General features: G+C 46.1%; 227 protein-coding genes, 8 tRNA genes, 8 pseudogenes and 1 CRISPR repeat array (2 of these 244 running past the window's edge). Of the genes and pseudogenes, 104 read left to right on the forward strand and 139 right to left on the reverse strand.

The annotated features are described in order from the left end of the window. The 11 genes in view from mfd to MC24_RS04490 are tightly spaced (at most 4 nt apart) and all read right to left on the reverse strand, a layout consistent with a single transcriptional unit that may run on beyond the window. Window positions 1-896 carry the 5' portion of a transcription-repair coupling factor gene (gene mfd / locus MC24_RS04440; protein WP_038052946.1) on the reverse strand. It extends 1,786 nt beyond the left edge of the window, so 896 of the gene's 2,682 nt are visible here — the first part of the coding sequence; the start codon lies at window positions 894-896; the stop codon falls past the left edge of the window. Then, window positions 889-1,311 (reverse strand): tetratricopeptide repeat protein, encoded by a 423-nt coding sequence (locus MC24_RS04445; protein ID WP_004081726.1) that lies wholly within the window; start codon window positions 1,309-1,311, stop codon window positions 889-891. Before MC24_RS04445 ends, mfd begins: the two co-directional genes overlap by 8 nt. Beyond that, complete coding sequence (locus tag MC24_RS04450) at window positions 1,298-2,887, reverse strand: hypothetical protein (protein WP_004081724.1); 1,590 nt, start codon at window positions 2,885-2,887, stop codon at window positions 1,298-1,300. The genes MC24_RS04445 and MC24_RS04450 overlap by 14 nt, the downstream gene beginning before the upstream one ends. A 4-nt stretch (window positions 2,888-2,891) precedes the next feature. Continuing rightward, on the reverse strand, window positions 2,892-3,482 hold the full coding sequence (gene plsY, locus MC24_RS04455; protein ID WP_038052948.1) for a glycerol-3-phosphate 1-O-acyltransferase PlsY: 591 nt from the start codon (window positions 3,480-3,482) through the stop codon (window positions 2,892-2,894). 4 nt (window positions 3,483-3,486) lie between these two features. Beyond that, on the reverse strand, window positions 3,487-4,806 hold the full coding sequence (gene der, locus MC24_RS04460) for a ribosome biogenesis GTPase Der (RefSeq protein WP_038052951.1): 1,320 nt from the start codon (window positions 4,804-4,806) through the stop codon (window positions 3,487-3,489). A 3-nt stretch (window positions 4,807-4,809) separates the two neighbouring features. Further along, window positions 4,810-6,441, reverse strand: a complete 1,632-nt coding sequence (locus tag MC24_RS04465) for a 30S ribosomal protein S1 (protein ID WP_004081719.1) — start codon at window positions 6,439-6,441, stop codon at window positions 4,810-4,812. Then, complete coding sequence (gene ispH / locus MC24_RS04470) at window positions 6,428-7,255, reverse strand: 4-hydroxy-3-methylbut-2-enyl diphosphate reductase (protein ID WP_004081718.1); 828 nt, start codon at window positions 7,253-7,255, stop codon at window positions 6,428-6,430. The genes MC24_RS04465 and ispH overlap by 14 nt, the downstream gene beginning before the upstream one ends. Next, on the reverse strand, window positions 7,252-7,914 hold the full coding sequence (gene cmk / locus MC24_RS04475) for a (d)CMP kinase (protein WP_004081716.1): 663 nt from the start codon (window positions 7,912-7,914) through the stop codon (window positions 7,252-7,254). Before cmk ends, ispH begins: the two co-directional genes overlap by 4 nt. Window position 7,915: 1 nt before the next feature. Further along, the gene (locus tag MC24_RS04480) at window positions 7,916-8,248 is read right to left on the reverse strand and encodes an STAS domain-containing protein (protein WP_004081714.1); all 333 of its coding nucleotides are present in this window, start codon (window positions 8,246-8,248) and stop codon (window positions 7,916-7,918) included. A 1-nt stretch (window position 8,249) separates the two neighbouring features. Then, the gene (gene aspS, locus MC24_RS04485; protein WP_004081712.1) at window positions 8,250-9,989 is read right to left on the reverse strand and encodes an aspartate--tRNA ligase; all 1,740 of its coding nucleotides are present in this window, start codon (window positions 9,987-9,989) and stop codon (window positions 8,250-8,252) included. Continuing rightward, window positions 9,983-10,687 carry a translation initiation factor eIF-2B gene (locus MC24_RS04490; protein ID WP_004081711.1) on the reverse strand — a complete coding sequence of 235 codons (705 nt, stop codon included), beginning with the start codon at window positions 10,685-10,687 and terminating at the stop codon, window positions 9,983-9,985. The genes aspS and MC24_RS04490 overlap by 7 nt, the downstream gene beginning before the upstream one ends. 199 nt (window positions 10,688-10,886) lie before the next feature. Between MC24_RS04490 and MC24_RS04495 the strand changes: the two genes are divergently transcribed. From MC24_RS04495 to MC24_RS04510, 4 genes are read left to right on the forward strand one after another with little or no spacing between them, the layout of a single operon-like run. Continuing rightward, complete coding sequence (locus MC24_RS04495; protein ID WP_004081709.1) at window positions 10,887-11,642, forward strand: DUF4912 domain-containing protein; 756 nt, start codon at window positions 10,887-10,889, stop codon at window positions 11,640-11,642. Window positions 11,643-11,646: 4 nt separating this feature from the next. Further along, a complete protein-coding gene (locus tag MC24_RS04500; protein WP_004081707.1) occupies window positions 11,647-13,233 on the forward strand; it encodes a glycoside hydrolase family 57 protein in 1,587 nt (528 codons plus the stop codon). Further along, window positions 13,230-14,012: a 16S rRNA (adenine(1518)-N(6)/adenine(1519)-N(6))-dimethyltransferase RsmA gene (rsmA, locus tag MC24_RS04505; protein WP_004081704.1), complete on the forward strand. Its 783-nt coding sequence runs from the start codon at window positions 13,230-13,232 to the stop codon at window positions 14,010-14,012. Before MC24_RS04500 ends, rsmA begins: the two co-directional genes overlap by 4 nt. After that, complete coding sequence (locus MC24_RS04510) at window positions 13,997-14,527, forward strand: glycerol-3-phosphate responsive antiterminator (protein ID WP_004081703.1); 531 nt, start codon at window positions 13,997-13,999, stop codon at window positions 14,525-14,527. The genes rsmA and MC24_RS04510 overlap by 16 nt, the downstream gene beginning before the upstream one ends. Here MC24_RS04510 and MC24_RS04515 read toward each other — a convergent pair. The 15 genes and pseudogenes from MC24_RS04515 to MC24_RS04585 all read right to left on the reverse strand — a co-directional run bounded on the left by MC24_RS04515 (window position 14,484) and on the right by MC24_RS04585 (window position 30,599). After that, on the reverse strand, window positions 14,484-14,879 hold the full coding sequence (locus MC24_RS04515; protein WP_004081702.1) for a CoA-binding protein: 396 nt from the start codon (window positions 14,877-14,879) through the stop codon (window positions 14,484-14,486). The two genes, MC24_RS04510 and MC24_RS04515, sit on opposite strands and share 44 nt — an antisense overlap. Next, a complete protein-coding gene (locus MC24_RS04520) occupies window positions 14,830-15,246 on the reverse strand; it encodes a DUF1667 domain-containing protein (RefSeq protein WP_004081696.1) in 417 nt (138 codons plus the stop codon). Before MC24_RS04520 ends, MC24_RS04515 begins: the two co-directional genes overlap by 50 nt. Window position 15,247: 1 nt before the next feature. Beyond that, window positions 15,248-16,459, reverse strand: a complete 1,212-nt coding sequence (locus MC24_RS04525; RefSeq protein ID WP_008195104.1) for an NAD(P)/FAD-dependent oxidoreductase — start codon at window positions 16,457-16,459, stop codon at window positions 15,248-15,250. After that, window positions 16,456-17,895, reverse strand: a complete 1,440-nt coding sequence (locus MC24_RS04530) for an NAD(P)/FAD-dependent oxidoreductase (protein ID WP_004081690.1) — start codon at window positions 17,893-17,895, stop codon at window positions 16,456-16,458. The genes MC24_RS04525 and MC24_RS04530 overlap by 4 nt, the downstream gene beginning before the upstream one ends. Window positions 17,896-17,975: 80 nt before the next feature. Then, window positions 17,976-18,563 carry a glycerol-3-phosphate responsive antiterminator gene (locus tag MC24_RS04535; protein ID WP_052125267.1) on the reverse strand — a complete coding sequence of 196 codons (588 nt, stop codon included), beginning with the start codon at window positions 18,561-18,563 and terminating at the stop codon, window positions 17,976-17,978. Next, window positions 18,518-20,003: pseudogene (gene glpK, locus MC24_RS04540) on the reverse strand (glycerol kinase GlpK). The gene MC24_RS04535 and the pseudogene glpK overlap by 46 nt, the downstream one beginning before the upstream one ends. 32 nt (window positions 20,004-20,035) lie before the next feature. Beyond that, complete coding sequence (locus MC24_RS04545) at window positions 20,036-20,740, reverse strand: MIP/aquaporin family protein (RefSeq protein WP_038052956.1); 705 nt, start codon at window positions 20,738-20,740, stop codon at window positions 20,036-20,038. A gap of 193 nt (window positions 20,741-20,933) precedes the next feature. Beyond that, entirely contained in the window at window positions 20,934-22,646 is a 1,713-nt protein-coding gene (locus MC24_RS04550) for a methyl-accepting chemotaxis protein (protein ID WP_038052959.1), read from the reverse strand. 112 nt (window positions 22,647-22,758) lie between these two features. Continuing rightward, the gene (locus MC24_RS04555) at window positions 22,759-23,373 is read right to left on the reverse strand and encodes a redox-sensing transcriptional repressor Rex (protein WP_038052963.1); all 615 of its coding nucleotides are present in this window, start codon (window positions 23,371-23,373) and stop codon (window positions 22,759-22,761) included. Continuing rightward, a complete protein-coding gene (locus MC24_RS04560; RefSeq protein ID WP_038052966.1) occupies window positions 23,366-25,303 on the reverse strand; it encodes a [Fe-Fe] hydrogenase large subunit C-terminal domain-containing protein in 1,938 nt (645 codons plus the stop codon). The genes MC24_RS04555 and MC24_RS04560 overlap by 8 nt, the downstream gene beginning before the upstream one ends. Before the next feature lie 13 nt (window positions 25,304-25,316). Further along, a complete protein-coding gene (locus MC24_RS04565) occupies window positions 25,317-27,197 on the reverse strand; it encodes an NADH-ubiquinone oxidoreductase-F iron-sulfur binding region domain-containing protein (protein WP_011943841.1) in 1,881 nt (626 codons plus the stop codon). Continuing rightward, entirely contained in the window at window positions 27,190-27,675 is a 486-nt protein-coding gene (gene nuoE / locus MC24_RS04570) for an NADH-quinone oxidoreductase subunit NuoE (RefSeq protein ID WP_011943842.1), read from the reverse strand. Before nuoE ends, MC24_RS04565 begins: the two co-directional genes overlap by 8 nt. 12 nt (window positions 27,676-27,687) lie before the next feature. Beyond that, window positions 27,688-28,827, reverse strand: coding sequence for a SpoIIE family protein phosphatase (locus MC24_RS04575; RefSeq protein WP_038052968.1), 1,140 nt, complete (start codon window positions 28,825-28,827; stop codon window positions 27,688-27,690). Beyond that, entirely contained in the window at window positions 28,814-30,379 is a 1,566-nt protein-coding gene (locus MC24_RS04580) for a [Fe-Fe] hydrogenase large subunit C-terminal domain-containing protein (RefSeq protein WP_011943844.1), read from the reverse strand. The genes MC24_RS04575 and MC24_RS04580 overlap by 14 nt, the downstream gene beginning before the upstream one ends. Further along, window positions 30,372-30,599, reverse strand: coding sequence for an NAD(P)H-dependent oxidoreductase subunit E (locus MC24_RS04585; protein ID WP_012896473.1), 228 nt, complete (start codon window positions 30,597-30,599; stop codon window positions 30,372-30,374). The genes MC24_RS04580 and MC24_RS04585 overlap by 8 nt, the downstream gene beginning before the upstream one ends. 267 nt (window positions 30,600-30,866) lie before the next feature. Here MC24_RS04585 and MC24_RS04590 point away from each other — a divergent pair, with 267 nt between their 5' ends. The 11 genes from MC24_RS04590 to MC24_RS04650 all read left to right on the forward strand — a co-directional run bounded on the left by MC24_RS04590 (window position 30,867) and on the right by MC24_RS04650 (window position 42,678). After that, window positions 30,867-32,015: an inositol-3-phosphate synthase gene (locus MC24_RS04590; RefSeq protein ID WP_012896474.1), complete on the forward strand. Its 1,149-nt coding sequence runs from the start codon at window positions 30,867-30,869 to the stop codon at window positions 32,013-32,015. Between the two features lie 40 nt (window positions 32,016-32,055). After that, entirely contained in the window at window positions 32,056-32,781 is a 726-nt protein-coding gene (locus tag MC24_RS04595) for a sugar phosphate nucleotidyltransferase (RefSeq protein WP_038052970.1), read from the forward strand. Beyond that, window positions 32,775-33,392, forward strand: a complete 618-nt coding sequence (locus MC24_RS04600) for a CDP-alcohol phosphatidyltransferase family protein (protein ID WP_004081659.1) — start codon at window positions 32,775-32,777, stop codon at window positions 33,390-33,392. Before MC24_RS04595 ends, MC24_RS04600 begins: the two co-directional genes overlap by 7 nt. A 32-nt stretch (window positions 33,393-33,424) precedes the next feature. Continuing rightward, window positions 33,425-34,156 (forward strand): ABC transporter ATP-binding protein, encoded by a 732-nt coding sequence (locus MC24_RS04605; RefSeq protein ID WP_004081657.1) that lies wholly within the window; start codon window positions 33,425-33,427, stop codon window positions 34,154-34,156. Then, window positions 34,153-35,109 (forward strand): SufB/SufD family protein, encoded by a 957-nt coding sequence (locus MC24_RS04610; protein ID WP_004081655.1) that lies wholly within the window; start codon window positions 34,153-34,155, stop codon window positions 35,107-35,109. Before MC24_RS04605 ends, MC24_RS04610 begins: the two co-directional genes overlap by 4 nt. A 32-nt stretch (window positions 35,110-35,141) precedes the next feature. Continuing rightward, window positions 35,142-35,216: transfer RNA gene (locus MC24_RS04615), tRNA-Val, on the forward strand. Window positions 35,217-35,265: 49 nt separating this feature from the next. Beyond that, a complete protein-coding gene (suhB, locus tag MC24_RS04620; RefSeq protein WP_004081652.1) occupies window positions 35,266-36,036 on the forward strand; it encodes a bifunctional fructose-1,6-bisphosphatase/inositol-1-monophosphatase in 771 nt (256 codons plus the stop codon). A 1-nt stretch (window position 36,037) separates the two neighbouring features. Next, entirely contained in the window at window positions 36,038-37,336 is a 1,299-nt protein-coding gene (gene bfrA / locus MC24_RS04625; protein WP_004081649.1) for a beta-fructosidase, read from the forward strand. A gap of 569 nt (window positions 37,337-37,905) precedes the next feature. Next, a CRISPR array of direct repeats spans window positions 37,906-39,132; the repeat unit is 30 nt; unit sequence GTTTCAATACTTCCTTAGAGGTATGGAAAC. Between the two features lie 205 nt (window positions 39,133-39,337). Further along, window positions 39,338-40,687 carry an exopolysaccharide Pel transporter PelG gene (gene pelG, locus MC24_RS04640; protein ID WP_081953065.1) on the forward strand — a complete coding sequence of 450 codons (1,350 nt, stop codon included), beginning with the start codon at window positions 39,338-39,340 and terminating at the stop codon, window positions 40,685-40,687. Next, window positions 40,647-41,846 (forward strand): hypothetical protein, encoded by a 1,200-nt coding sequence (locus MC24_RS04645; RefSeq protein WP_038052983.1) that lies wholly within the window; start codon window positions 40,647-40,649, stop codon window positions 41,844-41,846. The genes pelG (MC24_RS04640) and MC24_RS04645 overlap by 41 nt, the downstream gene beginning before the upstream one ends. Before the next feature lie 61 nt (window positions 41,847-41,907). Continuing rightward, window positions 41,908-42,678: a hypothetical protein gene (locus MC24_RS04650; protein ID WP_156105054.1), complete on the forward strand. Its 771-nt coding sequence runs from the start codon at window positions 41,908-41,910 to the stop codon at window positions 42,676-42,678. Here the strand turns inward: MC24_RS04650 and pelF (MC24_RS04655) are convergent. Further along, complete coding sequence (gene pelF / locus MC24_RS04655; protein WP_038052988.1) at window positions 42,605-44,026, reverse strand: GT4 family glycosyltransferase PelF; 1,422 nt, start codon at window positions 44,024-44,026, stop codon at window positions 42,605-42,607. The two genes, MC24_RS04650 and pelF (MC24_RS04655), sit on opposite strands and share 74 nt — an antisense overlap. Then, window positions 44,004-44,975: an MJ1477/TM1410 family putative glycoside hydrolase gene (locus tag MC24_RS04660; RefSeq protein WP_004081643.1), complete on the reverse strand. Its 972-nt coding sequence runs from the start codon at window positions 44,973-44,975 to the stop codon at window positions 44,004-44,006. The genes pelF (MC24_RS04655) and MC24_RS04660 overlap by 23 nt, the downstream gene beginning before the upstream one ends. Between MC24_RS04660 and MC24_RS04665 the strand changes: the two genes are divergently transcribed. The 4 genes from MC24_RS04665 to MC24_RS04680 are packed head-to-tail and all read left to right on the forward strand — an operon-like array spanning window position 44,976 to window position 50,487. After that, window positions 44,976-47,126, forward strand: a complete 2,151-nt coding sequence (locus MC24_RS04665; protein WP_038052991.1) for a DUF2194 domain-containing protein — start codon at window positions 44,976-44,978, stop codon at window positions 47,124-47,126. Next, the gene (pelG, locus tag MC24_RS04670) at window positions 47,116-48,492 is read left to right on the forward strand and encodes an exopolysaccharide Pel transporter PelG (RefSeq protein ID WP_038052994.1); all 1,377 of its coding nucleotides are present in this window, start codon (window positions 47,116-47,118) and stop codon (window positions 48,490-48,492) included. Before MC24_RS04665 ends, pelG (MC24_RS04670) begins: the two co-directional genes overlap by 11 nt. Beyond that, a complete protein-coding gene (locus MC24_RS04675) occupies window positions 48,489-49,685 on the forward strand; it encodes a histidine kinase (RefSeq protein WP_038052997.1) in 1,197 nt (398 codons plus the stop codon). Before pelG (MC24_RS04670) ends, MC24_RS04675 begins: the two co-directional genes overlap by 4 nt. Next, entirely contained in the window at window positions 49,651-50,487 is an 837-nt protein-coding gene (locus MC24_RS04680) for a hypothetical protein (RefSeq protein WP_200883240.1), read from the forward strand. The genes MC24_RS04675 and MC24_RS04680 overlap by 35 nt, the downstream gene beginning before the upstream one ends. Here MC24_RS04680 and pelF (MC24_RS04685) read toward each other — a convergent pair. From pelF (MC24_RS04685) to MC24_RS04695, 3 genes are all read right to left on the reverse strand, one after another. Next, window positions 50,420-51,826 carry a GT4 family glycosyltransferase PelF gene (gene pelF / locus MC24_RS04685; RefSeq protein ID WP_038053000.1) on the reverse strand — a complete coding sequence of 469 codons (1,407 nt, stop codon included), beginning with the start codon at window positions 51,824-51,826 and terminating at the stop codon, window positions 50,420-50,422. The two genes, MC24_RS04680 and pelF (MC24_RS04685), sit on opposite strands and share 68 nt — an antisense overlap. Before the next feature lie 87 nt (window positions 51,827-51,913). Then, entirely contained in the window at window positions 51,914-52,684 is a 771-nt protein-coding gene (locus MC24_RS04690; RefSeq protein ID WP_008195131.1) for an ABC transporter permease, read from the reverse strand. Window positions 52,685-52,688: 4 nt separating this feature from the next. Further along, window positions 52,689-53,672, reverse strand: a complete 984-nt coding sequence (locus MC24_RS04695; protein ID WP_004081632.1) for an ATP-binding cassette domain-containing protein — start codon at window positions 53,670-53,672, stop codon at window positions 52,689-52,691. A 135-nt stretch (window positions 53,673-53,807) separates the two neighbouring features. Here MC24_RS04695 and MC24_RS09730 point away from each other — a divergent pair, with 135 nt between their 5' ends. Further along, window positions 53,808-53,960, forward strand: coding sequence for a hypothetical protein (locus tag MC24_RS09730; RefSeq protein ID WP_004081631.1), 153 nt, complete (start codon window positions 53,808-53,810; stop codon window positions 53,958-53,960). Here MC24_RS09730 and MC24_RS04700 read toward each other — a convergent pair. Both MC24_RS04700 and MC24_RS04705 read right to left on the reverse strand, forming a co-directional pair. Next, complete coding sequence (locus MC24_RS04700; protein ID WP_008195136.1) at window positions 53,941-54,861, reverse strand: hydroxypyruvate reductase; 921 nt, start codon at window positions 54,859-54,861, stop codon at window positions 53,941-53,943. The genes MC24_RS09730 and MC24_RS04700 overlap by 20 nt on opposite strands. 5 nt (window positions 54,862-54,866) lie before the next feature. Further along, window positions 54,867-56,021 carry a serine-pyruvate aminotransferase gene (locus MC24_RS04705; protein WP_008195138.1) on the reverse strand — a complete coding sequence of 385 codons (1,155 nt, stop codon included), beginning with the start codon at window positions 56,019-56,021 and terminating at the stop codon, window positions 54,867-54,869. A 204-nt stretch (window positions 56,022-56,225) separates the two neighbouring features. Here MC24_RS04705 and frr point away from each other — a divergent pair, with 204 nt between their 5' ends. From frr to MC24_RS04730, 5 genes are read left to right on the forward strand one after another with little or no spacing between them, the layout of a single operon-like run. Beyond that, complete coding sequence (frr, locus tag MC24_RS04710; RefSeq protein ID WP_008195141.1) at window positions 56,226-56,783, forward strand: ribosome recycling factor; 558 nt, start codon at window positions 56,226-56,228, stop codon at window positions 56,781-56,783. After that, on the forward strand, window positions 56,780-57,481 hold the full coding sequence (locus MC24_RS04715) for an isoprenyl transferase (protein ID WP_038053004.1): 702 nt from the start codon (window positions 56,780-56,782) through the stop codon (window positions 57,479-57,481). Before frr ends, MC24_RS04715 begins: the two co-directional genes overlap by 4 nt. Next, window positions 57,474-58,286: a phosphatidate cytidylyltransferase gene (gene cdsA / locus MC24_RS04720; RefSeq protein ID WP_038053007.1), complete on the forward strand. Its 813-nt coding sequence runs from the start codon at window positions 57,474-57,476 to the stop codon at window positions 58,284-58,286. The genes MC24_RS04715 and cdsA overlap by 8 nt, the downstream gene beginning before the upstream one ends. After that, window positions 58,283-60,874: an alanine--tRNA ligase gene (alaS, locus tag MC24_RS04725; protein WP_038053010.1), complete on the forward strand. Its 2,592-nt coding sequence runs from the start codon at window positions 58,283-58,285 to the stop codon at window positions 60,872-60,874. The genes cdsA and alaS overlap by 4 nt, the downstream gene beginning before the upstream one ends. 6 nt (window positions 60,875-60,880) lie before the next feature. After that, complete coding sequence (locus tag MC24_RS04730) at window positions 60,881-61,933, forward strand: hypothetical protein (RefSeq protein ID WP_038053013.1); 1,053 nt, start codon at window positions 60,881-60,883, stop codon at window positions 61,931-61,933. On the opposite strand, the gene hslO is transcribed toward MC24_RS04730, so the two are convergent. Genes hslO through MC24_RS04750 form a run of 4 tightly spaced genes read right to left on the reverse strand, consistent with a single transcriptional unit; the run spans window position 61,889 to window position 66,101 of the window. Further along, window positions 61,889-62,761 (reverse strand): Hsp33 family molecular chaperone HslO, encoded by an 873-nt coding sequence (gene hslO, locus MC24_RS04735; protein ID WP_038053016.1) that lies wholly within the window; start codon window positions 62,759-62,761, stop codon window positions 61,889-61,891. The genes MC24_RS04730 and hslO overlap by 45 nt on opposite strands. Then, window positions 62,758-63,426 (reverse strand): 2-C-methyl-D-erythritol 4-phosphate cytidylyltransferase, encoded by a 669-nt coding sequence (gene ispD / locus MC24_RS04740; RefSeq protein ID WP_038053019.1) that lies wholly within the window; start codon window positions 63,424-63,426, stop codon window positions 62,758-62,760. Before ispD ends, hslO begins: the two co-directional genes overlap by 4 nt. Beyond that, complete coding sequence (locus MC24_RS04745; protein WP_038053022.1) at window positions 63,423-63,719, reverse strand: DUF1844 domain-containing protein; 297 nt, start codon at window positions 63,717-63,719, stop codon at window positions 63,423-63,425. Before MC24_RS04745 ends, ispD begins: the two co-directional genes overlap by 4 nt. Window positions 63,720-63,725: 6 nt before the next feature. Further along, window positions 63,726-66,101 carry an ATP-dependent Clp protease ATP-binding subunit gene (locus MC24_RS04750; protein WP_038053026.1) on the reverse strand — a complete coding sequence of 792 codons (2,376 nt, stop codon included), beginning with the start codon at window positions 66,099-66,101 and terminating at the stop codon, window positions 63,726-63,728. Window positions 66,102-66,177: 76 nt separating this feature from the next. Here MC24_RS04750 and MC24_RS04755 point away from each other — a divergent pair, with 76 nt between their 5' ends. Beyond that, window positions 66,178-67,185: a lysylphosphatidylglycerol synthase transmembrane domain-containing protein gene (locus MC24_RS04755; protein WP_038053029.1), complete on the forward strand. Its 1,008-nt coding sequence runs from the start codon at window positions 66,178-66,180 to the stop codon at window positions 67,183-67,185. A 4-nt stretch (window positions 67,186-67,189) separates the two neighbouring features. Here the strand turns inward: MC24_RS04755 and MC24_RS04760 are convergent. Continuing rightward, window positions 67,190-67,276: transfer RNA gene (locus tag MC24_RS04760), tRNA-Leu, on the reverse strand. A gap of 145 nt (window positions 67,277-67,421) precedes the next feature. Here MC24_RS04760 and MC24_RS04765 point away from each other — a divergent pair. Next, window positions 67,422-67,496 (forward strand) — tRNA-Val (locus MC24_RS04765). An 11-nt stretch (window positions 67,497-67,507) separates the two neighbouring features. Here the strand turns inward: MC24_RS04765 and MC24_RS04770 are convergent. From MC24_RS04770 to MC24_RS04850, 17 genes are all read right to left on the reverse strand, one after another. Further along, complete coding sequence (locus MC24_RS04770) at window positions 67,508-68,251, reverse strand: class I SAM-dependent methyltransferase (RefSeq protein WP_038053032.1); 744 nt, start codon at window positions 68,249-68,251, stop codon at window positions 67,508-67,510. After that, a complete protein-coding gene (rsmD, locus tag MC24_RS04775; protein ID WP_038053035.1) occupies window positions 68,248-68,775 on the reverse strand; it encodes a 16S rRNA (guanine(966)-N(2))-methyltransferase RsmD in 528 nt (175 codons plus the stop codon). Before rsmD ends, MC24_RS04770 begins: the two co-directional genes overlap by 4 nt. Then, window positions 68,727-69,299, reverse strand: coding sequence for a dephospho-CoA kinase (coaE, locus tag MC24_RS04780; RefSeq protein WP_038053038.1), 573 nt, complete (start codon window positions 69,297-69,299; stop codon window positions 68,727-68,729). The genes rsmD and coaE overlap by 49 nt, the downstream gene beginning before the upstream one ends. Then, the gene (locus MC24_RS04785; RefSeq protein ID WP_038053041.1) at window positions 69,293-69,523 is read right to left on the reverse strand and encodes a hypothetical protein; all 231 of its coding nucleotides are present in this window, start codon (window positions 69,521-69,523) and stop codon (window positions 69,293-69,295) included. The genes coaE and MC24_RS04785 overlap by 7 nt, the downstream gene beginning before the upstream one ends. Then, entirely contained in the window at window positions 69,520-70,866 is a 1,347-nt protein-coding gene (locus MC24_RS04790) for a glucose-6-phosphate isomerase (RefSeq protein WP_012896493.1), read from the reverse strand. The genes MC24_RS04785 and MC24_RS04790 overlap by 4 nt, the downstream gene beginning before the upstream one ends. 11 nt (window positions 70,867-70,877) lie before the next feature. Further along, complete coding sequence (gene apt / locus MC24_RS04795; RefSeq protein ID WP_012896494.1) at window positions 70,878-71,390, reverse strand: adenine phosphoribosyltransferase; 513 nt, start codon at window positions 71,388-71,390, stop codon at window positions 70,878-70,880. 1 nt (window position 71,391) lies between these two features. Then, on the reverse strand, window positions 71,392-72,207 hold the full coding sequence (gene ispE, locus MC24_RS04800) for a 4-(cytidine 5'-diphospho)-2-C-methyl-D-erythritol kinase (RefSeq protein ID WP_038053044.1): 816 nt from the start codon (window positions 72,205-72,207) through the stop codon (window positions 71,392-71,394). After that, a complete protein-coding gene (locus MC24_RS04805) occupies window positions 72,153-72,752 on the reverse strand; it encodes an NUDIX domain-containing protein (protein WP_038053047.1) in 600 nt (199 codons plus the stop codon). The genes ispE and MC24_RS04805 overlap by 55 nt, the downstream gene beginning before the upstream one ends. Next, window positions 72,753-73,142 (reverse strand): hypothetical protein, encoded by a 390-nt coding sequence (locus MC24_RS04810; RefSeq protein ID WP_038053050.1) that lies wholly within the window; start codon window positions 73,140-73,142, stop codon window positions 72,753-72,755. 16 nt (window positions 73,143-73,158) lie between these two features. Then, window positions 73,159-73,827, reverse strand: coding sequence for a 16S rRNA (uracil(1498)-N(3))-methyltransferase (locus MC24_RS04815; RefSeq protein ID WP_038053053.1), 669 nt, complete (start codon window positions 73,825-73,827; stop codon window positions 73,159-73,161). Next, a complete protein-coding gene (serS, locus tag MC24_RS04820) occupies window positions 73,827-75,104 on the reverse strand; it encodes a serine--tRNA ligase (RefSeq protein WP_038053055.1) in 1,278 nt (425 codons plus the stop codon). The genes MC24_RS04815 and serS overlap by 1 nt, the downstream gene beginning before the upstream one ends. Window positions 75,105-75,131: 27 nt before the next feature. Beyond that, on the reverse strand, window positions 75,132-75,902 hold the full coding sequence (locus tag MC24_RS04825; protein WP_038053057.1) for an ABC transporter permease: 771 nt from the start codon (window positions 75,900-75,902) through the stop codon (window positions 75,132-75,134). After that, window positions 75,899-76,687 carry an ABC transporter permease gene (locus MC24_RS04830; RefSeq protein ID WP_038053059.1) on the reverse strand — a complete coding sequence of 263 codons (789 nt, stop codon included), beginning with the start codon at window positions 76,685-76,687 and terminating at the stop codon, window positions 75,899-75,901. The genes MC24_RS04825 and MC24_RS04830 overlap by 4 nt, the downstream gene beginning before the upstream one ends. Then, complete coding sequence (locus MC24_RS04835; RefSeq protein ID WP_038053061.1) at window positions 76,684-77,790, reverse strand: ABC transporter ATP-binding protein; 1,107 nt, start codon at window positions 77,788-77,790, stop codon at window positions 76,684-76,686. The genes MC24_RS04830 and MC24_RS04835 overlap by 4 nt, the downstream gene beginning before the upstream one ends. Before the next feature lie 14 nt (window positions 77,791-77,804). Continuing rightward, entirely contained in the window at window positions 77,805-78,815 is a 1,011-nt protein-coding gene (locus MC24_RS04840) for an extracellular solute-binding protein (RefSeq protein ID WP_038053063.1), read from the reverse strand. A 52-nt stretch (window positions 78,816-78,867) separates the two neighbouring features. Continuing rightward, window positions 78,868-78,944: transfer RNA gene (locus MC24_RS04845), tRNA-Cys, on the reverse strand. Between the two features lie 37 nt (window positions 78,945-78,981). Beyond that, entirely contained in the window at window positions 78,982-79,587 is a 606-nt protein-coding gene (locus MC24_RS04850) for a histidine phosphatase family protein (RefSeq protein ID WP_038053065.1), read from the reverse strand. Between the two features lie 47 nt (window positions 79,588-79,634). Here MC24_RS04850 and MC24_RS04855 point away from each other — a divergent pair, with 47 nt between their 5' ends. Beyond that, entirely contained in the window at window positions 79,635-80,621 is a 987-nt protein-coding gene (locus MC24_RS04855) for a hypothetical protein (protein WP_038053066.1), read from the forward strand. Here MC24_RS04855 and sufU read toward each other — a convergent pair. Genes sufU through sufC form a run of 5 tightly spaced genes read right to left on the reverse strand, consistent with a single transcriptional unit; the run spans window position 80,599 to window position 85,479 of the window. After that, complete coding sequence (gene sufU / locus MC24_RS04860) at window positions 80,599-81,015, reverse strand: Fe-S cluster assembly sulfur transfer protein SufU (RefSeq protein WP_038053070.1); 417 nt, start codon at window positions 81,013-81,015, stop codon at window positions 80,599-80,601. The genes MC24_RS04855 and sufU overlap by 23 nt on opposite strands. Further along, window positions 81,012-82,253, reverse strand: a complete 1,242-nt coding sequence (locus MC24_RS04865; protein WP_038053074.1) for a cysteine desulfurase — start codon at window positions 82,251-82,253, stop codon at window positions 81,012-81,014. The genes sufU and MC24_RS04865 overlap by 4 nt, the downstream gene beginning before the upstream one ends. Further along, window positions 82,231-83,337, reverse strand: coding sequence for a SufD family Fe-S cluster assembly protein (locus tag MC24_RS04870; RefSeq protein WP_038053078.1), 1,107 nt, complete (start codon window positions 83,335-83,337; stop codon window positions 82,231-82,233). Before MC24_RS04870 ends, MC24_RS04865 begins: the two co-directional genes overlap by 23 nt. A gap of 10 nt (window positions 83,338-83,347) precedes the next feature. After that, window positions 83,348-84,742 carry a Fe-S cluster assembly protein SufB gene (gene sufB, locus MC24_RS04875; protein WP_038053080.1) on the reverse strand — a complete coding sequence of 465 codons (1,395 nt, stop codon included), beginning with the start codon at window positions 84,740-84,742 and terminating at the stop codon, window positions 83,348-83,350. Continuing rightward, window positions 84,739-85,479: a Fe-S cluster assembly ATPase SufC gene (gene sufC / locus MC24_RS04880; protein ID WP_038053084.1), complete on the reverse strand. Its 741-nt coding sequence runs from the start codon at window positions 85,477-85,479 to the stop codon at window positions 84,739-84,741. The genes sufB and sufC overlap by 4 nt, the downstream gene beginning before the upstream one ends. A 122-nt stretch (window positions 85,480-85,601) precedes the next feature. On the opposite strand from sufC, the gene MC24_RS04885 reads away from it, so the two are divergent. Continuing rightward, window positions 85,602-85,691: transfer RNA gene (locus MC24_RS04885), tRNA-Leu, on the forward strand. Between the two features lie 49 nt (window positions 85,692-85,740). Further along, window positions 85,741-86,114: pseudogene (locus tag MC24_RS04890) on the forward strand (cyclophilin-like fold protein). Here MC24_RS04890 and fliE read toward each other — a convergent pair. The 9 genes from fliE to MC24_RS04935 are packed head-to-tail and all read right to left on the reverse strand — an operon-like array spanning window position 86,095 to window position 95,177. Further along, the gene (gene fliE, locus MC24_RS04895; RefSeq protein WP_011943886.1) at window positions 86,095-86,379 is read right to left on the reverse strand and encodes a flagellar hook-basal body complex protein FliE; all 285 of its coding nucleotides are present in this window, start codon (window positions 86,377-86,379) and stop codon (window positions 86,095-86,097) included. The pseudogene MC24_RS04890 and the gene fliE overlap by 20 nt on opposite strands. Before the next feature lie 6 nt (window positions 86,380-86,385). After that, the gene (gene flgC, locus MC24_RS04900; RefSeq protein WP_011943887.1) at window positions 86,386-86,808 is read right to left on the reverse strand and encodes a flagellar basal body rod protein FlgC; all 423 of its coding nucleotides are present in this window, start codon (window positions 86,806-86,808) and stop codon (window positions 86,386-86,388) included. Further along, entirely contained in the window at window positions 86,805-87,188 is a 384-nt protein-coding gene (gene flgB, locus MC24_RS04905) for a flagellar basal body rod protein FlgB (RefSeq protein WP_012311150.1), read from the reverse strand. The genes flgC and flgB overlap by 4 nt, the downstream gene beginning before the upstream one ends. A 16-nt stretch (window positions 87,189-87,204) precedes the next feature. Next, complete coding sequence (gene prfA / locus MC24_RS04910; RefSeq protein ID WP_012311151.1) at window positions 87,205-88,233, reverse strand: peptide chain release factor 1; 1,029 nt, start codon at window positions 88,231-88,233, stop codon at window positions 87,205-87,207. A 17-nt stretch (window positions 88,234-88,250) separates the two neighbouring features. Then, window positions 88,251-89,333, reverse strand: coding sequence for a type IV pilus twitching motility protein PilT (locus tag MC24_RS04915; protein ID WP_012311152.1), 1,083 nt, complete (start codon window positions 89,331-89,333; stop codon window positions 88,251-88,253). A 4-nt stretch (window positions 89,334-89,337) separates the two neighbouring features. Further along, window positions 89,338-92,097 (reverse strand): isoleucine--tRNA ligase, encoded by a 2,760-nt coding sequence (gene ileS, locus MC24_RS04920; RefSeq protein WP_038053559.1) that lies wholly within the window; start codon window positions 92,095-92,097, stop codon window positions 89,338-89,340. A gap of 21 nt (window positions 92,098-92,118) precedes the next feature. After that, complete coding sequence (locus MC24_RS04925) at window positions 92,119-92,469, reverse strand: response regulator (RefSeq protein WP_038053087.1); 351 nt, start codon at window positions 92,467-92,469, stop codon at window positions 92,119-92,121. A gap of 4 nt (window positions 92,470-92,473) precedes the next feature. Next, complete coding sequence (locus tag MC24_RS04930) at window positions 92,474-94,741, reverse strand: ATP-binding protein (RefSeq protein ID WP_038053090.1); 2,268 nt, start codon at window positions 94,739-94,741, stop codon at window positions 92,474-92,476. Then, window positions 94,683-95,177, reverse strand: a complete 495-nt coding sequence (locus MC24_RS04935) for a Mut7-C RNAse domain-containing protein (protein WP_004081554.1) — start codon at window positions 95,175-95,177, stop codon at window positions 94,683-94,685. The genes MC24_RS04930 and MC24_RS04935 overlap by 59 nt, the downstream gene beginning before the upstream one ends. 50 nt (window positions 95,178-95,227) lie before the next feature. Between MC24_RS04935 and MC24_RS04940 the strand changes: the two genes are divergently transcribed. The 10 genes from MC24_RS04940 to MC24_RS04985 are packed head-to-tail and all read left to right on the forward strand — an operon-like array spanning window position 95,228 to window position 103,609. Next, window positions 95,228-96,652, forward strand: a complete 1,425-nt coding sequence (locus tag MC24_RS04940; protein WP_004081553.1) for an RtcB family protein — start codon at window positions 95,228-95,230, stop codon at window positions 96,650-96,652. 16 nt (window positions 96,653-96,668) lie between these two features. Beyond that, a complete protein-coding gene (locus tag MC24_RS04945; RefSeq protein ID WP_038053093.1) occupies window positions 96,669-97,049 on the forward strand; it encodes a SoxR reducing system RseC family protein in 381 nt (126 codons plus the stop codon). Window positions 97,050-97,060: 11 nt separating this feature from the next. Beyond that, the gene (locus MC24_RS04950; protein WP_004081551.1) at window positions 97,061-97,411 is read left to right on the forward strand and encodes a DRTGG domain-containing protein; all 351 of its coding nucleotides are present in this window, start codon (window positions 97,061-97,063) and stop codon (window positions 97,409-97,411) included. Continuing rightward, window positions 97,408-98,373, forward strand: coding sequence for a CBS domain-containing protein (locus MC24_RS04955; RefSeq protein WP_038053096.1), 966 nt, complete (start codon window positions 97,408-97,410; stop codon window positions 98,371-98,373). The genes MC24_RS04950 and MC24_RS04955 overlap by 4 nt, the downstream gene beginning before the upstream one ends. After that, window positions 98,336-98,665: a DRTGG domain-containing protein gene (locus MC24_RS04960; RefSeq protein ID WP_012896502.1), complete on the forward strand. Its 330-nt coding sequence runs from the start codon at window positions 98,336-98,338 to the stop codon at window positions 98,663-98,665. The genes MC24_RS04955 and MC24_RS04960 overlap by 38 nt, the downstream gene beginning before the upstream one ends. Beyond that, complete coding sequence (locus tag MC24_RS04965; protein ID WP_012896503.1) at window positions 98,662-99,360, forward strand: PHP-associated domain-containing protein; 699 nt, start codon at window positions 98,662-98,664, stop codon at window positions 99,358-99,360. Before MC24_RS04960 ends, MC24_RS04965 begins: the two co-directional genes overlap by 4 nt. Beyond that, the gene (gene gltX, locus MC24_RS04970) at window positions 99,354-100,763 is read left to right on the forward strand and encodes a glutamate--tRNA ligase (protein WP_038053099.1); all 1,410 of its coding nucleotides are present in this window, start codon (window positions 99,354-99,356) and stop codon (window positions 100,761-100,763) included. Before MC24_RS04965 ends, gltX begins: the two co-directional genes overlap by 7 nt. A 2-nt stretch (window positions 100,764-100,765) precedes the next feature. Then, entirely contained in the window at window positions 100,766-101,539 is a 774-nt protein-coding gene (locus MC24_RS04975) for an alpha/beta hydrolase (protein ID WP_038053102.1), read from the forward strand. Between the two features lies 1 nt (window position 101,540). Next, window positions 101,541-102,557, forward strand: a complete 1,017-nt coding sequence (locus MC24_RS04980; protein WP_038053105.1) for an AI-2E family transporter — start codon at window positions 101,541-101,543, stop codon at window positions 102,555-102,557. Window positions 102,558-102,562: 5 nt separating this feature from the next. Further along, window positions 102,563-103,609 carry a tetratricopeptide repeat protein gene (locus MC24_RS04985; RefSeq protein ID WP_038053562.1) on the forward strand — a complete coding sequence of 349 codons (1,047 nt, stop codon included), beginning with the start codon at window positions 102,563-102,565 and terminating at the stop codon, window positions 103,607-103,609. On the opposite strand, the gene guaB is transcribed toward MC24_RS04985, so the two are convergent. From guaB to MC24_RS05010, 5 genes are all read right to left on the reverse strand, one after another. After that, window positions 103,606-105,054 carry an IMP dehydrogenase gene (gene guaB, locus MC24_RS04990; protein WP_012311160.1) on the reverse strand — a complete coding sequence of 483 codons (1,449 nt, stop codon included), beginning with the start codon at window positions 105,052-105,054 and terminating at the stop codon, window positions 103,606-103,608. The two genes, MC24_RS04985 and guaB, sit on opposite strands and share 4 nt — an antisense overlap. Before the next feature lie 11 nt (window positions 105,055-105,065). Next, entirely contained in the window at window positions 105,066-106,304 is a 1,239-nt protein-coding gene (locus tag MC24_RS04995) for a M16 family metallopeptidase (RefSeq protein WP_038034408.1), read from the reverse strand. Then, window positions 106,276-108,402: a polyribonucleotide nucleotidyltransferase gene (pnp, locus tag MC24_RS05000; protein ID WP_038053107.1), complete on the reverse strand. Its 2,127-nt coding sequence runs from the start codon at window positions 108,400-108,402 to the stop codon at window positions 106,276-106,278. The genes MC24_RS04995 and pnp overlap by 29 nt, the downstream gene beginning before the upstream one ends. 73 nt (window positions 108,403-108,475) lie before the next feature. Further along, the gene (gene rpsO / locus MC24_RS05005; RefSeq protein WP_008195245.1) at window positions 108,476-108,745 is read right to left on the reverse strand and encodes a 30S ribosomal protein S15; all 270 of its coding nucleotides are present in this window, start codon (window positions 108,743-108,745) and stop codon (window positions 108,476-108,478) included. Between the two features lie 106 nt (window positions 108,746-108,851). Beyond that, window positions 108,852-108,927, reverse strand: a tRNA-Gly gene (locus tag MC24_RS05010). A 105-nt stretch (window positions 108,928-109,032) separates the two neighbouring features. On the opposite strand from MC24_RS05010, the gene MC24_RS05015 reads away from it, so the two are divergent. Then, window positions 109,033-109,109: transfer RNA gene (locus tag MC24_RS05015), tRNA-Met, on the forward strand. Window positions 109,110-109,263: 154 nt separating this feature from the next. On the opposite strand, the gene MC24_RS05020 is transcribed toward MC24_RS05015, so the two are convergent. Genes MC24_RS05020 through MC24_RS05030 form a run of 3 tightly spaced genes read right to left on the reverse strand, consistent with a single transcriptional unit; the run spans window position 109,264 to window position 111,365 of the window. Next, entirely contained in the window at window positions 109,264-109,701 is a 438-nt protein-coding gene (locus tag MC24_RS05020) for a pyrimidine dimer DNA glycosylase/endonuclease V (protein ID WP_012896509.1), read from the reverse strand. 4 nt (window positions 109,702-109,705) lie between these two features. Further along, window positions 109,706-110,398 carry a hypothetical protein gene (locus tag MC24_RS05025; protein WP_004081539.1) on the reverse strand — a complete coding sequence of 231 codons (693 nt, stop codon included), beginning with the start codon at window positions 110,396-110,398 and terminating at the stop codon, window positions 109,706-109,708. Window position 110,399: 1 nt separating this feature from the next. Continuing rightward, the gene (locus MC24_RS05030; RefSeq protein WP_012311161.1) at window positions 110,400-111,365 is read right to left on the reverse strand and encodes an aromatic ring-hydroxylating oxygenase subunit alpha; all 966 of its coding nucleotides are present in this window, start codon (window positions 111,363-111,365) and stop codon (window positions 110,400-110,402) included. 123 nt (window positions 111,366-111,488) lie between these two features. On the opposite strand from MC24_RS05030, the gene MC24_RS05035 reads away from it, so the two are divergent. Next, entirely contained in the window at window positions 111,489-111,791 is a 303-nt protein-coding gene (locus MC24_RS05035; protein ID WP_235280302.1) for a hypothetical protein, read from the forward strand. 123 nt (window positions 111,792-111,914) lie between these two features. Here the strand turns inward: MC24_RS05035 and MC24_RS05040 are convergent, their stop codons facing one another. From MC24_RS05040 to MC24_RS05050, 3 genes are read right to left on the reverse strand one after another with little or no spacing between them, the layout of a single operon-like run. Beyond that, window positions 111,915-113,087 carry an MFS transporter gene (locus MC24_RS05040; protein WP_038053113.1) on the reverse strand — a complete coding sequence of 391 codons (1,173 nt, stop codon included), beginning with the start codon at window positions 113,085-113,087 and terminating at the stop codon, window positions 111,915-111,917. Window positions 113,088-113,102: 15 nt separating this feature from the next. Further along, window positions 113,103-115,031 carry a hypothetical protein gene (locus MC24_RS05045; protein ID WP_038053116.1) on the reverse strand — a complete coding sequence of 643 codons (1,929 nt, stop codon included), beginning with the start codon at window positions 115,029-115,031 and terminating at the stop codon, window positions 113,103-113,105. Then, entirely contained in the window at window positions 115,024-116,802 is a 1,779-nt protein-coding gene (locus MC24_RS05050) for a radical SAM protein (protein ID WP_038053565.1), read from the reverse strand. Before MC24_RS05050 ends, MC24_RS05045 begins: the two co-directional genes overlap by 8 nt. A gap of 745 nt (window positions 116,803-117,547) precedes the next feature. Between MC24_RS05050 and MC24_RS05055 the strand changes: the two genes are divergently transcribed. From MC24_RS05055 to MC24_RS05070, 4 genes and pseudogenes are all read left to right on the forward strand, one after another. After that, window positions 117,548-119,155 (forward strand): helix-turn-helix domain-containing protein, encoded by a 1,608-nt coding sequence (locus MC24_RS05055; RefSeq protein ID WP_038053119.1) that lies wholly within the window; start codon window positions 117,548-117,550, stop codon window positions 119,153-119,155. 96 nt (window positions 119,156-119,251) lie between these two features. Beyond that, the gene (locus MC24_RS05060) at window positions 119,252-119,470 is read left to right on the forward strand and encodes a type II toxin-antitoxin system HicB family antitoxin (RefSeq protein WP_004083352.1); all 219 of its coding nucleotides are present in this window, start codon (window positions 119,252-119,254) and stop codon (window positions 119,468-119,470) included. Then, complete coding sequence (locus MC24_RS05065; protein WP_038053122.1) at window positions 119,467-119,697, forward strand: type II toxin-antitoxin system HicA family toxin; 231 nt, start codon at window positions 119,467-119,469, stop codon at window positions 119,695-119,697. The genes MC24_RS05060 and MC24_RS05065 overlap by 4 nt, the downstream gene beginning before the upstream one ends. Window positions 119,698-119,719: 22 nt before the next feature. Continuing rightward, window positions 119,720-119,965 (forward strand): annotated as a pseudogene (locus MC24_RS05070) (type II toxin-antitoxin system HicB family antitoxin). Between the two features lie 136 nt (window positions 119,966-120,101). Here the strand turns inward: MC24_RS05070 and MC24_RS05075 are convergent. The 7 genes from MC24_RS05075 to MC24_RS05100 all read right to left on the reverse strand — a co-directional run bounded on the left by MC24_RS05075 (window position 120,102) and on the right by MC24_RS05100 (window position 125,620). Further along, window positions 120,102-121,844 carry an ABC transporter ATP-binding protein gene (locus MC24_RS05075; RefSeq protein ID WP_038053126.1) on the reverse strand — a complete coding sequence of 581 codons (1,743 nt, stop codon included), beginning with the start codon at window positions 121,842-121,844 and terminating at the stop codon, window positions 120,102-120,104. A 280-nt stretch (window positions 121,845-122,124) separates the two neighbouring features. Then, window positions 122,125-122,676, reverse strand: a complete 552-nt coding sequence (locus MC24_RS09425; RefSeq protein ID WP_231556574.1) for a heme exporter protein CcmB — start codon at window positions 122,674-122,676, stop codon at window positions 122,125-122,127. Between the two features lie 3 nt (window positions 122,677-122,679). Then, window positions 122,680-123,114, reverse strand: coding sequence for an ABC transporter permease (locus MC24_RS05085; RefSeq protein WP_004079914.1), 435 nt, complete (start codon window positions 123,112-123,114; stop codon window positions 122,680-122,682). Between the two features lie 14 nt (window positions 123,115-123,128). Then, window positions 123,129-123,260 (reverse strand): hypothetical protein, encoded by a 132-nt coding sequence (locus MC24_RS09970; protein ID WP_008195306.1) that lies wholly within the window; start codon window positions 123,258-123,260, stop codon window positions 123,129-123,131. 71 nt (window positions 123,261-123,331) lie between these two features. Beyond that, entirely contained in the window at window positions 123,332-124,138 is an 807-nt protein-coding gene (locus tag MC24_RS05090; RefSeq protein ID WP_004079915.1) for an ABC transporter permease, read from the reverse strand. Then, window positions 124,132-124,893, reverse strand: coding sequence for an ABC transporter permease (locus MC24_RS05095; RefSeq protein ID WP_008195309.1), 762 nt, complete (start codon window positions 124,891-124,893; stop codon window positions 124,132-124,134). Before MC24_RS05095 ends, MC24_RS05090 begins: the two co-directional genes overlap by 7 nt. After that, a complete protein-coding gene (locus tag MC24_RS05100) occupies window positions 124,844-125,620 on the reverse strand; it encodes an ABC transporter ATP-binding protein (RefSeq protein WP_038053128.1) in 777 nt (258 codons plus the stop codon). The genes MC24_RS05095 and MC24_RS05100 overlap by 50 nt, the downstream gene beginning before the upstream one ends. Before the next feature lie 614 nt (window positions 125,621-126,234). Between MC24_RS05100 and MC24_RS05110 the strand changes: the two are divergent. Beyond that, window positions 126,235-126,474, forward strand: a pseudogene (locus tag MC24_RS05110) (hypothetical protein); the annotation flags it as partial. Here MC24_RS05110 and MC24_RS05115 read toward each other — a convergent pair. Then, the gene (locus MC24_RS05115) at window positions 126,465-127,322 is read right to left on the reverse strand and encodes an aldo/keto reductase (RefSeq protein WP_008195317.1); all 858 of its coding nucleotides are present in this window, start codon (window positions 127,320-127,322) and stop codon (window positions 126,465-126,467) included. The pseudogene MC24_RS05110 and the gene MC24_RS05115 overlap by 10 nt on opposite strands. A gap of 112 nt (window positions 127,323-127,434) precedes the next feature. Between MC24_RS05115 and MC24_RS05120 the strand changes: the two genes are divergently transcribed. Together MC24_RS05120 and MC24_RS05125 are read left to right on the forward strand one after the other, a co-directional pair. Next, window positions 127,435-128,103, forward strand: coding sequence for a ribonuclease H1 domain-containing protein (locus tag MC24_RS05120; RefSeq protein WP_038053131.1), 669 nt, complete (start codon window positions 127,435-127,437; stop codon window positions 128,101-128,103). Continuing rightward, complete coding sequence (locus MC24_RS05125) at window positions 128,100-128,255, forward strand: hypothetical protein (protein ID WP_008195324.1); 156 nt, start codon at window positions 128,100-128,102, stop codon at window positions 128,253-128,255. Before MC24_RS05120 ends, MC24_RS05125 begins: the two co-directional genes overlap by 4 nt. Window positions 128,256-128,262: 7 nt before the next feature. Here MC24_RS05125 and MC24_RS05130 read toward each other — a convergent pair whose 3' ends face one another. Both MC24_RS05130 and MC24_RS05135 read right to left on the reverse strand, forming a co-directional pair. After that, window positions 128,263-128,994, reverse strand: coding sequence for an MBL fold metallo-hydrolase (locus MC24_RS05130; protein ID WP_008195326.1), 732 nt, complete (start codon window positions 128,992-128,994; stop codon window positions 128,263-128,265). Continuing rightward, the gene (locus MC24_RS05135; RefSeq protein WP_008195327.1) at window positions 128,991-131,075 is read right to left on the reverse strand and encodes an efflux RND transporter permease subunit; all 2,085 of its coding nucleotides are present in this window, start codon (window positions 131,073-131,075) and stop codon (window positions 128,991-128,993) included. Before MC24_RS05135 ends, MC24_RS05130 begins: the two co-directional genes overlap by 4 nt. 51 nt (window positions 131,076-131,126) lie before the next feature. Between MC24_RS05135 and MC24_RS05140 the strand changes: the two genes are divergently transcribed. The 10 genes from MC24_RS05140 (at window position 131,127) to MC24_RS09820 (ending at window position 135,076) form a co-directional block, all read left to right on the forward strand. Further along, window positions 131,127-131,750, forward strand: coding sequence for a class I SAM-dependent methyltransferase (locus MC24_RS05140; RefSeq protein ID WP_038053134.1), 624 nt, complete (start codon window positions 131,127-131,129; stop codon window positions 131,748-131,750). 77 nt (window positions 131,751-131,827) lie between these two features. After that, entirely contained in the window at window positions 131,828-132,679 is an 852-nt protein-coding gene (locus MC24_RS05145) for an ATP-binding protein (protein WP_004079932.1), read from the forward strand. Then, window positions 132,676-132,873 carry a nucleotide-binding protein gene (locus MC24_RS09800; RefSeq protein ID WP_235280303.1) on the forward strand — a complete coding sequence of 66 codons (198 nt, stop codon included), beginning with the start codon at window positions 132,676-132,678 and terminating at the stop codon, window positions 132,871-132,873. The genes MC24_RS05145 and MC24_RS09800 overlap by 4 nt, the downstream gene beginning before the upstream one ends. An 18-nt stretch (window positions 132,874-132,891) precedes the next feature. After that, window positions 132,892-133,092 (forward strand): 4Fe-4S binding protein, encoded by a 201-nt coding sequence (locus tag MC24_RS09805; RefSeq protein ID WP_327146590.1) that lies wholly within the window; start codon window positions 132,892-132,894, stop codon window positions 133,090-133,092. Next, on the forward strand, window positions 133,001-133,525 hold the full coding sequence (locus MC24_RS09810; protein ID WP_235280305.1) for a nucleotide-binding protein: 525 nt from the start codon (window positions 133,001-133,003) through the stop codon (window positions 133,523-133,525). Before MC24_RS09805 ends, MC24_RS09810 begins: the two co-directional genes overlap by 92 nt. Window positions 133,526-133,562: 37 nt before the next feature. Further along, window positions 133,563-133,859 carry a NifB/NifX family molybdenum-iron cluster-binding protein gene (locus MC24_RS05155; protein ID WP_235280306.1) on the forward strand — a complete coding sequence of 99 codons (297 nt, stop codon included), beginning with the start codon at window positions 133,563-133,565 and terminating at the stop codon, window positions 133,857-133,859. Window positions 133,860-133,918: 59 nt separating this feature from the next. Continuing rightward, complete coding sequence (locus MC24_RS05160; RefSeq protein ID WP_038053137.1) at window positions 133,919-134,158, forward strand: DUF362 domain-containing protein; 240 nt, start codon at window positions 133,919-133,921, stop codon at window positions 134,156-134,158. Further along, the gene (locus MC24_RS09815) at window positions 134,148-134,429 is read left to right on the forward strand and encodes a hypothetical protein (RefSeq protein ID WP_235280307.1); all 282 of its coding nucleotides are present in this window, start codon (window positions 134,148-134,150) and stop codon (window positions 134,427-134,429) included. Before MC24_RS05160 ends, MC24_RS09815 begins: the two co-directional genes overlap by 11 nt. Before the next feature lie 5 nt (window positions 134,430-134,434). Continuing rightward, window positions 134,435-134,641: a hypothetical protein gene (locus tag MC24_RS10005; RefSeq protein WP_327146592.1), complete on the forward strand. Its 207-nt coding sequence runs from the start codon at window positions 134,435-134,437 to the stop codon at window positions 134,639-134,641. Window positions 134,642-134,674: 33 nt separating this feature from the next. Next, entirely contained in the window at window positions 134,675-135,076 is a 402-nt protein-coding gene (locus tag MC24_RS09820; protein ID WP_235280308.1) for a hypothetical protein, read from the forward strand. Here the strand turns inward: MC24_RS09820 and MC24_RS05170 are convergent. Both MC24_RS05170 and MC24_RS05175 read right to left on the reverse strand, forming a co-directional pair. Continuing rightward, complete coding sequence (locus MC24_RS05170; protein ID WP_038053140.1) at window positions 135,063-135,410, reverse strand: cupin domain-containing protein; 348 nt, start codon at window positions 135,408-135,410, stop codon at window positions 135,063-135,065. The genes MC24_RS09820 and MC24_RS05170 overlap by 14 nt on opposite strands. Beyond that, window positions 135,391-135,882 (reverse strand): flavodoxin family protein, encoded by a 492-nt coding sequence (locus MC24_RS05175; protein WP_052125268.1) that lies wholly within the window; start codon window positions 135,880-135,882, stop codon window positions 135,391-135,393. Before MC24_RS05175 ends, MC24_RS05170 begins: the two co-directional genes overlap by 20 nt. 193 nt (window positions 135,883-136,075) lie before the next feature. On the opposite strand from MC24_RS05175, the gene metE reads away from it, so the two are divergent. Beyond that, window positions 136,076-138,280 (forward strand): 5-methyltetrahydropteroyltriglutamate--homocysteine S-methyltransferase, encoded by a 2,205-nt coding sequence (metE, locus tag MC24_RS05180; RefSeq protein ID WP_038053142.1) that lies wholly within the window; start codon window positions 136,076-136,078, stop codon window positions 138,278-138,280. A gap of 151 nt (window positions 138,281-138,431) precedes the next feature. On the opposite strand, the gene bglT is transcribed toward metE, so the two are convergent. Continuing rightward, window positions 138,432-139,679, reverse strand: coding sequence for a 6-phospho-beta-glucosidase BglT (bglT, locus tag MC24_RS05185; protein ID WP_038053143.1), 1,248 nt, complete (start codon window positions 139,677-139,679; stop codon window positions 138,432-138,434). Continuing rightward, window positions 139,664-140,635 carry an N-acetylglucosamine kinase gene (locus tag MC24_RS05190; RefSeq protein ID WP_038053145.1) on the reverse strand — a complete coding sequence of 324 codons (972 nt, stop codon included), beginning with the start codon at window positions 140,633-140,635 and terminating at the stop codon, window positions 139,664-139,666. The genes bglT and MC24_RS05190 overlap by 16 nt, the downstream gene beginning before the upstream one ends. Before the next feature lie 46 nt (window positions 140,636-140,681). On the opposite strand from MC24_RS05190, the gene MC24_RS05195 reads away from it, so the two are divergent. Genes MC24_RS05195 through MC24_RS05205 form a run of 3 tightly spaced genes read left to right on the forward strand, consistent with a single transcriptional unit; the run spans window position 140,682 to window position 145,327 of the window. Further along, a complete protein-coding gene (locus MC24_RS05195; RefSeq protein ID WP_038053148.1) occupies window positions 140,682-141,059 on the forward strand; it encodes a hypothetical protein in 378 nt (125 codons plus the stop codon). 3 nt (window positions 141,060-141,062) lie between these two features. Next, the gene (locus MC24_RS05200; RefSeq protein ID WP_038053150.1) at window positions 141,063-143,336 is read left to right on the forward strand and encodes an endonuclease MutS2; all 2,274 of its coding nucleotides are present in this window, start codon (window positions 141,063-141,065) and stop codon (window positions 143,334-143,336) included. Further along, a complete protein-coding gene (locus tag MC24_RS05205) occupies window positions 143,333-145,327 on the forward strand; it encodes a cell division protein FtsA (RefSeq protein ID WP_038053153.1) in 1,995 nt (664 codons plus the stop codon). Before MC24_RS05200 ends, MC24_RS05205 begins: the two co-directional genes overlap by 4 nt. 14 nt (window positions 145,328-145,341) lie before the next feature. Here the strand turns inward: MC24_RS05205 and MC24_RS05210 are convergent, their stop codons facing one another. The 5 genes from MC24_RS05210 to gatA all read right to left on the reverse strand — a co-directional run bounded on the left by MC24_RS05210 (window position 145,342) and on the right by gatA (window position 150,437). Further along, window positions 145,342-146,445, reverse strand: a complete 1,104-nt coding sequence (locus tag MC24_RS05210; protein WP_008195346.1) for an ABC transporter ATP-binding protein — start codon at window positions 146,443-146,445, stop codon at window positions 145,342-145,344. Between the two features lie 2 nt (window positions 146,446-146,447). Continuing rightward, window positions 146,448-146,711: a type II toxin-antitoxin system Phd/YefM family antitoxin gene (locus MC24_RS05215; protein ID WP_004079961.1), complete on the reverse strand. Its 264-nt coding sequence runs from the start codon at window positions 146,709-146,711 to the stop codon at window positions 146,448-146,450. Window positions 146,712-146,831: 120 nt separating this feature from the next. After that, entirely contained in the window at window positions 146,832-147,569 is a 738-nt protein-coding gene (locus tag MC24_RS05220; RefSeq protein WP_038053156.1) for a hypothetical protein, read from the reverse strand. 4 nt (window positions 147,570-147,573) lie between these two features. Beyond that, window positions 147,574-149,022 (reverse strand): Asp-tRNA(Asn)/Glu-tRNA(Gln) amidotransferase subunit GatB, encoded by a 1,449-nt coding sequence (gatB, locus tag MC24_RS05225; RefSeq protein WP_008195350.1) that lies wholly within the window; start codon window positions 149,020-149,022, stop codon window positions 147,574-147,576. Further along, a complete protein-coding gene (gene gatA, locus MC24_RS05230) occupies window positions 149,019-150,437 on the reverse strand; it encodes an Asp-tRNA(Asn)/Glu-tRNA(Gln) amidotransferase subunit GatA (RefSeq protein WP_038053159.1) in 1,419 nt (472 codons plus the stop codon). The genes gatB and gatA overlap by 4 nt, the downstream gene beginning before the upstream one ends. A 216-nt stretch (window positions 150,438-150,653) precedes the next feature. On the opposite strand from gatA, the gene MC24_RS05235 reads away from it, so the two are divergent. Continuing rightward, a complete protein-coding gene (locus tag MC24_RS05235) occupies window positions 150,654-151,160 on the forward strand; it encodes a type II secretion system protein (RefSeq protein WP_065212823.1) in 507 nt (168 codons plus the stop codon). Between the two features lie 40 nt (window positions 151,161-151,200). Here the strand turns inward: MC24_RS05235 and aar are convergent, their stop codons facing one another. From aar to MC24_RS09835, 9 genes are all read right to left on the reverse strand, one after another. Beyond that, window positions 151,201-152,340, reverse strand: a complete 1,140-nt coding sequence (aar, locus tag MC24_RS05240; protein WP_004079973.1) for a bifunctional L-alanine/L-glutamate racemase — start codon at window positions 152,338-152,340, stop codon at window positions 151,201-151,203. Between the two features lie 50 nt (window positions 152,341-152,390). Next, window positions 152,391-153,437, reverse strand: coding sequence for a [FeFe] hydrogenase H-cluster radical SAM maturase HydE (gene hydE, locus MC24_RS05245; RefSeq protein WP_004079975.1), 1,047 nt, complete (start codon window positions 153,435-153,437; stop codon window positions 152,391-152,393). A 6-nt stretch (window positions 153,438-153,443) separates the two neighbouring features. Next, window positions 153,444-153,689 carry a hypothetical protein gene (locus MC24_RS05250; protein WP_004079977.1) on the reverse strand — a complete coding sequence of 82 codons (246 nt, stop codon included), beginning with the start codon at window positions 153,687-153,689 and terminating at the stop codon, window positions 153,444-153,446. Next, entirely contained in the window at window positions 153,676-155,091 is a 1,416-nt protein-coding gene (gene hydG / locus MC24_RS05255) for a [FeFe] hydrogenase H-cluster radical SAM maturase HydG (protein ID WP_038053163.1), read from the reverse strand. Before hydG ends, MC24_RS05250 begins: the two co-directional genes overlap by 14 nt. A gap of 5 nt (window positions 155,092-155,096) precedes the next feature. Then, a complete protein-coding gene (locus MC24_RS05260) occupies window positions 155,097-155,345 on the reverse strand; it encodes a TM1266 family iron-only hydrogenase system putative regulator (RefSeq protein ID WP_004079987.1) in 249 nt (82 codons plus the stop codon). 140 nt (window positions 155,346-155,485) lie between these two features. Then, window positions 155,486-155,608 (reverse strand): hypothetical protein, encoded by a 123-nt coding sequence (locus MC24_RS09975; RefSeq protein WP_268745469.1) that lies wholly within the window; start codon window positions 155,606-155,608, stop codon window positions 155,486-155,488. Between the two features lie 131 nt (window positions 155,609-155,739). Further along, window positions 155,740-156,171 carry a hypothetical protein gene (locus MC24_RS09825; protein ID WP_235280309.1) on the reverse strand — a complete coding sequence of 144 codons (432 nt, stop codon included), beginning with the start codon at window positions 156,169-156,171 and terminating at the stop codon, window positions 155,740-155,742. Continuing rightward, the gene (locus MC24_RS09830) at window positions 156,128-156,418 is read right to left on the reverse strand and encodes an AAA family ATPase (protein WP_235280310.1); all 291 of its coding nucleotides are present in this window, start codon (window positions 156,416-156,418) and stop codon (window positions 156,128-156,130) included. The genes MC24_RS09825 and MC24_RS09830 overlap by 44 nt, the downstream gene beginning before the upstream one ends. 10 nt (window positions 156,419-156,428) lie before the next feature. Continuing rightward, window positions 156,429-156,578 (reverse strand): hypothetical protein, encoded by a 150-nt coding sequence (locus tag MC24_RS09835; RefSeq protein WP_235280311.1) that lies wholly within the window; start codon window positions 156,576-156,578, stop codon window positions 156,429-156,431. Window positions 156,579-156,717: 139 nt separating this feature from the next. On the opposite strand from MC24_RS09835, the gene MC24_RS05270 reads away from it, so the two are divergent. Genes MC24_RS05270 through MC24_RS05300 form a run of 7 tightly spaced genes read left to right on the forward strand, consistent with a single transcriptional unit; the run spans window position 156,718 to window position 162,293 of the window. After that, a complete protein-coding gene (locus MC24_RS05270; protein ID WP_038053167.1) occupies window positions 156,718-157,542 on the forward strand; it encodes a phosphate ABC transporter substrate-binding protein PstS in 825 nt (274 codons plus the stop codon). Between the two features lie 52 nt (window positions 157,543-157,594). Beyond that, a complete protein-coding gene (locus MC24_RS05275; RefSeq protein WP_038053576.1) occupies window positions 157,595-158,419 on the forward strand; it encodes a PstC family ABC transporter permease in 825 nt (274 codons plus the stop codon). Then, window positions 158,416-159,246, forward strand: coding sequence for a phosphate ABC transporter permease PstA (gene pstA / locus MC24_RS05280; protein WP_038053170.1), 831 nt, complete (start codon window positions 158,416-158,418; stop codon window positions 159,244-159,246). The genes MC24_RS05275 and pstA overlap by 4 nt, the downstream gene beginning before the upstream one ends. Beyond that, window positions 159,230-159,985: a phosphate ABC transporter ATP-binding protein PstB gene (gene pstB / locus MC24_RS05285; protein ID WP_038053172.1), complete on the forward strand. Its 756-nt coding sequence runs from the start codon at window positions 159,230-159,232 to the stop codon at window positions 159,983-159,985. Before pstA ends, pstB begins: the two co-directional genes overlap by 17 nt. A 14-nt stretch (window positions 159,986-159,999) precedes the next feature. After that, window positions 160,000-160,698 (forward strand): phosphate signaling complex protein PhoU, encoded by a 699-nt coding sequence (phoU, locus tag MC24_RS05290; RefSeq protein ID WP_038053176.1) that lies wholly within the window; start codon window positions 160,000-160,002, stop codon window positions 160,696-160,698. After that, on the forward strand, window positions 160,673-161,353 hold the full coding sequence (locus MC24_RS05295; protein ID WP_038053193.1) for a response regulator transcription factor: 681 nt from the start codon (window positions 160,673-160,675) through the stop codon (window positions 161,351-161,353). The genes phoU and MC24_RS05295 overlap by 26 nt, the downstream gene beginning before the upstream one ends. Further along, a complete protein-coding gene (locus tag MC24_RS05300) occupies window positions 161,334-162,293 on the forward strand; it encodes a sensor histidine kinase (RefSeq protein WP_038053196.1) in 960 nt (319 codons plus the stop codon). Before MC24_RS05295 ends, MC24_RS05300 begins: the two co-directional genes overlap by 20 nt. Here the strand turns inward: MC24_RS05300 and MC24_RS05305 are convergent. The 3 genes from MC24_RS05305 to aspC are packed head-to-tail and all read right to left on the reverse strand — an operon-like array spanning window position 162,286 to window position 166,963. Beyond that, window positions 162,286-164,115 (reverse strand): HAS-barrel domain-containing protein, encoded by a 1,830-nt coding sequence (locus MC24_RS05305; protein ID WP_038053200.1) that lies wholly within the window; start codon window positions 164,113-164,115, stop codon window positions 162,286-162,288. The two genes, MC24_RS05300 and MC24_RS05305, sit on opposite strands and share 8 nt — an antisense overlap. Before the next feature lie 6 nt (window positions 164,116-164,121). Next, window positions 164,122-165,855, reverse strand: coding sequence for an ABC transporter ATP-binding protein (locus tag MC24_RS05310; protein WP_038053204.1), 1,734 nt, complete (start codon window positions 165,853-165,855; stop codon window positions 164,122-164,124). Beyond that, on the reverse strand, window positions 165,830-166,963 hold the full coding sequence (gene aspC / locus MC24_RS05315) for an aspartate aminotransferase (protein ID WP_038053207.1): 1,134 nt from the start codon (window positions 166,961-166,963) through the stop codon (window positions 165,830-165,832). Before aspC ends, MC24_RS05310 begins: the two co-directional genes overlap by 26 nt. A gap of 106 nt (window positions 166,964-167,069) precedes the next feature. On the opposite strand from aspC, the gene MC24_RS05320 reads away from it, so the two are divergent. After that, window positions 167,070-167,720, forward strand: coding sequence for an HAD family hydrolase (locus MC24_RS05320; RefSeq protein WP_038053210.1), 651 nt, complete (start codon window positions 167,070-167,072; stop codon window positions 167,718-167,720). Here MC24_RS05320 and MC24_RS05325 read toward each other — a convergent pair. The 12 genes from MC24_RS05325 to MC24_RS05380 form a co-directional block, all read right to left on the reverse strand. Beyond that, complete coding sequence (locus MC24_RS05325; RefSeq protein ID WP_038053213.1) at window positions 167,704-169,434, reverse strand: NAD+ synthase; 1,731 nt, start codon at window positions 169,432-169,434, stop codon at window positions 167,704-167,706. The two genes, MC24_RS05320 and MC24_RS05325, sit on opposite strands and share 17 nt — an antisense overlap. Continuing rightward, a complete protein-coding gene (locus tag MC24_RS05330; protein WP_004080011.1) occupies window positions 169,400-169,975 on the reverse strand; it encodes a hypothetical protein in 576 nt (191 codons plus the stop codon). The genes MC24_RS05325 and MC24_RS05330 overlap by 35 nt, the downstream gene beginning before the upstream one ends. A 2-nt stretch (window positions 169,976-169,977) precedes the next feature. Further along, window positions 169,978-170,913 carry a phosphoribosylformylglycinamidine cyclo-ligase gene (purM, locus tag MC24_RS05335; RefSeq protein WP_004080012.1) on the reverse strand — a complete coding sequence of 312 codons (936 nt, stop codon included), beginning with the start codon at window positions 170,911-170,913 and terminating at the stop codon, window positions 169,978-169,980. Further along, window positions 170,910-172,103, reverse strand: a complete 1,194-nt coding sequence (gene purD, locus MC24_RS05340; protein ID WP_038053216.1) for a phosphoribosylamine--glycine ligase — start codon at window positions 172,101-172,103, stop codon at window positions 170,910-170,912. Before purD ends, purM begins: the two co-directional genes overlap by 4 nt. Before the next feature lie 12 nt (window positions 172,104-172,115). Beyond that, complete coding sequence (locus tag MC24_RS05345) at window positions 172,116-173,474, reverse strand: bifunctional phosphoribosylaminoimidazolecarboxamide formyltransferase/inosine monophosphate cyclohydrolase (protein WP_038053220.1); 1,359 nt, start codon at window positions 173,472-173,474, stop codon at window positions 172,116-172,118. Beyond that, the gene (gene purN / locus MC24_RS05350) at window positions 173,455-174,072 is read right to left on the reverse strand and encodes a phosphoribosylglycinamide formyltransferase (protein ID WP_004080015.1); all 618 of its coding nucleotides are present in this window, start codon (window positions 174,070-174,072) and stop codon (window positions 173,455-173,457) included. The genes MC24_RS05345 and purN overlap by 20 nt, the downstream gene beginning before the upstream one ends. Next, window positions 174,033-175,328, reverse strand: a complete 1,296-nt coding sequence (gene purF / locus MC24_RS05355) for an amidophosphoribosyltransferase (protein ID WP_038053223.1) — start codon at window positions 175,326-175,328, stop codon at window positions 174,033-174,035. The genes purN and purF overlap by 40 nt, the downstream gene beginning before the upstream one ends. A gap of 4 nt (window positions 175,329-175,332) precedes the next feature. Further along, window positions 175,333-177,144, reverse strand: coding sequence for a phosphoribosylformylglycinamidine synthase subunit PurL (purL, locus tag MC24_RS05360; protein WP_156105077.1), 1,812 nt, complete (start codon window positions 177,142-177,144; stop codon window positions 175,333-175,335). Continuing rightward, window positions 177,144-177,785, reverse strand: a complete 642-nt coding sequence (purQ, locus tag MC24_RS05365) for a phosphoribosylformylglycinamidine synthase subunit PurQ (RefSeq protein WP_038053229.1) — start codon at window positions 177,783-177,785, stop codon at window positions 177,144-177,146. Before purQ ends, purL begins: the two co-directional genes overlap by 1 nt. Continuing rightward, window positions 177,782-178,030, reverse strand: coding sequence for a phosphoribosylformylglycinamidine synthase subunit PurS (purS, locus tag MC24_RS05370; RefSeq protein WP_038053231.1), 249 nt, complete (start codon window positions 178,028-178,030; stop codon window positions 177,782-177,784). The genes purQ and purS overlap by 4 nt, the downstream gene beginning before the upstream one ends. Beyond that, window positions 178,006-178,698 carry a phosphoribosylaminoimidazolesuccinocarboxamide synthase gene (locus MC24_RS05375; RefSeq protein WP_038053233.1) on the reverse strand — a complete coding sequence of 231 codons (693 nt, stop codon included), beginning with the start codon at window positions 178,696-178,698 and terminating at the stop codon, window positions 178,006-178,008. The genes purS and MC24_RS05375 overlap by 25 nt, the downstream gene beginning before the upstream one ends. A 114-nt stretch (window positions 178,699-178,812) precedes the next feature. Then, window positions 178,813-178,889: transfer RNA gene (locus MC24_RS05380), tRNA-Pro, on the reverse strand. A 369-nt stretch (window positions 178,890-179,258) separates the two neighbouring features. On the opposite strand from MC24_RS05380, the gene MC24_RS05385 reads away from it, so the two are divergent. The 4 genes from MC24_RS05385 to MC24_RS05400 are packed head-to-tail and all read left to right on the forward strand — an operon-like array spanning window position 179,259 to window position 183,093. Next, window positions 179,259-179,681 carry a hypothetical protein gene (locus tag MC24_RS05385; RefSeq protein ID WP_038053235.1) on the forward strand — a complete coding sequence of 141 codons (423 nt, stop codon included), beginning with the start codon at window positions 179,259-179,261 and terminating at the stop codon, window positions 179,679-179,681. A gap of 9 nt (window positions 179,682-179,690) precedes the next feature. Further along, window positions 179,691-180,773: a redox-regulated ATPase YchF gene (gene ychF / locus MC24_RS05390; RefSeq protein WP_038053238.1), complete on the forward strand. Its 1,083-nt coding sequence runs from the start codon at window positions 179,691-179,693 to the stop codon at window positions 180,771-180,773. Then, on the forward strand, window positions 180,766-181,134 hold the full coding sequence (locus tag MC24_RS05395) for a divergent PAP2 family protein (protein WP_038053241.1): 369 nt from the start codon (window positions 180,766-180,768) through the stop codon (window positions 181,132-181,134). Before ychF ends, MC24_RS05395 begins: the two co-directional genes overlap by 8 nt. Before the next feature lie 9 nt (window positions 181,135-181,143). After that, on the forward strand, window positions 181,144-183,093 hold the full coding sequence (locus tag MC24_RS05400) for an ATP-dependent helicase (RefSeq protein ID WP_038053247.1): 1,950 nt from the start codon (window positions 181,144-181,146) through the stop codon (window positions 183,091-183,093). A 4-nt stretch (window positions 183,094-183,097) separates the two neighbouring features. On the opposite strand, the gene MC24_RS05405 is transcribed toward MC24_RS05400, so the two are convergent. After that, window positions 183,098-183,967 carry a radical SAM protein gene (locus MC24_RS05405; protein ID WP_235280313.1) on the reverse strand — a complete coding sequence of 290 codons (870 nt, stop codon included), beginning with the start codon at window positions 183,965-183,967 and terminating at the stop codon, window positions 183,098-183,100. 350 nt (window positions 183,968-184,317) lie between these two features. On the opposite strand from MC24_RS05405, the gene MC24_RS05410 reads away from it, so the two are divergent. From MC24_RS05410 to MC24_RS05495, 18 genes are all read left to right on the forward strand, one after another. Continuing rightward, the gene (locus MC24_RS05410) at window positions 184,318-185,580 is read left to right on the forward strand and encodes an ABC transporter substrate-binding protein (protein ID WP_004080042.1); all 1,263 of its coding nucleotides are present in this window, start codon (window positions 184,318-184,320) and stop codon (window positions 185,578-185,580) included. A gap of 42 nt (window positions 185,581-185,622) precedes the next feature. After that, window positions 185,623-186,468: a carbohydrate ABC transporter permease gene (locus MC24_RS05415; protein WP_004080044.1), complete on the forward strand. Its 846-nt coding sequence runs from the start codon at window positions 185,623-185,625 to the stop codon at window positions 186,466-186,468. Next, the gene (locus tag MC24_RS05420) at window positions 186,465-187,262 is read left to right on the forward strand and encodes a carbohydrate ABC transporter permease (RefSeq protein ID WP_010865285.1); all 798 of its coding nucleotides are present in this window, start codon (window positions 186,465-186,467) and stop codon (window positions 187,260-187,262) included. Before MC24_RS05415 ends, MC24_RS05420 begins: the two co-directional genes overlap by 4 nt. A 13-nt stretch (window positions 187,263-187,275) precedes the next feature. Next, window positions 187,276-188,343 (forward strand): ABC transporter ATP-binding protein, encoded by a 1,068-nt coding sequence (locus MC24_RS05425; protein WP_038053254.1) that lies wholly within the window; start codon window positions 187,276-187,278, stop codon window positions 188,341-188,343. Then, entirely contained in the window at window positions 188,340-190,838 is a 2,499-nt protein-coding gene (locus MC24_RS05430; protein ID WP_004080050.1) for an alpha-mannosidase, read from the forward strand. Before MC24_RS05425 ends, MC24_RS05430 begins: the two co-directional genes overlap by 4 nt. Next, entirely contained in the window at window positions 190,835-192,118 is a 1,284-nt protein-coding gene (gene mggS, locus MC24_RS05435; RefSeq protein ID WP_038053258.1) for a mannosylglucosylglycerate synthase, read from the forward strand. The genes MC24_RS05430 and mggS overlap by 4 nt, the downstream gene beginning before the upstream one ends. Beyond that, complete coding sequence (locus MC24_RS05440; protein ID WP_012311203.1) at window positions 192,115-193,257, forward strand: glycosyltransferase; 1,143 nt, start codon at window positions 192,115-192,117, stop codon at window positions 193,255-193,257. The genes mggS and MC24_RS05440 overlap by 4 nt, the downstream gene beginning before the upstream one ends. Continuing rightward, window positions 193,241-194,041, forward strand: a complete 801-nt coding sequence (locus MC24_RS05445) for a MurR/RpiR family transcriptional regulator (protein ID WP_004080056.1) — start codon at window positions 193,241-193,243, stop codon at window positions 194,039-194,041. Before MC24_RS05440 ends, MC24_RS05445 begins: the two co-directional genes overlap by 17 nt. 158 nt (window positions 194,042-194,199) lie before the next feature. Then, window positions 194,200-196,209 carry a glycoside hydrolase 5 family protein gene (locus tag MC24_RS05450; RefSeq protein WP_038053260.1) on the forward strand — a complete coding sequence of 670 codons (2,010 nt, stop codon included), beginning with the start codon at window positions 194,200-194,202 and terminating at the stop codon, window positions 196,207-196,209. A gap of 2 nt (window positions 196,210-196,211) precedes the next feature. Continuing rightward, window positions 196,212-197,894: an ABC transporter substrate-binding protein gene (locus tag MC24_RS05455; protein WP_038053263.1), complete on the forward strand. Its 1,683-nt coding sequence runs from the start codon at window positions 196,212-196,214 to the stop codon at window positions 197,892-197,894. A gap of 52 nt (window positions 197,895-197,946) precedes the next feature. After that, entirely contained in the window at window positions 197,947-198,927 is a 981-nt protein-coding gene (locus MC24_RS05460; protein ID WP_004080062.1) for a glycoside hydrolase family 130 protein, read from the forward strand. Between the two features lie 13 nt (window positions 198,928-198,940). Further along, window positions 198,941-200,047, forward strand: coding sequence for an ROK family transcriptional regulator (locus MC24_RS05465; RefSeq protein ID WP_038053266.1), 1,107 nt, complete (start codon window positions 198,941-198,943; stop codon window positions 200,045-200,047). A gap of 131 nt (window positions 200,048-200,178) precedes the next feature. Next, entirely contained in the window at window positions 200,179-201,852 is a 1,674-nt protein-coding gene (locus tag MC24_RS05470) for an ABC transporter substrate-binding protein (protein WP_038053268.1), read from the forward strand. A gap of 54 nt (window positions 201,853-201,906) precedes the next feature. Beyond that, window positions 201,907-202,896, forward strand: coding sequence for an ABC transporter permease (locus tag MC24_RS05475; RefSeq protein WP_038053274.1), 990 nt, complete (start codon window positions 201,907-201,909; stop codon window positions 202,894-202,896). A gap of 5 nt (window positions 202,897-202,901) precedes the next feature. Beyond that, on the forward strand, window positions 202,902-203,750 hold the full coding sequence (locus MC24_RS05480) for an ABC transporter permease (protein WP_038053284.1): 849 nt from the start codon (window positions 202,902-202,904) through the stop codon (window positions 203,748-203,750). Continuing rightward, window positions 203,747-204,727 (forward strand): ABC transporter ATP-binding protein, encoded by a 981-nt coding sequence (locus MC24_RS05485; RefSeq protein ID WP_038053286.1) that lies wholly within the window; start codon window positions 203,747-203,749, stop codon window positions 204,725-204,727. Before MC24_RS05480 ends, MC24_RS05485 begins: the two co-directional genes overlap by 4 nt. Beyond that, window positions 204,724-205,671: an ABC transporter ATP-binding protein gene (locus MC24_RS05490; RefSeq protein ID WP_038053289.1), complete on the forward strand. Its 948-nt coding sequence runs from the start codon at window positions 204,724-204,726 to the stop codon at window positions 205,669-205,671. Before MC24_RS05485 ends, MC24_RS05490 begins: the two co-directional genes overlap by 4 nt. A gap of 1 nt (window position 205,672) precedes the next feature. Further along, window positions 205,673-206,659, forward strand: coding sequence for a LacI family DNA-binding transcriptional regulator (locus MC24_RS05495; RefSeq protein WP_038053292.1), 987 nt, complete (start codon window positions 205,673-205,675; stop codon window positions 206,657-206,659). A gap of 24 nt (window positions 206,660-206,683) precedes the next feature. Here MC24_RS05495 and MC24_RS05500 read toward each other — a convergent pair whose 3' ends face one another. From MC24_RS05500 to MC24_RS09980, 15 genes and pseudogenes are all read right to left on the reverse strand, one after another. After that, window positions 206,684-208,531 (reverse strand): FAD-dependent oxidoreductase, encoded by a 1,848-nt coding sequence (locus MC24_RS05500; protein ID WP_038053295.1) that lies wholly within the window; start codon window positions 208,529-208,531, stop codon window positions 206,684-206,686. Window positions 208,532-208,543: 12 nt separating this feature from the next. Next, window positions 208,544-209,650 carry an NADH-quinone oxidoreductase subunit D gene (locus MC24_RS05505; protein WP_038053299.1) on the reverse strand — a complete coding sequence of 369 codons (1,107 nt, stop codon included), beginning with the start codon at window positions 209,648-209,650 and terminating at the stop codon, window positions 208,544-208,546. Next, window positions 209,643-210,170, reverse strand: coding sequence for an NADH-quinone oxidoreductase subunit C (locus MC24_RS05510; RefSeq protein ID WP_038053302.1), 528 nt, complete (start codon window positions 210,168-210,170; stop codon window positions 209,643-209,645). The genes MC24_RS05505 and MC24_RS05510 overlap by 8 nt, the downstream gene beginning before the upstream one ends. After that, a pseudogene (locus MC24_RS05515) lies at window positions 210,151-210,686 on the reverse strand (NuoB/complex I 20 kDa subunit family protein). The gene MC24_RS05510 and the pseudogene MC24_RS05515 overlap by 20 nt, the downstream one beginning before the upstream one ends. Window positions 210,687-210,698: 12 nt before the next feature. Next, complete coding sequence (locus tag MC24_RS05520) at window positions 210,699-211,580, reverse strand: respiratory chain complex I subunit 1 family protein (RefSeq protein WP_038053305.1); 882 nt, start codon at window positions 211,578-211,580, stop codon at window positions 210,699-210,701. 4 nt (window positions 211,581-211,584) lie between these two features. Continuing rightward, on the reverse strand, window positions 211,585-212,034 hold the full coding sequence (locus MC24_RS09845) for a hypothetical protein (protein WP_235280329.1): 450 nt from the start codon (window positions 212,032-212,034) through the stop codon (window positions 211,585-211,587). Beyond that, window positions 211,997-213,463, reverse strand: coding sequence for a proton-conducting transporter transmembrane domain-containing protein (locus tag MC24_RS05525; RefSeq protein ID WP_235280328.1), 1,467 nt, complete (start codon window positions 213,461-213,463; stop codon window positions 211,997-211,999). Before MC24_RS05525 ends, MC24_RS09845 begins: the two co-directional genes overlap by 38 nt. 7 nt (window positions 213,464-213,470) lie before the next feature. Next, window positions 213,471-214,871 (reverse strand): complex I subunit 5 family protein, encoded by a 1,401-nt coding sequence (locus MC24_RS05530; RefSeq protein WP_038053307.1) that lies wholly within the window; start codon window positions 214,869-214,871, stop codon window positions 213,471-213,473. Next, window positions 214,868-215,206, reverse strand: a complete 339-nt coding sequence (locus MC24_RS05535) for a sodium:proton antiporter (RefSeq protein ID WP_038053313.1) — start codon at window positions 215,204-215,206, stop codon at window positions 214,868-214,870. Before MC24_RS05535 ends, MC24_RS05530 begins: the two co-directional genes overlap by 4 nt. 6 nt (window positions 215,207-215,212) lie before the next feature. Then, window positions 215,213-215,977: pseudogene (locus MC24_RS05540) on the reverse strand (Na(+)/H(+) antiporter subunit B). After that, a complete protein-coding gene (locus MC24_RS05545; protein WP_038053315.1) occupies window positions 215,974-216,216 on the reverse strand; it encodes a Na(+)/H(+) antiporter subunit B in 243 nt (80 codons plus the stop codon). Before MC24_RS05545 ends, MC24_RS05540 begins: the two are co-directional and overlap by 4 nt. Continuing rightward, on the reverse strand, window positions 216,213-216,536 hold the full coding sequence (gene mnhG, locus MC24_RS05550) for a monovalent cation/H(+) antiporter subunit G (protein WP_038053316.1): 324 nt from the start codon (window positions 216,534-216,536) through the stop codon (window positions 216,213-216,215). The genes MC24_RS05545 and mnhG overlap by 4 nt, the downstream gene beginning before the upstream one ends. Then, window positions 216,533-216,781 carry a cation:proton antiporter gene (locus MC24_RS05555; RefSeq protein WP_038053318.1) on the reverse strand — a complete coding sequence of 83 codons (249 nt, stop codon included), beginning with the start codon at window positions 216,779-216,781 and terminating at the stop codon, window positions 216,533-216,535. Before MC24_RS05555 ends, mnhG begins: the two co-directional genes overlap by 4 nt. Further along, window positions 216,778-217,074 (reverse strand): Na+/H+ antiporter subunit E, encoded by a 297-nt coding sequence (locus tag MC24_RS09855; RefSeq protein ID WP_235280319.1) that lies wholly within the window; start codon window positions 217,072-217,074, stop codon window positions 216,778-216,780. Before MC24_RS09855 ends, MC24_RS05555 begins: the two co-directional genes overlap by 4 nt. 6 nt (window positions 217,075-217,080) lie before the next feature. After that, window positions 217,081-217,209 (reverse strand): hypothetical protein, encoded by a 129-nt coding sequence (locus tag MC24_RS09980; RefSeq protein ID WP_268745471.1) that lies wholly within the window; start codon window positions 217,207-217,209, stop codon window positions 217,081-217,083. A 376-nt stretch (window positions 217,210-217,585) separates the two neighbouring features. On the opposite strand from MC24_RS09980, the gene MC24_RS05565 reads away from it, so the two are divergent. The 10 genes and pseudogenes from MC24_RS05565 to MC24_RS05610 form a co-directional block, all read left to right on the forward strand. Next, window positions 217,586-218,587 (forward strand): LacI family DNA-binding transcriptional regulator, encoded by a 1,002-nt coding sequence (locus tag MC24_RS05565; RefSeq protein ID WP_038053321.1) that lies wholly within the window; start codon window positions 217,586-217,588, stop codon window positions 218,585-218,587. Window positions 218,588-218,752: 165 nt separating this feature from the next. Beyond that, complete coding sequence (locus MC24_RS05570; protein ID WP_038053324.1) at window positions 218,753-219,979, forward strand: ABC transporter substrate-binding protein; 1,227 nt, start codon at window positions 218,753-218,755, stop codon at window positions 219,977-219,979. Between the two features lie 55 nt (window positions 219,980-220,034). Further along, the gene (locus MC24_RS05575) at window positions 220,035-220,916 is read left to right on the forward strand and encodes a carbohydrate ABC transporter permease (protein WP_038053326.1); all 882 of its coding nucleotides are present in this window, start codon (window positions 220,035-220,037) and stop codon (window positions 220,914-220,916) included. Continuing rightward, entirely contained in the window at window positions 220,913-221,749 is an 837-nt protein-coding gene (locus MC24_RS05580) for a carbohydrate ABC transporter permease (RefSeq protein ID WP_038053329.1), read from the forward strand. The genes MC24_RS05575 and MC24_RS05580 overlap by 4 nt, the downstream gene beginning before the upstream one ends. 18 nt (window positions 221,750-221,767) lie before the next feature. Continuing rightward, on the forward strand, window positions 221,768-223,717 hold the full coding sequence (locus tag MC24_RS05585; protein ID WP_038053332.1) for a beta-galactosidase: 1,950 nt from the start codon (window positions 221,768-221,770) through the stop codon (window positions 223,715-223,717). A 14-nt stretch (window positions 223,718-223,731) separates the two neighbouring features. Continuing rightward, window positions 223,732-224,706, forward strand: a pseudogene (locus tag MC24_RS05590) (ABC transporter ATP-binding protein). Between the two features lie 5 nt (window positions 224,707-224,711). Then, a pseudogene (locus tag MC24_RS05595) lies at window positions 224,712-227,971 on the forward strand (glycoside hydrolase family 2 TIM barrel-domain containing protein). 5 nt (window positions 227,972-227,976) lie between these two features. Next, a complete protein-coding gene (gene galA / locus MC24_RS05600) occupies window positions 227,977-229,635 on the forward strand; it encodes an alpha-galactosidase (protein WP_038053335.1) in 1,659 nt (552 codons plus the stop codon). Continuing rightward, window positions 229,632-230,588, forward strand: coding sequence for a galactose-1-phosphate uridylyltransferase (galT, locus tag MC24_RS05605; RefSeq protein ID WP_038053338.1), 957 nt, complete (start codon window positions 229,632-229,634; stop codon window positions 230,586-230,588). Before galA ends, galT begins: the two co-directional genes overlap by 4 nt. After that, a protein-coding gene (locus MC24_RS05610) for a galactokinase (RefSeq protein ID WP_038053341.1) crosses the window boundary here: on the forward strand, window positions 230,585-230,686 show its 5' portion. 951 nt of this gene lie beyond the right edge of the window; only the first 102 of its 1,053 coding nucleotides appear in the window; its start codon is at window positions 230,585-230,587; its stop codon lies off the right edge, out of view. Before galT ends, MC24_RS05610 begins: the two co-directional genes overlap by 4 nt.

Below are 230,686 nucleotides of genomic sequence, written 5' to 3' on the forward strand. Positions count from 1 at the left end.
TCGATCTTCTCGATGGGAACGTACAAAATTGCGTCTTCATATTTCAACTTCAAATAATCCCTCTCTCCGAGAACTCCCTTGAGACGAACAATCCCCTCGAAAATGGCTATTCCGTGCTCTCTGTGAACTACGAGCCCACCCTCTTCGATCTCATCGACATCCAGAATGGGCAGCGATTCTTTTTTCTCAACACGTGTTGATAGCGGTGCAGAACCCTTCTCAACGTTTTTGAGTATCACTTCGACTACTCTTTCATCGAAGAAGTCGTTGTAGCGTTCCTTCAAAAGGTCCCTCATTTCTTTTCTGAACTTTCTGTACTCATCCAGAACCTTTTGAAGATCTTCACAGATGAAGCGAGCATCTGTCTTTAAGAAATCAAGCAAGGTGCTTTCACCGTAGAAATCAACAAAAGGAAGTATCAGAGTCTTATCAACACCTTGGAATGAACGCTGGGTGTCTACCTTGAAGAAACGAATTTCTTCAATTTCGTCTCCAAACAGTTCTATCCTCACGGGAAAGTCGTTCCCTGGAGAGTAAATGTCGATTATATCTCCGCGAATGGCAAATTCTCCCACGTTCTGAACAGTGAAAACAAGTTCATATCCCATTTCGACGAGTTTTTCTGGGGACAGCGTGAGTTTTGTGGATCGTGCTATCATCAGGGAGTTTTCTCTCAGAAAATCGGGTGAGAACACCTTTTCGGTGAGCGCTTTCAGGGTAGTGGCTATCTTGAGGTTCTCCCCGTTTAGAAGCCTCCACAGGATTTCTATTCTTTTTCCTTTTATCTCGGGTGACAAAACAACATCTTCGAGAGGCAAAACATCTCTCGAAGGATAGAAAATGTATCCTTCTATATTCGAAAACCTTTCGTTCGGCAGCAGAAGAATCTCAACCATTTTTCATCAGGTCTTTTACAATCCTCTTCTGGTCTTCATCGAGTCCTTCCATGGGGTCTGGAAGGTTGAGCTTTATCTTACACAGGGCTTTCACTATCTTCACTCTGGGATCTGTCAATCCCTGTTCCTCGGCCTTTTCCAGCAGTTTCAGAGCCTCGAAAAATTTCCCCATCTGATAGTATGCGCTTCCCAGATTGAAAAGAACAACCGGATTTTTTTGATCTATTTCCAGCGCTCTTTTGTAGCTCTCAATAGCCTTTGCCAGAAGGTTCATTCTTCTGTAGATGTTCCCTATGTTGACCCAGACTTCTACTGATTGTTCTTTTTCGGCTATTTTCAAAAATTTTTCCAAGGCACTCTCCAGCTTTCCTTCTTCAAGTTCACGGTATGCTTCTTCAAATTCACTGGAGACCAAGTTCTATCACCTTCTTTGTGACGTATATGGTGTCTGAATAGTTCATGTCGGGTGTTTTGAAAGAAACGGAAATAGGAATGATCTCTTCGGTTATAGGCTTCACATAAGAAAAGCTGAAGACCCAGAGGTTATGTTTTAGGAAGTGGGGTTCACCGATGCCTCCTCCCGATCTGTAGCAAAAATCTTTCAGAGCTGCGCTCGCTTCAGGAGAGGTGTAGAGCTTGACGTTTTTGAGTTTCAAAACGGCGAGCTGTTCGTTTGAGAAGGTAATATCCGGGGGCACTACAACGCAGTATCCCTTTCGATCGTTTATCTGGTAGACTTTCTTAGAGAGAAACTCCTCATCGCTTATGTATACTGTGTATTCTCTCAGCTCGTGTGAAACTTCGAAGGGTACTCTTCCGCGCGCTTCGAAAAGATCTGAGAAGAGCTGAACCAGATCGATATCACGTCCAAAGGCATTCTCCACCCTCACGTACAGGAACATTTTGTCGACAGTCAATTCAAAAGAATCGATGTGAACAAAGATAGGTTCCGAGGACTTGAGAAGGGAGATCTCAATCGAGTTCTTGTCCCAGTTCATTCCAAACAGGTATGGATATTCGTACTCTATGTTCACGTACTGGGGAACCTGCCCTATTGTTTGAAGTTTTTTTCCATCGAAATGGAAGAGATTTCCAGACTGATCCAGGAGAAGATAAGAACCATCGTAAAAGATTTCAAAGGAACGTGTTGGAACGGGGAGAGGGATGTTTTTCTGTGATTCTGTATCCACGTTGATCACGATGAGAGAATTGCTCCAGGTGTCAAGAACGACAACCTGCCTGCAGTACACCTCCGCATCGACGATCAGGGGTTTCCCATCGATTGGTATTTCTCTCTTCAAACCGTTTTCTGAGATCAAAACGATTTTATCCACATCTGCCAGGGTAAACTCTCCAGAATTCAAAACACCTGCTCCTATCGGATTGAGAAACTTCCCTATTTCCTTTTCATTCTTGAAAACCCTTCCGTCTCTTGAGATCAAGAAGACGTTTCCGTCCCTATCGGTGAACACCTGCTCCGGTTGGAAAGATAAGTTTCTAACGGTGAAATTGAAACCATCGCTTTCGATAAGACGGTTGTTGACCGGATCAACGATGTATATACTCTCACCAAAAATTGACACATCCGTGGGTGTGAGAAAATATTCTATTCCATCTTTAAAACCCTGGAGTGTTTTTAACGTTTTCATGTTGAAAGAATCAGATTCTTTGTCCTGCAGTATGAATTCCAGATTGTTAACCAGCGAGAGCACTTCAGGCTGATCCGGTACGATAACAAGCAGGTTTTTCAGATCCTCGTAAGCCTCTCTCACTCTTCCTGTTTCTATCATCAATTTTGCTCTCAAATACCAAAACTCTGCGAGATTCTCAGCGGGGATGGGTTTGTAGAAGATCTCCTCTATCTTCTGCTGTGCGGAAGATATATCTCCCTTTGCCCAGTCTATGATCGCTTCTGAGAACATCTCTCTAACGCTTTGAGCGAAAAGAGCAGAAAAAGTTAGCAGAAACAAAAGCAATATCGTTTTTTTCACGTTTTCACCTCTTGAAGAGGTTTACCTTCCTTTCTGTACCGTTCAGGAGACGCTGGATGTTTTCGGAGTGTCTGAGAGTGGAAAGAACCGCGAGAATGAGAAACAGCATTCCCGTATCGTAGCCCTTGAGCAGATATCCCAGAAGAGCAGAAACGTAAAGAGCTACAAGAGATCCAAGCGAAGCGTATTTAGTCAGCATTACGATGACAAGCCAGGTCAGTGTGAACACTAGTCCCGTAGGCCACGAAAGACAGAAAATGATTCCAAGGGTGGAAGCGACTCCTTTTCCACCTTTGAACTTCATGAAAATCGGAAAATCGTGTCCGAGGACAGTCGCGATCGCCGTGAGTGATACGATCTTCGAATCTCCTGAGAAAGTAATGGTAATGAACACAGGGAAAAATCCCTTCAAAGCATCCAGAAGAAGACAAATCCCTCCAACGGCAGGACCTGTGGTTCTTATAGCATTCGTCGCTCCAACGTTGCCACTCCCCACTTTTCTCACATCAATACCCTTCAGCCACTTCGGGATCAAATAACTGAAGGGGATGGACCCTGTGAAGTAACCGAGAATTGGGAAAAGCCACCAGTCCACGATATCACCTGCTCTTCTTGAACTTTAAGAATATAGGGGATCCCTCGAACGGAAAGACGTAGTCCCTGATCAGTTTTCTGAGGAAAACCTTTTGTGGATTTTTTATCTTCTCTATATTGTTCACAAAGAAAAGGAAAGTGGGTGGCTTTATGTCCACCTGAAGGCCGAAAAAGATCTTGAGGCCACGAGGGAGATTCGTGAACGCGAGCACTTTCTGAAGAGCCGAATTAATGGCACTGGACGGCACTTTCGTTGTGTAAGAAGCGTACGCTAAATTGATAGCGTCTATCACTCTGTCTATGTTCCAGCCTTTGTCAGCGGAGGTAAAGATAAGCGGACTGTAATCGATGAAATAGAGCTTCTCTCTGAATAATTTGGTGAATTCGTCGTACCTTTTTTCACGGTGTTCAACGAGATCCCATTTGTTGAAAACAACGACGCTGGCTCTCCCTCGTCTTTCCACAAGGCCGGCTATTCTCTGGTCCTGTCTTGTGATACCCTGAGTTGCATCAAGAACTATCACAACAACGTCCGCTTTTTCTATGCTGTCCACAACCCTGTAGTTGCTGTATTTTTCAACAGTCCTGGGTTCGACCCTGGATTTTCTCCTCAAACCAGCCGTGTCAACGAATACGTATTTTCTTCCGTCTATAAACACTTCGTCGTCAACGGGATCCCTCGTTGTTCCAGGTATCGGTGACACAAGAGCTCGTTCTTTGTTCAATATAGCGTTGAAGAGTGTGGATTTTCCCACGTTCGGTCGGCCAACGATGGCAACTTTTATTGCGTCGGTGATTTCGGGCTTTGATTCTAAATCCAGCCCTTTTTCTTCGAGCTTTTTGATGATCGTCTCCAGGAGAGTATCGAGATTTATGTTGTGCTCTGCAGAAACGGGTATTGGTTCTCCAAATCCTAAACTGTAAAGCTCCGGCTTCACTTCTCTTTCGAACTCTCTGAGATTTTCCGCTTTGTTCGCCACAAGGATAGTATCAACGGTGGATTTCCTGAGAAAATCGGCAAGCGATTCGTCTTCTTTTGTAATTCCTCTTTTTCCATCGACAACGAACAGAACGAGATCAGCTTCTCTGATCATGTTCAGGGTAACTTCCTTCATCTTTTGGGAAATGATGTCCTGTGGATTGTCGAAGACTCCACAGGTGTCCACGAGTTTAAAGGTTTTCCCGTACCACTCTACAGTATCTTGAACGGGGTCACGGGTGACCCCTTCTTCGTCTTCGACAATAGCCTTTTTCTTCTTTACCAGCTTGTTGAACAGAGTAGACTTTCCAACGTTTGGTCTACCAACTATCAGAACCGTCGCCATATTTCACTCTCCATTCTTTTTGAGAAGGTCTCCAATGGATTTCTGAGAGCTCTCCTTCTCCACCATTTTTTTGTACTCCTCTATGTTTTTCCTTTCTTCATACCGCTTTTCGCTCAGTATCATTCTTCCACCGAACACCTCGTCGGGATCTATTCTAAGAACGACGAGGTTTAAAGCTTTTCCCGTTTCAGGCTCGCTGAGAAGATGGTTGTTCGGCACGAAACCCTCCACATCGTACTCTTCGACTTCCACTACCACTCCCGAGTTCACGATCTTCTTTATGGTTCCACTCACGATGGAATCTGGTTTCAACTCTTTGAGAGCACGTTCCCAGGGATTTTCCTGTGTTCTTTTTATGCTGAGAGTGATCTTTCTGTTCTCTTTGTCTATCTTCAAGATCTTCACTTTCACCTTTTCGCCGATCTTTAGAATTTCTCCAGGTTCATCAATTCTTTTCCATGAAATTTCAGAGACGGGAACGAATCCTTCAACACCTTCTTCTAACTCGACAAAAGCTCCCTGTTTTATGATTCCCGTCACCTTTCCTGTCACCACGTTGTTGACATTGTACCTGTCTTCGATGTTTTCCCATGGATCTCCCTTTGCCTTTCTGTAGCTCAAAGTGAGTTTTCTGTTTTCTTTGTCTACATTGATAACTTCAACCTTCACCAGATCTCCAACACTCACCACTTCTTCAAGACTTTTTCTTGCGTTCCCCCAGAAGACTTCAGACCTTGGCACAAGTCCTTCCACGCCGGGCTCCAGTCTCACAAAAAATCCGAACGGATGAATCGAAGTCACTTCTCCACTCACCACTTTTCCAACCGGATACTTCTCTTCCACTTTTTCCCACGGATCGGGCATGAGTTTCTTCAAACTCAGGATGACATTCTTTTTCACCTTGTCCAGTTCGATTATCTTCGCTGTTATGTTCTGGCCGGGTTTCACTATGTCTTCAGGAGATATTCTGGTGTCGTAGCTGAGTTCGCTCCTGGGAATGAATCCCCTCACTCCCTCTGAAATTTCAACTTCGACACCTGCGTTACTGATCCCTTTCACGGTACCTTCTACGATGTCTCCCACTTTCTTCTCTGAGAAGAACTCCTCGATCTTCTTATCCTGGAGAGCTCTTCGCGAAACAACGATTCTTGGTCCCCGTCTCGTCTGAGCCATTTCCAAAATGATGACTTCTATTTCTTTTTCAGGCATGGGATCGTTCCTTCTGAGGAGGGAGTGTGATCCTGGAAGAAAAGCAGAGACTACTCCTTTCAGTAAAACGTTGTATCCTCCTTTCGTCTGCGAAACGATGCGGGCTTTCACAGGTTTCTTTTCTTCGTAATCTTTTCTCAACTCTTCAAGCGTTTTTCGAAGAACTGGTCTCCTCTCCGAGAGAATAGATCTCTCTTCGTAGTTCAGATTCAGTATTTGAAGGGTGAGATTCTCACCCACTTTGTACTCATCTAAGGATTTGATCAGTTCGTTCTCCGGTACGAATCCCTCGCTTTTTCCCCCGAAGTCCACCACCACACCATCGTCTTCCTTGCCGATAACCACACCTTTTACAATCTGTCCTCTTCTGAACTCCTCAGGTTCGTACTGGCTGAGGATTTCATCGTTGAATTCAAATGGTTCCATCTCTCTTCCCCTCCATCTCTTTCAGTTTTCTGACAACGTTTTCTATCAGAGAATTGGGTGTAGAAGTACCGCTGAACACACACACCGTACCATATTTTACTACGTCCGCTGGTAATTCGTCAGGTGATTCTATCCAGATCGTCTTTGAGTGTTTTGAAGCGATTCTGAAGAGTTTTCCTGTGTTTGAACTGTGCTTTCCTCCGACCACTATGGAAAGATCACAGATCTTTGAAAGCTCCTCCACTTCCCTTTCTCGGTTCACAGTTACGGGGCATATGGTGTTGAGGAAAACGGCTTCTTCGAATTCGTTCATCCTGATCATCGCTGCAACGAACTCTTTATATTCTTCGAGCGAAGAAGTGGTCTGAGAGAGAAAGACCACCTTTTTTTCTTCGAGCTTGAACGGAACTTTCGTGACGATGGCAGGAGCGTATCCTCTCAGTGCCACCATTTCCGGGTGGTCTTCTTTTCCAAAAACGATGACTTTCCTCTCTTTGGCATATCTTTGAGCGGTTTTGAACAGTTGAGAAACTATGGGACAGGTGAGATCGACGACCTCTGGAAAGATCTTTTTCAGTTCTTCGAGTCTATCTTTCGGGATACCGTGAGCCCTTACAACGAACACCTCTCCATCTGTCATCTCCGAAGACACTTTCAATCCTTTCTTTGTCAGTTGCTCCATCACCTGTTTGTTGTGGACTATCTCACCATCTGTTACCACTTTCTTTCCTTCATCGAGTAACTCCTCCACGGTTCTTATCGCTCTTTCCACTCCAAAACAAAAACCGATATTCTTTGCCACTACTATTTTCAAGTGTTCATCCTCTCCCTGACCAGTTTTAGGATCCTGTCGAGCACTTCTTCCACACTCATACTGGTTGTGTCTATGATCACAGCATCTTCCGCTGGTTTCAATGGGGCTACGTTCCGCTTGGAATCCTGCTCATCCCTCGAGATGAGTTCTCTTTCAACTTCTTCTTTTGTGACCTTTAGACCTCTTTTCTGGTACTCTTTCAACTTTCTCTCTACGCGCGCTTCCAGAGACGCTGTGAGAAATATCTTCAGGTGAGCGTTTGGAAGCACAACCGTTCCTATATCCCTTCCCTCGACCACGATGTTTTTGTCGTCACATATTTCCCGCTGGATTCTGACCAGGTGCCTTCTCACAACTTCAAGCCTGGCAAAATTTGAGGCAAGAACCCCCGCCTCTGGACTTTGAATCTTTTCTGTGTAATCCTCTCCGTTGATGTAGACTCTTCCGTTCACATAGTCTATCTTCAGATCTTTCAGCACGTTTTCGATCTCTTCTTCAGCGGAAGAGGAACTGAGCCCTTTTTCGTGCAGATAAACTGCAACGGCACGGTACGTTGCTCCCGTGTTCAGATGATCGAAGCCGAGTTTTTCAGCAAGAAGCTTTGCTATTGTGGACTTTCCAGACGCTGCGGGACCGTCTATTGCTATTTGAAACCCCATTTCACGCCTCCTCCACTGTATCGGTGATTTTGAAGATCTTATCGAGATGGGTAAGTTTTAGTATTCTCGATATGCTTTCTTTCAGTGAGCTGAGGATGAACTCCTTTCCGTTGATTTTCGCGTCCTTCAAAATCACAACGAGTGTTCCAAGGCCCGCGCTGTCCATGTAGGAGACAGACGAAAGATCGAGGACGATCTTCTTCTTGCTGGTGGTCGAGATGAAGTTTCTAAGCTGTTCCTTCAACTCCGAAGAATTGTAAGCGTCTATGTCCCCCTGCACTCTCACGATGGCTTTGTCATCCTGTTCAACGATATCGAGTTTGAGGTTGTTCATGTTATCCCTCCTCTATTCTAATTCTGAGTTCTCTGAGTTGCCTTTCATCAACTTCAGCGGGGGCTCCCGTCAAGAGGCACACACCGTTTCCTGTTTTTGGAAACGCTATCACTTCTCTTATAGAACTCTCACCGGCTATGATGCTCACCAATCGATCCAGTCCGAAAGCTATCCCGCCGTGCGGCGGAACGCCGTACCTGAACGCTTCGAGGAAGAAGCCGAATTTTTTCTGTGCTTCCTCTTCACTCAACCCAAGAAGTTCAAAGATTTTCTCCTGAATATCTCTTCTGTGAATCCTGATGCTTCCTCCACCGACTTCGTAACCGTTGATGACGAGATCGTAGGCTTTCGCCCGGACCTTTGTGTAATCATCACCTAAGGTTTCCAGAACGGGCATTGTGAAGGGGTGGTGCCGCGCCACAAATCTTTCTTCTTCCTCGCTCCACTCGAAGTATGGAAAGTCGACTACCCAGAGTACATCGAATCCTTTTGCAAGGTGTGAGAAGTGCTCTTTTCCGATTTCCAGCCTCAGCGTTCCAAGGGCTTCGTTGAGGAGGTTTCTATCAGTGTGGGCCGCTATGAGACAGACGTCTCCTTCGTTCATGTTTTCCGTTTCTGCGATCTTTCTGAATTCTTTTTCGAGGTGTTTCAGGTGTGGTGACGTGATTCCACCGTCCAATTTGAACCAGATGAGACCGCCGAGACCGAGTTCTTTCATTCTTGCCATGAGTTCTTCGCCTTTCTTTCTGCTCATCTCCGAAGCGAATCCGGGAACGATGAAACCCTTCACACTTCCTCCTTCATTGAGGACGTTCCTTATCACCTTGAACTCCGTGGTCTCAAAAGCGTATCCAAAATCTCGAAGTTCCATTCCGTATCTTCTGTCTGGCTTGTCTGTTCCATACTTTTCCATCGCATCGTCGTACGGAATTCTGTCGAAGGGAACCTTGAGATCGATGCCAGAAGATTCTTTGAACACTCTTGAAACCATTCCTTCGCTCACATTCAGTACATCTTCCACATCGACAAAGGACATCTCCACGTCAACCTGGGTGAACTCCGGTTGCCTGTCTGCTCTGAGGTCTTCGTCCCTGAAGCATCTGACTATCTGGAAGTATCTGTCGAAGCCGGAGATCATCAGAATCTGCTTGAAGAGCTGAGGAGATTGAGGCAGCGCGTAGAACTTTCCGGGTCTGAGTCTCGAAGGTACGAGGAAATCCCTCGCCCCTTCCGGAGTGCTTCTTGTGAGAAAGGGAGTTTCTATTTCAAGGAAACCGAGTTCATCGAAGTAATCTCTGATGATTTTCGATATTCTGTATCTCAAAATGATATTTCTCTTCATTCTCTCGGAACGAAGATCTATGTATCTGTACTTGAGTCTCATTTCTTCTTTAGGTGTTTCTCCAGGATAAAAAGGAAGCGGATCGGCAAGAGACAGGATCTCTATTCTTTCGGCGACGACTTCTATTTCTCCTGTTTCGATGTTCGGATTTTCCGTCCCTTCTGGCCTTTTTCTCACGGTTCCCTCAACCAGAACGACGGATTCTCTTGTGAGTTCATCTACAACACTGTAAGCCTCACTGTTCACATCGCACACGATTTGAGTCTCACCGTATCTGTCTCTCAAGTCGATGAATCTCACACCACCGAGATCTCTGATCCTGTCCACCCATCCGCACAGCTTCACTTTTTTTCCCTCGTCTGTTGCTCTCAGCTCTCCACACGTGTGTGTTCTCAGCATAATGTCCCTCCCTCAGGGTCGGTTATTATCGCCGTTATCAACTCAGACGGTACCACTTCAAAAAGGTTTGTATCTTTCAGCTTCTTCGAACCGAATTTGAAGGGATCCGCCACAACGAAGAACGGTTTCCTCAACTCTCTGCTCAGAATAGCCAGGGTGGTGGTTCCCACTTTGTTTAAAACATTCCCCGATTCGTCCACGTAGTCGGCTCCCGTCAAACAGACGTCAACCATTCTGAGAATCCTGTAGGCCAGCAGATCTTCTACAGGTTCAGCGCGAAGGTGTATCTTCCTCAAAGATTCTACCAGTATTTTCCCTTCTCCGCCCGGGTGTGACTCGAGAACGAAAACCATAGGAGGTCTGGCTTTACGAAACACCTCCAGCAGTGTTTTGCTGTTGCTCAGCGTGAGAATTTTTTTATTTTTGAAAAAATTCGACGCGTAGTCTGTAGTTCGAGCGAAGGATTTCTCCACAGCTCTCTCGAATTTCTCCAGTTCTTTCAGGGAATGATTTTCCAGAAAAAAAGCCAGTTTTTCGAGAACGGCCATGGGTTTCTCTTCACAGAAAATGCCTATCTCTTTCGATACTTCCCCGGAGTCAAGCTTTTCAGAGTTCTCTTTGAGAAATTTTAACAACTTTTCCAGAACTTCCTGGGATCCCTCTGTGTTCAATTCTTTCAAAAAACTCAAAACTTCCATAACCCCACCTCTATAGTATTCTACCCTAAACTCTTTCATTCTGGATTCGATAATTGTAATCGGTTGTTTTCAGCCATAAGACATGATTATCGAGAATTATCCGAAAATATCTCTTTGAATCTCTGAAAATCTCATGTTTACAACACAATCCATCTGTGTTATAATTTTTTAAAACGAAGATTAACTGGGGGGCGAAATCATGAAAGGAGAAGAGATACTGAAGTGGCTCGACTCAAATCCAAGTATTCAGGAGCTCAAAAAATTCGCCAAGAGCTTGGGTTTGAGAGTGAAAAAGGCCATGAAGAAGAAAGAAGTTATAAAACTCATCAAAGAGCATGTGGAATCCGCTTTTTCAACGACAGATTCTTCCTCGGGTGTTTCGACGACCGTTCAAAGGAGAGAAGAGAAAGATCTAAATCTTCCCAGAACTTACGATAAAAATAAGCTTGTTCTCATGCCGGTTAATCCCTACGTGGTTTTCGCTTACTGGGACTTCGATCAAAGAACAAGAGAGCTGATGAAACAAAAAGCCAGAGAAGGAAAGGCAGTGATCAGACTCTACGATGTGACTTTCATCATGTTCAATGGAACCAACGCGCACAGAACGTTTGAACACAGACTCGATGAACTCACGCTCGACGCAGGGAACTTCTACTTCAACGTTCCTATGCCGAGGGCAGATTATCTTTCGGAAATGGGCTACCTTGACGATGAGGGAAAGTTCGTTTCAGTGTTGAGGTCCAACGTCACCAGAACCCCTGCCGCTTCTCCTTCGGCCTCTTCCAGGGAAAGATGGTACGACTTGAAAAACAAAAAGCGAACAGTGGTACTGTCTGAGGGAAGTCTAATAAAGCCTGTTGAGAAAATAAGAGGTGTTACCTCACCCGGATTTCCTTCCGGACAGGGTATGATGGCCCAGGGAATAATGTGGGAAATTTTCAGGAGCGGGAGGTAATCTCATGAGAGGAAAAATACTGATATTTCTGCATGCGCATCTTCCATACGTTCACCATCCTGAATACGATCATTTTTTGGAAGAAAGGTGGCTTTTTGAGGCCATAACAGAAACTTACATACCGCTTTTAATGATGTTCGATGAAATAGAAGATTTCAGGTTGACCATGTCGATCACTCCTCCGCTGATGGAGATGCTCTCCTCCAGAGACCTTCAGGAGAAGTACGAAAGACACATGGAAAAACTGATCGAACTCGCAAACAAGGAAGTGGAGAGAACTAAAAAGGAGCACCCGCTGAAGCATAAGATGGCTAAATTCTACCGTGAACATTTTGAAAAAATTCTGAACGTGTTTCGCTCTTACGATGGAAACATCTTGGAGGGCTTCAAAAAATACCAGGAGACCGGAAAGCTGGAGATAGTGACCTGCAACGCCACACACGCGTTTTTGCCGCTCTATCAGATGTACCCAGAGGTGGTGAACGCTCAGATCACAGTTGGCGTGAAGAACTACGAAAAGCACATGAAGAAACACCCAAGGGGTATTTGGCTTGCGGAATGCGGATACTATCAGGGGCTGGATCTGTACCTTGCCCAGAACAACGTTGAGTATTTCTTTGTGGATTCTCATGCCTTCTGGTTCGCCGATGAACAACCCAGATACGGTGTCTACAGACCCATCATGACGCCAAGTGGTGTTTTCGCCTTCGCACGAGATCCGGAGTCGAGCGAACAGGTCTGGAGTGCAGCCGTTGGGTATCCTGGTGATCCAAGGTACAGAGAATTCTACAGAGATATAGGTTTCGACAGAGAAATGGAGTACATAAAAGATTACATAGACCCTTCTGGAGTCAGGATAAACACCGGAATAAAATACCACAGGATAACTTCGAAAAGCTTGGATGCTTCGCAGAAAGAATATTACGACATAGATCTGGCCATGGAAGCTGTGGAAGAACACGCGAGGGACTTCCTTCACAAAAAGGAAAGTCAGGCAAGAAGATTGATGGATATAATGGGTGTCGAACCGGTCATCGTTGCTCCCTTCGACGCTGAGCTCTTCGGTCACTGGTGGTTCGAGGGTGTGTTCTTCTTGAAGAGGTTCTTTGAACTGGTGAATGAATCAAAAGACCTGAAGCTCGTCACCGCATCCGAAGTTATAGACACTCTCGAAGAGGTTCAGATCGCCACACCCGCCGACTCGAGCTGGGGTGCCGGAGGATACTACGAAACGTGGCTCAACGGAACGAACGACTGGATCTACAGGCATCTCCACGAGATGATCGAAAGAATGATAGATCTTTCGAAAAAGTACTACAACAGTTCCGATCCACTCGTGGAAAGGGTTTTGAATCAGATGCTGAGAGAACTATTTCTCGCACAATCGAGCGACTGGGCTTTCATCATGACTACAAGAACGAGTGTTCAATACGCGGAAAACAGAACGAAGCTTCACATAAAGAGGTTTCTGAACCTCTACGATCAACTCGTTTCTGGAAGAATAGACGAAGAGATGCTAAGATACTACGAGTGGACGGATGCCATCTTTCCAGAGATAAACTTCAGGGTGATGGCGAGGGATGTGATTTGAAGACGTCTGATTATCTGAAAAAGTACGGTGTAAGATTGAAAAAACACCTGGGACAGGTCTTTCTTTCAGACGATAGAATAGCGAAGCGCATCGTGAAAGCGGCTGAACTGACTCCAGAGGATGTGGTGGTGGAGATAGGAGCCGGAGCTGGAACTCTCACGGAAGAACTCGCTAAGACTGGTGCGAGGGTCATCGCCTACGAAATCGATGAAAGTCTTGCTCCGATTCTTCAAGAAAGACTTTCGAAGTATCCCAATGTGGAATTGAGATTCGAAGATTTCCTGAAAGCGAAAAACGTTCCTGAAGGCGCAATTTGTGTGTCCAACATCCCCTACAACATAACAGGTCCCCTCATGGAAAAGATCATAGAATGGAAATTCAAAAGAGCCATCGTCATGATTCAGAAAGAGGTTGGTGAAAGGATCCTGGCGAAACCCGGAAAGAAAACGTACGGATACCTTTCGGTTGTGGTTCAGACGTTCTACGAGGTGAAAAAGCTCTTCGATGTTTCAAGATCCTGTTTTGTACCGAACCCTGAGGTTGATTCCACAGTTGTAGATTTGAAGAGAAAACCTGTGGATTTGGATTTCGAAAAATTCAAAAAATTCGTCTCGATGATATTCGCAAAAAAAAGAAAAACGCTCAAAAATAATCTGAGACCGTTTCTTTCTATCTTCGAGGGAGTAGATTTGTCAAGAAGAGCGGAACAGCTCACCGTTGAGGAGATCGTGGAACTCTATGAAAAATGGAGGAGAGCACTCGAATGTTCAAGGGGATAATAGCTGCGCTGTGGGATATGGATTCCATAGGAGAAATAGAACCCGATGTGGTCTTCCTTTTGAAGAGCGACATTTTGAATCTGAAGTTTCATCTGAAGATTCTCAAAGACAGGGGAAAAACCGTTTTTGTTGATATGGATTTTGTGAACGGACTAGGAGAGGGAGAAGAAGCGATTCTTTTTGTGAAAAAGGCCGGTGCCGATGGTATCATCACGATAAAGCCAAAAAATTACGTCGTTGCAAAGAAGAACGGAATTCCCGCTGTCCTCAGATTCTTTGCTCTCGACTCGAAAGCGGTCGAAAGAGGTATCGAACAGATAGAAACGCTCGGGGTAGATGTGGTGGAAGTCCTTCCAGGTGCGGTGGCTCCGAAAGTGGCCAGAAAAATACCCGGCAGGACAGTGATCGCCGCCGGGCTCGTTGAAACAGAGGAAGAAGCTCGCGAAATCCTCAAACACGTTTCAGCGATCTCTACAAGTTCAAGAATCCTCTGGAAGATGAAGTTTCTACCATGATACACTTTTCAGCGGAATATTCCACGTCTTTCAAAGAATCGAGGAATCTTTTGATCTCTTCTGAGAACGCTCCCGGTTGATACCAGAATCTTCTGAAACCCGCGTCGTACGCCTTCTTTGTTTCTTCAAGTGCGACTTCAGGTGGTACAACGAAGACTATCACATCGATGTTTTCAGGAAGTTCCTCCACGCTTTTGTAAACCCTGAAACCTTCTATCTCGTCGTACTTGGGATTCACCGGTAAAACCTCGAATCCCTTGGAAACCAGATCTTTAAGTATCACGTTTCCGTACTTTCTTGGATTAACCGTCGCTCCAACCAGTGCTATCTTTTTGAATTTCTTTGGATCCATTTTCTAACCTCCTCACCGTTCTTGTTACAACAAGATTCGCTCCTGTTCCAAAGAGATCTCTTAGAACAACATCACCGGCCTTCACGGGGGCTTCCACTTTGATTTCTCTAACTATCTTCATGAGTTCCGGTATGAATCTCTTCGGAATCGGTTTGTCTGTCTTGACGGATGCGAGTGGAAGCTCTCCGTTCAATACTCTGATGCTCGTTGGAACGACTCTTTTTGGATCTTTTATCTCATCCTTTGCGTATTCAACACCTCGTGGGCACCTGTTTCCTGTTATGGATTTTATGTGGCCGTCTTCAGTTAGCTCCACCTTAATTTTACACCCGATCGGGCACTGAACGCAAACGACATTTTTGAACATTTCAATTCACCTCCTCGACGGACACCACGATTTCATCGAGTCCTTCGAGATCCCTGTCGGAAATTTTCACCCTCAGCATCTCACTCGGCACGAGATCTTCGAATTCCCTTGCGAACCTTCCAACTACGAGTCTTCCTTTCTCCATGGGTTTCTTCACTCTCAGGTAGAGAGTGAGAGGTTCTGCAGGGGTGTACCAGATCGGATGAACCACCATCACGTTTTTTCCGGGTCTCACGGGAATCTTTTCTCGCGGGATCTCGCCTTTCACGAACTTTGCGGCGTACCGTCCCGCCGTCTCACCCTCGTAGCTCACGTAATCCACCAGATCGAAGATCACTGTGCAGTTTCCAGCGGAAAAGATCCAGTCTCTGGAGGTCTGGCCTATATTTGAAACTCCCACACCTCTGGAGGTCGGATTTTTCACCACCAGGTTTTCTATCAATTCCACCTGAGGAATGAGTCCAACGGACAAAACCAGCGTGTCCACTTTGAACACCCTCTCCGTTCTCGGAATGGGTCTGAACTGTTCATCCACTTTTGCGACCACGACTTCTTCCAATCTTTCTCTTCCTCTCACCTCAACGACTGTGCTGGAGAGGTACAAAGGTATGTTGTAGTCCTCAAGACACTGTATCACGTTCCTGAGGAGGCCTCCCGCGTACGGTAGACGCTCCACAACACCGACGACTTCCATTCCCTCGAGGGTGAGCCTTCTTGCCATGATGAGACCTATATCTCCGGAGCCCAGTATGAGAGCACGTTTTCCGGGGAGCCTGTTTTCTATGTTGATGAGTCTCTGGGCAACACCGGCTGTGAAGATACCGGAGGGCCTGTCTCCTGGGATCATGAGACTACCAAAAGGTCTTTCCCTGGCACCTGTCGCGTAGACGAGCGCTCCCACTTCTACTTCCTCTATGCCTTGTTCGGTGACGAGGATCACCCTTCTGTCCTCAACACGTTTCACATAAGCATTCGTCAGCGCTCTTATTCCCATCTTTTCCATCTTTTCCTGGAATCTTTCAGCGTACTCCGGTCCGGTGAGTTCCTGCCTGAAATAGTGAAGACCAAAACCGTTGTGTATACACTGGTTCAATATTCCTCCGGTTCTTTCGTCTCTCTCGACGAGAAGAACTTCCGCCCCTTCTTCTTTTGCTTTCAACGCCGCCGCCATTCCGGCAGCTCCGGCTCCTATCACCATCACGTCGACCCTCATTCTCTCACCTTCCCGTTCACAACCCAGCTGTTCTCCGATTTCATCTTTATTTCCGACATATCCACACCGAGTTCTCTCTCCAGAATCTTGAGAATTCGAGCCATGCAGAAGCCCCCCTGGCATCTCCCGAACATCGCTCTTGTTCTGAACTTCACACCGTCGAGTGTCCTTGCTCCTCTTCTGATAGCTTCTACTATTTCTTTCTCTGTCACTTCGTTGCAGAAGCAAACGAGTCTTCCCGCACGTGGATCTCTTTCTATTTCCCTTCTCCACTCTTCGAGTGGAAGTTCCGAATAGTGAACGATTCTCTTTCTTTCCGGTTTGAAGTCTTTTTTCTTCTCAAGAGGAATTCTCATTTTTTCCTGGATCAACTCTTCAACAACGTACTTTGCCACCGCCGGCGCTGCTGTGAGACCAGGAGATCTTGTTGCCATAACGTTCACGAAGTTCTTCACCGTCTCGCTCACTTTTATGAAGAAGTCTTTTTGTGGACTTTCCGGTCTCAGCCCTGAGAAGGTTTTCACCACGAGGGAGAAATCGAGGGAAGGTACAAGCCTTCTTGTGAATTCTCGAACTTTTTCGAGACCTTCTCTGGTGGTTATGGGTCTGTCTTTCATCTCTTCGGGAAGGTCTTCGGCAGTTGGTCCCAGAAGGATTCCACCATCGACTGTGGGAAGAACGAGTATCCCTTTCGAGATCTTAGTGGGTGTGGGGAATATGACCCTTTTGACCAGACCCTGAAGTTTCTTATCAAGGAGAATGTATTCGCCTTTTCTCGGATGCAGGGGAACGTACTCTGCACCGGCCAACTTTGCTATCTCGTCTGCGTGGAGCCCAGCGCAGTTTATCACGATATCCGCTTCGTATTCACCTCTGCTGGTGTGAACTTTCCTCACTCGACCGTTGACTTTCTCAAAGCCAACGACGCTTTCTCCAAGAACGAGTTTCAATCCGTTCTGGACGGCGTTTTCCACGGCTGCTATGGCAACCATCCATGGTTCTGTGATGCCAGCAGTGGGAGCGTAGAGGGCATATTTGACCTCTGGGTTCAGATTCGGCTCCATGGAAAGAACTTCGTCTCTTTCCAGGATGGTCAAACCTGGGACACCGTTTTCTTCGCCTTGTTTTAGGAGACGTTCGAGTTCTTTCAATTCCTCATCGTTGAACGCCACTACGAAAGATCCAATTCTTTTGAAATCAAAATCCAGCTCTTTCGAGAGATCTTCGTACATTGCATTGCCTGACGCGCAAAACTGTGCACGAACGCTTTCAGGTGGATCGTCGTAACCAGCGTGAACGACAGCGGAATTCGCCTTTGTCACACCCCAGCCCACGTCCAGATTTTTCTCTATGAGGGTCACTTCTAGGTCGTACTTAGTTAACTCTCGCGCTATCAGAGAACCAAACACTCCGCCACCTATGACGACAGCCTTCATCGTTTGCACCTCCTTAAACAAAAAGAGCCATACCCCACTCTTGTGGGATATGGCTCTCTCTTTTCTCTCTCCTTCAAGAATTATATTATCTTCCATAGATCTTTGCAACTCGTTGATATTGCTTTTGCTCCTGCTTCTAAAGCAGCAAAAACCTGCTCTTTTTTCCTTATCAATCCTCCCGCTATTATGTCTCCAGAATACCGTTTCGTTATCTCCTTGATGAACTCTGGAACTATACCGGGAAGAATTTCTAGAAAATCTGGCTCTAAGTCTTCTGCCTGAGCCAATCCACTTTCTAAAGCACCGGAATCTACCAAGAATACTCTTTGAATAATTCTCATACCCAGTTTTCTGGCTATTTTCAAAAGATGAATGTGTGTAAAAATTATACCGTCAACACCTACAATTTCTCTTAAAAATTCAAGTGAACACCTGTCTAATGAAAGCCCCTTTACAAGATCCACGTGAACGAAAACTTCTTTTTTTCCGTTCTTTAGTTTGTAGACCATTTCTTCAATGTTCATCACAGTTCTTGTTAACAAAAATATCACTTTAGAAGGTGATCCTAAGGCTTCTTCAATATCCTTTTCTACCCTGACAGCTGGAATTACAGGATACAGGTTCATCGTTTTTCCCATCCAAGAGATCTCGACACCGCCTCTTTCCATTTTGAGTACAACCTCTCTCTTTCTTCGGAATTCATAGAAGGTTCAAATCTTCTGTCAAGCTGCCAGAGAGAGGCTATCTCTTCCTGATCTTTCCAGTATCCAACTGCGAGTCCTGCAAGGTAGGCAGCTCCAAGGGCCGTTGTTTCGTTCACAACGGGCCTTTCCACTGGAACTCCAAGTATATCAGCCTGAAACTGCATCAAGAAATTGTTCACAACAGCTCCACCGTCGACCCTGAGGGTTTCCACCTTTATATCGCTGTCTTTTTCCATGACCTCCACCACGTCCCTTGTCTGGTAGGCGATCGACTCAAGAACGGCCCTCACTATATGCTCTCTGGTGGTACCTCTGGTTATGCCTATGATCAAACCCCTAGCGTACATGTCCCAGTACGGTGCGCCAAGACCCACGAACGCTGGAACGAAGAACACCCCTCCGTTGTCCGGCACTTTTGTGGCGAGTTCTTCAGTTTCTGCTGCACTGGAGATGATCTTAAGACCATCTCTGAGCCATTGAACGGCTGCCCCTGTAATGAAAACACTACCTTCGAGTGCGTAGTTTGCCATTCAATCCCCAGGCAATTGTCGTAAGGAGACCTGATTTAGATTCATAGGCCTTTTCTCCAGTATTCATAAGCAAGAAACACCCGGTTCCATAGGTGTTTTTGAGCATGCCAGGCTGGAAGCATGCCTGCCCAAACAGTGCTGCCTGCTGATCTCCAGCGTCTCCAGCTATAGGTATTTCCACTCCGAAGATATCTCTCGTTGTGTAGCCGTACACGTGACTCGATGGCATTACCTGTGGAAGCATCGCCCTTGGTATATTCAGAAGTTCCAGGATTTCATCATCCCAGTTGAGTTTGTGTATGTTGAATATCATCGTTCTGGAAGCGTTCGAATAATCGGTGACGTGCACCTTTCCACCCGTGAGATTCCATATGAGCCAGCAGTCAACTGTTCCAAAGAGGACTTCACCTTTCTCTGCTTTTTCTCTCACTCCCTCGACGTTGTCGAGAATCCACTTGATCTTTGTTCCAGAAAAGTACGCATCAATGACAAGGCCTGTTCTTTCTCGAATGAATTCTGAGTATCCTTTTTCCTTAAGCTCATCACAGATGGGAGCGGTTCTTCTACACTGCCAGACTATGGCATTGTAAACGGGTTTTCCGGTGTTTTTATCCCAAACGATGGTAGTTTCCCGCTGGTTTGTGATACCTATGGTGGCTATCTCTTCGGGTTTGATTCCTGCTTCTTCGATCGCCCTTTTTGCAACTTCGACCTGAGACTCCCAGATTTCCATTGGATCGTGTTCCACCCATCCGGGCCTTGGATAGATCTGTTTGAACTCCTTGTTTACCTTGGAGATCACGTTCCCTTTCTCGTCAAAAACGATCGCTCTGGAACTTGTTGTACCCTGATCGAGAGAGAGAACATATTTCATGAATACCCCCTCCTTTTTTGATAAGATTAATATCAGAATAACCAGTTATAAAGGCTCGCACCTAGAATACCCCCAATTATAGGGCCTATTATTGGAATCCATGAATAGCTCCAATCCGAATCTCTTTTCCCAGGGATAGGAAGGATGGCATGTGCCAATCGTGGTCCGAAATCTCTAGCAGGATTTATCGCATAACCTGTTGGACCGCCTAATGAAAGACCAATACTCCACACAAGGAAACCAACCAGTAGTGGATTCAAACCGTCTGCAAGTTTGTTGGCTCCGATTCCGAGAACACCCATAAGTAGCACTATTGTTCCAATAATTTCTGTCAAAAGGTTAGCTCCATATTTCCTGACAGCTGGTTCTGTACAGAAGACGCCAAGTTTTGCATCAGGATCATCTATTTCTTTCCAGTGAGGAAGATAAGCGAGGTATACTAATATTCCACCAACAAAAGCACCAAGAATTTGCGAGAAGATGTAACCAGGAACTCTTGACCATGGGAATTGACCAATGAATGCTAATCCAATGGTTACAGCAGGGTTGATGTGAGCACCGCTGATTCTTCCAACTAGATAGACCGACATAGCAACAGCTAGGCCCCAGCCCGTAGTAATCACAATCCAGCCAGAGTTGTGTCCCTTTGATTTCTTTAATACTACGTTTGCTACTACACCATCTCCTAAGATAGTGAGGAGCATTGTACCAAGAAACTCTGCTAGATACACAGACATTTTCCAAACCTCTCTTATGTAAAATATTTAACCCCCCAGCAGTATCCATGAGTGGATACATACTGGGGGGTCTCTTTTTCTCTAAACCCCAATTATTTACTTTTTTGTTATGCTCTGTGGTGAATTATAACAAACCCTTTGTTTTGTGTCAATATAGTTACAAAAATCACGATGTAGTTTCACCCTGCCTGTGTTATTTATTTTCTGTAATTTTAAATCTTTTCACATCCTCTTTCAATTCATCAGAGAGTTTCTTTAGTTCTGTCCCAACATCTGCTATTCTCTTAGCAGCCTTTTCTTGTTCTGTGATGTTAGTGGACACCTCTTCTACCTCGTCTGCAACCGTTGTGGTTGTCTTAGCAACTGCATCGAGTGCACTGCTCATTTCTTCAGAGGCAGCACTGAGTTCCTGAGCACTTGCAGCAATTCCTTCGATTCTTGCAGCGAGGTCTTCTATTTTGGATACGATCTGGCTGAAGTTTTCGTAGGACTCTTCTACCAGTTTTCTTGCATCTTTTGTGATTTCAACGTTTTCCTTTGACATCTCGTTCGTTCTTTCCACACCTTCTCTGATGTTCTCAAGGATCTGACTGATCTCCTCCGTTGCTCTTTGACTCTCTTCTGCAAGTTTTCTTATCTCATCGGCAACCACAGCAAATCCTCTTCCTGCTTCTCCAGCCCTTGCTGCCTCTATGGCTGCGTTGAGGGCAAGAAGGTTCGTCTGTTCTGCTATGCCCTGTATCGTCCTCACAATCTCTTCTATGCTTCTTGCACTTTCTGTTACCTTGAGGACAACCTCGGCAGTCGTTCTGGAGTTTTCCGAAACGTCTTCCACTTTTCTAACGGCTTCTTCAAGGACTTTCTGACCGTTCTTTGCGAAATTTGAAATGTTTTCTGCGTTTTCTGAGATCTCTTGGATGAGTTTGGAGATGTTCTGGGAGTTGGCGGCGACCTCTTCGGATCCAGATGTAACTTCCTCTATAGATGCGGAAGCGTTCTGAACTTCCCTGCTGATCGTCTCGGACGCCCTTGCAATCTCCTCGAGGGCACTTCGAAGTTGCTGTGAGAGGGCAAAGAGTTCTTCGGAGATCCTTTCCACTTCGTCCTGGGATTTATCGATTTCCCGCACCATATCCTTAAGATTTTCAACGGTTTCGTTCAATTTTTGTGCTATGAAACCGAATTCGTCTTTCGATTTTATATCAACAGAGATGGATAGATCTCCATTCGATACCTTCTCAAGGGCAGTCAAAACAGCTTTTGTCTTTCCCGAAAGCACTCTTCCGAAGAAGAGAACTAACAATATCACCGTGATTCCTATTACCAAAATTATTATTATATCTTCGAATATGAGTTCTCCAACTATTGATTTCACGTCGCTCACGTATATTCCAGTTCCAACGATCCATCCCCAAGGCTCGAAGAGTTTCACGTAAGAGATCTTGGGTTCTGGTTTGTCACTTCCTGCCTTGGGCCACGAATAAAAAACGAATCCTTCTCCCTTTTCTTTCACTACTTTCACCATTTCGTTGAACAGATACACACCGTTCGGGTCTTTGTAGTCGCTCAGGTCCTGACCGTTCAGTTCTGGTTTGATGGGATGAAACACCATCCTGGGATATGTGTCATTGATCCAAAAGTAGTTGTTGTCGTCATACCTGATCTTTCCTATGAGGGACTTTGCCAGATTCTGTGCCTGCTCTCTTGTGAGTTCTCCTTTCTGTTCCATTTCGTAGGCTCTCTCCAGGATGCCATAGACCGTTTCAACCAGGTGTTTTGCTTCATCCTTTTTCTTCTTCATGATAGCGTTGTAAACGGTTGTGTTCACGAGGATGTACTGTGTTACAAAGAAAGCCAGCACAACACCCACACCGATTACCAAGAATTTAGAGGCGATACTTCTCATATCTGAAACCTCCCTGTTGAAATGTTTTTGAGGATTAACTTAGCACTGGAATTATACCATGATAATGTAAAGAAGGGGCTGAACGCCCCTTTTTATCTTTTCAAGATGTTTTTCACTTCTTCAGAAGGTGTTTTATTGTGAGAAGAGACTGGGTGAGATCCTCATCCACGACTATGACACCTTCTGGAAGATCGAGATGAACTCCCGTGAAGTTCCATACGGCTTTTATTCCCTTTTCGACAAGAAATTCGGCTGTGGTTTGCGCTCTGTTTTTTGGCACACACAATGCTGCTATCTCCACATCAAACCTTCTGATGACCCTTTCCAGAACGTCCAATTCTCTGACAGCGAATTCTCCTATGAACTTCCCCACGTTTTCTTTCTCTGTATCGAACACAGCCACGACTTTCACACCGGCTTTTGAAAAGTCCAGACTCAACAGAGCACTTGCAAGGTCGTTTACTCCTACAATGATCATGTTAGTGGTGTTGTTCACTCCGAAGAGATCGTCGAGTTCTTTTCTGAGTTCTTCCACATCGTAGCCGACCCTGGGCTTTCCCTGACATTTGAGATAGGAAAAGTCTTTCCTCACGAGGTCCGGGTTTATTTCGAGGAATCTTGCGATCTCATCAGAGGAGATGTAAGGTTTTTTTGTCGCTTCCAGAACTTTTCGGTACATCTTCAACCTTTCAAAGGTAGATCTTGGAAGATGTATCATCTCAGCCATTTTTCGAAAGCTCCTCCAGCACCTTCTCAAAAGTGGCACCACCTATGATTTTATCATCCACGATCACGTTCGGAGAAGCCCCGCAGTTTTCCACACAGAACGTTCCCAGCACTTCTATTTTTCCTTCCCTATCGTTCTCTTTGACGTAATCAACGAGCTTTTTCAGTATTTCGTAAGATCCTTTCGTGTAACAGGAGGTTCCAAGACAGACTTTCACCGTTCTCTTTTCGCCGTTTGGAACGGGCAGTATTTCCACATCTTTTTCCGGGTATCTTCTCCTCGGTCGGTAGGTGGTGTGGAGAATTTCGTGTCTTGTGTGTTCGTCTTTCAGATCTTCCTCGTAGAGTTTCATGAGAAAGAGGTTTTCCACGGGTGTGAGGAGAGATTTTATTCCCATGGTGTCTCTTAGCACTTTTGCCCTGTGTTCTCTGATTCTGGAATCGTTCGGGTAAGGCTGTCCTCCCCCACCCACACATCCGTAGTTACAGGCCATTACTTCGATAATCTCCACGTCTTTTCTTTCTTCGAGGAACTTCTTCACCTTACCAAGACCGTATATGACAGCTCCTTTGAAAGACGTACCATCTTTGAGTGTAACTTCCGCTACCCTGATGCCATCTTCCGGAGATTTTACATCGACTTTTTCTATGCCGATTTCCTCGTTCAACACAGAAAGAACACAGGAGAAGACCCCACCGGCTTTTCCAAAACCGAGACCCGCCTGCGAAGACACTCCGTAAGGTCTGTCGAACGGCTGGGGTTCTACTCTGTTTATGTCTATTCTGCTCATCTTGATGAGTTGAGCGAGTTCCCTTGTTGTGAGGACAATGTCAACGATTCCTTCGTGTTCTTCTCTTTCTGCTTCGAACTTTTTAGCGGTACACGGCATGAACGAAACGAGGAAGATCTTTTCTTCGGGAACACCGAGTTTTCTTGCGTAGATCTTCTTTATCACCGTACCGAGTGCCTGTTGAGGTGATTTCACGCTCGAGAGATTCTGAAGGTACTGAGGATAGGTGTGCTCAGCGTGCTTCACCCATGCGGGACAGCATGAGGTGAACTGTGGAAGTCTTTCTCCTTTTTTGAGTCTTTCATAGAACTCGTGGGCTTCTTCGTAGGCGACAAGGTCTGCTCCGAACGACACATCGAAGACTTTATCGAAGCCTATCGTTTTCAGGAAAGAGACGAGTTTTTCCGCCATTGCGACGTCTTCGTCTATTCCAAACTCTTCCTGAATCGCAGCCCTCACCGCAGGTGCGATCATTCCTATCACGATCTTGTCGCTTTCAAGAGCTTCGATCAACTTGTCTATGTCGTTTCTGATGCTCAGAGCTCCCGTTGGACAGTAGGCTACACACTGTCCGCAGAGCACACACTCCGTCTCTATGAGGGGAGTATCAAAAGCGGTTGTCACAACGCTTTCAAAACCGCGCTTTGCGAACTCGATAACACCGACTCCCTGAATTTCTTCACACACGCGAACACAGTCACCGCAGAGAATACACTTGGATGTATCTCTCACTACCGGAGCGGATTCGTCCCTGACGTGTTCTTTCTTGAGAGCCTCGAATCTGATCTTTCTTATGCCGAAGTCTTCAGCGTACTTCTGAAGTTTACAGCTTCCGTTTCTATCGCAGGTGGTGCAGTCCCTGTTGTGAGTTGCGAGGATGAGTTCGAGGATGTTTCTTCTCATTTCGTATATTTCGGGGGTGTTCGTTTTTACCTTCATACCTTCGTACGGTTTCAGGGTACAGGAAGTGGTGATCTGACCGTTGATCTCCACAAGACACATTCTACAGGCTCCATATATAGAAGCCTCCGAAAGATAACACAGATTCGGAATCTCTATCCCCACGTTCTTCAGCGCTTCAAGGAGGTTACGCTCGTTGTCATTTATGATAACTTCTTTTCCATCAACGTAAATTTTCATTTTTCTTCCCTCCTCAGACAAGCTCTATGGCTTTGAACGGACATTTACTCGCACAGAGACCGCACTTGACACACTTCTCCTGATTTATCGTGTACGGTTTTCCTCTTTCTCCGGTTATGGCGTTCTGTGGACAGGATCTGGCACAGAGTCCACAGCCTTTACAGATATCCGGGTTGATGACGTATTTCTTGAACGCCGTACACATTCCGCTTGGACATTCTCCTTCGATGTGTGCAATGTACTCCTCTCTGAAGAGCTTCAGGGTACTGAGAATGGGGTTGGGAGCGGTCTTTCCGAGCCCACAGAGAGAAGCGGTCTTTATTGTTTTTGAGAGGTGTTCGAGAGCTTTGAGATCCTCGTATGTAGCTTTTCCGTGGGTGAACTTTTCCAATATGTTGTACGCCTGCATGGTGCCTTCCCTGCACGGCACGCACTTTCCACAGGATTCCCTCTTGGTGAAATCGAGGAAGAACCTTGCAACCTCTACCATACACGTTTTCTTTGTAATCACGACTATTCCACCGGATCCTACCATCGCATCAGCTTTTTTCAGTGTGTCGTAATCGAGGGGCATGTCGATGAAATCTTCGGAAAGACACGCTCCGGACGGTCCTCCAATCTGAACCGCTTTGAACTCTTCTCCTTCAACGAATCCTCCACATATGTTGTAGATGATATCTCTCAAGGTGGTGCCGAATTCAACTTCGATGATACCGGTGGCTTTGAGGGGACCGGCAACGGAGAACATCTTGGTTCCCGGTGAGTTTTCCGTTCCGCGTTTTCTGTAGTTTTCCACACCGTCTCTGAGTATTCTTGGTATGTTCGCGTATGTTTCCACGTTGTTTATGAGGGTGGGTTTACCCCAGAGACCGGATTGAGCCGGGAACGGTGGCTTTGGTCTGGGCATACCTCTTTTCCCTTCTATGGAAGCGAGCAGTGCTGTTTCTTCACCGCAGACGAACGCGCCGGCACCTTCCTTCACCTCGAGGTCGAAAGAGAATCCAGTACCGAGTATGTTTTCCCCAAGAAGACCGAGTTTTCTGGCATCTTCTATGGCTTTTTTGAACATTTTGACTGCAAACGGGTACTCGGCCCTTATGTAAGCGTATCCCTTCTGTGCACCAACCGCGTAACCCGCTATTATCATTCCCTCGAGAACGAGATGGGGGTCTCTCTCGAGGAGGGTTCTGTTCATGAACGCTCCGGGATCTCCTTCGTCACCGTTGCAGACGACGAATTTTATATCACCCTGCGCTTTTCTGGTGAATTCCCATTTGAGACCTGTTGGAAATCCTCCTCCACCTCTTCCTCTGAGACCGGATGCCTTCACCGTTTCTATGATTTCTTCCGGTGTCATTGAAGTGAGGGCTTTGACGAGAGACTCGTATCCACCCCGTGCGATGTAGTCTTCTATACTGTCACACTCGGACTCACCTATGGCTTCCATGATGTAGAAATCCTGGTTTTTGAAAAGCGTGGTGTCCTCTATTCTGGGAACCTTTTCTCCCGTGAGGGGATCCGTCAGAAAGAGTCTTTCTATGGGCTCACCCTTGAGGACGGTTCTGTCCACGATCTCCGGGACATCTTCGGGTACAACATTTGAATAGAAGAACCTGTAGGGCATGATCTTCACGAGGGGACCGGAAGAACACCTTCCACAGCACCCTGTTCTGTTCAACGTGACTTTGTCATCATCGATCTTTTCCAGCGTGACCTGTCCGAGGAGGTTTCTCTTTTTGAGCTCTTCTTCGAAAGCGCTGTAAACTTTGAGAGCACCTTTCGCAGTACAACCAGTTCCGACGCAGACGTATATAGAGACACCGTTCAGTTTTTTCTCTCTCAGGGTTTTCAGTTTGTTTGCGTACTGGACGAACTCTTTCGCGTTCTTAAACATTGGCGCTCTCCCTCTCTTTCTCTTTTATTTTTCTCAGGATTTCTTTCACCTTATCGGCCGTGAGGTTTCCATAGACCTCACCGTTTATCACCATGACCGGTGCGAGCGCGCAGGCTCCGAGGCATCCAACCTGATCGAGACTGAACATGAGATCTTCCGTGACGTTTCCAGGAGTGAGACCCGTTTCTTCTTCGATTGCTTTGAGTACTTCTGGAGATCCTGCCATGTGACAGGCAGTCCCATCGCACACCATGATCGCGTACTTTCCTTTTGGTTTCAGAGAGAACTGAGCGTAAAAAGTCGCCACTCCGTAGATCTTTGCGGGAGGAATTCCCATAGCGGTGCTCACGTAGTTGATCACATCCTCCGGAAGGTACCTGTAGATCTCCTGGATCTCGAGGAGGATCTTTATCAGATTCTCTCTCTTGTAACCGTATTTCTTCAAAATTTCTTCGACCTTTTCGAAGTGTCTTTCCAACGCCAACACCTCCTAACAGTATTGAACGTTCACTATTTTTCCCCTTTCTCGAAGGATCTGAGCGATATCCTTGACCAGTCTGAACTTCAAAGAGATATCGTGGCTGAACAGAGGATTCTGATGAGCCGGGTTTATTGCCCTTCCAACGAAGAAGTTGATTTCATCGGCCTCCAGAAGACTTTTGACGATGAATTTTGCACCGTACCCCAGTTCGTCCGATTGCCCTTCGAGGTACCTGAACACCTGAGTCAGGGTGACGATTCCTTCCGTCATGAGATCGATTCCTTCCATGTATCCAACAGGCGGAGAGTTTTCCGAGAGGGTGTACAGATCGATCTCAACTTTCTTTCCTGTAACCCTTTCAAAGATCTGACCTGTTGTTCCTCCGCAAACGATCTTTTTTCCAGGAAGGCTGAGAAACGTTCTCACGTACTCTTCGTCTTTTTTTCTGTCCTCAGGTGGTCCGACGAACAGATTCAGAATGCGCTTTTCTCGGAAATTCAAGCAAGCAACGAGTGTATCATCCCCTCTCACTTCTTGGTCCAGTTTTTCTGCGAGCTTTACAAAGTGCCTGACGATGTTTTCGGGAGAAACGTGGTTTTTCAGAAGATGCTTCATCTCTTTTTCTATGTTTTCCACACCGAAACCCAGTGGAAAAAGATCCGTTCCCATTCCCGCCTGAGAGAGTCCATCCGTTGCCAGAAAGAGTAGAGTTCCAGCTTCAGATCGAAACTGCCACACGAAGACCTTTTTTCCCTCTATCTCGAGTCCCTGTTTCTCAGGAAAGACCCTTCTTTCTCCTTTGAACAGCATCACAACCGGAAACTCGTATTCGACGACGGTGCAGGTATTGTTTTTGAAGTCGCACACCACGGAGCACAAATTGGAGTAGCTGATTTTTCTTACTCTGCAAATGGGGAGTGTCGCGAGGATCGTTCTGAACACATCTGCTACAGGAAGACCTTTTATCAGCATCGTGGAGGCTATGGTTGATGTGAGAGTTGAGAGAATACTCGCTTTTATCCCGCTTCCCAGTCCGTCGGAAACGCTGACCACTATTTTTTCACTCTCTCTCTTGACCTTTATCGAGTCTCCACACACCTCTTCGCCTTTTTTGTTCTTCGAGGCAAAAAAGACATCACAGGTCAGCATTTTCTCCCTCCATGAACCTCTTCAGCTCCATGAAACTGCTCTTGGTTTCCGCGATGGATTCACCGAGTATCCCAGCAATTTCTTGAGCGATTCTCATTTGTTTGTTCAGCATTTCTTCGACCTTTCTGAGTGTTTCCTTTTTTACCTTGTCGAGCTCTTCGTCTTTCAGTTTTTCCTGCGTAATATCCACTAGCATGATGACTTCTTCTCCATCCTCGAGAGAAAATTCCTTCACAAAGAAGAATCTCTTCCCTTCGATGTTGAGAGTTTCTCCCACAGAGCCCTTCGCACATTCCAGGATCCCAGGATCCTTCTGGATCAGTTCCCCAGCTACCCTGTTTCTGTAGATCACTTTTTCGTCTTTCAAAACGAATACAGCGTTTGGAGATTCTTCAACGACTCTGTAACTGGAAGATTTGACCAGATCAAGCAGGTACACAAAGCACATCTCCTTTTCCGCTTTTCCAAGGACCACGGCCCTGGCTTTTTCACGGCACGAATCGTATCCACACGCACCGCAGTTCAACTCTTTGGACGGATCGTCTTTTCCTATGGACACGAGAACCTTTTTTATTTCCTCTTCTGGAACTTCCACGTTCCTGGACTTGTTTCTGTAGCTCCTGAAGGTATCGATCTTGAGGTGATTCACCTTCGGTTCTTTTGGGAGTTTCTTCTGCCATTCAAGAAGCCTTTCTTTTCCGTTGCTTTTTTTCTTCATCACAGGTCCGTTCAAACAGCTGCCGTAGCATGCGGAAGCCTCTATGAAAACACTTTTGTATTCATCTATCCTGGAAAAGACTCTCATCAGGTTTTCGATACCTTCAACCACGAGCTTTTTTTCCCATGGGACAGAAACGGTGTAGCCTATACCGTCCGTTGTCGGATAAAACCGAGCCCTGTCTGGATACGGACCGTCCGGAAGAGCTTCTTTTCCTTCTCTTTCTTCGAGGATCTCCTCGAGTTCTTCGAAGGTGAGTGCAACGTCAACGAGGTCGCTTTCGGATTTCTTTGCTATGCATGGTCCAACAAACACAATTGGGAAGTCACCGTATCGTGTCTTCAAAAACTTCGCGTGCGCCATCAGAGGAGAATCAACAGGTGCAAAATATTTCAAAACATTAGGAAAATGTTTCTCAGCGAGATTAACAACCACGGGACAGGCAGTTGTTATGAGGGGACCAGGGTGTTTTTCAAAGACCTCTTCGTACCTTCTGGAAACGATCTCCGCACCCACGGCTGTTTCCTGAACAACCACAGCACCCATCTCTTTCAAAATACCGATAACTCTCAGAGGATTTTCAAAGTAAGCGAAAAACGACGGTGCTATGGAAACAAGAAACGGTCTGGACAAACTCAGAAATCTTCCAACGTCTTTCCGATAGCTTCTTGCATTCTGAGGACAGATATCTAAACATAACCCGCAAAAAACACATTCTTCTTCTAAAACTGTTGATTTTCCCGATTTGAAAGATATGGCTTTAACAGGACAGTTTCTCAAGCACTTGTAGCAGTATCTGCAATCCGTTTCTCTCGAGAATATGAGTTCAGCCATTTTGAAGCACCCTCTTTAGAATTTCCTCAGCATTTTCAGGAGTTACTCTGCTGAACAGTTGTCCATCGATTTCAACGCAGACTCCCTGAGAGCAGTTTCCGAAACACAATGAACCGTACAGCTTGAAGTTGTATTTCTTTTGAAGCTCTTGAAATCTCCTGACAACCTCGTAAGATCCCTTCAAATGACAAGAACTCCCCATACATACTCTCACAATCATGTCCATCGTTCCTTTCAAATCGTGAACCTTTTCACGTTATATTTTTCACTATTTTTCAGGAGAAGTCAAGGGAGTGATATATGTTGTTACCTACTTCACAAGTTTTGTAAACAAACTGATTCACTAAAAAGAAAACTATTGGTAAAGCACTTGAAATATATGACTGTAAAAACGTGATATAATAGACTTGGCTTTTAATCTAATCCCTCCATACAATGTTTTTCTTCCAGATAAAATCCGCGAATAAAAGTTAAGGAGGTGAAACGCATGGTCAAGGTCCTGATCCTCGGACAGGGCTACGTTGCCAGTACATTCGTTGCCGGACTTGAAAAGCTCAGGAAAGGGGAAATAGAACCTTACGGAGTGCCCCTTGCAAGGGAACTTCCCATCGACTTTAAAGACATCAAGATTGTGGGAAGCTACGACGTGGACAGAGCGAAGATTGGAAAGAAACTGAGCGAAGTGGTGAAGCAGTACTGGAACGATGTTGACTCGCTGACGAGTGATCCTGAGATTCGCAAAGGAGTACACCTTGGAAGCGTGAGGAACCTCCCCATCGAAGCTGAAGGTCTCGAAGACAGCATGACTCTGAAGGAAGCGGTTGACACTCTTGTCAAGGAATGGACAGAACTCGATCCCGATGTGATCGTGAACACCTGTACCACGGAGGCTTTCATACCCTTCGGGAACAAAGAAGATCTTCTGAAAGCTATCGAAAACAACGACAAAGAGAGACTCACTGCAACTCAGGTGTACGCTTACGCGGCGGCTCTGTACGCGAACAAGCGTGGAGGGGCGGCTTTTGTGAACGTTATTCCGACCTTCATAGCGAACGACCCGGCTTTCGTTGAGCTCGCGAAAGAGAACAACCTCGTCGTTTTCGGAGACGACGGTGCTACCGGTGCCACACCGTTCACAGCGGACGTTCTCAGCCATCTTGCCCAGAGAAACAGGTACGTCAAAGATGTTGCGCAGTTCAACATAGGAGGAAACATGGACTTTCTAGCGCTCACAGACGATGGAAAGAACAAGAGTAAAGAATTCACCAAGTCCAGTATAGTGAAGGACATTCTCGGTTACGATGCACCGCATTACATAAAACCTACAGGGTATCTTGAACCACTTGGAGATAAAAAGTTCATAGCCATTCACATCGAGTACGTGAGTTTCAACGGTGCTACAGATGAGCTCATGATAAACGGAAGAATAAACGACAGCCCGGCTCTTGGAGGTCTCCTTGTTGACCTTGTGAGACTCGGAAAGATCGCACTCGACAGGAAGGAGTTCGGAACGGTCTACCCAGTGAACGCCTTCTACATGAAAAACCCGGGACCGGCGGAAGAAAAGAACATCCCAAGAATCATCGCTTACGAGAAGATGAGAATCTGGGCGGGATTGAAACCGAAGTGGCTGTGAGGGGCTTGAGCCCCTCATTTCTTTTCGTGGGGGTGATTCTGTGAGAGAGGCCGTTGTGCTGGCTTCCGGAGTTGGAAAAAGACTCAGATCGGTTACCGGAGACGTTCCGAAGGTCTTTTACAGGTTCGACAGTTGTGAACTCGTGAAGTATCCAATGATCTCCCTGATGAAAAACGGTGTTGAAAGATTCGTTCTTGTCGTCTCAGAGGGCTACAGAGATCTTGGAGAGAAGGTTCTGAATGATCTGAGTGTTGAGGGAGTTGTCGTTGAGAACAAAAAGGTGGAACTCGGCAACGCGTATTCTTTCTTCCTGAGTGAACCTTACGTGGAGAGCGAGAAATTCTTTCTCTCGTGTGGCGATTCTCTCTTTCCACCTGAGGCACTGAAAAGTGCTTTCAGTGAGGATGAATTCCATATAAAACTCGGTGTGAGTAAGAGAAGTGACCTGATAGATCCTGAAGAGGCGAGTAAAGTTCTGGTAAATGAAGATCGGATCGTTAAAATCGGAAAGAGAATCAATGAGTACAACTATTTCGATACAGGTGTTTTTGTGATGACGAAAGAGGTGTACAGGCTCAAGGAGAGTTTTTCGTGGACTGAGGAAATTTCTCTGTACCATGTGCTGCAGAAGGCAGTTGACACGGGAATGATCGTTAAGGTGTTCGATTTTGGAAATGCTCTGTGGACAGAAATAGATTCTTCCGATGATCTTAACGAGAAAGTCTACGAGTTGATGAAAAAAATAAAGGAGGGAGTGGCATGCTGAGAAAATCCACCGATGGGTGGATTTCTTCTCTGATAAACAGGAGATTTTCCTCAAGGATCACAAATCTCATTCTCGAAAAAAACTGGCAGATAACACCCAACCAGATGTCTTTCATCAGCTTTCTTGTTGGTGTTCTCGCGTTTCCGTTTTATCTTCTCAAGCTTCCGTGGATCGCAGGAATTCTTGTTCAGGTCTCTTCTGTTCTGGACGGAGTGGATGGAGAGCTCGCACGCGCAAGAAACATGTCTTCAAACTGGGGGGCTTTTTTCGATACGATGTTGGACAGGTTCGTGGATATACTGGCCGTTCTTGGGCTGTCTCTTTACGGTTGCTTGAAAGATGGTCCCTCTCTTTCCTTACTCCTCTGGTCAGTTCTTGCCGTCAGCGGTTCTCTCATGGTGAGTTACCTTCACAGTGTTGGGAAGGTGTTTGGTACCCACCCGGCTCTCGTCGGAAAGCTATCCGGTTTTGCCTCCAGGGATGTTAGGTTGTTCGTTGTATTCGTTTTTTCTCTCTTTGGAATGCATCTTCCTGCTCTTGTAGTTATCTCGATCCTGTCGTATGTTTACACTACTGGGAAATTCGTGGAACTTCTGGTGCTCAACAGGTGATTTCGTGTTAGACTCAATTTGAGGTGATGAATGTGCTGGAGCTCATCGATGTGTGGTATGAGGTAGAGGGAAAGGCTATTTTGAAGGGAATAAACGCTCGCTTCGAAAAACAAAGGGTTTACTCCATACTGGGAACCAACGGTGCAGGGAAAAGCACTCTCGCCTATTTGATCATGGGGCTTGAGGGCTACAGACCCACCAGGGGAAAGATACTCCTCGACGGTGAGGACATCACCGATCTTTCCGTAACAGAGAGAGCCAAAAGAGGGATCACCCTCATGTGGCAGGAGCCCGCTCGATTCACAGGAATCAAGATCAGAGACTATTTGACTCTCGGCGGAAGAAGAAAAGTATCGAAAGAGGAGCTCGAAAGGGTCTTAGAACTCGTTGGTTTGAATCCGGCACTCTACTTGGAAAGAAACGTCGATGAAAAGCTGAGCGGTGGAGAGAGAAAGAGGGTAGAACTGGCGAGTATTCTTCTTATGAAACCTAGATACACCATCCTCGATGAGCCAGACTCCGGGATAGATATTATGAGTCTTGAGATGATAGAGAAGGTTCTCTCGGAACTCGTGAGTGCGGGTGGCTCTGTGATCTTAGTCACTCACAGGGAAGAAATCGCACTGGAGAGCGACTACGCCTTTCTCATCTGTCACGGCTCCATCTTGAAAGAAGGAAACCCGTCTGAAATCGTGCAGTTCTACAAAAACAGCTGTGACAGATGTGATCATCCGAATGAACCATCAGGGGAGATGATCGTATGATCGTAAAAGACTACAGAAGAGAATTCGAAGCACTGGCAAAGGCCTACGAAAAGGCAGGGGGAGACGTTTCGAAGTTCCTCGACAGGAGGATAGCCTCCATCATAATAAGCGGTGACAAGGTCATAGGACTCAACGGTGTGGAGGGAGTAGAACTCACTCCCTACAGGATAGAGAACGGTGTTCAGGTGGACATGAGGATAAAAGAAGGTGTGGTGGTGGAGTATCCCGTCCACGTGTGTACGGGGTACTTAGAAAAGAAAGGACTGCAACGTGTTGTGTTCAATATAAGGCTCGAGAAAAACGCGAAAGCGATCTTTGTGGCACACTGTGTTTTTCCGTGGACCGAAGATTTCACACACGACGCCTTGATGAACGTGGAACTGGAAGAAGGAGCGTGGATGGAGTACCACGACGAGCACACGCACAGTGAAACGGGTTCTATAAATCTGATCACCAGATCGATAGCAAGAGTTGGAGAAAGAGCGGTTTACCGAAACACCTTCACTCTCGTGAAAACAAGAATAGGAACGCTGAGGGTCTTCATGGATGCTTCACTTGAGAAAGATGCCGTTGGAGAACTCTACACGAAAGTAAAGGCCGTTGAAGACGACGATGTGGAAGTGAAGGAGATCCTGAGACTGAACGGAATGGGAGCGAGGGGACTCGCCAAAACGAACGCAGTTGCAATCGACAGAGCGAAAGTTTCTGTGGTGAACGAGGTTTACGGGAACGCGCCGCACACGAGAGGCCACGTGGAATGTCTTGAGATCGCAAAGGGAGATGGAGTGGACGTGAGAGCTCTTCCTGTGCTGGTTGTGAAGAACGATTCTTCTGAGCTAACCCACGAGGCTTCCATAGGAAGGGTGAACGCGAAACAGCTTGAAACACTCATGGCCAAAGGCCTTACAGAAGAGGAAGCGACCGAAATGATCATAAAGGGTATTTTGACATGATGGAGATTTTGTTGTAAAATCCATAAACGGATGGGTGCGTAGCTCAGGGGGAGAGCGCTTCCCTCACGAGGAAGAGGTCGCAGGTTCGAATCCTGCCGCACCCACCAGCAGGCTCCCTCAGGGGAGCCGTTAATTTTTTTAGAGGGAGGGATCGAATTGGACAGACTGGACTTTTCTATAAAGCTTTTGAGAAAGGTGGGACACCTCCTCATGATACACTGGGGAAGGGTGGACAACGTCGAGAAAAAAACCGGTTTCAAGGACATAGTCACAGAGATAGACAGAGAAGCCCAGAGAATGATAGTCGATGAGATAAGAAAATTCTTCCCTGACGAAAACATCATGGCCGAAGAAGGAATATTCGAAAAAGGAGACAGGCTCTGGATAATAGACCCGATAGATGGAACGATAAACTTCGTTCACGGCCTTCCGAACTTTTCCATCTCTTTGGCCTACGTTGAAAACGGAGAAGTCAAGCTAGGGGTCGTCCACGCCCCTGCTCTCAACGAAACACTCTACGCTGAGGAAGGAAGCGGTGCCTTCTTCAACGGTGAGAGAATCAGAGTGTCTGAGAACGCCAGCCTCGAAGAGTGTGTTGGTTCCACTGGTAGCTACGTGGATTTCACCGGGAAATTCATCGAGAGGATGGAAAAGAGGACCAGAAGGATTCGGATTCTTGGAAGTGCCGCGCTGAACGCCGCTTACGTTGGTGCAGGAAGGGTTGACTTTTTCGTCACCTGGAGGATAAATCCCTGGGATATAGCAGCCGGTCTGATAATCGTGAAGGAAGCGGGAGGAATGGTCACGGATTTCTCCGGAAAGGAAGCAAACGCTTTCTCGAAGAATTTCATCTTCTCGAACGGGTTGATCCACGATGAAGTGGTGAAAGTTGTTAACGAGGTGGTAGAAGAAATAGGAGGAAAGTGATATGTTCAAGCCGAATTATCACTTTTTCCCGATAACAGGCTGGATGAACGATCCGAACGGTTTGATCTTCTGGAAGGGAAAATATCATATGTTCTATCAGTATAATCCCAGAAAACCTGAGTGGGGAAACATCTGCTGGGGCCACGCGGTGAGCGACGATCTCGTTCACTGGAGACACCTTCCCGTTGCTCTATATCCCGACGATGAAACACACGGAGTGTTCTCTGGAAGCGCTGTCGAGAAAGATGGGAAAATGTTTCTCGTGTACACCTACTACCGCGATCCGACACACAACAAAGGAGAAAAAGAAACCCAGTGTGTGGCTATGAGTGAAAACGGATTGGATTTCGTAAAGTACGATGGAAACCCGGTCATATCTAAACCCCCAGAGGAAGGGACGCACGCCTTCAGAGACCCGAAGGTGAACAGAAGCAACGGTGAGTGGCGAATGGTACTGGGATCTGGTAAAGATGAGAAGATTGGAAGAGTGCTTCTCTATACCTCAGATGACCTTTTTCACTGGAAGTACGAGGGTGTGATCTTCGAAGATGAAACCACAAAAGAAATAGAGTGTCCCGATCTTGTGAGAATTGGAGAGAAAGATATCCTCATATACTCGATAACGAGTACAAACAGCGTTCTGTTTTCCATGGGAGAGTTAAAGGAAGGAAAACTGAATGTCGAAAAGCGGGGGCTTCTCGATCACGGAACGGATTTCTACGCTGCTCAAACTTTCTTTGGAACAGACAGAGTTGTAGTTATCGGATGGCTTCAAAGCTGGTTGAGAACAGGGCTTTACCCGACAAAACGAGAAGGATGGAACGGTGTCATGAGTCTTCCTAGGGAGCTGTATGTAGAAAACAACGAGTTGAAGGTGAAACCGGTGGATGAACTCTTGGCTCTCAGAAAGAGAAAGGTTTTCGAAACTGCAAAGTCCGGAACATTTCTGCTGGATGTCAAGGAAAACAGTTATGAAATTGTGTGTGAATTCAGCGGAGAAATCGAACTTCGAATGGGAAATGAATCTGAAGAAGTGGTGATAACGAAGAGTCGAGACGAATTAATCGTGGATACAACGAGATCTGGTGTTTCAGGTGGAGAAGTTAGAAAGTCGACAGTCGAAGATGAAGCTACAAATAGAATACGAGCTTTCTTGGATTCGTGTTCTGTAGAATTTTTCTTCAACGACTCCATAGCTTTTTCCTTTAGGATCCATCCAGAGAACGTTTACAACATTCTTTCTGTCAAATCGAACCAAGTGAAACTCGAAGTCTTTGAACTCGAGAACATATGGTTGTGACGTTAGACAACACTTTGAAAGCAAAGCCTATCTTTGTTTTATGCATCAAAACCAGATTAGTTCCAATCATTCACAAAGTGGGTGATGCGTGTGACTGGCAGTGGAAGGACGATACAGAGTATGCAATTACCGGTAACGAAAAATTTCATGCGGGTTTGTGGTACCGGAAGCTATGCGTTAAAAAGGGAATAATGGATGATATGAAGAGACAATATGAAGAGAATTTGTGGTAATCGATGACATGTAAGTGCTTTGAATTCAGGAAGTTAACAGTTAATTTCTAACACATTGAGGAATACCTTCTTTCATCTATTTGTGAAACATAGAACTAATCGATTTTTACCAGAAACACCCCAAAATGCCCCGACGTAGGTTGATATAATTTATTTTCTGTTTTTTGCTTGTGTTCTTTCGTTGTTGGACTATGCAATTATTCCATTTTTCCAAACAGTACTTGAAGGTGCTCTGTTGTGTGTTAGAATGGTTTATGGAAAAAGAGAATATGGAAGTTCAAAAAACATCTTGCTTTCAGAGTGTGTTTGTGGTATAATTTCTCTCGAACTCAACGGGTTTCAATACTTCCTTAGAGGTATGGAAACCTGCGATTTTCACGTCGGGAAACTTCGTAGCGCTCTGTTTCAATACTTCCTTAGAGGTATGGAAACGAAGGCTTGTCCTTTCAGCTGATAAAGTCATTATTCATGGGTTTCAATACTTCCTTAGAGGTATGGAAACACGTTGATTGATATAGTTTTTACAAGTTTAGATAAGGTTTCAATACTTCCTTAGAGGTATGGAAACGTTCCTGTAGTTCTTGCTTTGCCTCTTCGGGTGTTTGTTTCAATACTTCCTTAGAGGTATGGAAACGGATCTTCCCTTCTTTGTGCTCGAATACCCATTCGCGTTTCAATACTTCCTTAGAGGTATGGAAACAGGATACTGGAAAAATCCAGAAGCAAACTGCCAAAACGTTTCAATACTTCCTTAGAGGTATGGAAACCCGCCTTGTGCATCCCCATCCCCCCTCTACAGAATCGTTTCAATACTTCCTTAGAGGTATGGAAACACAAATCCCGCGGAGACTACATTAAAGCAGAACATGGTTTCAATACTTCCTTAGAGGTATGGAAACGTGGCTGATTGCAGCAAACGCCCAAACTGGCAACCTTGTTTCAATACTTCCTTAGAGGTATGGAAACATCTTCATCAAAAAGGCCCTCGAGGAGTTCGGTTTGTTTCAATACTTCCTTAGAGGTATGGAAACGCTACTAGCCATTCTGTGCATCGTCAACTGTGGCAAGTTTCAATACTTCCTTAGAGGTATGGAAACCTGCTCGGGTCAGTTTCAAAATCGTACAATCTATCGTTTCAATACTTCCTTAGAGGTATGGAAACAACAGCCGGACAGCTTCGGTGCCTTCGAGATATTCGTTTCAATACTTCCTTAGAGGTATGGAAACACCGGGATACCAAGCATTCTTTCGAGCACCCTGCAGGTTTCAATAGTTCCTTAGAGGTATGGAAACCAGGGAACAGTACCCTCCCTATGAAACTTCGTGTTGTGTTTCAATAATTCCTTAGAGGTATGGAAACGGAACAGGTGCTACAAGAGCACCACGAATGATCTCGGCGGGTTTCAATAATTCCTTAGAGGTATGGAAACTGCCAGGGAGTCACATAGTTTGATTCCTCAACCTCGAGTTTCAATAATTCCTTAGAGGTATGGAATCGCGGCCAGTCTGCACATTATCTCGCCTCCCTTTTGAGTTTCAATACATCCTTAGAACTATGGAGACATTTCAATTTTGATGCCCGTGTTTGTTTTCGCTTCTGTTTCAACATTCCTTATTTTTTGTAGATAATATTTTTTGGATCAAGTTAGTCTAGTTTTGTCTTCTGTGGGAAAACAAAAGTTAACTTGATGCTAATCTATATTTTTCAAAAAAGTGATTCAATAAATTTTTGAATTGTAGAAACAAATGGGCAATAAAGTTTAGAAAAATGGCGGGGAAATTCTTTAAGCTTAAATTCTTCAGGGAAACGTTTCTAGGAAACTTTTTGACCTTCTCTATTTCTGCTTTTGAAAGCAATCTGTTGTGGTTATTTCCGTTCTTTTTTTTCTCATTTATCTTTAGAAAGACACTATTGTTTGAGGCTTTGTTTGGAGTCATAACGTATTCCTTTATCTTTTCTACAATCGTTTTAGGGGGATTAGCATTTGCTATAGTCAGGATAATATCAGACTTCATATACCTGAATCAACCTCGAAAAATCTACGAGAACTATTCAGGAGCAGTTTTTTTGGTATTTTTTGTTTCTCTCGCTTCAGGGTACATTTTTTTTCATGATTATCATTACAGAGAAATCGCTATGTTTCTTTTCATGGGTTTATCAGTATTACAAGTGAACAGTTTATTCGTTGGAGCTATTGAAAAGACATATTTAACGCTTTTTTCGGTAGGTGCTAGTTTTTCTTTGGTCGCGCTTTTTTTCAACTTTTTTAAAAACAATATCAACGAGAAAATGGGGATTATGGCCTTTGCTATGTCAATTAGTTTGTCTGTTTTTATATTAAATGTTGTCATTACTAAATATTTGAAAAGTACCACACAAATAAGATTTGATTTTTTGAAGCTTATAGGAAAAAATCCGGAGTTGTTGTTAATAGGTTATCTCTATTATCTTTCATATTGGATCGACAATATTGTTTTGTGGATACAAAGAGGGATAGAAGTTGCTCCTGGTATTGTTATATATCCTGATTATGATTTTCCTCTTTTTATAACAAGCGTTTCTTTTATACCTAGCATCGTTTTGATCAATTTGAACATTGAAACTATCTTTTTGGAAAAATACTTAGCATTCTTTTCTTCTATAAAGAGTAATAAACCTTTGAATCAAATAGAAGAAAATTTGAGAAAACTCAAACTTTCGATAAAGCACATCCTTTTCAAAGTGATATTAGTAGGCATTACAACATTAATCTTAAATTTTTCAATTGCTCCTTTTTTTAAGGAATGGGGGATTCTCAACGAGAATTCAATACTTGCCTTTACAGTATCATCTCTTGGTCATTTTTTTAATGCAGTGTTCGTCTTCCTTATGATCATGTGCCTTTATTTTGGATACTATGCAGAGGCTTTAAAAGGAAATCTAATAGCTTTCGTGGTGAATTTTGTAGTGTCTTGGTTTTTCGGAAAAACAATTCTTGGGATAGGTTTTCTGGTATCGTTCTTGAGTGGTTCAGTGTTTCTTCTCCACAAATTTGATCTTAAGGATCTAATATTCAAAATTTATTCATCCCAACCTCATGGCCTGGAAAAAGTTAAAAGAATATCTTGGAAGCCATAGCAGTTATGGAAAATTGTATCCTTTTCTTGAAACAATAGGCATTTATTTTGCCTTATATTTATTGCTGATCCTCTTCCAAAATGATTTTATTGAAAAACTCTACATAGTACCCCTGATGGTTTTGGGAGCAAGGTATGGTTCTACAGTTCAAACAGTTAATGTACTCATGTATTATCTTTTCGTGTTGCTTCTTTCTGAGAACAAAAACCAATTTGAAGATGTTTTCTTACACTATGTTTTGATCGTGTCGTCAATAATAGTTTCTTTGATAAATCATAATCATACTCTAAAAATTGTCTTTTTAGAAAAGGATTTAAAGGAGTCAAGAAATGATCTTGAGAATATAAGAAAATACGTTGATTACCTCGAAGATGTTATTGATAAATTGAAAACAAAACTAATATACGAAAGTGAAGGGATAAGTTCCCTGTTAATTGAGTTATCTAATGCTTCTCCTGTAGACTTGAAAGAATTTGCGTATTATTTTCTGGAAAAGATAAGTTCTTTTTTTGAAATAAAGAGATCTAGCTTTTATTTGTACAAAGCGGGATTCATGAGATTGATAGCGAGCATAGGCCGTCCCTTACTTGGTTTTTCCGCGTCGGTACATCAATCACTTGTAGTAAAAAAAGCTATAAAAGAAGGAAGCTGTTCAATATTCGATGTTTTAAATCAGGAGGTTCAGCTTAATAAAGAACCTTTGTTAGCTGTTAGGGTTGGTGAAAAGGATATTTTAGGGGTTATAACTGTAGAAGAAGTGGAAAACCCTGTTCATTTGAACAGCATAGAAAAGAACTTGAGAGCTCTTACAGTGTGGTTTATAACGAGGTTAGAAAAAGTAGAAGAAGAAATTCAAAAGCATAAATTACCTGACGGAACATATACTGTTGATTTTTACAACTATACAAAGCAGAGATTGGAGGAACTCTTAACAAGATACAATCTTCCATTTTCGGAAATTTGTATATCAATCTCCGAGGATGAAATAGAAAAAATCATAAAAACTATTAGATCGGATGACGTCGTAACAAGAATCAAAACCAGTGATCATAAGATTTTTTTGAAAATACTTCTTCCCTTCTGTGACGAAATAGGGCAAATTGCAGTTATGGAGAGACTAAAATATGTTGCAAAAACGATTGAATTTTCAAGTTGTTAATTTGATAAACTTTTCGATAGCTTTTCTTAATGTGCTAATGTGGATAAATGGAGAAAGTGATATGTTTGAATTAGTTTTCATGATCAATCTTATTATTCATTTCTCTTTGAATAAAGACTTATCACAAACCTTGATTTCTATAGTTACATACCCTTTTGGTTTATTGGTATTCACAAAAAGAAGAAAAATTGATCTACTGATGTATTCCGATGATTATCCCGAAGAGTTCTCTTTTACCTTCAAGGAGAAAAACCTTGAGATATTTCCCCTAAAAGGAACATTTCTGTTTGGGACACCGTCTGAAAAGAAAAAATTAATACTCCAGATTGTTAACGATGTTGAGAGTAAAAAAATACCTGTAAAAACAGCCGTTTCTATCCTTCAGAAAATGGTACTGGATCCTCATCCAGATGTTGGATTATATGCGTCTGAAGCGATAGGGAAAATAGAAAGTCATTTTAGCGCAGTTGAAAAATCTTTTCAAGAGATTATCGAGAATTTGAATGAAAATAATTATGAAGTTGCTTTGGATTACATAAGGTCAGGGTTTTTAGAGGGAAAAGTGGGTAGTTTTTATAAAAATCTCTTACTTGAGAAGTTGAAAAATCCGCCAGATGAAAGTCCAGGGTTTTTTATTCTCCACTATGAAGTAAGAGGAGATGTATCCATACTCATAGAAGGTTTTTTGAGAACAAAATCACAGGAGATTTATAGGCTTTTGTTGAAGGAATTATTGAGGTTGGGCGATTATAAAAGACTCAATTTCTTGTTGAGAAAATCTTTTGAGACGAGTAAAGATGAAGATAGAGATTCTTATATCTTTCTATCATGAGATCGAGTCTGTATTTCTTACGGACAACTTTTTTCGCATTTTTAGAAAATGTATCTCTCATCTCCTTATCCTCAATCAATTTTAAAATAGCTTTTGCCATCATAAGGTGATTCTTGGGAGGAACAATAATGCCACATTGCCCATTTTCATCGTAGATAATTTCCCTACAAGCTCCTACATCAGTAGCAACGACAGGAACTCCCGCTGCCATTGCTTCCAATATTACAAGTGGTTGTCCCTCCGAGACGCTGCTTAAAAGAAGAAGATCTAGTTTGGGATAATATTCTCGCACGTTTTGACGTCCCAAAAATTCCACAACATCGTCTAGGAAAAGATTTTTTGTTAGCGCCTTACACTCCTCATAGTAATCCTCTTCTTCATCGGTAGGACCAATTATCAAGAATTTTATTTTTTCGTCTTTTAGAACATCTTTGACAATCCTTATTGATCTTATTGCTGTTTTAACATCTTTTATCCTTGTTACTCTCCCCACAAAGCCAATAACAAATCCTTCGTGTTTTTCTTTCGGCAGATCAAAACTGTCTACGTCGATTCCATTAGGAATTATTATCATTTTTTCTGGATTTGCACCGAGTTCTAACTGGAACATCTGGTTTTTTTGGAAAAGTGTTGTTAGTGCATCACAAAAATCATAGGCAAGCATACTTATTGCTTTGAATAAGTTTATCCACATGGGTTTATAGTCTTCATGAAGCCATTTAGAAATAATTATCTCTCTTTCCCTTTCTCTGTGATAAATACCATGCTCAGTTATTATCAAAGGGGAATTGTGAACAAGTTTTCCTACAATTCCAACGAGGGAGGCATATCCTGTGCTTGGAACATGGAATACATCGCATTTTTCTGGAACAAACTGCAAAGAATTCACCACAGGAAGGATTAGATTCCTAATTATCCAATAGTATTCGGTAAATCCTCTATGTTTAAAAAATTCGTTGTAGGTTTCAACTACAAGGTTCCAAAATTCTTTACTATAAAATATTTTTGAAAAATATTTTCCGACGTTTTTTCTTATGAAATCTTTCAGTTTTTCGACCAGAACATCTAAATTTTGTTTTTGAACAATAGCCTTTGTTATTTCGGTAAGTGCCGAAAGGTTAGCTTCTTCAGGTATTTCAGGGTCAAAATCTCCAAAGATATTCACTTCATGTATACGAACAACGTTTTTTGGTATTTTGTATCTAACCTCTCGTTTCTTCGAATCGGGGCGGAGGTGATAAATTTCAAATTCAAACTCAGGAAGATTAGAAATAAGAGTTTGAATCCAGCTCGATACTCCCCCTGTAATATAAGGATAGGTACCCTCAGCGATAAGTCCTACTCTCATAATCTTTCAATGCCTCTGGCGGTTGTATTCCCTCTATCACATTCATTTCGTCGAGTTCCAAGTCGGATCGAGCAGCGTACGGTATACATCCATTTCTTTTGGCCTTCTCGTAGTAATCCAGAATCCGGCTTATGTTTTCAAAAGAATCAGAACCGTCATCGACGTAATCAACAGAGAGAATGAATTTTCCCTTTCGATTCAATCTAATGAGGTATTCCAATCTACTCTTTGTCTCGTTTTCTTCAAGAGGGATTGTTTTCAAATAAAACAGGTTCTCAACAGCCCATCCCGAAACAGTCGAGGCAAGCTGGCCATCATCGAAATCGAGAATGTTCTCACCGTTTTGAGGTATTATCAGCATGTCTGGTTTTCTCTCTCTGACGTATTCAGCAATTTCCAGCACGAAATTTATCATTTTTCTGGCAGCACTTCGTCTTGAAATAACACCTTCTTGAGCCCAGTATTCAAAAGAATCGATCCTATCTAAGTAGATTCCCTTGAATCCCTGATCGATGACTCTATCGAGGTATGAAAACACGATTTCTTTCCATTCATTGTACCAGTATTTGACAAAATAGTTCCCTGGCCAAGCAGGATCTTCTTCACCTAACCACTCAGGAGTGTTCGTGTACCAACTTTCTTTCCAGTAAAAGCGATAGTCCTCCGCCTGACCAATGTTGACGTAAGCAACAGGAACAACTCCCGCATCTACCATGATTTTAATCTCTTCAGGTGAATATTCTCCACTTTCACTTCCGTCTTTTGAGTAATCTATAACGGCAATTTCAAAGCCGGATGAAGATATCTCCACGGGATCAGCGTTCTGGAGTTGATAAAGCCAATTGTCAAAAGGCATGAACCATCCCTCTGTTGACATAACCGTTGAGCAGGAGGAAATGAAAAACAATGATACTATAATAATGAACAGAATGTTTTTGAGGTGAGACATATGAGAAAATTCCTCCTTTTGATTCTTGTTCTGCTTGCGTTCCCCTTCTTTTCTAAGACTCTCCTCCTCTACAAAGGTTCTGAAGGAGGCTATGGTTACAATATCCTTTCATGGTTAGCTCCGGAGCCGGAAGTTCTGGGGGAGGATTACGAGTTTGTAGACGTGGAAAAATCACTGCCCGATTTTGAGGACTACGATTTCGTCATTACCTGTTACTATTCTTCCTCGATGCCCGGTGCGAAGAAATATTTGAAAAAACTGGTTGATTTTCTTTTGAATGGAGGCAAGCTGTTCATCATAAACAATCTGGGGGCGTTCGAAGATTCTTCTGGGGACAATCCCTCTCTGAGCGATATAAACACTCTTCTGAACCTTTTGGGTGTGTCTTTCAGATACGGTTGGCGACAGGAGACGGTTTTTAGCTACGAGATCGAAGATGGATATCTCATAAAACTTCCCTCATTTCCCGTTAAAAAAGCATTCGATGGTTTCGAAGTGTTTTCTTCGAATGTCAAAATAGTGTCGTACGCTGTTACGAAGAAAGGAAAGCATCCGGTAATCTTCTACGGACCTTTTGGCGGCATGGCGCTTTTCGATCACGCTTTCAATGAGAACGGTGAACCTGTTGTTGATTTAAGAAAAATTGTCATGGATATTGTCGACGGTTATCGTGAAAACAAAGTGCTGATGCTCGATGAAAATCATCACATAAGGAAGATGTTTGAGTATGCCCTCTTTGAAGTTGATAGTTCTCGATCTGGTGTCCTTCAAAAATACAGAGCAATCGTGATTCCGGACGTATCCTTTTTGGAAGAAAAGGAAATAAAATCCTACTTAGAGAACGGCGGTGTTGTGATGCTGGTAGGAAGTGGAACGCATTACATTCAGGGAGAAGTTGTTCTGGAAAAAGAGAATCTGTACATTCCTCAAGATATCACCGTTGGTGAGAGAGAAGTGGGCTACATCCCAGCACCCGAGAACGCGAAAGCATTCATAACAATTAGCGGGACACCTGTTTCTTGGATGGAGAAGAGGGAAAAGGGTGCTTTCGTCTTTTTCCCTGAGGATCTTTTGGAAAAGTGGTCGAGAGGCATTCTATTCAACGAGTTTCTCAAAGCGTCCGATTTTGTGATATCTCCTATGGTAAACGCTTTTTCCGTCTTTCTTGACGATTTTCCACTTCCTGCATATGGTATCGAATACGATATTTTAGATACAACCGATGAAATCTTCTATTATAAAATCTGGTGGCGTGATATGAAAGAACTTTGTGAGGATTTTTCTATAAAACCCATCACCGCTCTTGTAACGAGTTACGAGCAGAAGACAGATTACAACGGCTTTTTTGAGTTCCTTGAAAAGGATAGTTCCCTTAAGGTTTTGAAGAACCTCATCGAAGACGAAGGGGTGGATACAGGAATTCATGGTTACAATCATGTGCCACCGAAATCAGAGAATTGGGATTTAGAAGAACTTGGAAAAGCATATAAGTCTTTGAGAATTTTTCTTAGTCAGTTGTCATCAAGTTATGAACCTGTAGCTTTTGTGGCTCCAAACAACGAAATAGATCAGGCGGGGATAGAAGTTCTCAAAAGTGTATTTCCAACGATAAAGGTGATAGGTACGGCGTATTCACTAAAAGACAGTACAGGAGAGTTCACCTTGCTGGATGATGCGTTGATACTCCCAAGAACAACGAGCGGTTGCTACCCTCTTCAGAGACTTCTCATGGAAACGGTGTCCACCCTTTTGAATCTTGGAACCTATCATCACTTTTCTCATCCAGACGATGTCATAAGTCTTGACAGAAATCCAGAAAGGTACAGTTGGAATGAAATGTTTGATCAACTCAGGTCTTTCTTCCGAATCATGAAGGAAAATTATCCCTGGCTTAGAAATATGGATTCAAAGGAACTATACAACACTTTCAAAGATTATTTTGAAAACAAGCCAAGAATTTTGTATCATGACAAAAAAATAGTGATTGTTCTTCCGAGAACAGCTGAACTTCCCCGGTATTTCTTTTTGAAAGCTAAAGGCGATGTGAACGTACATGGTGGGGTGATCCTGTTCAGAGATAAAGATCTTTGCGTGGTGGAGATAAGGGAATACAAAATGGAGATCTCGGAGGTAATAGAGGATGGCAGGTAAGAGCTTTGACCTTCTGTTTTCAAGAAACAACCTTTTTTCGGATGTGCTCGCATTTTTCTATTCGACGTTTGTATACTTTGCACCGTGGTTGGTGGTTTTATTTTACATCATATGGTCGTCCAGGTGGTTCTCACCTTCTCCCTTCTTTCTCAGTGTGTTGAGTTATTCTCTCATCTTTTCAATGATAATCTCTGGTGGTATGTCTTTTCTCATTTCCAGATTTCTAGCAAATTGTATCTATTCAAGGGATCAGAGAAAGATCTATGAGAGCTATATAGGTGCTGTATTACTGGTTTTTTCTGTTTCGCTTGTGATCGGATTGATATTTTTTGCCGTGAACAATCAATATTTTCTGGTTCAAAAGATCCTTGCCTGTTACACTTTTGTTGGCTTTTCGCTTGTCTGGATTTTGATGCAGTTTGCTTCTGTAACGGAGAAAGAATCGCTTGCAGTTTTGGCTTTTGCAGGTGGCATCGTGGTTTCTGTTCTCCTTGCGCGTTTCTGGGACATTTCAATGGAAGAGAAGCTTCTTTTGACACTGGACATTGGAATAGGTCTGATAATCTTCATGCTGAATTTTCTCATTCTTAGCTATTTGAGAAGCTCGATCCGAATAGGATTTGATTTTCTTCTGCTAACAAGAAAACATCCTCAGCTCCTTTTTATCGGATACTTTTATTATCTTTCGATCTGGATCGACAACTTTATTGCCTGGAAAGTAAAAGGGATTGAAATCGCACCTGGATTTTTCATGTCTCCAGAATACGACATACCGAAGTTCATGGCGAGTCTGTTTTTCATACCGAGTCTGGTGGTGTTCAATCTAAGTATGGAAACTGTCTTTCAAAGAAATTACAAAGGTCTCATGCAATCAATAGTGAGCGATAAACCGATGCGCGTTATAAGTGAGAATCTGAAAAAGCTTTCACTTTCATTGCGACACGCTTTTTCCAATATGTTTGCGCTGAACATGGTAGCGATGATTTCCTGTTTCCTTCTCAGAGATTCTCTCAGATTGTGGTTCAACCTTTCTGAAAGTTTCAACAGAATTTTCGTCTGGGATGTTGTTGGAGTTAGTATGAACATAGCCTTTATGTCCCTGCTTGTTGCGTCGCTTCATTTTGAGTATTACGGTATTGCCCTGGAGGGAACTGCTCTTGTTTTGACTTCTAACATGATCCTGTCTGTTTTTTTCATAGAAAATATACCGGGTCTTAGTTTCGCTGTGGCTTTTTCTGGAGGTTTTCTCTACCTTCTTTTGAGGTTCAAGTCGAAAGATTTTCTCTACGAGGTTTACACAAAGCAACCACTCGGCCTGGAAAAAGTAAAGAAAACTTCCTGGAAACCAAAGGAGATGATTCGATGAAACCGAGAAAGAAGAGCTGGTTCGTTGAGGTTCTAATTTCCTATGGTATTGTTTTTCTGTTCGATTATTTATACAAAACCGACGTTTTCAAAGAGGCTTTTTTGAATTTTTACTGGATTCCTCTTCTCATTTTCTGTGTCAGGTACGATCTAGTCGTTCATGTGTTCAGTTCAATTCTTTTCTTCACTTTCATAGTGGTTTCAAAATTTTTGAGTGAGGAAGGTTTGAACTTCTCCAGTGATTTTGCACTTGCAAATTCCATTATGCTCGTTATTTCCACAGTGCTCTCACTGATAAACGAAGTTAGGGTAAAGAACATGGAACGATTATCCCTTGAACTTGCTTACAGAAATGAGGATATCTCAAGACTGGAAGAAGAAGTTCGAAAACTTAAGAAGCAGATCAATTCGCTGGAACAAAAACTCTTCTACGAATCGACGGGAATCAGTTCCTTGTTGATAGAACTCAGGGAAATTTTTACCGAGGACTTCGAGAAGTTCGCACAGAGGTTTGTGGAAATAGTCTCGGAATACTTCGATGTAAAGAGAATGTATGTGTACAGATACAAGGACGGTTTTTTACGGTTGGCGGCGGGAATTGGAAGACCTGAACTGGGTTTTTCTCTCAAAAAAGGTGTCTCTCTGGTAGTGGATAAAGCGCTACAGGAGGAAGTGGGCAGAATACTGGATGTTGTAGATCAGGTGAAGTCATCGAATGAACCTTGGCTGGCGGTTAGGATAGGTGACGAAGAAAACATCCTCGGGGTAATAACTGTGGAGGAGACCGCAACAGATAACCTAGAGCTCGTGGAAGAATATCTCACGGCGCTTGCCGCATGGATCCACATCGTCATGAGAAAACTCGAGTTCGAAAAGTACGAGAAATACAGATTGAAAGATGGAACGTTTCCTGCAGACTTTTACGAAACAGAGAAAAATCGCTTGAAAGTTTTAGAAGCTCAACATGGGATACCATTCATTGAAGTTTGCGTTCGTATAAAAAGGGAGGAGTTGGGAAAACTTCTGAAGATCTTGAGGAGAAACGACCTGGCAACGAAGATGTCTGAAGACGGAGAGTATCTGCTTTTGAAGCTTCTCTTCCCCCTATGCGATGAGATAGGATTCAACATCATAAAAAAGCGCTTGGAGAGTGAGATAAGTGAAGTCGAAATTGTGGATTGTGAATCTCATTAATTTCGCACTGGGAGTTTTAAACATAGGACTTTTGCTTCAAGGGGAGAATCCATTTTTCATAATGATCCTCTGTTTGAATCTCGTGATAAGTTTCCTCGTGAATAGAGATGTGTCGCAGATAGTGATCGCCATCATGACGTATCCTCTCGGCCTCGTGGTACCTCTCAAAAAGAAAAAGCTCCGCTTCGAGGAGGTGGAAAAACCCCAAAAAGTCGAAAGAATAAACTTGATGAAAAGATCGTTCAAAGAAGCTATTTTCTTCGGTCGGGATGAAGACAAGAAGAGATCGATTTTGAGACTATCTGAAGATGTTGAAAAAGGAAAGGTGCCTCCAGAAAGGTTGATTTCTGCCTCGAAAAGATTGATGAAAAACTCAGGTGTCGATGTTGGACTCTATACGACTGAAAGTATTGAGAGAGTGGAAAAATCTTTCGAAAAAGAGGAAGAGATTCTTTTAAATATCGAAAATCTCGATGGTAAAAGTGAGGAACTCTACGAGAGAGTATGGGATTATCTGGAAGCGGATTTTGTGTCGGGCAAATTGAAAGAATACTACAGATTTCTGCTGCTGGACCGCTTGAAGTTGCTGGGCAAGGACGAAAGATACTTCATCATGAAATATAGAGTAGAACAGAACCTGGAAGTGCTTTGGGAAGGATTGAAACAAACGAGATCTCCACTGATTTACAGAACACTTCTATTCGAACTTCTAAAACGAAGAAATTACCCTGAGCTCAGACAGTTGAAACTGTTTTTTTCGAAGTCAGAGAAAGATAAAGATTCCGGTACTTCTCAATCATAGTTTCCACTCTGTACTTCTGGACCACCTTTTTTGCATTTTTCGAGAAAGTATCTCTCAATTTTTTATCCTCATATAGTTTTATGATAGCCTTTGACATTGAAAGATGATCTTTTGGAGGGACGACTATACCGCACTGTCCATCTTTGTCGTAGATTATGTCTCTGCATGCTCCCACATCAGTGGCAACGATGGGAACGCCTGCTGCCATCGCCTCGAGTATCACAAGTGGTTGTCCTTCCGAAACACTGCTTAAAAGAAGAAGATCAAACTTGGGGTAGTACTCCTTCACGTTTTGAGGACCTAGAAACTCAACGGTGTCTTCTAGTCGAAGAACCCTGACAAGTCTTTTACATTCGGCAAGATAATCTTCCGCGTCGACCGGTCCTATTATCAAAAATTTCAGTTTTTCTCCAACCACTTCCTTGACAATACTGATAGCTCTTATGGCGGTTTTAAGATCTTTTATTCTGGCAACGCGTCCCACAAATCCCACCACGAATCCTTCGTGTTTCTCTGGAGGAAGATCGTATTCTTCCACGTTTATTCCGTTTGGTATGATGAACATTTTTTCCGGATCAGCACCGAGCTCGAGTTGATAAATCTGGTTTTTTCTGTAAAGAGTGGTGAGAGCGTCAGAAACTCTATAGGCGATCATGCTTATAATTCGAAAAAGTTCGATCCACATGGGTTTATAAGCATCTGGTACCCAGGTGGAGAGGATTATCTCTCTTTCTCGCTCTTTGTGATAAATACCGTGCTCTGTTATCACAAGAGGAACGTCATGAACAAATTTTCCGTTCACACCTACCAAGGAAGCGTATCCTGTGCTTGGAACGTGGAACAAATCACATCTGTTTGGTACAAACTGGAGAACATTAACCACAGGAAGGAAAAGGTTCATTATCATCCAATAGAATTCGGTAAGACCTCTTTCCGAGAAGAATTCTTCGTATATTTTCAACAAAATGTTCCAGAATCCCTTCGTTTTCAGCATTTTTCGAACGTTTTTCCCCGCGTTTTCCCTGATGAAGTCTGTTGCGAAAGAGACGATTGAACGTATATCTCTTTCAATAGAAAGTTGTGAAACTATTCTTTCAAGAGACTCTAAATTTGCTTTTTGAGAACTGTTAGATTCAAAATCACAAAATATATTCAGCTCGTGTACAGCTGTCACATTTTCTGGGATCTTGTACTTGATTGTCTGTGGTTCTGTGACAGCTTTCAGATGGTATATTTCAAACTCAAATTCTGGAAGATTTGTCAACAGCGTGTGAACCCAGTTTGAAACCCCGCCTGTTACGTAAGGATACGTTCCTTCCAGAATAAGTCCAATCTTCATAGGTGCCACCCCTTGATGAACTCATCGATTTCATTATACCAGCAAAAAGGCAGGGAAATCCCCTGCCTTTGTTTTACTGTTGATATCTCAACTTATTCTTGCTCTTTCGAAGCTTTCCATCGCGAGGATGAGCCCCACCAGCATCAAGATCGAGAGAATTCCCCAGTCGAGGCCGAAAGAGAACTTCATCACTTTTTCTCCCACTAAGTACCCTCTCGAGGCGTCCACCGCGTAGGTGAGGGGATTTATGTAGGCAAGAGCCTTCATCCAGTTTGGCATGGAATCGATGGGATACATTGCACCGCTCAGAAAGACCAGAGGCATCATCAGAGTCATCATGATCATCTGGAATCCCTCAGTGCTTTCCATCTTCAAAGCAAGCGCAATACCAAAGCTTGCAATGGTAACTGACATGAGAAATCCAACGGCGAGAGCGGGAAGTAGCCCGGATATTTTCAAACTTTCTGCGAGGAAGTAGTTGAGGACGAGAATTATAAGTCCCTGTAAAACGGTAACGATCGCATCTCCAACGATTCTACCTGTGATGCTGAGTCTTCGTGAAGAGGGAGCCACCAGAACCTCTTTGAAGAAGCCAAACTGTTTGTCCCAGATCAAACTCACACCGCTGATGAAACTCATGTTGAAAACTGTCATAGCGAAGATACCAGGTGCGAGGTAAGTCAGGTAATCCACTCCACCAAACATCATTTTCGCCCAGGGATTATCGAAAACTTTGCTCCATCCCAGCCCGAAGAAGATGATCCATATCAGAGGGTTTATTATCATTCCAATGACTCTCGAGCGTGATCTCAAGAATCTCATGAACTGCCTGTAGATCATCGTCACAAAGGCTGCCATGCTATTACCTCCTCATCCTCATTCTCATTCTTGCCATGGTTTTGAAAGAGTTCTCCGGTCCTTCCTCTCTGAGCTCCCTTCCTGTGAGATGGAGGAAAACATCGTTGAGCGTGGGTTTATGATAGGTGATTTCTTCTATTTTCAAACCCTTCTGCTGTGCCAGTTCGAAAATCTTTGGTATCGCCCTTCCAGAATCTTCCACATTCAGTTCCAGCCTTCCATCGGGGAGTTTTCTACACGACTCTATGAAGTCGCCTTCGAGACATTCAACGGCTTCAGAGAATCTCACGTAGATAATCTCTTTTCCGACCATTCTCTTCAACTCGGTTGGAGTTCCGAGTGCTATGATTTTCCCGTGATCTATGATCGCCACTCTGTCAGCAAGCTGTTCTGCCTCGTCCATGTAATGGGTGGTGAGAAAGATTGTCATGTTGTGTTCTTTTTTCATTTTCGAGATGTATTCCCACATATGCGCTCTTGTGTGTGGATCGAGACCAATAGTGGGTTCGTCGAGAAAGAGAACTTCTGGTTCATGTATCAAGGAGCGAGCTATTTCGAGTCTTCTTGCCATGCCACCACTGAACGTTTTGACCGGTTTGTCTTTGAACTCCAGAAGTTCCACGAACTCGAGAAGTTCAAGGATTCTCTTTTTGAGTTTTTCTCCACCGTAGCCGTATATTTTTCCGTGTATGTACATGTTTTCATACGCGGTGAGCTCTCTGTCCAGTGATTGATCCTGAAAGACTATACCGATTTTTCTTCTAACCTCTCGAGGTTCTTTCAGCACGTCATGACCGGCAACCCATGCCTTTCCACTCGTCGGTTTTAGAAGCGTGGTGAGCATGTGAATGGTGGTGGTTTTTCCCGCACCGTTTGGACCAAGAAAAGCGAAGATTTCTCCTTTCTTCACTGAGAAGCTGACTCCTTTGACCGCTTCGAAATCTCCGAACTTTTTCACCAGATTTTCCACGACGATAATGTCTTCCATCTCTGACACCTCCATAGAGTCAAAAGATATATCGATAGATATATCCTCTGGGATTATAAAATAATATGCATGGATGTGTCAATCAGTTTGAACTTGAAGACAGAGAAAAGGATCTATTAATTTGGAGGGGAAAACATGGAGAGAGTACGGGATTTTTTCGTTCTTCTCTTTTGCGTTTTACTTTTTATTTACGAATTCCTTGCTTTGAACGTGAGAATAATGTTCAGATCGATAAAGAAGAAAAGAAGCCGGGAGACAACCCCCGGCTTCAAATTCCCAGTTCTTTGAAAATCTTCTCCACGAGTTCTATTCCTACTCTTCTTTGAGCTTCTGCTGTGGAAGCACCTATGTGGGGAGTGGCGACAACGTTGTCCAAGCTCAAAAGTTTCCTTCTGATTTCATCTGTTGGTGGTTCCACTTCGAAGACGTCGAGCCCTGCAGCGTAGACTTTTCCACTCACAAGGGCTTCGTACAGGGCTTCTTCGTCGATTGTTCCTCCACGGGCCGTGTTTACTATGATGACACCGTCTTTCATCTTCGCGATACTCTCTCTGTTTATGATATGCCTGGTTGATTCTGTGAGAGGCACATGCAGGGAAATGAAGTCGCTTTCTTTGAAAAGAGTGTCCAGATCCACGTATTCAACAGGTAGATCTGTTTCAGGTTTCGCGGGATCGTAAGCGATGATTTTCATTCCAAAGGCAAGGGCTCTTTTTGCCACTTCCTGTCCGATGTTTCCAAATCCGATGAGTCCCAGCGTTTTTCCAAGAAGTTCTTTGCCCTTGAGTGCTTTCTTTTCCCATTTTCCTTCTTTGAGAGATATGGTAGCTCTTGCTATGTGGCGAGCACAAGCAAGCATCAAACCCATCGCGAGTTCTGCCACGGATGGAGCGCTGGCACCTGGTGTGTTGAGCACTTTTATTCCTTTTTCCTTGGCTTTTTGAACGTCTATGTTGTCCAGCCCGATGCCTGCCCTGGCGATGATCTTCAGATTTTTCCCGGCCTCTATGATGTCGGCTGTGACTTTAGTGGCGCTTCTGACGACAAGAACATCGACTTCCGGTATGATCTTCATCAATTCGTCTTTTTCTAGGTGTTCCGATGTGACTTCGAGTTCCTCTTTGTTCATAAGAAGCTGTGTTGCCTCTTTATCGAGAGGATCGTTCACGTGCACTCTGTATCTCGTCATCTCCATCACTCCCCAATGAATTCTTTAGCGAAGACAGCTTCGGCTGCCTTAACACCGACTCCGAGTTCGAACTCATAACCGAGTTCCTTCAAGGTTAATTCAAGAGCGGAAATGGCAGTTATGGTGTCGAAAGGTGACATGTATCCGAGGTGTGCTATCCTGAATATCTTTCCTTTGAGTTTAGCCTGTCCACCGGCGATGGTCACACCGTACTTGTCTCTCATGATCTTGGGAATCTGTTTTCCATCGATGCCCTCAGGCACTTTCACGGCTGTTACAACGTTTCCCGGTCTTTTCGAGAGGAGTTCCAGTCCAAGTGCTTTCACCGCTGCTCTTGTTGCGTCTCCCAGTATTCTGTGCCTTTCCCATACGTTCTCTATGCCTTCCTCTTTTATCATCTGAAGAGCCTTTCTCAACATGTATATCATGTTTACTGCGGGAGTGTAAGGATTGTCGGGGTAAGATTTTCTGTAGGCCCTCAGATCAAAATAGTACCTTGGAGATCTGGATTTTTCCACGAGCTCCCACGCTTTGTCGTTGAGAGAGATGAGAGCCAATCCCGGAGGTAACATCAAACCCTTCTGAGAACCTGTGACAACGACATCCACACCCCATTCATCCATCTTCAGTGGTTCTGCTCCAAGAGCGCTGACAGCGTCTGTCACAAGAACAACGTCTTTTTCTTTCGTGACTCTGGCAATTCCTTCGAGGTCTATGACTGTACCCGTTGATGTTTCACTGTAGGTGGTGAAGACGACCTTCGCATCGGGGTTTTTGTTGAGAGCCTCTTCGATCTGTTCAGGTGTGACCGCGTCTCCCCATTCGAGGGCGATTTCTACGATATCAGCACCGTAAGCCTGACAGAGCTCTTTCCATCTTTCACCGAACTTTCCAGCCACAACCACGATCACTTTGTCTCCAGGGCTCACAAGATTCGCCACCGCCGCTTCCATAGCGCCAGTTCCTGTGGAAGCAAAGGCGTACACGTTGTTTTTTGTCTGAAAGATGTACTTTGCACTTTCGAGGGTCTCTTCCATTATGGAAACAAACTGAGGTGTTCTGTGGTGTATTGTTTCCTTCGCTCCTTCTGTTAAAATATCGTTTGGGACTGGTGTTGGTCCAGGTGCCATTATGTAGTGTTTCTTAAGAAACTTTCCCATGGAACTCCCCCTTTCCAGGATGGTGGTGCTTGTTATTTTTTTAACTAATTATACTACCAGAATTTTTACAGACGGATGAAGCATATTTATCAAAAGGAACGAGAAAGCAAAAAATCTGTTTGCTATAATCTTGAGAGGTGTTGGGAATATTATACAACGACCATTGATGGTGTAAACACAAATTTCAACAGGGAGGGGATAGGCATGGTTAATCCGTTCATAAAAGAAGCGAAGGAAAAGATGAGGAGAACGCTGGAGAAAATCGAGGATGAACTGAGAAAAATGAGAACAGGGAAGCCCTCTCCAGCCATTCTTGAGGAGATCAAGGTAGATTACTATGGTGTTCCAACTCCTGTGAATCAGCTCGCCACGATCTCCATTTCTGAAGAAAGAACCCTTGTCATAAAACCCTGGGATAAAAGTGTTCTCTCCCTCATAGAAAAAGCGATAAACGCGTCCGATCTTGGTTTGAACCCCATAAACGATGGAAACGTGATCAGGCTTGTCTTTCCTTCTCCAACCACTGAGCAGAGGGAAAAGTGGGTTAAAAAGGCGAAGGAGATCGTCGAAGAGGGGAAGATCGCCATCAGAAACATCAGAAGAGAGATTTTGAAGAAGATAAAAGAAGATCAGAAAGAGGGTCTCATTCCAGAAGATGATGCCAAAAGGCTGGAAAACGAAATACAGAAGCTAACAGACGAGTTCATCGAAAAGCTGGACGAGGTGTTCGAAATCAAAAAAGAGGAGATCATGGAATTTTGAGGATACCACAGCACGTTGCGATCATAATGGATGGAAACGGCAGATGGGCGAAAAAGCGAGGTCTTCCCAGAATAAAAGGGCACCAGCGAGGTGCAGAGGTGCTCCACAACACCGTGAAATGGTCTTTGGAACTGGGGATAAAGTATCTCACAGCTTTTTCCTTCTCCACAGAGAACTGGAAAAGACCGAAGGAAGAAGTGGAGTTTCTCATGGATCTTTTCGTTCAGATGATAGATCGTGAGATGGAGCTCCTCAGAAGAGAAAGAGTCAGAGTGAGAATTCTTGGAAGAAAAGAAGGTCTTCCGGAGAGGGTGCTTAAGAAGTGGCAGGAAGTGGAGGAAAAAACGAAAGAGTTCGACCGAATGACACTCATTATCGCGTTCAACTACGGAGGTAGAAGGGAGATCCTCGACGCGGTAGAATTTATCTTAAAGGATGTATCTCATGGGAAGAAAATAGAACTCACTGAGGAGACCTTTCGTCAATATCTGTATCTACCGGATGTTCCGGATCCAGATTTGATAATAAGGACCTCAGGTGAGATGAGACTCAGTAATTTCCTTCTCTGGCAGTCCGTGTATTCCGAGCTTTATTTCTTCAAAAAACTGTGGCCGGATTTCACGAAGAGGGATTTTCTGAGGGCTATAGAGAGTTATTCAAAAAGGGAAAGACGATTCGGGGGTTTGAGCAATGGATGATTTGAAAACCAGAGTCATAACCGCGAGTGTCGTAGCACCTTTCGTTGTTCTGTGTTTCGTGAGTTACGAGAGTTTGATAGGACTCGTTTCTGCAATCGTCATTCTGGCCGGCTACGAACTCATCACACTTGAAATGAAAGAGCGTGATGCACGATTTTTCTATGTGATACTCCTCGCTTTGTATCCCGTCCTCTACGGTCTTGTTTTTGAGAAACCCGCGCAGCCGCTGTCGATCCTCTTCATAACTGGAGTGGTTTTCTCTCTGATAACAGACAAAGATCCTTCGCAGGTGTTCAAGACAGTCGCTGCCTTTTCGATCGCTCTCATCTACGTTACTTTCTTCCTCAGTTTCTTTCTTCCGATTTATCGGGATTTTGGTGCCGCGAACGCTCTTCTCGTTCTCACCTCCACCTGGGTGTTTGATTCCTTTGCATACTTCACGGGTTTGAAATTTGGAAGAACGAGGATCTCTCCTCGATACAGTCCAAGAAAGAGCCTTGAGGGAGTGATAGGAGGATTCCTGGGTGTTGTCATCTACACCTTTTTGTATCGACTCGTTGTGAATGATCTGCTCTCTGTGAACGTGATAAGTTTCAGAACGTTCCTTCCTTTCGCCGCAACGGTCGCGATTATGGACACCTTTGGTGATATTTTTGAATCGGCTTTGAAAAGACACTACGGTGTCAAAGATTCTGGGAAAACCCTTCCGGGTCACGGAGGGATGCTCGACAGAATAGATGGACTGCTCTTTGTTGCTCCTGTCAGCTACATCGTGTTCAAAATCTTAGAAGGAGTGGTGCGATGAGATACATGACTTCCGAAGAGATCAGAGAAGCTTTTTTGAAATTCTTTGAGAAAAAGGGACACAAGATACTACCGAGCGCTTCTCTCATACCGGACGATCCTCAGCTTCTCTTCACCGTAGCCGGTATGGTTCCTTTCAAACCTATTTTCTGGGGCAAAGTCGAGCCTGTTTACACGAGGGTGGCTACCTGTCAGAAGTGTTTGAGAACCGTTGATATAGAGAACGTGGGAAAGACTCCAAGACATCATACGTTCTTTGAAATGCTTGGTAATTTCTCCTTTGGAGACTATTTCAAAGAAGAAGCCATAGAGTGGGCCTGGGAGTTTCTCACTCAGGTGCTTGGGGTTCCCGAGGAAAAACTGTGGGTCTCCGTTTACGAGGAAGACGAAGAGGCCTTCAGAATCTGGAACGAAAAGATAGGTCTTCCCGAGAAGAGAATTTTGAGAATGGGAAAAGAGGACAATTTCTGGGGGCCGGCTGGGCCAACAGGGCCGTGCGGTCCTGACACGGAGATCTTTTACGATACAGGGTATTCAAAAGGCTGTCCTGAGGGTGAAGAATGTACTCCTGCCAATTCTGAGGGACGATTTGTGGAGATATGGAACCTCGTTTTCACCGAGTACTATCAGGATGAAGAAGGAAAGCTCCATCCGCTTCCACGAAAGAACATCGATACGGGAGCTGGTCTTGAAAGGTTCTGTGCGATGATGCAGGGAGTTTACAGCAATTTCGACACAGATCTGTTCCAGCCGATAATAAACCGCATAGAGGAATTGACGGGGGTTGGCTACAAAACAGATGAAGAAAAAGACGTTTCCATCAGGGTCATAGCCGATCATATGAGGGCCATCACCTTCCTGATCAGTGAAGGTGTTTTCCCTTCCAACGAGGGAAGAGGATACGTTCTCAGAAGGATCATAAGACGCGCGATGAGACACGGAATACTCCTTGGCATGAGTGAACCGTTCCTTTACAGAATCGTTGATGCTGTGGCGGAGAAGATGGGAAAGGTCTATCCGGAGATCGTTCGCGGTGAAAGTATGGTGAAAGAAGTTCTCTCTGCAGAAGAAAGCAGATTTCTAAAGACTCTCGAGCAGGGAATGAAGGTCTTCGACGAGATCGTTGAGAAAGAGGGAAGGATAGATTCCGAAGACGCGTTCAAACTCTACGACACATACGGACTTCCACTGGAACTCACACTCGAAATCGCAAGGGAGAAGGGTGTGGAAGTCGATGTGAAAGAATTCAACAAATACATGGAAGAACAACAGCGAAAGTCAAGGGTTGCTCTGGGAGATGTGGAATTTGCCAGGAGGTACGAATACCTTGAAGAACTCCCCAAAGATTTCCGAACCGAATTCACTGGGTACGAAAAACTCGAGGATGAGGGTGAGGTCGTCCTCATAGCCAAGAACGAAAAAGCGGTGGAAGATGCAACAGAAGACGCGGTGGAAGTAGTGTTTTCAAAAACACCATTCTACGCTGAGAAGGGTGGTCAGGTATCCGACACGGGAACGGTGGAATGGGAAGATGGAAAAGCGCTTGTAGAATATGTTTTTGAAGCTTCAGAGGGTGTGATCGTCCACAGAATCAAGGTACTGGCCGGCACTCTGAGAAGAGGTCAGAAAGTGGTTCTCAGAGTGGATAAGAAGAGAAGAGAGGCCACAATGAGAAATCACACGGCGACGCATCTACTTCACGCGGCTTTGAAGAAGGTCCTGGGAGACCACGTGAGGCAGGCAGGATCCTTGGTTGCACCCGACAGGCTGAGATTTGATTTCACACATTTCAAGGGTCTTTCGATGGCAGAAATAGAACAGGTGGAGAATCTGGTGAACGAATGGATCATGGAAGCGATTCCGGTCGAGGTGAGGTACACAAGCTACGAAGAAGCGGTAAAGTCCGGAGTTGTTGCGCTTTTCACGGAAAAGTATGGAGATGTGGTCAGGGTCGTCGAGGTTCCTGGTGTGAGTAAAGAACTCTGTGGCGGAACGCATGTGAGCAACACAGGGCAGATAGGTCTGTTCAAGATCATCTCGGAGGAATCCGTTTCGTCAGGTGTGCGAAGAATCGAAGCGGTCACTGGCTTTAGTACCCTGGAACTCCTGAGAAACCAGAAAAAACTGATCGATCAGCTGAAAGAAATCCTCGGAGCAAGGGAAGACGAGCTCACGGACAGGGTTCTGGGTTTGAGAGAGAAAGTGAAGGAACTCGAAAAGAAACTCTCTCAGGGAAGGATTTCCGAAGAAAAGATAGCCATGAAACAGCTGGAAGATGGTGTAAAGGTATTCTACGCTGTTTTTGAAGATGTCGAAGCAAAACACCTTGGAGGAATAGCGGACAACGTTTTGAAAAAGGAAAGGGAAGGCATTGTTATTCTCCTCAGTAAGTTCGAAGACAAGGTTTCCCTCGTTGTGAAGGTTTCTGAGAATCTCCTTGACAGATACGATGCCTCTTCCATAGCACGGAACATAGCGAAGGAACTCGGTGGAAGTGGAGGGGGCCGAAGGAATTTTGCCCAGGCGGGTGGAAGACATCCGGAAAAGATAAGAGGCGTTCTGGAACGTCTCGAAGAGTTTCTGAGGTGAAACTCTGTGGAACTTGTCGTTGATGCTCATGAACTCAAAGAGTGGGTCTATCTGCTCGATAAACTGGTTGGAACAACCGAACCCACTGCGAGATTTCTCAGTTTCTTTTACAGAGATGGGCTCTGGGTGAGTGCGAGCGACAACTGTGCTAAAGTGGAGATATTCCTGGGGGAGATACCCCGATTCGAAGGCAGCAGGATCGTTTCTCTAGATCTTGTGAAGTATTTTTTGAGTGATGTTAGAGTCAGTGATGTACAGATCACTGTCCTTCAGGAGCGGCTCGTTCTGAGAGCGGGGAATGAAGTTCTGGACGTTCGGTGCAAAACGGGAGAAATTCCTCCAGGAGATGGCGAAGAGGAATTTCTCTGCACACTCACGAAGCGTGAATTCGAAGGAGCGTTGAACTTTGCCAGTTCTAATCTCGACGAAGGGGAATTCCTGATTCTTCTTTTTGAGGAAAAAGATGTTTTGATGTTTGGATCATCAGCAGGCATTATGACCCTCGCACAGATCTCTACAATTCCGAAGAAGCCCTTTTCTACAAAAATTCCGTACGTCACGGTGAGGCACATTTTCAAAGCTTTTCAAAGACTGGATGTTCAGACTCTGGACTTCTATGAGAAATCTGGAAAACTCGTGGTGAAGTATCCTCATTTTGTTATGGAAGTTTGTGGTGACGAAGTGAAAGAAGAAGAGATCAAAAAACTGAGGGCTTTGCTGGAAGAAAAGACCGTAGAACGGATAGAAGCGAAGAAGCAGGTCCTTGCAAAGCTCGTGAGAAAAGCCTCAGTGCTCTCAAGAGGAGATTACGCCACGATCTCAAGAAGAGGGGAAAGTCTGAAAGTTCAGGTAAAACGAAAGAATCTCAGTTACACTGCGGAACTTTTTGTGGAATCCGGAAGAGATTTTGTTGTGGTGTTTCCTTCAAAGAAATTGAGAAGTGCCCTCGCACGGATGGACACCGAAAGGATATTTCTTGAGATCACAGAGAGGTTCTTGAAGATCTCCAATTTTTCAGGAACTAGAGTCATCTACCTTGAACTTGAGGAGTTCTTCTAATTCCTCCTCGGAGAAGACGTATTTCGTGTTACACCACTTGCAGATGACCTCTCCTTTGCCCTCTTTTCGCATATCCTCCAGTTCTTTTTTGTCCAGAGCGAGAAGGGCGTTTCTGGCTTTTTCTCTGTTGCAATCACACTTGTACTTTATCTCTGCTGTTTCGACGAACCCTACCTTCTCATCGAATATTCTTTCCAGAACGTCCAGGGGTTCCGCTTCTTGGAAAAGCTCGGTTATGTACGGAAGTTTCTTTATGTTCCTTTCAATCATCTCCACTTTCTCCTGCTCAAGAGTGCGATCGATGATTTGAACGGCGAATCCTCCTGCTATCTTCACACCGTTCGAATCCATGAGAACACCGATGGAGAAGGCAGAAGGGATCTGCTCAGAAACCGTGAAATAATAAGCCAGATCTTCGGCGATCTCACCGCTCACCAGAGGTACCTGAGAGACAAAGGGAGTTTTCAATCCCAAATCTCTTATTACCCTGAGAACACCCTGACCGATAGCACCGGCAACGTCGAACTTTCCCTTCTCATTCAAAGGCAGTTCCACCATGGGATTTGCCACATATCCCCTAACGGTGAACTCGCTGGTCGACTGTGCAACGACTCTCTTTATCGGTCCGTTTCCCTCTATATCCAGCGTCCACCTTTCTTTTTCGGCGAGCCATGGTGTCACAAGAGCCGCACCGATGAGGGCTCTTCCGAGGACCACAGTGGCGAGGTACGAGAGGTTGTGCCTGTTTCGAGCCTCTTCTACCACCTCTCTCATTCGAACGATCGAAAATCTCACCTTGTGATCGAACATCGTGCCGTAGTAAATCATGATATCCTCTCCCATTCCCTGGCGATGATTCTCGCCAGTTCCAGATCTTCTTTAAACGTCACCTTGAAACATAGAGGATCTCCTTCGACGAGGGCTATGTTTACTCCGAGCTTCTGAACTGGTTCCGTGTCGTCCGCCCATTCGCCGCCGTTTTCATGGGCCTTTTTCAAGATCTCGTAAGAAAAAGCCTGTGGTGTAAGAATCCTGTACACTCCTTTTCTTGGGATGTATTCCATTCTGTCACCCTCAACTCTTACAAGCGTGTCGGAATTCTTCAACACAAGAGTTGCCGCTCCCGTTTCACGGGCTCTTCTGAGAACCTCCAGCACGTGTTTTTTCCTCAGAAACGGTCGTGCCGAGTCGTGCACAAGAACGTAAGAAGGAGAGAACTTTTCAAGAAATTTGAGGGCACTTCTCACACTCTGACTTCGTGTATCTCCTCCTTCAACTATTCCAAGTACTTTGTCGTGGAACACTCTTTTCTCTACAATTTCGAACCACTCTCTGCGTGTTACTATCACAACACCATCTATCTCTTCACTTTTCAAAAATGTAGAAAGTGGATACTCAAAGAGCATCCTACCCTCTATCTCGAGGAACTGTTTTGGAACGTTTTCAGACATTCTTTCACCTTTTCCCGCTGCGAGCAGAATCGCTACGTTCATGCGTTCTCTGTCTCCCTCTTCTTGCTCTTTTGATACTGATGAAAGTAGTTGAGTTTCAGGGTAGCAATCACTCCTTCCATTTCCCGGCGAACTTCCTCATCCACGAGATCCTTTATCTTGTTGAATACCGCGTCGAGCGTGTCTATTCCAAGCCGTGCTTCTTCGAGGTCCTGGTAGTAGTCTCCGTATTCGTCTTCCGTGAGGCCGAGCCTTGCCCAGCACCGAGCACTTATAGTGCTGAAGAAGAGGAGAATGAGATCCTTCATGGAGAGTTTTTCTTTCTTTTCCTCCACGGATCATCACCTCCTCTCTATCTTCAGACCGTATTCGTCCGCGTCGACCAGAACTCTGTCTCCCTCTTTTATCTCTCCTTCCAGGATTTTATCTGCTATCATCGACTCGAGTTCGAGTTCTATGATTCTTCGAAGCGGTCTTGCACCGAGAGATGGCACATAACCCGCCTCTGCCAGGTACTCCTTCGCTCTTTCTGTGAGCTCGATGGAGATGTTCTTCTCTTTCAGCATCTCCTGGAGCTGCCTCACCATGATTTCCACTATCTTCTTCACTTCTTCCATCGTGAGCGGTTTGAAATAGACTATTGCGTCTATTCTGTTCAGAAACTCGGGTTTGAAGGTGTTTCGCAGTTCTCTTTCTATCTCGATTCTCACGCCATTTTCTGACATTTCGATGATCTTCTCGCTTCCTATGTTGCTCGTCATGATGATGATGGTGTTTCTGAAATCCACAGTGTTTCCCTTCCCGTCGGTCAATCGCCCGTCTTCGAACACCTGAAGCAGGATGTTGAAAACGTCTGGGTGCGCTTTTTCTATCTCGTCGAGGAGAATCACACTGTAAGGTCTTTTTCTCACAGCCTCGGTGAGCTGTCCTCCCTCTTCGTAACCTACGTAACCCGGAGGTGCCCCTATGAGTCTGGCAACGGAGTGTTTCTCCATGTACTCGCTCATGTCGAGTCTAATCATGGCGTCCTCGCTGCCGAAGAGCACGTCCGCGAGGGTTCTGGCGAGCTCTGTCTTTCCTACACCCGTTGGGCCGAGGAACAGAAAGACACCGATGGGCCTTCTCGGGTTCTTGATACCGACCCTCGCGCGTCTTATGGTCCGCGCCACTATCTTTACGGCTTCCTCCTGATTCACCAGGCGCTGGTGGATGAATTCTTCGAGTTTCAGTAGTTTCTCTCTTTCAGATTCCATGATTCGAGATACGGGAATGCCTGTCCACTGTTCCACGATCTTCGCCACGACGTTTTCATCGACATGGGGTTCCACCTTTTCTTCTTTTTTTCTCTTTTCTTCGTATTCTTTTTTCAATTTCTGGAGTTCGACCTTCAGTTTTGCCGCTTCTTCGTATTCTCCCTTCACAACGGCGTCGTTTATTTTGTCTTCAAGGTTTTTGATCTCTTCTTCGAGTTTCAGGAGTTCTTCTGAAGGGTACGAGGATTCGAGGCGCACGTACGCAGCTGCTTCGTCTATCAGATCAACGGCCTTGTCCGGGAGGAATCTGTTGGTTATGTATCGCGCGGAGAGTTTCGCCGCAGCTTCCAGAGCGTCATCTGTTATTTTCACGTGATGATGCTCTTCAAAGACCTTTCTTAACCCTTTCAGTATTTCGATTGTCTGTTCGACCGTCGGCTCTTCCACCATGACCGGCTGGAATCTTCTCTCAAGTGCCCTGTCTTTCTCTATGTATTTTCTGTACTCTTCAACGGTGGTCGCTCCTATTATCTGAATCTCCCCCGTTGTGAGTTCTGGTTTCATTATGTTCGCAGCATCAAGAGCACCTTCAGCAGCTCCTGCTCCTACCACCGTGTGCACCTCGTCGATGAAGAGTATTACTTCTCCTTTTTTCCTCTTCAATTCATCGAGGAGACGTTTCAGTCTTTCTTCAAAATCTCCTCTGAAACGGGTCCCTGCTACCAGCCTCCCCATGTCAAGCTTCAAGACTCTGACGTTTCTCAAAAACAGAGGGACTTTTCCTTCAACTATTCTTTGGGCGAGCCCTTCGACGACGGCAGTCTTTCCCACTCCCGGGTCTCCTACGAGAACCGGGTTGTTCTTCGTTCTCCTGGACAGTATCTGTATCACCCTTCTGATTTCCTTTTCACGATCCACTACGGGCATGAGCTTTTTTTCGCGGGCCAGCTGAGTGAGATCCACTGTGAAACGAGCGAGCGCTTCCACGTTCTCTGCCTCATCTGTTTTACCCGTTGACCTGATCTTCCTTATGGCCTCATAGACTCTCTCAGGTGTTACACCGTATCTCGAGAGAATTCGAAATGCCGTGGAATCAGGTGACAGTACCATACCCAAAATAAGGTGCTCGGTTCCTATTTTTGAGTCTCCCATTCTTCTCGCTTCTTCTCTTGCTTTCTCAATGACATGCCTTGCGTCTGGGGTTATGAAAATCTGAGAGACAGATGAACCTTCAGGGACTCTAACTCCGTATTTCCCAATGAACACCTCCACTTCATCTCTGAGTCTGTTTATATCCACGTTCAACTCTTTCAGAAGTTCAACGCCAACGTTGTTTCCTTCTTCCAGTATCGCGAGCAGTATGTGTTCACTGGAAAGCTGGTTTTGTCTGTATCGGGTCATTATATCCTGAATGCTCATCATTACCTTCTGAGCCTTTTCAGTGTACTCTTCCAGATTGAACATGTGGTATCACCTCCCAGAAAAATCTTACCATGTGGTATGTTAATATTTCTAATAAAGACACTGGAAGGAGAGAGCTATGAAGAAGAAGTTATTCTCAGCTCTGATCATAGGCCTTGGAGCCACGATTCTCATGTTCTCTATTCTGGGCAGCGGTGACGCATGGAAGGAGTTAAAGAGCGTAGATCCTTTCTTCTTGATGGTTCTTTCACTGAACTTTCTTGGTATCGTTTTAGCGGACGCTCTTAGAACCAAAATACTCCTGAAAGATATTCCCTTCAGGACCTGTGTGGCCAATTCCCTTTGGGGATTCTATGTGGGGGCAATAACACCTTTCACTGCAGGAGGACAACCCTTCCAGATCTATCACCTCACGAGGGCTGGAATTCCCTTTGAAAAATCGGCATCTGCGATAGCGGTGAGGTTTTTCTCTTCTTTTTCATTTTCCGTCATCTCCGGTTTTGTCTTCTTCTTGGTTTATCTTGATACCTTCGAAAAACTCGGTATCCTCGGCGACTTTTTCTTCGCAGGAATCGTTTTGGCTTTGCTCTTCTATGTTTTCATAATCCTTCTGTCCTTCAGTAAGGGTTTTCTGCGAAGATTTTTCATGTCACGGCCTGTTTTGAAGATCTTCATGTTTTTCTCCAGAAAATCGGAGGACGATTTAAAAAGACTCGTGGAGGAAAAAGTACTTGGATACGTTTCGGCCACCAGGGAATTCTGGAGAACTTCCAGGCTGAAGTTTTTAGCGGTGGCGATTCTATCAGGTTTGATGGTCGTGCTGATACACTCAAGTACTTATTTTGCGATGAAAGCCGTCAATCGTAATGTGAATGTGTCACTTTTCCAAGTGGTCAGTATCCAGCTTGCCCTCAGCCTTATCGTGTATTTTTTCCCTACACCCGGTGCCAGTGGTGCAACGGAATTGGTTTATTACGTTGTGTACTCGAACATAATTGAAAAGACTGACGCGATGGTATCCTTGCTCGTCTGGAGGTTCTTCAATTACTATCTGTTCATAATTCTGGGGATTCTTCTTGGGCTTGGAGGGATAACAAACAAACCGGAGGAAATATCCTCCGGCTGACTTCTGGTGCCGAGGGCGGGACTTGAACCCGCACGGGCCGAAGCCCACATGGCCCTCAACCATGCGTGTCTGCCAGTTCCACCACCTCGGCAACTCCGACATATATAATAGCACAGGTTTTCACCCTTTTCAAGTACTTTCATCGGGAATTTTCTGGTAAGTGTTGAACAGTATAGGGAAATTGGGCCGAACGGTTGACATACTCGAGTGCTTGTAGTATCATAATTAAACGGAATGGGTGCGTAGCTCAGTGGGAGAGCGCTTCCTTGACGAGGAAGAGGTCGCAGGTTCAATCCCTGCCGCACCCACCACCGAGGAGCCTTCAGGCTCCTCTTTTCTTTTTCAAAACGAAGAATATATGATCGGCTTTCCAGATGATGCTTCTGTCCTTTGAAAGCTCCCGCTCCAGCTGGAAGATGATTTCTTCTCTTTCACTGATCTGTTTGTCCGAGTACTCCATCACACCGATTCCACGGATATCTACCGTTTCGAATCCTTCCAGAGTAAGATCCTCTGGTTTGAAGGTATAGGAATTGAAAGAAAAGAGTGCGTTTCCCACATCTGTGGTTTGTGTTTTCAAAAAGCGCGGGATTTGATCCCACGCGTCCTTTTCGATCATCTGCTGAAGAAAAGTGTAAAAGTTGTCCACGGTCGCTATCAACAATCCATCGGAGACAAGTACTCTTTTTATTTCTGAAAATGCTTTATCTTTGTTTTCAACGTAACTCAGAACGTCACCGAGAGCGAGAACTGCTTTGAAAGTACCTGAAGGAAAGGGGAGATTTTCCGCCCTGGCTTCAACAACGTTTTTAACACCCTTTTCCCTTGCTATCTCCAGCATCTCTCTTGACGGATCAACGAGAACCACTTCGAAGCTTCTCTCTTGTAAAAACAGGCTCCACTTTCCGGTTCCTCCACCGAGATCGAGAACTCTGCAGGGGTTTTTCAGATACTCCTCTAAAAAAGATTCAATCAGCCTATGATAGAGTTTCCACTTTGGTGTTTCGTACATACTATCGTACACTCTCGCTATTCTATCGTAGAATTCCCAGGGCCTCAGCTTCATCGTTTCACCCTCAGAAAAACCAGTTCGGTCTCACCGTAATCCCTTCTTTTGACGACTTCGAAGTTTGAAAAATCCAGTTCGATTCTTTTGCTCTTCTCCAGAACGGCCAAACTGCCTTCTTTCATGACTTTTGGAAGCAGAGAAAGCGTTTTGTTTATGATCTCTACATCGTTGTACGGAGGATCGAGGAAGATCACGTCGAACTCTTCAGCGGTGTTTTGGAGAAAGGCCTCTACGTCACTGTGGATGATCGTGGCCGTTTCGTTGAGTGATCTAAGATTTTTTCTGCATATACTGAGGGCACGAATTGATCTGTCGACACAGACCACTCTTTTCGCTCCCCTGCTCAACGCTTCACAGCTCACCACACAGCTTCCACAGAAGAGTTCAAGGAAGCTCTTTCCCTCGATATCTATCATGTTGAACAGGGCACTTCTCACGGAAGACATGGTGGGTCTGAAGAAATCCCCTGTCTTTAATTTCCTTCCTCTGTACTTTCCCCCTGTGATTCTCGTTTCTCCCATATGAGTTTCATCACTTCCTCTACCTTCTTTTCAAGATCCTCGAGAGTGGAGTTGTTTGCTATCACTATTCCCTGTGGAACAATGTCTTCCTGAAACTTCAAACGTTTGTCCGCTTCTCTGTTTCTCTCCAGTATCTTCTCTCTGTTTGCAACCACCGTGACGATGTGATCACACAGTTGATCTAGTCCCATTCTTTTCAAAAGAGCGGCCTCTATTACAACAAGGCCGCTCTTTTTGTTTATAATTTCCTGTACCTTCTTCTTCATCAGGGGATGGACGAGCGATTCGAGCTTCTTCAGGTTTTCCTGTGATTCGAAGACGATGCCAGCAAGTTTCTTTCGGTTTACTCTCCCGTCTTCCAGAACGGATTCTCCGAAAAGCTCAACAAGCTTTTCCTTCACTTCCTCAAGCACTTCATGACCTATTCTATCCACGTTTACAACGTGGGCTCCGTATTTGTTTTTCAGAATCTCACAGACAATGGACTTTCCCGTTCCTATCTTTCCAGTAACACCGATCACCATATTCTCTTTGCCTTTTTCTCGAGCTCGTTTTTGAACCTTTCGTATTCATCTTCAGCAAGAAAGATAACACTTGTCGCGTTCAGTTCTTCGATGACTTTTGCGATCCTCTCCTCAATGGTTGGATCATCTGAAACGATGATATACGTTCCATCCTCACCGAGAGGGCCACCCTCTATGAAGAAAACCTTTTCTCCTTCTCTCATCACTTCTTCGAAGATTTTCATTCTATGATCACCTTCTTCGACTTTTCCTTTATTTCGTAAGTGTGACCTTCTCTTCCCATGAGAGCAAACGTGATCTTCTTTCCGAGCTCCACACCGGGCTGATCGAACGGGTTGATCTCAAGAAGATAACCCATGAAGGCAGTGGCAGCCTCGTAGTAAGCAAAGAACTGACCTATGTTGTACGGTGTGAGTCTGTCGAACGTCACTCTCATGTTCGGTCTATTGTTTTCTCGCAGCGCTTCTTCTGTTCCTGTCTGCTCTGCGAGGAGAAGCTCGGAGAGTTTCTTCCTTGCAAGATAACTGAGTTCAGTTCTTCCGGTTTCCGGGATCACTATTTCTCTATCGAAGTTTTCAACCCTCAGGAATGTTATTACCTTGTCGTTCGGTCCTTCGTTGTAGAGCTGTATCTGTGAGTGCTGATCGGTCGCTCCCAATGCTTTCACTGGAGTTTGACCGGTGAAAACTTCTTCTCCCCTGAGGTTGTACCTTTTTCCAAGACTCTCCGCCCAGAGCTGTCTGTACCAGTCCACAAGATAGATCATCCTGTTCGAATACGCCATCATCACTGAAATGGACTTTCCTTTCTTCAAGTAAAGGTAGTGTGTGAGTGCTATCATTGCCGCTGGATTTTCAAAGATATTCTCTTTCATGCTCTTTTCGAAAGCGTTTTTTGCACCTTCGTACAGTTCATCTATGTCGATGCCTTCCGCCATGGCCGAGAGGAGTCCAACAGGTGTGAGAACGCTGAACCTTCCTCCCACTCCAGGAGGCACTTCGAGACTTCTGAAACCTTCTTCCTTCACAAGTTTTCTCAAAAAGCCCTTCTCCGGATCTGTTGTGATGAGCATGTGTTCTCTTGGATCGAGCCCATAAGCCTCGAGGATTCCGCGCGCTATCGAATAGGTTGCCATTACTTCGGCAGTGGAACCGGATTTCGAAATCACGTTGAAAAGAGTTGTTTTGGGATCAATTCTATCCAGAACAGAGCTCATGAGATCTGGATCCACATTGTCCACCACGAACACTCTGGCGTACCCATTTCTTTCCTCTCTGGTCATCTCGTTCCAGTTCAAAGGCCTGAGGGAGTAGTGGAGAGCTAGGTTCCCGAGTCCAGAACCACCGATTCCCAGCACAACGACCGTATCGAAGTTTATTATCCAGTCTTCGAGAGATTTAACAGAATCGATCCAACTTCTGTCCAGCTTTGCAAAATCGGGAGTGTTTTCTACAAAGTTTCGAACCGCACTTGTAACTCTCTCCTCTACGCTTTTTACGTCCTCATCTGTCAAACCACCGGAGATGTTCGGTTCGAAGAGGTTGGAAAAGTCGAATTTCAAACTCATACTTTCACCTCTCAGTAGACTATCAGAGTTTTAACATCGTAACCTTCCAGTCTTTTCCTTGGTTCTAGGTATGAGAGCTCAACGAGGAAAGCAAGAGAAACCACTTCTCCACCGAGTTTTTTAACCAGTCTTATGAGCGCCTCCGCTGTTCCCCCCGTTGCGAGCACATCATCCACTATGATCACTTTCTGACCTTTTTCTATGGCATCCTCGTGGATATGGAGCTGTTCAGTGCCGTACTCCAGCTGATATTCCTCGTGCACAGTTTTGTAGGGGAGTTTTCCAGGTTTTCTCACTGGAACGAAGCCCTTTCCCAGTTTGTACGCCATGGCAGCTCCGAGGATGAAACCCCTCGCTTCGGGAGCCACCACGAGATCGAACTCCCTGTCAGAAACGAGTTCGCACATTCCGTCGATCGCTTCTTTGAAAGCCTCCTGATTTCTCAAAAGGGGAGTTATGTCGCGAAATACGATGCCTTTCTGTGGGAAATCCGGTATATCTCTTATGAAACGTTTGAGATCCAACTTAAACACCTCCCACAAACGAGTAATTTCCTTTGTCCAGAGGATAGAGAGCGAAGAAAGCACTCCCGCTTCCCGTCATCATTTTCACAATGGAACCGTCGCCAAAGTTCCTCAGTTCATTCATTACCTCCGGGTGTTTTTCTAAGAACACCTTCTCGAACACGTTGTAAGAGAGCTCCTTTATCTTTTCGTAATCTCTTTCGAGATAAGCCCTGTGCAGTTCCTCTACTTTGCCAGGTCCTTTCCTGTACATTTCTGGTGTGAGAGACCTGTACATCTCTTTCGTTGAAGAGTGGATGCCCAGGAAGAACAAATCGACAGAGTATCCTTCGATATCCTCGAGTTTCTCTACGATTTCTCCTCTTCCCCTCACAAGGGCGGTTCCTCCGTAAAGGAAAAAAGGCACATCGCTTCCCACTTGAGACGCTATATTCAGAAGGTCCTCAAGAGGTGTTTTGAAAACTTCACCAAGGTACCTGAGAATCGCTGCAGCATTAGAACTTCCCCCGCCGAGGCCAGAACCCAGCGGGATCTTCTTTTTCAACGTGACTTTGAGGCCGAATTCTTCTCCTGTATTTTTCCTGAAGATGTCCCAGGTTCTCTTTATCGTGTTGTCCGGGGGTAGAGCTACGTTGCTTTCCAAGTGGAAATCTCTATCACAGATTTCTACAATGAGTGTGTCGTGAAGAGAAATCGTCTGAAACAATCCCACTATCTCGTGGTATCCGTCTGATCTTTTCCCAAGTACATCCAGGTAGAGATTCAGTTTTGCGTACGAAACAAGTTCAACAGAACCGTTGCCGATATTTTTGACCAACCTTCCATCACTCCTGAGAAATTCTCCAGTTCTTCGAGTTTTATGAGCTTCCATTCGAACAGATCTTTTTCTTTTACAGAAAAAAACCTTCCCCTGCCAAGGAACAGAGCACCAAGGTGTACTCTACTCACTTCGGTCACTGATGAATTTATGAGTCCGAGAAACTCCAGTTCTTTTAGCGAAACATCTACCTCCTCGTTCACTTCGCGTTCGAGTCCTTTCAAAAACGCTTCCCGTGGCGTTGCCCCATCTTCTTCTCTCACATGACCACCTATTCCAAGAGAATAAAGATTGTGAAGCCTCTTTTCGGATTGTTTGGTTGTTCTTTTCGTGATGAGAACCCTATCACTGTCCATGATAACCACGTAAGGTATCACCTGTTTTGTCGTTTCATCGTATTCCGCTTCGTCTCTTTCCCGGAAAAATCCATACTGGTCCAGAATATCCAGAAAGTCCTCGAGGTTCACTTTCATGAATCCTTCGAATTCGCCAAACTCCTTTAAAAAGTCTTCCGTTTTCACGACCAGTATTCTTTCATTCTTCATTCAATCTCTCCTCATCTCGTGACCGGGTCTCTTGAAGAAGTCTGTTTTTTCCTCATCGGCTTTGAGCTGTTTCCATCTGTGTGTTGCCATCTCACAGAATCGCTGAAGAATGGCCGGAAGATCGCTCTTCTTGAGAAGATCTTCCCCTATCCTTTCCTTCAGACGTTCGCTCAGATTGTAGCTCTCTTTTTCTGGTTCGAAAGCGATGTCTTCGGTGTATTCTTCAGGTTTGAAGTCTTCCAGAACCTTTTCAAGGAATCTGAGGGCGAACTCGATGAAAACATCTCCAACTTCATCACTTCTCTTGACGTCATGAAGGCTTTTTCTGTAGTCTTCTATCAATTCTTTTTCTTGCTTGACAAAAGAGAGGATTTTTTCGCCTTTCTTCATGTGTAAACACCTCCGTTCAGATTTTTTGTTTTTTTAAAGCGATGTATCCGATGGTCAATATCGCAGCTGTTTCGAATCTGAGTATCTTCTTCCCAAGGCTCACAACGGTTGTAGAAGACCTCAATAATTCTCTTTCTTTCTCAGAGAAACCTCCCTCAGGGCCAACCACCACCGTTATCGAGCCTTCTAAGTTCGCGTCGAGCAGGTTTTGAAAGGCATCCAGATCCAGTGTTATCACGTTTCCGCTGAACTCTAATTTCTCCAGGAAATCTACCTTCGGAAAGAGATATCTTTTGCACTGCTTGGCTGCCTCTCTAACAACGATTTTTGTCTTATCCAGGCTGAGCTCGTACTGGGATCTTTCGAATTTGTGAAAGAAGATCTCATCCACTCCGAGTTCAACACACTTTTCTATGAGAAAACGTGTTCTTTCCCACCTACCGATTGGAACAACAACGCTCAACTTCTCCACGGGTTCTTTTTCTTTCTCTTCCACCTTTACGATCCTGGCTGTGGCCGTTTTTTTCTTCAGGTTTTCGAGAATACACGTGTATGAAAAGCCATTCCCATCTGTCGCTTCGATTACATCCCCTTCTTTTAAGCGTACAACCCTCATGTGGTGTGTTTCTCTTTCGTCGAATATCACCTCACCGTTTTGAGCCACTCCATAAAAGAGGTGAGGCACTACGGTATCACCTCAAACCCTGTGTATGGAACAAGCACTTCCGGTACCCTCACGCTGCCGTCTGGTTGCTGATAGTTTTCCAGTATCGCAACGAGTGCTCTTCCAACAGCGATACCCGATCCGTTCAACGTGTGAACGTATTCGAGCTTTCCATCAGATCTTCTTCTGTATCTCATGTTTCCTCTTCTCGCCTGAAAGTCCGTCACGTTACTGCAGGAAGATATTTCTTTGTACGCGTTGTAGGAAGGAAGCCACACTTCTATATCGTAGGTTTTCGCAGAGGTGAACCCAAGATCTCCGGTGCAGAGCGCAACGACTCTGTAAGGAAGCTCCAGTTTTTGAAGGATGGTTTCGGCGTCTTTTACGAGCTGTTCAAGATCTTCGAAAGATCTTTCCGGTGTGGTCACCCATACAAGCTCGACCTTGTCGAATTGATGCTGCCTGATCATTCCCCTCACATCTTTCCCGTAACTTCCCGCTTCTCTACGGTAACAGGGAGTGTAAGCGACGTATTTCTTTGGTAGTTCTTTCTCTTCGAGGATCTCTTCACTATGAAGTGCTGCGAGTGGGACTTCAGCGGTCGGAATGAGGAACAGGTCATCCCTCTCAGCGAGGTAAAGCTCTTCTTCGAATTTGGGAAGCTGTCCGGTTATAGTGATGGTTTCCCTTTTCACCAGATGTGGGACCCACACTTCCGTGTAACCGTGTTCCTTTGTATGAACGTCAAGCATGAAGTTTATCAGAGCTCTCTCGAGTCTTGCGAGTTTTCCATACATGACGGTGAATCTGGAACCGCTGAGTTTGGTCGCCCTGTCGAAATCCATGAGCCCCCACGCAGGTCCAAGATCCCAGTGAGCGAGCGGGGTGAAATCGAATTCTCTCGGCTCTCCCCACCTTCTCACTTCAACGTTCTGGGATTCGTCTTCTCCAACGGGAACGCTCTCATGTGGGATGTTCGGGACCATCAAAAGGAGGTCGTTCAACTGCTTCTGAAGTTCTTTTTCTTTTTCTTCTAACGCTTTTATCTCTTCTCCTAATCTTTTCCCTTCTTCGATGAGTGCCTCTGCCTCTGTGTTTTTCCCTTCTTTTTTCAACCTTGCCACATTTTTGGAAATTTCGTTTCTTCTGGATCTCAGCTCGTTTGTTTTCGTGATGGTAGTGCGCCAGTCGGCATCGATCTTCAAAATCTCATCGATTGTAGCAGGATCCTCTCCTCGTTTTCTGAGGGCTTCCTTCACGAAATCGGGATTCTGCCTGATTAGCTTTATATCTATCATTCTATCCCTCCCCTTAACACAATTCTATCAGAAGATGTATCTCACAAATTTTCTGAGCACAAAACCGATCAGGATAGTCCCAGCAATCATGAAGGTGGAAATGGCATTGACTGTGGGTGAGATACCGAACCTTATCATGGAATAGATTTGAATCGGAAGGGTGGTAGATCCTGGACCTGCCACGAAAAAGGTGATCACGAAATCATCTATAGAAAGTGTGAAAGCAAGAAGGAAGGCGGCCACTATACCGGGAACAAGGTTTGGAATGATCACCCTGTAAAACACCTGGAAGTCTGTGCTTCCAAGGTCGTAAGCTGCCTCTATGATGCTTTTGTCGAAATCCTGAAGTCTGGAATGAACGATCATCATAGTGTACGGAATCGAAAAGGTTACGTGTGCGAGTGTTATGGTGAAGAGTCCCAGCTGAATCTTGAGCATCGAGAAAAGTAAAAGCAAGGAGATACCAATGATCACATCAGGTACTACGAATGGAAGATACGTGAGAAACCAGATAGAATTTTCTAATCTGCTCTTTCTCCAAAAGAGCTCTGTTGCCGTCAGGGTTCCAATCGCTGTTGATACAGCGCTGGAGGCGATGGCCACGATCAGTGAGTTTTTGAACGCATGCCAAACCGAATATTCTCGGGTGAACAGTTCCAGATACCACTTGAGTGTGAAACCACTCCAAACAGGAGATTTCGCGGAGTTGAAGGACATCAACACCACTATGAAAAGTGGCAAATAGAAAAACACCATTGTCAGGATCACGATGGTTTTTACGAATCTTCCTGGTTTCAACGTTTCTCTCCCCTTTTCATCACAAGGATGATACTCAGGAGAGCGATCAGGGTCAGAATGTTGGACATTGCAGACGCGACGGGCCAGTTTCTGACGGTCAAAAGTTGCCTTACGATCTCGTTTCCTATCATCTTGGAGTTCACGCCACCGACAAGATCCGGTATGGCGTAAGCTCCAAGGGCAGGAATGAACACGAAAACGAAAGCTGTGAGAAGGCCCGCTTTGACGTTGGGAAGAAGGACTCTGACGAACGTGTACATCCTGCTGGCTCCAAGGTCCAGAGACGCTTCAAGGATGCTTTCTTCTACCTTTTCCATGGCAGCGTAAAGAGGAAGTATAGCGAAAGGCAGGTAGGTATAGACTATCACCAGTATGACGGCGAAGGAGTTGTAGAGAAACTGAACGGGGTCGATACCGAACAACCCGAGAAACTGGTTTATGAGTCCGTTGTTGCCAAGGACTATCTTCCAGGCGTAAATTCTGATGAGAGAGTTGGTCCAGAAAGGTATGACCGTCAAAAGCAGAAGAAAGTTTTTCAGCTTGCTTCTGGCTATGTAGAAGGCAACTGGAACCGCCACAGCGAGGGTGATGAGCGTCGCAACACCAGCGATCCAAACAGATCTCCAGATGAGTGCCAGATACCTTGGAAGATAGCCGTACGCTTCCAGGGAAAAGTTCCACTTGACCCCACCGTAGATCTGTGGCTCCAGAAAGCTATAAATGAAAACTATTGAGATAGGGAGGATAAAGAGAAAGAGCAACCACAGAAAGTAGGCGTACTTCATTCTTTAAGCACCTCTACAATGAAGCTGTCATCTGGATTCCAGGCGATGAACACTTCATCTTCCCATTTTATGATCGGTTCATCGAGTATGTACCTTGCGTGTTGCTTGTAAACTTTCATTATGTAGCCTTCATCGAGCCGAACGAAGTACTTCGTCTGGTGCCCCATGTATATTTCTTCTTCTACGATTCCGTGAAACACGTTGAAAATCTTACCGGCCTGAAATCCCATTTTCGATATTCTGATCTTTTCTGGCCTCAGGGTGATGAGCAACTTATCACCTTTCTTCGCTTCCTTGTCTCTGTAGCATCTGAACCGGCCGATCTCAGGACTTTCTACAATGTAGTAATCGTTTTCTACTTCAACAACTTCTGCTTTCATGAGATTCGTTTCTCCAATGAAAGTCGCCGCAAAAACGTTGACCGGGCTCTCATACACCTCGTAGGGAGTCCCAACCTGAACAATTTCCCCTTCGTTCATGAGAGCGACTCTGTCTGAAACACTGATCGCTTCAGCCTGATCGTGTGTCACATAAATGAAAGTGATACCGACTCTGTCATGAAGGTTGTCAAGCTCAACAAGAAGTTCCTGCCTCAGTTTCGCGTCGAGAGCACTCAGCGGTTCATCGAGAAGGAGGACCCTCGGCTCGTTGGCGAGGGCCCTCGCTATCGCTACTCTCTGTTTCTGACCACCAGACAATTGAGAAGGCATTTTCTGAGCGTGTTCTTCCATTCTTATGAGCAAAAGCAGTTCGTTCACTCTCTGGTTTATTTCGCTTTCGGATAGTTTTTTGAGTTTCAACGGGAACGCGATGTTTTCAAAAACCGTGAGATGAGGAAACAAGGCGTAGTTCTGAAATATGATGTTCACGGGCCTTTTGTTTGGAGGCAGATTCAGTATCGATTTTCCATCCAGAAGAACGTCTCCGCTTTCCACTCCTTCGAAGCCTGCTATCACACGAAGAAGCGTCGTTTTTCCACATCCCGATGGTCCGAGTATGGAGAAAAACTCTCCTTTCCTTATATCCAGTGAGACGTTCTTCAAAACCTGGAAATCATCGAAAAATTTGTTGATGTTCTTTATTGAAACTTCTCCACCGATCAATTTCTCTCACTCCATCACATGATGATCTCGAGCCATATTTTGTTGTAAAGTTCGAGGGCTTCTCCCACGTCTTCAATGAATTCACAGTTTTTGAGATCTTCTACAGTGTAAATAGGTTCTGTCTGCATGTACTTTCTGGCTTCCACGTTCGGTGAGGGAAGACCAAGATAGTCTGCTATCTTCGCCGCGTTTTCTGGTTCGAGAATGAAGTTGATGAACTTGTACGCGAGATCCACGTTCTTTGCTCCTTTGGGGATCACCATGTTGTCGATCCACAACGTACCGCCTTCTTTTGGTATGAAGAAGTCGAAGTATTCTTCTTCTCCTTCAGGTATCCTCTGGAAGACGTTTTCCGCGTATCCGTGCACCACCCAGTACTCACCAGAAACAATACCATCAGCGTATGAAGAGGCATCGAATTTGGCTATGTTCTTCTTCCATCTGAGAACAACCTGTTTCGCTTCTTCCAGTTCTTTCGGATTTTTCGTGTTGACGGAGTAACCGAGATACTTCAGGGCAGCACCAAGGACTTCCCTCATGTCATCGAGGAGAGTCATCCTTCCCCTGAGATCTTCCCTATCGAAAATAGACCAAGATTTTTCGTACTCTTTCACGTATTTCCTGTTCACGATAACGACGGTAGATCCAATCATGTAAGGAACGCTGTACTCATGGTTGGGATCGTAGGTGGTCTTCGTGAGAATGTCTTTATCGAGATATTTGAAATTCGGTATCTTGGAAAGATCGAGTTTCTGGAGCATTCCTTCTTTTTTCATTATCGAAACATAGTCGCCGGAAGGGAATATCAAATCGTAGCCTTTTCCACCACCGGCTTTGAATTTGGCGTACATCTCTTCGTTTGAAGCGTAGGTGTCATATACCACGCGGCAATCGTACTTCTCTTCGAAAGCTCTGATCACGTCTTCAGGAATATAATCGGCCCAGTTGTAAATGTAGAGGGTGGCTTTCGCGAAGATCGAGATTGACAGGACTACCAGCATGGCAAGAAGCACCTTTTTCATCATCAATACCTCCCTTCTTCCAATATAAAAAGCCAGGCCGTGTAGCCTGGCTCTCTGGAGGCGGCGGTGGGATTCGAACCCACGAATAGGGATTTTGCAGACCCCCGCCTTAGACCGCTTGGCTACGCCGCCGTCCACATAGAATATGATACCACATATGCAGGGGTGTTCAAGATTCCTTAAGGTGACACGTGTCGTTCAACAAAACGAGTCTCGGTTTGCTCTCTATTTCCACCACGCTGATAGACGCGTTGTCCAGCTTGAAATTCCTGTGAAGGTAAAGCGGAAGACCGAGAACCCAGCAGATGAAAGCTCTCAAAGACAGAGAGTGTGATACGATGACCACGTTCTCTGAACCGTTCAACCTTTCCTGTGAGACGATCTTCATGATCGCCTTCACCACACGATCCTGTACATTTCTCATGGACTCTAAACCCTTCATTCCAAAATTCGGATCCGACGACCACTTCTTGAACTCCACAGGATACTCCCTGATGGCCTCTTCCACCGTGAGACCGTTCCAGAGGGATATTTCACATTCTCTCAGGTCTTCTTCGACGATGATTTCTTTTTTGAAACGCTTAGCGATCTCTTCTGCTGTCTCGAGGCTTCTTTTGAGTGGGCTCGAGTAAATGGCATCGACTCTTTCCAGACTGTTTGCCAGCTTTCTTGCCTGTTCTTTTCCCTTTTCGTTGAGAGGAACATCCGTGATTCCCTGCCACAGGCCCTTTTCGTTCCAGATGGTTTCGCCGTGTCTTATAAGATAAAGCTTCATACTTCCACACACCTCTTTGTGCTAAACTCTGATTGGAGGTGATCGGGTTGAGAAAACTTTCAATCGTCTTTTTGATAGTCGTTTCCGCCATTGTTTTCTCCTGGAGCGGTCACGAGGGTTTGACCTACTACATCGTGAAAGATATTGTACCAGATGAAATGGTCGCCATCACACCGTACAACTATCAGGAAAACAGAGTTTACAATCTCTCAAAACTCGTTCTCGAGGATGTATGTGGTCAAAACACGATGTCGGCCTGGGAAGGAGCCATTTTGCCTCCAAATCCCCCTCCTGAAAACGGAAAGGTCCCCGCCTGGCAGATCCTAACCGTGTACTCTTCGGAGCCAGATTGGGGAATGGACCAAGGTCTCGATCTATCACCGTATCAGTTCCTCATAGGAAACAGTCAGGGTGTGCGCCACATGAAGTATCGAATCCTTGGCCTTGAATTCTTTGAAGCCGACAAAAGCTTTTACTACTTCCACGATATGGCGAAGGAAGCTTTTAGAAAGGGAGACAGATACTGGGGATACAGGTTCCTCGCCAGGGCTTTCCACTATATCGAAGATCTATCACAGCCCTATCACAACACTCCAGGTGAAACAGGAGAAATCTTCCAGGCACTCTTCGACAGATCCATCATGAAGATGTTGATGAACGCCCATTACGTGTACGATGATTATTTAGCGTATCTCATATACTCCGGAGATGAAGAAACGATAAAGACGATCGAAGGAGCCACCCCCGTATTTTTGAAGTCCGAGTGGCACCTCGTTCAGGAAGTGAGAAAGCTCGCTTTATCGTACTTTCCAAAGGTCCACAGAGAGATAAAGAAGGTCTTTGGAGAAAAACTGAAAGAAAGAACGGGTGATCTGGAAAGCTTCACCGTCGTCTCTGTTGAAGAGTTCAGAGAAGCGGATCAAAGAGGGGGCCTCTCTCTTTTGAAGCGCTACACCCTTGAACTCATAGGGAAAGTATCATCGTATCTGAAGGGATACCTCATAGATTTTCTCAAGACCGTGAAATCTTTTTGAGGGCTTCTTTCAAGGTTTTCCAGGCAAGAATGAAACATTTCACCCTTGCGGGGTAGTTCTTTATGTCCGACATGAGTGTTACGTTCTTCAGCTTTCCCTCATCGAAATTCTCACCCCGGCTCATTTTTTCTGCCTCTTCGATGAGGGGAATTATCTCTTCCACCCTTTCTCCGATGATCCTCTCCAGCATCAAAGAAGCCGAAGCCTGACTGATGACACATCCCATTCCCTCGAACTTGGCATCTTTCACAACACCGTCTTCCACTTTCAGGTAGAGTGTGATTTCATCGCCACAGGAGATGTTCTTTCCCTCTTCGATAACGGTGGCATCGTCCAGTTTTCCTCTGAATCTTTTGGAATTCGCGTAATCCAGGATGGCTTCCGAGTACATCATCTTGAAAACCACTCCCTTACTTTTTTCACACCTTCAACGAGAATTTTAACATCTTCTTCCGTGTTGTAGATGTAAAAACTGGCTCTACAGGTGGAATTTGGAAACTCAATCTGAGAGTGTTCTTTCAAAATACTCATCAGAGGCTGCGCACAGTGGTGTCCACTCCTTACGGCTATGCCAAATTCCTGATCGAGAATGTGGGCTACATCGTGTGGGTGTACTCCCTTTATATTGAACGAGACTATCCCGTGCTGTCTTTTGTCGAGAGGTCCGTAAATCTCCACTCCGTCGATTTTCATCATCTCTTCCAGAGCCATCCGGGTGAGCTGTTCTATCTTTTCATGAACCGCATCGAAACCTATTTCCTTCAGATACCTCAAGGCTTCCCTGGATGCGACTATATCTGCTATGTTCGGAGTTCCCGCTTCGAATTTGTAAGGTAATTCGTTGAATGTGACGTCTTCGAGGGACACTTTGTCGATCATCTCTCCTCCGTAGAGAAATGGTTCCATCTGTTCCAATAGCTCTTTCCTTCCGTAAAGTACACCGACACCAGTGGGGCCGAGCATCTTGTGAAGTGAAAAAGCGAGAAAATCTACTCCTATATCTTCCGGTTTCACCCGTTCATGAGGTACCAGCTGGGCGCCGTCCAAGAGAATGATGGAATTCGGAAAGACGTTCCTCAGTTCTTCAATGGGTATTCTCTGGCCGGTCACGTTGGAAAGGCCTGTTATGGCAACAACTTTTGGGTTTTTATTCATGTGTTTCAGCAGGTCGTCCATCTCGAGTGTCCCGAATCTTCCTGAGGGTCTGATGAAGCCGATTCTGTATCCGTGAAGTTTCGAAAGTCTGAGCCAGGGAACAAAATTCGCGTGGTGTTCCAGAAGCGAGACCAGAACCAGATCGTCCTCTTTCAGAATACCACTCCTCAAAAGAGACACAACGACAAGATTTATGGCCATGGTGGTACCCGAGGTGAAGATTATCTCCTGGGGAGAAACCCCCAGGAACTCTGCAAATTCTTCTCTGGTTTCCTCGAGTTCGGTGGTGGCGCGCACGGCGAGAGTGTGGACAGCTCTGTGAACATTCGAGTAGCTGTTGTAGTAGAATTCTTCCAGTCTTTTCACAACCTGCTTTGGTTTCAATGTAGTGGCTGCGCTGTCCAGATAAACGATCCTTTTTCCATTAATCTTCATCTTCAAAGTTGGAAAGTCTTCATACAATCTTGTTGACAACACCTTCTACCTCTCCCTTCATTGACTCGTCCAGTTCGTCGAGCAGTTCGTTGAACACTCCCCGAACGATCAGTTTCTTGGCTTCTATCTCGTCAATACCTCTGGTCATCAGATAGAAGAGTTCGCCTTCGTCGAGAGAGGAGGAACTCGCGGAGTGTGAGGCGGTGACATCGTTCTCGTCCACCCAGAGACTCGGAATGGCATCCATTCGAGCCTCTGGAGAGAGAATGAGTGTGTGTTCTGTTTCTTCTGCGACGATGTTCTTAGAACCCCTTTTCACATCCAGGATTCCGCGAAAAACGATCTTTCCTGCACCATCCACTACGCCGTTTCCCTTCAATTTCCCTTCGGCGTCTTCTCCCTCAAATCTCATAAGATAGAGCAAATCGGCTACTCCTGATCCGTTCTGGTAGAAGAACGACTTTATGTCTGCCTTGCTCGCTTTGTTCAATTTCACAAGAATGTACCCCGCTTTTCTGTGACCGAACGCTTTGAAGTCTCTCAACGTGAGTCTTGCACCTTCTTCGAGAACGATGAACACGTTGTCGAAGGAAAAATTCCCAAAAAAGTCCAGATTGAAGAACTTCAGCGATGCGTTCTTTTTCACCAAGATCCTCATCACCGTATTTCTGAATCGATCCGTGCTGGAGAGTTTGTAGATCTCCGCCTCTTTTTCGACGACCACAAGCACGTTTTCGATCCCGTCTCCGTCGAATCTCACCACGTGTTTTCCATCGCTGTATACTTTGAAATCCGTGAAGAACGTGTCTCCAAGAAGAACGAATTTCCTGTGAGTACCTTCGAAGTCCAGCTTTTCAAGGAGAGAGACATCAACGTCGAGATCTATCCGCTTGAAAGACAATTCCGGAAGAGCCATACCATCGAGATTACACCTTTTCCATCTTGGGAATCCCCATTCCCTGTACTCCTGGTATTTTTTCTTTCTCCACTCTCTCAGAAGATCACTGGTGTTTTCCAGGGCTTTCTCAAGCACTTCGTAGTCGTAATCGTTTTCGGAAAAAATCTGAGGAGTTTCCCAAACGACCGCTCTTTCACCGTCATGTTCTATCACCAGAGTCTTTTCCATAATGAACACCTCACCCTATGCTCTTCTCTATTTCCAGTTCGAGTAACTTGTTCAACTCAACAGCGTATTCGAACGGGAGTTCTTTCACCACAGGTTCAACGAATCCTTTCACTATCATTGCTTTTGCTTCTTGTTCAGAGAGTCCCCTGCTCATTAGATAGAAGATCTGTTCTTCGCCTATTCTTCCGATCCTTGCCTCGTGTCCAACGTCTGCCTTGTCTGTTTCCACTTCTATGATCGGAACGGTATCACTCTTCGATCGATTGTCGAGCATCAAAGCTGCACACTCGACGGAGGCTTTGCTCTTTACGGCTTCCCTTGTAATCTTCAAAAGCCCTCTGTAGAAAGCCCAGCCTCCACCGAGAGAGATGCTCTTTGCGCTAACGAGCGAACTCGTGTATGGAGCAAGATGAACAACTTTGGAACCAGTATCCATGTGCTGTCCCGGCCCTGCATAAGTGATGGACATGCTCTCTGCCCTTGCACCTTTTCCCTTGAGTATGGTCATTGGATACAGCATTGTCTTCTGACTTCCCAGTGAGCCTGAGACCCAGGTCATCGATCCTTCTTCGTCGACTATCGATCTCTTCGTGTTGAGATTGTAGGTGTTCTTGCTCCAGTTCTGAATGGTGAGGTACTTGACTTTCGCACCTTTTTTGACGTATATTTCCACCATCCCAACGTGAAGATTGATGACGTTGTACCTTGGAGCAGAACAACCCTCTATGAAAGTGACTTCACTGCCTTCTTCAGCGACTATGATGGTGTGCTCGAACTGTCCCATACCGGGATTGCTCATCAGAAAATACGCCTGAAGCGGCATGGGAATTTTCACGCCCGCTGGGACATACAAAAAGGTTCCGCCGCTCCATATGGCTCCATGAAGTGCGGCGAACTTGTGATCGGTGATGGGAACGAGTTTCATGAAATACTTCTTCACAAGATCAGGGTACTCCCTAACAGCACTTTCCATATCGAGGAAGATAACGCCCAGCTTTTCAAGCTCTTTCTTCATGTTTTGATAGACGATCTCCGAGTCGAGCTGAGCTCCCACACCTGCGAGGTACTTTCTTTCCGCTTCCGGTATCCCGAGTTTATCGAAAGCCTCCTTCACTTCTTCTGGAACTTCGTCCCAGGAGGTACCCTTCTTTGCGTCAGGCTTTATGTAGGAAACTATCTTTCCGAGATCGAGGCCGGATATGTCCACACCGAATCTGGGATTGTGCCACTCGCTGAACACTTTGAGTGACTCTAATCTGTGCTTCAACATCCACTCCGGTTCATCTTTCGCACGGGATATCTCTTTTATCAGCTTCTCGTCGAGACCGGGGGGTGCTTTGTAGGCGGTCTTCACCTTCGGTACAAAATCGAACCGGGAATCGTCAATTATCAGTCTTTCCATCATCTCACACCCTCCAGGGAGTAGCCCTTTTCCTCTATTTCATCTGCCAGCTCCGGACCGCCGCTTGTGATTATGTGTCCATCCACATAAACGTGAACCCTGTCTATTCTCTTCAAATGATCGAGAAGCCTCTTGTAGTGTGTGATGATGAGAAGGGTCACTCCCTCTTCGTTCAGTCTGGCTATCAAGTTCGCTATCGATCTCAACGCGTCAACGTCGAGACCCGAGTCTATCTCATCGAGGATGAGCAGTTTCGGTCGTAGGAAAAGACTCTGAAGAATCTCGGACCTTTTCCTTTCCCCACCAGAGAATCCGACGTTCAGGTACCTTTCGAGGAAATTTTTGTCTAAACCAAGTTTTTCGGCAGTTTCTTCGAGTTCTTTTCTCAACTCCAGATAGTTTTTATCCTCTCCGTGAATTCTTCTGTGGGCTGTGATGAGAAACTGAGAAAGTTTCACTCCTTCGACTTCGTATGGATTCTGAAAAGTCATCATTATACCGAGTCTTGCTCTCTCGTTCGTGGGCAGATCCTTTATAGACCTCCCTTCAAAAAAGATGTCTCCTTCTGTTACAATGTACCTGGGATTTCCCATGATGACGTTCGCGAGGGTCGATTTCCCGCTACCGTTTGGACCCATGAGAACGTGTACTTCTCCATTTTTTATCTCCAGATTCACACCCTTCAATATTTCCTTGTCTTCGTCTCTCAGCTTTGCGTGCAGATCCACAATCCTGAGCATTTCGTTCCCTCCTCTTATGTTTTCCTAATTGATTATAACACATGCACGGTTATTATGAAGAAGTTCTGAATTTTGTAAGGTTGAAATAATCTTTCTGTCGATGTGGTATAATAAAAAAATGAGCCGGGGTGGCGGAATTGGCAGACGCAGCGGACTTAAAATCCGCTGGGGTTTATAACCCCGTGTCGGTTCGAGTCCGATCCCCGGCACCATCCGGGCACCTCCAAAAAGGTGCCCTTCTTCTTTGAGGAGGGAGCGAACATGAGAGTTGAACTCCTCTTTGAAAGTGGAAAATGTGTGATAGATCTCAATGAGGAATACGAGGTCGTCAAATTGTTGAAGGAAAAAATTCCATTCGAAAGTGTCGTGAACACTTGGGGCGAGGAGATATACTTCTCAACTCCTGTGAACGTTCAGAAGATGGAAAACCCAAGGGAAGTAGTTGAGGTAGGGGACGTTGGATACTGGCCTCCGGAAAAGCGCTGTGTCTGTTCTTTGGGAAAACTCCCATGAGCGATGACAAAATTCAACCAGCGAGTGCTGTAAACGTGATAGGAAAGATCGTGGAAGGGCTGGAAGATCTGAAAAAAATAAAAGACGGCGAGAAGGTCGCCGTCAGATTTGCATCCTCATGATGTCTCTGTAAGCTTCCACGATTCTGTTTCTTACTTCGACGGTGAGCCTCAACGCTATGGAAGCCTTCTCGGCTTCTATTATAACCTCGTGTATGTTGCTTATCCTGCCCTGGGCGAAATCATCCGCTGCCTTCTCGGCTTTCTTCTGTATGTCGTTTACCTTTTCCAGGGCTTCTTTCAGCGCTTCTGAAAAGTTGTTTTCATTTTTCTTTTGAGTCTTTCCACTCTGGCTCAAAGGGCCGAGCCCCTCTATCCTGTCAACCATCACCCATTACCCCCTTCCTATCTGAAGGGCGCTGTTCACCATAGCCTTTGTCACATTGAAAGCCGCCACGTTCGCATCGTATGCTCTCTGCGCGTTTATTAGATCCACCATTTCTCTAACGATATTCACGTTGGGCATCCTCACGTATCCGTTCTCATCCGCGTCAGGGTGTGCGGGATCGTACACGAGTCTGAACGGTGAAGGGTCTTCCTCTATTTTTACAACTTTCACCCCAGCGCTTTCTATTTTACCATTTGGTGTTCTTCTCAGATACTCGGCGAACACAGGTACCTTCCTCCTGTAAGGTTCTCCTGTTTCAGTTCTGGTGGTTTCAGCGTTCGCTATGTTTGTTGAGACGATCTCGACTCTGAGTCTCTGAGCGGACATTCCAGTTGCGCTGATGTTCATGATCTCGAATTCGCTCATCATCTGACACCCCTCAGTACAGCATTGTACCTATCTATGTTCATCGACATGAGCCTGGAGAGCACCTGATACCTGAGTCCGTTCTTCACAAGCTGGACCATCTCGTAATCGATATCAACGTTGTTTCCATCGTTTCTCATGGTGGTTGTGTTGTCCACAAGAACACGTGGTTCTACGACACTCTTTGAACCGATGAGGTGCTTTTCGTTTGTCTTCGAAAGCTTCAGTTTCATTTCTGATTCCTTCAAGAGTTCCTCGAATGCCACGTATTTTCTCTTGTAACCGGGTGTGCTCACGTTCGCTATGTTCAGTGAGTGAACGTTCTGTCTCAAAAGAGCAACGTCCATCGCCTGTTTTAGCGTGTAGAAGTTCGAGTTGAACATCTTCACACCTCCACTATTACTTTTCTTCGACTGAGGCTCCGATTCCTAAAACTTCCTCGAGGTTGTTTTCTATGTCGTGTTCTATGAGCTTCGATATGATTTCGTCCAGGTCTCCATCGAGGATCTCCTGCAGTCTGTAAGAGGTGTAGTTTATTCTGTGATCCGTAACTCTGTTCTGGGGGAAGTTGTAAGTTCTGATTTTTTCACTTCTCTCACCGGTTCCTATCTGCGATTTTCTCTTCTGTGAGATTTCCCTTTCTTTTTGTTCTTTCTGTAACTGATAGAGTCTTGCCCTGAGGATCCTCAAAGCGGTTTGCCTGTTCTGATACTGAGATCTTTCGTTCTGACACGACACCACTATTCCCGTTGGAATATGTGTGATCCTTACAGCGGATTCGGTCTTGTTGACGTACTGTCCACCGTGTCCCGATGCCCTGAAAGTTTCTATCTTCAAGTCTTCCGGCCTGATTTCTATATCCTTTTCTTCAATCTCTGGAAGAACGGCAACGGTAGCGGTGGACGTATGGATCCTCCCTCCAGACTCCGTGACAGGAATTCTCTGTACTCGATGAACACCGCTTTCGTACTTCAGTATACCGTAAGCGTTCTTTCCTTTTACGAAGAAGACCACTTCCCTTATTCCACCGAGATCTGTTTCGTGGATTTCAGCGACTTCGAGGTTCCAGCCTTTTCTTTCTGCGTACCTGGTGTACATTCTGAACAGATCCCGTGCGAAGAGAGCGGCTTCTTCTCCACCTGCGCCGGGTCTGATTTCTACGATTGCTTTATCACCCACTTCTGAAGAAAGAAGCAAGAGAAGTTCTTGATAGAGCTGATCGAGTTCTTTCTCGTACTTTTCTATCTCCAGTTCATTTTCTCCTTCTTCTCTCAAGAGTTCGATGAACTCCTGAGTTTCTTTTATTCTGTTTGCGATGTTCTCTATTTCTTCTATCTTTGCGTATTCTATCCCGTAGTTCTTCATCTGTTCGGGAGTCAGATCTGGCCTGGCGAGGAGCTTTTCGATCTCTTTTTTCTTTTCTTTCACTATCGAGGAGATCTTCTCTACGAGGGCTTCATTCCTAATCTTCGAGCCACCTCCTCATGGTTCCTGGCAAACTGCAGAGCGGATTCTAAGGATATATCACCTTTGAGTGCCGCTTTCACGAGTGCGTCATCGAAGAGAACCATTCCGTGCCTTGCACCAGCCTGTATCAGAGATTCGAGCTGGTGGATCTTGTTCTCTCTTATCAGGTTCCTCACGGCAGGAGTTCCCACCATGATCTCCAGGATCGGAGTAAAACCTATTCCGTTGGCCTTCGGGACAAGCCTCTGATAAATCACGGCGATCAAGGTGTTCGCAAGCTGAAGAGCGATCTGTCTTTGTTGATGTGCCGGGAAAACATCTATGATTCTCTCGGGTGCGGAAGCTGCAGAGTTCGTGTGAACCGTGGCAAGGACAAGATGTCCTGTTTCCGCCGCGGTGAGAGCGAGAGCCATTGTTTCAAGGTCTCTCATTTCTCCCACGAGGATCACATCCGGGTCCTGCCTCAGAGCGTACTTCAGTCCGTTGTAGAAAGAGTCCGTGTCTGAACCGAGTTCTCTCTGGTGAATCACGGATTTCTTGTTTGTGAAAACGTATTCTATCGGGTCTTCTATCGTTATTATGTGGTATGGGAAATTTTCGTTGATGTGATCTATCATGGCGGCGAGTGTGGTGGATTTTCCGCTTCCTGTGGGACCAGCCACCAATATCAAGCCGTACTTTCTCTCAACGAATGTTTTCAAGATCTCTGGTAGTCCCAGTTCCTGGAAAGTTCTGATCTTTTTTGGTATCAACCTGAAAGCGAGAGCGGGGTTTTTTCTCTCGTAATAGAGGTTTCCCCTCACCCTTATCGCTTCTGCCACGGTGAAGGAAAAATCCACTTCTTTCGTTTTAGGTGGGAACGGCTGTCCGATCTCAGCGAACAGATCTTTCAGGGCGTTCATTATGGTCTCTTTTGTGAGTTTTCCGTACTTTTCCTGAGGTACAAGGTCCCCATCTATACGGTAATAAGGAGGGCAACCCACCGAAATGTGCACGTCGGTTGCCCTCAAACCGTACGCTTCTGTGATGATCTTCAGAAAAGAAACTTTCATGTCTTCCACGCTGTCACTTCCTCTCTCCTTTCAAAACTGTCAGACACCTTGGACAAACCCCCGGAAAATCTTCAGAAGCAGAGATCTCCGTTGTGTATTTCCAGCACCTCTGACATTTTTCACCCTCTGCGTGTTTGACGGTCACCTCTACCAGTTCTCCTTTCAATTCTCCCGAAGCGTCCGAAAGGGATACCTTCGATACTATGAAGAGTTCTTCGAGTATGTCTCTGTATTTTTCCAGAAGCGCTTTGATGGTGTCATTTTTGGGTACAAGTACGACCTCAGCGTCGAGAGAGTGACCGATCACATCTTGCTGTCTCTTCTCCTCGAGGGCCTTCAACACGTCTTCTCTTATGGAGAGGAGTTTTTCGAAATCTTCCATGAGCTCTCTATCGATGAACTCTTCTTTGTACTCTGGCCAGTATTCCGCCTGAACCGTCTTGTATTTTCTGTCCTTTTCATGAAGGTGGGAGTAAACCTCTTCCATCGTGAAAGTCATGATGGGTGCAAGGATCTTCATCAGGGCAATGAGAATTTCGTGCATCACCGTCTGCGCCGATCTTCTGTATATTGAATCCTTCGCTTCCACGTAGAGTCTGTCCTTTACGACGTCCAGGTAGAGGGAGCTGAGTTCTGTTGTGCAGTACTTCACCACGAGATTGTAAACCTTCGAGAATTCGTAGCTGTCGTAATATTCGGTGGCGCGTTTTATGATCTCCTGCAGTCGTCCAAGGGCCCATCTGTCGATCGTCAAGAGTTTTTCATAAGGAACTCTGTCGAGTTCAGGATCAAAGCCCTCTAGATTTCCAAGGAGGAATCGGAACGTGTTTCTTATCTTCCTGTAAACTTCCGTTTGTTGTTCGACGATCCTCATGGATATCTTTATGTCGTTGAAGTAGTCGCTGCTCGCAAGCCACAGTCTCAGAATCTCGGCACCGTATTTTTCCACCACTTCCATGGGATCCACTACGTTTCCGAGGGACTTGCTCATCTTTCTTCCCTGTTCGTCCTTTATGAATCCGTGTGTTAGCACTTCTTTGTAAGGTGCGGACCCCCTCTTTGCGACGGCAAGGAAGATGGAAGAATGGAACCATCCCCTGTGCTGATCGCTACCTTCAAGGTACATGTCGAGGGGGAACGGGTGATCTTCTCTCTTCGTGGTTATGTATTCGAAGGAGGCACCAGAATCTATCCATACGTCGAGTGTATCCAGCATTTTTTCGAAAGATCGCTTGCCGCATTTTGGACACACGAAATCTTCGGGGATGAGTTCTTCCACCTCTTTTTCAAACCAGGCGTTTGTACCTTCTTTTTCAACGATTTTCATGAAGTGTTCTATTACCTTCGGATCGAGTACCACTTCTCCGCATTCTTTACATTTCACCGCTGGTATGGGAGTTCCCCAGACACGCTGTCTTGAGATACACCAGTCGGGCCTTTCCTCCACCATGGATCTGATTCTGTTCCGGCCCCATTCCGGTATCCACTTCACCTTGTCTATTTCTTCCAGCACTTTCTGCCTGAGGTTGTTGTGATCCACAGAAATGAACCACTGCTCAGTTGCTCTGAAGATCACAGGCCCCTTACAGCGCCAGCAGTGTGGGTAGGAGTGTGTTATGGTGGATGCGTGAACGAGTATGCCTTTTTCTTTCAGGTCCTCTATGATCACCCTGTTGGCATCCTCTATGAACATTCCCCTGTACTTTCCTGCTTCATCGGTGAATCGTCCTTCCTCGTCAACCGGAGAGACGATGGGAAGACCGTATTTCACATGACCGTAAACGTAGTCTTCTTCACCGTGCCCCGGAGCGATGTGGACACAACCCGTTCCCGTTTCCAGAGAAACGTAATCTGCCAGTATCACGCGAGAGGTCTTATCTTCAAAAATAGGGTGCTGGAACTCCTTCCCTTCCAGATCTTTACCCCTTATCTTTTCCACCACTTCGGAGCAGTCAACGCCCGTTTCTCTGGAAAAAGTCTCAAGAAGATCTGTGGCGATCACCCATCTTTCATCTCCAACCTTCACGACAGAATACTCGAAATCGGGATGAAGTGCTATACCAACGTTTGCAGGAAGGGTCCACGGGGTAGTGGTCCATATCACGATGTAGAGGTTTGGATCATCCTTCGATCTGAACTTCACGTATATGGAAGGAGATCTGTGATCGTGGTACTCGATTTCCGCTTCTGCAAGAGCGGTTCTACATCTTGGACACCAGTAGATGGGTTTCAAAGATCTGTAAACGTTTCCCTGTTCGACGAGTGTTTTGAATACATCGAGGATCTTCACCTCGTAGTCCGGTTTGAGAGTGATGTAAGGATTGTTCCAGTCTCCACGCACACCCAGCCTTTTGAACTCTTCCTTCTGTATTTCAACGAATTTCAAGGCAAACTCTTCACACTTCTTTCTTATCTCAGCAGGTGACATCTCTTTTATCCTGTCACCGAGTTCCTGAGACACCCTGTGTTCTATGGGAAGACCATGAGTATCCCAGCCGGGAACGTACGGTGCCCTGTATCCTCTCATCGTTTTGTATTTGACAACGATGTCCTTTAGGATCTTGTTCAGAGCTGTCCCGATGTGGATGTGGCCGTTTGCGTAAGGAGGTCCATCGTGCAGAACAAAAAGAGGTTTTCCTTTCCTCTGCTCGAGTACGTAGTTGTAAAGATCCATCTTTTCCCATTCTTCAAGAAAAACTTTTTCTTTGCTCACCAAGTTTGCCTTCATTGGAAATGAAGTTTTCGGTAAGTTCAGCGTGTTTTTGTAGTCCATCAACTCTTTACACCTCCTGTGTCACGAAAGTAACTTCTTCACTTTCTCTTTCAGTTCATCGAAATTGAACGACTTCACAACGTATTCATCCGCTGCCCACGAAGAAAGATCGGCTCTATAATGAGAATAGGCCGTGAGCAGAATGATCTTTGCGTCTTTCTTTTTCTTTCTGATCTCACCGGCTACCTCCAGTCCACTGATACCGGGCATCTCTATGTCGAGAACCACCAGGTCGTAATTTCCGGAGAAGAATTTTTTCAAGGCTTCCTGCCCGTTTTCTGCCGTGTCAATTTCGTAACCTTCTTCCTGAAGTTCCTCCTTTAGAAGTTCCCTTATGTTCGGCTCATCGTCGACAACCAGTATCCTTTTCATTCTCTCACCTCTTTTCTGGTGTCTTTGGAATTTCGAAGATAAAAACAACCCCGTTTTCTCTGTTTTCTGTCCATATTTTTCCCCCGTGTTCATCCTCTATGATCTTTCTGCAGATTGAAAGTCCTAAACCTGTTCCCTGAGTCTTTGTGGTGAAGAACGGTGAGAATATCTTTTCTTTCAGCTCCTCCGGTATGGGAGGACCCGAATTCCAGACACTCACTCTCACTCTGGTGTACATATCTTCCGACGTTATCTTTATCTTACCATTTTCCTCTGTCGCTTCTATTGCATTTTGAACAAGGTTTATCAGTACCTGTTTTATCCTCGTTCTATCGGCTTCAATCCTGAGGTCTTCGTTGTCCGTTTCAAAGCAAAAGTCTATGTTCATCTTTCTGATCTTTTCCTCGAATAGAACGTAAACCTCTCTTATGAGTTCGTTCAAATTGAACTCGGTGAATTCAAGCACCTGCCGTTCTTTGCTGTATTCTAAGATTTCCTTGACGATCGTTTCAAGCCTGGATAGTTCGTTCGTTATTATGTTGATGTATTTTTTCAGTGTCTCTGGATCGTCAAGATGTTTTTTCATGCGCATTATGAAGCCACCTATTATCGTTATTGGGTTCCTTATTTCGTGAGCGACTCTCGCGGTCATTTCTCCCAGTATGGAAAGTCTTTCTCTTCTTTTTCTTTCCTCTTCGTATTTGTACAGTTCTGTAACATCGTCGATCGTGATGATGGCTCCCTCAAGCAACTGTGTTTTGGCGTTTCTGAAAGGGGAGAATCTTATGTTGAAATAATTTTCTCCGAATTTGTAGAAGTTGAGAAACACGGGTTCTTTGTTTTCAAAAACGCTTTCTGCGACTGATCCGATCTCTTCAAAGTCGGGGAGATCTTTGAGCCTTCTTCCGAGTACGTTTTCTTTCTTCAGACCAAACAGTTGTTCGGCCTTTTTGTTCCATTCGGTTACACGTCCTTCTTTGCTCAGCGTTATGATGGCTGTTTCTAAGCTCTCCAGAATGCTTTCACTGAAGTTCCTGAGGTGTTCCACAAGTTCGTTTTGACGTTGAAGATCCAGTGTTTTCTCTCTCAAACTTTCATAATTGTACGCGTTCTCCAGAGCAAGACCTGCACTTTCAGAGAAAAGTTTGAGCACGTCCAGATCCAGATCGGTGACTTCCTTTTTGCTGAATTTGTTGTCCACCACCACAACACCGAGAGTGTCCCATCGCCCAACAAGTGGAAAGACTATGAACTCATCGTTTTCAAGGATACTTATAACATCTTCTATTTCGTACCTGATTTTTTCGAGAGTTTCTCTCGAAGTCCTCACTATACTCTTTCTCAAAACCACCCTTTCGAATATCGGATGTTCTCTGTAGTAAAATCTCTTTCCCCTTATTTTTTCATTGAACTTCGTTTCAAACGAGAATGTGAGCGCCTCCTCCCTTAAAAACTGTACCAGATCTGTGTATCTCAAGGTTCTTTTTCTGAGGTATCTCTTGAGTTCTTCGTGTTCCTGAAGTGTATCGCCACCCACCGCGGAAACGACCATCAGAGAGCCTGTACCTTCATCTTTTTTGAGAAGAACAGCACGGTCGAAATTGAATCCTCTCTCTGAAACAAGGCTGAGCAAAATCACACGGTAAAGGTTGTTCGGATCATAAACAGATCTCATGGCCTGGCTGACGTAATAAATTATTCTCATTTTCTTTATGTGTTCTTTCTGTATCTCTGAAACTTTCAGCTGTTCTTCGTACGACTTTTTCAATTTCTGGACTTCTTCTTTAAGCCTCCAGAGTTTTTCTGATACGTTTCCGATGAATTCTAAAAGTTTCGTACAGAGTACCTCTTCTTCTTCATCGAATGCGCCTTCGCGAACCACAACAAGATGCAGTTTGTTCCTCCACTCTCTCACACTCGCCCCTGGATGTTTCTTTTTTATCTCATCGATGGAGAGTTTCTCTCCCTTCGAAGAATAAGAAGCATCGCCCTCTATCAGATAGACTTCTTCCGCATCCAGAAATTCTCTGACTTTTTTGAGGGAAAACCTGAGAGCTTCCTCTTTCGGGTGAACACATATTGAATCCACAAGAGAGAGCAACAGCTCATAAACGGTGAGCCTTTTGTAGAGTCTGACGATTTCGAAAGACTCTTCATCATTTGCCACAACTGTATGCTTTCCAAATCTGCAGGTGAAACCTTCCTGAGGGATTTCATCCTCGCTTTCCAGAATCCTTATTCCCTTTATCTGTTTCAGTCTCTCCGGAACCATCTGGTATCACTTCCTTCACCCAGTCTAAATGAGATCCTCTCCAAAAGATTCTTCCGCAGCTGGGACATCTGGAGAATTTCTCTGCGTTCAGAAAAACGTACAGAGGCACCTTTTCAATCACTTCCTCACGTGGAGTCGGCAAGAGTTCTCTGTTACAGTACGGGCACCTTGCACGTTCTGGTTTCAGTTTAAAATGTTCTATCACCCTTTTCAAATCTTTTTCATCTTTGATATAGAAGACTTTCTGCCCATATTTTTCGAAAAATTTTATAAGAGAACATTTCTTTGTGAGAAGAATTCTACCCTCTTTCCTGCATATCAGAAGGACTTTCCCGGGTTCTTCAGAGTAGCAAACCTTCACATCCACCCCGAGGATTCTCAACTTTTTTGCAAGCGGTACCAGCGAGGCATCGACAGCGAATCGAACCTCACTCATAATCTATCCTCCACTATTTAATGATAAACTAAAAGTGGGAGGGATAAATTATGAAGATAGAAAGACTCGATAAATACATCTGGAAAATTCCAAAAGAGGGAGATATGAAGGTTGACGCGATCATATTCACGGACGCCGAGAGTGTGAACGATCCTCAGTTCAGAGAAGCGATGAAACAGCTCATGAACGTGGCCACGCTTCCCGGCATTGTGAAATACGCCCTCGCCATGCCGGACATACACTGGGGTTACGGCTTTCCAATAGGAGGAGTCGCCGCTTTCGATGTGAAAGAAGGAATCATTTCGCCGGGTGGTGTGGGTTTCGATATAAACTGTGGAGTACGCCTGATGAAGACAGATCTCACCTACGAAGATGTGAAAGATAGAATGAGGTCTCTTGTCGAAGCTATATACGAATTCGTTCCCGCGGGTGTTGGTTCAACGGGAGACATCGTTCTCGGCAAGAAGGGGCTCAGGAAAGTTCTCGTTGAAGGTGCGGAGTGGGCTGTCAAGTCAGGGTACGGTCTTGAGGAAGATCTGGAAAGAATCGAAGACGGTGGAAAGATACATCCAGCGGATCCCTCGTACGTATCGGAGGAAGCGTTCGAGAGAGGAAGTGACGAGCTCGGAACTCTCGGTGCGGGAAACCACTTCGTGGAGGTTCAAATGGTTCAGGAAATATACGACGAAGAACTCGCTGAATTTTTCGGTCTGGAGATCGGTACCATCACGGTGATGATTCACTCCGGAAGCAGAGGATTCGGACATCAGGTTGCGACCGACTACATAAGGCTCATGAGGGATAATCTGAAGGAACACAACAAAAATCTACCCGACAAACAGCTTATAAACGCTCCGTTCGAACATCCACTTGGACAGGCCTATTATTCTGCCATGAATTGTGCAGCGAACTACGCGTTCGCGAACAGGGAGATCCTCGGGCATCTCGTTAGAAAAGCTTTCTGGAAAGTGTTCGGGAGAGACACACGTGTTGATCTCATCTACGACGTTGCTCACAACATCGCAAAAGTGGAAGAGTACGAAGTTGACGGAAAAAGAAGAAAACTGGTCGTCCACAGAAAGGGTGCCACACGTTCTCTTGGTCCCGGAAGCGAAAAGGTTCCTTCGATCTACAGAGAAGTGGGACAGCCCGTCATCATACCGGGTGACATGGGGACTGCTTCCTATCTTCTGGTAGGAACAAAGAAAGCCGAAGAAAAGACCTTCGGTTCCACCGCACACGGAGCGGGGAGAGTCCTTGGAAGGTCCGCTGCCCTGAAGAAGCTGGATTACAGGGAAGTTCTCGATGAACTGGCAGAAAAAAATATTGTCGTCATGAGCAAGAGTAAAAAGACTCTGGTTGAAGAAGCTCCTGAAGTTTACAAAGACGTGGACAGAGTGGTGCAGATCGTTCATGAGATAGGTATTTCGAGAAAAGTAGCCAGGATGATTCCTCTTGGTGTTGTGAAGGGGTGATACCATCGTAGAAAAAATGTATGTTCGAGAAGTGAAAGACGGGAAAGTGGTGGTGACAAAAGCTAGAACGAGCGCTTGTGGGAGTTGCCCGGCAAAGAACATCTGTCTTTCCGACAACGAGATAAAACTCGAGATAGACTGGAACGGAGAAGATTTGAAGCCCGGTGATGAGGTTATGGTAGACATACCCGAGTACGATCCTTTGAAGGTATCAACACTCGTTTATTTTCTTCCGCTTGTGATATTCGCGGTGACTGTGATAACTGGATACCTTTTTAGGCTGAAAGATTGGGTAACCTTCGTACTTGCGCTGGGAAGCGTTTTCGCCTATTATTCTCTGTTTCGTTTCAGAAGAAAAGACAGAAAACCTCCTAGAATTCTCAGGAAGGTCTCTTAGGAGGTGTTTGCGTGACAATAGAAGAGATCGCCAGAATCGTAGAAGGAGAGATCCTTTGTGGAAACAAAGATCTGAACATAGAAAGAGCCGTTGCCACAGATCTCATGAGTGATGTTCTCGCGTTTGCTGAGCCGAACGTTCTTCTGATCACAGGACTTCACTCTCCACAGGCCGTGCGAACCGCCATGGTGGTGGGGATACCCGCTGTTCTCTTCGTCAGAAAAAGAGATATTCCTGAGACTATAGTCAATTTTGCGAAAGAATGCAACATCACCGTTCTTGCAACGAATCTTTCCATGTTCGAAACTTGTGGCAGACTTTACATGAACGGTTTGAAGCCCGTCAGGAGAGCGATAGAATGAGCGTTTCCATCATAGACAGATTGCAAGCCATCTTCCAGGATGTCAGAGTTTCCGAGTTCATGAATCCGGATGTGATATATGTAACGCCGGACAAGACACTTCTTCACGTGAAAGAGATTATGAGGATAAAGAGGATCTCAGGTGTGCCCGTAGTGGATGACAAAAAACGGGTGGTGGGAATCGTCAGTCTGGAAGACATCATAAAGGCCCTCGAGGGAAGTTACATAAAAGACAGTGTTGAAAAGCGCATGACGAAGAACGTGGTATGTCTGAAAGAAACAGACACCCTTCAGGACGCCGTCAAGATCTTTGAAAAATACGGTTACGGGAGATTTCCCGTTGTCGACGATGAGGAAAAACTTGTGGGGATCGTGACAAAGCATGACATCATCTATTTTCTTCTGGCAAAACTCGGCATCATGTATCTGCACGACAAAAGGATGGAAGAAGTCCTGGAAAAAGGAACCTCACTGATCACGGGAGAGGTCCTGGAAAAAGGAAAAGCGGATTTTGTTTTCCACATAGATTACTTCGATGTGAACATGATCGGGATAGGGGCTTCCAAATTGAAGAGGTTTCTCTTAGAGCGAGGGGTGGATGAAGAACTGGCAAGAAGAATAGCAATAGCTACTTACGAAGCGGAAGCAAACGTTGTCATCCACAGCGAATCCGATGGATACATATACTGCTTTATCGACGGTGAGAAAATCACGGTGAGGGTAGAAGACAGGGGAAAAGGGATAGAAAATCTGGAACTCGCGATGAGAGAAGGTTATTCAACGGCTCCAGACCACATAAGGGAACTCGGCTTTGGTGCAGGGATGGGGCTTCCAAACATGAAAAGGTACTCCGATAAGATGGTCATCATTTCAGAGGTGGGAAAGGGTGTAATCGTTGAGATGGTGTTCTTCAGGAGGGATAGAGGTGAGGATAGGGGAGATAGTGGAAAAACTGGGGCTTGAACATGTGTGCGGTGATCTGAACACGGAAGTGGAACACGGTTTCACCTGTGACCTTTTGAGTGAAGTGTTGGGGAAAGCCCAGCCTTCAACGCTTTGGATCACAGTTCAGTCTCACGTCAACATAATAGCGGTTGCCACGGTTGTCGGAATAAAGGGGATCGTTCTCTGTGACGGTCACGAATACGAAAAGGACACTGTGAAGAAGGCAGAGGAGAACGGAGTGGTGCTCCTCAAATCCCAGGAGAACTCCTTCATAGTTTCTGGGAAGGTGTACGAGCTGGGGTTGAGATGAAGGCGGATTTACATGTGCACACGTGTTTGTCACCGTGCGCAGATCTGCTCATGATACCGCCCGTTGTGGAGAGGGCATCGGGAGATGTACAGATTCTCGGCATAGTTGATCACAACAGCGCAAAAAACGTTCCTGCTTTTCTGAAAATGAAGAAACTCGTTGTCCCTGGAATAGAGATACAGACAGTGGAAGATGTTCATGTGCTCGGCTTTTTTTCCGATATCGAAAGCGCATTGAAAGTCACGAAGATCGTTTATGAACATCTTCCATCGGTGAAACACGATCATGAGAAAATGGGCTATCAGCTCTTTGTAGACGGAAAGGGGAATTACACGGGCTATGAAGACGTTCCGCTCGGTTTTCCTTCAGATCTCACACTGTCTCAGGCTGTAGAGCTGATTCGATCATTTGGAGGGATACCGGTTTACGCGCATGTTGAGAAGAGATTCGGTGTTCTCTACCAGCTCGGTTTCTTTCCAGATCTCGAGGTTCCTGTTGCTGAAGTGGTGAGTAAAGAAGGAGAAGAAAATGCCCAGAAAAAGAATCTCAGGGTGATAGTGACATCGGACGCCCATTTTCCCTCTGATATAGGAAGAAGGTACATCGACATATCTGGAGTGCCACATTCACCCGAGGAAGTACTGAAGAAGATCCTTAACAGCGAATACACACTGGGAGGTGTTCCGAATTGGTAAGGGTGAGATTCGCACCGAGCCCCACTGGCTTTCTCCACGTTGGAGGAGCTCGAACCGCTCTGTTCAACTTTCTTTTCGCACGGAAAGAAAAAGGAAAGTTCATCCTCAGAATAGAAGACACCGATTTGGAGAGATCTGAGAGGGAGTACGAAGAGAAGCTCATGGAATCTCTCAAGTGGCTTGGTCTTCTGTGGGATGAAGGACCGGACGTGGGAGGAGACCACGGTCCATACAGGCAGAGCGAGAGAGTGGAGATATACAGAGAACACGCTGAAAGGCTTGTAAAGGAGGGGAAGGCCTATTACGTTTACGCTTACCCTGAAGAGATCGAAGAGATGAGGGAGAAACTCCTCTCTGAAGGAAAGGCACCACACTACTCCCAGGAGATGTTCGAAAAGTTTGATACTCCCGAGAGAAGAAGGGAATACGAAGAAAAGGGTTTGAGGCCGGCTGTGTTTTTCAAGATGCCCAGAAAAGGCTATGTGTTGAACGATGTGGTGAAAGGTGAAGTTGTGTTCAAGACGGGAGCAATTGGGGATTTTGTGATAATGAGAAGCAACGGTCTTCCCACCTACAATTTTGCCTGCGTGGTGGATGACATGCTCATGGAGATAACACATGTTATCCGTGGAGACGACCATCTCTCAAATACACTGAGACAGCTCGCTCTCTACGAATCGTTTGAAAAGGCTCCCCCCGTTTTTGCGCACGTTTCCACCATACTGGGACCCGATGGAAAAAAACTGAGCAAGAGACATGGAGCCACTTCTGTGGAAGCGTTCAGAGACATGGGATATCTCCCGGAGGCGCTTGTCAACTATCTGGCACTTCTTGGATGGTCTCACCCAGATGGTAAAGAACTCCTCACTCTCGAAGAATTGATTTCTTCGTTTTCTCTGGACAGGCTCAGCCCGAACCCTGCAATTTTCGACCCACAGAAGTTGAAATGGATGAACGGTTACTATTTGAGAAACGTGCCGATTGAGAAGCTCGCAGAACTGGCAAAGCCGTTCTTTGAGAAAGCCGGGATAAAAATAATCGATGAGGAGTACTTTAAAAAGGTACTGGAGATCACAAAAGAGAGAGTGGAGGTGCTTTCAGAATTTCCTGAAGAGTCCCGCTTCTTCTTTGAAGATCCAGCACCCGTTGAAATACCGGAAGACATGAAAGGAGTGTTTTCACAGCTCAAAGAAGAGCTCCAGAACGTTCGGTGGACCATGGAAGAAATCACACCTGTCTTCAAGAAAGTACTGAAACAACACGGTGTAAAGCCCAAAGAATTCTATATGACGTTGAGAAGAGTTCTGACTGGTAGAGAAGAAGGTCCTGAACTCGTCAACATTATTCCTCTTCTTGGAAAGGAGATCTTTTTGAGAAGAATAGAAAGATTTCTGGGGGGATGAGAATGAACATCCAGAAACACGGAGAAGACTGGAAAGGTACGGTTGTGATCGTACACGGTCTCGGTGAACACTCCGGGAGATACAGGAGACTTGTGAGAGAATTCGTTTCAGAGGGTGTTCAGGTGATCACTTTCGATTTACCGGGTCACGGCAAGTCTCCTGGAAAAAGAGGGCACCTTCGTTTTGATGACGTTTTTAAAATATTGAACGAGATCACGAAAGATCTGGAAAGGTTCGTGCTCTTTGGTCACAGTCTCGGTGGATTGATAGCTATCAGGTTCACTCAGATTTTTCAGCCAGAGAACCAGAAAGGGTTGGTGGTGTCGGCCCCCGCTATCCTGCTTCCAGATACCCATTCTCCAGTCCTTGAATTCATGGTGAGGTTTCTGTCCGTTTTTGTTCCATTCCTCACGATGAGCAACGGAATAAATCCAAGCGATCTTTCCAGGAACAGAGAAGCGGTGGAAGCGTACATAAGAGATCCCCTCGTTCACGACAGAATCTCCTTCAAGCTCGCTTCAGATATGCTTTCCCATATGAAAAAGGTTCTCAAAGACGCCGAAAGGATAAAGGTACCAGTTCTCATTCTTCACGGAACCGATGACAGGGTGGTGTCTTTTGAAGGAAGCAAGAAGTTTTTCGAAGCGCTGAACACAGAGAAAAAACTGGTGAGCTTTCCTGGAGGATACCATGAACTTTTTGAAGATCCAGAGCACCAGAAAGAGTTTTTCAAAACGATAGTCGAGTGGAGTCTCGAAAAACTCGGAGGGAAATAAGTTGAAGGAGTTCAGGAAGATCTTAGAGGACAAAGCTTTTTTCTTCACGACACTGTACATATTGATTTCATTTCTCGTATTCAAGATTTTCCCGGATGTCTTTGCAGTGATTGTGTTGATGGTGTTCTTCACGCTCCTTTTGGATCCGGTCATTCGTTTCCTGGAGAAGCTGAAATTTGGAAAGTACTTCTCCAGGATAGCAGCGCTTCTTCTCTTCTTTTTCGTGATGGTTTATTCGCTTTACATGATCATTCCTCCTGTTTTCAACGAGTTTGGGAGTTTCATCGAATTCATGACAAAAGTTTTTGAAAGCAAGATATGGAAAGACTACATAAAATCTCCTGAATTGATGCCGGTATTCGATAAAATCATGAATTTTCTTGAACCAAAGCTCACAGATTTCCTGAACTATGTCTTTTCGCTCGTGACAACGAATTTTGTCTCTGTTACGACGATAATTGTTTTCACGCTTTTCGGACTCGGCTACACCCTGTTCTATATTCGCGAAATAGCCAGCTTCTTTGTCCTCATCTATCCAAAGAGTGCAAGAGCGGAAGCGAGAGAGTTTTTCCGTGATGTGTACGCGAGTATGGGAAGGTACATAAGGGTCATCTTCATAAATGCTGTGATAATAGGACTCTCTTACTGGGTTGTTTTCGAAGCTTTCAACTTGAAGTACAGCGCCATCATAAGCCTCTGGGCTTTTGTGACCAACTTCATTCCAATCGTTGGAGTGGTCCTGGAATACATCCCTGTACTTCTTTTTTCTCTCACTCTCGGTGTGAAAGGTGTTCTTCTCATAGCTCTCTTTGCGATCCTCATACATGCCGTTGCCTTCGTTGTCTTCATTCAGCTGATGAAAGGCCTCGAAAAGCTGAATCCTGTTTACATAATTTTGTCCATCCTGTTCTTTGGGAAACTCTTCGGATTGTTCGGGTCTTTTGTGGGAGTGCCGCTCGCTCTGTTTTTCAAAGTCTTCTGGAGGAAATTTCTCAGGCCTCTTTTTGAGGCGGGGTGAGAGTTTTGAGAATTATCTTCATTCTTCTACTGATACCTTCTCTTCTAACGATGGCGCTATCCCTTGAGGAAATAAAAAGCCTTTCGAAGACGAATCTGGACAACGCTATAGATCTTTTTCTCGACTACATGAAAAAGCACCCCTCTGATCCAGAATTAGAAAATGCTGGAGAGTTTCTCTTTGCCAAAAAAAAGCTCGTTGAAAAACACCCCTCCCTCTCTCGGGAAATCATCTCAGAAGACTTTCATGGTCTCCTTGAAAAACTAAGAGACACAGAAGAAATGTTCTCCGAGGAAGAGGTTCCCCTGCTGGAAGAAATCTTTCCAGAGCTGAAGAGTTTTGCTGAGAAACTGCAAGACGTGGAGGAATTTCTCTCTTCACCATTTTTCTGGAAGCTCGGCATCAGTTTGAAAATAGAAAACCCCGAGAAGTTCGCCGAAGATCTTGTGAACAGGTTTCTTGAAGATCCTTTCGTGTTCTCATTTGAGGTGGTGGAGGCTCTCTCGAAAGTGGAAAATGCCGAAGAAATAGCCTACCATCTTGTGAGAAAAGCAAAGGAGATACCTCTGAAAGAGGAGAGTTACTCCTATATTCTGAGACTTTTTGAAGTGGCACACCACTTGGGATACAGTGAAACAGACGAACTCGAAGAACAGATAAAGAAATACTTTTCCATCTCTGCAAAGGTGGACGCCTCTGGGAACGTGGAGGAGATCCTCGACGAGTACGAACAGCTCACCATTCCCAAGGAAAAGCTCAGAGAAAAACTGGCCGCTGTTTCAAAAAAGTCGAAGGTGTCTGAAGAGAAAAGAGGTAGATATTACCCGTTTCTCCCTGTTCTTCTTGCTCTACCGTTTCTTTCTGCTCGATTCAGAGCGTCTTTTTACAGGAGAATCGGCATGAAAAAAAGAGCAGCTTCGATTTATTTGAAGCTGCTCCAGAAACAGCCGGAAAATGTGAAGCTCCGATTGAAGCTCGCCCGTCTTTATGAAGAAATCGGTATGCACGAAGAAGCGATGAAAGAGTACGAAATCATAAAGAAACTCTCTTAAGCCTGGACCCAGTAGTTCGGAGATTCTTTCGTTATGATGATGTCGTGTGGATGGCTTTCTTTCACTCCAGCTGGAGTGATTTTCACGAAGACTGCCTTTTCCTGGAGTTCTTTTATTGTTCTGGCACCAACGTATCCCATACCGGATCTGAGTCCGCCCACAAGCTGATGCACCACGTCTTTTACGGTTCCTTTGTACGGCACCATACCCTCTATTCCTTCGGGGACGAACTTGTTTTCCCCTTCCTGACCGTATCTGTCCGCACTTCCAGACCTCATGGCACCAAGGCTTCCCATACCTCTATAGGCCTTGTACTTTCTACCCTGATACAGTATCGTTTCTCCCGGTGCCTCTTCGGTACCGGCAAAGATACTTCCGACCATGACACTCTCGGCACCGGCTGCAAGTGCTTTCACAATGTCTCCAGAGTATCTGATTCCTCCGTCTGCTATGATGGGAACGTCGTACTTTCTTGCAACTTCAGAACATTCCATAACGGCCGTGAGCTGAGGAACGCCGACACCAGCTACCACTCTCGTTGTACAGATCGATCCGGGACCCACACCTACTTTCACAGCGTCCGCTCCCGCCTTTATGAGTGCCTCCGTTCCTTCCGGGGTCGCCACATTCCCGGCTACAACTGGTAGATCCGGGTAGTCCGCTTTTATCATCTCGAGGGTCTCTATCACTCTTCTGGAGTGACCGTGAGCGGTATCTATGACGATCACATCCACACCCGCTTTTACGAGCTTTTCCACCCTTTCCATGGTTTCAGGACTCGTTCCAACCGCTGCGCCCACGAGAAGCCTTCCCTTTTCGTCCCTCGCCGCGTTGGGATGTTCTATCACACTCATTATGTCCTTGATGGTGATCAATCCAACGAGCTTGTTGTCTTTTGAGACGAGGGGAAGTTTCTCTATTCTGTGCTGGTGGAGAATTTCTTTTGCTTTTTCAAGGGAGATGTCTGGAGGGGCAACGATGAGCTTTTCTCTTGGTGTCATCAGATCTTTTATCTTCTTTGAAAGGTTCTTTTCGAACCTGACATCTCTGTTTGTGAGCAGGCCAACAAGCCTTCCCTCTTCGTCCACAACGGGAAGTCCACCTATTTTGTACTCTGCCATGAGATCAATTGCTTCTTTCACCGTCATATCCGGGGTTACGGTGATAGGATCGTATATGATGCCGTTTTCGGTCTTCTTTACGATCGATACCTGGCGCGCCTGTTCATCGGGAGTGAGATTTTTGTGAATGATTCCAATGCCGCCTTCCCTTGCGAGAGCCTTTGCCAGAGCCGCTTCGGTCACTGTGTCCATGGCGGCACTCACAAGTGGTATATTTATTCGTATCTGTCTTGTGAGCCTGGTGTCTATTTTCACGTCTTTTGGAAGGACTTCGCTGTACTGTGGAACAAGCAGCACATCGTCAAAGGTCAGGGCTTCTTTCATCCAATCCCTCCTCAAACGATCATCTCGTGTTTTTCAATAATCTTCCCGGACTCAGGTCCTATTCCGAACACGCTCCAGTTACCCGCAATAAATCTCTCGTAGGCCCTTCTGTAGTCTTCTTTCGAAACGTTCTTTATTCTCTCGACCCTTTCCTCTATGGTCTCCAGAGAGTCATTAGAGAGATCATCGATCACGAAACTCATCATGCCGGCTGGATTGTCTGTGACCATATCGAGCTTTCCAAGGTATCTCATCTTTCCGTATTCGAAATTCTTCATGAAAAGAGATTCATTGGAGAGAACGTCTTTCATCTTTGAGAAGAACTCATCTATCTTTTCAGGAGAAAGAGCCGCGTACACGATGATGATTCCTGTTTCCTTCAGCGCGTAGATCTGGGAGAACACATCGTAAACGAAGCCCTCTTTCTCCCTTATTTCGTGGAACAGAATGGAGCTCATTCCACTTCCCAGTGCGGTGTTGAGAGCATAAAGCGGGTATATATCTTCACTGATTCTTCCACAAATGGGTCTTGCCATGGCAATGTGTACCTGCTCCAGGTCGTTCCTCACGATGTATCTGGGTTCCGTGTGTTCGAACGAAGGTGGAGGTGGAAGAGGATCTCCTGGCTTGTTCCTTTCTAATTCGCTCAATTCTTTTTCCAGAAGAGAAAGGTAGTCATCGTTTACTTTTCCAGCGAGGATGATTTTGGTATCCGGAAGATTGTAGTTTTTCCTGTGATACTCTCTGAGATCTTCCGACGAGATCTTCTCAATAGTTTCCTTCCTTCCAATGATGGGCCTTCCGTAGGGCCCGGGCCAGACAGTTTCCACCAGAGTATCGAAGAGTTTACTGGTTGGATCATCCTGGGACATCTTGTACTCTTCAAGAATGATCTTTCTCTCTATCTCGGTGTCTTCGGGAGAGAAAATGGGATAGAAAGTTATCTCTTTCAACACGTTCAGCGTTTTTCCGAAGTGAAACTCCGGAACTTTTGCATAATAAGCGGTGGCGAGTTTATCGGTGAAGGCATTGAGAGTTCCTCCAACCACTTCTACGGTGTACTTGAGAGAAAAGTGATCGTAGCTTTTTGTTCCCCTGAAAGCCATGTGTTCTATGAAATGGGAGATCCCCGCAAGTTCTTCTGGCTCGTGAGCGGATCCCTTTTTAATTAAAAAGGCGCAGGAGATCGTCCGCGCCTTGTCAAAAGGTATGGTGAAAATCTCAATTTCGTTTATTGTGTGTCTTTCCATGCTGAGTGTTTTCCCCCTCTGTGACACGTTTGAACTGCAGTCTTCCGAGGTCATCTATGTTGATCACCTGTACCTTTATGGTATCACCGACTTTCACCTTTTTCAAGAACTGCCTCATATCTTCTCCTACTTTGCTCTGATGGAGGAGGCCTATCTTACCCGGTCTCACCTCTATGAACAGCCCGTAAGGTTCTATCCTTGTGACCTTTCCTTCCAGAACTTCTCCCACTTCTATTTCTTTGGCTATTTCCCTTATGAGTTCGATGGCCTTGTCAACGTTTTCTTCAGAACTTCCAACGACCTTGACGAGGCCTGTTTCGTCGTCGATCTCCACCTTCACATCGAAGTCTTTTATGATCTTCTTTATCACTCTGCCTCCAGGTCCTATGACATCTGCCACTTTTTCTGGATCGACCTTGGTTACCTTTATGATCGGTGCATACTTGGACAGATGCGGTCTTGGAGCAGAGATGGTTTCATACATCCTGTCGAGAATGTACATTCTCGCTTCCCTTGCCTGCATGAGCGCTTTCATGAGGAGTTCATCTGAGACACCTGAGACCTTACAGTCCATCTGAAAGGCGGTGATTCCGTCTCTTGTTCCAGCCACTTTGAAGTCCATATCACCGTAGTGGTCTTCCATTCCAATGATGTCTGTGAGTATGATCTCGGCGTCTTCTTCGAGAATAAGCCCCATCGCTATTCCTGCAACGTGCTTCTTGATAGGAACTCCAGCATCCATCAGCGCCAGGGATCCTGAACACACCGTGGCCATTGAGGAAGAACCGTTGGACTCCAGGATCTCAGAAACCACTCTTATGGTGTAGGGGAACTCTTCTTCGGGTGGAAGCATGTTCTTCAGAGCTCTTTCTGCCAGATGTCCATGCCCGATTTCCCTTCTGCTGGGACCTCTGAGCGGCTTCACCTCTCCTGTACAGAACGGAGGAAAGTTGTAGTGCAGCATGAACCTCTTAACGCCTTCTTCGAGGAGTGTGTCTATGATCTGAACGTCCATGGGAGCGCCGAGAGTAACGATGCCGAGACTCTGTGTTTCCCCTCTGGTGAAAAGAGCAGAGCCATGTGTTCTCGGGAACAATCCAACCTCGCAGGAGATGGGTCTGATCTCGGTCGGTTTTCTCCCGTCCGCTCTAATGCCCTTCTCCACTATCAATCTCCTCATTGTTTTTTTGACGGCATCTTCATAGAGTTCCGAGACAAAGGGTTTGATTCCTTCCAAATCGGTTACGGACAATTTTTCTGCAATCTGATTCAGAAGCTGTTCTTCGTACTCTTTGAGGGCCGCTTCTCTTTCCTTCTTCACCTTTACGAGGATTCTTCTTTCCAGTTCTTCTTTGTTTAGAAGATCTTTGAAAGCCTCAACGAGGCCTTCAGGTGGTGTGGGCTCGACAACGGGGATTTTCTCCACGTTGAACTCTGAGAGAATCTCTTCCTGGAAATCGACGAGTTCTTTTATAACGGAATGCGCGAATCTCAGGGCCTTCACCATATCTTCTTCTGCTACTTCTTTCGCCTCACCTTCGACCATGGTGACAGCGTCTTTTGTTCCAGCAACGGTGATATCCATCAGGCCCTTTTCTATGTCTTCCTCACTGGGTAAGGCTATGAACTGTCCGTCTCTGTAACCAACCCTGATACCCGCCACTATACCTTCAAACGGTATCTTTGAAACGTTCAATGCGAGGGACGCGGCAAAAATTCCCACAACGTCCGGTGGAACGTTCGGATCCACCGAAAGCACGGTCACGATAACCTGGACCTCGTTTCTGAGTTTTTTTGGAAAGAGAGGCCTTATCGGTCTGTCGATGAGGCGGGCTGAGAGAATAGCGGATTCGCTGGGTTTACCTTCCCTCTTTATGAAACCACCGGGGATCTTTCCGGCAGCGTAGAACCTTTCCTGGAACTCAACGGTGAGAGGTACAAAGTCGATTCCTTCCACTGCTTTGTCTGAAATGTTTGCGGTTGCCAGAACAACTGTGTCACCAAACCTCACCAGGGCTGAACCACTCGATTGTTTCGCTACTTTTCCGTACTGAACTACGAGTTCTCTTCCAAGGATGTTACGTCGCCATTCCTTCATATTCCTATCACCTCTACCCAATCAATTTAAATCAGGAAGCGGGCAACAAGCCCGCTTCCCCCTCCTTAGAATTTTATTTCCTGATTCCTAACTTGGCGATGAGTTCTCGATAAACTTCCGGTTTCTTGTGTCTCAGGTACTTCAACATTTTTCTTCTTCTTCCGATCATCTTCATGAGTCCTCTTCTGGAGTGGAAATCCTTTGGATGCTTTCTCAGGTGCTCTGTCAAATGTTTGATCCTCGCAGTGAGAAGAGCGATCTGCACCTCAACGGATCCTGTGTCGTTCTCGTGGATCTGGAATTCCTTGATGATTTCGTTTTTCTTTTCAGGGTCGAGAGACACCACCGAACACCTCCATTTTATCAGTCTCCGCCAGCCCAGGTTCTTCCCCAGACTGGGGTCAAGGATGATTATACCACAAAAACATACCCCGGCATGTGCCGGGTTGTGGAGCGGGCGACGGGATTCGAACCCGCGACCCCCAGCTTGGGAAGCTGGTGCTCTACCAGCTGAGCTACACCCGCTCGTTCGTTGATTATTTTATCATACATTGGGGAAACCTTTCAAGAGTTTCTCCCTCTTGACAACCTAACGGGGTGATGCTATATTATAAAAACGGGATTAGACGGTGCGGGGTGGAGCAGTCTGGCAGCTCGTTGGGCTCATAACCCAAAGGTCGTGGGTTCAAATCCCACCCCCGCTACCAGATCGATATGAACAGCCCGGCCGTTTTGGCCGGGTTATTTTGTTTTTATGGGTTCTTGCCTTAAGTGTTCGTGGATAGAAAAGGATATGACTGTATCCAGTGAAAGAAAACGAAGGCATGAGAACGGGGTAAACCAGAAAAGGTTCGTATCCATTCAAGGGAAGACTCCTTTTTCCCAGTGTTCTACTTTTCCCTCGATGATCAGAAACACAGGACTGGCGTGGATATCCTTTTCGCTTTTCAATGTTTCATATCGCTCTGGATCTCTTTTCTGAAGTTTCTTGAGGAGGTGGTGAAACTCATATTCAAGTTGGCCCTTCGTGACCGGGATCTTTTCCTTGAGTTCCACTACCTCTATCTTCCTGATGTCAAAGCGGTAGCCCCTCCTTTCCGCTTCCCTCCATACCTCAAAGAGGTAGGCGTTTATGGCCTTTAACGGCTCTGAATGGTTTTTAAAACGTTCAAGCTGCGGGTGGTTTCTGTACCCCCTGGTCTTTCCTTCGAGCACTTTTTTAGCCAGTAAACTTTCCCTCCAGAGTGCCACGAGCCCTTTGGCGTCAAGGTATTTTGGGTGGAGCGACCAGAGACGCAGGTTCTCACCTCCACAGGTATGGTACTATGCTATAGCCCGTCCAGAAGAGCGGGCCGAGGTTCAGAAGAAAGTGTGGTATGAACGTGAAAACCATGTTTCCGGACTGACGCCATACCACTATGTGGATGAACCCTGAAATGGTCGTCATCAGCACAAACGCCACCCCAAAGAATCCCTCGGGACTTGCTACATGGAGGAACTTTGTCCAGAACATCGTGTGTATTAGCCCCACGAAGGCGGCGAAGAACACCAGGCCTGCAAGGCGATATCTGAGCCTGGGTTTTTCAGGGTACAGGTCCCATGAATCAAACAGGTAGAGCCAGAGTATCTGTTCGGTCGAAGCATTCACCGGAGCCCACAAAAGTGCCGTAAGGAGAACACCAAACCGGTCAACTTCCTCAACTCTAATCCGTGCCTGGTAGGCAAAGAATAGGGCCGTGAGTATTACAAGGACGTTCACATAGAACCACTTGGGAGGCTTTTTCGGGAAGGGTGTTCCATAGCCTACAACGCCTCTTCTCAGCTTCACAAGGCCCCAGGCGAGGGAGTAGTAGATAAGCATGGGAATGAGGACCCCGCTCAGATCATAGAGCCATCCCGCCACAGCAGGGAGAGAGAAGGCTATTACAGCTGAAAGCAGGAGGTCAAGGTGCTTTGGTCTCCATGAAGTCGGGTCATAGGTTTTCACTCCGGACATCTCACTGACCTCCACCAAACAGGAAATCAATCAGTTTCTTTTCCTTATAAAGCCTTTTGCGAAACTCCATTATGGGCAGGTCACCCTGGACGAGGACATCTTTCCTTATGTCCCTCTCCTGGGTCTCCACAACTCTCCTATCCTGGTGGAGGATTATCCTGTTTAAGGGCATGCTTAAACGGGCTATGATGGAATCAACGGGTTTCAATCCCGTCATTTTCACGTAAAAGCGGAGGTATATCATGGTTTTCTGCCTGTCCACGGGAACAAAAAAGGCTACCACTCTCGTACCTTCACTTATGTGGTTCTGCCAGAGGTTGGGAAATATGAACTCAAGGTAAACCCTCGACTCCTCCCCGCTGAGTTCCTCGGGTCTTTTGACCCTCTGCCCCCTATCGACCTCGTTGAACACGTAAAAAATGAAACTGTCTTCGTCTATCCACTTGACGACGGGGCCGTGGACCAGGGTCCTGTTTCCCCGGCCTATGGTGGTTCTGTGGACGAAAGGTAGGTGCATGACGTCGAGCTGGTTCTCAACCGCCCTCGGGAACGGGACGTTCCAGAGCTCCCTGAACTCCGCATAAGCGAAGTCCTCATCTATATCATCGAAGAACTTTGGCTCCTTCTCTGGCTCTCCTTCTCCGAACCAGAGCCATATTATGTTATTTTTTTCGTAAACCGGGTATGAATTAACCCTAAATCTATCAGGAACTTTGTAGTTCTTCCCGAGGGCCGGTATAAGCCTCACCCTGCCGTTACCGTCGTACTCAAACCCGTGAAAGGGGCACTGGATTCTATCGTTTATAACCTTCCCCGCTGAGAGCCTAGCCCTCCGGTGCACGCAGAAGTCTTCCAGGGCGTAGACTTTTCCCAAGCTGTCCCTCCAGAACACCAGGTCTCTCCCGAGTCGCCTAACTCCAACGGGTTTTCTCCTCACCTCATTCGATGAAAGAACTGCAAACCACATTGAAGACACTTCTTGCGGCGCCCCCCCATCGTCCGTTGTTTGTTTTTTCTTAATGATACCATAGTTTTGGAATTGGAAAAAACGAGAGTGATCTCAGAACGGTCGAATGAGGAGGTGATTGTGGTGATAAGGAAAACTGTGAAGGGTACAGACGGCAGAGAGTACACTTTTGTAGCAAAAGAAGGAACGTTTGAAGAGCTTACAGGGCTTGGTACGACCATCAGAGGGCACATACCTGGAACGGACTCACCTTTCTACGGCATTTTAGAAGACGGAGAAGAAGGCCTCAGAGCCTGGATTATGACGTTTCGTGTTGTAAACCGTGTTCCCATCGACAATGAGACAGAAGAAGAACTTGTTCGTCTCTTTTTACCACTTGTGGAACGAAGAAGAATAGACCGCTCTATCTTGCTGTACGTTGAATGAATAGGACAGCCCGGTCGAAATGACCGGGCTTTTTGTTTTTTACTTGCCAAATTGTTCCAGGGCTGAAAGGAATGTTTGGTATCACGGTCTTTTGATTACACTCAATTTTAATATCTCAACCGCTCACCCCTCAAACCTCTGAAGAGAAATCAACACACCTCCTGCGATGAGCGCCATGGAAGTGGTTATGAAGATGTGCGCCGTTGCAACGTAACTGGAAAGAAATCCAAAGAAACCATAGGAAACGGGCAGTAGCGAGAAAGATACGGCTGAGATCAGAGAAAAGATCTTTCCTCTCATTTCCTCAGGTATTGCCAGTTGAAGCAGTGTGATAACGTTTATGTTGAAAAGGGTTTGAAAGATTCCAATGAGGAAATACATGGCAAACATAAGCCAATGGTTACCCGTCATGGCAAACACGAAAACAGCCAGCCCGTATCCCATCAGATTCAAACCCAGGGTTTTCGCACTGGCTCTTGTTTTTATCGTTGCCATCAGAAATGTAACAATCAGCCCTCCAAACGACAGCATACTCATCAACGTTCCATAAACCCACTCGCTCTTTCCCAGTTTCGAGACGTGCTCAGGTAGCAGAACGTGCATTGAACCTGTGAAGAAGTTCATGATGGCAATGACCAGTATCGTCACCAGGATGAACCTCACCGATCTTATGTACAAAAGAGCAGATTTTATGTCCTGCCACATCTTCCTTTCTTTTGATACTTTCTTCAGATGCTTTTCTTCAACCTTTATGAACATCTCAAAGATTCCTGAGATCAAAAAGGACAGAGAATTTATGAGAATCACTCCTGCAAGTCCCACTACCTTCAGAAGGAAGCTTCCAAGGGCAGGTCCAAGTATTTTTGAGAGGTTCTTCAGCAACCTGTAGAGTGAATTCGCTCTGACCAGGTTTTCTTTTCTGACCAGATCGGGAAGCAGGGAATCAACTGCTGGATTGAAGAAAGAATCGAACACAGAGACAAGGACGGTGACGATCAAAAGAAGCGCCATCGTTAACTCTGAGAGGTACTCCATGAGAAACAGACTCATAAACAGAACTCCTCTGAGAAGATCCATAACGACCATCATGTTTCTTCTGCTGTGCCTGTCCACCACCGTTCCAGCGAAGGGACTCACTATTATGGCAGGAAGAAAAGAGGATATCATGAAGAGGCCCACGTATTCGCTCGAGCCGGTTTTCGAGTAGAGCCACCACGCCAGCGCAACCTGATAGATCCTGGTGCCGATCAGCGAAACGAACGAACCGGCGGCGAAAAGAAGGAGGTTTCTGTTCAACCCCTTTCACCCCCTCTATACGTTCTTCAATCTGAAGGTGTAGGTGCTGACACTGAGATTGAAGTCTTCAAACCAGTAAACATAAAGGCAGTAGGTCTTGTTGATTCTCTGATCCGTCTCTTTCAGGGCCACCTCGACTTCGAACTTTTCCTCCCCACCAGGCTCAAGCGGAAAGATCTGAAAATCTCTGCTCAAGTAAATATTCTCCATCTCGCTTCTGTTTTCACACCACAGGTTGAAACACACCAGGTTGTTCGTGGTGTGGGCATTTTCGTTCCAGACTTTCACGGAGAAGATCTTTCTGTCGGGTTGCTCGTGAACAAGGGCTATCTCAGGATACTTCGGGGGCTGAACGCTCTCGGTGTCAAAAACGTTGTGACAGTTGCTGCAAAATCCAGAGTATCTTTTCACAGGTACGAGAGTGTTTTCGCTCTCCTTTATCGATAGGTAATTACCGCAGTACGGACACCTGGTGATTTTGTGAAGGTCTTCTTCTGCGCATCTGATCGTCATGTTTTCGCCGTACACCTCTATGAAGAACTTCGGATTCTGTGAAAGAAGATGATCAGCTAGGAATTTATAGATTCTTTCCTCCACCATCGACAGATTCTTATTCAATCTGTGCAGATCGAAGTTCTTCAGGTTTCTGTTTGCTTCATCCAGAACCTCCGTCTGCTCGTTTATCTTCGAGAAGTAATCGTGAACCTGATTCTGGATCTTCTTGTGCCTGAATCCCAGAAGTTCCAGTTTTCTCATGTTGAAATATCTTTTTGAATACACATCTACTCTTGGCTTTTTCCCCACTCCAAAGATAATTCTCAATGGCCCATTCACTTCTTCCCAGGAATACAAAAAGAGTTTGACACTGTTTTTGAGCGGATAGGGTATCACCGAGTAGAACACGTCTTTCTTTATCTCATTGTTGGAAAACACATAGAACCGCCTTTTCAATACTTCATTGAGAATGTCTTTCTCTGCATGAATCTCCAGAAGCCTCATTCCAGGAATTCTGTCGATATCTACAACTATTTCGTTTTTTTCCATTCTCAGCCTGTCTATTTCCAGTTTTTCTGGATTGGTCACCTTTGCGTTCGGAAAGCCATAGAGTATGTATGGGAAATAGTCCGAGCAGTGGTTGTAGGAATTCGTGTTCAGGATGTAGAGCACCTCTCCTGCTTCGAATCCATGAGAGATGAGATGGTGGAAAAGCAGAGCCTCACTGGTATAGCCTTGCTTTGGTCTATAAGAGCTGATGAGAACTTTCGCGTTCTTCAAAAAATTCATGCCGACATTTATGTAGTCTCCCTTCTCTGAGGTGGAAATGAGAGTGCTTGAACACGAGTCCATGAAGATACACTCGGCCTGGACATCCTGAGCGTAAACCCTTTTATATTCACAGTTCTGACAGTCCGGGAAGTGTCTGTATATCTCTTCCAGAGGGATGTCTCTGTTGATTCCGCAGATCTTTCCGTCACTCAGATGCAGATGCCTTCTGTTTCCATCTATCACCATGCTCAAACAGAGCTTTTTGTGCTTCATCCTGTCGAAGTTGTTCACCGTGCTTTCGTATCGCGTGAAAACTTCCGCGTTAAGTCTGTGTTTTATACTTTTGTTTTCCTTCCTCAAGATTATGAGATACTGCTGGGGATCAAGTGCGATCTGTTCCTGATAATTTGCGAGTTTTTCTCTCAGCAGATCGATGGAGAGGGCAGATATGACTCCAAAGTAAATGCCCCTGTCTCTGGAGTATTCATATGCCTTCCTCAGGAAATTCTCCGTCAGCAGTTTTGGATCGCACACGATTATGAAGTCATTTTCTATCTCTTCCTTTCCTTCGAAGCTATCGGGGGACATTTCATGGATTCTGAATTCATCGAGAAAATCAGCCAATATCCTGGCTGAAAGACCATATTCATCCCCTCTGAAAGTCACAACCTCAAGCATTCGACATTCCCCCCTGATAGTTGATCATCGATATATCGATACATCGATTCGAGCATCGGGAACAATTTAACTTACATTCTTCATTTGTTGGTATAAAATTCAAAGCCTTAGAATATTCTCTTAATAGATAATCCTCTGATATTAAAGTTTTCTGGATCTTCCAAGGACAGTATTTATCAGTATATTCCTCAAAGTACCACGCTGCATTTATACCAAACTCATTCAGGAGATTCTCAAGATCACTGACAGTATTGAAGTTTTTGCTGTGCAAATAGTGCAATAAGAAAGCTATTTCTAATCCTCCCCTTGAAATCATTGGTTGGAGTAAAGAAATTGGATGAAACACCGTTGTTTCAAATTTTACAAGCGACTCATCTTCATTTTCATCTTTTTGTCTTTTTTCCACTTTTTCGTCAACAACATCATTTGATATAACCACAGGAAATCCTTCTTTCTTAACTTTCTCTACGATGTAAAGGAATCTGTCTCCAATATCCTTAAGCGACGGAAGTTTCACATACTGGAAAGGAGTGAAAGGTTTAGGATATAAAGGATTTATACCTATTTCCAAGCGCCCATCAGTATTCTTTAGTTTGTTCATTTGATGCCGCACCTTTATTATAAGATCTGCTATCTTATCTAAATCCTCAAATGTCTCGCCAGGTATGGCTAAGATAAAGTAAAGACCGAAATCTGGTATGCCATAGAGAGAAGAGATTTTAACCACTTCCAATATTTCCTCATCCTTTATTTCATGTTTACCAATTGCTTTGCGTAATCTTCCGCTCGTTTCTGGTGCTACAGTTATCTTTCTTTGGCCGGAAACTGCAGCAATCTCTATTATCCGCTTCGACAATTTTTCTAATCTCTGAGAACCGATTCTCACTCTTCCTCCTTTTTTTAAAATGTATTCAAGATAATGTTCTACAATCCTAGTTTCTAGTCCTTCATAGAAGAGTTTAATTATTTCCACATTAAACTGATCAATTGCTAGATCAACTATTTTCTTGAATGTTTCCCATCTTAAAGTCCTAGGTGGTTTTAACCTATGACCCATATAACAAAATCTGCATCTTTGGGTACATCCTCGTCTCACTTCTATAGAAAAAACTCTTTCCTCGTAAACGGTATTTTTAGTAACGAATATACTATGTGCTGGATGTGCGTTTATGTCAACAGGACTGGTTTGTCTCACCACACCCTTTTGAAAAAAACCGTGAATACAAGGCACGTAAACCCCTTCTATCTGAGAGACAGCCTGCAGGAATTTCACACGCTTTCCTATCACATTTCGATAAACTTTGTATAAATCTATGATTTTATGAATAACCTCTTCCGCTTCTCCTAAGACGATGATATCGCAAATTAGAGATAATGGCAGCGGATTATAATTAGCTATGGGTCCTCCACCTACTATAATAGGATCATTTTCTTCTCTGAGAAGATTGATCAATGGTATAGAACCCGCTTTCAAAATTTTGAAAGCATTTAACACGATTCCTTCATATTGAAAACCAATACCTATGAAATCACTATCTTTTAACTTGAAACCGTATTCGAAAGAAAAAGGCTGATCTTCATCTGTGTAACACCTATCAACAGCAACATCATCTCTAAAATACAGCTCTTTATACAGAGTCTGGATTCCTAGATTCGGCAAACCATACTTGTACATGTCAGGAAAAGCTAGAATGAAGATGATTTCATTGCCTTTTAAATTTTTGGAAGGAAGTATTCTCTCTTCTTCCTTATAAAGAAGAGAAGTTCTCATGTTTTCATCCCCCAAAATGACCCATTTCTTGTCCTTTGTACAAATTTTCATCCTTTACCTCTCACTTGAGCCATCGGTCTTTTTCGCTTCTCCTAAAAGTATATTATATACACTCTCTCAAAAAGTTTGCATTTCGCTCCCTGCATCTGTCCCGCCATCAGAATCAAAATCCTCCTCAACAATTCAGGAACCTTCCCACATCTGTACGGTGCCAATATTTCTCCCTCCGAGCAGATGGTAAAACACCCTATATGGTTTTCAAGTTTTAAAGAAAATTCCTCAATGATTTGAAAAGGACTTACAGAGCTGTTTTTTAGATCGTAAAATTTCTGTGAGCTTAAGTAAAAATGATTCTTTATGTATAGCAGAACGGGGGTTAGAAACCCTGACTTTCAACAGTTAAATCTTCCGAGTGTGACTTCTCCAGCAGGAGAGTGTGAACAACAGTTTTTTCCCTTACTGTCGTTTGATAATCATCAGAAGGACTGGGAAACACGAGCGTGTATAAGAGAGAAAGCAGAATAACTATTGTGAGAATGATCCTTACTCACGATTTTCATCCCCCTTCTTCATTAGAACAGATCTTTTGTGACCTTCCAAATCTTCCTGATTTTGAAAAGCCCTTTTCAAAGCGTTCTGCGATAGAGGATTTTCATTGAGATTTCATATTTTGTGTAATTTCACTCCTAACGTTACACAGCAGTGTGATAAAATAGCGTAAAATGAGAATTTTGGAGGGAAAGAATTGAAAAGTCATCAACTTTTGAAGGCACTATTTCAGTATGGATTTCTCTTCTCACGGCCACTTGTTACATACTGCTTCAAAACATGCCACGATGCAGCCTGGAAACATTACATAAGATTTCTGAAATACCGTCATGAAAAACTCTATGAGGAAGCTCTTTCAGAAATAGATAACGCAATAAAGGCTTGCAACTCGATCGCCTTTCGCTACTTTCTTCTTTCAGAAAAACTCACCGTGCTCGGTTATATGGGAAAACACGAGGAAGGAATAAAACTTTACTCTCACTTACGCGGTAGAACGAGAAACGTTTCACCAAAACTCAGGAGTATATTTATTGGGAACCTTCTGAACTATTGCTCCATGTATCTACACAATGCTTTTGAATGTTTAGGAAGAATAAAGCCAGAGACTCATCATCTGGAGAAAACCTCGTATGCTTTTATACTGATAGGAAAAGCAAGATATATGGCAAGAACAGGGAACGTCAAAGAAGCGATAGAAGTCTACGAAAAAGCACTGAAAATACTGCAAAAGATTCCTCATCCTTCTGGAACAATCGCCTGTCTTAACGATATGGCATGGTATACAAAGGAGAAGGATCCAGGAAAAGCTAAAAATATGGCAAAAGAAGCACTCTACTGGAATGGATACTTTTTTGATGCTCCGCGATTCTATGCACTGGACACACTGTTTGAGATTCAAAGGGCGACTTTTGACCCCGCAGTTGTTGAAACTGCCAGGCTGATTGTGATCGCTTCTGAAGGGTTAAAAGACAACGCAAATGATCTCTTGAAAAAGGCACGGAGACTGTGTTTGAGATTGAACAATTCCCTCTACAAAAACACAAAATCTCTCCAGAGATTTCTGAAGAGAAACACCACATCCATCAAATACCTCTCAGAAATGACGGGTATCGCAAGAAACAGACTGAGCGACATATTAAACGGAAAAACACAAAAGATCAGGGGAGAAACGTTAAGAAAAATAGCAAAGGCTCTTGAAAAATCCAACATTTTGTCTTTTCCTGCACCCCTGTTAAATGAATGGGTGAAACTGAAGATAGAAGAGAATTTCTCGGCTTCATTGAGAGAAATAAAGACAAAAATTTTAGAGGAAAGACAAATCCTTTTTCTTGCCACCTACATGGCTCTTCTTGATAGAAAATTCCTTTCAAGGAAAGAAAGACTCAAAAAAGCATATACACTTCTTGAAGATATTGAGTCGTTCGCTGATTTCATGGCAAAAGATCACCAGACCATGGAATTTGTTGTTTCAATGGTGAAGGCTCATCCTTTCATTGAAGGAAGAAAAGAAGCGGTGAAGAAAGCCCTTGAAAGGATGAAAAGAAAGAGACTGGAAAGATTCGCCCTGAGATACATCGAGATGAAAGAGCACGACAGAAAACTTCTTGATAGATTTCTGAGGAACTACGGAAGGTACAATGGGGTGAGGTTTGGTGTCAGGCTAAAGGGCCCGGATGTAGTAAGGGAGTTTGCAAGGAGGTACTCTCTCAAGGTTCAGCCTCTGTTTGTTGCCTTCTGGTGCGAAGAGGACGGCAGAGTGAGAAGAAGACTGGAAAGAATCTTGAGGCATATGGTCCTGAATTGAACCCGGAGTTTCAGCCTTAGAATCTCTTTTTCCTGGTATAATTTAATCGAAATTGCCATATCATTTGTCATGATGGAAAAATGAGGGGTGAAAAACATGCGTAAAATTTTCACAGCTATCATTGAATACGATCCTGAAACAAAGCAATATGTTGGAATGGTTCCGGACGTTCCAGGTGTGCATACTGTAGGTAGTTCCTTAGAAGAAGTGAGAAGGAATTTAAAAGAGGTGCTTGAACTCGTATTGGAGGAAGCAGGAGATGAAATAAATCACCAGGAATTCGTGGCTCTTGAGATGATAGAGGTGGAAACTTGAGTTATCTTCCAATAGTTGATCCAAAAACTATGGAAAAGGTTTTACTGAAACTTGGATTTCAACGTGTTCGCCAAAAAGGAAGTCATGTGTTCTACAGGCACAGCAATGGCAGGTATACGACCATCCCATTTCATGCAAGAGACTTGCCCAAGTCACTTATAAGAAAAATCATCCGTGAAGCGGGTATATCAGTGGAGGAATTCAAGAAAGTACTTGAAAATCTGTGATCTCCTCAGGGAGGTTGGGAAGATGGAGACGCAAAAGGAGATGGTCTTCATCGCCATGGAATCGGAGGACGGAGGATACATCGCAAAAGCTGAAGGGTATTCGATATTCACCCAGGGAGATACCTGAGAAGAGTTCCTTGAGATGGTAAAAGATGCGGACAAGTGTCACTTCGATGAGGATGTTCCAAAGTATATTCATGTTCATTTCGTAAAGGATGTGACGATCATGGTATTAAGCTTCCGGGAAGTGTTCCGGCAGATCGTTTGATAAGGCAATCCTGAGCGATGTAGCTGCGTGTCATGGAATCAGCATAGAGGAGATGGTCAAAAGACTGTGAGAGGGAAACATAAGCCATTGAACAACCGCCATCCTCCCTGGATTGGAAAGTTGTTGTAGATTGATTTCAGGCATCTTTATCAGCGATTCTTTTCGATTCATTCACGTACGTTTCTATTATCTTTCGGAATGTTGCGTTGTTTTGCATCAACTCTTCGAACCCTCCGACAGACGAAACTTTTCCGTTTTCAAGGAAGATAATCTTACTCGCAACCCTGATGATGTTCGGTTTGTGCGATATCAGTATGGCTGTTCTTTCTTTCAAAAATTCGATCAATTTCTCCAGCAAGGATTTTTCTGTTATCGCATCCAGATTCGTGAGAGGTTCATCCAGAACAACGACGGGCTTGTCTGCGTAGAAGAGCCTGGCAAGTTGTATCCTCTGTTTTTCTCCTCCTGAGACGAAGCTTCCTCCTTCTCCAAGTTTTCTTCCTTTCAGATGTTCTATTCCAAGTTCTTTTATGATTCTTTCGAGTTTTTTCTCATCGTACTCTCTTCCAAGGACTATGTTGTTTTCCAGTGTATCGTTGAATATACCGACGTTCTGGGAATAAAAAGCAACATGTTCGAAAACAGCCGAGGGCATTACCTGCTTCAAATCGTTTCCAAAGAGTTTCACAACACCTTCGTAGTTCTGTTCCAGGCCAAGCAGTATGTTGAGCAGAGTGGACTTTCCTTCCCCGGAGAGTCCTACTATGGCAGCGATTTCACGGGGTTGAATCGTGAAACTGACCTGCCTTAAAATGGGTTTTCCTGGCTCGAAGCCAAAGGTAACATCCACCAGTTCGTAAACAGGGCTTCCCAGAACGGGTTTTATTTCACGTTTTTTGAAGGTTTCTTCGGCCCGTTTTACTTCATCGAAATAATCAAGTACAGCATCGAGGTTCGCTGACACTCGTGTTATGACACGAGCCAGTTCTCTGAACATGTAGAGTGGTGCCGTTACAAAAGAAAAGTATGTCCACAGTGCCCATATCGTTCCCACGGTCAACTTCCCGTCTATCACAAGGTATGCTCCATAGGTGAGAATGAAGAGCCGTGTGAAATATTCCGGCAGGTTCACCATCAGTTTGTCGAATCTTGAGCGGGGAAGCTCTGCCTTCAAAACGGTGTCCGCCACCTGCTGATACATCGTCTCGCACTCTTTCTGACGTTTCTTTTGAGCTTCTCCGGCAAGTACTTCGTGGATGTTTTCAAACGTCTCGGTGATGAAACCTGTTACACGACGTAGAATTTCATACATCTGTGCGTACGGCCGTTCGGTTACTCTGCCGATGATGTTCAGATAAATACCGACTATCACAGCGTTTGCCACAAACAGGCCAAAAAAGGCTTTGTTCCATACGAAGACGGTTGCCAGTATGAATACACTACGTATTATCACCAGAACGTTCTGAAAAAATCCGTAATCCAGCAGGAAAAATGCGTCGTTGAGTTGATGGTTTATCAGAGTGGCATAGTAGGCAGAGCCCTGTTGTTTTAGCTTTTGCCAGGGAAAGAAAAACGACTGGCTGAAAATGCGACTGGACAGATCTGCTACGGCTCTGTACTTTGCTTTCAGGTAGATCTGGTCTCCAGCGTACGTAAGAACGAAAGACAGTGCATAGAGAAATCCAAGAAGGTAGATCGTGTTTAACCTCAGTTCCAGTCCGGCCAGCCCATCGATGACATCTCTCACAAGAAGAGGGATGAAGAAATCGAACACGACCGAAGACGTTGCAAGAAAGCCACCTATAACTATGAGCACCAGAAAACGCTTTCGAATCAGAGAGTAAAAGCGAAGAATTTTCTGGATACTCCTGAGATTCATGACTTTCCCTCCCTGGTGTTCTGGAAGATTTTTCAGAAAGGCCTTCCCATCACCAATGTTCGCTAATACATATCGATGTTTCCGTACTTTCTTGCTGCAAATTCAATCAACCGCAGTGTGAAATAGGCCAAAACGAGGTATGCAAGACCTACTGATGCTTCCCAGGCACTTGAAATCCAGGCCTTCATTTTAAATCCTTGCAGAGTGTATATTATGCTTTCGACCGAACGCGAAAGCGGCAAAAGCTGTGAAAGCCATCTGAAAAACACGGGCAGTCTTTCTACAGGAAAACTTGCACGCTTAAGATGAAAACCATCATCTCTGCAACACCAAGGAGCATGTTGATATCTCTCATCAGCAGTCCAAGAGCTGCCACCGTCATTCCGAAACTGCTCAGAGCCAGTACACCTATCGTCATATGGGCAAAAAGGCTCGCAGTAATGGAGGGATCGAGTTTTAAAAAGCAAAATGAAACAGCCAGTCCCAGAATCACCGTGGTCAGTGCATCGATTATGTGAAAAGGCATCTTTTTTAGCATTACTTTGAATTTCGATGAAGGCGAAACAACGAAGAAAATCAACGATCCCTGATCTCGCTCGGAGAAAAATATTATGCCGAGCCCTTTAAAAACGCTTATTGAAGACAGAGCCATGATATTTGCTATTATGAAAGCTCTCGCATCGTGCAGCGTTTTATATCCATATGCAAGAAGTGTTGAGTAAAAGAGCAGCCGAAAAATCGGATTGATGATCTTTTCAGCGGCATAGGCTTTCCAGTTCAGCCACAGGGAAACCCCTTTGTACGAAATCCAAAAATGTCTGAGCAGCCTCACTTCTCAAACCAGCTCCCCTTCCGCTCTGCTTTTTCTTTCTATCTTTTTGAAAAGAACATGTCCTAAAAGAAAGTAAAAAAGCGTGAGTAAAAGTGCGTTGAAAATCAAATCCTTTCCAGCACTGCCAACTTCAAAGGAATCTCTCATCAGCGTAACTGACCAGCTTATGGGAAGGAAACTGGAAATCACTCGAATCCATTTTGGAAGAATGTCTATCGGAAAGAGCATTCCCGAGATGAAATACACCGGATACTGGATCGTTGACATCCATGAAAAGGCGTTCTTTGAGAGTGTCAAAAGCGTTGCAAAAACGAAAGAGGTGGAAATGAAGGAAAGGACCAGTATCAGAAACGAACAGGCAAACATCACGGGATTCGAAATGGCAAACTCCAACTTCAAGACAAAATAAGAATAAGCCACAACCACGGCGGCTTCCATCTAATTCCCCCGCTTCAATCAATATCAGCGGATTCTGATAATGCAGAAATTTTTGCAAAGTAGCAGCCTCTGGCACTCTTTTCCAGAAAGATTGCGACCACCAACACTGCCACCAAACCACCCGCTTGCACGAGACCTATTTTCATTTGATAAATTCCCACGGTGATTGCTACTTATCCACTGTTGAACAATATAGCAATGGGACGTGAAAGAATCATCAAAAACCCTGCAACCCATTTTTCCTTCCTTTGGTTTGAAGTACCTTAAAAGAAATGGTGCCAAAAGCTAAGTACAGTAAAGATAAAACAATCAAGATGATGAATTCTTTTTTCAAGTCAAGCAATGTGTTTGTTTTCATGAGAAAATAGCGTGTGAGGTCCAACCCCCACGTAAATGGAAAAGCATATGCAAGATATTCCAGCACTTTTGGAAGAACATTCACAGGAAAAAACATACCACCAATCAGAGGAGCGGCATTACCAAGCAAACTCACCAGTTCGTCCCCTTCTTTGAATCTCAACGTGATGCCAAAAAACAGAAAGACAAGACCGAAAGAAGCGATTATGGAAAGAATAACAACACCCGCTGCAAGGGCAAACTCAACCAGGTTGAAGGTCATCAGATTCAGCAGCACTGCCAGGACGATTATCGGAACAGACTCCACGGTAACTTTCACAAGACCAAAAACCGACCACGAGAGGATGTACCCTATGGAACTCACGGGCATGATGAACAGTTCTTCCAGCTGTCCTATTCTCATGTAGTACCTCAAAGCAAAGACAGATCCCCAGAGTACCTCAACGTAGTTCCAGTAAGCTGCCCCTAGCAGGAGGTATCCGATGATGTTCTTCGTGTTCGTCGCACCGTAGAAAAACCGTACAAGGCCTGATTCTGTGCCAAAGTAATAGAGCAGGACAACGGGCATTATCGTCAGAAGGGGTGTGAGGAAAGCTCCATACCAGTCTATTCTGTATCTTTTCGCACTCAGGAAACTGGCTTTTGCAAGATACAGACTTCTCACCATGATTCCCATTCTCCTTTTTTTCGAATCTCGTTTTCTGCCTTTTTAAGCAACCATACTCCGAGGATCAGATAGGCAAAACTCAAACCTGTCAGTATCAGGAGTTGGGGAACAAAGCCACTCATGTTTCCGTTTTTTATTATGCTTCTTCCTATGGAGATGAGGTAGGTGAGCGGTATCATGTACGAGATGAGTCGAACGTAAGAAGGGAAATTCTCAACAGGATTGACCATCCCTGAGAGGACGCCAAAAAAGAATTGGGCAGTGGAATTTATGCTTCTGATTCTCTTCTTCCACAACGACAACGCTGCGAAAAATATCGAAAAGAATGTTATGTAAACACCGCTCACCGCCAGCAAAAGAAGAAAGTAAAGATGGATCTCAAGATTTATACCGGAAAAGTAGAAGAAAAGCAATGTGAAGAATGTTATGTACAGGTTCATTAGAAACGTGTCAACGGCTTTTGAGAACAAAAAAGCCAAAAGACTGATTGGAGCAAGTACCACGGAGATGAGGGCGCCTTCTTCTCTTTCTTCTGTGAATCCGTCTCCCACCCCAAAGAAGTACTGGTTCAGCCAGTACCAGAGCAGGGCTCCTATCAACACGTTCTCTGCAAGCGAGTTCACATCAGCGATTCTGGAAGAAAACACATAAGGCCCTATGATGAAAAACGGAGTCAGAGCCATGTTCACCCACACGAACCTGTATTTAAGCCTTATCTTCATTTCCTTCAGAACCAGATGGAGTATCTTCCTCATCCATATTTCGCCCCCTGATGAGGTTTTCGAACACCTCATATACTTCGCTTCTTTCGCTGCGGATATCTTTGTATCTCACTTCCATCTGTACACGACCGTTTCTAAGAAGAACAACGCTGGCATTCTCGGGAAGAACGTGAAGTACATGACTTATCATTACGATAGTCAATCCCCTCCTGTTCCGTTCATCCAAAAAACCGACCATTTCACGCACCGACGGTGGATCCAGACCGTTGAGTATCTCGTCGATGAACAGTACCTCTGGATCGTGAATTAGCGCTTTACAAATCATCAACTTTTTCCTCATACCCGTTGAAAACTCTTCGACGGGTTTGTCTTTGTATTCGAACAGACCGAATCTTTCGAGAAGTTCTTCCATTCGTTCTCTTCTGACCTTTTTCGGTACGCCATATACACCCCCAAAGATATCGAGGTTTTCCCAGGCAGTGAGTTTCCAGTACAGACTTCTCTCGTTTGCAAGAACTACCCCTATTCTCGCAGATAGCTTCTTCCAGTGCTTTTTCACATCAACGCCGAGAACCTTCACTTCCCCATCGTCAGGAAGCAAGAGACCTATCATGATTTTCAGCAGTGTGCTTTTTCCCGAACCGTTCTCGCCGACGATTACCTTGAAGTCTCCCTCTTCTGCGTAAAAATCAACTTTATCGAGAACTCGAAGTTCTCCGAAGGATTTCCTGACACCGGACACTTCCACGACTTTTCTCATACCAACTTCACCCTTTCACGGAACTTTGAAAATAATCTCAAAAGTTCTGGAGAGGAGTTTTTTGGCACCTGTTTCTTTTCAACATTTCTAAATTATTTTATCCAATTTTTCAGGATAGAGGGAAGACTCTCAACCAAAGAATGTCACAGCAATGGTCTTCGTGTCAGATAGATCCATCATGGTCGTTTGATAATCATTGAAAAGGCTAGGAAACACGAATGCGTATAAGATAGCTTTTCATGATTTTCATCCCTTTCCTCATTAGAACAGATCCTTTGTGACCTTTCAAATCTTCCTGGTTTTGAAAAGCCCATTTCAAAGCGTTCTGCGATAGAGGATTTTCATTGAGATTTCATATTTTGTGTAATTTCACTCCTAACGTTACACAGCAGTGTGATAAAATAGCGTAAAAATAATAGTTTTGGAGGGAAAGGATTGAAAAGTCATCGACTTTTGAAAGCACCATTTCAGCATGGATTTCTTTTCTCACGGCCACTTGTTACATACTGCTTCAAAACGTGCCATGACGCATCCTGGAAACATTACATAAGATTTCTGAAATACCGTCATGAAAAGCTTTATGAGGAGGCTCTCTCAGAAATAGATAGCGCAATTTGAAATACATCGAGATGAAAGAGTCCGACAGAAAACTCCTTGACAGATTTCTGAGGAATTATGGAAGGTACGATGGAGTGAGGTTTGGGATCAGGCTAAAGGGGCCGGATGTGGTGAGAGAGTTTGCAAGTAGGCACTCTCTCAAGGTCCAGCCCCTGTTCGTTGCCTTCTGGTGCGAAGAAGACGGCAGAGCAAGAAGAAGACTGGTGAGGATATTACACTGGATGACTCAAGAGTGATCGAGTGGGAAAACGGGTGTCAGTTCCTGCGCTTTTTCTTTCAGTATCTGCAGTTCTTCCTCGCTGATTTTCGTTCCCTGATTTTCAACGATTTGACACATCCACCAGAGAAATTCCTGGTGACTTGGACTCACAGCTGCGGTGACGGGCAGTGATAGTGTGAAGCGAAGTGCCATGGATGCTTCTTCGAAATCATCCACAGGATGATACCAGCATTTTTCCCAGCGTTTTTCTTCTCCTTCTTCCAGACGTCTTTTTGCCAGAGCCTTTATTGCCAGAATTCCCATGTTTTTCTCCCGGGCTTTGCTGTAAAGTCTTTTGCCAAATCCTTTTCCCAGCCAGCTTGCCCAGTTCAGTGGAAAAAGCACCGTATCGAAATCGAACCTTTCCAGCATCGAAAGTGCAGCTTCCTCACTGTGAGCAGAAAAACCGATGTACCTTATCAGTCCTTCTTCTTTTGCCTTCAAAAAGGCCTCTATAGCTCCATTCGGTGAAAAGATGGCCTCCACCTCATCGAGCGTGGTCACAGCATGGAACTGATAAAGGTCAAAGTGATCCGTCTGGAGTCTCTTCAGAGATTCGTTCAATTCTTTCCAGGCACCTTCTTTTGTTCTCTCCATCGTTTTACAGGCCAGAAACACCTGGTCTCTGTAAGGCTTCAGCGCTGAGCCAAGTTTTTCCTCGGCGTCTCCGTAGGAAGGAGCAACGTCGAAGTAGTTTATGCCCCTCTCGATCGCTCTGGCAACTATCTTTTTTGCAGATTCCACGGACTCGTTCATCACAACGATTCCGCCGAATCCGACCACAGAGAGCTTTTCACCTGTTTTCCCCAGAACTCTTTTTTCCACGGAAAATCCCCCCTTCAACGACTGGGTCTATTATACATCCAGGACCTTAATTTCTCCAAATTGTATCGATTTTAAATGGACATGGTATAAATGGGTTTGAGAGGTGATGAAGTTGGCAAAAAAATACTACGCTGTGAGGAAAGGAAGGGTACCAGGAATCTATGAGTCCTGGGAAGAGGCAGAAAAACAGGTAAAGGGCTTTCCGGGAGCAGAGTACAAAAGTTTTGAGAAGATAGAGGATGCAAAGGCATATCTTGAGGGAAAAGATGAATGCACCTGCCCGGAACTTGACGAAGAGACGATGATCGCCTATGTGGATGGGAGTTATGATGTGGTCTGTGGTTCTGGAGTGGTTCTGTGCTACAGGGGAAAGAAGGAAGAGTACTACTTCTGGACGGACATCGATGAGTTCAAAGACTCAAGGAACATAGCCGGAGAGATCATGGCTGCACTTTTTGCCATGGACTGTGCTTTGAAGAAAGGAGCAAAAAGACTCATTCTCAGGCACGATCTTGAAGGGCTTGAAAAGTGGGCAACGGAAGAGTACAGAACAAAAGAGCCGGTGACGCGTGTTTACAAGTACCTTTACGAGCAGTTTTGCAGGAGCGGTCTTGAAGTGGTCTTTGAGAAGGTGAAGAGTCACTCTGGAGACTTTTGCAACGATGAGGCTGACAGGCTGGCAAAAGAAGCAGCGAAAAAAAGATCAAACGTTGAGTGGACTTTGAAGGATTTTGAGAGTACAATGAAGATACTGGATCAAAAGAGGAGATGGGCAGAATGAAAAAGATGAGTATCACGGGTGGAACGGCCCTGATAGGGCTTGGAGTTGGTTTTATTCTTTTCAAACATTCCGTGTTCTATTTCATTGCGTCTCTTTTCATAGGAATCGGTGTGGGTTTACTGATCGAGTATCTCACGAAAAGAGAAAAATAGAAATCGTTCAGACTTTCTCTGGATTGTACACCAGAACTGCCGTGCCGCATGTTGCATAGAGACCCTTGAAGTTTCCATAGGGATACGGCTCGCCCTTCAGTGACCCATCGATAACACCTTCCACAGCCTTTATGAGGTCTTCCAGATAATCTGGTCCAAAAGGTTTCAACTGTGTGCCACTCAGATGCCCATGGTAGATCTTCTCGAAACCGTCGATCTCTCTGAGTTTTTTCAGGCTTTTAAGGTACTCTCTCAGTGGAAGACATCCCGGAAGATGCATCCAGGTGTGTCCTGCCCCCACCGAATCCCCGCTGAAAAGCAGCCTGTTTTCTCTGTCCAGAAGAGCGATCGACCCTGGTGTGTGTCCCGGGACTTCGATCACCTCGAGCGTTCTTCCACCAAGATCGAAACTGTCTCCCTCTCTCACGTCCAGAAAGTTTTTGTAATCCACCTGTATTTTGAACAGTTCTATGATCTGAAGGTCCCTGTGGTTGAGATACACCTTTTCGAACTGGTTTGCCTGCATGATGTGATCCCAGTGGGCGTGGGTGAGAACAACTTCGATGGGTTTTTCCGTGATGGATCTTATGAAACCTTTCAGGTCACCTTCTCCCATACCGGTGTCTATGAGGAGGGCTTTCTCTTCTCCCACTACCAGGTACATACTGTCTCCCCTGTAGTCGGCGATGTGCCATACACCGGGCTCGAGCAAGGTGCAGGTGTACTCGTTTTTCCTCATCTTTTCACCTCCAGAAGTTTTGGCAAAACCACAAGACTCATGAAAGAGCTCACGGTCATCGTGACCCACATGATTGCGACAAGATAAGTGTGGAACGTGAAGGGTGACAGAATCAGAGCGGAAAGCCCCACAGAAAGACCAAAGGCGTTTGCCAGAATTGGTGTGGATGCGATCTTTACCGTCTTTTCCAGATCCCTGTAATATCTGAACAGCTCCGTCACATGTATGGCGTAATCTATTCCAACCCCGATCACTATTCCGGCCATGTTTGCCGTGATCAGGTTCAGAGGAATCCCAGAAAGCCCCATGAAACCAAAAAGAGACACAAGCGAGATCAGAACAGGAACGATCGCCTTTGCTGGAATGACAAAACTTCTCTGAAACAGAACAAGAAGGAGAAAGACCATGCTGACAGCAAGCACCACCGAAAGTACCTGCTGATGAACGATCGAGTCGTTCATCTCTTTTATGATGTAGGGAAGCCCCGTCACCTGAAAGCCGCTTTCTTTCACTATGTGTTCCACTTCCTCGAGAGTGTTTCTGTCGAGGTTATCCAGAAAGATGAAAGCCCTTCCTGTGCTTTCGGATAGAAAGTTGTTCGTGTACTCCTCTGGAAGAAGTCTTTTGAGTATCAGCGCCCTTGCAAGGATTTTCGGGTAACCTTCTTCTTTGAAGAGATGTTCGTTCATCTTCACAAGGATATCGTAGACGGAAAAGGCATCGTATCCTTTGCTCTTCAGTTTTTCTTCCATCGAAAGGACCTTCCGGGCAAAGTCTGGAGAGAGCAGATTCTCTGACTCGAAAACGGCATAAACGGGCAGAGCCCTTCCGAAGATCTCTTCTATCTTCTCCACGTTCTTTCTGACCCTTGTGTAGCCTTTGTAGAGTTTCAGAATGTTGAGGTCTGCCTTCAGAAGGAATGTGCCTGGAAGGAAGGCGAAAAGAACCACCAGTGTGATGATCCACGCTCGCTTTGAAAGTCTTTGAAAAAGCCGGGCCAGGCTGCTTTCCTTCTTTTTGATCTCAACATCTTCCATTCCTGACAGTATTACGGGAAGTACGATCCACGTTGAAATTCCCGCAAGACCGATTCCAGCGGCGGCGAGGAGTCCCATCTGTTTCATGGACTGAGAGTTCAAAGTGAGAAAAGAGAGAAATCCTGCCATCGTGGTGAGTGTGGTGAGGATCATCGCCCTTCCAACACTCTCGAGAGTATCTTTGATGGCGTTGAACGTATTCTCTCCCTCTTTCTTTCGTTCCAGAAAGTGCGAGACGAAGTGAAGCCCATCGGCACTTCCCATGACGATGGTGAATATGGGAACCAGAACCGTGATGATGGAAAGGTTCTGTCCCATCCATCCCATCACGTAGCCAAGCGTCCAGAGGGCGGCGAATCCCGCCGGTATCAAAGATAAAATAGCGTACCTGAACCTTCCAAGTTGTACTCTGAAGACGTTCAGAAGAAGAACAACGGCGAGTGGAGGAAGCGTGAATATCATGAACAGAAGATAGCGAAATATCTGGTCTTCCAGATACTGTGTTCCAGAGAGGTAATGTTCATATCCTGAAAGAGCACTTTCGATTTCATCGGGATTTACACTGTTTCTGGGAAGTATCATGAAGAGGGAGTAGTATCCATCTTCCATTTTCCTCACGTTGAGGAAGTCTTTCATGTTTTCAACATAGTTTAGAAAGTCTCTGTACTGCTCTTCGGACATGTTTTTTGTCTCCACTAGCCTGAAGCCAGCGGGAAACTTCTCCGGAATGGGTGGTATGACTGTCTTTACACCTTCAACGGAGGAGAGTTTTTCCTTTATTTCAAAGATCTCATCTATTCCTTCTCTGCTCAGGGGATCGACGCTCGTCTTCACCATCACCACAAGCTGTTCTCCTGTTTTGAAGACACCGTTCATCTTCTCGTATATCTCTTTCTGACGGGATTTCTGAGGCATCAGAATGGAAAACTCAGTTGTGAAGTGAAGCCTGAAAAGCCCAAAGAGTGCTAAAATGTTCAGTACCAGCACCACAGCGAAGATCTTCTTTCTGTTTTTGAAAACAAAAGAGGTGTACTCTTCGAACAAAGGTGTCACCTCCCGTGGACTTTATTTTATCAGGAAGGACGGTGAAAAAGCATGTGGGATGTCTTTGAACACTTCGTGAACGAGTACGAGGAGTGGTTCTTAAAGCATAAATTCGCCTATCTTTCTGAACTCAAAGCGGTGAAGACTCTTCTTCCAGAGGGAAGGGGAGTGGAGATAGGGGTTGGTACAGGAAGGTTCGCTGTTCCTTTGAAGATAAAGATCAGGGTGGAACCTTCAGAGCGCATGGCAGAGATAGCAAGAAAGCGAGGCGTGTTCGTTTTGAAGGGTACAGCGGAGAACCTTCCCTTGAAGGATGAAAGCTTCGATTTCGCGTTGATGGTGACAACGATCTGCTTTGTGGATGATCCGGAAAGGGCGTTGAAAGAAGCCTATCGTATCCTCAAAAAGGGTGGGTATCTCATCGTCGGTATCGTGGACAGGGAGAGTTTTCTTGGAAGAGAATACGAAAAAAACAAAGAAAAGAGCGTTTTCTACAAAAACGCTCGATTCTTCTCAACGGAGGAACTGATGGATCTGATGAGAAAAGCGGGTTTTGAAGAATTCAAAGTCGTCCAAACTCTCTTCAAACACCCATCGGAGCTCAGTGAGATCGAACCGGTTAAGGAAGGCTACGGTGAAGGTGCTTTTGTGGTGATAAGAGGAACGAAGAAATGACTTTTCTTTGAATTTATTGAGAAATGTTCGCAATAATATATGTTTATGGTATATAATGAAACCGTGGAGGGATATGCATGACGAAGATAACTGTTCTCAGCGGAAAGGGAGGAACAGGAAAGACCACCGTTTCTGTCAACATGGCAAAAGCGCTCTCGGAAAGTTACAGGGTGCAGCTTCTCGATGCGGACGTGGAGGAACCCAACGATCACATCTTTTTCAACGTCGATGTTTCTTTCGAAGAGCCAGTCCACCTGATGATTCCGGTTGTGGACAACTCCGTGTGTATTCGATGCGGTGAGTGTGCAAGCACCTGTCAGTTTGGAGCCATATCCGTCTTTCCGAGCGGAACGTTCGTTTTCGAAAGTCTCTGTCATGGGTGCGGTGCATGTTCTATAATGTGTCCCGTCAACGCGATCTCCGAAAGGCCAAAGGAGATAGGAAAGATAAGATTTGGAACGGCCGATGGAAACATCTCGTTCGGTATGGGGATTCTGAACATCGGAGAGCGAACGGGAGTTCCCGTCATCAGGAAGTTGAAAAAGCACATCGATGAGAAAGCGGATGTTGTGATCGTTGACGCTCCTCCGGGCACGTCCTGTCCTGTCGTGGAAAGCTTGAGAAACACAGATTTCGCTCTATTGGTAACCGAGCCGACCGCTTTTGGCCTTCACGACTTGAAACTGGCAGTCGAGCTCACAAAAGAGATGGGGATACCCTCCGGTATCGTTGTCAACAGATACATTCCAGGTAACACCATCATCGAAGAGTTCGCCGATGAAGAGGGAATACCTGTTCTTCTGAAGATACCGTTCAAAAGGGAGATAGCTTCTCTCTGCGCCGAAGGAAAGCTGATTGTCGAGGCCTTCCAGGATATGAAAAAAGACTTCCTGGAGCTGTTCGAAAAGATCGAGGTGATGGTTCGATGAAGCAGATCGCTGTCGTGAGTGGAAAAGGTGGAACAGGGAAAACAACGTTCACCGCGTCTCTCGGGGTTCTTCTTGAAAATTCCCTGCTCGCAGATTGTGAGGTCGATGCATCCAACCTTTACATCCTGTTTCCTGGAGATCCTGTGGAAGAGCACGAATACTACGGTGGAAAGGAGGCCATTATAGATCAATAGAAATGTGACAGATGTGGTATTTGTGAAAAGGTGTGCAGATTCGATGCAATAATCCAGGGCGAGAAATACAGAGTTGACCAGTACGCTTGCGAAGGGTGCAACGCGTGTGTGGTTTCCTGTCCCAGAAATGTCATTACTCTGGTTCAATTTCTCTGGAAGGTATTTCTTCACCTGGTCTGGGGACAAATCCATTGTTTACGCTCGGCTGAGCCCTGGTGAAGAGGATTCTGGTGGACTCGTAGCGGAGGTTCATAAGCTCGCTTTCGAGAAAGCGGAAGAACTGAAACGAGACTATGTGATCATAGATGGGGCTCCCGGTATAGGGTGCTCTGCCACGTCGTCTATCGTCGGAGTGAACTATGTGGTTGTTGTCACTGAGCCAACCATGTCCGGACTTCACGACCTCAAGAGAATCGTGGAAACGTTGAAGTGTCTCAAGAGAGAATTTGGAATAGTGATCAACAAGTACGATATAAACTCGGTCGTGTCTCGAGAGATAGAGGATTACTGTTTGAATGAAGGGCTCGATCTACTGGGAAAAATTCCGTTCGACGAAACGGTGGTAAAGGCTTCTATGGAGTGCAAGTCGGTGATTACGTACGAAAGCAGTCCCGCGGCAGAGTCCATAAAGAAGCATAGTGAAGATAGTTGAGAAGATCATCGAGAAAATTTCTTGAGGAGGAGGCACTATGTCAAAGGTAGCGATTCCATCTGTGGGGAAGGATCTGTCTTCCATGGTGAGTGATAGATTCGCCAAGGCAGAGTATTTCATCATCTACGACACGGAGTCTGGAAACATGGAAGTTGTTGGGAACACCATCGCCGATACACATGGGACGGGTCCAGATGTTGTTCAAAGTCTTGTTTCGAAAGGAGTAGAGTATCTCATAGCCCCGAACGTCGGCAGAAACGCGTTTGAGACTTTAAAGGCAGCTGGGGTGAGGGTCTGTCGGTTCGTAAGGAGGGACGGTTCAGGAGGCACTTGACGCTTTCAGCGAAGGAAAACTCGAGGAGTTGACGACTTTCACCAGAGAGGGGTAAGGATATGCCTTGGGTGAATTCGAAGTGTGTTGGCTGTGGAAATTGTGTCAGGGTGTGTCCAGTTGAAGGTGTAATTAGAATAGAGAACGGAAAGGCCGTTATCGACAACTACAAGTGTATTCGATGTGGAAAGTGCTTCGATGCGTGCCCAGTTGGAGCCATCAGACCGAATTATGAAAATCCCGCGCTGAGAGGAATGGGAAGAGGATACGGTAGAGGGCGAGGAAAATGGGATGAGTTTTAACGGCCGTGTGTACGGAATCTTTCTCTCCAGGAGGTTCGACAGATCTCTCGGTGTCTCCTCTATTCCGTTCAAAATGTGCACATATTCGTGTGTGTACTGCCAGCTTGGAAGAACAACAAATTTCACTGTGGAGGGGCAGATGTTCTTTCCGTTGAAGGTGTTCGAGGAAGAGTTGAAAGGATTCGTGAAGAAGCACCGGGATGATTTCGACATGGTGAGCATCTTTGGAGAGGGTGTGAACCCACTCTTTACACTCCCCTCGATTCCCTGATAGGTCTGTGCAAATCGATCACCGGAAAACCCGTTGTACTCATAACGAACGGTTCGCTTTCCTGGGATGAGAAGGTCAGAAAAGAAGCGAAACTGTTGGACATAATAATGCCCACCCTCTCTGCATGGGACGAAAAGAACTTCAGGACGATCCACAGGCCCCACAAGAGTCTATCGTTTCAGAAGGTGTTCGAGGGTTTGAAAAAGTTGTGAAGAGAGTACAGCGGTGAGATCTGACTTAAAGTTATGCTGGTGAAGGGATTGAACGACTTCGCACTGGAAGAATTAAGAGAGAAGATCTCACAGATAGAGCCGGACAGGGTTTATGTGAACGTTCCTGTGAGACCTCCGGCGGAGGGATGGGTTGAACATCCAGATGAGGAAACGATAAAGAAAGCAAAAGAACTTTTCAATGCCACATCGATAGAAATTCCCGCAGCCGGTAGGTTCATCACTGCAGGAGAAGGAATCGATGCCGTCTTGAACATGACCAAACGCCATCCCACGAGCGAAGAAGAGATAAAAGATCTTTTGACTTCTCAGAGGATCGATCCTGAACCGATTATAGAAAGACTCAGATCCTGCAAAAATGTGGAAATCATCGAGTACAGCGGTCGAAGATACTACAGATACACTACAACAGAATGATCACCGCCAGAAACTCAAGGTCCGTGTCTCCTGTGTTCTCTATTGAATGAGACTCTCCAGAGTCCGTAAAGCACACATCTCCTGCTTTTATGGGAACGTCCTTTCCATTGTCGTGAAAGACGCCTTCTCCAGATAAAATGTAGTATATCTCAAACTCTCCCTCATGCTTGTGAAGACCCACAGAAGACCCCGGTGAAAGTTTCATTTTCGCAAAAAGTCTTGCTTTGTTGTGCATAATTTCCTTGGAAAGGAGATGTGTCATTTCCACTTCACCTTTTCCGCCTCGCATGCTCAACACCTTTTCCACTTTCACATCAGATGATCTGATGACCATGTTCTCCCTCCTGATTGAGTAGTGTTTTTTTTATTTCCTCTGCGAAATCTTTTGCGTCTTTTTCGATCATCTTTCTAAAGATTACCTTCTTTGCTACAACTTCGCAGCCAGAGAGTTCTTGCATCTGATCAAGGCAAACACCGTACCTTTTGATACATGTTGCAAAGAAAGCGACCTTCTTTATTTTTTCTCTGTTCTTCAGCAAATACGTTCTGATAGCGGGGGTGACTCTTCCGTTCCAGATGGGAGTTCCCACTACAACGAGATCGTACTCCGATGGATCTTTCTTAAAAATTATATCCGTTGTCTTTCCCACCGTTGCCTCGTAGCCAGCTTTCAAAAAACCGAAGATGCCTTTCCGAGGTTTTCTGTCCATTACTTCATCTATATCGGCCTTCAGAATGTCCTTTATAATCTCCGCTACTTTCTTTGTGTGACCACTTCTGGTGTAGTACACCACGAGGATTTTCATGGTGTTTCCTCCTCTTTCACCAGCGAGGAGATCGTTGAACAATCTTCTTACTTCTTAGTATATCACACATCATACACAACTTGTTTTGAATCGCTCAAATGTGTTGATATGAATTTTCCTTCCGTTAACCTTTTCCAAATACAACATATGGTAGTATTCTTTAAAAATACACAACAAATGGAGGTGGAAAGAGTTGAAGGCTTACGCGTTCGGTTTTCCGAAGATAGGAGAAAAGAGGGAATTCAAAAAGGCTCTGGAGGGTTTCTGGAAGGGAAAGATCACGGAAGAACAGCTCGAGGAAGAGATGAACAAACTCAGAGTGTACATGGTGGAAAACTACAGAAAAAACGTCGATGTAATTCCTTCAAACGAACTTTCCTACTACGACTTTGTGCTCGACACAGCGGTGATGGTGGGGGCTGTTCCAGAGAGGTTCGGTGAGTACAGGGGGCTTTCGACGTACTTCGAAATGGCACGCGGTGGAAAAGCTCTGGAAATGACCAAATTCTTCAACACCAACTATCACTACCTTGTTCCGGAAATAGAAACCGAAGAGTTCTATCTTCTCGAAAACAAACCTCTTGAAGATTATCTGTTCTTCAAATTGAAGGGAATAGAAACAGCACCGTGGGTGATAGGTCCTTTCACCTTCCTGTACCTTTCCAAAAGAAACGGCGAGTGGATCAGAAGACCAGATCAGATGGAAAAACTGCTGGAAAGTCTCGTTTCTGTTTACAAAGAAGCTTTCGGAAAACTTATGGAAAACGGCTGTAAGGAAATTCTCGTGAACGAACCCGCTTTCGTTTGCGATCTTGAAAAGGCTCACTGGGATCTGATACTGAACGTGTATCGTGAGCTTTCAGAGTTTCCGATGACCATTTTCACCTACTACGACAGCGTTTCTGACTACAAAGCGTACGTCTCTCTTCCGGTGAAAGGGCTTCATTTCGATTTCGTCTCGAACGAAGAAAATCTGAAAAATCTCGAAAGATACGGATTTCCGGATGACAAGGAGCTTGTGGCCGGTGTGACAAACGGCCGTCAGCCCTGGAGAGCGGACCTCAAAAAGGTGGCGTTACTGGTAGAAAAACTCGGTGCGAGTGCCATCTCGAATTCCTGTCCGCTCTTCCATCTTCCAGTGACTCTGGAGCTGGAAGACAATCTGTCCGATGGATTGAAAGAGAAACTCGCCTTCGCGAAAGAAAAACTCAGAGAGTTGAAAATTTTGAAAGATTTCCTTGAAGGAAGAACTTCCGATCTTCCCGATGTATCGTTTGAAGATTTTGCGGAGGATCTTCTGGTTGTTGAGAGAGTAAGAAATCTTCCAGAAGGGTCGTTCAAAAGAGAGAAAGAATACACCGAGCGCGACAGAATCCAGAAAGAAAGACTGAACCTTCCGCTCTTTCCCACAACGACCATCGGATCTTTTCCGCAGACCTCCGAAGTGAGAAAGATGAGGTCGAAGTACAGAAAGGGAGAAATTTCCAAAGAAGAATACGAAACCTTCATAAAAGAACAGATAAAAAAGGCGATAGATCTTCAGGAGGAAATGGGACTCGATGTTCTGGTGCACGGTGAGTTCGAAAGAACCGACATGGTCGAGTTCTTCGCTGAGAAATTGAACGGCATCGCCACCACTCAGAACGGTTGGGTTCTCTCTTACGGTTCGAGGTGTTATCGTCCACCCATTATATACGGCACTGTCACACGGCCAGAACCCATGACGCTCGAAGAAATCTCTTACGCTCAGTCTCTTACAGAAAAGCCCGTCAAAGGGATGCTCACAGGTCCCATCACCATCATGAGCTGGAGCTATTACAGGGAGGACATACCAGAGAGAGAAATAGCTTACCAGATAGCCCTCGCGATAAACGAAGAAGTGAAGGATCTGGAAGAGGCGGGAATAAAGATCGTACAGATCGATGAGCCCGCGTTCAGAGAAAAGGCACCTGTCAAAAAGAGCAAATGGCCTGAGTACTTTGAATGGGCGATAAACGCTTTCAACCTGGCAGCCAACGCGAGGCCAGAAACACAGATCCACGCCCACATGTGCTACTCGGATTTCAACGAGATAATCGAGTACATCCACCAGCTGGAATTCGACGTGATCAGCATTGAGGCTTCGAGGAGCAAAGGTGAGATCATCTCTGCCTTTGAGAACTTCAAAGGATGGATCAAACAGATCGGTGTTGGTGTCTGGGACATCCACTCTCCTGCTGTTCCATCCATAAGCGAAATGAGGGAGATAGTCGAAAGAGTTCTCAGGGTGCTTCCTAAGGAGCTGATCTGGATCAATCCCGACTGCGGTCTCAAGACGAGAAGCTGGGACGAAGTTATTCCATCGCTCAGAAACATGGTGGTACTTGCGAAGGAATTGAGGGAAAAATTTGAAAGTTGAGGGAGACTTGTCTTTTCACGGGAAAGTGGTATAATGGTTCCAGAAGAAGAAACGGGATAGAAAAAGTACTTGACAAATAAAAGCGATTTGTGGTATAATATAAAGTGGCCGGCAGAAATTGGGAGGGGGAAAATCCCCTCCCTGTGTTTTTTTATTCTAGCCTCACGTACTCTCTGTTCGCCTCCAGTATCTCCTCGAGAAGGTCTTTCGCGCCCTCCACATCCGGCCCGAGAGGATGGGAAAGCAAAGCCTTCAGGGCGAGTTTTTTCGATCTTTTCAGATACGCTTCTATTGTGAGTCGCTCGTACATCTTCACCGCGTGGATGAAGGAAAGAGCGAAGTGATCTCCTTTTCCCTGCGAGAGCGCGTGGACCCTGCCGGATCTCACATAACAAGGTATCTCAAGGACGTAATCATCCGGGAGGTTCTCGATCGAGCCGTTGTTTCTTGTGTTCACAATGTGTATCTTTCCTTCGTCGGTTTCGAGGTCTCTTATCAGGTGGGCCGCCGCCGTGGAGTACATGCTTCCACCGCGCTTTGTGAGTTCTTCCGGTATCTCGGTAGCGGTTCTGTACTTCTCGAAGAGTTCTTTCTCTATCTTCATCACTTCCCTTGCTCTGAGTTCGTGCGTGGAGATCTTTTTGAACATCTTTTTCTCCATCAGGTAGTACCTCAGATAGGGATTCACAAGAAGCTCCACCGAGTCGTAGAACCACGCCGGGAAGTCCTCGTCTGGTATGTTGGAGAGCTTCAGTTTCAGATTTTCAAAGACCTTTTCCGTCACGTCTTCACCTTTCACGAAAACCTTCTCTATGAAGCTCAGATGGTTGAGGCCGTAGTACTTCAAGAACACGTCTTCGAGCCTTGCTGAGAAGATCTCTGCGATCTCCCGGATGAAGTTTATGGGAACGTTGCAGAGGCCTATGAATTTTTCGTATTCGAGGTAGTTCCTCACGAACTCTGTGATGTGGCCAGATGGGTTGGTGAAGTTTATGATGGTCGCGTTCGATGTTCTTCTCACGGTATCAACGTACTCCTCTATTACGGGAAACGCCCTCAAAGCCGCTGAGAATCCCCCAACCCCTGTTGTTTCTTGACCTATGAGACCGTACTTCAGCGGAATGCCTTCGTCGTTTTCCCTGCCCTTGAGTCCACCCGGTCTGAATTGAAAGATCACGTATTTTGCGTCCACGACGGCGCCTTCGAAGGTGTCGCTGATTAGCACCTTGAACCTGTCTTTGACGAGTCTCTTCACGAAATCAACGACGATCTTCTGCTTTTCTTCGTCGATGTCGTAGAAGATCACCTCATCGATGCGAACATCCTTGGAGATGTCGAGAAGTCCTTTCACCAGTTCCGGAGTGTAGCTGCTCCCACCACCTATCACTGCGATCCGCATTTCTTCACCTCCCTGAGGTAGCTCCTCACCAGTCTGTTGTAAAGGTCCTCTGTTACTCTCAATCCGGCCCGTTCCATCGCGAACAGCACGGCACCGATCACAGGGTCATGTTCTGGTATGACGACCTCGTATTCTTTTCCGGTGGCGCTCTCTATCATTTTTATGAGAAGAGAAGGGGCGTTTTTGAAGAAGCTTCCCTCCAGGATCAGTTTGATGGGAGGTGTGAAGTCCAGCACCTTCCTGTGTGCGTCGATGATCTTTTTCACTTCAACCACGATCTCGTTGAAAATTCTGAGAGAAACAGCGTCACCCTTTTCGGCACACCTGAACAGCGTCTGATTCACTCTCCTGACCAGCTCCGAGGTGTATCCTCCTTCGTAATCGTATCTCAGAAGGTTCTCCACCGGGCCGATCGCTTTTTCCACCTCTTCGACAAGCGTCGTCCAGTCGTCTCTGCCGTCCTTTGCCCTCATCACAGCGGAGGTCACAAGAGAAGCGATGTAGTGCGAGCCGAGTCTCTCACCCAGCGAAAAAGAAAGTCCTCCTATTCTGTTCACTCTTTTGCCGTCCGAAGCGTAGGAAATGCTACCCGTTCCACAGCTCACCATGATACCCGTATCATCATAAGAGCCAGATCTCAGGGCTATCCTTCCGTCGTTGTCGAAGTCGAATCTTTTGAGATCGAGTTTTTCCAGAATCTCCCTCACGATCTTCATCTCGTAGTCGAAGTCTGCTCCCGCGTATCCGAAGAAGGCGAAATCGATCTCTTCTCTGGCCTTTCCTGACCTGTCCAGGATGCCTTCGATCACGTCTTTGAGATTCTTGACAGCATTTTCTTTTCCAACGACCTGATAGTTCGCACCTTTTCCTCTGTGAACGGCCAGAACGTTTCCCTGCTCGTCGCTGAGAACGGCCAGTGTTTTCGTTCCCCCCACATCCACTCCGAGGAAGAGCAATCCCTTCACCTCCCCATCATAGTATAATCGTTTCGGGGTGGAAAACATGAGAAAAATCATTCTCGCTCTGCTCGTGATTGTCTCCGTTCAGATGAAGGGAGACGTCTTTGTGAGTTTCTCCTACGATTTTTCACGAGGAGAAACCGTGTCGTCCGTGGGTATGGACACTGGAGAGTACACAGCGGGTGTGGAACTCTGGGATTTCTCCTCCCTCTGTTTCTTCGTCGGCGCTGTGAAGAATTTGGATCTGGGGGATTTCATGTTCACCCTTGAAACAAGGGTGGGCTTTTCTTCAAAGCCTTATCTTGCCGTCGTTAACTTCTTCTGGAAAAGGCACGAAGGAGTGAAATGGGGCTTTGGTTATTCAATAACGCTGAAGGACTCGAGCATCAGATTTCCGCTGTTTGTGAGACTGGGGTGGTGAAGAGTGGATTATCTCGAATCACTCGATTTTCCAAAAGTTGTGGAGATAGTAAAGAAATACGCGCTCTCTGACCTGGGAAGAAAACATCTGGACACTCTCAAACCGACGGTGAATCCGTGGGACGAGCTCGAACTCGTGGAGGAGCTTCTGAACTACTTTGTCAGGTGGGGAGAGCCCCCCATAAAAGGATTGGACGACATCTCTCAGGAAGTGGAGAAGGTGAAGTCCGGATCCTCTCTGGAACCGTGGGATCTTCTCCGTGTTTCTGTGTTTCTCGAAGGCTGTGACATTCTGAAAAAAGACTTTGAAAAACGTGAATACATCAGGCTCAAAGAGACCTTCTCCAGGCTCAGCTCCTTCAGAGAGTTCGTAGAAGAGGTGAACAGGTGCATAGAACAGGATGGAGAGATCTCGGACCGTGCGAGTCCCAGATTGAGGGAGATCAGAACGGAAAAGAAGCGTCTTTCCAGCGAGATAAAGAGAAAGGCCGATGATTTCGTCAGGACGCACTCTCAGATCCTTCAGGAACAGATGTACGTTTACAGGGATGGAAGGTATCTCTTCCCCGTGAAGGCTTCCATGAAGAACGCGGTGAGGGGGATCGTTCACCATCTTTCCTCTTCCGGGGCCACCGTCTTTCTGGAGCCCGACGAGTTCGTCGAACTGAACAACAGAGTGCGTCTTTTAGAAGAGGAGGAAAGACTGGAGATCAGCAGGATCCTGAGACAGCTGACGAACATACTCCTTTCCAGGCTCAACGACCTTGAGAGGAACGTGGAACTCATAGCGCGTTTCGACTCCCTCTACGCGAGGGTGAAGTTCGCAAGAGAGTTCAACGGAACCGTCGTGAAACCTTCTTCGCGGATAAGGCTTGTCAACGCAAGACATCCGTTGATACCAAAGGAGAGAGTGGTTCCAATAAATCTTGAGCTTCCACCCAACAAAAGAGGTTTCATCATAACGGGTCCAAACATGGGCGGAAAGACCGTGACTGTGAAAACTGTTGGTCTTTTTACTGCCCTCATGATGAGCGGCTTCCCTCTCCCCTGTGATGAAGGAACGGAGCTGAAGGTCTTTCCAAAGATCATGGCGGACATCGGTGAGGAGCAGAGCATAGAACAGAGCCTCAGCACCTTCTCGTCACACATGAAGAAGATCGTGGAGATCGTGAAGAACGCCGACAGCGATTCACTGGTCATCCTCGACGAGCTGGGCTCGGGGACGGATCCGGTGGAAGGAGCCGCCCTCGCCATCGCGATAATAGAGGATCTTCTGGAAAAAGGAGCGACGATCTTCGTAACCACACACCTCACACCCGTGAAGGTCTTTGCCATGAACCATCCTCTGCTTTTGAACGCCTCCATGGAGTTCGATCCGGAAACCCTCTCACCAACTTACAGGGTCCTGGTTGGTGTTCCAGGGGGCTCTCACGCTTTCCAGATAGCAGAAAAGTTGGGACTCGACAAACGTATAGTCGAAAACGCCAGGTCGAGACTCTCTCAGGAGGAGATGGAACTCGAGGGACTCATAAGGTCTCTCCACGAGAAGATCTCGCTTCTCGAAGAGGAGAAGAGAAAACTCCAGAAAGAACGCGAAGAGTACATGAAACTGAGAGAGAAATACGAAGAAGACTACAAAAAGCTGAGAAGAATGAAAATAGAAGAGTTCGACAGAGAGCTGAGGGAGCTCAACGATTACATCAGAAAGGTCAAGAAGGAACTCGATCAGGCGATACACGTGGCAAAAACTGGCAACGTTGACGAGATGAGAGAAGCGGTGAAGACGATAGAGAAGGAGAAGAAAGATCTGGAGCGAAAGAGAATCGAAGAAGCACCCGAAGAAGAAATAAAACCCGGAGATCACGTGAGAATGGAAGGTGGAACCTCTGTGGGAAAGGTCGTCGAGGTGAAAGGTGACACAGCCCTTGTTGACTTTGGCTTTCTCAGATTGAAGGTGCCCGTGTCGAAACTGAGAAAGACGAAAAAAGAAGAGAAGAAAGAAACTTCAACGTTCTCTTACAAACCTTCGACCTTCAGAACGGAGATAGACATAAGGGGTATGACGGTTGAAGAAGCGGAGCCGGTTGTGAAGAAGTTCATCGATGACCTGGTGATGAACGGCATCAGCAAGGGATACATAATACACGGAAAGGGCACTGGAAAGCTCGCATCTGGAGTGTGGGAGATACTGAGAAAGGACAAAAGAGTGGTTTCTTTCAGATTCGGAACACCTTCTGAGGGGGGAACGGGTGTCACGGTGGTGGAGGTGAAAGTGTGATCTTCGCTCTCGATGTGGGTACCAGAAAGATAGCGGGTTTGATCGTCGTCGAGGAGAAAGGTACGATCAGAATCGTGGATTCTGAACTGATAGAACACAAAACACGCACGATGTTCGACGGTCAGGTTCACGATGTGCTCGGAGTGGCGGAAACGGTGAAAGAGGTGAAAGAAAGACTCGAGTCGAGGAACGAAATCGAACTGAAAGAGGTGGCTGTAGCCCTCGCGGGAAGGTTCCTGAAAACTCAAGTAGGTGAGGCGGAGCTGGATTTTTCCAAGACTGGACACATCACCCGCGAAGACGTTATGAAGCTTGAAATAGAAGCGGTGACTAAAGCGCAGGAAAGTGTAGAAGAGGACTTCTTCTGTGTGGGATACTCCGTCGTCGAGTACAGACTCGACGGAATGTGGATGAAAAAGCTTGAGGGACACAGAGGCGGGAAGGCTTATGTTAAGGTGGTCTCTGCTTTCCTTCCCGTTCACGTTGTGGATTCCCTGATGAGGGTTCTGGAGACTGTGGGACTCACTCCGGTTCACGTGACGCTGGAGCCGATAGCGGCGATGGATCTAACCGTCCCGGAGGATCTCAGGTATCTGAACATAGCTCTCGTCGATGTGGGCGCGGGAACGAGCGACATAGCTATCTCGAAGGAAGGAACGGTGGTGGCCTACGGAATGATCCCCATGGCGGGTGACGAGATAACGGAAGCCATAGGAAAGAAATTTCTGCTTGACTTTCAGACAGCGGAACACGTGAAGAGAACCGTTTTTTCAGAAGAAAGAGTGAAGGTGAAGAATATACTGGACAGAGAAATCGAGTTGAACGCCCGGGAGGTCTCCGAAGCGATAAAACCCATTGTGGATCAGATCACAACGGAGATCTCAACGGTCGTGACAGAGCTGAACGGTGGATCCCCCTCTGTTGTGATGGTGGTCGGCGGCGGCGCGAAGGTACCGGGTTTTGTGGAAAGTCTTGCCAGGAAGATGGATCTTCCTCTTGACAGGGTATCTCTGAAGAGTGTAGAAAGCACCGGTCTTGTTGAGGATCTCACCGGAAAGGTCAAAGGAAGCGAGTACATCACTCCTGTGGGAATCGCTTACAGTGCCATGAGAAACAGGGGATCCGTTTTCTCTCAGGTCTTCGTGAACGGGGTTCCTGTAAAGCTCATGGGAGGAGTGGGCAGGTACTCGGTCATGCAGGTTCTCATACAGGCGGGATACAGGTTCTCCTCGCTCGTAGGTGGAGAAATGATTTCCTTTGAACTAAACGGAAAAACCCTCTTGAGGCCAAAGAGAAGAACCTCCGTGAAGATTTTCGTGAACGGCGAAGAGGCGAATCTCTCCTCCAGAGTGAAGCATGGTGACAGGATAGATATTCAAACCGAAGAGGAAAAAACTCCACTGAGAATAAAGGACCTTGTGAAACCTGTGAAAGTGAAACTTCCCGATGGAGGTGTGGAGGAGGTCTTCCCGGAGATCGTGAAGAACGGAACGCCAGTACCACCCGATGCTGACGTAGAAGAAGGAGATGTGGTGAGCTTTCCGGAAAAGATAAAGATCTCCGAGATAAAGTCAAAGATCTCCTACGGAAAGACAAGAATCGTGGTGAACGGCGAAGAGAAATGGATCTCCCTCGTGAACTTTGATCTCCTCAAAGGAGGAGTTCCTTTGAAAGACGATGAAGAAGTGCCGCTCGGAGAAGAGATCGACCTCGTTGAAAAGGGAAGGAAAAAACTGGAGGAAGCACTTGAAGTTCCCCACATCACTGTCTCGTTCAACGGCGAATTGAAGAAAATCCCTTTGAAAATCCTCCACAGGATAGACGAAGAAAGAGTGGAACTGAAAGACTTCAAACCCATGGTGATAGACCTTCTCAAGGATTTGAAGCTGGACGGACTCAGGGACTACGAACTTCTCAAAAACGGAAGGAGAGCCATGTTCACTGAACTGCTCGAGGATGGGGACGTGATCGAGTTCAGAATAAAAAAGTGAGGGGGCCGGCCCCCTCAGATAATAGCCTTCTCCGTTTCTTTATCGAAGGCGTGCATTCTCGTCATGTCGAGTACCAGATCGATTTTCTGTTCTTCTTTTGCCTGAGTCCTCGGGTTGACGGATGCCACAATCAAGTCGTCTCCGACTTTCACGTGGAGAATAGTTTCACTTCCGAGAGGTTCGACAACATCCACAACACCTGTGATCGTGTTCTCTGGAGTTGGTGCCAGTGCGAAGAGCTTGTCGTAGATATCTTCAGGTCTGATACCGAAGATGATCTCCTTGTCGATGTAGTTTGCGAGTTTGTCTTCAAATTCCTTAGGCACCTTCACTTTGAAGCCAGATGCCTGGATCCAGAGGCCACCTTCTCCTCTCACGACTCTCGCGTTGACGAAATTCATTGGAGGGCTACCGATGAATCCGGCGACGAAGACGTTCGCTGGAGAGTTGTATATTTCGTGTGGAGTTCCTATCTGCTGGATTTCTCCGTCCTTCATGACAACGATCTTGTCAGCCATCGTCATCGCTTCCACCTGGTCGTGTGTCACGTAGATGATCGTTGCCTGGAGTCTGTGGTGGAGTTTCTTGAGCTCGCTTCTCATCTGCACCCTGAGTTTCGCGTCGAGGTTGGAGAGTGGTTCGTCGAAGAGGAAGACCTTCGGATTTCTCACGATGGCCCTTCCAACGGCGACCCTCTGCCTCTGACCACCTGAGAGCTGTCTCGGTTTTCTGTCGAGCAGGTTTTCTATTCCGAGGATTTTCGCAGCTTCACGTACTCTTCTGTCGATTTCGTCCTTTGGATATTTTCTCAGTTTCAAACCGAAGGCCATGTTTTCGTAGACGGTCATGTGTGGATACAGAGCGTAGTTCTGGAACACCATGGCGATGTCTCTGTCTTTTGGTTCAACATCGTTCACGACCTTGCCGTCGATGTAGATCTTTCCTTCTGTAACCTCTTCAAGTCCTGCGATCATCCTCAGAGTGGTCGTCTTTCCACAGCCGGATGGTCCAAGGAGAACCACGAACTCCTTGTCTTCGACGACGAGATTCGCGTTTTTCACAGCGACGACTTTGTTTTCGTAGACCTTGGTGACGTTTTCAAGGACAACCTGAGCCATTCTCACACCTCCTGTGAATCGTTGAATTCAAAATACCTTTTGAGCTCGAGATATTTCTCCACGTTCCCGATGTCCAGCAGATAAGTATCGAGGATCTCATCCATGAATTCCATGAGTTTTTTGTATTTCTCGTAGTCAATGACAGCAACCGCGGGTACACCGTTCTTTGTCACGACCACATCCTTTGTTTTCGCTTCTTCGACAACCTGGGAGAACCGCGCTTTCGCGTCCGCAAGACTGTAAAAAGAAACCCTGCTCAGATCCATTTCATCACTCCCTGACCAGAATTATAGTCAAGTTTACAAAAAATTACAAACCCTGTTTCGAACGAAAAAACGGGGATATCGAGAAATATCCCCGTTTATCAAAGAATATCGTGCGATTTCTTAAAATTTCACACTGAAGTAGAACTCGTTCGTGTTCAGAACAAAGGTGAGATCGGTATTTCCCTTCTTTGCACGTGCCATGAATCCAAAAGAGACCTCATCTACGGCGGCTGAAACAAGAAGCTTGACATCCACGCCGTTTATGGGTGTGAAGTTGAATCCTGCTCCTCCGGCGAGTTTCCAGTTGAGCAGTCCGGCACCCAAAAAGAGAACGTTGTCTGGATCTGAGATGCCAAAAAGAACCGTGTTGTTCAAAGCTCTGTACGCAAAAGAGGTTCCTCCCATGGAGAATTGACCGCTGTGGAACATGACGGTGTCCTTAGACATGTAGGCGAAATTGTCGAGGGATAGCCTGTACCCACCGATCTTCACGATGTAGTCCTGTTTCAGGATAGCGTACCCACCCGATCTTCCGATGAAGAACTCGTAGTAGAGACTTCCGGGGAACGGAATCACATCTCTCTGATCGACGCAGAAGAAGACGTTCCAGCCGTTCCCAAAGGAAAGACCCGTCTTCAAAGTGACTTCTGAGGTTTTCACCTTGAGAAAACCGAGTTTCTGGTAGTTCGTCGCACTCTTCGAGAGGCTCACTCCCACACCCCATCCATCGTTGAAGACTTCAAAAAAAAGTGTGTCACCGAATTTGACGTGATATCCATCGGACGTCCAGATGAAAGAGGCGGGAAGAACGACTCCCCCCACCACAAAAATAAAAAGAAGAGGAAGGAACTTTTTCAAAATATCACTCCCCCTCGAGGAGTTTTTGAATGATCCTGTTCGTGAGTTCCGGGTTCGCTTTTCCTTTTGTCTCTCTCATCACGTATCCCACGAAGAACCCTGCCGCTTTCTTTTTGCCTGATTTGTAATCCTGAACAGCCTTTGGATTCTGTTCCATCGCCTTTTTCACCAGTTCCTCGATGAGTTTTTCGTCGTTGATCTGAGTCAAACCCTTTTCCTCCACGATCTGGGAAGGCATCTTTCCTGTTTCGAAGACTTCCGGGAATATCTCCTTTGCGATCTTTATGGAGATTTTTCCTTCGTCCATCAATTTGAAGAGATCAGCGAAGTGCTGAGGGGTCAGTTTTGACTCTGTGATTTCGATGTTTCTTTCGTTGAGTTCTCTCAGAACTTCCGTCATGATCCAGTTGCTGAGATCCTTCGGTCTGTTCACCACCTTCACACACTCTTCGAAGAACTCAGCGAGTTCTTTACTCGAGGTGAGCACCTTCGCGTCGTACTCCGGAAGGCCGTACTCTCTCATGAATCGCTCTGCCTTCTCGTCTGGAAGCTCTGGGAGTTCCTTTTTCACCTCTTCGAGATACTCGTCGGAGAGAACAACGGGCGGTATGTCCGGCTCCGGGAAGTACCTGTAGTCGCTCTCTTCTTCTTTTCCTCTCATGGAAACGGTGGTCTTCGTGGCCATGTCCCAGCCTCTCGTCTCTCTTTCCACGTCTTCTCCTCTCTCCATCGCCTTCACGATTCGCTCGAACTCGTACTCCAAAGCCCTCTCAACGAACCTGAAGGAGTTCATGTTCTTCACTTCCACCCTGTTGCTCTGTCTTCCCGTTTCTGTGTCAACAACGGAGATGTTCGCGTCGCATCTGAGCGCTCCCTTTTCCATGTCTCCCGTGCTCACGCCGAGGTACCTCACGATGGATCTCAGCTTCTCCATGAAAACGCGAGCCTCTCTCGGGGAGGAAATATCGGGCTCTGTGACGATCTCGATGAGAGGAACACCGCACCTGTTCATATCGACCAGAGAGTAGCTCGCGCGGGTGATGGAGTCCCCTTCGTGAACAAGTTTCCCAGCGTCTTCCTCGAGGTGGAGCCTTCTGATTCTGACTTTTTTCCTTCCTTCGTCTCCGTCTATCTCCAGGAAACCCTCGGTTGCGATCGGGTAGAAGTACTGACTGATCTGGTATCCCTTGGGAAGGTCAGGATAGAAGTAGTTCTTTCTGTCGAATCTGGAGTACTTGTGAATCTTGCAGTTCAACGCAAGGGCGGTCTTCACGGCGAACCTGATCATCTCTTCGTTGGGAACGGGAAGGGCCCCCGGCTGGCCGGTGCAGACGGGACAGATCGCCGTGTTCGGGGGAAGCTCGAAGACATCCGCCGGGCAGGAGCAGAACGCTTTGGTCTTCGTTGAAAGCTGAACGTGTATCTCAAGACCTATGACGGGTCTGTATCTCATGCTTTCACCTCCGGGAGCGGGAACATGCCGTTTTCGTTGTACGGGGAGTTCTTCTCTATGGCCCTCGCTATTCTGAAGACTTTCCCGTCCGCGAACCTTCTGCCTATCACCTGAACACCAACGGGGAGATTGTTTGAGAACCCGAACGGCACACTGATCGCGGGAAGTCCCGCGAGGTTTGCGGGTATCGTGAAGATGTCCATGAGGTAGTAGGTGAGAGGATCTTTTATCTCTCCGATCTTGAAGGCCGTCACCGGGGAGGTGGGAGTGAGGATCGCGTCGTACTGCGAGAGCACCTCGTTGAGCTCATCGGAGATCTTTCTCCTCACTTTCATGGCCTTGTTGAAATAGGCTTCGTAGTAGGCAGCGCTGAGGGTGAAGGTTCCGATCATGATCCTTCTTCTGACTTCTTCACCGAACCCGACGTTTCTGGTCTTCATGTACATCTCTCTGAGGCCTTTCTCTTTTACCCTGAGACCGTACTTGACACCGTCGAATCTGGCTAGGTTGGAACTCGCTTCAGCGGGAGCGATGACGTAATAGACGGCGACGGAATATTTCATGTGCGGGATGCTGACCTTTTCCACCTTCGCACCGAGTTTTTCGAGGAGTTTGAGGGACTCTTCGAATCTCTCTGCCACACCGTCTTCTATCTTGTGCTCGTAGATCTCCTGCGGAACGGCGAATTTCATACCCGCGACGCCGTTTTCGATCTCCGAAAGGAAATCCACTTTCCTGTCCATCGTTGTGGCGTCGTTCTCGTCTTTTCCGGAGATGATTTCCATGAGGATGGCGGCGTCTCTCACCGTCTTCGTGATGGGACCTATCTGGTCGAGAGAGCTTGCGAATGCCACAAGGCCGTATCTGGAGACGAGTCCGTAGGTGGGTTTGTACCCGACCACTCCGCAGAGCGACGCGGGCTGTCTCACAGAACCGCCCGTGTCGCTTCCGAGCGCCGCGACGACCATTCCCGAAGCGACAGCGGCGGCAGATCCTCCACTGCTTCCACCGGGAACCCGCTCAAGATCCCAGGGGTTTCTCGTGGGGAAGAACGCGGATCTTTCGGTGCTGGATCCCATCGCGAACTCGTCGAGGTTCGCTTTTCCAACGATAACAAAGCCCGCTTCTTTCAGTTTTTTCACAACGGTGGCATCAAAAACGGATTCGTAGTTCTCGAGGATTTTAGAAGCGCAGGTCGTTCTCATTCCGAGGGTCAGGATGTTGTCCTTGATGGCGATGGGAATTCCCCAGAACTTCCCATTCTTTTCAACGGAGACGTCTTCTTTGACGGAGATGAACGCCTTCACGTGTGGATCGAGTCTTTTGATGGTTTCCAGGGAAAGTTTTGAGAGTTTCTCCCTTTCTTCTTCAGGAAGTTTCAAAGAGTCTTCTATTGTGAGCCTTCTGAAGTCCAAATCGATCACCTCCTCTTGAGAATTATATCAGAGACATGTTAGAATCATTCCCAAGGACGATGAACTTTCTCCTGAATTGAAAAGTGAACATATTTCTATAGAATAAAAGAACCTTATTGAAAACCTTTTAACACTTGACATAAACCAGTAACAGGTTGTATAATTCATAAGTGTAAAATCTATATTTAACAAATTTTAACCCAGGAGGTGGGTTTTATGAAGAGAAGAGCGGGTTTCACGTTGATTGAGCTTCTGATCGTCATGGCTATCATCGCAGCTCTGATGGCGGTGCTCATTCCGACCGCAACGGGTGCGATGAGGAAGGCGAGGGCGACAAGAATAGCGGTGCAGTTGAGGAATCTAGAACAGGGAGCAGAACAGTGGCTTATGGCGACTTTGCCAGATGAAGATTCATTCAACAACAATGAATTAGATTTGGAAAATGCAGCTGACATCACTTCATATGTCGATTCTGAATTCTTAGACGATGATAACTTAACAACTTTCAAGGCTATTGCCAATACAACAGAGAATGAGATCACTATCGTCATCGAATATGACACAAATATTGCAAAGCTTGTTTACGATGCTTTGAAAGACACATACGGTTCAGGAGGCACATACACAAGAGGGCAGGCAAGTAATCTTGAAGATGGTGTTTACTACGATGAAACGAATGGTAGCGTTGCCATAGTAAAAACTATTCAGGCCTTCTGGTGGTAATCCCCACCCACACAAAACAAAAAGCCCCCATCCGGGGGCTTTAAATCTTTTTGAGTGCCTGATCCAGATCTTCCACGAGCTTTTCTGGATCTCCGAGACCCACATGGATTCTTATCAGGTTCACGTCTTTTTTCGGGCAGTCTCCATAAGCCACCCTTGGAACAACAAGGTTCTCGTGACTTCCCCAGCTCACAGCCATCCTGAAAACCCTCAGACTTTCGACGAACTCTTTGACTTTCTCTGCGCTGTCCGTTTTCAGCCTGAAGCTCATCAGTCCTGAGCCACCGCTCATCTGAGAGGAAGCGAGTTCGTACTGCGGTGATCTTGGATTCATCGGGTAGTTCACCTCGAGGACCTTCGGGTGATCCATGAGGAAGTCAGACACCACAAGAGCGTTTTCGTAGTGCTTTTTCATACGGAGTTCCAGCGTTCTAAGACCTCTCAAGATGAGCCAGGCTTCTATGGGCGAGAGAACCGGTCCGATGTTTTTGTATTCATCCACGAAGATGTTCTTCATATCTTCGACGTCTCCTGCGATCACTCCTGCCATCACGTCTCCGTGTCCTGAGATGTACTTCGTCGCAGAGTGGACCACCACATCCACTCCCAGAAGCTTTGGTTTTTGAAAGATCGGCGACGCCCAGGTGTTGTCTATGACGGTTTTTATCTTGAGTTCTCCTGCCGCTTCTGTGACCTTTCTTATATCGATCACTTTCATTCTCATACTCGTGGGACTTTCGAGGTAGATGAGCTTCGTCTTCTTCGTGATGGCTTCGACTATTCTTTCCGCGTCGGGAGGAACGTAGCTGACTTCTATATCGAACTTCTTTGAAAGGTAGTTGAAGAACTTTTTCGCCCAGGAGTAAGCCTCGTCCACACACACGACGTGGTCTCCCGAGCTGAGGAAATGAAGGATGGAAAGCGAAATGGCGCTCATTCCAGAGGCAACGAGGCGGGCATCTTCACACTCTTCAAGCGCTGCGAGTTTCTTCTCCACCAGTCTCGTTGTGGGATTACTTCCTCTTTTGTAAACGAATTCGTAGTCTCCGTTTCTGAGGGCTTTCGACATCTCGTCGAAACTGTCGAAGTAGAAATTCGTCGTTTCGAAGATGGGAAACGACAGCGCCTTCAAAGGAATGTCTTCTTCTCCGTAAGAAAACAGAATGTCGTCTGTGTTCATGAGTAGGCCTCCTGTTGTGATTGTGTACCGCATCATATTTTACCTTATGTTCAGACTGTTTCAAAGACCCTTTTTCTGCCTCCCCAGTCCCTTCCTGGTTTCCTGCCGAGGAGCTCTATCATCTTCATCACGCAGGGAATACACGCAGTGTCCTTCTCGAAAACGCAGATCTTTCCAGGATAGAGCTGATAAAGCTGTCTGTAAGGAGAAGGAGTCCAGTTCGGCATGATGACGTTTGCACCGCATCTGAGGGTGATCTCTCTTCCTCCCGGAACGATCGTTCCCATGGCGGTGGTCGCCGGGATGTTCGAGTCTGGAAGAAGGATTCTTGTGAGCGCCACCATCTTCAGCGTGAGGGTGAAGTCTCCTTTCTTCTCGTTTGCAAGAGGTGTGTCTGGATGCGGAATGAACGGTCCTATTCCCACCATGTCGAAATCGTGCTCCTTCAGAAACAGGAGATCGTCGACCAGATCGTCTATCGTCTGTCCGGGGAGTCCCACCATAGAGCCCGCTCCCGTCTCGTATCCGAGTTCTTTCAACGTGAGAAGACAATTCAGTCTGTTCTCGAACGATGTATCGGGCCTGAGCTTTCTGTGAAGAACGGGATTCGCCGTCTCGTGTCTCAAAAGATACCTGTCCGCTCCCGCTTCTTTCCACTTTTCATAGTACTCTCTTGGCCACTCTCCAAGGCTCAGGGTGACGGCAACTCCCATCTTCTTTATTTCCTTCACGATGTCCGATATCACATCCGGCATGTAATAGGGGTCTTCACCGGATTGAAGGACGATCGTTTTCGCGCCGAACTGGACGGCGAGTCTTGCCCGTTCGACGATCTCTTCCGGAGTCATTCGGTATCTTTTCAAATTCTTGTTGTCTCTTCTCAGACCGCAGTAGAGACAGTTCTTTCTGCACACGTTCGAGAACTCTATGATTGCCCTGATGTGCACCTCGTCGCCCACGTACTTTCTTCTGATCTCGTCCGCGAGTTTGAAGAGAGCCTCGTTGAACCCCCTGTCGTTTATGGAAAGTGCCTCTTTCAGGACTTCTCTTGTGAACTCTCTTCTTTCAAGTTTTTCCAGAATTTCTCTACCGGTCATGATTCATCACTCCAGTTCATCCAGAATTTTCTGCAAAAGAGGGATCACTTCGTCTCTTTTGTCTTCCGGGAAATCTTCTGCGAAGACTCCGAACCTTTCGTTTTCGACGAGAAGCTCGGCGGGAAGGAACTTTTCCCTTCCCGCTTTGAGATCTCTGTAAAAGGACCATCTCTTTCCTATTTTCTCTGAGATCCAGATCTTGCAGTTGTATTTTTCCGCGATCTCTTCGAGGATCCTTTTAAAATCTGACATCCCTCTCACCGCGCTTTATCTTTTCGAGTCCCTCTCTCACTTTCTCTCTGATCTTTGGATTCATCTTCTGGAGTTCTCTTTCGATGACCTCTTCTCCCACTTTTCTCGTCTCCTCGGTCGCGTAGTCGCAGAGGTACTCCTGTAGTGTGAACAGGGCGTTCGGTGTGCAGAAGTTCTTCACGAAACCGGGAATCGCAAACTCCATGAAGTGTTCTCCCGTTCTACCAGCCCTGTAGCACGCGGTGCAGAATGACGGTACAAAACCTTCTTTCAGAAGGCTTCTCATCACCTGATCAAGCGGCCTTGGGTCTTCGAGCGTGAACTGTCTCTTTCTGTCCTCGTCGTCTTCTCTGTGAGAGTACGCCCCGATTCCTATTCTGGAGCCAGCGTCTATCTGAGAGACACCGAGCTTTATCACTTCATCTCTGAGTTTCGCGGGTTCCCTCGCGGTGAGAATCATTCCCGTGTACGGAACAGAAAGCCTTATGATGGCGACGAGCTTCTTGAAGTCTTCATCGCTCACGACGTGTTCCGGTTTCTGCGAATATGGTGTGTTTATCGCGGGTTTTATCCTCGGGAAGGAGATGGTGTGCGGCCCCACACCGAATCTCTCTTCGAGGTGTATCGTGTGGTAGAGGAGCCCCATCACTTCGAACTTCCAGTCGTAGAGGCCAAAGAGCGCTCCTATTCCAACGTCGTCGATTCCCGCCATCATCGCCCTGTCCAGACCGTAGAGCCTCCAGTTGTAGTTCGATTTCGGGCCTCTTGGGTGAAGCTTCAGGTAAGTTTCTCTGTGGTAGGTTTCCTGAAAGATCTGGAAGGTTCCGATTCCCACGGACTTTATGATCTTGTAGCCTTCAATCGTTTGAGGTGCCGCGTTGACGTTTACACGTCTGATCTCACCGTTTCCGTACTTCGTGTTGTAAACGATGTCGATCGTTCTTGCGATGAACTCCGGGGAGTATTTGGGGTGCTCTCCATAGACGACGATGAGTCTTTTGTGTCCCTGGGAGACGAGGGCTTTGACTTCTTCTTTCAACTGCTCTTCTGTGAGCGTTCTTCTTTCCACCACCTTGTTGGAGGCTCTGAAACCGCAGTAAACACAGTCGTTGACACAATCGTTTCCTATGTAGAGCGGTGCAAAAAGAACGATTCTGTTTCCGTAGATTCTCTCCTTCAGAGCGCGGGCTGCTTCGAAGATCTCCTCCAGAAGCTCTGGATCTTCCACATTCAAAAGGGTGGCCGTTTCTTCCGGCTCGAGCCTGTTCTTGTCCAGCGATTTCTGGATGATCTCTCTCACCCTTGCAGGATCCGGATTCTTCGTCTTTTCGAGAAGTTCAAATATCTTTTCTTCCGGTATGAAAGATCTGCTCTCCACACGCTCTTTCACGAACACGTACATACGCATCACCTCTTCAAAGGAACTGTTTTCACGCGAACACCGGAAATCTGTCCGAGCTTTCCGGAGAGGGCACCTATCGTGTCGTTGTCTGTTTTCAGAACGAGGAATATGATCGCCATGTTCTCTTCTCTGACGGGATAGCCGACTCTGAGCAGGATATCTTCGGAGAAATTGTGAAGGAGTTCGTTCACCTGTCGGTAGGCCTTTTCCCGGTCTTCCACGACGATGGTGAGGATGTAGAATCTCTTCTCCAAAACGAAAACCCCCTCTCCACGTGCCGGGAGAGGGGTATACTTCTATCCATCCCCTCCCCCGGTGTCAGGATTTCCCCCTCCACCTCAGGAGGTTTGTGATTTTTCTCACTTTCTGTTTATATTATACCACCTTCTGGGAGTCACCACAACATCCCCGGTATCCACATCGGGATCACGTTTTCTACAGGAAGATCTACATCGTCCTTTATCACGAAATCACTCGATTTCTTTTTCTTGCCCTTTCCACCAACTTCTATCTTCATTTCCTCGAAAACGTAGTCTCTCTTCTTCGTTTTTAGCAGCGTATATTTTCCCGACCTCTTTCAATGCGAAGACAACAAAAGCCTCCCTGAAGTTTCCGATTTCTCCCTCGAAAGCGTAGTGCATGGCGGGATCAGATAACCCCTTTTGAAAAGGGTTTTTCTACTCTTTCTTTTCGCATGATGTTAACAAGCTCTATTTCTTCCATTGTCTGTAGTAACTGGTAAAACTTTTGTTTTCCAACACCCCATTCTCTGCACATGGATTCAACGTTTATCGTTGGTATCTTCGAATGTAAGAGGTGGCCGACAATTGCCTTCATAACCCCAAGGTGATTTTCTGTCACTGTACCGAGAAAGTGTGGTACATCGTAGTAGATAGTCTTTTGCAGAACGTTCATTAATTTCTCTCTAAAATTACCTTCCACATAGAACGGTCTTGTTCCAGTCCCTCGATATTTTCTGAAGAGACTCAGCAGGTCCGCTTCTTTTAAAGCCTCAGCAGCGTAATCGATAGAGGCCTCAAAGGGAGAACTCAACTTCCTCAGAGTTTTTTTCAGTTTCAAAGTGGATGAATTCTCTAAAGGACATCAACGGCATTCTGATCAAAACAAATCTTCTCGAAAGATCTGATAGTCTCTTTCTCAGGAGAACCGAACTGCTGTCGCTCGTCCATATAACCCTGTCTGGAAAGCTGTCGTAAAGAACCTTAAGGATAGTACTCCAGTTTTTCAGAAAGTGAACCTCGTCGATGATGATGCCCGGATAATTTTTCATTATCTCATGAAGAAGATCGTGCAGTGGAACGTCCAAAAGGAGAATTTCATCTCCTGAAACGTAAAGAAACGTAAAGAAAACCGTGTTTTCTTGCCATCGACAGAAGGAAAGTGGTTTTACCCACACCCCGTGGTCTGTAGAGAAGAATCGCCTTGTTCGTGAATCTCTTTTCCAGATCCTGAAAAAAGAGACGCATCTTTTTTGGAAGAAAACTGATCATTCTGTTCTTTCAGAACGAAGAGCCAGCTTAACATTTCTTAACAAACCGTGTGAAATCACACAAAGAAAATCTGGAAACTAAAAAGTGGTAGAATCCTGATGTGGAGGTGTGTTCTATGAAAAGGTTCGTAGTGCTTCTTCTTTCGTTAGCTTCGGTTTTTCTTGTAGCAGAAACGCTCGTCATCAAGGGTTCCAACACGGTCTTTCCCATCACCCAGCTCTGGATTGAAGAGTTCAAAAAGCTTCACCCGGATCTTCAGGTGACTCTTGAAGGTGCGGGATCTTCCACGGGAATCGCAGCGCTCTTCAACGGAACGACCGACATCGCCAACTCCAGCAGATGGCTCAAACCTGAAGAGATCGAACGAATGAACAAAGAAGGAAAATACTTCATTCCTTTCCTCATCGGTTTCGACGGAATAGCGATCATCGTGAACAAAAACCTCGGCATTGATGACATCTCCATCGAAACGTTGAAGAAGATCTACACAGGAGAGATCCAGTACTGGTCACAGGTTAATCCGAATCTTCCCAAAGCGAGAATTGTTGTTTACTCGAGAAACACCGCATCTGGAACCTACGAAACGTTTGAAAACAAAGTCCTCAGTGGAGCGAGAATGGTTCCTTACGTGAGAATGGTTGAAAGCACCCAGCTCGAGATAGAGAGCGTTTCCAAAAATCCATACGCCATCGCCTACGTCGGTGTGGGATACGTTACTGACGACGTGAAGGTTCTGAAGGTAAATGGCATTTACCCGACGAAGGAAAACATCCTGACGGGAAAGTACCCGATAGCAAGACCTCTTTTTATGTTCGTTGATGCGACAAACGGCTTTCCTGAAATGGGAAGCCTTGTCTTTGAGTACATCATGTTCGCATTCTCGAAGAAAGGACAGGAATTGGTAGAAAAAGCCGGTTACATTGCTGCTTACGGTCAGTGAGGAGGGATTCATTCTGAACAGAGAGGTAGCGAATTTCTTCAGAAAATCTGTAATATTCATCTTCTCTGTTGTCGGTATTTTCGCACTTTTTCTTCTCGTGTTCTTTCTCGTAAAGGAGGCGTGGCCCGCCCTCGTGAAAGTCGGGGGCGAGCTTTTCACGAGTGTTTACTGGTACCCAACAGCGGATCCACCGGAGTACGGTATGCTTGCTATGATAGCCGGAACTTTGCTCCTCACGGCTTTTTCTTCTGCCGTGTTGCTTCCCCTCGGTTACCTGATAGCCTTTTTCCTCCACACTTACGCTAAAGACTTCGAGAAAAACTTCATAAGAACCACTGTGGAATTCCTCGCCGGGACGCCTTCTGTGATCATAGGACTCTTCGTTCTTCTGTACATCGCTCCCATTCTGCTCAATTTCGATGTGTGGTCCACCGAAAACTTTCTGCTCGCATCCATCGGTCTCATTCTCACAGCCCTTCCTTACACCGTTTCTCTTTCCCTTGAAGCACTCGACTCTGTCGATGTGGCCCTCGAAGAGAGTGCCCTGGCACTCGGAGCGACTCGATTCACCACGGTTTTCAAGGTCACCACCAGAGCAGCGCTTCCCGGTATATTGAACGCCTTCGTTCTAACCGTGAACAGGGTTGTCGGTGAAACGATGATCGTACTCATGGCTGGTGGAGGAGCTGCCATAATACCGCGTTCTTTCTTCGATCCGGTGAAACCTCTGACAGCTGCGATTGCGAGCGAGATAGGTGAGGTGGCCGTTGGAAGCATGCACTATCATGTGCTCTTCGCGGCTGGAGTTATACTTCTTGTGATCTCCCTTGTTCTCACAGGACTCTCCAGGTACATATCGGGGAGGCAGACAAGATGAAAAAAGACTTGATCGCTTCGTACGTTTTCAGAGCTGTGAGTTACGTTGCCTTCACAGTTGTTGTGGTCATGTTCGTACTGGTTCTCGCGGGAGGAGTGAAGTACTTTTCACCTTCTTTCTTCCTGGATTACCCGAAGAACGGTATGACGGAGGGAGGAATTTTTCCCGTCGTCCTCGGCAGTCTTTGCCTCATGGTGCTCACGTTTCTCGTATCGATTCCTCTTGGGATCTTCACTGGGGCGTTTCTCTCTGAGTACGGAAACAATGTGATCACGAAGTGGATAGATATCTCTCTGACCGCTCTGAGCGGTATTCCTTCGGTCGTCTATGGACTCTTCGGACTCGCCTTTTTCTGCGTGGCCCTTCAGTTCGGAACTTCCATGCTCGCTGCTGCGTTGACTCTTTCTCTCATGACACTTCCCGTTATCGCTTCTTCCACGAGGGAAACCCTGAAGGCCATACCTGTTGAGATAAGAGAAGCAGCGCTGGCACTCGGCGCGACGAAAGAAGAGGTGATCTTCAAAGTTCTTCTTCCCGCTGCGAGGAAAGGGATCATAACGGCGGTTCTCGTCGGTGGTGGAAGAGTCCTAGGAGAGACTGCTCCTGTTCTGCTCACGGGAGCCGTGTTCTATTCAACGCAGCTTCCGAAGAGTCTTCTCTCTCCTGTTATGACCTTGCCAACGCACATATACTACATCACGGCAGCCTACGGTGAATCGGCCCAGTGGATGGCAAAGGGAACGGCCGCTTTTCTGATGATAGTAGTCGCCTTGATATACGGAACAGCTTTCTTTTTGAGGAGGAGAAAGAATGGAGCCCATCATTGAGATCGAAAACTTCAGCGCTTACTACGGTGAGAAGATAGCCGTAAAGAACGTGACGATGAAGATCTTCAAAAACCAGATAACCGCCATAATAGGTCCCTCTGGATGCGGTAAAACAACTCTCCTGAGGAGCATCAACAGAATGAACGATCATCTGCCTGGGTTCAGGGTCGAAGGGAAGATATACTTTAAGGGACAAGATATCTACGATCCCCAGCTCGACGTGACGGAGTACAGAAAGAGAGTCGGTATGGTTTTCCAGAAACCGACACCTTTTCCCATGTCGATCTACGACAACGTCGCGTTCGGCCCCAGGCTACATGGAGTGAAGAGCAAGCACATTCTCGACCGGATAGTCGAAGAATCATTGAAGAAGGCAGCCCTATGGGATGAGGTGAAGTCAGAACTGAACAAGTCTGGTACGAGACTCTCGGGCGGTCAGCAGCAGAGGCTCTGTATAGCGAGGGCCCTCGCCGTTGAACCCGAGGTGATTCTTCTCGATGAGCCAACATCAGCACTCGATCCCATAGCGACTCAGAGGATAGAAAAACTTCTGGAAGAACTCTCCGAGAATTACACCATCGTGATCGTCACACACAACATCGGTCAGGCGATAAGAATAGCGGATTACATAGCGTTCATGTACAGAGGAGAGCTCATCGAATACGGACCGACAAGAGAGATCGTGGAAAGGCCGAAGAACAGACTCACCGAGGAGTACCTGACAGGAAAAATCGGATGATGGAGGCGGAAATTATGGTCGATCACGTTCATTTCGAAAGGGAACTCACACTTCTCAAGTCCGATGTCTCGAAGATGCTCTTTCTGGTCTCTGAATCTTTGAACGACGCGATAGAGAGCCTCGAGACGATGAACGAGATACTCGCCAGGAAGGTCCTCGAGTCGGACGATATGATAGACGAACTTAACAGGGAGATAGAAGAAAAGGCATACCAGATCATAGCGAGGTACAATCCCATCCTGAAACAGCTCAGGTACATCATCACCATCTTGAAATTTTCAAACGATCTGGAGAGGATAGGAGATCTCTCCTGCAACATGGCTGAGAAGTGTCTCTTTCTCTCCAAGGAGAAGGTCAAATTCGAGATGCTTAAGGAACTCAAGGATATGTTCGGAAGCACCCTAAAGGTGGTTCAGGATGCTTTCAAAGCCTTCGTTGAAGAGGATGTGGATCTGGCCTTCAGGCTCTGGAAATTCGACGACGTGATAGACGAGATGGAAAAGAAGATCAGAAAAATCGTGGTGGAAAGGATAAAGGAAGGAAACATCTCGGCCGAGCTGGCGCTGGTTTACATACTCATCGCAAGAGATCTTGAAAGAATGGGAGACCACGCCAACAACCTCTGTGAGGAAGTCATATACATAGAAACGGGGAAAAACATGAAGGAATTCCTGAGGGGTGTTGAGAGTGGGAGTGAAGGTGCTGATAGCTGAAGACGACGAAGATATAAGGAGCGTGTTGAAGAGATACCTGGAAACCGAAGGATACGAGTGCGACGAAGCGAAATCCCTTTTCGATCTCAAGAAAAAGCTCTCTGAGGAAACGTACAACGTGCTCCTCCTCGATCTCATGTTTCCCGACGGTATGGCGATGGACGAAATTCCTGAGATGAAAGTTTCTCACCCAGAAATGGCTATCATCATCATCTCGGCAAGGGACAGGGACATGGACCGTATCTTTGGAATAGAGCTCGGTGCGGACGACTACATGACAAAACCGTTCAATCCAAGGGAAGTTCTCGCACGTGTGAGAGCAGTTCTGAGAAGGATGGGTAAAGAACAAAAGGCACTGAGATTTGGAAAACTCGAGATCTTTCCAGAGGATTACATAGTCAGATACGATGGGAAAAACGTTGAAATGACAGCTAAAGAGTTCGAGCTTTTAAAACTCCTCGCCGCAACTCCGAACAAGGTCTTTTCAAGAGAGGAGATCCTGAACAGGGTGTGGGGAGACGATTACGTCTCTGACAGGGTGGTGGACGTCCACATCAGCGCCATTCGGTCGAAGATAGGAAAGGGATGGATAAAAACGGTGAGGGGATTGGGGTACAAGTTTTCAACACGAGGTGATGAGGGTGATAGAACTTGAAGATCTCGATCATATCAGAGAGGCAGTTGTGATACTGAAAGGGCTGGAAGTGGAAGGTGCGAACAAACCTGCTGAGAGACTCGGCTTCAAAAGAGGAAAGAATCTGATGTCGATCTTCACGTGCAGAGAGATGGACAGATTCATCAAAGAGGTTCAAGAAAAAAAGAATTTCTCCCTCGAAACGAACGCCTATTTTTTTGAACCCCACTCGAAAAGATTCGTTTCTTTCCACTTTCTACCGAAGAAGAATCTTCTCTTCGTGAGCGATCTCACCGAGGAGAGAACCCTCAGCGAGGCTAAACTCGATTTTGTAACGGCCATCTCACACGAGCTGTTCACACCTCTTTCCGCGTCGAAGGCGAACGTTTTTCTTCTGAAGGATTTAGAAGACGATCCAGAAAAACTCGAAATACTCAAGAAAGTTGAGCGCTCCTTGGACAGGATGGAAACGATCATCAGACAGCTCAAGGTGATCACCATGATACAGCTGGGTCTTTACGAACTCAAGATGGAGCACATTCCTGTCGAAGAAATCGTTCACAGAGTATTGGAAGAGCTTCGAGAAAAGATCGACTCAAAGAAGATCGAGGTGAACGTTTCCGTGGATGTTGAAACAATCGAAGCGGACAGGTTCGTGTTCTACACAATTTTGAGGAATCTTGTTTCAAACGCCGTGAAGTACTCTTATCCCGAGTCTATGGTGGAGATTTCTATCACTGGTGAAAGACTTAGTGTGAAAGATCAGGGAATCGGTATCAAAGAAGAGGAAAAGAGCAGGATATTCGAACGCTTCTACAGAGGTTCAGAAGCACTCAAAATGGCACCTGGTTCTGGCCTGGGACTTTCCATAGTGAAGCACCTGTGCGATACGATGGGTTACAGACTGGAAGTGAACTCCCAGTGGCTCGTTGGATCGGAATTCATAGTTCACTTCAGATGAACTTCTCTTCTTCCCATGTTTTTTCCTCCGGGTACCATCCGCCCTCTCTCGTACACCAGGCTGGAAGCGGGAATTTCACCGTGAGAGGAAGGTTCAAGAACGGCTGATCTATGATCACTTCTCCCTGTCTCAAGAGTGCTGCTTTTCTCTTGTAGTGCTCTGTGAGGTGCGAGTACTCGGGCTTTATGAGTTCGGCTCCTTTCTGTCTGCCCACAACCACTGTAGCGGCTTGCGTGATCACCCTGTAGTCCACTTCGGAAGCAGTCTGTTCTGCTCCGATCAGGATCACTCTGAAAGATCTCCCTCTTTCCGCCACATCTCTGAAGATATTCGCGAGGGCTCCACCACCATGTCTTGGTGCGTACTTGTTCAGCTCGTCCAAGAAGATGAAAACCGGCTGGGTAAAACCGCTGTTTCTTTCTTTTTCTCTCATCACCTCGGAGAGAATCGCACCTACAACGAACGCCTGTGCACGTTCTCTCAACTTCGAGATGTCGATGACTGTGACCCTTCCTGGCACGTTCCAATCGATTCGATAATTGGTTTGCCGCGGTTCCACTTTCAGAGGTGGTTTCACCCAGAGCCTGTCGAAATCCATCTTTTGGGCGGCTTTCAATCTCCTGATCAGCATGCCGATCGTCTGCTTCTGAACGTGTTCGCTCAGAAGATACTCTCTCGTTCTTCCGCCTTCCCCAAGGTCTTTTATCAAACCATCGAGATCGAGTGGGAGATCCACCACTTCGCCCTTTTTCATTACTACCTCACGCAGTGCCTCTGATGGGAGTTTTCTTCTGTCGACGATGTACCCATCCTTCAGAAATTTCTGGTACATCTCCTCCATTCTCTGGGAAAGATGCTCCTGGAGGGACCAGACCGCGAGCTGAAAATTCTGGTTTCTCGTCATTTCGTCTGGATCGAACATGAGTTCCAGAAGATTCATTTCGACGATATCAAACACGTCCCAGCCGTAAATGTTCACACCGCCCAACCTCTTGTTGACATCTGGTATGTAGATTCCTTTCTCTCTGCTGGGAGCGTAGAATGCGACATTTTCGAAGGGTTTCGGTTCAATACCGAGAGCACTGTACATTTCATCCCATTTTTCTCTTTCTAAATACCACTCCTTCGAAAAACGATCGAGAAACAACAAGCTTTCTCCTTTCACGTTGAAAATGATGTATCTCGCTTCTCTCAGTTCTCTCATCAGCTCTCCGTCGTTTTTTTTGGACGTTTCTATCATCGATTTGACGAGGAACGTGGTGTAGGATGTTTTCGCCGCAACACCAGACTGTCCGGAGACGTTTATGTGGGCTCCGTTGTCTCCCAGAATGTATCTCAGATCGAGATAGGCCGGTCTTCCATTCTTCAGCAGGCCGACCGGCAACGCAACGTTCTTTCTCTTCAGCTCATCGAATCCAAGGGCGATGTCTATCTCTTCATCTGTGACGAGGAAGACAGGTGAACCTATGTTTGGGGGGATTTCCGGAGCGTCTTCGAGGAGTTTGTCTCCTTCCTTCAGAAATGATCTTGTCACCCTCACCTTCGCGATGTATATCGGATAGGCAGGTTTCAACTTCTCGAGTGCGACTTCCTCTTCGTAGCCGTTTCTCAGATCTCCATCCCATCTGTTCTGTATATCAACGATCATTCCGTACGTGACGACGGTGCCGTACCCCGTGAGGTACTCAACCTTCACAACATCTTCTATCTGGGCGAATACCTTGTACGCTTCTCCTGCCTTTTCGGTGGTCATTCGAACGAAAAATTCGTACGGACTGGACTGGAATATGCCGGTGACAACTCCTATCTTTCTTCCTTTCATTTCGCTCTATCCCTCCTCGATGAGCTGTTTTCTGTACATTCTACTGTACATACCACCTTTGATCATCAATTCCTCGTGAGTGCCCTCTTCTATCACTCTTCCCTCGTGCAGGACGTATATCCTGTCGGCGTTTTTCAGCACCTTCAGTCGGTGAGTGATGACGACAACCGTTTTTCCTTTCATTCTTTTCCTGATCGAATCTATGATCCTCTCTTCGGTTTCGGGGTCAACAGCTGAAAGACAGTCATCGAATATGTAAACCTCGAAATCTCTTATGAGAGCGCGAGTTATGGTGATTCTCTGTTTCTGACCGCCCGAAAGTGTCACACCTTTTTCACCAACAATCGTGTCAAATTTCTCTGGAAAGCTCATGATATCGTCGTAAACGGCCGCGAGCTTTGTCACTTCTTCGAGCCTCTTCTTATCGACGTTTTCCAGACCGACTGTTATGTTGTTTCTCACCGTGTCTGAAAACAGAAACGTTTCCTGTGGAACCAGAGTGACGATGGATCTGATGTTCTCCGAAGAAACATTGTTAATGTCCACACCATTTATGAATATCTTTCCCATTTCCACCGGATAGAGCTTCATGAGGAGCTTTGCTATCGTGGATTTCCCGCTCCCAACGCTGCCGGCGATGCCTATCATTTCTCCCCTGTTTATTTTTATGGTGATGTTCTTCAGAACTTCCCGTTCTGTTTCGGGGTATCTGTAAGTCAGGTTTCTCACTTCAAAACTTTCAAAGTGATCTATCCTGATTGGTTTCTCGGGTTCTTTAACCTCGGGCTGGGCGGTGAAGATCGTGTCCAGACGTCTCATAGCCGCTCTTCCCCTCTGGAACAGATCCACCATGAAACCGTAAGCCATCATCGGCCAGACGAGCATTCCCAAATAGGAATTGAAGGCTATGAAATCGCCGAGAGAGATCTTCCCGTTTATAACGGCTCTTCCACCGTAAAGAAGGGTGAGGAAAAAAGCGGTCGAAGCGATAAGGTTGATGAGGGGCCTGAAGATGCTGGAGACTTTGATTGCACTGAGTGTGTCTTCAAAGTTTTTAAGTGCCCTGTTTTCAAATATTTTGAACGAAACGTCTTCTACCGAGAAGCTCTTCACAATGCGCACACTCGAAATCGTTTCTTCGGTGAACCCGGAAAGTTCCGAGAAAGATTTCTGAACTTCCGATACCTTTCTGTGTATGAGTCGTCCAAAGCTCATCGAAACAGGGACGAGAAGCAAAAGCGGCGCAAAGCTGATCCAGGAGAGCTTCCATCCCACGTTACCTATCATGAAGAAAAAGACCAGCACGATCATGATGAAAGAATCAAAGAAGAGTATTGCACCCTGGCCGAGCACTCTTCTCAGAAGGCTAAGGTCGTTGGTGAACCTTGCCATGAGTTCACCGCTTTTCATTCGATCGAAGAATCCAGGAGTGAGACTGAGCAGCTTTGAGAACATCTTGTTCGATGCCTCTAGGAAAAACTTCCTTGCAGTACCACCAAGGAAGAACCTCCAGAAGAACCTTCCAGTGAACATCCCACTCGCGGCGGCCATTACCCAAAGCAACATTATTTTGAGTGTATCGAAGTTCATCGTCTCTGTGTTCAGCATGTCAACGATCTTTCCGATGACACGTGGAATGTAAACCTGAAGGAGGTCCACCGCGATGAGCGAAAGAACACCGAAAAGGTATCTGTGCCAGTTTCTCTTCAGGAAATCAACAAGAATTGAGGAAGTCTTCAATTCTATCCAGCGCCTCCGTAAGTCTTTCTGTAGATATGGCAAAAGAAAGCCTCACAAACCCCGGCTTCAGAAAGGCGGATCCTGGAACGAGTGCAACCTTTTTTTCTTCTAAAAGTCTTTCACAGAATCTCACGTCGTCACCTGGAACTTTGAAGAAGAGATAGAATGCTCCCTCTGGTTCCACGAACTTAACACCCATCTTTTTCAATCTTTCCACTACGAAATCTCTTCTTTCCTTAAAGGTCTGAGCCATGTAAGAGTTGTCCACTTCTAAAGCCCTCAAAGCGGCGTACTGTGCTACCGTGTTGATACAGGAAGTTGTGTGGGACTGGATTTTTGAAACAGCGGTCGCCACTTCTTCGTTCGATATCAGGTACCCCACCCTCCAACCGGTCATGGAGTGGGACTTCGAGAAGCCGTTTATGTAAACTATCCGGTCGAATCCTTCGGAAACGTCGAGTATCGATGTGAATTCGTCCGTGTAAACAAGTGAATCGTAAACTTCATCGCTGATTATGTAAAAATTCCTTCTCATAGCAAGCTTCACAAGTCTTTCAAGGAACTCTCTTCTGTACACCACACCGGTGGGATTGTTCGGCGAGTTGATAAGAACGGCTTTCGTTTTCCCAACGAGAAGTCCTTCTATCTCTTCCAGACTGGGCTGGAAATTTTTACTCATGAATGTCTCAACCACATTCACTGTGCCACCAGCGAGGATGATCTGGGGAATGTAGCTGACCCAGACGGGAGAAAACACGATCACTTCGTCGCCGGGATCGAGAAGAGCCATGAAGGCATTGAACAGAGCCTGTTTTGCCCCGTTCGTCACCACAACCTGATCTAGTGAGATGTTCTTTTTGTATCTCTCACCTATCTTTTTCGCTATACCCTCTCTGAGTTCGTAGATACCACGAGGGTCTGTGTATTTCACTTCTCCTTTCTGGAGAAATCTCACCGCTTCTTCCACGATGGGTTTCGGTGTGGGAAAATCCGGCTCACCGGCCGTTAGATTGATCACGTCTTCTCCTTTCTTTATAAGAGCCTTGGCCTTCGCGTCGAGTTCCATGGTCTTCGATATTGGGATCTCTGATATTCTCCTGGATACCATCTAAAACCCCCCTGGTTGTGGTTTCATATTTAATACTACCACAAAGATCCGATTTAGACAGGTTAAACTTTTCATGTTATTCTTTTAAAAGAAAGGAGGAGTAAGGATGGAAGCGGTGATTTTCGATATGGATGGAGTGCTCATGGACACAGAGCCTCTCTACTTCGAAGCTTACAGAAGAGTCGCAGAAAGCTACGGAAAACCTTACACGGAGGATCTCCACAGGAGGATAATGGGAGTTCCGGAAAGAGAAGGTCTTCCTATTCTCATGGAAGTGCTGAAGATAGAAGATTCTCTGGAGAACTTTAGAAAGAGGGTCCACGAAGAAAAAAAGTGTGTTTTCTCTGAGCTTCTCAAGGAAAACCCAGGTGTGAGAGAGGCGCTTGAGTTCGTAAAGAGCAAAGGAATAAAACTCGCGCTCGCAACCTCCACACCGCAGCGAGAAGCTCTGGAAAGGCTGAAAAGACTCGATCTCGAAAGGTACTTCGACATCATGGTGTTCGGTGATCAGGTGAAGAACGGAAAGCCTGATCCAGAGATATATCTTCTCGTTCTGGAAGGGTTGAATGTGGTCCCAGAGAAGGTTGTGGTCTTCGAAGACTCAAAGAGCGGTGTTGAAGCCGCAAAAAGCGCCGGCATAGAAAGAATCTATGGAGTCGTTCACTCTTTGAACGACGGTAAAGCGCTTCTTGAAGCGGGTGCGGTTGCTCTGGTGAAACCCGAGGAAATCCTGAACGTTCTCAAAGAGGTTCTTTAAATCTGTTCGTGATCGGCATTCTCCAGTCTTTCCCAAAAGCTCTCGTGGAGATCTTCACGCCGATAGCGGCCTGTTTTCTCTTGTATTCGTTCTTTCGTATCATTTCCGTCACGTCGAGCACGGTCTTCCTGTCGAAGCCTTTTGATGCGATTTCTTCTGGATCGAGCCCTTCTTCTATGTAGAGTCTCAGTATTTCATCGAGCACCTCGTACGGTGGTAGTTTCTCCTGGTCCGTCTGGCCCGGCCTGAGCTCCGCCGTTGGGGGTTTCACGAAGATGTTTTCCGGAATGATCTCTTTTCCTCTCCAGCTGTTGTACCATCTTCCTATTCTGTAAACGTCTGTCTTGTAAACATCCTTTATAACGGCGAATCCTCCCGCCATGTCTCCGTAGAGAGTCGCGTATCCCGTTGCCATCTCGCTTTTGTTTCCCGTTGTGAGAACGAGCCATCCGAACTTGTTGGAAAGTGCCATGAGGTAGTTTCCTCTGATCCTTGCCTGAAGGTTCTCTTCGGTTATATCTGGTTCTCGCCCGACGAAGACGTCTTTGAGCGCTTCGAGGTAGGAATGAAACACATCTGTGATGGGAACGATGAAAGTCTCTATGCCCAGATTTTTCGCCAGCGTTTGCGCGTCTTCGATACTTTCTTTTGAGGTGTACATGGACGGCATGAGAACACCTTTCACGTTTTCTTTTCCCAGAGCTTCTGTTGCTACGACCGCGACGAGAGAAGAGTCCATTCCTCCGCTGAGCCCTATCACGACCTTTTCAAAACCGTTTTTCCTCACGTAGTCTCTCAGACCCGTGATCAGAGCCCTGAACATCTCTTCTTCTCTCACAGGAAGAGGATTCACCACCGGTTCAAAATGCCCGGATTTCTCCCGGAGATTTCCCGCTTCCACGGTTTTCACCGGATAGTTCTGAGTCTTCATGTACCTTCTTCTAGGATCTACCAGCGAGACTCTGAGGTTCTCGTCCAGATCCAGATCCACCGTGATGATCTCCTCTTCGAAGAGCTTTCCGTAGTTTATGACCTCTCCTGAAGCGTCGACCACCATGCTTCCTCCATCGAAAACGAGCTCGTCCTGACCCCCGACCATGTTGCAGTAGGCCATGGCCACGTGATAGTCGTAAGCCTTCATAGAGAGGTAATCTTTTCTCAGAGCAGGTTTCCCCACGTGGTAGGGAGAAGCCGAAAGATTTGCTATGAGATGAACTCCCTCACCTAAGGAAAGCGAGGCACTTGGTTCCACCGGATTCCAGATGTCTTCGCAGATGGTAATACCCACTTTGATTTCATCCATTTTCACGACGAGGAGTTCTTCTCCGGGTTTGAAGTATCTTCTCTCATCGAAAACCCCGTAGTTCGGCAAAGATATCTTCCTGTACACTCCAAGGATCTCACCGCCTTTCACAACTGCGGCGGCGTTGTACGCATCCTCGTCGCTGTCTATGAAGCCCATCAAGACGGTAACACCAAGATTCTTCGTGTGCTGAGCGAACTTCTGGAGGTATTTTCTGTTCTCTCTGAGGAATGAGAGCCTAAGCATGAGGTCTTCGGGAGGATAACCGGGAAGAAAGAGCTCCGGGAAGACAAGGAGATCACTTCCCCGGTCTTCCGCCACTCTGAGGGCTTCTATTGCCTTCTTCAGATTTCCCTCGAAGTCTCCAAGGGTCGGATTAAGCTGAGCCAGTGTCACTCTCAGTCTTTTCATAGGATCCCTCCATTATCCGGTACATCGAGTAGACCAGAACGACTCTCAAGAGATTCGATATTATGGAACCCAGGTACGGTATGAACCAGACGATGAACACAACGGCTGCAGCGAGGAAAACGTCCACCGTCTTTTCCCCTTTGAACACCATTCTGTAGTTCTTTTCCAGGACGCTGGAAGGAGATTCGTCTTTAGCGGAGAGCAGGGGGACAAAGAAGAGAAACATGAAGGCCACAAAACCGGGAAGGACGAACAGAGAAAAACCAGCACTTACCGTCAACCCGTAAAACGCTGAAAACACGAGAAGACTGAGAAGATTTTCTCTTCTTCTTGGAACCAGAAGTAGTCCCATCAACAATGCGAGCAGTACCTCTTCAAAGAGTTTTATGACGAAGAAATCGAAGCTCAGAAAATCGTACTTTCCGGCAAAGATGTAAAGCACTTCCGTCACAAACCCCAGAACGAGAGCCATAACGCTTATCACAGCGAGTTTTGTATTTTGAACTATCTCCCTGAATCCTTTAACGAAACTCTCGATCACACTTATCCCCCCTCACCTCCGTACTCGATTCTCCAGTCTGAGGATACCTTCCCAACGACTGTTCCATCCACTCTGGCCAGAACCTCGTCCACCTTTTGTTTTTCCACGATCAGAAACATTCCAACACCCATGTTGAAGGTGTTGACCGCTTCGTTGAAGTCTACATATTTCAATATCCAATCAACGAAGTCCCTCTTTGGTAGAGAAACGTGCGCCCCAAGCTTTCCGAGGACTCTCTTCAGCGCCCTCACCACTCCCCCGCCGGTCACGTGTGCGATCCCTTTCACCAGATCGAACAACTCGATGACTTCTCTGTATATGCGTGTTCCTTTCAGGAGTTCAAAGGGAAGTTCTTCGATCTTTATGGATTCCTCCTTTATGATCCTTCTTATGAGGGACCAGCCGTTCGAGTGGAATCCCGATGACGGAATACCAACGATCACATCCCCTTCTTTTATCTTATCAACCGGTATCCGTTTTTCTAAAACGCCGACAGCGAACCCCACAGCGTCCCAGTCTCCACGATACACATCGGGCATCTCAGCGGTCTCACCGCCCACCAGTTTCACATCCACGCTGTCAAGGACGTTTACGAGCTCTTTTATGAACGACTCGTGTTCTTCGGAGATTCTCTCGACCCCAAGGTAGTCCAGAAAGGCCACAGGCCTCGCTCCCACGCAGACCAGATCGTTGTAGTTCATACCCACAAGGTCCTCAGCCGCGTAGCGCCAGGTCCCGTGCTTTCTGTGAAGGATGAGTTTGGTGCCGATCCCATCGGCCGTTACAACAACGGGGGGAGTTGTGATCGTGAGTATGGAAGCGTATCCCGTGGGCTCTTTCATCACCCATTCAGGAAGTTTTACAGCGCTTTTTATAGTTTTTGCGAAGCTTTCTCCCCTCTCGACATCGACTCCTGCTTCTCTGTAAGTGTATTTCATAGAGCGATATCCCTCCTGTAGGTCTTACCTTCGAAGTGGACCTTTTCCGCGAGTTCGTAAGCCTTTCTTCGTGCCTCTTCCTTCGTTTCTCCTGTTCCCATACAGTGAAGAACACGGCCGCCATTGGTCACAAGTTTTCCATCTTTCTCCGCGACTCCCGCGAAGAATATGAGACCTTCTTCGGGAAGGGTGATCTCTTTGCCCTTTTCGGGAGCGTCGGGATAGCCCCTCGCTGCGAGAACCACGTCCACGGCGAATCCACGCGGTTCCACCGGCTCCATTTTACCACCGCGGTATCCTTCAAGAACTGCGTTGATGAATCCTTCGGGATTCAACGTCACTATCACTTCTGTTTCTGGATCGCCCAGTCTCACATTGTACTCGAGTATGTAGGGATCACCATCGTGGAGCATGAGACCCAAGTAGAGGAACCCCCGGTACGCGTAGCCTTCTTTCTCCACTCCCCACAGAGTCTTATCGAAGAGCTCTTCGATCTTTTTGATCGTATCGGAAGGGATTTCTACAGGCCCCCAGGAGCCCATACCTCCCGTGTTCGGTCCCCTGTCACCGTCCATCAGTCTCTTGTAATCTCTGACGAAGGGAAGGATCACGAAATTTCTTCCATTCACAACCGCCATGGCGGAAAGCTCGTTCCCGGCGAGAAATTCATCTATCACAACAGGGCCTTTCACACCTTTTATGAGCTCTCCGATGATGAGTTTCGATCCCTTTTCGATGGTTTCTTCCTTAGAGTCGAGGATCAGAACACCCTTTCCTCGAGCGAGCCCGTCCGCCTTTATCACGTAAGGAGGAGAGAATTTTTTTATCTTCTCTCTCAATTCCTCTGGAGTTTCTGCCACTTCGAAACGAGCGGTTCTTATACCGTACTTCTTCATGAACCTTTTGGCATAGACCTTGGATCCTTCGAGCCTTGCGACCTCTTTCACCGGGCCAAAGACGTTGGATCTCCAGTTCGAGACCCCTTCTACCAGGAATTCCTCGGATCCCGGTATCACGATGTCTTCTTCGGGAATGGCTTTCAGGGTCTTTTCTCCTTCGTAGGGATGGTTCGTTCCATCTCTCTTCGTTCCTGCATTTCCTGGATAGAAGTGGACTTCGTACCCCTGCTTTGCGAAAGCCCATCCTATCGCGTGTTCCCTTCCTCCAGAACCGAGTATGTGTACCCTCACCGCTTTCACCCCTCAGTGCCTGAAAACCCTGCTCGGAGCTTTGTAGAACGTGATTCCAAGTTCTCTGGCTTTTTCGATCACTTCTTCGTCTCTTATGGATCCGAGAGGAGCGACCACCGCTTTCACACCAGCCTGAGCGAGTATTTCGAGCGAGTCCGGGAACGGGAAGAACGCATCGGAAGCCGCAACCGCTCCCTTCGCTTTTTCTCCTGCCATCACGGTGGCGATCCAGGCAGCTCTCTTTCTCGAAGGCTGCCCGCTCCCTATTCCCACAGTTACACCGTCTTTTGCTATGAGAACAGCGTTGGATTTCGCTCCTTCCACAACACGGTAAGCGAATTCCAGATCCTCAAGCTCTTTTTCCGAGAGAGGCTCTCCAACTACCAGTTCAAAATTCCCTTCGGGGTACTTTCTTTCACTCAGGACGAGAGAACCGAATGCCATCTTTCCAGCCCACGAAGCGTAATCCCCAGGCTTCAAGAGACGCACTTTTTTCTTAGAGAGAACCTCGATCGCTTCCTGTGTGAAGGAAGGTGCCACGATCACCTCGAGGTACTTTTTCAATGACTTCGCAACTTCTCCGTCCATTTCGAAGTTCACGGCCAGGATCCCTCCAAAACTGGATTCGTCGTCCGCCTCGATGGCCTTCTTCACGATTTCCACTTTGTCTTCTCCTATCGCAGCACCACAGGGAGATTGGTGTTTCACCACAACCGCACCCATCCTCGGCAGGTTCTTCGCCATGAACCACGCGTTTTCCGCGTCCAATATATTGTTGAACGAGATTGCCTTTCCCTCGTGCAAGATCTCAAAAGCGGGTTTTCCGTATACGAACGCCTTTTCATGAGGATTCTCTCCGTACCTCAACTGGAGATCTTCTCGCTTGAAGGCAAGGGAAATTCCCTTGACAAACTGGTTGGCCCTTATCGAGTCGTACACGCTGGTGAACGCAAAAGTCATTCCAGCGAGGTACTTTCTCGTCTCCTCATCATCTCTCTCAATTGCGAGTTTGAGGGTTTCCATGTCGAAAGCGGGTTTCACCTTTTTCCAGTTCTTGGCTGCCGCTCGAAGAAGAGCAACTCCTCCTATATCGATGTCTGGAGGTGGATAGAGATCCACAAAGACCACATCCCATCTGGGTTCTGGTCCGAGGATGCCAGCGAATATCTCCGGGTGGAGAGTCTTCACGAGTCCTCCAAGGAGATTCTCGAAACCCGTTATGGTGCTCACGTCGTTTGCTTCTATTCCGTTTGATTTCAAAAACTTGGCGGTGCCGGAGCTCGCCCAGATCTCCCAGCCTTTTTCGTGGAGTTTTTTCAGAATGTCCAGATATTTTTCCTTCTCGTAGAGACTAACCAATATCCTCTTCAAGGATAACCCTCCTTCCTTCGATCTTCCATTTTCCTTCCAGTACCTTTTGAATGACGAGCGGATAATACCGATGTTCTATCTTATGGATCTCTTCTTCCAGTCTTTCGAGAGACCAGTCTTTCTTTATTTCAACTGCTTTCTGAAAGATGATGGGACCGGTGTCGACTCCCTCATCAACGAAGTGGATGGTGATTCCTGTGACCTTCACACCGTATTCGTAGGCCTTCTCGATGGCGTGGGTCCCGGGGAACGCGGGAAGAAGCGAAGGGTGGATGTTGACGATCTTCCACTTCCACCTTTCGACGATCTCCGCCGGAAGAATCCTCATGAAACCGGCGAGGACCACGAGGTCGGGATTCAACTCTTCGAGTCTTTTTTTCAGAGACTCTGCCCAGGGTTTCTCGAGCCTTTCCCAGGGGATCTGCAGTTTTTTCGCTCGCTCTATTGCGTAGCAGTTTCTGTCCACAAGGAGCATCTGGATTTCCGCACTCAATTCACCGCTTCGCGCTGCGTTCACGATCGCTTCGAAATTGCTTCCGTTTCCCGAAGCGAGAACGACTATTCGTGGAGGTACTCTCCGCTGAAGCACGCTACACACAGTTCACTCCTCCCGATGGCTCTTTTCAACCCTTCGAGTGAAAGGTAAAAGAGAGAGTCTGCGTTGACTATTTTTTTCACTTCTTCCACGGCACGTTCTCCCGCGACGAGCTCTTTCTTTCTGGCGGTATCTATTCCGTAGAAACAGGGGAAACGCACAGGTGGAGAGTGTATGCCAACGTGTACTTCCTTCGCACCCGCCTCTCTCAATATCTTCACGATGATGCCCATGGTTGTTCCTCTGACGATCGAATCATCGATTACAACAACCCTCTTTCCACTCACAACGTCTTCTATGGGGACGAGTTTTTTCTTGACGATCTTTTCCCTGTCCACCGGCATGATGAAACTTCTTCCCACATATCTGTTCCTCATGAGACCGATGTCGAGAGGTATACCCGAAGCCGAAGAAAATCCCATCGCTCCGGAAAGTCCGGAGTCCAGCACCGGAACGACCACGTCCGCTTCTATCGGGTTTTCTCTGTAGAGTTCTTCACCCATTCTGTAACGGGCTATGTGTACACTCTGATCGAGAAAGTGACTGTCCGGCCTCGCGAAATAGATGAATTCGAAGGAGCAAAACCGCTTTTCTTTTCTGGCGAACTTCACCGTCTCTGCACCGTTGTTCGAGAAGAACACAACCGTTCCGGGAGGAACTTCTTCTATGTCTTCCACACCAATCGCTTTCAGCGCTGCGTCTTCCGATGCCACAACGATTCCATCACCGTATTTTCCATAGAACAGGGGACGGACGCCGTATGGGTCTCTCGCCGCAGCGAGGAATTCTTCGTGGAGGATGAGAAGAGAGTAAGCAAGAGGAACTTTCTTCAGCGCTTTCACTATGGATTCTTTTAGGTCTCCTTCAGACATCGAAATAAGATGGAGGAAGACCTCCGAGTCGAGCGAGCTCTGGAAAACCGCTCCTTTTTCTTTGAGCATCTCTATCCACTTTTCGCCGTTGGGTATGTTTCCGTTGTGAGCGATCGCGAGCCTTCCCTTTCTCGTGAACGCCACGATTGGCTGAATGTCCTCGAGCGATCCTGCCGTGGAGTACCTTACGTGTCCAATACCCTTTTCAGCGTCTTCCCACCTGTCTTCGGTGAGAACGGTGTCTACGAGTCCTTTTCCTTTTATCGTTTTGAACCCGTCTACCACAACACCCACACTTTCCTGTCCTCTATGCTGAAGACCGAGAAGCACGTCGTGAAGGACAGAAAAGGCATCTTTCACATTCCAGACTCCTGCGATTCCGCACATATCATCACCTCGAGAGCGTTCCGATCTCCTTCACAGGAGCATCGACTACGGGGGTTTTTTCAGAGAAAACGAGCACCATCTGATGTGCTAGCTCCACTTCTGGCAATTTCACTTCGATCTTCAAACCGTACTCTCTAAAGGTCTCTACGTGAGTTCTCGTCAGAAGCTGTGACGAAGAGAGGATGAAAGCACCTTCTTCTGAGAGTTTTCTTACGGCTTTCCAGAGTTCTCTTTCTCTTTCGAGGTCGAAGTCATTCCATCCCACTGCGAACACCTTCGAAGGCCTCGGTTTTGCCACCTTCTGTGGATTCACCTTTCCCAACATTCCCACAACCAGGGTGGGTGGAATGGGTTTTCCCTGGTACGTGTTGTAGAGAGAAGCGTTTCCCGATGCAACGGGAACACCGGAGAATTCGCAAGCGTTCTTGAGAGCGGTCATCATGGCCGAAAGTCCTACCGGATCAACATCGGGATCCCCGTAGTTCACGCAGTTCGTTATAGCGAGGGGTTCCGCACCAACGCTGAGCGTCTTTCTCACACTCTCGAGCACGGCTATGAGGGTTCCCCAGTAGGTATCCTGAAGAGCCAGATCCGCCCTGCTGTGTGTGACGAGGGAGTACCCCCCGTCTCTCTTTATTCTCATCACGGCCGCGCCGAATCCGGGTGGAACCACGGTATCCGTTCCGACCATGTGATCGTACTGCTCGAAGACTTCCCTCGCGTTCACCTCTTCGAATTCCACCCTTTTGAACTCTGGGATCTTTCCGGGTGTGTATTCGACTATGTCCTCTTCTGGGGCGTTTGCGAGGAGCTGGACGGGAACTTCCATGACGAGATCGTTTCTGTACATCACCCTGTAAACTGGTTCTTCTATCACTTCGGCAACGACATCGCCGAAAAGAAGGTGCTTCCTGGCTATTTCCAGAATGCGGCTCGCCTTCTGAGGTGATGTGACGACCGCCATTCTTTCTTGGCTTTCGCTTATGAGGATTTCCCAGGGCTCCATATCCGGTTCTCTCAGGGGAACACGGTCCAGATGGACGATCGCTCCGAGATTCCCCTTCGCTACGAGTTCCGAAGTTGCGGACAGCACACCGCCCGCTCCCAGATCCTGAGCTCCTTCCACGAGTCCCTCTTCCACCATCTCCAGGAACGCTTCTATGAGCATCTTTTCAGCGAACGGGTCACCAACCTGAATTGAAAGCTTGGTTGCCTTATCACCCGTGAGATCCTCCGAAGCGAAAGACGCCCCGTGGATTCCGTCCCTTCCTGTGGCTCCTCCGAAGATCACTATGACCTGTCCCGGTCTCGATGCTTTCGAATCGACCAGCATGTCGTTTCTCACAACACCCGCTGCGAGCACGTTCACGAGGGGGTTGTGCGCGTATAGTGAGGAGATCCTGAGTTCTCCACCGACCGTTGGAACGCCTATGGAATTACCGTAATCGGCTATTCCCTCTATGATACCGTCTATGATTCGGGACATGTGGAGTGAATCGAATATGGCCGTTGGGCGGGCTCCCATCGCGAGGACGTCTCTGATGATTCCACCGACACCCGTTGCTGCACCGTTGTAAGGTTCTATCGCACTCGGGTGATTGTGGCTCTCTATCTTGAAAGCAACGGAATAGTAATCATCCAGGTTCACCACACCCGCGTTTCCCTCAAAACCCGTTTTCGGTAATCTTCTTATGTATTTCTTCGTGTGGGAGTATCCACAGTGTTCGCTCCACATGACTGAAAAAGCCTGAAGCTCGACGAAGGTGGGTTCTCTTCCAAGCTTCTCCTTGAGAATGTTCAGATATCTCAACTTCATCACCTCTTCAAGTAGTTGAGGATGGACTGGAACACTTTCTTTCCGTCTTCTCCGCCTATGAGTTCTTCAACCGCCCTTTCCGGGTGGGGCATGAGACCGAAGACGTTTCCGCTCTCGTTCAGAACACCCGCTATTCGTTCGTCTGAGCCGTTCACGTCTTTGACGTATCTGAGAACCACGTTCACGTCATCTATCTTCACGTATCTTCCAAAGCCGTGTGCTATCGGTATTCTTATCTTTTCTCCCTTTTCGAAAGCATTTGTGAACGGTGTGTCGTTGTTTTCCACGCTCAGATCCACCCATTTGCAGATGAACTTTCCAGACGAATTTTGAAGAAGGGCTCCTTTCAGGAGTCCCATCTCTATGAGGATCTGAAATCCGTTGCATATTCCCATTATCAGCTTTCCTCTTTCAGCGGCTTTTGCTATTTCAAAGGCGATTTTTTCTCTTGCGGCAACGGCACCGGGTCTCAGATAGTCTCCGTAGGAAAACCCTCCAGGTAGAATGATCAGTTCGTAGTCGTCCAGCTTGTCGTCCAGCCCGACGTAACTGGGCTCGAAGCCGTTTATTTCCAGAGCGTGGTACGCGTCTCTGTCACAGTTGGAACCAGGATAGACCACTACACAAGCTCTGGGCTTCACAGCTCCCTCACCTCATATTCCTCAACAACGGGGTTCACCAGAAGTTCTTCACAGGCTTTCTTCACAATTTCGTACGCTTTTTCTTTATTCTCCGCTTCCACTTCGAGGTGGATGGACTTTCCAAGTCTCAACTTTTTCACTGGAAGGCCTTTTTCTTCCCTAAGAACACGTTCGATCGTTTCTCCGCGCGGATCCCTCACGTTGCTCCTGTACTGAACGTCTATTGCGAATTTAAAGATCGGCAAAGTTCCAGCACCTCCCTGTACTTTTTTAAGGTATCACCAAGATCCCTTCTGTACACATCTTTATCGAAGATATCACCCTTCTTTCTCAATCTGAACGTGTCGGGAGAGATTTCGTCACCGAGAACAACGTTTTCGCTTTTGTCAAGGCCGAACTCGTACTTTATGTCCCAGAGTTCGAAGTTCGCTCTTTCAAAAAACTCTTTGAGAGCGAGAGTGGCTTTCACCGCCGTTTCTTTCATCTTTTCTGCCCGTTCTTTTGTTGCGATGCCGAGTATTTCGAGATGATCAACACAAACCATTGGGTCGTGTCTTTCGTCGTCTTTTATGAAAAACTCAACGAGAGGAACTGGAAGGTCTTCCCCTTCAACTCCACCGTACCTTCTCACAAAAGAGCCTGCCTTTTTCAATCTCACGACCACTTCGAGGGGAAACATTTTCAGAGGAATGACTTTCAGCGTTCGAGGGGGGATGTATTCAACGAGGTGGGTTTTGATGTTTTTCTCAGAGAGGTACTTCATGAGGATAGCGGTTGTTTCTGCGCAGATGGATCCTTTACCCGTTAGGACATCGTGCTTTAATCCGTCACCAGCGGTTATATCGTCTTTGAACTCGAGCAGGGCATAATCGCCGGTGACCCTAACAATTTTTGTCTTTCCTTCGTAATTCACACGCTCGCCTCCTCACCCTTTTTGAAAATTCTATACTCCAATCATGAATGAAAATTACATCGGAGGTAAACACTTTGAAAAAAACAGAAAAACGGGAGCCTTTGCTCCCGTCCTTGGTCGGGGAGGCGGGACTTGAACCCGCGACCTCCAGATCCCGATTCTGGCGCTCTGGCCATCTGAGCTACTCCCCGTAGCCTCTGGTATTATAACATATGATTTTGCACCGGACAATCGTTTATCCCAATTCGTCTGTTGATTTAGCTTTCAGAACAGATAAAATTTTGGCAGATGATATCCTAGAAAGTTATAACCTTTGAGGATAAGCAGGAAAATTAAACAAAGACCTTGCGATCATATTCGGAATCACCACGTGCGCGGGTGAAGAAAAATCCTTCATCGAAAAGACATTGCAATTGGAGTTGGTACTGGACAGGTAAGATCTGAAGACACTCAATGCTTTCAAAAAATATGGAGAAGTTCAACGATTGAACCCTTGACTTTTAAAACCTTTCCTGTATAATTCGGAAAGCGTAAAAAAATTTCTCAGGGGAGTGAAGAGCGTGGACTTCAGGTATATCCTCAGAATTCATATCAGTGAAGAGACTGCAAAGGAAATTCTCAACAACAGTAAAATCCAGAAACATGCCAGTGAGGTAAAGAACAAACTCTACTACGACAACGCTCTGGTGATCGAGTCAGAACCGGGTTACGATGTGGATGAAAATCTCATCATGATGGTAATCACTGCCTACGGGAAACCTGCCAAAGCGGAAGGGTACCTTGTAGTCAACGGCAAAGAAAGGAAAGTGTTCGACGGCATGCTTGATCCAAGAAAGCCCCTGTCCATTCATCAGACAGAAACTGAACAGGAGTTCGAGGAAGAAGAGGATGAATACGACGAAGATGAAGATTTTGACCTTTTCAACGAAGAGGATTTCTTCGACGAGGACGAAGAGGATTTTTTTGACGAAGAAGAATACTGAGGTGATACTTTGGAGAGGGTGGGAATAGTAGGTCTTCCCAACGCGGGGAAATCCTCCTTTTTCAACTTCCTGACCGACAACAGCGTACCTGCAGAAAGTTTTCCTTTCTGCACGATTGAACCGAACGTGGGGATTCTCGTAGTACAGGATGAAAGGGTAGGAATCCTCGCGAAGAACGAAGGATCAAAGAAGGTGGTACATCCTTTCGTTGAAATTGTTGACATAGCGGGACTCGTCAAGGGAGCCAGCAAAGGAGAAGGACTTGGAAATCAGTTCCTTGATCACATAAGCAAGGTGGATGTCGTAGCCCATGTTGTTCGTCTTTTCGAAGACGGAAGAGTTTCTCATCCGTATCAGAACGTGGATCCAAAAAGGGACATAGAAATAGTTGAAACCGAGCTCATACTCAAGGATCTCGAAACCGTTCAAAAACGTCTCGAAAAGCGGTTGAAAATTGCGAGAGCGGGAGATAAGGAAGCAAGGAGAGAGGTGGAACTCCTCCAGAATCTTCAAGAGTTCCTATCCCATGGAAAGAAGGCCTCGAAATTTCCGAGGCAGGACAGATTCGAGGAAGAGGTGATCAAATCCCTCTTCCTCCTCACAGATAAACCTCAGATGTTGGTTTTCAACGTCGATGAGCTGGACGAAGAAAAAGGGAAACTGATAGAAGAAATCGTCAAAGAAAAGGACGAGGAATACATTATAATAAACGTGAAGCTCGAAGAAGAATTGAAATCTCTCCCGGAAGAAGAGGCGGAAGTTTTCAGAAGAGAGTACAACCTTTCCGGTGACAAAAAAAAGGGGTTTTTCGAGAAGATTTTGAAACTTCTGAACCTTGTAAGATTTCTGACAGCGACGCAGAATGAGGCGAGAAGCTGGACTATAAAGAAAGGATCCACTGCCTATGAAGCAGCGGGTTTGATTCATTCAGATATACAAAAAGGGTTCATAAAGGTTGAAGTTATTCCTTTCGAAAGATACGTGGAATTCGGTTCTCTGAAAAAGGCGCGTGAAGCCGGAGCTGTGGAAACCCATGGAAAAGATTACATTATAGGAGAGGGGGATGTGATTCATTTCTTATTCCGTGCTTGACGTCTGGAAGATTTTTCGGAGCACGCCGTTCACCACGGCTGTTATTTCTTTCCTGACGGCTCAGTTCATAAAGTTTCTGATCAAAAGAGACGTGAAGATGCTGAAGAGCTACGGTGGTATGCCCAGCGGTCATGTGGCCACCGTTTCTGGCCTCACATGGTCACTCGCCCGAAGCACGGGATTCGATTCTCCTTACACTTCCATCGCCGCCATTTTCCTTGTGATCATATTCATGGACGCCATCGTCCTGAGACCGGCTGTGAAGAAGGATCTGGGGCACAACTTTCTGGAGGCGCTCGCTGGTCTTGGGCTCGGAATGCTCATTGCCCACATTTTCCCAGCGCAGCTCCATCTGTGGTGAGGTGAAGAGATGAAAGAATACCGGATAAGGTCTAGGGAAGCGAATCTTTCTTTCCTGGAAGATCTGGATGAAGAACAGAGAAGGGCGGTCGTTGAATCAGAAGGAAGATGCATCGTAATAGCAGGTCCGGGGTCTGGGAAAACTCGTGTTATCACGTACAAGATCGCCTATCTTCTGGCGAACGGTGTAGATCCTTCCAGGATTCTTCTGGTCACGTTCACCAGGGCAGCGGCGCGGGAGATGGTGGAGAGGGCAAAGACAGTGACCGGAAGAGAGCTTTCTGAAATGCTCGCCGGAACGTTCCACCATGTGTGCAACTACTTCTTGAGAAAGTACGCACCTTACGTGGGTTTGGAGCGAAATTACTCTATCCTGGACAGAGAAGACGCGGAGAGCCTCATGAGGCATGCAAGAAGCAAGTACTTTGAAAGAAAGAGTAAAAAAGAAGAGAGAAAAAACTTCCCTCAGCCTTCTGTTTTGATGGCTATATATTCTTACATGAGAAACACTCTCAAGTCTTTGAGGGAAAGTATAATAGTGAAGAATCCAAAGTTTCTGGATTTGAAAGAAGAGATCTCGGAGATCTTCGATCTCTACGAACAAGAAAAACGCTCTCAAAACGTGGTGGACTACGAAGACCTTCTCTTCTACGCTTACAGACTCTTAGAAGAGAACAAAGAAATAAGAGATCGAGAGGCGGAAAGATTCCTTTGGGTACTCGTTGATGAGTTCCAGGATACCAACTACGTTCAGTACAGGATAGTGGAACACCTATCGTCGAAACACGGCAACGTCCTGGCGGTTGGAGACGATGCCCAGAGTATTTACTCCTTTCGAGGGGCAAGGTACGAAAACGTTGAAGATTTCATAAAGGTATCCGGAACAAAAATCTTCAAGATCCAGACGAACTACAGAAGCACGGAAAGTATTGTGAAATTCATAAACGCCATGCTTCCGAAAAAATCCGTTCCAAAAGAACTGAAGCCGGTAAAGAAGGATGGTATGAAACCTGTTGTTGTCAAGACCTGGGATAGATACGAAGAAGCGCGGTTCGTGTCTCAGAGGATTCTCGAGTTAATAGAAGAAGGGTTCAAACCAGAAGAAATCGCAGTTCTCTACAGATCACATTCGCACTCTCTGGAGCTTCAGATGGAACTCGTTCGAAGTAGAATAGATTTCCGTGTGTTGTCTGGTCCCAGATTCACCGAGAGCGCCCACGTGAAGGACGTTCTTTCTTTTCTCAGAATCGTTCAAAATCCAAGGGACAAATCCGCATGGTTGAGGACTGCAAAGCTCTTCTACGGGATCGGTGACAGAACGGCTTCGAAGATAGCGGATCTCGCCAGCGCTTACGTGGAAGAAGGTCTGGATCCCTTCCAGGAACTGAAGAAAGTGAGTTTCAGTGGTGAGTACAGCAGGTTTATCGATATTCTCGATCAGATCAGAAAGCTCGATTCTCCTGGGGAAATGATAGAGCGCGTCCTGTCTTCTTTTTATTCCGAATATCTGGAAGCGAGGTATCCTGATTTCCGTGAAAGGGAGATGGATCTGGAAAGGCTCGTTGAAATAGCGTCTCGCTACACAAGTCTCGAATCCTTCCTGACGGATCTTGCTGTGACGGAAAACGTTGAAATAGAAAGAGAAATCTCTCAAAAAGAGGGAAAGGTCACTCTCACCACCGTTCATCAGGCAAAAGGGCTCGAGTGGAGAGTCGTTTTTGTCATCTCTGTGAATCCCGGAGACTTTCCGAATTATTTCGCGATATCCGAAGGGAATCTCGATGAGGAAGAGAGGATCTTCTACGTTGCCATAACAAGAGCAAAGGAACAGCTGTATATTTCCTACCAGGTCACCGGAACCTCCTACCCATACCGCGGAAACAGGTTCATCATGAGAAGCGGAGAGAATTTCATTGACAGAATACCGCTTGAACTCGTCGAGTTTTGGGAAGTGAAATGAGACTTTAGCTCAGAAGCCAAACGTTCTCCACGAACACCCTCTTCAGACCCTTTTCGAGTGCCTTCTGTTTCACTCTCTCCATGTGATGTTTTCTGGTGGTTGGAAGATCGCTCATCAGGTGCTGAGGAGCGAACGCAAGGAGAACAAGGGGAATTTCTGGATCCACCGATGAAATGAACCCTGCGATTCCTTCTATTTCCTTTTCGTCGATGTAGTGAGGTATTACAAGAACACTGATAACAAGAAGTGGTATTTCTCTTCCCTTACCCATGGAGGAAACCAGCTGCACGTTCTCCATGATTCTTCTAACGGCACTCTTCCCGTCAACTCCGGTCAGCGCTTCATAAACCTCCGGTGAAAAGGCCTTCCAGTCTATCTTGACTATGCCACCACTTTCAAGACTGACTCTGGCCATCCTCTCCATGATCCTGGGATGAGCAAGACCATTCGTTTCCCAGCAGATCCTTCGGCGATTTCCCAGCTTCACGGCAAACTCCAGTGCGAACACAGTCCAGGGAGTGGGATCTCCCCCGAAAAAGCACACACAGGAGACGCGTGGTTTCATAGCTATCTCAACGAGTTCGTCGATGTCCATGATCTTTCCTTCGGATATCCTTTCGTCTTTCAACATGTACTTGTGATCTATGTTCTGACAGAAGAGGCAGTCGAGGTTGCATCCTGCGAAGAAGACTGCGAGATTGTAAAAGCCCCTGTGTTCTCTTTCCGGACAGATAGGTAGTGCGACGCAGTTCGTTGGATGGGGATCGTAGTACCAGTGAAGGAAGGCCTTCCTGTGAGAGCCTGTTATATAGGAGAGCCTGCCTCCTTCGTTTCTGAGAACGCCGCAAAATCCTGTTTTCCCTTCCGGTATCACGCACGAATTGACGCAGAGGAAACACACCTTTCCTTCTTCACGAGCCGGCCTTTCAACGGGAAGACCAATCTCTTCCCTCTTCTACGGGCTTCCCTTACAAAATCCAAATACCCTTTTCTCAGGCGCTATACACAAACCCCTACCGAATCGCCGATCTCATCAAGTGAAAGGCCACAGATTCTGGAGACTCCCACCTTGAAAGACTCTCCATAGCGAGTTCAAAAGAATGGATATCCCTGTTATGTTAACACCTCTTGACAAAGGGAGTAATTTTTTATTATGATATGGATGTAGAAAATTTTCTAATTACATATCCAATTTTGAAAAATCTTTTCAAGGGGGTGTTCAAGGTGAGAAAGTGGTTGTTTTTCATGGTTCTTCTGATCGTTGCGGGTCTCATGTTCGGAAAGGTGAACTTCGCGTCCACACAGATGACACCCGCTGCTGAAAGGGAGTTCATGCTCAACAAACTCGCGGAATTTTCGAAGAAGAGCGGTATCGATGTGGAGTTCCTCAACTTCGAGTATCCACAGCTCTACAGCAGGCTCCAGGCGGAGATCAGAGCCGGTAAAAATACGTTGAACCTGATTGCAGACCTCCAGGGAAACCTCTACATAATGGCTTCCGAAGGATTTCTGAGCGATCTCAAGGATCTCAAATTCGAAGGAAAAACCTTCATCGAGACGCTTGAGAAGTTCGCTTATGTGAAAGGTGAAAAGGTGTTCATTCCCTGGCTCCAGGCAACTTACGTGATGGCCGTTAACAAAAAGGCATTTGACTACCTGCCGCGCGGTCTTTCGAAAGAAGACGTCATCAGGGGGACGGAGAAGTGGACTTACGACGCTCTGCTCGAGTGGGCAAAGAACATCTATGAGAAGACGAAACAACCCCTTCTTGGCTTCCCGATCGGACCGAAGGGACTCTGGCACAGGTTCCTCCACGGCTACATCTATCCATCCTTCACGGGAGCGCAGGCTCTGAAGTTCGACAGTGTGAGGGCCGTTGAAATGTGGAACTATCTGAAGGAGCTCTTCAAATACGTACATCCGGCAAGCTCCACCTGGGACGGGATGGCCGATCCTCTCCTGAGAGAAGAAGTCTGGATCGCCTGGGATCACACTGCAAGACTCAAACCCGCGATCGTTGAAAAGCCTAACGATTTCGTTGTTGTACCGGTCCCAAGAGGGCCGATGGGTAGAGGGTACATCATAGTGCTCGTGGGCCTTGCCATACCGAAGGATGCGGACTTCGAAGAACCCGCGAAAGTGATAGACTTCCTCACTTCTCCAGAGATGCAGGTTGAAATCCTCAAGAACGTCGGTTTCTTCCCAGTGGTTCAGGAAGCCGTTGGTGCCGTGCCAGAAGGTGCCCTCAAAGTGCTCGCAGAAGGTGTGATAAATCAGTCCGCCACGAAGGATTCTATCGTTTCCTTCATACCGAGTCTTGGACCAAAGAGCGGAGAGTTCACCGAAACCTACAGAATGGCCTTCACGAGGATCGTCTTCCAGGGTGAAGACCCAGCGAAGGTAGTGAAGGAACTCGGTGAGCGAATCAGACAGCTGTTCAAAGAATCCGGAGCGGAACTTCCAGAACCCGACGCAAGTCTCTTCTGATACCCGGGGTGGGGATCCCCACCCCTTTTCCGGGGGTGCACCATGAGAGGGAAATGGATTTCTTTTCTTTTGATCCTTCCAGCTGTTCTTTATCTCGTTTTGTTGATGGGATATCCTCTCTTCGAAACGTTCAGACTCGCTTTTACAAGCGATGAAGGTTTTCTTGGAAATTTCAAGCGCCTTGTGGAGAATGGTGGTTTCTGGGGCGCCATGAAAAACACCATTCTTCTCACAGCAGTGATCGTTCCCCTTCAGCTCATATTCGCACTGGGACTCGCTCTTTTCGTCAATCAGAAGTTCAAAGGTTACACGACGGTACTTTACTTTATAGCGATCCCACTGGCTCTGAGTGATGTGACAGCAGCACTCATGAGTTACACTATATTTTCGCCGAACGGCTATCTCAACAAAATTCTCATGAATTTGCATCTGATAGAAAGACCCATTTATTTCTTTGGATACATGTTCAAAGCGAGGGAATTCTGGGTGATCGTTCTCACGGAGGTGTGGAGGGCTACTCCCCTTGTTTTCATCATCCTCCTGGCGGGTCTTCAGTCGATAAACAAAGAGTATCTCGAAGCTGCAGATCTCTTCGGTTTTTCAAGATGGAAGAAATTCACAAAGATCATACTCCCGCTCTTGAAACCATCGATCATGTCGGCGCTCCTTCTGAGGACTCTCTTCGCGTTTCAGATATTCGGTGTGGTGTGGCTTCTTGCGGGAAGAGACATTCCCGTTCTCGCTGGTGAGACCTACTACTGGTACACCTTCATGAACGACCCAAAGATGGCCAGTGCGTACGCTCTCGTGATCGCTCTTGTCACCATCGTGGTTAGCTGGTTTTACATCACCTTCCTCAGTGCAAAACATTTAGAGGGGGCTCGATGATGAAGAAGTTTTTCATAATTTTTCTTTCGGTGATCATTTCCCTGTGGTTTCTGACGCCGGTGTTCTTCATTGTTCTTGCGTCTCTAACACCGTCCTCGGATTACTACAATCCCAGCAGGATCTTTCCGAGTAGTCTCACACTGGAACATCTCTACAAGCTGTTCGTCACCCTCGGGGGTGGGAAAGCCACTCTGGTCAGTGTGCAGGTGGCGCTCATCTCGATAGGAATCTCTTTCCTGCTGGGGCTTCCAGCTGGATACGCCCTCACAAGGTACGTGTTTCCGGGAAAAAACATCATCAGACTTTCCATGCTTATGACAAGATCGATTCCGTTGATTGTGGTGGCGGTACCTCTTGTGGTTCTTTACATGAGGTTTAACCTCGCGGATACCACGCTTGGTGTGGCACTGGCTCACGCTTCCATGATACTTCCGTTCGTCGTTCTCATCACATCCAGTGTTTTCTCCGGAATCTCTGTCGAATACGAAGAAGCGGGGATGGTCTTCGGTCTCAGCAGATTCCAGGCGTTTATAAGGATCACGCTGCCTCTTGCTCTTCCTGGCCTCGCCGCATCTGCCATATTCGCCTTCATCATGTCCTGGAACGAAGTCTTCGCTTCTTCGATCCTCACACTCACGAACAGAACACTTCCAGCACACATTCTGAACACCGCCATGGCATCACCGGACTACTTCAAGTTCGCTGCGGGAACGATCATGGCCGTTCCTGCGATGGTCTTCATATTCTTCATAAGGAAATATCTTGTAAGCATGTGGGGTATCACCCTGAAATGAGAGGTGATCGATCTTGGCGCAGGTGAAAATAGACGGAGTGAAGAAATATTTCGGGAATGTGAGGGCTCTCGATGGAATCGACCTTGTCGTGAACGAAGGGGAGTTCCTCGTTCTTCTCGGTCCATCTGGTTGTGGAAAGACGACCCTTCTGAGGTGTATAGCGGGTCTCGAACAGGTGACCGGGGGAAAGATCTTTTTCAACGATCGCGACGTGACGAACCTTCCTCCAAAGGACAGGAACATTTCGATGGTCTTCCAGAGCTACGCGGTGTGGCCCCACATGAAGGTGTACGACAACATCGCGTATCCTCTGAAACTGAAAAAAGTCCCGAAAGAGGAGATAGAAAAGAGGGTAAAGTGGGCAGCGGATCTCCTTCACATCTCCGAACTCCTCGACAGGTACCCCGCACAGCTCTCCGGAGGTCAGAGACAGAGGGTTGCCGTTGCCCGAGCGATCGTTCACGAACCCGAAGTACTCCTGATGGACGAGCCTCTTTCCAATCTGGACGCACTTTTGAGGGTGAAGATGAGAAGCGAGCTGAAAAAGCTTCAGGAAAGAATTGGAGTCACCACCATCTATGTGACTCATGACCAGACAGAGGCCATGACGATGGGAGACAGAATCGCGGTGATGAACCAGGGAAAGCTTCAGCAGGTTGGAACGCCCTCTGAGATCTATCACCATCCGGTGAACATCTTCGTCGCTGGTTTTGTGGGATCACCGCAGATGAACTTCTTAGAGATGGAAGTGAGGTCGGAAGGCAGCAACGTTGTTCTCCAAAACGGTGAGATAAAGATTCCTGCGAAGATCGATCCCGGTGTGAAAAAAGTGATTCTTGGCATTCGACCGGAGAACATCTATCTGGAGGAAAAACCGAACACTCTGAAGCTGGAAGGAGAGGTTTATTTCGCCGAGAAACTCATGTCGGATACGATTCTCCATCTCAACGTTGGAAGTGAGAAGATCGTCGCAAAAATTCCAGGGGATGTGGATTTCAGAAGCGGTGAGAAGATCACGTTTTTCCTGGACGTTGAAAAGATCCATCTCTTTCACCCTGAGACGGGAGAGAGAATCTCATGAAAGTGAAGGTGGTTGTTCACAACCACTGGGACAGAGAGTGGTTCACCTCTTCTGAAGTGACCTCTAAATGGCTGAAAGAAGTTTTTTTCAGAGTGAAAGAGCTTGTTCAGAAGAATCCAGAATTCGTGTACGTTCTGGATGGCCAAACAGCTGCGGTTGAAGATCTCCTCGTTTACCATCCGGACCTCGAAGAAGATCTCAGAGAGCTTGTGAGATCTGGAAGACTCCTTGTTGGTCCGTATTATATCCAGATAGACTGGAGAATTCCGGGTGAAGCTTCCATTTTGAAAAACTTCGAGATAGGAGAAAAAGACACGAATCGTTTTGGACGACGCATGAACGCCGGATGGCTTCTCGACAGTTTCGGTCACATATCACAGGAACCTCAACTGCACAGAATCTTTGGAATAGAAAAGGTCTTTCTGTGGAGGGGAATTTCCTTCGAAAACGACGGGATCTCCCAGGAGTTTTTCTGGAAAGGAAGCGATGGAACGGCTGTCCAGGGTGTTTTCCTCGTGGGAGGATACAGGAACCTCTACAATTTGAAGGAAACGCAGGATATCGCGGAGAAGAGACTGAAACACGAGGTGGAAAAACTCGCAAAATTCTCGAGATCTGGAGAAATTCTTCTTCTCGACGGATACGATATAGATCTCTCTCCCGAGGATCCCAAAGATTATCTGAACGTTGAGATTGTCTCACCAGAAGAGTTTCCCGAGAGATTCCCTGAAAATGCCCCCACCCTCTCTGGAGAGCTCCTTTCTGGAAGGTACGCCTGCGTCTTTCCAGGGACACTCTCCACAAGAGCTTATCTGAAGCTTGAAAGTGATCTTGTAGAGAAGCTTTTGAAAATGAACGATCTTCTCTCTGTTTTGAACGGAGAGGAGTTAAGTGATCTTTTCTGGAGGGATTACCTGAAAACTCTCGCGCACGACAACAGCTGCGGTGTTTGTGCTGACCCCGTCCACGAAAAAATGGAGAGAACGTACAGAAACGTGTATTTCCTTGTGAAATCTTCTGTTGAATCCAGGCTGAGGCACCTTGTAGAGCGTTTAGGTCTTGAGAAGGGAACCTACGCACTCTCTCTATCGCCCTTTTCCTACAACCATCACTTCTGCGATGGCGAGAGGACATTCCTGTTGAAAACAAACGGTGCAGGGCTGTTCAAAACAGAAGTTGCCGACGAGAAGAAAGAAGTGAAGGAACTCACCTGGGAAAACGAATACTACAGAGCCTATTTTGAAGGAGACGGCACACTTGTTCTGAATAACAGGAAAGCGGGTGTTTTGAAACTGTTCAAAGAAGATGGTGACGCTTACACCACCTCTGTTGAAGAAACTGATTTTTCGATTTCTCTGGAGAAGATGAGAACAGTTTTGCAGACGAAACACTCGATGGTGGTGGAACTGGAAAGAACGATACGTTCCTCGCAATGCCTGATCGAGACGAAAGAACGCGTGATCTTCGATGAAACCCCGCTCGTGAAGTGGCGTATCGCGTTGAAGATAAAGGGGAAAAACTACAAGCTTTCAATGGTTTATGAAACGGGAAGTGGCGAAATCTTCGCGAAGATGCCTTTTGACGTGGTGAAAAGGAAAGAAAAAGACTCCTACCTTCTTCCTGAAACACCTCCTGAGGAACTGAAGGGGATTTTGCTTGCAGCAAGAGAAACAGGTGAAGTGAGGGAATTTCCGTTTCAGGGGTTTGTGTCCGTCTGGAGTGAAGAAAGTTCAAAGACTATTCTCGCAAGAGGTCTTAGAGAGTACTGGATGGAAGAAGGAAAAGTACACGTCACTTTGAGCAGGTCCGTTGAGTGGATAGCAAAAGAGGTTAAAAACAGAGTTGGTGACGCGGGACCCATGATGTATGTTCCGGGGGCAAAGTGTGAAGGAGTTTTCACAGTGGATCTTGCGTTCATGGAACTGCCGGTTCATCCACGTAGCGAAGAGTTCTTCAGATGGTACCTTCTCTTCGATAATCCTCCTCTTCTTTTAGATGTTGAAGCTGACGGCACCGAAAAGGAGAAAACTTTCTTCTTCTCTTCTCTCCCCTGGGCCGGTGTGAAGGATCGGTATCACCTCTGGGTGTACAATCCGTACCTCGAAGAAATAGAAGGTCTGAGACCGCTTCAGATAGGTGAGAAATCGATAGAGTCTCTCTCAGAGAAACAATGCTTTGTTTCGAGACTGAACATTTTGAATTTCCCGGAGTTTCCCGTTGTTTCCGTGGAAAAGAACCCGGAAGGTGAAGTGATCGAATTTTTGAAAGAAACGCTCTCCAGCCTCGAAGATGAAATTACCAATCTTGAGGGAAAGGACGATCCTCGATCGAAGCATCGGCTCTTCTCTCTTCTGAGAACGAAAAAGGAAATAGAACTTTCCCTTCAGTATCTGATAGATGTCGAGAAAACAGCGAGAGAGCTGAACGAGCTTCGAATGAAGAGAAGAACCTACGACTACGTGGTGGAACTCTTTGAAAGCGAGGAGAGAGAATGAAAATAGCGCTCATTCACTACCGGGGAGGTCTCATGGATGGTGTCTCACTCGAGATGGAAAAGTGGAAGAAGGTTCTCACAAAGATGGGCCACGAAGTCCACATCGTTGCCGGAAACAAGAAAGAGGGAGTCGATCTCACTCTAAAGGAGATCGGTTTTGAAAATCCAGATTTTGAAAGGGTAAACAGGAACTTCTTCGGAGGAATAAAAGATTTCCTCAGTGAAAAAGAGTTTCTCGATTTCTTGAAAGAAAAAGAGGAAGAGCTCTTCCACATCCTGAACGAAGCCTTGAAAGATTACGATCTCATCGTTCCCAACAACATCTGGTCCCTTGGACTCTTTCCGTCCCTGGGCCTTGCCCTTTCGAGATTGGAAAAGAACTTCGTCGCGCATCACCACGATTTTTGGTGGGAGAGGAAACATCTGATTCCGGAAAACAGAAGATTCAGGGAGATCCTTGATAAACACTTCCCTCCAGATCTTCCAAACGTGAAACACGTTGTCATAAACACGATCGCTCAAAGGGAGCTTAAAAGACGCAGAAACATCGATTCTGTCGTGGTGCCAAACGTCATGGATTTCAGCTCTCCCATCACTTCTGAAGAGATGTACCACAGGGTGAGAGAAGAACTTCAGATAGCGCCTGGCACGATTGTGGCCCTCCAGGCAACCAGAATCGATAGAAGAAAAGCGATCGAACTTTCGATAGATGTGGTGTCACTTCTGAAGGAAACACTGACATCGAAAAAAGAAGCTGATCTCTACAACGGAGAGAGATACAGCGGAGAAGTGATCCTTCTCTTTTCCGGTATCTGCGAAGACGAAGAGTATCTGAAAGAACTCAAAGAATACGCTTCTTCAAAAGGAGTATCGCTTCTTGTCCTGAGCGAGGAAGTGAGAAAAAACACCTCTTTGTTCTGGAAGCTCTACAACGTCGCTGATTTTGTCACGTATCCATCGATACTCGAGGGATGGGGGAATCAGCTTCTGGAAGCGATCGCAGCCAAAAAGCCCGTGGTGCTTTTCGAGTACGAAGTCTTCAAATCAGATATAAAACCAGCCGGCCTGAAATACGTCAGTCTTGGAGATCGATGCTTCAGAGAGAACGGCCTTGTAAAGGTGGACGAGAGGATTTTGAAAAAGGCCGTCGAGGAAATTTCTCGTCTCCTCTTCGATCCGTCTCTTTACAGGGAGACTGTCGAACACAACTTCGAAGTGGGAAAGAGGCACTTCAGTTTAGAGAGACTGGAAGACATACTGAGCAGGGAGGTATTACCATGAAAGTGGTTGTGGGGATACCGAGTTACAACAACGCCGAAACGATTTCTCACGTTGCGAGAACAGCGGCGCAGGGAATTGTAGATTTCTTCGATGGTGATGGTATGATCGTGAACTCCGATGGAGGATCGGCAGATGGGACAAGAGAGCGCTTCATGGAGACCGATACTTTCGGTCTTCCCAAAGAGAGCTTCGTTTATGAAGGTATTCCCGGAAAGGGAAGCGCGATGAGAGCGATCATGGAGTTTGCCCTGAAGCAGGATGCGGAGGCGGTCGTCTTTCTCGACGCGGATCTTCGAAGCGTCAAACCCTGGTGGGTGGAAAGACTCGCAGGACCTGTTTTGAAAGGGGAGGCAGATTACGTCACTCCCTTCTACCTGAGGCACAGGTTCGACGGCACGATCACGAACAACGTGTGTTTTCCTATGACGGCTGTTCTCTACGGTAAAAAGGTGCGCCAGCCCATTGGTGGGGATTTCGGTGTGGGAAGAAAGCTCCTCGAGATTTACCTGGGAAAGCCAAAAGAGATCTGGAACACGGACGTTGCAAGATTCGGGATCGACATATGGATGACCACAACCGCCATAAACGAATCTGGAAGGGTTGTTCAGGCAGCTCTTGGAACCAAGGTGCACGACGTGAAGGACCCGGGAAAACACCTTAAAGGAATGTTCCTTCAGGTCGTGGGAACGCTTTTTGAACTTGTGATCACCTACGAAAACGTCTGGAAAGAAATATGGAAAATAGAAGACGTTCCCATCTATGGTGAAACTCCTCAAGAGGAAGTTCCTTCTATGAGTATAGACATTGGAAACCTCAAAAAACTCGCAAGAGAAACCCTTGAAGAAGTGGAATACATAGATCGCGGTATCCTGTCGGAAGTGAAAGAGAGCGGTACACTGAGCCTCTCTTCCTGGGTCGACACCCTCTACAGGAGCGCTGTTCAGTACAGGAAAACAAGGGACAAAAAAGTGGTGGAAAATCTTCTGCCGTTCTACTTCGCGAGAACCGCACGCTTTGCGGAAGAGGTAAAATCTCTATCGGATGAAGAGGCAGAAAGGTACGTGTACGAACAGCTCGATGTGTTTCTGGAGAAGAAACACTCGCTCAGGGAGGAATGGAAAGTTGAAGATAAGAGATAAAATTCTGAACGTCTACACACAGTTCAGTCCTGCAGAGCGCAAAGTCGCGGATTACGTGCTCGAAAGGCCGGACGATGTCATCCACTACTCGATCACAGAGTTCGCAAAGATCGTGGGTGTGAGCGAAACCACGATTCACAGGATGATCAAAAAGCTCGATTTCGAAGGTTACCAGGCCTTCAAGATCGCACTTGCAAGAGAACTCAGCGGGCTCGAAGAAACCATAGAAAGAAGAGATTTCATAGACGAGGAGATAGACATCCTCAGAAGGCTCAAGGACACCCTCGATATGAAGAACGTGGAAAAGGCGGTGGAGTGGATACTCTCCGCCCACCGCATTCTTTTCTTCGGTGTGGGACTCTCGGGAGTGGTTTCTGAGTACGCGAGCCTGAAGTTCTCTCTTCTTGGCTTCCACACGTTCTTTTCCAACGACCCGCACGTTCAGGTGATAGAGGCCGTGAATCTGACCGGTGAAGACCTGGTGATCTCGATCAGTCACACGGGAAACATCAGAGACACGGTGAAATCCACCCAGGTGGCAAAAGACATGGGAGCGAAGACGATCGCAATCACAACGAACAGACAGTCAGAACTCGCCAAGGTGGTTCATCTGGTGCTTCAAAGCCCGCCCGTGAAGTACGACACCTACGAATTCCTCAGGGAGAACATCGGAGAGATCGCCGTTGTGGATGTGCTCTTCAAGGAAACGTTCCAAAGAATATACCGGGAGAGGAAGAAACACTTCGAAAACCTGGAAGGAGTGTTCAAACCGAAGAGATTTTGAGATTTTAGATTCTAATCGGAAATAATTGCTCACTTTCACAAATAAAACTCGAAAATCACGAAAAATAGGACTTGACTTTGCAGAAGTCCGAATGGTACATTTTTTCTCGATGACCCTGATAAATAAGTAAAGTTTACTAATTAACGGGAGGTATCGGTATGCGTAGATTTATGTTCATTTTATTGATCGTTGAGCTCTCTTTCGTTCTCTTTGCAAGTGACGAGTTCGTGAAAGTGGAAAACGGAAAATTCGCTCTGAACGGAAAAGAATTCAGATTCATTGGAAGCAACAACTACTACATGCACTACAAGAGCAACAGAATGATAGACAGTGTTCTGGAGAGTGCCAGAGACATGGGTATAAAGGTCCTCAGAATCTGGGGTTTCCTCGACGGGGAGAGTTACTGCAGAGACAAGAACACCTACATGCATCCTGAGCCCGGTGTTTTCGGGGTGCCAGAAGGAATATCGAACGCCCAGAGCGGTTTCGAAAGACTCGACTACACAGTTGCGAAAGCGAAAGAACTCGGTATAAAACTTGTCATTGTTCTTGTGAACAACTGGGACGACTTCGGTGGAATGAACCAGTACGTGAGGTGGTTTGGAGGAACCCATCACGACGATTTCTACAGAGATGAGAAGATCAAAGAAGAGTACAAAAAGTACGTCTCCTTCCTCGTAAACCATGTCAATACCTACACGGGTGTTCCTTACAGGGAAGAGCCCACCATCATGGCATGGGAACTGGCAAACGAGCCCAGGTGTGAAACGGACAAGTCTGGTAACACACTCGTTGAATGGGTAGAGGAGATGAGTGCTTACATAAAGAGTCTGGATCCAAACCACCTGGTTGCCGTGGGAGACGAGGGATTCTTCAACAACTACGAAGGCTTCAAACCTTACGGTGGAGAGGCCGAGTGGGCCTACAACGGCTGGTCCGGTGTTGACTGGAAGAAGCTCCTTTCGATAGAGACGGTGGACTTCGGCACGTTCCACCTCTATCCGTCCCACTGGGGTGTCAGTCCAGAGAACTATGCCCAGTGGGGAGCGAAGTGGATAGAAGACCACATAAAGATCGCAAAAGAGATCGGAAAACCCGTTGTTCTGGAAGAATATGGAATTCCAAAGAGTGCGCCAGTTAACAGAACGGCCATCTACAGACTCTGGAACGATCTGGTCTACGATCTCGGTGGAGATGGAGCGATGTTTTGGATGCTCGCGGGAATCGGGGAAGGCTGGGACAAGGATGAAAGGGGGTACTATCCGGACTACGACGGTTTCAGAATAGTGAACGACGACAGTCCAGAAGCGGAACTGATCAGAGAATACGCGAAGCTGTTCAACACAGGTGAAGACATAAGAGAAGACACCTGCTCTTTCATCCTTCCAAAAGACGGCATGGAGATCAAAAAGACCGTGGAAGTGAGAGTTGGTGTTTTCGACTACAGCAACACGTTTGAAAAGTTGTCTGTCAAAGTCGAAGATCTGGTTTTTGAAAATGAGATAGAGCATCTCGGATACGGAATTTACGGCTTCGATCTCGACACAACCCGGATCCCGGATGGAGAACATGAAATGTTCCTTGAAGGCCACTTTCAGGGAAAGACGGTGAAAGACTCTATCAAAGCGAAAGTGGTGAACGAAGCGCGGTACGTGCTCGCAGAGGAGGTTGATTTTTCCTCTTCAGAGGAGGTGAAAAGCTGGTGGAACAGCGGAACCTGGCAGGCAGAGTTCGGGTCACCTGACATTGAATGGAACGGTGAGGTGGGAAATGGAGCACTGCAGCTGAACGTGAAACTGCCCGGAAAGAGCGACTGGGAAGAAGTGAGAGTAGCAAGGAAGTTCGAAAGACTCTCAGAATGTGAGATCCTCGAGTACGACATCTACATTCCAAACGTCGAGGGACTCAAGGGAAGGTTGAGGCCGTACGCGGTTCTGAACCCCGGCTGGGTGAAGATAGGCCTCGACATGAACAACGCGAACGTGGAAAGTGCGGAGATCATCACTTTCGGCGGAAAAGAGTACAGAAGATTCCATGTAAGAATTGAGTTCGACAGAACAGCGGGGGTGAAAGAACTTCACATAGGAATTGTCGGTGATCATCTGAGGTACGATGGACCGATTTTCATCGATAATGTGAGACTTTATAAAAGAACAGGAGGTATGTGAATATGAAAAGATTTTTACTGGTATTCGTGGTTGTTTTTCTTTTCTCAAGTCTGTTCTCCCAAGTTTTAGAACGAAACGAAACTATGTACTATGGAGGTTCTCTGTGGTCTCCTCCTTCTAATTGGAATCCGTTCACTCCGTGGAATGCGGTACCAGGAACAACTGGACTTGTCTATGAAACAATGTTCTTTTACGATCCACTCACTGGAAATTTTGATCCATGGCTTGCAGAAAAAGGTGAATGGTTAGACAGTAAGACTTACAGGGTTGTATTGAGAGAGGGTATATACTGGCATGATAATGTTCCATTGACATCAGAAGACGTTCGATTTACTTTCGAAATAGCTAAGAAGTACAAGGGAATACATTACAGTAGTGTTTGGGAATGGCTTGATCATATTGAAACACCCGACAACAGAACCGTCATTTTTGTGTTCAAAGATCCTCGATATCATGAATGGAATGAACTCCTCTATACACTTCCAATTGTTCCAAAACATATTTGGGAAGGAAAAGATGAAACCACTATACTTCAATCATCAAATGAGTATCCATTGGGATCAGGTCCATATGCTGCTCACTCGTGGGACCAGAATAGAATGGTTTTCGAGCGTTTTGAGAACTGGTGGGGAACAAAAGTTATGGGTGTGAAACCTGCCCCGAAATACGTTGTCATAGTAAGAGTCCTCAGTAATAACGTGGCGCTCGGTATGTTGATGAAAGGAGAACTGGACTTCAGTAATTTCATGCTCCCAGGTGTTCCTATTTTGAAAAAAGTGTATAATCTCAACACATGGTACGATGAACCACCGTATCACCTCTCATCAACAGTTGTTGGTCTTTTCCTCAATGCACGAAAATATCCTCTTAGCCTTCCCGAGTTCAGAAGAGCAATTGCTATGTCAATAAATGTAGATCCAATAGTTCAAAGAGTCTATGAAGGAGCCGTCTTAAAGGCAGATCCACTCGGTTTTCTTCCAAATTCTGTTTGGATGAAGTATTATCCAAAAGAAGTTGTAGAAAAGTATGGTTTCAAATACGATCCTGAAGAGGCGAAAAGTATCCTTGATAAGCTTGGATTCAGGGATGTAAACGGAGATGGTTTCAGAGAAACCCCAGATGGAAAACCCATTAAGTTCACCATAGAGTGTCCGTATGGATGGACCGACTGGATGCAGGCAATTCAGGTGATAGTAGATCAACTCAAGGTGGTTGGAATAAACGCTGAACCATACTTTCCGGATTCTTCCAAATACTATGAAAACATGTATAAAGGAGAATTCGATATAGAAATGAATGCCAATGGAACAGGTATAAGCAGCACTCCCTGGACATATTTCAACACAATTTTCTATCCTGATGCTTTAGAATCTGAATTCTCTTACACAGGAAATTATGGAAGATACCAAAACCCCAAGGTCGAAAATTTACTCGAAGAACTCAACAGGACTCCACTTGACAACGTTGAGAAAATCACCGAACTCTGTGGAAAACTTGGAGAGATCCTTTTAAAAGATCTACCTTTCATCCCTCTCTGGTATGGAGCGATGGCGTTTATAACACAAGATAACGTTTGGACTAATTGGCCTAACGAACATAATCCATATGCCTGGCCATGTGGTTGGGCCAACTGGTGGCAGACCGGTGCCTTGAAAATTCTATTTAATCTCAAACCGGCAAAATAAATTTTCCCCCACCCTCTTGGGTGGGGCTCTAAATCTAAGGAGGGAAGCATGGATGAAAGTGTTTACGGAGAAAATTCCAAACATTCCCTGGGAAGAAAGGCCGGAAGGCTACACTGGTCCTGTGTGGAGATACAGCAAAAACCCGATAATTGGAAGAAACCCGGTTCCAAAGGGAGCAAGAGTCTTCAACTCCGCAGTTGTACCGTACAACGGAGAGTTTGTGGGGGTGTTCAGGATCGATCACAAGAACACAAGGCCCTTCCTTCACTTCGGAAGGAGTAAAGACGGAATAAACTGGGAAATAGAGCCAGAAGAGATACAGTGGGTGGATGTGAATGGAGAACCGTTCCAGCCGAGTTACGCTTACGATCCAAGGGTAGTGAAGATAGAGGATACTTACTACATAACCTTCTGTACAGACGACCACGGCCCCACGATTGGAGTGGGCATGACCAAGGATTTCAAAACATTCGTTCGACTTCCGAACGCTTACGTTCCATTCAACAGAAACGGAGTTCTCTTCCCAAGGAAGATAAATGGGAAATATGTGATGCTCAACAGACCGAGCGACAACGGTCACACCCCGTTTGGAGACATATTTCTCAGTGAAAGCCCCGATATGATACACTGGGGTAACCACAGGTTCGTCTTGGGAAGAAGCAGTTACAACTGGTGGGAGAATCTGAAAATAGGAGCGGGACCGTATCCAATAGAAACCAGCGAAGGATGGCTGCTCATATACCACGGTGTGACACTCACCTGCAACGGCTACGTGTACAGTTTTGGAGCAGCTCTCCTCGATCTCGACGATCCCAGCAAGGTTCTCTACAGGTCGAGGTACTATCTTCTGACGCCGGAAGAAGAGTACGAAACGGTGGGCTTCGTTCCAAACGTTGTCTTTCCGTGTGCCGCGCTCTGCGACGCCGACACAGGAAGAGTTGCAATATACTACGGTGCGGCAGACACCCACGTGGCCCTTGCATTTGGATACATCGACGAGATCGTGGATTTTGTGAAAAGAAATTCTATGTGAAGGAAGTGAGAACTTGCCGAAATCGGTGAGAGCAGAAAACATATCGAGGATTCTGAAACGAATAATGAAATCACCCGTGTCGCGTGTGGAACTCGCGGAAGAACTCGGTCTCACCAAGACCACAGTCGGTGAGATCGTAAAGATTTTCCTGGAGAAGAAGATCATCGTTGAAGAGAAAGATTCTCCGAAGGGGGTGGGAAGACCCACAAAATCTTTGAAAATTTCGTCGAATTGCGCTCATGTTCTCGGTATAGAGGTGACGAGGGACGAAATAGCCGCCTGTCTCATAGATGCCAGTATGAACATTCTCGCACATGAAGCACATCCTTTTCCATCTCAAAGTGATAGAGAGGAAACATTGAATGTCATGTACAGAATCATAGATCGTGTAAAAGATATGATGGAAAAACTCGGTAACAAACTTTCAGCACTGACAGTGGCAGCCCCTGGACCGATAGATACTGAAAGAGGCATCATCATAGATCCGAGAAACTTTCCACTTTCTCAGATTCCTCTGGCGAGCCTTTTGAGAGAGAAGTATGGCATCGAAGTCTGGGTGGAAAACGACGCGGACATGGGAGCCGTAGGAGAAAAGTGGTATACAAAGCGGGATGATTCTTTCGCCTGGATTCTGACGGGAAAGGGAATAGGAGCTGGCATCATCATCGATGGAGAACTCTATCGGGGAGAAAACGGATACGCTGGAGAGATCGGATACACCAGAGTTTTCAATGGAAACGAGTACGTCTTTCTGGAGGATATATGCAATGAAAATGTTGTTCTGGAGTACATTCGTTCTATGGGGTTCAGCTCTTTGACTGAAGCGAGAGATTCTGGTGATATTCGAGTGAGGAAGTACTTTGATGACATAGCGAGGTATTTCAGTGTAGGCCTTTTGGATTTGATACACCTTTTCGGGATATCGAAGATCGTCATAGGAGGTTTTTTCAAAGAACTCGGTGAGAATTTTCTGGAAAAGATCAAAATCGAAGTGGAAACACACCTTCTTTACAAACACAGTGTGGATATAAGCTTTTCGAAAGTACAGGAACCGGTGATCGCCTTTGGAGCAGCCGTACATGCACTGGAAAATTATCTCGAGAGAGTAACAACGAGTTAAAGAAAACTTGTTACAAATAATCGGAAATAAATCTCGATAATCCCGGGAGACTGGATTTGGAATGTAAACATTTTCACTGTACATTTACACGTGGAAATAATGATCTCATACTCTTTTAAGGGGGTGTTTCTATGAAAAGGTTTTTAGTCGTTCTCGTTCTGATTCTGGCACTGGTTTCGGTTTTCGGACAGAGCTTCGAGAGAAACAAAACGCTCTACTGGGGTGGAGCGCTGTGGTCTCCTCCATCCAACTGGAACCCGTTCACGCCGTGGAACGCGGTTGCGGGAACCATCGGTCTTGTCTATGAACCCCTGTTTCTCTACGATCCCCTGAACGACAAGTTCGAACCGTGGCTTGCAGAAAAAGGAGAATGGGCCAGTGACAACGAATACGTACTCACGCTCAGAAAGGGTCTCAGATGGCAGGACGGAGTTCCTCTCACGGCGGACGATGTGGTTTTCACCTTCGAAATCGCCAAGAAGTACACTGGTATCAGCTACAGCCCGGTATGGAATTGGCTCGACAGAATCGAAAGGGTCGATGAACGAACGCTGAAGTTCATCTTCTCCGACCCAAGGTACCAGGAATGGAAACAGATGCTTATCAACACACCGATTGTGCCGAAACACATCTGGGAAAACAAAACAGAGGAAGAAGTCCTTCAGGCAGCCAACGAGTACCCTGTGGGATCTGGTCCATACTATGTTGAAAGCTGGGCAGACGACAGATGTGTCTTCAAGAAGAACGAGAACTGGTGGGGAATCAGAGAACTCGGTTACAACCCCAAACCTGAAAGGATTGTTGAATTGAGAGTTCTCAGCAACAACGTCGCAGTGGGAATGCTCATGAAAGGAGAACTCGACTGGAGCAACTTCTTCCTGCCAGGTGTTCCCGTTCTGAAGAAAGCGTACGGAATCGTCACCTGGTACGAAAACGCTCCTTACATGCTTCCGGCAAACACTGCAGGAATCTTCGTCAACGTGAACAAGTATCCTCTCAGCATACCTGAATTCAGAAGAGCAATGGCTTATGCTATCAATCCTGAAAAGATCGTCACCAGAGCTTACGAGAACATGGTAACGGCCGCCAATCCCGCTGGAATCCTGCCGCTTCCCGGTTATATGAAGTACTACCCAAAAGACGTCGTTGATATGTACGGATTCAAGTACGATCCAGAGATGGCAAAGAAGATCCTTGACGAGCTTGGTTTCAAAGATGTGAACAAGGATGGATTCAGAGAAGACCCGAACGGAAAACCGTTCAAGCTCACCATCGAGTGTCCGTATGGATGGACCGACTGGATGGTTTCTATCCAGTCCATTGCAGAGGATCTTGTGAAAGTTGGAATCAACGTCGAACCCAAGTACCCCGACTACTCCAAGTACGCAGACGACCTTTACGGTGGAAAATTCGATCTCATACTCAACAACTTCGTAACCGGTGTTTCTGCTACCATCTGGTCCTACTTCAACGGTGTGTTCTATCCGGATGCAGCAGAGTCTGAATACTCCTACTCCGGAAACTTCGGAAAGTACGCCAATCCTGAGGTCGAATCACTTCTCGACGAACTCAACAGAAGCAAAGACGATGCTAAAATTAAAGAAGTAGTAGCCAAGTTGTCAGAGATACTGCTCAAGGATCTGCCGTTCATTCCACTTTGGTACAACGGTGCATGGTTCCAGGCTTCCAAAGCTGTCTGGACTAACTGGCCAACGGAAAAGAATCCGTACGCTGTGCCGATAGGCTGGAACGGCTGGTGGCAGCTCACAGGAATCAAGACACTCTTTGGCATCGAAGCAAAGTAAAATGATGACCCCGCCCCTCGGGGCGGGGCTTTAAAAAAGAAGGAGGTAGGAGTCTTGAGAAAATATCTTACAAAGAAGATCCTGATCTACATCCTGACCTTCTTTTTTGCCGTCACAATTGACTGGGCTATTCCTCGATTCATGCCAGGAAATCCTATCAATTTTCTGATCTCCAGGTTTGCAGGGCTTCCAGACTCTGTCAAGGTCCTTCAAAGCTACTTCACTCAGGCTTTTGGCCTCGACAAACCCCTCTGGGAGCAGTACATCAACTTCTGGAAAGCACTTTTCAGAGGAGATCTTGGTATAAGCATCTACATGTATCCTCAGCCCGTTGCGAGAGTGATTGCTCGTGCCTTACCTTACTCGCTGGTGGTGCTTCTTCCAGCTGTTCTTCTGAGTTTTGCGATAGGGAACAGGTTTGGAGCTTTCGTTGCGAGGAAGAAGAGACTCGATAACTTTGCGCTGCCTGTTTTTTACACTCTGACAGCATCTCCTTATTTCTGGTTTGGTATCTTACTTGCCTGGATATTCGGTGTGGTTATATCTCTGTTTCCCCTCGCAGGTGCTTACAGCTTTGGAATAACACCCTCATTCTCCTGGAAGTTCATACTCGATTTTCTACACCACTGGGTACTTCCATTCGGTTCTCTGTTCCTCGTGATGCTCGGAGGCTGGGCAATAGGTATGAGAAACATGATCATCTACGAACTGGAAGCGAACTATTCCAGATACCTCGAGGCACTCGGATCTTCTCAGAGACTCATCAGAAGATACGCTTACAGGAACGCCATCCTACCACAGGTCACAGGTCTTGCCATCCAGCTCGGAACGGTGGTCGCGGGTGCTCTTACGACGGAAATCGTCTTCTCCTACCCCGGTATAGGGTACATCCTCATGCAGGGGATTTTGAACCAGGATTATTTCCTGATTCAGGGGTGCTTTCTGTTCATCATCCTTGGGGTGCTTCTTGCCAACTTCCTCGTTGATATCTTCTATGTGATCATAGATCCCAGAATAAGAAAATCCTACTCGGGAGAGGTTTGATAGCCATGACGAGAAAAGAATTCGTCCATTTCTTCTTGAAGAATAAAAAGGTCATCTTTGCCATATGTGTGTACGCTGGGTTGATCATCCTGGCTCTGGTAGGACCCTACCTTTCACCTTATAAAGATCCCCTTGCTTTTGTGGGACCTGGATATCAACCTCCGAGCAAAGAGCACTGGCTCGGGACCAACACTTTCGGTCAAGACATTTTCACCCAACTCGTCTACGGTCTCAGGAGTTCTCTGTTCGTTGGACTTCTTGGCGGAACCCTGGCAACGGCTATTGGGCTTCTTGTTGGTTTTGTTGCAGGATACAAGGGTGGATGGTTTGACGAGCTTCTCATGATGTTCACGAATATTCTCATGGTCATACCAACGCTTGCACTACTCATCATCATCGCAGCGTACCTTCCTTACAGAGGTGTATTCATTGAGAGTGTAATCATTGGATTCACAGCCTGGCCCTGGACCGCGAGAGCTGTCAGGGCGCAGACTCTCTCCTTGAAAACGAGAGAATTCGTTGATCTCGCAAGAATCACTGCGAGAAAGCCTATGAAGATCATCTTCGGTGAGATCATGCCCAACATGATGTCCTACGTTTTCATGGTGTTTATTCTCCAGTTCGGCGGTGCCATTCTTGCAGCTACAGGACTCGACTTCATCGGTCTTGGTCCAACAAGGGGCATCTCACTGGGAATAATGATGCAACAAGCCACATTGTGGAACGCCATACAACTCGGTATGTGGTGGTGGGCTATCACTCCAGGGGCTGTGATCACGCTCATGGTTGCGACCCTCTACGTCATGAATGCGGGTCTTGACGAAGTCTTCAATCCTAAACTCAGGGAGATGTGATAGGTGTGGCGGAAGTGGTACTGAACGTTAAAGATCTGAAAATCTACTACAGAACCCTCTACGGCTATGTTAAGGCCGTCGATGGGGTGAGTTTCGATATAAAAAGAGGAGAAATTCTCGGAATTGCGGGTGAATCCGGCTGTGGAAAGTCCACTCTTGGAAACGGTTTGATCCTTTTGAAACCTCCCATGAAGTACATGGGAGGAGAAGCAATTCTCGACGGAAAAAACATCATGACACTCTCACCGAGGGAATTAAGAAAGATCAGATATGAGAGGATTTCCATAATTCCGCAGTACGCAATGGATGCGATGAATCCCACAAAAAAGATAAAACAGATCATCGACGATCTTCTTCACGAACACGGTGAAAGTTTTGAGCGGAGGAAGGATCTCATCGAAGAAAGACTTGAAATTGTCAATCTTGGAAAGAAGGTTCTCAACATGTATCCGATCGAGCTCTCTGGAGGAATGAAACAGAGAATGGTGATGGTGATCTCTACCTTGATGAACCCCAACGTTCTCATAGCAGACGAGATCACTTCGGCTCTGGATGTAAGCTCCCAGAGATCCGTTATACAGATGCTCTACGAGATGAGAGAAAGAAAAATCATGGGTTCCCTTGCCTTCATAACTCATGACCTTTCCGTGCTCTATCAGATTGCAGACAAGGTGATGGTGCTCTACGCGGGAAGAGTAGCAGAAATCTCTCCAATGGCAGACATTGTTCAGGAACCCCTTCATCCTTACACCAAGATGCTTCTTTCTTCACTTCCGAAGATAGGTGTCAGATATTCCCAGACGAAGCTCAAGGGAATTCCTGGCTATCCACCGAGTCTTCTCAACATAGGACCTGGTTGCAGATTCAGAGACAGATGCCCTTATGCATTCGAAAAGTGCGAGCAGGATCCTCCTGTGTTCGATGTGGATGGAAGAAAAGTCTCATGCTGGCTCTTTGAAAGAGGTGATGCAAATTGAGTCTTCTGAAAGTTCAGAATTTGACGAAGGAATACCCTCTAGGTTTCTTCGGGAAGGAAAGGCTCAAAGCGGTTGATGACGTTTCCTTTGAAATAGATCGATCCAGGATCGTATCTCTCATAGGAGAGAGTGGAAGTGGAAAGACCACCGTGGGTAAGCTCATTTTGAAACTCATAAAGCCAACGTCTGGGCAGATCCTGTTCGATGGAAAAGACATTTCCCAGATCAGAGAAAGGGATCTAAAGGAGTACTACAGAAAGGTCCAGGGGGTCTTTCAGGATCCGTTCTCGTCCTTCAATCCCATATACAAAATAGACAGGGTATTGAACATGGTGTTCGAAGAGTTCTTCCCAGACATGCCAGCTTCTGAGAAGCGTTCCAGAATGGAAGAGGTTATCGCTTCTGTTGGAATGAACCCGCGGGAGATACTCGGAAAATATCCCCACCAGCTCAGTGGAGGACAGCTTCAGAGAATACTCATCGCGAGAACGCTACTTCTAAACGTAGAACTTCTAATAGCCGATGAGATCATCAGCATGCTTGACGCTTCTACAAGGGTGGACATACTGAACCTTCTCGGTGATCTGCGTGAGAGAGGAATGTCCGTTATCTTTATCACCCACGACCTTTCTCTTGGATATTACATCAGTGATGAAACCTTCATTATGTACAGGGGTAACATAGTAGAAATGGGAGACACCGAGAAGGTCTTTCACAACCCGATTCATCCTTATACTAAGATGCTCCTCGAATCCGTTCCAGAGATAGACAGAAAGTGGGATCTCAGCAAGAGATTCATCCCGGAACTCGTCGCTTCGTCTAGCGCACCGTGCAAGTACTACGACAGGTGCCCCATAAAAGATGAAAAGTGTCTCGTTCAAAAGCCAGAGATGGTAGAGGTAGAGGAGAACCATAAAGTACTCTGTTTGAAGGCAGGGGATTGAAGTGGCCTCCATCAAAGATGTAGCAAAACTCGCTGGTGTTTCTATAGCAACCGTCTCACGCGTGATAAACGGTTACAACAACGTCTCGGAAGAGACGAGAAAAAGAGTAATCGACGCCATCAGAAAACTCAACTATCACCCTGTGTACGCTGTGAAGGGTACTGTTTTAAAGAGAACCATCGGAGTTCTCGTTCCCAATTTCGGGGGCTTTCACTACAACGAGATATTGACGGGCATAGAAAAAGAAGCGATAAAGAGAGACTTCACTCTCATGATTTCAACGACACTCCACAGGACCTCTGTGGAGCTGGAAAGGCTGGAGGTTTTCTTTGCAAAAAGGGTGGATGGTATCATAGTCTGCTCGTCAAAGAAGGACGAAGAACAACTCGAAAGATTGATAAAGAGCGCCATTCCAGTCGTTGTTGTGGATAGAGAAGAACCAGAGATCCGGATTGACAACGTTGGCATCGATAACTACGCCGCTGGAAGGATGTGTGCGAAGTACCTTCTGAGCAAGGGCCACAAGAAAGTTTTGCTTTTGAAGGGAAGAAAGGATATCTATTCTTTCTCTGACAGAGAAAGAGGCTTCATTGACTACAGCACGAGACACGGAATAGAGGTGAAAGTCACACCGTGCGGTTATTTCGCTGAACACGGTTACCACGCGGTGGAAAGGTACCTGAAAAAACACGGCGGGGATTTCACTGCGATCTTTGCAATAAACGACCTTTCGGCCTTTGGCGCGCTCAAGGCACTACACGATCTCGGTGTATCAGTTCCCGATGAAGTTTCTGTCATGGGATTCGACGACGACCCCATATCGAGCTACACTATTCCTCCACTCACCACGGTGAGGCAACCGAGGGAAGAGATGGGAAGAGTAGCCTTTGAGATTCTTTACGAGAGGCTTTCCGGAAAAAAAGGTGTTGCAAGAAGAGTCGTTCTGCCCATTGAGATCATCGAAAGAGAATCCGTGAAACAATTATAAAAGCCCCTCTGGAGAGGGGCTTTTTTATTTTTCCTTTCTCAGGTATATGTCTATCCCTTTTGCTGCGGTGTATCCATCTGCAACACCGTGAATGATATCCGGTCCGTGAACGATATCTCCTCCTGCGAACAACCATTCCACGGAGGTCTGGTTGTACTCGTTTGTTTTGATCCTTCCTCTGACGAATTCGAGTTTGCTTCGTATTTCTTCGGGCAAGTAGGAATAATCCGGTGCCTGTCCAATCGCTTCTACAACCATGTCCGCTTCTACAAAGATTTGTTCCTTTTCGTCGAACTGTGGATTGAATTGCCCTTCATCGTCGAATACCCTGACGCATTTTTTGAATTTCACACCTTTTATCCTGTCGTTCTCTATCACGACTTCTATCGGCCCCCATCCCGGATTTATAACGATACCCTCTTCGAGAGCCTCTTCTATTTCTTCTATGTCGGCTGGCATGTCTTCGAAACATCCTTCGAGTGAGAGCACTTGAACATTCACTTTACCGTACTCCATGAACTGGAGTCTTGCCATCGACCTGGAGATATCCATCGCAACGTTTCCTCCACCGATGACTACGAACCTCTCTGGGACCGGTGGCTTTGGGCCGTCTTCTCTCAGATAGTCTCTTATTGTCTTGAGCAGAGGAAGTGCCTGCTTCACATCCGGATGATCGGTTCCCGGAACACCCGTTGACCTGCCAAGACCGAAGCCTGTTGCGAGGAAGACAACATCGTGCCTCTTTCTGATATCTTCGAAAGACACATCCTGACCGACTCTCGTGTTGAGTAGAATTCTCACCCCGAGAGCTTCGATGAATGCGATATCCTTGTCCAGCGCTTCATCAGGAAGTCGGTATTTTGGAATGCCATACCTCATCACACCACCGGGTCTTGATTCCGACTCATATATGGTAACATCGTATCCCATGGTGGCAAGAAAGTAGGCTGCGGTAAGTCCAGCAGGGCCCGATCCTATGATTCCCACACTCTTTCCTTTTCTTTCCGGTTTTATGTCCAGAATCTCTCCGTATCTCTCGAGGGGAATGCTGTCCACTATGTACCTCTTCAGCCACTGAATTGCAACGGGTTCTCCCCTGATTCCCACAGAACAGGCGGTTTCACATCTGTGAGTACAGACTCTACCACAGACCATTGAGAGGGGATTCGTTCTGTAGAGCCATCTCAGTCCTTCTTCTAGATTGTCCTCGTACACGGATTTTATGTACTGGGGTATATCCATGTGTTCGGGACAGGTGTAGGTACACACACCGCACTCCACACACCTGGCAGCTTCCTGCATGGCCTGTTCTCTGCTGTATCCTCTCACGATTTCGATGAAGGATTTGATTCTGATTTCTGGTGGTTCCACAGGCATTTCTATTCTTTCGAGATCGAGCAGTTCAGAGTTCTCATCCCTCACCCAGCCGATGGGTGCCTTTCCGAATTCGTAGAGCCCCTTTTTTGCGTTTAATCCCTTGTCCGTTGGCATGAAGATGAAGTCTTCCGGATCTTCCGAGATGTGGATGTATTCCCTTGTCATCCTGAGTGAACCGGTTGTACAGATGTCAACGCAGAGCGCGCAGAAAGAACACCTGCCGTAATCTATGACGGGTCTTTGCGGAAGCTTTCCATCTTCTTGGGTGAGATCCGGAACCCCTACCATGGTTATGGCATCGGTCGGACAGATCTTTACGCATGTACCACACCCTATGCATTTTCCCCAGTCGTTCACGTGGAATCCTCTGTACCTTTCCGAAGCTTCTCTTCTGGTTTTGTTTGGAACTTCTATTGTAACCGGTTTTCTAACGAGAAATTTCCATGCCTTCAGAGGAGCAAAGAAACCCTTTTCTGGTAACTTCTGGATTGCCATCTTTCTCACCCCTCATCTGTCTATTTCGGGTGCACAAACGTCCATCGTGGCGAGCCAGATGGGGACGTCTTCTATCCTCGTTCCTGGGAGGTACTTTTCTATTCCGTAGAGTCCCTGAGGATAAGAAGCTCCCCTCACCGCCACTCTGTAGGGTTTATTCTTTCCATCAGAAACGACGAAGAATCCGTATTCGCCTCTCGTCGATTCCACATGCACGTAAGCCATACCCTTTGGAACGATTCTTCTGAGACCGTTCCCACGACCGATAGGAACGTTCACTCTGTCAACCTGTGGCATCTTCTCCAGAGCCTGTCTGATGATTTTTATACTCTGAGGTATCTCTTTGAACTTCAGATAGACCCTGCTGAAAGCGTCTCCGTCTGTTGCCGTTGGAACCTCAAACTCCACTCTGTCGTAGAACAGGTAAGGATCCACCTTTCTTATATCGTACTCCACGCCGGTGGCTCTCAAACCAACCCCGGTGACTCCCATCTCCATTGCCTGTTCTCTGGTCAAAATGAGTCTCCCCCTGAGCCTCGAATGGACGATCCTATTCTTGAAGACCAGATTTTCATAATCGGGCAGCCTTGACTCTATGTAGTCAAGTGTCTTCCAGATCATATCCTCTATTTTTGGTGTCATGTTCTTTCTCACACCGCCGGGAATGATGTACATATGGTACACTCTTGCACCGCACAGCGCCTCGAATATATCGAGAATCCTGTCCCTGTCCGCGACACCCCAGTAAGATGCCGTGTACAGTCCGAGGGGGCCTCCTATCCCCCCAACGGTCCAGATATGGTTCGCTATCCTTGCAAGTTCCAGAACAATCATTCGTATCCACTGGGCCCTTTCTGGAACTTTGACTTTCGCTATCTTTTCGATTGCTATAGCGTAGCATATTTCGTTTATGTCTGGTTCGGGAACACAGATTCTCGGTATGAGCGAGATGTTAGAATACCAGTAACGCCTTTCCATGAGTTTTTCAAATCCTCTGTGAAGAAATCCTGGCACTGGTCTTGCTTTCTTCACAACATCTCCTTCCACGTACATATGAACCGAGAAATTTCCGTGCATTCCCGGGTGATTCGGTCCGAAAAAGAGTTTCGTTTTACCCATTGATCTCACCTCTGAATATCTTTTTCGCCTCGTCTATCACGTCTTTCTGGTACTCCCTCCCAGGGAATTTTCTTCTGGAGTACTCAAGAGGATCGAAATCCTTTCTGAGGGGTGGTTTGTCGTCCCAGAGTTCTAAGAAGAGCGGCTTCATATCCTTGTTTCCAGAGAACTTCACGCCGAAGAACTCATGGATTTCTCTCTCGTAGAACCTCGCAACAGGCCATATTTCCTTCACTGTTACGAACTGCGGATTGTTTCTGTCTATCCTCGTTGTAACGATGAATTTTCCGCCGTCTTTCCACGAGAAGGGAATGTACACCAGCTCGAACTGACTGTCCTCGATCCAGTCTATGCAGGTCTTCAAAGAGAGGTGTGAATAGCCGAGAGATTTCAAAGTTTCCAGCACGAGAATAACTCTATCCGGTGCGACGGACAGCTTCACTTCTCTTTCGTCTATTTCTTCGACCTCTGGCCGGAAAACTTCCAGAGTTTTCAACGCATTATTCATGGAATTCGTCATGTACATACACCTCCCCGAGGGAGCGGATCTGATTCTGCTTGTACCACTCGTAATTCTCTCTGTACCTTTTCCAGCCGTCCGCTTCTCCTTTTCTGATCTTCTCCATCAGGTAGTTGAAAGCCTCAAGAATCGCTTCTGGCCTTGGCATGCAACCGGCTATATACACATCAACGGGTATGTAGTAGTCGAGCCTGTTCACGGTTGCGTAGGAGTCGAAGTATATACCGCCGTTTATAGTGCAGCTTCCAAAACCCACAACGTACTTTGAATCGGGCATCTGTTCGTACGTGTATATCACTCTCCTGAGGGTCTTTGTGTCCAGATATCCTGTGATGAGAAGGATATCAGCCTGCCTCGGCGTCGCCATGGGAGCTATACCGAACTTTCCATGTCGAATCTCGAGGTCATGGAAGGTGGTAGCTCAACGGCACCGCATCCGGTACAGTAGTGGAGCATCCATATGGAGCGTGATCTGAGATTGTCTGCTATTTTTTCCCAGATGCTTCTTTCTTTCATCGGATCACCTCCTCAGAGTGTCAAACCGAGCACCACAAGGAGTGCGTTCAAGAAAGCGAGTCCAAGAGGAACACCCCAGTAGAACTTCAGCATCTGTTCTATTCTGAACCTCGGAAGAACAGAAGAGATGAGAACTGCTACGACCCAGACGGTCACGAATTTCACGAGGAACCAGCCGAGGCTTCCACCACCGAGGAATACGTTCACAAAGAGAGAGATCTCAACGAACAGTGAGAAGTCGTACATTATCTGAAGAAGACCGAGGTACTTTCCGGACAATTCCACCATGGGACCGGAGGCTATTTCAGCGAGAGCGATAGCGATGTCAAAGGGTTTTTTTCCAATCATTCCGATGAGTGAAATGAACACCACAATCGCTCCAAGGGGCATACTGAACAGATTCCATTTATCTCCTTGAAGGGTTATCAACTGGTGTATCGACGCGGTTTTGTAATTGAATATGACGGATGCCATAACGATCAGGAACGGTAGTTCGTAGCCGAGCATCTGTGTGAGCGCCCTGCTTATACCTATGGAAGCCCAAGGGTTTCCGCTTCCCACCATTCCCATCGCCATGCCGAGGGCACTAACGGTGAACAGGTACGTGATCACGAAGAAGTTATCTGTATTCGGGAACGTAGTCCACTTTAAGGAGCCAAGAGGCATGAGCATAGCTGTCGCGATAGATCCCCCAAGCGCCATCAGGACTCCAAAATCAAAGATCCATCCATTGCTAAAGGGATGTTTCGACAGTGCCTTGAAGACATCTATGAAGTTCTGGTACCAGGGAGGCCCTATTCTCCTCTGGACCCTTGCGACTATTTTTCTTGCGATTCCCTCAAGAGATAGAACGAGAAAGAAGGCAAGAACGAGGTTAAACAGCGCTTTTATCATCTTCTCACCACCTCACCCAGAATACAAGAAGTAGAGTCACGACAACCCAGAAAGTGTAAGCCGAGGAGGAAGGTTCGAAGAACCAGTTGTGTATCCATTCTCCGGCGTCGTGGAACAGTTTTCCGAACATTTTGAGGAGTTTCTCCCACGATGGATGTTTTTCATACATTCTTTCGAAACCCGCGTAGAATTTCGTGTTGTAGTGATAGAGATCTGGATTGTATATGAACTCTCCGCTTGTGTAGATGTTGATGGGCGTTCCCTCCTCCCTGTGAGGTGCCAGAAGATCCACCTTCCTTGGCCTTGGGAAGAGAGAGTAAAGGATGTAGGCAACAATGAAGCCCACAAGAAATAGACCAAAGACGAGCACGGGATTCCAGCTTCCCGCGAATCCCTTCACAAGCCAGTTCTCCGGATCAGATATTTTGAAGGAAGGCGTGACATTCAAATCCACTCTGATTTTTTTCGATCGTCTGGAGGATGGGGAAGGGCCACACACCAAGAAAGAAACTGATGAGAACAAGAAGAACCATGGGTGTCAGCATCACAGCGGGGGCCTCTTTAACGTCCCTGTACTTTCTAGGAAGCTGTCCCAGAAACACCCCTGCGAGTGGCCTGAAGACATAAAGGAAAGATCCTATCGATCCAAAGAAAGTCAAGAAAGCTGTTATGAACATACCTTTCCTGACCAGTGCCTGATAGATCATCCACTTCGATATGAAACCGCTCATTGGAGGAATTCCGGCAAGAGAGATGATGGAAAAGAGATAAGCGAGGAAAGTAACAGGCATTTTGTGGATCAGACCACCCATTTCGCTGATCTTCTGTGTCTTTGTTCTGTAGATGACCGCAGCGAAAGCCATGAATATAACCGCAGAGGCAACGGCGTGGTTGAAAATATGAAACATTCCTCCTTCGAAACCCAGTGGATCCATGGTGCCGATTCCTATCAGGATGTATCCTCCGTTCGCAACCGAGGAATAAGCCATGAGAATCTTCATATCATCCTGCTTTATCGCCATGAGCGTTCCTATTACAATCGACACGTTTCCAAGAACGATGAGAATGTAGTTTGGAAGAGGAATTCCTGAATAAACGGTGGCTTCTGAGAAGACTTTCAAGGAAGGTATAACGGAGAGAACGAGTAAAAAGATGTAGTTTCCGAGTTTGATGAACTGTCCGGAAAGTACTGAAGAAAACGCATTTGGTGCAAGACCATGAGTTTCTCTAAGCCAGATGTGTAGTGGAAATATACCACTTTTCGCTATACCAGCTGCACTCAAAAGCAAAAAAAAAACGGCTATTTTGAAACCTATCGAAGTGTCATTGAGCATACCCTGTGCTATGCCGTGTATGCTCAGTGTTCCATACCTTTGATACGCGAGGAACGCTCCATAGATGAAAGCGTACGTTCCCACAGCGTTCATGACCGCGTACACAACAACTGCTCTTCGCGCTCCTTTCTTCTCCATGGGAACGATCAGTAGTGAAGAGAGGACTGCTACTTCCCAGAAGATGTAAAGTGCGATGAGGTCAGCAGCCATGAAAACACCGAGTGATCCCGCCGTTACCATGAGCAGGAACATATTGTAGCTTGCCCGATACTTTTGAGTCTCGAGCCACTTCGTAGAAAAGAGCATCACAGATACAATCACCAGAAGACTGACAAAAGAGAAATAAAAAGATACGTTTGTCCATTCGAACTGGATATTTAAACCGAACAGATCCAACTTCTCAAAAGTGCTCACCTTCAATGTGAAGATGTACAGAATGGTGAAAAGCCCTGCCAGAAAATTCAGAAACGCTCCTGTTTTCAAGCTTATCTTCGAGACGAAGTAGATGAAAACGGAAAGTGTGAGGAGAACTAATGGTAGAAGACCCATTGCCACGTCACATCCCTCCCTTCACCGCAGAAAAGACACCACTCACATAGCTTCCTGTATCCAGAAGGGCTTTTGCCATCTTTTGTGTTCCTTCAAGAAACATATCAGGGTCCAGAAAGACGACAACTAGAAGGATCGCAAGGGCAAAGGAGAACAACTCGATCGTGAGAGGTACTTTCGATTTTTCCCCAACGGTTTCTTCTTCGAACCAGAGTTTCACGTTCCATCTGATCACATATCCAACCTCGATGACCGTTGTGATGAGAAGCACAGCCGGAAACAGGAAATCTTTCTCTGAGAAAGCTTCCATAATCATTCTGATTTTGCTCTGAAAGCCTGCGAACATCGGAAATCCCACCAGAGAAAACGTGGCCATGCTGAAAGAAATTCCAATCAATTTGTGTTTTCTGAAAACTCCATTCAGATCTCTGTATCTGTGAATCAGAAAACCTGCCACGAGAAAGATCACGAACTTTGCTATAACATCGTTCGTGAGATGAAAATACGCAAGATTCAAGGCATTTTCCGTTCCCTTAGATATCATCGCAGTCACAACTCCGGTTTGCGCGACGCTCGAATAAGCGAAAGCCCTCAACAGTCTGGACTCTCTGAGTGCCGCCATCCCACCGGTCAGGATCGTAACGAGGGAGAGGACGTACAGAGTGTTCAATCCACTGCCGTGAAATACCGTTCCAAAGAGTCTTCCGAGCATGTAAAGAACAGCGAACGAAACGGCCGTTCCGAGAACGATTGAAGAGATCTCGTTTCCACCGTAAACTCCAGGGACCCATCCGTTCAGCGGGAACAGTTTCGCCTCAACTCCAAGACCGATCGTGTAAAGCATAGTCACCGCAAGTAGAGAGCTTCCAGAAAGTCCCACCATCGCGATGTGAGCCATATTCAAACTTCCCACAGCGCTGTAAGCAAAGATCGTCGCCAGAAGATAGAACGATCCACCAACACCGCCGAGTATCAGGTATTTGTAAGCGTTGTAGAAGTTTTCTCTCTTCGCAGCTATCGTGACCGCTGTTATCGTGATTATTTCCATGAGGACGAACGAGTTGAAGAGATCTCCCATCAGAACGAATCCATTCGTGGCCCCTAGAAGGAGCATGAGAGAGGTTTCGTATCCTTTCTTTGTTTCCACTGGCAGAAACGAAACCATTAAAAAGATGAGGTTCACAATCAGAACAGCGTAAAAACTAGCATCGTCCAGAACGAGGTTTATACCAAACGGCGGTTTCCAGTTTCCCAAGGCATGAATCTCCACGACGCCCGGAAACCACTCGCTGAGAACTACGATCACGTTGAACAGAGTCACCAGCGAGAACAGAACCCCCAACGTCTTTTTCCAGAAGAGCGAGATGAAGGCCGTGAGGAGTGGTACAGCCACGAGCAGACTTATCATTCTTTCACTCCCTTCATCTCTTCGAGATCAAGTGAGGAGTGTCTTTCTTTGATCCGAACGAGAAGAGAAGCTCCGAGTGCCAGCACACCAACACCTATGACGATCGCTGTGAGAACGAGAGCTTGTGGTAGAGGGTCAACGAAGTTCAGCGAGAAGTTTGTGACTTTATCCGTGTATATGGGAGCGTTTCCTTCCTTGTAACCAAGCGCTATTACGAACAGGTTAACAGCCGTATCGATAATTGTGAGTGAGACAAGATGTTTGAAGAGATTCTTCTGCGTAAGCAAGCCGTAAATTCCTATTCCCACGAGAAGAATGGATATCACGTAGATCATCTCGTATCACTCTCCCTCTCGGTGTATCTCTGATATGACTCCGGAGAGTTCCGAGCCGACTTTGAGACCGATGATGATGTAAACAACGGGAACTACACCGGCACTGAAGAGATCTCCTACTCTTCCTGTAGACAGAAAGTTGTAAAGGAAAGCACCGCCGGTGATCAGACCAATCAATCCCACAAGAACGTAGAGAGCACCCATCAATCCTTCGAGGAGCTTTGCTCTTCCTTCGTTCAATGTGAATTCTTCGTTTGAGAGATATAAAAGCAGAATCGCTGCGGCTATGACGGTACCTCCGGGAAATCCGCCAGCAGGTGAGAGATGGCCGTGAACAAACATGTAAACACCGAACATCAGGATCAAAGGCAAAAGGATGCCTGTACTCACCTTGAGAATGAGATTTGGCTCTCTTCCGTATTTCATCCTCCTGCTTCCTCGAAGGATCGTTCCCACACCGATTGCAGCAGCAAGAAGCATAGTCACTTCTCCCAAAGTGTCGAAAGATCTGTAGTTGACAACGATCGACGTCACCACGTTGACACTTCCATCTTCTAAGTTCGATTCGCCGTATATTCTTCTTTCAGAAGGTACCTGCAAGTTTCCTTTGATTCATTTTCTTGAATCAACGGTGCTTACATCCTTCGCCAGGTAATGAACGGAGACTCTTCTGGAGAGATCGATCTTTCCAAATGGTTCCAAAGTGGTGATGAATGAAAGCATCACGTAGACGAACGCGACCGATATCAAAATGGCGAAAAATCTTCTCATTTTTCATCATCCTTTCCCGTTTTGAAGAGTGTGATGAGAAGGACAGCCGTTGTGAGACCCGCGCCAACCGAAGCTTCCGTTATGGCAACATCTGGAGCTTTCATGATGATGAAGAGAAACACCGAAAGAAGACTAAGCGATGAGAGTGCTATGACGCTGTCCAGAATTTTTCTCGCTTCAACCGCGAAGAAGGCAGCAATCAGCATCATTCCTCCAGTCAGCCATATCAGCAGGTTCATCTTTCATCACCACCTTTGTATTCGTCGATAACCGTGCACTCACACGGTTTCACACCCGAAAGATAGGAAGCTCTGGCCAGCACAGAGCTTCCAACAGGATTTGTAAGGGCGATGAACGTGATGATAACGATGGCTTTCAGAAGAAATTCCGGTTTTGCGATACCGATTCCCAGTACAGTTGAGAAGGTTCCGAGAGTCGTGGCCTTGGTACCCGCCTGAAGTCTGTTGTAAACGTCAGACATTCCGAAAACACCGAGGCCTCCGAGAAAGTTAAAAAACGCCCCTATCGCTATCAGTACCTCTCCGATAACCTCGTTCATTTTCTCCCCTCCAGATAACGGGATACGATGATCGTTTCCAGAAAAGAAAGAAGGGCGTAAACAAGGGCGATATCCATATAAATCGCTCTGTCGAAAACGTAAGCAAGGAAGACTATGAGGCCTGTTAGCATAACATTCATCGTGTCGAGAGCTGCCACCCTGTCAGAGGAAGTGGGACCTATTATTACCCTGATGAATGAAAGCAGAACACCGGCTCCAACGAGAACGAAGAACAAGAGACTCATTCGAACACCCCCTTGACGAGTCTCTTGAACTTTCCAGAAATGTGTCTTTCTTTCTCTTTAGTGGATTTCACTTCGATCCAGTGGACAAAGATCCTGTCGTCTTTCACATCCACACTGAGTGTTTCAGGAGTGAGGGTTATGCTGTTGGCAAGAAAGAGACGAGAAGCGTCTTTTTTCAGATTTGTTTTTACTTCAACAAAGCCCGGTTTGAGCGGAAGGCGTGGATTCAAGACCCTTAAGGCAACATCGATGTTGGCTTTCACCATCTCTATGATGAAGATGGGAAGGAACATCACCACCTACCTGACGATCCTCAGAGGTAGTTTCGCATCGAATCTGATACCGTGGTACTTTCGAAAAATCAAAGACACAGCCAGAGAAACCACAATTCCTGCGAGCAGTTCCGAGTAGGAAAATCTGGTGATCACAAGCTATAATATCAAACTTGTCAGAAAAACGCTCACTCTTCACACCTCCTCGGGATTGAAAGAGAAAGTTTTCACAATCACAACACAAGAGTAATTCTACTCTTTCGAATCGTTAATGTAAACCTAATTAGTAGAAATAAAAATTAGCTTTGAAGAAAACCAAGATAAAAATTTAGACCGAAATAGTCTAAATTATGTAAATGAAACACAGAAATATCTATTTTCTGGTTATAAAAGGCGATCTCAAGAAATTATTTAGAAATAACATCGAAAATCTCCTCTGGATATCGTTTGACATCACGGTAACTTTCACGGTAACGTTTACGTAGAATAAGATTTCTGATTTTGTGATTCTGACATCTGGGGGTTTATGACCGTGAAAAAAAAGTATGTGACAATTAGGGACATTGCAGAAAGGGCAGGAGTTTCAATAAACACCGTTTCAAGGGCACTCAACAACAAACCCGACATCAGTGAAGAAACCAGAAGAAAGATACTGAAAATTGCTCTAGAGCTCGGATACGTGAAAAATGCCACCGCTTCCTCTTTGAGGAGCAAGCGAACGAACATCGTGGGGGTCATCATAGCCGACAGTGCCAATCCGTTCTATGCGGAGGTCTTGAAGGGAATAGAAGCCGCCTCAAGAAAGTACGGCTATCAGATCATGCTCATGAACACCGAAAGAATCTACGAAAATGAAGAGAAGGCTATAGAGGTGCTTCTCCAGAGAAGAGTCGATGGCCTTCTCATAACGCCTGTTCAAGACAGATCAGACGACATAAGAGTTTTAATTGAAAGAAAGGTTCCCTTCGTTATAGTCGGCAGACACTTCGAAGAGTTAGAAGTGGATGAGATCCACAGTGATGAGGTGAAGGGAGGGTATCTCGCAACCAGACATCTCATAGAAAGAGGAAGAAAAAATATCCTCATGATCAGCGGGTATCTGTTCAAATCAGCTGCCTACATGCGACTTGAAGGATATAGAAAGGCCCTGAAAGAGTACGGAATTCCATTCAGAGAAGAAATGATCATTGAAACAGACATCGATATAGAGAGTGGATATCAAGCGATGCGGGAAGCCATTAAAAAGGGACTTGAGTTTGATGCGGTCTTCTGCTATAACGACTTACTCGCTTTCGGTGCAATGAAGGCCTTGAAAGAGCGTGGGTATCGTATACCGGAAGATGTTGCTGTTGTTGGCTATGATGATATTGTTTATTCTTCTTTTGTCTGTCCATCTCTGACAACGGTGAGGATAAAGAAGTTCGAAATGGGTTTTGAAGCGTTTAGAATGCTTCTTCAAAGATTGAAAGGACGAAGAAAGAAAAGAAAACGAGTAATCTTGGACGTGGAGCTTGTTGTGAGGGAAAGTAGTTAGTCTTTTTTGATGATTTCAGGTGATTATTTCGAATTAGAAGGATTTATTTGTGACTAATTTTTTCTTTCTCCTTTCTTCAACCTTTTCTTATTCTTGACTTTACGTGAACGTTCACGGTATCATTCAAGTGGCAAAGCCAGATACTCTGTTGGGGAGGGTGGTACTATGAAATTCAGGTTTTTCCTTGTAACACTTCTTGTAGTTTTGAGTGTTTTCGTACTGGCCAAAGAAAAGATTGTAGTGAACTCCTACATTTCAGACCCAGCTCCGAGAATAGTCTTTGCCGAACTCGTTAAGATGTTCGAAGAGAAGCACCCTGAGTATGATGTGGTTGTCAACACGTTCCCACACGAGGACTTCAAAACACTCCTCAGAACCTGGTTGAATTCAGACGAAGCCCCAGATGTTGTTACATGGTTTGCAGGAGAAAGAATGAGGTACTTCGCCAGCAAAGGATTGCTCGAATCAATGGATAACATCTTCGCTCCTCAGACTTTCGAAGATTACTTCCCTGCATCTTTCAGAAGCGCATGTGAATATGATGGAAAAATCTATTTCATTCCTCAGAGTTGGTACTGGTGGGGAGTGTACTACAGGAAGTCTGTTTTTGAAAAATACGGAATAACACCACCAAGAACATGGGACGAATTCTTGAAGGTTTGTGAAACACTCAAAGAGAATGGGATCACTCCAATAACCATTGGAACAAAGTATCTCTGGCCTGCAGCAGGATGGTTCGATTATCTTGATCTCAGAGTGAATGGCCTCGATTTCCATTTGAAACTCACGGCCGGTGAGATTCCTTACACCGATTCCAGAGTCAAAAAGGTGTTCGAGTACTGGAAACAACTCGTTGAAAAAGGTTATTTCCTAGAAAATCACTCTTCATACACGTGGCAGGAGGCGGCAGCTTTCCTCTTCAGAGGGGAAGCAGGAATGTATCTCATCGGTCAATTCATAAAAGACGTTGCACCAGCTTCTGTGAAAGATGATCTCGATTTCTTCAGATTCCCGGTTATAAACCCCGAAATCGGTCTGTACGAAGAAACGCCAATAGATGGATTCATGATACCGGCAAAAGCCAAAAACAAAGAAGGAGCGAAGGTGTTCCTCAGATTCATTTCTGAAAAGGATATTCAAGAGTACTTCGCAGCAAAACTTGGAAGACTTGCAGCGAACAAGAACGCAAAACCAGCTGATGAACATGCTGCGAAGGGACTGAAGATGATCCTCGAGTCAAATGGAGTAGCTCAGTTCTACGACAGGGACACGAACCCGGAAATGGCAACAGCTGGCATGAACGGTTTTGTCGAGTTCATGATCTATCCTGAAAAGCTCGACCAGATCTTGGAAAATCTCGAGAAAGAAAGACAGAGAATATTCGGAAAATAACCTTGTGAGCGGGGCCTCCCCCGCTCATTGTTGAGAATCAAGGGAGGAGAGCTTTGTGACGAAGAAAAAGTGGTGGGTTCCATACGTGTTCCTGGCATTACCTCTTGTTCTTTATTTCATATGGGTTATATTTCCCATATTTCAAACCATAGTGTTGAGCTTCACCAACTGGGACAGTGTCAGTCCTACCTTCAGATTCGTCGGATGTGAAAACTACAAACAACTTTTCAATGATCAATACTTTTGGCTATCCCTGAAAAACAACATAAAATGGCTCGTCTCATTCGTTGCAATCGCTATTCCACTCGGTCTTGGGATGGCGATGTTGCTGGATCAAAAATTTCCAGGGAACAAGGTTTTCAAAACGTTCATTTATTTACCGATGACTTTGTCTTTTGTCGTGATTGGTCAGATATGGTCGTGGATTTTAGAGCCAAGAAATGGGGTTTTGAACGAATTCCTGAGAGCGATAGGGCTTGATAGTCTTTCGAAACCATGGTTGAGCGATCCGAAAATTGTTACTTGGGCGTTGATAATGGCAGCGCTCTGGAGGCAGATAGCGTACGCGATGGTGTTGTTCTTGGCAGGGCTAAAAAATGTTTCAACAGAGCTTGTGGAGGCTGCATACGTTGATGGAGCGAACTCGTGGCAGAGATTCTGGTACGTCATCCTTCCAGCTTTGAGACCGGCGATGGTGATAGCGGTGACCGTGAATATAATCGATTCTCTGAGGGCTTTTGACATAGTCTATGTGATGACCAGAGGTGGCCCTTTCTACTCATCTAGCGTGATGGCCAATTACATGTACATACAATCCTTCCACAACTACAGGATGGGTTATGGATCTGCGATAGCTGTCATACAATTTCTCATAACACTCGGATTCATAATAATCTATCTACTTTACACACTCAAAAAGGAGGAAGAAATCGCATGAACAAGAAGAAAATCTTCAAAGCCATACTTTTTTACGGCTTGGGAATGTTACTTGTTATGATATGGATGCTCCCTTTTGTGATTTCTGTTTTCACATCACTAAAATCAATGGATGAGGTTTTGTTAGGAATAAAGTGGTGGCTTCCTCCTAAGAAACCAACTTTTGAGAACTACGCTATAGCATGGAGAGAAGCCAACATGGAAAGGTATTTCTTGAACACCCTTATTATCACTGGATTTTCCGTGGTAGGGGCCCTCTTTGTTTCGAGTTTGAGTGCTTTTGCTCTTTCGTGGTACGAGTTCAAACTCAAAAAGCCTCTGCTTATAATGTTCGTTTCCGGTATGCTGATACCGTTCCAAATGCTTATGATACCGGTTTACAGCTTTTCTGTAAATACAGGTCTTTACAATACTTACTGGGGTGTGATTCTCTTTCACATAGCTTTCCAAACCGGTTTCTGTACCTTCTTTCTGAGAAATTTCATGGTAACGATCCCCAAGAGTCTTTTCGAAGCAGCGAAGATCGATGGAGCAGGAGATTTTCTCATATACAGGAAAATCATCATGCCTCTTGTTGTTCCAGCTCTTGCAGCGCTTGGTATTCTTGAATTTACTTGGATATGGAACGATTATCTCTGGTCTCTTGTTCTCATACAGAGCGATTCGTTGAAGCCTGTTACACTTGGATTGACAACGCTTCAAGGACAGTGGGTGACGAGCTGGAATGTTATAGCTGCTGGTGCCAATTTAGCCGCTCTGGTGCCAATAATTGTCTTCTTGATCTTCCAGCGTTACTTCATAGAGGGTCTAACCCTTGGAAGTGTGAAAGGATAACAAAAAGGGGTGTTTCGGATGCTAGGGGTTTGTTACTATCCTGAACACTGGGGAATAGAGAAAGTGGAAGAAGATTTCAAAAGGATGAAAGAGCTCGGAATGGAGTACGTGAGGATTGGGGAGTTCGCCTGGAGCAGGATAGAACCTGAGCGTGGAAAGTTCAACTGGGACTGGCTCGACAAAACCCTGGAACTGGCTGAGAAAATGGGGCTCAAGATCGTGCTGGGAACGCCCACCGCTACACCTCCGAAATGGCTCATCGATGAACATCCGGAGATCCTTCCCGTTGATAAAGATGGCAGGATGAAAAATTTTGGTTCCAGAAGACATTACTGTTTCTCTAGCCCTGTCTATAGAGAGGAAGTGAAAAGAATCGTTACTATCATAGCGAAAAGGTACGGGAAACACCCGGCGGTTGTCGGCTGGCAGACGGACAACGAGTACGGCTGTCACGATACAGTGAGGTGCTACTGTCCGAGGTGCAAAAAAGCCTTCCAAAAATGGCTGGAAAGAAAGTACGAGGGCGACATAAAGAAATTGAATGAAGCGTGGGGAACAGTGTTCTGGAGCCAGGAGTATCGATCCTTCAACGAAATAGAGCTTCCGAATCTCACCCCTGCCGACCCGAATCCGTCGCATCTTCTCGATTACTACAGGTTCGCTTCCGACCAGGTGGTGGAATTCAACAGGATTCAGGTGGAGATCATAAGGGAGTATTCGCCGGAAAGATTCATCACACACAATTTCATGTCCGGTTTCACAGATTTTGATCATTACAAACTCTCGAAAGACCTGGATTTCGCGACCTGGGACAATTACCCGCTCGGACACACCCTCGTTTTTCTGAGAATGAAGGGTGAGACAAAAAATCCGTTCGACAGAGTGGGACACCCGGACATCATCTCATTCTCGCACGATCTGTACCGGGGAGTGGGCAGAGGAAGATTCTGGGTGATGGAACAGCAAGCAGGACCTGTGAACTGGGCTCTTTACAATCTCTGGCCTGCCAAAGGAGCAGTGAGACTCTGGACCTGGCAGGCGTTCGCACATGGCGCAGAAGTGGTCTCCTACTTCAGATGGAGGCAGGCACCTTTTGCGCAGGAGCAGATGCACTCTGGACTTCTGGCACCGGATTCAGCACCTTTCCCTGGGTACCACGAGGTAAAGCAGGTTTTCGAAGAGCTAAAAAACATCGATATCAAAGAGCCGGTAAAGAGTGAAGTGGCGCTTGTCTTCGATTACGAAACGGCGTGGGTCTTCTCCATACAACCGCACGGCAAAGGGGTGAACTACCTCGATCTTGTCTTCAGATTCTACAGTGCCCTCAGAAGACTTGGTCTGAACGTGGATATAGTAGCTCCCGGATCTTCACTGGATGGATACAAAATGGTCGTTGTTCCAAGCCTTGCCATTGTGAGGGAAGAGGTTCTGGACATGTTCAAAAGATACGGCGGTCTTCTCGTATTTGGCCCAAGAAGCGGAAGCAAAACAGAGACATTCCAGATACCACCAGAAATGCCTCCGGGTCTTCTCAAGGAGCTCATACCCGTTGAAGTGAGACAGGTTGAAAGTCTTGGAGATAACGTTGAAACGCTTGTCTGGAGCGGTAAGGAATATCCTGTCTCGATATGGAGAGAGGATGTGGACCCCACCATCACGGAAGTTATTGCAAGATTCAAAGATGGTTTTGGAGCCATCTTCCGGAAAGATAACGTGTTTTACCTTTCTTTCTGGCCCGACAGAGAATTTCTTGTAGATTTCTTTGAGAAATTCTCAAAAGAAGTGGGAATTGAAATAAAAAGACTGCCAGAAGGAGTACGCATTCAAAGGAGAGGTGAATATGTTTTCGCTTTCAATTTCACCTCTGAGGAGGTAGATTTAGAAATACCAGCGAAGGTTCAGATAGTTCTAGGAGATCAAAAGATTCCTCCCTACGGACTGCTGCTGTGGAAGGAAACCGAACACTGAGGGGTATCCAGTAGATGGAAGCGTTGATATCGGGAAAGAATCTGAAAGCTTATTACGTACTTGACCTTTGGGGTAGTAAAAAAAGCTGTTGATAATGTGAGCCTTGACATACTACCTAATGAAATTTACGGCATAGCTGGTGAATCGGGATGTGGAAAGTCCACGCTTTTGAAAACCTTGCTTGCTCTTCTCGATCCACCACTACGTCTGATGGATGGTGAGTTGTTGTACAACATAGAAGAAAAACCTACGAATGTAGCATTGTTAAAAAGTGAAGCAACAAGGAGATTGAGGTGAAGTTTTATTTCCTACATTCCGCGCAAAGATCAATGCACGTGCTCAACCCCATAAAGCGAGTGAGGGATACGTTCATAGAAATTCTGAGCAGTTACGTTAAAAAGCAGACTAAAGAGTTTCTCGACCTTGCGGTTCAGCATTTGAAGGATCTTGGCCTTCCTGAGAGGGTTTTGAACATGTTCCCACACCAGTTGTTGGGAGGTATGAGACAGAGAGTTACCATAACACTCGCCATCGTCCTGAAACCACGCGTCATATTCGCTGATGAACCGACGACGGCACTCGATGTGGTGGCTCAACGAGCTGTTATGCAACTGATGAGAAAGATTCAAAATGATCTAAAAAACACTGTTGTTCCGGTGACACATGATATGGGGGTTCACGCCCAGATCACAACAAGGATGGCGATCATGTACGCAGGAAAGTTCGTGGAGGAGGGCTCTACGCTGGAAATTTTCAAAAATCCTCTCCATCCTTACACACGTTATCTGATACAGTCTCTTCCAGCGATCGGTGATAAGAAACTAAGGTCAGGAATTCCCGGGTCACCACCCTCGTTGGTGACGCCTCCACCGGGGTGCAGATTCCACCCGAGGTGTCCACATGCTACCCAGAGATACGGGGAAGAAGGACCACTTTTAAAGGAGATAAAACCGGGTCATAAAGTAGCTTGTTTTTTAATGGAGGGGTGAAAAATATGCCCTATGAATGGGAAAATCTACAACAGCTTGTAAGTGAAGGAGCGGAGAAGCCTCACACCTCTTTCATACCCTATTTGAACCCGTTCAGCGGGGAATGGGAGTACCCTGAGAAATTCATCTCTTTGAACGGGAACTGGAAGTTCCTATTCGCAAAAGATCCCTTCGAGGTGCCGGAGGATTCCTTTTCAGAGAGCTTCGACGACTCGAACTGGGATGAGATAGAAGTTCCAAGCAACTGGGAGATGAAAGGATATGGAAAACCCATCTACACGAACGTGGTGTATCCATTTGAACCGAATCCTCCTTTTGTCCCAAAAGACGATAATCCGACCGGGGTGTACAGAAGGTGGATCGAAATACCTGAGGGTTGGTTTAAAAGGGAAATCTTTCTTCACTTCGAAGGTGTTCGATCCTTCTTCTATCTGTGGGTGAACAGGGAGAAAATCGGTTTCAGCAAAGACAGTTGCACGCCCGCTGAATTCAAACTCACCGATGTTCTAAGACCAGGGAAGAATCTGGTCGTCGTCGAGGTTCTGAAGTGGAGTGATAGAAGCTATCTCGAGGATCAAGACATGTGGTGGCTTTCCGGGATATACAGAGACGTTTATCTGTACGCGCTGCCGAAGTTTCACATCGGGGACGTGTTCGTGAGAACGGATCTGGATGAAAGTTACAGAGACGGAAAGATCTTTCTAGACGTGGAGATGAGAAACCTTGGTGAGGAAGAGGAAAAAGACCTTGAATTAACACTCATCACACCAGATGGAGAAGAAAAAACACTCGTGAAGGAGACAGTAAAGTCGGAGGACAGAGTTCTTTCCTTTGCCTTTGACGTGCAAAATCCGAAGAAGTGGTTCACAGAGATACCGCACCTGTACGTTCTGAAACTGAAACTGGGAGAGGGCGAAAAGAAGGTCAACTTCGGATTCAGGAAGATAGAGATAAAAGACGGAGTACTTCTTTTCAACGAGAAACCTCTCTACATAAAGGGAGTGAACAGACACGAGTTCAATCCCGACAGGGGTCATGCGGTAACAGTGGAGAGGATGATTCAGGATATAAAGCTCATGAAGCAGCACAATATAAACACAGTTCTCACATCGCACTATCCGAACCAGACGAAGTGGTACGATCTGTGTGACTACTTTGGACTCTACGTGATAGACGAGGCAAACATTGAATCCCACGGAATCGGTGAAGATCCTGAAGTGACACTCGCGAATAGGCCGGAATGGGAGAAGGCACATCTCGACAAAATCCAGAGGATGATCGAGCGTGACAAGAATCATCCCAGTATCATCTTCTGGTCCCTCAGGAACGAAGCGGAAGATGGAGTGAATTTCGAAAAGGCAGCGCTTTGGATAAAAGTAGGAGACAACACGCGGCTTATCCATTACGAGGGAACAACAAGGAGGGGAGAATCGTACTACGTCGATGTTTCCTCTCTCATGTATCCGAGAATGGACGTTCTTCCTGAGTACGCTTCAAAGAAGAGAGAAAAGCCCTTTATCATGTGTGAATACGCGCACGCGATGGGAAACAGTGTGGGAAATCTGAAGGACTACTGGGACGTGATAGGAAAGTATCCGCACCTTCATGTAGGGTGCATCTGGGACTGGGTGGATCAGGGGATAAGAAAGAAGGGCGAAGACGGAAAAGAATTATGGGCATACGGTGGTGACCTCGGTGACACACCGAACGACGGAAACTTCTGTATAAATGGTGTGGTACTACCCGATAGACCACCTGAGCCGGAACTTTACGAGGTGAAGAAAGTCTATCAGAAAATCAAAGTGCGCCATATTGCAAAAAACACCTACGAAGTGGAGAACAGGTACCTTTTCACAAACCTTGAGATGTTCGATGGTATCTGGAGAATCAGAAAAGATGGAGAAGTCATCGAAGAAAAAAACTTCAAGATCTCTGCTGAACTCGGAGAAAAACGTCTTTTGAGAATACCACTTCCGGAAATGGACGATTCTGAGTATTTCCTCGAGATCAGTTTCTCCCTTTCTGAAAATACCCCCTGGGCAGAAAAAGGTCATGTTGTGGCGTGGGAACAGTTCCTTTTGAAAGCACCGGCATTTAAGAAAAGGTCTGTTTCAAATGGAGTATCACTCAGGGAAGATGGAAAACATCTCACCGTTGAAGCAAAAGACACGGTGTACGTCTTCTCAAAACTTACAGGTCTTCTGGAACAGATTCTTCACAGAGGAAAAAAGATCCTGAAAAGTCCCGTTGTTCCCAACTTCCGGAGGGTTCCAACCGACAACGATATCGGAAGCAGAATGTCGCAGAGGCTCGCCGTCTGGAAGAGGGCATCAAAAGAGAGAAAACTCTTCAAAATGCACTGGAAAAATGAAGAGAACTGTGTCACCGTCCAGAGTGTTTTTCAGCTTCTGGGAAACAGCTGGGTGTACATAACATACACCGTTTTTGGAAATGGAGACATCCTTGTGGACCTTTCTCTGATTCCCACTGAGGGTGTACCGGAGATTCCAAGGATCGGCCTTCAGTTCACGGTCCCTGAAGAATTCAGCACTGTGGAGTGGTACGGAAGAGGACCGTACGAGACCTACTGGGACAGAAAAGAAAGCGGACTTTTTGCAAGGTACAGAAAAGCTGTCGGTGAGATGATACACAGGTGTGTCAGACCACAGGAAACGGGGAACAGATCGGATGTGAGATGGTTCGCACTTTCCGATGGTGAAACAAGACTCTTTGTGTCGGGCATGCCACAGATAGACTTCAGCGTCTGGCCCTTCTCCATGGAGAATCTCCAGAGAGTGCAGCGCATAAACGAACCCTCAGAGGGGGACTTCGTCACCGTGAATGTGGACTTCAAACAGATGGGACTTGGAGGAGACGACAGCTGGGGTGCACTACCACACCTTAAATACAGGTTCCTTCCAGAACCTCACAGATACTCGTTCAGAATGAGAATGAGTGAAGAGACACCAGACTGGAAAATTCTTCCATCGTTTCCTGAAGTCCTACAGGACGAGATGACCTCGGAGGACATAATACCAGAGGGTGAAACCCTGAATGTGAGTCTTTTTTTTCTGAACGATACGCCGCTGAGCAAGGAAGAACAGGTAGTGATCTTTGTTGATGGAAACGAGCACTCGGTGAAGAGAGAGAGGTGATTCCTCCCTCCAAGAAGGAAGATCTGGTGTTCAAAGTGAAGGGATTAAAGAAGGGTGAACATCTGATACATACGAATCTGAACACAAGAAAAACCATCTATGTGAGGTGATCTGTGTGGAAATATTCGGAAAAACCTTCAGAGAGGGAAGATTCGTTCTTGAAGAGAAAAACTTCACGGTTGAATTCGCGGTGGAGAAGATACACCTTGGCTGGAAGATCTCCGGCAGGGTGAAGGGAGATCCGGGAAGGCTTGAGGTTCTTCGAACGGAAGCACCGGAAAAGCTACTTGTGAACAACTGGCAGTCCTGGGGACCGTGCAGGGTGGTAGATGCCTCCTCTTTCAAACCACCTGAGATAGATCCGAACTGGAGATACACCGCTTCGGTGGTGCCTGATGTACTTGAAAGGAACCTCCAGAGCGAATATTTCGTGGCTGAAGAAGGAAGGGTGTACGGCTTTTTGAGCTCGAAAATTGCTCATCCTTTCTTCGCTGTGGAAGATGGGGAACTTGTGGCTTATCTTGAATACTTCGATGTCGAGTTCGACGAATTTGTCCCTCTTGAACCTCTTGTTGTACTCGAAGATCCCAACACTTCCCTTCTTCTAGAAAAATACGCGGAACTTGTTGGAATGGAGAACAATGCAAGAGTTCCAAAACACACACCCACTGGATGGTGCAGCTGGTATCACTATTTCCTCGATCTCACCTGGGAAGAAACCATCAAGAATCTGGAACTTGCGAAGAGTTTCCCGTTCGAAGTTTTCCAGATAGACGACGCTTACGAAAAGGACATAGGCGACTGGCTCGTAACAAAAGGAGACTTTCCATCAGTGGAAGAGATGGCAAAAGTTATAGAGGAAAACGGATTCATCCCGGGTATATGGACCGCCCCGTTCAGCGTTTCTGAAACTTCCGATGTATTCAACGAACATCCGGACTGGGTTGTGAAAGAAAACGGAAAGCCAAAGATGGCTTACAGAAACTGGAACAAAAAGATATACGCCCTCGATCTTTCGAACGATGAGGTTCTGAACTGGCTCTTCAATCTCTTCGCATCTTTGAGAAGGATGGGCTACAGATACTTCAAGATCGACTTTCTCTTCGCGGGTGCTGTTCCAGGAGAGAGAAAAGAGAGCATGACACCGATTCAGGCGTTTAGAAAAGGAATGGAGACGATCAGAAAAGCGGTGGGAGAAGATTCTTTCATTCTCGGATGCGGTTCTCCCCTTTTTCCCGCGGTGGGATACGTCGACGGCATGAGGATAGGACCTGATACCACACCGTTTTGGGGAGAACATATAGAAGACAACGGAGCTCCCGCTGCAAAATGGGCGCTGAGAAACACCGTAACAAGGTACTTCATGCACGACAGACTGTGGCTGAACGACCCTGATTGTCTGATACTGAGAGAGGAGAAAACGGATCTTACACCAGAAGAAAGAGAACTCTACTCGTACACATGTGGGGTACTCGACAACATGATCATAGAAAGCGATGATCTCTCGCTCGTCAAGGATCACGGAAAAAAGGTTTTGAGCGAAACACTCGAACTCCTCGGTGGAAAACCACGGGTTCAAAACATCATGTCGGAGGATCTGAGATACGAGATCGTCTCGTCTGGTACTCTCTCAGGAAACGTCAAGATCGTGGTCGATCTAAACAGCAGGGAGTACCACCTGGAAAAAGAAGGAAAGTCCTCCTTGAGAAAAAGAATAGTCAAAAAAGAAGACGGGAGAAACTTCTACTTTTACGAAGAGGGTGAAAGAGAATGATGGAACTCAGGTACAATCCGCTCACAGATGAATGGGTAATCGTTTCGGCGGCCACACAGAAAAGGCCGGTGCAGCCATCGAAAACTGAGTGTCCCATCTGTGTTGGAGGCCTCGAACTTCCCGAAGAGTACGACCTTGTCACTTTCGAGAACAGATATCCCTCTCTGAAAAAAGATCCACCTCCTGTGGACTGGAAAGAAAAGGGACCTTTCAGGAAAGAAGAGTCCCGAGGTGTCTGTGAGGTGGTCGTCTACACCTCGGATCACAACACAGCCCTTCCTGGCATGCCTTTGAAGCAGATAGGAAAGCTCGTTGAGATGTGGGTGGACAGAACAAGGGACCTTTCTCAGCACACCTTTGTGAAATATATCTTTATCTTCGAAAACCGTGGAAAAGAAGTCGGTGCCTCCCTTCCACACCCACACGGTCAAATATACGCGTTTCCCTTCCTTCCAAAGAGAATAGAAGTGAAGATGAGTGCGATGAGGAAATGGTATGAAGAGAAAAGGGAGTGCCCTATCTGTGAGATCTTGGAGAACGAAGGAGAGGAGAGAAAGGTTTACGAGACGAAGTATTTCCTCGCTCTCGTTCCTTTCTATGCACGCTTCCCGTACGAGGTGCATATCTATCCAAAGAGGCACGTGAGCACTCTTCTGGAGTTCTCGAAGGAAGAAAAGAAAGAGTTCGCAAAAGTTCTCAAGGTGGTGACTGCAAAGTACGACAAACTATTTGATCAGGAATTCCCCTATATGATGATGTTCTTCCAGGCACCTTTCAACGGAGAGGATGTGTCTCACTTTTTCCACTTCCACGTGGAGTTCAATCCACCGAAGCGAGACAAAGATAAACTGAAGTGGATGGCAAGCGTTGAGACGGGTACATGGGCGTTCATAAACCCTGTCGTTCCCGAAGAAGCAGCGAAACAGCTCAGAGAGACGGAGGTGGAGATATGAAAGTGAAGGCACCAGGAAGAATAAACATCATCGGGGAGCATACTGACTACAACGACGGTTACGTTCTGCCGTTTGCGGTGAACAGGTACGTGTTTCTC

It is taken from the genome of Thermotoga sp. Mc24, assembly GCF_000784835.1.
Classification (GTDB): Bacteria; Thermotogota; Thermotogae; order Thermotogales; family Thermotogaceae; genus Thermotoga.

What these genes read in the sequence shown, in the direction of transcription:
- der (WP_038052951.1), bottom strand. Translation starts at nt 4,806, where the DNA reads ATGGCGACGGTTCTGATAGTTGGTAGACCAAACGTTGGAAAGTCTACT.
- MC24_RS04465 (WP_004081719.1), bottom strand. Translation starts at nt 6,441, where the DNA reads ATGGAACCATTTGAATTCAACGATGAAATCCTCAGCCAGTACGAACCT.
- cmk (WP_004081716.1), bottom strand. Translation starts at nt 7,914, where the DNA reads ATGGGGTTTCAAATAGCAATAGACGGTCCCGCAGCGTCTGGAAAGTCC.
- MC24_RS04480 (WP_004081714.1), bottom strand. Translation starts at nt 8,248, where the DNA reads ATGAACAACCTCAAACTCGATATCGTTGAACAGGATGACAAAGCCATC.
- aspS (WP_004081712.1), bottom strand. Translation starts at nt 9,989, where the DNA reads ATGCTGAGAACACACACGTGTGGAGAGCTGAGAGCAACAGACGAGGGA.
- MC24_RS04490 (WP_004081711.1), bottom strand. Translation starts at nt 10,687, where the DNA reads ATGGAAGTTTTGAGTTTTTTGAAAGAATTGAACACAGAGGGATCCCAG.
- MC24_RS04495 (WP_004081709.1), top strand. Translation starts at nt 10,887, where the DNA reads ATGAAAGGAGAAGAGATACTGAAGTGGCTCGACTCAAATCCAAGTATT.
- MC24_RS04500 (WP_004081707.1), top strand. Translation starts at nt 11,647, where the DNA reads ATGAGAGGAAAAATACTGATATTTCTGCATGCGCATCTTCCATACGTT.
- MC24_RS04510 (WP_004081703.1), top strand. Translation starts at nt 13,997, where the DNA reads ATGTTCAAGGGGATAATAGCTGCGCTGTGGGATATGGATTCCATAGGA.
- MC24_RS04515 (WP_004081702.1), bottom strand. Translation starts at nt 14,879, where the DNA reads ATGGATCCAAAGAAATTCAAAAAGATAGCACTGGTTGGAGCGACGGTT.
- MC24_RS04520 (WP_004081696.1), bottom strand. Translation starts at nt 15,246, where the DNA reads ATGTTCAAAAATGTCGTTTGCGTTCAGTGCCCGATCGGGTGTAAAATT.
- MC24_RS04525 (WP_008195104.1), bottom strand. Translation starts at nt 16,459, where the DNA reads ATGAGGGTCGACGTGATGGTGATAGGAGCCGGAGCTGCCGGAATGGCG.
- MC24_RS04530 (WP_004081690.1), bottom strand. Translation starts at nt 17,895, where the DNA reads ATGAAGGCTGTCGTCATAGGTGGCGGAGTGTTTGGTTCTCTGATAGCG.
- MC24_RS04535 (WP_052125267.1), bottom strand. Translation starts at nt 18,563, where the DNA reads ATGGAAAGAGGCGGTGTCGAGATCTCTTGGATGGGAAAAACGATGAAC.
- MC24_RS04545 (WP_038052956.1), bottom strand. Translation starts at nt 20,740, where the DNA reads ATGTCTGTGTATCTAGCAGAGTTTCTTGGTACAATGCTCCTCACTATC.
- MC24_RS04550 (WP_038052959.1), bottom strand. Translation starts at nt 22,646, where the DNA reads ATGAGAAGTATCGCCTCTAAATTCTTGGTAATCGGTGTGGGTGTTGTG.
- MC24_RS04555 (WP_038052963.1), bottom strand. Translation starts at nt 23,373, where the DNA reads ATGGCTGAGATGATACATCTTCCAAGATCTACCTTTGAAAGGTTGAAG.
- MC24_RS04560 (WP_038052966.1), bottom strand. Translation starts at nt 25,303, where the DNA reads ATGAAAATTTACGTTGATGGAAAAGAAGTTATCATAAATGACAACGAG.
- MC24_RS04565 (WP_011943841.1), bottom strand. Translation starts at nt 27,197, where the DNA reads ATGTTTAAGAACGCGAAAGAGTTCGTCCAGTACGCAAACAAACTGAAA.
- MC24_RS04575 (WP_038052968.1), bottom strand. Translation starts at nt 28,827, where the DNA reads ATGCTGACCTGTGATGTCTTTTTTGCCTCGAAGAACAAAAAAGGCGAA.
- MC24_RS04580 (WP_011943844.1), bottom strand. Translation starts at nt 30,379, where the DNA reads ATGGCTGAACTCATATTCTCGAGAGAAACGGATTGCAGATACTGCTAC.
- MC24_RS04585 (WP_012896473.1), bottom strand. Translation starts at nt 30,599, where the DNA reads ATGATTGTGAGAGTATGTATGGGGAGTTCTTGTCATTTGAAGGGATCT.
- MC24_RS04590 (WP_012896474.1), top strand. Translation starts at nt 30,867, where the DNA reads ATGGTCAAGGTCCTGATCCTCGGACAGGGCTACGTTGCCAGTACATTC.
- MC24_RS04600 (WP_004081659.1), top strand. Translation starts at nt 32,775, where the DNA reads ATGCTGAGAAAATCCACCGATGGGTGGATTTCTTCTCTGATAAACAGG.
- MC24_RS04610 (WP_004081655.1), top strand. Translation starts at nt 34,153, where the DNA reads ATGATCGTAAAAGACTACAGAAGAGAATTCGAAGCACTGGCAAAGGCC.
- bfrA (WP_004081649.1), top strand. Translation starts at nt 36,038, where the DNA reads ATGTTCAAGCCGAATTATCACTTTTTCCCGATAACAGGCTGGATGAAC.
- pelG (WP_081953065.1), top strand. Translation starts at nt 39,338, where the DNA reads ATGGCGGGGAAATTCTTTAAGCTTAAATTCTTCAGGGAAACGTTTCTA.
- MC24_RS04645 (WP_038052983.1), top strand. Translation starts at nt 40,647, where the DNA reads ATGGCCTGGAAAAAGTTAAAAGAATATCTTGGAAGCCATAGCAGTTAT.
- MC24_RS04650 (WP_156105054.1), top strand. Translation starts at nt 41,908, where the DNA reads ATGTTTGAATTAGTTTTCATGATCAATCTTATTATTCATTTCTCTTTG.
- pelF (WP_038052988.1), bottom strand. Translation starts at nt 44,026, where the DNA reads ATGAGAGTAGGACTTATCGCTGAGGGTACCTATCCTTATATTACAGGG.
- MC24_RS04660 (WP_004081643.1), bottom strand. Translation starts at nt 44,975, where the DNA reads ATGTCTCACCTCAAAAACATTCTGTTCATTATTATAGTATCATTGTTT.
- MC24_RS04665 (WP_038052991.1), top strand. Translation starts at nt 44,976, where the DNA reads ATGAGAAAATTCCTCCTTTTGATTCTTGTTCTGCTTGCGTTCCCCTTC.
- pelG (WP_038052994.1), top strand. Translation starts at nt 47,116, where the DNA reads ATGGCAGGTAAGAGCTTTGACCTTCTGTTTTCAAGAAACAACCTTTTT.
- MC24_RS04675 (WP_038052997.1), top strand. Translation starts at nt 48,489, where the DNA reads ATGAAACCGAGAAAGAAGAGCTGGTTCGTTGAGGTTCTAATTTCCTAT.
- pelF (WP_038053000.1), bottom strand. Translation starts at nt 51,826, where the DNA reads ATGAAGATTGGACTTATTCTGGAAGGAACGTATCCTTACGTAACAGGC.
- MC24_RS04690 (WP_008195131.1), bottom strand. Translation starts at nt 52,684, where the DNA reads ATGGCAGCCTTTGTGACGATGATCTACAGGCAGTTCATGAGATTCTTG.
- MC24_RS04695 (WP_004081632.1), bottom strand. Translation starts at nt 53,672, where the DNA reads ATGGAAGACATTATCGTCGTGGAAAATCTGGTGAAAAAGTTCGGAGAT.
- MC24_RS09730 (WP_004081631.1), top strand. Translation starts at nt 53,808, where the DNA reads ATGGAGAGAGTACGGGATTTTTTCGTTCTTCTCTTTTGCGTTTTACTT.
- MC24_RS04700 (WP_008195136.1), bottom strand. Translation starts at nt 54,861, where the DNA reads ATGACGAGATACAGAGTGCACGTGAACGATCCTCTCGATAAAGAGGCA.
- MC24_RS04705 (WP_008195138.1), bottom strand. Translation starts at nt 56,021, where the DNA reads ATGGGAAAGTTTCTTAAGAAACACTACATAATGGCACCTGGACCAACA.
- frr (WP_008195141.1), top strand. Translation starts at nt 56,226, where the DNA reads ATGGTTAATCCGTTCATAAAAGAAGCGAAGGAAAAGATGAGGAGAACG.
- cdsA (WP_038053007.1), top strand. Translation starts at nt 57,474, where the DNA reads ATGGATGATTTGAAAACCAGAGTCATAACCGCGAGTGTCGTAGCACCT.
- alaS (WP_038053010.1), top strand. Translation starts at nt 58,283, where the DNA reads ATGAGATACATGACTTCCGAAGAGATCAGAGAAGCTTTTTTGAAATTC.
- hslO (WP_038053016.1), bottom strand. Translation starts at nt 62,761, where the DNA reads ATGATTTACTACGGCACGATGTTCGATCACAAGGTGAGATTTTCGATC.
- ispD (WP_038053019.1), bottom strand. Translation starts at nt 63,426, where the DNA reads ATGAACGTAGCGATTCTGCTCGCAGCGGGAAAAGGTGAAAGAATGTCT.
- MC24_RS04750 (WP_038053026.1), bottom strand. Translation starts at nt 66,101, where the DNA reads ATGTTCAATCTGGAAGAGTACACTGAAAAGGCTCAGAAGGTAATGATG.
- MC24_RS04755 (WP_038053029.1), top strand. Translation starts at nt 66,178, where the DNA reads ATGAAGAAGAAGTTATTCTCAGCTCTGATCATAGGCCTTGGAGCCACG.
- MC24_RS04770 (WP_038053032.1), bottom strand. Translation starts at nt 68,251, where the DNA reads ATGAAGCTGAGGCCCTGGGAATTCTACGATAGAATAGCGAGAGTGTAC.
- rsmD (WP_038053035.1), bottom strand. Translation starts at nt 68,775, where the DNA reads ATGGGAGAAACGAGAATCACAGGGGGAAAGTACAGAGGAAGGAAATTA.
- coaE (WP_038053038.1), bottom strand. Translation starts at nt 69,299, where the DNA reads ATGGTGATCGGTGTTACTGGAAAGATAGGAACGGGAAAGTCCATTGTC.
- MC24_RS04785 (WP_038053041.1), bottom strand. Translation starts at nt 69,523, where the DNA reads ATGAAAATCTTCGAAGAAGTGATGAGAGAAGGAGAAAAGGTTTTCTTC.
- MC24_RS04790 (WP_012896493.1), bottom strand. Translation starts at nt 70,866, where the DNA reads ATGAGTTTGAAATTCGACTTTTCCAACCTCTTCGAACCGAACATCTCC.
- MC24_RS04805 (WP_038053047.1), bottom strand. Translation starts at nt 72,752, where the DNA reads ATGAAGAATGAAAGAATACTGGTCGTGAAAACGGAAGACTTTTTAAAG.
- MC24_RS04810 (WP_038053050.1), bottom strand. Translation starts at nt 73,142, where the DNA reads ATGAAGAAAGGCGAAAAAATCCTCTCTTTTGTCAAGCAAGAAAAAGAA.
- serS (WP_038053055.1), bottom strand. Translation starts at nt 75,104, where the DNA reads ATGATAGATATAAAGCTAATCAGGCAGAATCCCGATTTCGTGAAGGAA.
- MC24_RS04830 (WP_038053059.1), bottom strand. Translation starts at nt 76,687, where the DNA reads ATGAAGTACGCCTACTTTCTGTGGTTGCTCTTTCTCTTTATCCTCCCT.
- MC24_RS04840 (WP_038053063.1), bottom strand. Translation starts at nt 78,815, where the DNA reads ATGATGAAAAAGGTGCTTCTTGCCATGCTGGTAGTCCTGTCAATCTCG.
- MC24_RS04850 (WP_038053065.1), bottom strand. Translation starts at nt 79,587, where the DNA reads ATGAAGCTTTATCTTATAAGACACGGCGAAACCATCTGGAACGAAAAG.
- sufU (WP_038053070.1), bottom strand. Translation starts at nt 81,015, where the DNA reads ATGATGTACTCGGAAGCCATCCTGGATTACGCGAATTCCAAAAGATTC.
- MC24_RS04870 (WP_038053078.1), bottom strand. Translation starts at nt 83,337, where the DNA reads ATGGAAAAGACTCTGGTGATAGAACATGACGGTGAAAGAGCGGTCGTT.
- sufB (WP_038053080.1), bottom strand. Translation starts at nt 84,742, where the DNA reads ATGATGGAAAGACTGATAATTGACGATTCCCGGTTCGATTTTGTACCG.
- sufC (WP_038053084.1), bottom strand. Translation starts at nt 85,479, where the DNA reads ATGCTCAGGATTGTGGATCTGCACGCAAAGCTGAGAGACGAAGACAAG.
- fliE (WP_011943886.1), bottom strand. Translation starts at nt 86,379, where the DNA reads ATGGTTGACAGGATAGAGGGGCTCGGCCCTTTGAGCCAGAGTGGAAAG.
- flgC (WP_011943887.1), bottom strand. Translation starts at nt 86,808, where the DNA reads ATGATGAGCGAATTCGAGATCATGAACATCAGCGCAACTGGAATGTCC.
- flgB (WP_012311150.1), bottom strand. Translation starts at nt 87,188, where the DNA reads ATGTTCAACTCGAACTTCTACACGCTAAAACAGGCGATGGACGTTGCT.
- ileS (WP_038053559.1), bottom strand. Translation starts at nt 92,097, where the DNA reads ATGGACTACAAAAACACGCTGAACTTACCGAAAACTTCATTTCCAATG.
- MC24_RS04925 (WP_038053087.1), bottom strand. Translation starts at nt 92,469, where the DNA reads ATGAAAAGGATACTGGTTGTCGACGATGAGCCGAACATAAGGGAACTT.
- MC24_RS04930 (WP_038053090.1), bottom strand. Translation starts at nt 94,741, where the DNA reads ATGGTTCCGGAGAGACTGAAACAGATAAAGGGAATAAGGATTCTGGAA.
- MC24_RS04935 (WP_004081554.1), bottom strand. Translation starts at nt 95,177, where the DNA reads ATGAGTGAGGTTCGATTCGCTGTCGATGCCTCGCTGGTACCGCTTGCA.
- MC24_RS04940 (WP_004081553.1), top strand. Translation starts at nt 95,228, where the DNA reads ATGAAGATAGAAAGACTCGATAAATACATCTGGAAAATTCCAAAAGAG.
- MC24_RS04945 (WP_038053093.1), top strand. Translation starts at nt 96,669, where the DNA reads ATGTATGTTCGAGAAGTGAAAGACGGGAAAGTGGTGGTGACAAAAGCT.
- MC24_RS04955 (WP_038053096.1), top strand. Translation starts at nt 97,408, where the DNA reads ATGAGCGTTTCCATCATAGACAGATTGCAAGCCATCTTCCAGGATGTC.
- MC24_RS04965 (WP_012896503.1), top strand. Translation starts at nt 98,662, where the DNA reads ATGAAGGCGGATTTACATGTGCACACGTGTTTGTCACCGTGCGCAGAT.
- MC24_RS04975 (WP_038053102.1), top strand. Translation starts at nt 100,766, where the DNA reads ATGAACATCCAGAAACACGGAGAAGACTGGAAAGGTACGGTTGTGATC.
- guaB (WP_012311160.1), bottom strand. Translation starts at nt 105,054, where the DNA reads ATGAAAGAAGCCCTGACCTTTGACGATGTGCTGCTTGTTCCACAGTAC.
- MC24_RS04995 (WP_038034408.1), bottom strand. Translation starts at nt 106,304, where the DNA reads ATGGAAAGACACACAATAAACGAAATTGAGATTTTCACCATACCTTTT.
- pnp (WP_038053107.1), bottom strand. Translation starts at nt 108,402, where the DNA reads ATGAAGGAATGGCGACGTAACATCCTTGGAAGAGAACTCGTAGTTCAG.
- MC24_RS05025 (WP_004081539.1), bottom strand. Translation starts at nt 110,398, where the DNA reads ATGTCCGGAGTGAAAACCTATGACCCGACTTCATGGAGACCAAAGCAC.
- MC24_RS05030 (WP_012311161.1), bottom strand. Translation starts at nt 111,365, where the DNA reads ATGTGGTTTGCAGTTCTTTCATCGAATGAGGTGAGGAGAAAACCCGTT.
- MC24_RS05045 (WP_038053116.1), bottom strand. Translation starts at nt 115,031, where the DNA reads ATGCTTGAGGTTGTGACTTTCAGAGGGGATGAATATGGTCTTTCAGCC.
- MC24_RS05050 (WP_038053565.1), bottom strand. Translation starts at nt 116,802, where the DNA reads ATGAGAACTTCTCTTCTTTATAAGGAAGAAGAGAGAATACTTCCTTCC.
- MC24_RS05060 (WP_004083352.1), top strand. Translation starts at nt 119,252, where the DNA reads ATGCGTAAAATTTTCACAGCTATCATTGAATACGATCCTGAAACAAAG.
- MC24_RS05075 (WP_038053126.1), bottom strand. Translation starts at nt 121,844, where the DNA reads ATGAATCTCAGGAGTATCCAGAAAATTCTTCGCTTTTACTCTCTGATT.
- MC24_RS05085 (WP_004079914.1), bottom strand. Translation starts at nt 123,114, where the DNA reads ATGGAAGCCGCCGTGGTTGTGGCTTATTCTTATTTTGTCTTGAAGTTG.
- MC24_RS09970 (WP_008195306.1), bottom strand. Translation starts at nt 123,260, where the DNA reads ATGAAAATAGGTCTCGTGCAAGCGGGTGGTTTGGTGGCAGTGTTGGTG.
- MC24_RS05090 (WP_004079915.1), bottom strand. Translation starts at nt 124,138, where the DNA reads ATGGTGAGAAGTCTGTATCTTGCAAAAGCCAGTTTCCTGAGTGCGAAA.
- MC24_RS05095 (WP_008195309.1), bottom strand. Translation starts at nt 124,893, where the DNA reads ATGAGGAAGATACTCCATCTGGTTCTGAAGGAAATGAAGATAAGGCTT.
- MC24_RS05100 (WP_038053128.1), bottom strand. Translation starts at nt 125,620, where the DNA reads ATGAGAAAAGTCGTGGAAGTGTCCGGTGTCAGGAAATCCTTCGGAGAA.
- MC24_RS05125 (WP_008195324.1), top strand. Translation starts at nt 128,100, where the DNA reads ATGAAAAAGATGAGTATCACGGGTGGAACGGCCCTGATAGGGCTTGGA.
- MC24_RS05130 (WP_008195326.1), bottom strand. Translation starts at nt 128,994, where the DNA reads ATGAGGAAAAACGAGTACACCTGCACCTTGCTCGAGCCCGGTGTATGG.
- MC24_RS05140 (WP_038053134.1), top strand. Translation starts at nt 131,127, where the DNA reads ATGTGGGATGTCTTTGAACACTTCGTGAACGAGTACGAGGAGTGGTTC.
- MC24_RS05145 (WP_004079932.1), top strand. Translation starts at nt 131,828, where the DNA reads ATGACGAAGATAACTGTTCTCAGCGGAAAGGGAGGAACAGGAAAGACC.
- MC24_RS09800 (WP_235280303.1), top strand. Translation starts at nt 132,676, where the DNA reads ATGAAGCAGATCGCTGTCGTGAGTGGAAAAGGTGGAACAGGGAAAACA.
- MC24_RS09810 (WP_235280305.1), top strand. Translation starts at nt 133,001, where the DNA reads ATGTCATTACTCTGGTTCAATTTCTCTGGAAGGTATTTCTTCACCTGG.
- MC24_RS05155 (WP_235280306.1), top strand. Translation starts at nt 133,563, where the DNA reads ATGTCAAAGGTAGCGATTCCATCTGTGGGGAAGGATCTGTCTTCCATG.
- MC24_RS05160 (WP_038053137.1), top strand. Translation starts at nt 133,919, where the DNA reads ATGCCTTGGGTGAATTCGAAGTGTGTTGGCTGTGGAAATTGTGTCAGG.
- MC24_RS09815 (WP_235280307.1), top strand. Translation starts at nt 134,148, where the DNA reads ATGAGTTTTAACGGCCGTGTGTACGGAATCTTTCTCTCCAGGAGGTTC.
- MC24_RS09820 (WP_235280308.1), top strand. Translation starts at nt 134,675, where the DNA reads ATGCTGGTGAAGGGATTGAACGACTTCGCACTGGAAGAATTAAGAGAG.
- MC24_RS05170 (WP_038053140.1), bottom strand. Translation starts at nt 135,410, where the DNA reads ATGGTCATCAGATCATCTGATGTGAAAGTGGAAAAGGTGTTGAGCATG.
- MC24_RS05175 (WP_052125268.1), bottom strand. Translation starts at nt 135,882, where the DNA reads ATGAAAATCCTCGTGGTGTACTACACCAGAAGTGGTCACACAAAGAAA.
- bglT (WP_038053143.1), bottom strand. Translation starts at nt 139,679, where the DNA reads ATGCGGATCGCAGTGATAGGTGGTGGGAGCAGCTACACTCCGGAACTG.
- MC24_RS05195 (WP_038053148.1), top strand. Translation starts at nt 140,682, where the DNA reads ATGAGAAAAATCATTCTCGCTCTGCTCGTGATTGTCTCCGTTCAGATG.
- MC24_RS05210 (WP_008195346.1), bottom strand. Translation starts at nt 146,445, where the DNA reads ATGGCTCAGGTTGTCCTTGAAAACGTCACCAAGGTCTACGAAAACAAA.
- MC24_RS05215 (WP_004079961.1), bottom strand. Translation starts at nt 146,711, where the DNA reads ATGGATCTGAGCAGGGTTTCTTTTTACAGTCTTGCGGACGCGAAAGCG.
- gatB (WP_008195350.1), bottom strand. Translation starts at nt 149,022, where the DNA reads ATGAGATACAGACCCGTCATAGGTCTTGAGATACACGTTCAGCTTTCA.
- MC24_RS05235 (WP_065212823.1), top strand. Translation starts at nt 150,654, where the DNA reads ATGAAGAGAAGAGCGGGTTTCACGTTGATTGAGCTTCTGATCGTCATG.
- aar (WP_004079973.1), bottom strand. Translation starts at nt 152,340, where the DNA reads ATGAACACAGACGACATTCTGTTTTCTTACGGAGAAGAAGACATTCCT.
- hydE (WP_004079975.1), bottom strand. Translation starts at nt 153,437, where the DNA reads ATGACCGGTAGAGAAATTCTGGAAAAACTTGAAAGAAGAGAGTTCACA.
- MC24_RS05250 (WP_004079977.1), bottom strand. Translation starts at nt 153,689, where the DNA reads ATGTCAGATTTTAAAAGGATCCTCGAAGAGATCGCGGAAAAATACAAC.
- hydG (WP_038053163.1), bottom strand. Translation starts at nt 155,091, where the DNA reads ATGTACGTGTTCGTGAAAGAGCGTGTGGAGAGCAGATCTTTCATACCG.
- MC24_RS09975 (WP_268745469.1), bottom strand. Translation starts at nt 155,608, where the DNA reads ATGAAGATAGAAGTTGGTGGAAAGGGCAAGAAAAAGAAATCGAGTGAT.
- MC24_RS09835 (WP_235280311.1), bottom strand. Translation starts at nt 156,578, where the DNA reads ATGCGTCTCTTTTTTCAGGATCTGGAAAAGAGATTCACGAACAAGGCG.
- MC24_RS05270 (WP_038053167.1), top strand. Translation starts at nt 156,718, where the DNA reads ATGAAAAGGTTCGTAGTGCTTCTTCTTTCGTTAGCTTCGGTTTTTCTT.
- pstA (WP_038053170.1), top strand. Translation starts at nt 158,416, where the DNA reads ATGAAAAAAGACTTGATCGCTTCGTACGTTTTCAGAGCTGTGAGTTAC.
- pstB (WP_038053172.1), top strand. Translation starts at nt 159,230, where the DNA reads ATGGAGCCCATCATTGAGATCGAAAACTTCAGCGCTTACTACGGTGAG.
- phoU (WP_038053176.1), top strand. Translation starts at nt 160,000, where the DNA reads ATGGTCGATCACGTTCATTTCGAAAGGGAACTCACACTTCTCAAGTCC.
- MC24_RS05300 (WP_038053196.1), top strand. Translation starts at nt 161,334, where the DNA reads ATGAGGGTGATAGAACTTGAAGATCTCGATCATATCAGAGAGGCAGTT.
- MC24_RS05305 (WP_038053200.1), bottom strand. Translation starts at nt 164,115, where the DNA reads ATGAAAGGAAGAAAGATAGGAGTTGTCACCGGCATATTCCAGTCCAGT.
- aspC (WP_038053207.1), bottom strand. Translation starts at nt 166,963, where the DNA reads ATGGTATCCAGGAGAATATCAGAGATCCCAATATCGAAGACCATGGAA.
- MC24_RS05320 (WP_038053210.1), top strand. Translation starts at nt 167,070, where the DNA reads ATGGAAGCGGTGATTTTCGATATGGATGGAGTGCTCATGGACACAGAG.
- MC24_RS05325 (WP_038053213.1), bottom strand. Translation starts at nt 169,434, where the DNA reads ATGAAAAGACTGAGAGTGACACTGGCTCAGCTTAATCCGACCCTTGGA.
- purM (WP_004080012.1), bottom strand. Translation starts at nt 170,913, where the DNA reads ATGAAATACACTTACAGAGAAGCAGGAGTCGATGTCGAGAGGGGAGAA.
- purF (WP_038053223.1), bottom strand. Translation starts at nt 175,328, where the DNA reads ATGTGCGGAATCGCAGGAGTCTGGAATGTGAAAGATGCCTTTTCTGTC.
- purL (WP_156105077.1), bottom strand. Translation starts at nt 177,144, where the DNA reads ATGAAGTTGAGATATCTGAACATTCTCAAGGAGAAGCTTGGAAGAGAA.
- MC24_RS05400 (WP_038053247.1), top strand. Translation starts at nt 181,144, where the DNA reads ATGAAAGAATACCGGATAAGGTCTAGGGAAGCGAATCTTTCTTTCCTG.
- MC24_RS05415 (WP_004080044.1), top strand. Translation starts at nt 185,623, where the DNA reads ATGAGAGGGAAATGGATTTCTTTTCTTTTGATCCTTCCAGCTGTTCTT.
- MC24_RS05420 (WP_010865285.1), top strand. Translation starts at nt 186,465, where the DNA reads ATGATGAAGAAGTTTTTCATAATTTTTCTTTCGGTGATCATTTCCCTG.
- MC24_RS05430 (WP_004080050.1), top strand. Translation starts at nt 188,340, where the DNA reads ATGAAAGTGAAGGTGGTTGTTCACAACCACTGGGACAGAGAGTGGTTC.
- mggS (WP_038053258.1), top strand. Translation starts at nt 190,835, where the DNA reads ATGAAAATAGCGCTCATTCACTACCGGGGAGGTCTCATGGATGGTGTC.
- MC24_RS05440 (WP_012311203.1), top strand. Translation starts at nt 192,115, where the DNA reads ATGAAAGTGGTTGTGGGGATACCGAGTTACAACAACGCCGAAACGATT.
- MC24_RS05450 (WP_038053260.1), top strand. Translation starts at nt 194,200, where the DNA reads ATGCGTAGATTTATGTTCATTTTATTGATCGTTGAGCTCTCTTTCGTT.
- MC24_RS05455 (WP_038053263.1), top strand. Translation starts at nt 196,212, where the DNA reads ATGAAAAGATTTTTACTGGTATTCGTGGTTGTTTTTCTTTTCTCAAGT.
- MC24_RS05460 (WP_004080062.1), top strand. Translation starts at nt 197,947, where the DNA reads ATGAAAGTGTTTACGGAGAAAATTCCAAACATTCCCTGGGAAGAAAGG.
- MC24_RS05470 (WP_038053268.1), top strand. Translation starts at nt 200,179, where the DNA reads ATGAAAAGGTTTTTAGTCGTTCTCGTTCTGATTCTGGCACTGGTTTCG.
- MC24_RS05480 (WP_038053284.1), top strand. Translation starts at nt 202,902, where the DNA reads ATGACGAGAAAAGAATTCGTCCATTTCTTCTTGAAGAATAAAAAGGTC.
- MC24_RS05500 (WP_038053295.1), bottom strand. Translation starts at nt 208,531, where the DNA reads ATGGCAATCCAGAAGTTACCAGAAAAGGGTTTCTTTGCTCCTCTGAAG.
- MC24_RS05505 (WP_038053299.1), bottom strand. Translation starts at nt 209,650, where the DNA reads ATGGGTAAAACGAAACTCTTTTTCGGACCGAATCACCCGGGAATGCAC.
- MC24_RS05510 (WP_038053302.1), bottom strand. Translation starts at nt 210,170, where the DNA reads ATGACGAATTCCATGAATAATGCGTTGAAAACTCTGGAAGTTTTCCGG.
- MC24_RS05520 (WP_038053305.1), bottom strand. Translation starts at nt 211,580, where the DNA reads ATGATAAAAGCGCTGTTTAACCTCGTTCTTGCCTTCTTTCTCGTTCTA.
- MC24_RS05525 (WP_235280328.1), bottom strand. Translation starts at nt 213,463, where the DNA reads ATGGGTCTTCTACCATTAGTTCTCCTCACACTTTCCGTTTTCATCTAC.
- MC24_RS05530 (WP_038053307.1), bottom strand. Translation starts at nt 214,871, where the DNA reads ATGATAAGTCTGCTCGTGGCTGTACCACTCCTCACGGCCTTCATCTCG.
- MC24_RS05535 (WP_038053313.1), bottom strand. Translation starts at nt 215,206, where the DNA reads ATGATCTACGTGATATCCATTCTTCTCGTGGGAATAGGAATTTACGGC.
- MC24_RS05545 (WP_038053315.1), bottom strand. Translation starts at nt 216,216, where the DNA reads ATGAACCTGCTGATATGGCTGACTGGAGGAATGATGCTGATTGCTGCC.
- mnhG (WP_038053316.1), bottom strand. Translation starts at nt 216,536, where the DNA reads ATGAACGAGGTTATCGGAGAGGTACTGATAGCGATAGGGGCGTTTTTT.
- MC24_RS05555 (WP_038053318.1), bottom strand. Translation starts at nt 216,781, where the DNA reads ATGAGTCTCTTGTTCTTCGTTCTCGTTGGAGCCGGTGTTCTGCTTTCA.
- MC24_RS09855 (WP_235280319.1), bottom strand. Translation starts at nt 217,074, where the DNA reads ATGTTCCTTCCCATCTTCATCATAGAGATGGTGAAAGCCAACATCGAT.
- MC24_RS05570 (WP_038053324.1), top strand. Translation starts at nt 218,753, where the DNA reads ATGAAATTCAGGTTTTTCCTTGTAACACTTCTTGTAGTTTTGAGTGTT.
- MC24_RS05580 (WP_038053329.1), top strand. Translation starts at nt 220,913, where the DNA reads ATGAACAAGAAGAAAATCTTCAAAGCCATACTTTTTTACGGCTTGGGA.
- MC24_RS05585 (WP_038053332.1), top strand. Translation starts at nt 221,768, where the DNA reads ATGCTAGGGGTTTGTTACTATCCTGAACACTGGGGAATAGAGAAAGTG.
- galT (WP_038053338.1), top strand. Translation starts at nt 229,632, where the DNA reads ATGATGGAACTCAGGTACAATCCGCTCACAGATGAATGGGTAATCGTT.